We start from the raw sequence: 230,686 nt of genomic DNA, 5'->3' as shown, positions 1-230,686 counted from the left end.
TTGGTATAAGGGCCTTGCACAATCAGGCAACGGCTCGCATTATTCCCTCCGGTGGCACGCACGGCATCAATGAAGGTCTGTTCATATTTCAGAATGGCATCTATGGCCGATGTCCCAACGTTCCCCTGGTCTTGCTGTCCGGGTTCGTTACATCCGGCAAAGAGCAGATGCTCGTCATAAGCATTCAGTTTATTGGCAATCTGTGTCCAGATAGCTTTCTGCTTGGCATCTACTTCGCTGCTGTAACCATGAGTGATACTCTCTTCGAGCCAACCGCCATCCCAATGGATATTGACAATGGCATACATATCATTGGCTACACAGTAACCCACCACTTCGCTCACCCGGTCGAGCCATGCAGCATCTATCTCATAGGTCGATGGATTCACAATGTAATAATCCCACGCACAAGGGATGCGTACCGCATTAAATCCCAATGCCTTCAGCCCTTTGATATATGCCTCGCTCACTTTAGGATTTCCCCATAACGTTTCGCCCGCTATCTTGTTCTTGTTATCACAAGCTTCCAGCGTGTTGCCGATATTGATGCCTGCATACATCTTGGCGGCAAGTGTCCTGGCATCGCTTCCCATATTGCCGACCTCGCCCGCAGCCTGCTTTACGGTCACAGTCTCCGTCAGGCTCCCCAAAGTAAAAGTGATATGGCCTTCGCGCGCTCCCAGAGGATTGGAAGAGACGGTAAACTTGAAAATCTTGTCTTCCATGGCACGGGTATTGACCGCCTTTATCCAAGAAACATCAGAAACGGCCTGTACGTCACCATTGGTTTCCACCACCACAGAGATATCTCCTCCCACAGCTGGCAGGTCGAAAGAGGTAGAGTTGGATATGATTAGTCCGTCCGCAGCCGTCTGTTTCACTGTGAAGCTCCCTACTTCGCTGCCTCCGGCTTTCACCGTTACCCTGGCTTCACGGTCGCTCGTGTCCGTATTGACTTCTGCCATAACGGTATACTTCAAAATGCTACTCGAAGCAGAACTTTCGGCAGTAACCTTGCACCACTCCGGTGCACTGCTGGTAACTTCCAATGCAACGTTCGACTTGATGTTCAGCGTACTTGTTCCTCCGGTCTTGGAGAAAGTCATTCCATCTGTCAGAATGTTCGCGGGAATCGTTATTTCCGGAGTCACAGTATCATCATTGCCGGAACATGCGGCAACGAAAGAAGAGAAAAGCAGTGCCGACAGCACCAGGCAAATTTGGAATTTTTCAATGATATTCTTCATCATGTCTTTACGTATTAAAAATAATGGTTAAATCAGTGAAAGCAAAAGTAACGGAAAAGGCGGAAAACACACCGATGTCATGTTATCTGCAACGGTATCATTTGTTTCCGAATAGGGTTCAAAAGTAATCATTGAATGACATCGGACACATCCGGCTTGTTTGAACCGAAGGAATACTTTATTTTTGCGTATAAATACTTCCTTCAACTACTGATTCGTATATCTGATAAACTATTTAAAATACAATGTACTTATGAGAAAAAAGATGATGTTATTTTTAGGACTGGCGCTCAGCCTGTCCTGCTTTTCACAAAACCGGCAAGGTTATCAAAATCCCGTTATTCCCGGTTTCCATCCCGACCCGAGTGTCTGCCGCGCAGGAGATGACTTTTATCTGGTCAACAGTAGTTTCCAATATTTTCCGGGCGTACCGTTGTTCCACAGCAAAGACCTCATCAACTGGGAACAAATCGGACACTGCCTGACGCGCCCCTCACAACTGCCGCTTCACGACGCCGGCCCGTGGGGAGGAATCTATGCACCCACCATCCGCTACAACGACGGTACATTCTACATGATTACCACCAACGTGTCCGACAAAGGCAACTTCCTTGTACACACTACCGACCCGCGTGGCGAATGGTCGGAACCCGTATGGCTCAAGCAAGGCGGCATAGACCCGTCCCTCTATTTTGAAGACGGCAAGTGTTACCTTGTCAGCAATCCGGGCGTAGGTATCTATCTGTGCGAAATCAACCCCAAAACCGGCGAACAACTCAACGAGTCCAAACGCATCTGGAACGGTACGGGCGGACGGCACCCTGAAGGGCCGCACATTTACAAGAAAGACGGCTGGTATTACCTGCTGATTTCCGAAGGCGGCACGGAATACGGGCACAAAGTGACAATAGCCCGTAGCCGCGATATAGACGGCCCGTACGAAGAGAACCCCGCCAATCCCATCCTGACCCACATCAACAAGAATGCACAGAACAGCCCGATACAAGGAACCGGCCATGCCGACCTGATACAAGCTCCTGACGGTTCGTGGTGGATGGTGTGTCTCGCTTTCCGTCCGCAAAGCGGCAGCCATCACCTGCTGGGACGCGAAACGTACCTTGCTCCCGTGCGCTGGGACAAGAATGCCTGGCCGGTAGTAAACGGAGATGGTACAATAGCCCTGCAAATGGATGTACCAACCCTACCGCAACATCCTCTTGCCCCCAAGCCTGCACGCACCGATTTCAAAAACGGCAAATTAGGTCCCGAATGGGTTCATATCAGAAACTATCATCCGGAAAACTATACCTTTGCTTCCGGTAACCTCCGTCTGAAAGCAACCCCCGTAAACCTGAACAACGGGAAAGGCAGTCCTACTTTTGCCGGCCGCCGGCAAGAACATATCGACTTCACAGCCACCACTTCCATGCAACTGAAAAAAGCCGCCAGTGGCGACGAAGCCGGCCTGACGGTCTACATGTTCGAATCGTCCCATTACGATTTATTAGTCAAGCAATTGGCAGACGGGAAACAAGCTGTAGTATTGCGCTACCAATTGAATGAATTGACCCATACGGAAAAGGAAGTTATTCTGCCCCAGGGGAAAGTACAACTCCGTGTAAAAGGCAGCAACGAAATCTATTCGTTCGAGTATGCCACAAACGGAAAGGACTTCAAAGAACTGGGCCGAATGAATACGCGCTATATCAGTACAGAAACTGCCGGTGGCTTTACGGGAATCATGCTGGGATTGTATGCCGTCTCCGGTTCTCAAACCTCAAAAGCATATGCAGACTTTGAATACTTTGATTACGAAGGAAAATAGCAGCCAATCTTAGAGAAAGCCCCTGCTTTTCTCCGCTTCCGCCCTTTTGTCTGTCCGGTTCAGTACAAAGATTCATGAACGGCCCACTTAGGTGAACAAGTTTGTTCACCTAAGTGGGCTGATTTGTTCACTACTATGAACAAGGCGGACCACTTTAGTGGAGATACCATAAAATCACTATGTTTATCGCAATAAGTACCCATCCCGTCCGAACAAAGTACAAGGCAAAGAGCTATCAAAGCGCCGCCTTACGGACCACCTCCTTTATTTTATTCTCTCTATGGTTCTTCAATCTATATCAGAACGATGCACACCGGTGAGGGCAAAACAAAAAATCCGGGATGGCCTGCATCCCGGATTTCCTATCTAACCAGTATATTTCCGTCTATCCCTCTTACCATTCAGGAACAGAGAAAAGAGTGTGGAACGTGAACTTCACTTCCATAGAACTGCTGAAACCAAGTTCCTTGATAACATCACCATCAGGAGTACCGAAAGCGCACCCTTTATCCTTTGTTGCCCCATAGCAATTCCAAAGTTCCAGACGATACTTCGGGGATTCATTGGCATCGAGCACTTTGGATGCATCAAATGTCACTTCCTTGCCATCCAGATAGAGGTTGTCAAGTGTGGCATGTAAACCGGGGAAATACTTGTAGATGTCAGCCACTTCAACGAAGGTCATGATGGAACCTGCCGCATAGTCGGCAGATTCGTACTTAATGTCGAACTGAGAAGCCACAAGGCTGTACTGGAAGTTCTCGTATTTCACCTCGAACGTAGCTCCTGCGTTATATCCCCATGCACTTCCCCAATCCGGATTGACAGTAACCAGATTAGGCGTATAAATACCTGCACCGGTACCGTCGGTAATGACGGTGCAGACAATCTCAAGCTTCTCCTTGAAATGGATGGCAGGCTCGGTACCTTGATTTTCTACATCGCTGAACGGACTGAGAGGAACAGCATTGCCTACAGAACCGGCTCCATAAGCATTGAACAACTGAACACGGTACTTGCCGTTTCCTTCAATGTCGCCATAGTAGAAGCGATTGGCATCAAACCGGATGGAAGTACCATCCAGCTTGATTTCGTCAATGCGTACAAACGAATTGGGATAGCGCTTCGCCATACCGGCAAAGTCAAGCGTAAACACCATAGCATCGGTACAAGTTCCCTCGAAAACAAACGTGTGCTGTCCAGCCAAGTCTTCGGGTGAAATGGCTACAAGCAGTGCATCCCAACTTCCTGCCCATGATGAATCGGCGATATTGAGCAATACAGGAACCTGCGCATCGGCATCGGCCTTGGCCTGGCTGTAATAGTTCAACGAATAGCCATAGTCGCCATCGGGCAGGGCAATCTGCAGGCCGTCGGCAGTCAACGACAGAATGTTCAGCTTACCACTCTTCGTGCCAATCCAAGTATTGGCACAAAGCACATCTATGTCGATGTCAATCACTTTATTCGCCTCGTCAATCGTAAACTTACCGGTTTCATCGGTCACGGTACCGTCTTCGGCAATACGATGAATATTCACCGTACCGTCCTCCTTGAGCTCCATATAACCATAGTCCTTTCCGTAAGTATAACCTATCCAGCCATTATCCGTACCCATCTCCCAATGAATCTGCTGTTCAATGTTGGGTTGTCCGTTGGAAACTGTGCTCCAGTTGTCCGTAACACCCCACTGCGTGAAAGGTCCTTCAAACACGTGCTGCTTACCGTCCTGGCCATTGTCAAGATACCACTTCTGATAGAGCAGAGCCTTGTTGAACGGTACGTTCTTGGCTGTGGAAACAGCGCGTACAGCCATACCTTGATAAACTGCGGCAGTGATACGGTGATTGACAGAAGCTGCAAACTGGTAACCTACCGCAAATTCTGTATTGGAAGAGTTGACAGTACCGGTGAGGTAATATCCTTCAGTACCCAGCGCCGTCACATCGTTTGCCACACGCGTACCGGCTGCAGGCAGGAAGATGGAATTACCATTAGGACCGGTGAACTTGAAACCTGTCACTCCATTCTGCTCAGTCCACTCTTTCTGGCACAACGTGAAGAGTTCCTCGAAATCATCGGCAGTAGGCAGTGTGGCACGCCCTTGAAATGCACGGAAAGCCAAGTCGGAAGCCGTTTTATAAGTATCGGCCGAAGCATAGTCGGCAGGGTCGATGCTATTGTTGCATCCGGTCAGGTCACCGAATCCGAAAAGGCCACCCAGTCCAGTCTCGCTCTTGGCACCCACATTGAAGCGAGCCCACTTCACGGAGAGTCCCAGGTCGACAAGGTCATTGTCGAGATCGAAGTCATAGGCAGGAGTAGTGAAACTCTTCACCTCACCATACACAATGCCGCTACCCAGATTGAGGTAAGCCGCATAATAGTATTGCGTTTCGGGCACCAACCCTGCATGGACGAATGAATAGCTGTCCTTAAGTTCCTCACTCTTCACAATAAGACCTGCACGAACCGCTTCCACATCGGATGAAGTAGAGATAACGACACCACAAGTAGCATCGGCCGTAGCATCGGTCAGCGTTCCACCCAATACAGCCGAAGCGAAGTCGACAGATGCGGCATCGGCAGTAGCCACCTTGGCATTGGTGGTGAGCAGGCTCTTCACCTCGCCCCTGTAATACACCTTGCCCTGCAAGCATACATAAGCCTGATAATAGAGCGTGGAGTTATTGCTCAACCCATTCAACTGAGCACTGAAGGCGCTGCCGTCATAAGCAGCCTGCACGTCCTCGGGCAGGTTGTCTTGCGCAGAGCCATAGAAGAAGCCGGTCTTATAGCTTCCGGCATCCATGCCATCCAACCCGGAGAGCGTGGCATGGAGCGTAGCGGTAGTGGCGGTCACATCGGACGACCCCGTCACCACCGACGATTCGTTCAGAATCGGGGTGGTGTGGATAGTATAGTCGTCATCTTCACTGCACGAAGCCAGCGAAAGACCCAATGCAAGTGAAAGTATTCCTAAATATATCTTTGTCTTCATATATACTAAATTCATTTAAGTGGTTATTCAATGGTCATCGAAATTATCTCAACCTTCACATCCGGCTGTCCGTCTTCGGTGGCAGCCACAGTAGCAAGTCCCTTATTCTGGATACCGATACAGATACAACTGCTTCCTTCGTAAGTCACAGTGGCACCGGTGGTATTGGTCACGGACACAGTCTGTACAGCTCCTTCGGCAGTGTCAAAGGCCACGGCGTGAGCCAGGTTGTAGCAGTCGTCTTCCCAAGCATTTCCGATGTTATTGTCCATAATCACGGTCTTAGGAGTCGCGCCCTCGTTCCAAGTGATTCCACTCAGCACTTTGTACTGTATCTTCAGCGTCTGGTTCTTTTTCAACTTCACCTTCGTGATGTCGATCGGCCATCCCGCGTCACCACCGCCCCAAGGATTGTAGAACTGCAAGCGCAAACGATCGGGATTTCCGTCACCGAAAAGAATTTGTACCTTGCTGTTGTCTACCTTGATTTCAGTAGGCCCGGTAGGTCCGGTAGCGATAGGTTTGTAGTTGAGGTTGGCACAAAGATAAGAATCCACGGCTCCCTTGTCATTGGTCGTTGCAGGCACACCCATCTGGAAAGAGCTGGTGACATCGCAAGCCATTACGGTAAACTCGCTTCCCTTCACTTCCACCGTGCGCTTATCACCGGTAGCGGTGAGGACGGTTATCTCAACCGGATTGCCGTCGGCATCCATAAATTTCAATTTGCCGTCTTCAATGGCAAGCTTACCGGCATTGGTACCGTCATCCCATTTGTAGCCATCGGCCGTGCTGCTCAATACCAGCTCATAGTCGGCAATGGAAGCATCGGCCACAGGTGCCCATGAAGAACCGTACTGTCCCTTCACTACGCTTTCCCAAGCAGCAGAGCCACCATTCCACCATGTCCAGTCATAAGGTTCTTCATCATTGATGAGGAAGCGTGCCTCATTGCCCACATAGGTGACACCGTTGATTTCAGTAGTGAACAGTTTGGTTGCCAAATCTTCAATGACAGGCTGTTGTACTTCGGCAGGCTGAAGCAAACCCGGATCTTCAGTCGGTATGATACTGGGGTCATTATAAGCCTCTTCGGAAATGAAGTTCCACACCAGCCACCACGGACCTTCGCTATTGGTACGCATCGTAGCTACCTGCAGCAGATAAGGAGTACATTCTATAATCTTGATGTCGTTGGTATAGTTGGAACAGACATCATCAAAACCCTCGTTATGCAATGAATAGGTACCGCCATAGAAAGATATGACAGGGCGTTTCGGGTCAGACACATTCAAGTTGAAAGTTCCGGTGGCATCCGTCGTGCCCGAAGCAGCCACCCGATGAAGTTCCACCGTACAGCCTTTCACAGCATCCAGGCCGAAAGTGATGTACGACAGGAAATAGGGGTCGTCTGCCGGAATGAGCCACGATTGGATACCCGGATCCCAGTTGGGAGCCCAATTGGCGCTACCAATCATAAGGTCGGTAATATTGCTTCCATCATTTTTCACATCAGTGTGGCTCATGTACATCACCGGTCCCGAACAACGGCCAATACCAAAGTTCTTGTCAATGGGAACCCACTTACGGCTCTTGCCCACTCCACCTGCAAGGTTAGCCCAGATAGGGTCTTCGAGCATGGCAAAGTTATTGGTCTCTACCTTGAAGGTATATGGTTCGCCATATACCGGACCTGCCGGTGTGGAAGCGCCGAAAGTCACGCTATATTCTCCGGCAAAAGGAAGTGCCAAGTCAAGAGTGGTCTTTTGAGAAGGACCGCTTGGAGTGACCCACAAGGGAGTGGCTCCCTTGATGAGCGAAGTCAGATGAATCGTATTAGGATCATTGGCATCAGGGGTCACCGTATAGGCGATACCTTCCACCAGATCATCGGAGACATAGGTTTTTGCCCCCATCTCGTACTCTTCGGGCGAGCAAGCGGAAAATATCAAAGCCGCTCCTGCCAATATGGAAAAGAATGATTTAAGTCTCATATCTTATTGTTTTTATTTTTTATTTACTCTATTAATGGTACTCACCATCCGGGATTCTGCACAAGTACACTCTGTGAAAGGTTAATTTGATTATAAGGAATCTGGCTCAAGCCTTTGGTGGCTTTCACACGGTCGGCCCGTATGGTTACCGCATCATCAGTGCCTCCACTCTTCACCTTGACACCATTCAAGGCGAGCTTCTCGGCTGCCACGTCTATACCTTGACGCAGGAGATCCCAATAATTAATGCTTTCAAAAGCAAATTCAAGACGACGTTCTTCCATAATAGCTTGTTGAGACACACTCTTAGCTTGATAGTTGGCCGATACTGTTCCGTTGTCATCAACCTGATAAGCACGCTTACGCACTTGGTCGAAATAAGTTTGCGCATTGGGGCTGCCCAGTTCTGCGGCCATCAACAATACGTCGGCATAACGGATAATAACGTAGTCTTGGCGGTTCTGTGTCTGGAAGTCACCGCTACCATCCTGCTTACCGGCATGGCTTCCATCGGCATAGCAAAGGGGAGCATACTTCTTCACAGCATAGCCGGTATATTCACGCCAGTCATTAAAACTGGTGGTAAAGTCGGCCGAACCGGTGATTCCTTCCCCTACCAAATCAATGATAGAAGCCGAACGGCGGAGGTCACCAGAGGGAAACGCTTCCACAAAATCAGGATTTACCGTCAATGCGCCCCATCCCTTGCAATAGGGAGCAGCATTAAGCTGGCGCATACCCAACATCACCTGCCAACGGTTGGAGTCATTATTCCCGTTATAATCCTGAGTAGCGGTAAATTTCAACGCAAGAATGGTTTCCTTGTTTCCATCACCGGCATATGTACCCTTCAAAGTTTCATAGTCTCCTTTTTCGGCCACTTTTGCAGAAGAAGCCGGCCATAAATTCTTGAATTGCGGTACCAAACCATATTCTCCTGAAGCGATTACGTCTTCTACAGCAGCCAAAGCTTCGGCACGAGTCACCTCTACAGGTTCTTCACCGTAATATCCGGTATAGAAAAGATAGGCACGTGCCAGCAAAGCCTCGGCGGCATATTTTGTAATATGTCCGTCGTTCTTGGTATAGTCGGCCTTGGGATAAGCGTCACCGGGAATATTCTCGATAGCATATTTTAAGTCAGTAAATATGGCACTGAACACCTCTTTGGCAGGTGAAGGAGCGCGATTTTCGTTTACCGGTTCCAGAAAGAGTGGGATATTCCCCCATAAACGAACCATATCCAGATAAAGCAATGCACGCAACGTACGACATTCGCCCATATAGATACCACGTTTGCTATCCGATTCATTCCATACAATCTGCTCTTCATGAGCTATCAGCTCGTTGCAACGATAGACGCCCGCATAATAATTTTTCCAGTCACCTTCGTATAGGTTGAGGTCAGCCGGCGATTGGGAGATGTCAAAACGGTCAATGGCCTGATAGCCACGTCCATCGGCATTTCCGGTAGCGCCAAAACACTCGGCACTCATCACCTCGGAAGCCATATAAAACCCTACCATCATGGCTGATGAAGTCTGGCGCCAACCATCATAACAACCTATCAGAGCACGATAAGCATCTTTTTCAGTCTTATAGAATGTACCGGTTGAAGATTCAGTCTTCGACGTAACATCGAGAAAACTGTCGGTACACGAAGCCAGTCCCAAACTCAGGAGCAGGACACTTGCCATAAATATATTTTTGTTTTTCTTCATATCAGTCTATATTTTAAAATTTCAAGTTAACACCAAACAATACGGTACGGGGACGGGGGTAATAACCTAAATCAACGCCCGACACCCAACCTTGTCCGTTATCTCCTTCGGGACCATAACCTATTTCCGGATCCATGCCGTCATATTTGGTAAATGTGAACGCATTCTGTACCTGAGCATAGATACGGCACTGGCTGATGGCCTTACATCTCAGTAGCTTGGCAAAGTCGTAGCCCAAAGTAATGTTACTGATTCGCAGGTAATCACCATCCTGCACGTAGAGGTCTGAGAACTGCCAGTTGAGATTCTGGTCTGTGACACGAGGTATGCGATTGCTGGTTCCCTCTCCTGTCCAACGTCCTAAAATTGCAGTAGTATAATTGGCTTGCTTGGAGGTATGGTTACGATAGCTCTGGACAATCTGCTGTCCGAAAGCACCGTTGGCCACTACAGAGAAATCAAGTCCTTTCCAGTTGAAACCGAGATTGAAGCCCATAGTGAAATCAGGAATACCGTTACCAAGATCGGTCTTGTCAAGCTCGTTCACCCGTCCGTCATGGTTGATGTCCACAAACTTCACGTCACCTGGTTGTACGTCAGCTTGCAGCACACCGTTACCAGCCTTAATCCAATCCTCTATTTCTTGATTGTTTTGGAATATGCCTGCTGTCTTGAAACCATAGAAATAACCGATAGGCTTACCATTCTCGGCACGATAGAATTCAGGAGTATTGTCATACAACTGGTTGGTAGAGCCATGAATGATACCATCGTCGTTAGGAATCTCTCCGACCTTATTCTTATTGTAGGCACCGTTGATACCGATATTGTAACTAAAGTCTTTGCCTATTTGGTCATTCCAAGTAAGATTGAGTTCCACACCGGTGTTTTTCACTCCACCGCCATTAATATAAGGAGCACCTGCTCCGGCAGTAGCAAGAATAGGAGCCACCACGAGCCAGTCTTTAGTATCTTTAATGTAGAAATCGAAATTAACACCCAGGCGACTGTTGAGGAATCGGGCATCAAGACCGATATTGGTCTGCTGTGAAGTCTCCCACTTGATGTCAGCATTAGCCAGACGACTAGGGTAAGCTCCCCAGTTGGTTCCGAGCTGTGCCGCAGCATCCGAGTCGCCGTAACCGCTGCCGAAAAGATAGTGTGTATTGGTACTCTTGATAGGAGCCAGATATTGGAATGCGTCAATGTTGGCATTACCCACTTGTCCCCAGCTGGCACGTATTTTCAGGAAGTCGAGCCAGTTTTGCGTACTTTCCATGAATTTTTCGTTAGTAATGGTCCATCCTGCCGATACCGAAGGGAAGTAACCAAAACGGTTGCCTTTGGCAAAGTTGCTCGAACCGTCTGCACGCAAAGTAGCATTGACCATATAAGTTTCTTTCCAGTTCCAACCCAATCGGCCGAAATAGGACACCTTGCGGCTCTCGGTATGCGGATTGCCACTGGCACCCAAGCCGTTGGTCGAATCGGAGGCCGTTCCGTTGCCCACAAAAGCATGCTCCCAATCATCAAAACCTTCTTTCAACATACCATTTTTAGCTTCGATATAAGTGCCCTCGTAACGATAGGCTTCCATACCCAGCAAGGCGTTGAACGAATGTTCTCCCATAGTCCAGTCATAAGAAGCCGTATTGGTCCATGTCATACCCAAAGAGTGATTGGCATTTTGAGATACGGTAGTACGTTCTTCATTATATATATATTGGCTGAACTTGTAGAGAGGCTTGAAACTACGGTATTCGCTGGAACCATAAACCACACCGAATACAGACTTTATCTTCAAATTCTTGACAGGCTGCAATTCAGCATAAACATTACCGGAAAAAGTAGCCGTTTTGTTCTCATTGTTGCTGTCGGTCATCATTAAACCATAAGGGTTTCCATCACCTTTATTCCAGTCACTGGTACTGGTGTCATTGTAAGGCGAATCATAAAGATTATTATCGCTATAGACAGGAGCGATAGGCGATGTTCCGAATGCACCGCGTAAGGTATTATTATATTGGTTGCCTACACTGATACCGTTATTCATCTTATATACAAAACTCACCTGCTCGCCCACTTTCAAAATATCCTTGAAAAGTTTGTGCTCGCTGTTCACACGGAAATTGTAACGCGAATAGTTAGACACATCCGAACCGCCGACAATACCTTCCTGACTCATATATCCTAACGAAAGGGCATAAGTGGAAGTTGCGCTTCCACCAGTGACACCCAGCGTATAGCTCTCCGTTGTGGCATTATCTTTGAACATAGTATCTACCCAATCCGTATCATACACATTGCCATTGGCATCGTAAATAGACTGGTATTGGCTCCAATCGTAAGCCGAAAGTCCGCTATTCAAAGCCTGCTCATCCATAATGGCCATATACTCTTTTGCATTCAGCATATTAGCCTTACGAGCTACATTCTGTATTCCATAATAAGCATCGAAACTAATCTGCGCTTTACCTTCGCGCCCTTGCTTGGTAGTAATAAGCACTACACCATTAGCACCGGCCGAACCGTAGATAGCCGCACTAGCCGCATCTTTCAGTACATCTATACTTTCAATATCGGCAGGATTCAAAGTAGAAATATCACCACCCACACCATCAATCAGATAAAGAGGAGCACTATTTCCCACGGTACCAAGACCACGGATACTCACTTTCATGTCAGCACCCGGTTGACCGGAAGTCGAAGCAATACTTACACCCGGTGTCTGTCCCTGCATAGCCTGCAAGGGATTGGTTGTATTCATCTTGGCTATTTCGTCACCCTTCACCTGAACAGTGGCACCCGTCACCAATTTCTTCTTCTGGACACCATAGCCCACTACAACCACTTCATCCAACATTTCCGTGTCCTCCTTCAGCACCACATTGATGACGGAAGAAGTACCTACCTTGATTTCCTGTGATTGATAACCGATGTAAGAAAACACCAGTGTCTGTCCTTGTTGGGCACTTACCGAATACCGGCCATCAATGTCGGTAATTCCACCCGTAGCGGTTTCTCTCACCTGCACGCTGACACCTATCAACGGCTCACTATCCGTAGCCGATGTCACAACACCCGAAATGGTCTTGTTTTGAGAAGGATTAGCCTGCAGGCTACTGATTGCAGGTACAAGAAACAAAAGTACCAATGCAACACGGCATAAACGCAGATTTATGCACTTTTCCAAGAATGTTTTTCTCATTGTACATTATTTAATGGTTAATATCAAAGATTCATTGTGTTCTTCAATTAATACCAAAGAACTCGGATGCAAATGTATGGAGGAACAAGAAAAGAATGTCGAGAAATTGTTACGAAGAGTATATGATTTCGTTAATCAAGGCTTCTAAAATGTTACTAAAAAAGGTATAATTTGTTTTCCGTCCCTTCTCTAAGCCTTTTGAAGAGGGGCTATTCTTCCCATTCCCCTCAATACCGGAATTGGTTTCACCTCACTTTTCCATCCCCAATATACTTTCTCCGGAGTACAAAGAACCATTTCTTTCTAAAAACGTTCTCAAGGAAGAACAACCTAAAGCTTAACAGATAATGAAAAAATTAGTAGTATTTGCAGTACTTGCCGCAATCGTGGCAAGCTGCGCCGATGACAATCCGCCCCAGATAGAAAAAAGCAGTGAGTTGGTATCACCACGACTTTTGATGGACGTGTCCACAGAAAGCGGACAAAGCCCGCTGACCGGCATACTGACCATCATGCCCTGCAAGGCGGGCACCTCTATTTATTATGGAAACTACATAAACCGGAAGCTGACACCTTTTTACGGTTACTACCAAGTTAAAGACGGAGCTTTCTATAACGATGGCGTCAATCGAGAGTTATCCTTACCCGCAGGTCTCTATAACATGATTTATTGGGGAACCCCTAAATACGAGGAGCCGATTTATGCACATCCTCTCATGAGGGACCCGGTCTACATCTTAGGCGAAGACATGTCCCGGCAACACTTCTCCCTATTCAAAATGGAAGCGGACACAACCTATTATCCGGTATTCGACCTGGTACACGCCGTCCAGCCTGCCAACATTGGAAGTGAGGACCTGAAAGCATCCCTCAAACGGGTAGTGACCGGACTGAAAGTAATCATCAAGGACAAGAACAACGGCATCCTCAGTTCGAGCATCGACAGCATGGTGGTGCGCATCACCAATATTGCTGGAGAACTGAATTTCTACACCGCCGCTCCTCAAGGAAGCCCACGCACAGTAGCCTTCCCTCTGGTCCGTTCCGTCGACGGTACACAAATGAGCAACGCCACCGTCATGCTCTTCCCTTCTTTCGGGAAACCGGAATTCCAGATGAGCATCATACTGAAAAATGGAAACGTGAAAAGTTTCAAGCAAACATTGAACGGACCTTTGGAAGCAAACTCCAAACTGACCCTGACCCTCACTCTGGGAGACATCTTTTCCGAAGAATCATCCGGAGAATTCACCCTTGACAACTGGAACGAGGAAAGCCAGACAATCGATGTCCCTTCATTGGATTGAGCTTGCAGCATCAAGGAAAGATAGAACGGTGCGCGTCCATCTTATAAAAAGGCAACGTGAACCAGAAAGTGGAGCCCTTGCTCAACTGTGACTCCACCCCTATCTCTCCTTTCAGTTCCTTCACAATGTTTTGCGAAATGGCCAGTCCCAGTCCGGTACCTTGCTTAAAGGAATCCAGCTTCACAAAGCGGTTAAAAATCCCCTGCGCATTCTCAGATGATATCCCCGTCCCGGTATCGGTGACATAAAAACGGATATAGCTATTTTCGGGCATTCCGTAACCAATGGTAATGCTACCGGCAGCAGTAAACTTCAGCGCATTACTGATGAAGTTATTGAATACCTGAGTAATTCTGCGCTGATCGGTATACAGCAGCAAACCGGGCAATGGCGTAACCGTGACCAGACGCACGTCTTTATTGGTCAGCCTGATACTTGTAGCCTGCTCTATCTCGGACACCATTTTATTGATATCCACGTTAGCATAGACATACTCCAATGTACCGGCTTCTATCTTCGACAAATCCAGAATGTCATTGATGAGCTGCAACAGCAGTTCATTATTCCGCTCTATAATATCGAGATACTCCACCCGTTCTTCCTCAGACACTTCCGTGGCCAAAATACTCGAAAAACCAACTATTGCATTGAGCGGAGTACGTATCTCATGACTCATATTGGCCAGGAAAGCCGATTTTATCCGGTTGGACTCCTCAGCCTCCTCTTTGGCCAGACGTAGCTTGCGCTCCATGATTTTCAAATCAGTAATGTCCCAAGCAGTATAAACAATCCACTTGCGACCATCAGAAAGCTTTATAAAATTATTGTTCTGGAAGGTAAACCGCTCCTCGTTCTTCTTGGTAAAAAAACGTCGTATACCTTCTTGTGGAATCCCCGTCTTGACCAACTCTTCATCCTCCTTCCTAATTAAAGCCGCAGCCTCTGGCATTGTTTCAAAATCCGTCTTGCCTATAGCCTCTCTGGCCGAACATTCAAAGAGTTCCTCTGCCTTTTTATTCCAAAAAGTATAGCGCATCCCATCATTCACATCCTTCACTTTTGCCGCAATGGGAAGATTATCAAGAATGCCTTCCAACAGTTGCAGATACCTCTCCCGGTCCCTTTCCCTCAATTTCTTCATCCGCCTCTGCATGAAGAAAAAGAAGAGGCACAGCACCAATGTACCTAAAAGAATGGAAATATAGACCATCTCTCTTTGAACAAACCCGTCGGGAATATCAAGCCTTTCCTGCAAGGTGAAAGCAGTATCGAAAAGTTCGGGGCTTTCAGCCATTTTGTCAGCCAATGCCGGATGAACAAAGATTATACAAAAAGAGAAGAATATCGTCAGTAACCGAATACTTCCGAGAGGTAAAAAAAGAGGAACATGTTTTGTCATAATTGGCAAACATTTAATAATTAAATAGTTAGATAAGATTCCAGCTACTGCAAATTTAGAAAAAAATAAATGCGAAAACAGTATCTACGAAATAAATTTGCATTTTACACCCATTATTTTGTATTTAATGCCGAGAAGAGAATATTTTGAGAATAACCCAATACAAAAGGATGATACAGCACAATCAGCTAATGCCTATATGAGCTTATCAGGAAGGAATCGTCGCTTTTCAAAACATGAGATTAAAACCTTTTTTACGTCCAGTATTGTATTTCTCAATCTCTGACGCAAATGATTTTTTCAGCTGCGCTGCCATAAAGTCCAAGAAAGGCTGACTGTTCTCATCTTCTTGCGACTGCCGCAAAGAAAGAATATAGTCGCCCCTATCTTCTTTAAAGATTTTCGTCGGAAAAAGATGATGGCAGAACTGGATATAGTTCATCAACAAACGAGCCGTTCTCCCATTGCCATCTACCCACGGATGAACGGTTACCAAATTGAGATGAGCATTGAAACTCAATTCATATCGTTCCCGAAATGTTTCCATATTCTTTTGCTTTTCTCTCAATATAGAACAAAGTTCTTCTACTTTAGCGGGAACTTTAGGATAGCTCATATAAGAACACCCGCCCACCCCAGCAGTAACGCCGCACAAACGAAATTCACCTTTAGAAGAATCAAAAGAACCGCCCATTACATTATATACACTCCCAGTAGTACGCATTAGAACAGCATTCAATTTTTGTAAGAAAACAGGCGTAATTTCCGCATTTTGTGCACTTTCTTCTTTGGCGAGTTCGTATGCCTTCTTCAAATCCTCATTCATCAGATGATAGACCAACGGCTTTCCTTTGGCTGTTACCCCCTCATCAAAAAGCAACTGGGTATCCAATTCGGTAAGTGTAGAGCCCTCAATAGCAGTAGAATGGGTAATAAGCGAATAGAGGTAGTACTTTTCATAGTCTACCGACTGACTGATACCAAGCCTCACAAATTCTTGATTCAGTACTTCTATCTCTTGCCAGATATCTGTTCCCATGAGCAAAGGGCATAAAAGATAAGTATAAAAAGAAAGCGGGAAAAGCATTAAAACTTTCCCCGCTTCTTTATTTCGTACCCCTAAGCGTTCTTTTCTCGAACCAATTCTTACATGATTTGGATTTGATTTGGGAACTGCGAGAGTTCATACCGTTATAAAAGTCAAGCCTCAATATTGGAGGTAGAATATTTAATGAAAATAGGCAAGTACAGTAAATAATATATTAGATTCAAAATGAGTTTGTATTTACTTCTTATCTAGTTAATACATAGAAGATAACACCGTAACTCGGCTCTCAGAATACCCCTTTTTAGTAGGTATGATTGATTAAAACAAACGGTTCTGTGAATAAAATTTTCTGGTCCAGATATTTTTTTCTGTGAAATCAACCTACTATTCTTTACATTCTTACTTCATTTGACTATTTATCTAGTATAAAATCAATTAATATGGATAATATAGGAAAGAGAATGTATCGCAATCTTGGAGACGATACCAAAGCAAAAATCAGCCAATCATTAAGAGGTAGAAGTAAGTCAGCTTCGCATATCCAAGCAATATCACAAGGCATGACTAATTACTGGAAGACTATACCAGTCAAACCAGATGATAACCCAAGTGACAAGACAGAAAAAGAGGGGCAATAACCCCTCTCTTTTCATAGTCCTTTGATATACTCCATTATCAAAGGGGGAAATTGTAGCCTACAGAGTACATTTCCCACAAGAATAAAAGAATAACTTTAATTTTTTAATGACATCGCAATATGAAACGAAACGATTAATCACTTTTGATAGAATTAAAATCAAATCCAACTATAAATATCTTCTCAATACTAAAGTGAAGTTTAATGAAATATTTCATTCACGTAGTGGGGAGAAAATAGGTATATTTTATAGTTCTAAAGATGATATAAATATACCTTATAACCTTTATATAGCTGTCAGCTATATAAAACAAACCTTAACTTTTGAATTTTCCAGTAAGATTTTGAAAGAAAAATACCCAGACTTAATTTCAAAAGATACTATCAAAGAATGTCTAACCAATATAAATCAACTAAATATTTGTGATATTGACGTAGATAGTATCTTGTCAAATGGGGCTATTACATCAGTAGATGTAACTTATGATGCAAACCTTATTCTAAGTGATAATCTTCTGGATGTTCTTAATTCGCAAGTAAATAACTATAGACGCTTCAAGTGGGCACATTACGATAAAGAGGGCATCACTTTTACTAAAGATGTGAAATCCAAAGATTGTACGGAGACAATCACCTTATATAATAAGGAAAAAGAGATATGCACCAGCCACAATAAAGACTTCTTAAATAGTTTATCACAACCGCAATCGATAATAGACTATTTCAAAGGAAAAACCCGATTTGAAATTACATTAGACACACCTAAAAAGATAATGAAGTATCTGAATTTGACTGATACCAAAATATTCAGTGTCCTAAACTCCGATACAAAACCTATTCTTACTCAATTTGACAAGGTTTTCGGTAATTCTACAGCCAATATGCCAAACATAACTTTTGACGATTACGAAAATTGGGCAATGAAAATCATTCTTGAAAGGTACAACGGTGACTTAAAACTACTGGAGCAAGATGTTAGAAACAAATTCAACTCACGTAGTGGGGCAAGTAAACGAATGAAAAAGTTTGAAACGGTTTATCATGCAATGACATCAGCCTCAACCAGCGAAAACCTTATTGAAAAGGTACGTAATCTATTGTTTTGATGAGGCTTGTGTATCAAAACAAAAAGTGTATCAATATAATCTGTCAAAAGACCTATTGATACACTTTTTCTTGTATCACTTTAATCTAAAAGATTAATATTTCTTTGATATAGGAAAGCCATAATCATAATCTTTAGCTTTCATTGCTCGATAGTCTGTATAAATATAATCGTCTCGCCAATATAACGATGAACCATTATTTATATCAATATAGATATAGGTTCCACCATCAAATTCCCTCTTACTCCAACTTCCTTTCCCTTTTCTACCAGACAATTCTTTGGCAAGTTCACTATCACCTGCCCAACGTTCGGTAATACTAACTGTCTTATCACTAAATAGCATTAATGTATATTCCGTACCAATTACATCATGATAGACATAGAAAATGCCAGTAGAAGGAGTATCCGATTTACTATCGAATATGAATATATTGAGAAAAAGGATAGTAATAGGTACTATAATAAGCATTCCTATCTTAAATAATAGCTGTTGTTTTTTAGACATTTTTTGAAAATCATCCGTAGCAAAATCATTGGTATGCTCTGCCCAATATTTCATAATATTTTCTGCAAGCCTGTCTTTTTGTGAAGAATTAAACTGTTCATCAGTCTCTTCTAAAATGACTTCATTGTCAGCAAGAAATAACTCCTGTAACTTATCTTGAACACTATCCAAACTTACATTACCACTATTAGGCATAAAATCATTATAAGAAATTCGAATCATTTTATTACATATTTTCAATTAATAATACTTGCTTTTGTAGTCCAAGATACTGTAGTATAGACAAATAAAAAGCGTGGACTAAACTTTGTCTACGCTTTCAGAGGTATCGCCAAACACCATGCAACCATAAACAAGTAAAAGCCCACGCCATAAGCGTGAGCATCAACTTTTACTCTTGGTTGCTTCATAAAATTGGCGATTTTCTGAAAAGCAAGAATACAAGCTAACGCTTTTTTATTTTATATGTCTTTTATCTGTTTTATGCCATAGGCTTATCTTTTATGATTACCATTGCAAAGATATACAATTCCTATCAAACGATGATACTTAGCTAACAGATTTTTGTACTGTTACCAAAATCCCTTTTCGGATGATACATTTACTGTTTTGATACGGTTTATCACTTGTTACTCGGTAATTTCGTAATGTCCCCAATGCTACACCAAGTTGCTCTGGTGTAAATTTGGTATAAACGGCTGTTAAAGAGCCAAAGTAGAAATGAAGTCCAGATATTTCTACATGAACAACCGTCCTTTCTTGCTTATTTTTCATTTTATCTATTTTTTATCTGACAAAGGAATGATAAATATTTAATATTTACCATATTTCTAGCCTTATTTAACACGATAAATGATTTATATTAAATATACATCACTATCTTTGCATCATAAACAAGTAAAGCCATGAAAAAAGTAGTAATCTTTGCAAGAGTATCAAGTACCAACGGAACACAAGACTATGAACGTCAAATAAATGATTTGCAGACATTAGCCTCAGCAAACAACTGGACGGTTGAGGCTGTATTTGCAGAAAAGGTATCTGGAGCGAAAAAGAATACTGAACGCATAGAATTAATGAATATGATAAACTATATCAATTCACACAACATACATAAGGTACTGGTAACCGAATTGTCCAGACTTGGACGTGATACTTTACAAGTTTTGCAAGCTATAGAAATACTCAATCAAAATAGAGTTTCAGTGCTCATTCAAAATTATAATATTGAAACACTTACTCCAGAGGGAGAAATCAATCCAATGAGCCAATTTCTCGTCACTATACTTGCCGAAGTAGCACGTATGGAGCGCAAGACCATTCGAGAACGTGTAGCGAGCGGCTATCAGAATTTCCTCAATAATGGTGGTAAGGTAGGGCGAAAAATGGGATATACGAAAAGTGATGAGGCTATGAGGGAAGAGTATGGAGAAGAAATTAGACTATTGAAAAGAGGGTATTCACTACGAAATACCTCAAAACTGACAGGAACAAGTATCAATACCTTGCGGAAATTAGCCAAATTAACATAATTTACACATCAAAAGTGGTAATTGTATCTATAGGTCGTATATTTGCAATGTTGGTACATCAATTCACTTAAAAAAAAATATCTTTTACTTCAAATAATGATATATGGGGCAAGAAGCACATTCATGCCTAGGCACTTCCTTGTCTTGTGGATTGATTGAATGTGTAAGAATAAGTTGCATCATACATTGCAACACAATAATACCAGTATCTAATGATACCATTGGAACAATGCGCAACGATACTCAATAAAGGTAAAGAAAAATACGATAATGAACAAGTAAAAATAGTGAGACAATATCTATACCTATTAGCAGAATTGCAGATAGAGAATGAAAAAATAGCATTAACTAAAAAACAAGAATTATGAATGCAAATGTGATAATATATTGTCGAGTAAGTTCGGATGAACAAACATTAGGAGCCAGCTTAGACGTACAAGAAGAACGCTTACGGAAGTTTTGTAACCAAATGGGATATAACATCATTGACAATATCCCATACAGAGAGGACGAGAGTGCTAAAACATTTGAGAAACGTCCTGTCATACAAGGAATAATGAATTATATACGTAAAAACAAAGGTAGAGTAAACAAGTTACTATTCTTACGGTGGGATAGATATTCACGAGACATTATCAGTGCCAGTGAGAACTTAAAAGAATTACTCAAATTGGGAGTTGAACCAAATGCAATCGAAGCACCTTTAGACTTCAATTCTGACACTTGGCCCCTATTATTGGGAGTACACATAGGCTCGGCACAATGCGACAACATCAAGAGGTCAAAAGCTACAATGGACGGCATTCATGGAACATTAGCAAAAGGAAAATGCGCTAATAAAGCACCAAGAGGATATAAGAATGTACGTATTAGTAAACATGAAACCCATGTAGAAATAGATACCAATACAGCACCATTTATACAAGCCATGTTTAAAGAAGTGGCTAAAGGCATTGAAACACCTTGTTATATCCGTAGGAAGTTTGCAAGAAAAGGATATAATATACCCGAAAGTTCATTTCTTGAAATGCTACGCAACAAATTTTATATCGGTAAAATTCGTGTGCCAGCATACAAAGGAGAACCCGAATATTATGTAAACGGTGAACATGAAGCAATTATAGATGAAGAAACATTCTATAAAGTTCAAGAAATATTAGACGGCAAAAGAAAGAAAATACCTAAACTATCCAAAGCCATTAATCCTGACTTATTTTTGCGGAAGTTTTTAATCTGTCCCGTATGTGGTTGCGCCTTAACTGGTGCTACAAGTTCGGGCAATGGCGGCAAATACACCTACTACTTTTGTTGTCACAATCAAAAACATATAAGAATGAGAGCAGAGAACGTAAACGAAGAGTTCGCTCGATACACAGCCCAATTAAAGCCCAATAAAACGGTATTGGACTTGTATAACGAAATTCTAAAGGATTTGCAAAACGAACGCAAAGGAGAAAGCAAAAAAGAAGCAGCAGCACTGCAAAATGAACTTTCTACCGTCCAAAAACGCATCAACAGCATTGAAGATAAATATCTGGACGGGGATTTAACCAAAGAACAATATAACAGAATGTTGGAGAGATATACCAAAGAAGCCTCAACCATACAACAACAAGTTGAAATGCGTGAGAACCCTAACCGTAGTAATATCGAACCAAAACTAAACTACTCTATCAATCTGATAAACAATATAGATAGCTATATAAGAAATGCGTCTGTAGGGGTGAAAATTAAGCTGATAAGTTCGATGTTTCCCGAAAAAATCGAATTTGACGGAAAAACATATCGAACCAATTCTTATAACAAAGTGCTTGATTTAATCTATCAGCAAACCAACGAGTTACGAGGAGTAGAAAAGAAAAACGGAGAGAGTTTTTCAACTTTCTCCGCTTCAGTACCCAGACCCGGTACAAGCCATAGAAATCATAGGAAAATAAAAGAATTTATCTTCCTTATTATCAACTATTTGAATATTTCCTATTTTCTCTATTTTTGCCATATTTTGCCCATTTTCCGTTATTCAGTACACTTTTAGTACACTTTGAAATATCATTTTCTTTTGTACCTTTGCAATATTGGAAAACAAAAGAAAATCAACTATTTAGCGTAATCACCCGGTTATGGTACCTAAATCGGGATAAAACCTCTAAACAATGGCAAAGTTAGAAAATAAAACGAAAGAAAACCCCAAGTTAGAGCAAAATAAGCTCTCGGATGGTAGAATCAGCCTTTACTTAGAGTATTATTTAGGTAGAGAGGAAAAGCCCGTATTAGATGAAAACGGCAATCAAGTGTACTATGATAGTGGAAAGATGCAAGGTAAGCCCAAGTTTGCAGTAAAGCATAACAGGCGAAAAGAAAACCTTAGTCTGTATCTGATAGATAAGCCCCGTACCCCTGCGGAACGCCAGCAGAACAAAGAAACATTGGAGCTTGCCACAAAGATACGTGCGGAGCGTGAGCAGGAATTTAAAGAAAGTATGTTGGGCTATCGGTTGAAAAAAGATAGAACGGTCAATTTCTTAGACTATTTCCAAGCCTATATCAACAGTTATACCAAGAAAGATATTCGCATGGTACAAATTGCGCTTAGCCGTTTTAAGGACTTCTTAAAAGAGCAATACCCCATGAATGAGTTTAGTATCAAACCGGAACTTATCACCAAAGAAATGATGGAGCAGTTTGTAGCCTATTTGCAATCCCGAAGTGTGGGTGAAGGTGCTAAAAGCATTTACCAGCGTTTCAAGAAAGTTATTCGATATGCGATTGACCACGATGTAATGTTGAAAGACCCATGTAAAAGTGTTACCTGTAAAGTGGATAGCCAAATGCTTCGAAAAGATGTTCTTTCTCCCGAAGAAATACAAAAGTTGGCGGCTTGCCATTATGACAACGAGAACCCGAATGTCAGACGGGCTTTTATCTTCTGTTTATACAGTGGTTTGCGTTTCTGTGATGTAAAAGACCTTACCTATAAGAATGTGGATTACGCTAATCGGTTATTGAAATTTGAACAAAGCAAGACAAAGGGACATTCTGCCAGTAGTGGTGTGGTTATTCCCCTGAATGATGGTCTATTGTCTATCATTGGTGAAGCCCCGGCAGATAAAAACTGTTTGATATTCGATTTACCTACTTACGAAAGTTGCTGTAAATCAGTAAAGCGTTGGGTAAAGAGAGCCGGGATAGACAAACATATAAGCTGGCATTGTGCCCGGCATTCGTTTGCCGTGAACATTCTGAACAATGGGGCAAATATCAAAACCGTAGCCAGCCTTTTAGGGCATAGCGGATTGAAGCATACGGAGAAGTACACCCGTGCGGTGGATAAATTGAAAGAGGAAGCAATAAACAGCTTGCCCGAACTAAAGTTTTAACCATAAAAGACTTATCTTTGTAACTATGAACTTTGAAGCATTAGTAAAACATATCAGCACGATACAGAACACGTTGCAGGCACAAGCCGCACATGCTGTAAACCTTGCCCTTACTTCCCGTAACTGGCTTATGGGTTGCTATATTGTAGAATTTGAGCAGAACGGAGAAGACCGTGCCGCCTACGGTGAACAACTGTTGAAGAAGCTGGAACAACGACTGAAAACAAAAGGTCTGAATGAACGTAGATTCAGGGAATTTAGACGGTTGTACCTTGTTTATCCACAACTAAAAGAACCTGTTACACAATACATTGCATCACAAATTCAAATTCGGCAGTCATTGACCGCCGAATTCACTGAACCAATTCGGCGGTTGGTGACCGCCGAATCTGAAAATGGAGTTTGGAAACTATCAACAGAATACCCACAAACCGAAACATGGATGATTCCGGCTGATAGATTATTCAATAGATTATCTTCCACCCATTTAAACACTATATCGGGAATTGAGAACCCGGTAAAACGTGCTTTCTATGAAATGGAAACCATTCGTGGCTGCTGGTCTGTAAAGGAGTTGGAGCGACAAATCGCATCTTTATATTACGAACGTAGCGGACTATCCAAAAACAAAGAAGCCCTCTCCGCTTTAGTCCAGCAACAAGCAACCTTATTACAACCTAAAGATGTTATCAACACCCCTGTTACTTTGGAGTTCTTAGAGTTGAATGAACGTGCATTGGTGACAGAAACTGATTTGGAACAAGCCATTCTTGACAACCTGCAACACTTCCTGTTAGAAATGGGACATGGCTTCTGTTTTGAAGCCCGGCAAAAACGTATCTTGATAGACGAGGATTATTTCTTTGCCGACCTTGTGTTCTATCACCGCATTTTGAAATGCCATGTTATTGTAGAATTGAAGATAGATAAGTTCCGCCATGAGTACGCTTCGCAACTAAATATGTATCTGAACTATTTTAAAGCGGAAGTGATGCAGCCGGATGATAACCCACCTATCGGCATTTTGCTCTGCACCGAAAAGGGAGATACCTTGGTTAAGTATGCCACTGCCGGGTTAGACCCAAATATTTTTGTGCAAAAGTATAGGATAGAACTTCCAACAGAAGAAGAAATAAAAGTATTCATTTCTTCCTCAAACTATGAGAGTTACAAACTTTAAAATTGGCGAAAAGAAAAAAGATTGTTTCTTCTTTCGCCAGCACATATATTTTGCAGGCTACAAAAGTTAGTTTGGTACGTTTTGGATATATATACAAAAGCACAAACTAAACTCACAATAAAGTAGATTAAAAAAAAGAGAAGATGTTTTGATAAAGTCAGGAATCTATTTTCCCTTTTTAAGAGAACAACTCACGAGGTTATTCTATATTTTAATTGCAATTAGTTTATAGTATGGAAGATTTTAACTCACAATATGCCAACCATTCGAAATTAGAACAGCTAAAGCAGTTCATTTTGGAACATGGTACTTATATCGAACTCAAAAAGGGTGAACAATTCACTATTCAAGGCAAAGTGAATCATCGGGGAGCTTATATCGAACACGGCTTATTGAGATATACTCGTGTGGATGAAAAAGGGAATATACATATAGTAGGATATACTTTCTCCGGAGAGTTTACAGGAAGTTTATGCACACTTATAGAGCCTAATCAACCGTCATTAGTAACAATTGAAGCCGTTTGCGATACAAAGATTTGTTATATACCCTATTTAAAAGTAGAGGAATTCTTTGCCACAAATGTAGAAACCATGCAAGTAAAATGTACTCTTATTGAACAATCATACTTATTAATGTATCATAGATTAATAGATATGTACTGCAAGACTACGGCAGAACTGTATCTTGACTTATTGAATAGATGCCCCGATATTCAAGAGTACATTACGTTAAAGGAGATTGCCTCTTTCTTGCAAGTCACACCGGAAACAATCAGTCGCATACGCCGTGGACTGAATAAATAGCTTACGACAATGAAAGATTTTAATTCATACCTCGACAATTTAGACTATTCCCTCGTAAAAGATTTATTTCATGAAAAAGGGAAGCAACGTATATACCACAAAAAAGATTTCTTTATTCGTCAGAATGAAATATCACGTTTTGCCGAATGGGTAGAAAACGGTACATTCCAATATACATATATTGATGGAGAGGGTGAAGAACACATTGTTGGATACGCTTTCACCAACGAGTTTGTATGTGACTATTCTTCTTTAATGAGAAGTGGCTTATCGTTAGTAAATATTCAAGCCATAACAGAGTGTTCTGTATATGAAATATCCCGTCATGACATTATTGAATATTGGGAAACGGATATGAAAACTCAACGATTCGGAAGGCATGTGGCAGAGAGTCTATTTGAAATGGTATATGAACGATTACTTGATTCATATTGTACGCCTGAAATACGATACAGGAACTTGATGGAACGTTGTCCTAACTTGAAAGAAGTAGTTCCTTTGAAAAGCATCGCTTCATTCTTAGGGGTTACACCGGAAACCATTAGCCGCATACGCCGCAAGTTAGAGATATAACTCACCTTTTAACAATTGTTATATTGGGGTCTTGATAATTGTCAAGACCTTTTTCCTCCACCTTTCATTACTTTGCACACATTGATTAAAAACTATTAGTATGATACGGAAATTAATGAAAGAAGAATATAAAAATGCTATAAACTTATCCTATCAAGTATGTATAGAGTGTGGCATTAACGATTTTACGGAAGAAGGGATTGAAACCTTTAAAAGTTTCGTGTATGACACATCGTTGATGAATACGCTTGACATATATGGGGCTTTTGACAATCATTTATTGATAGGAATAATCGGTGTACATCGGGAAAGGCAACATATATCCCTCTTCTTTGTCTTGCCACACTATCATCGGCAAGGAATAGGAAAATCGTTATTTGACTATATGATGAGCAATTGTAATTTTACTTATATAACAGTTAATTCTTCAACCTATGCAGAAACTTTTTATACATCTTTAGGCTTCAAAAAAGTGGGTAAAAAAGAGATTAATAAAGGTATTGTTAGTATCCCTATGAAGAGAAATATATAATTATTGTCAATCACTTAAAATAGAGATAAGATGAAAAAGAAAATTACTTTATGTATGGTGCTTTCCACATTCATTATTTGCGCCATGTTATGTCTGACAAATTGTAGTAACGATGATGCCCCTACTTCTGTCTTCACCCCCGAAGCCCTGAAGCAAACTACTTGGCAAGCGCAAATGACCGTGTACAATATCGAAGATGAGATAGACTACACAAAACAATCCATTCTTCAGTTTACTAACGAATCAGAAGGCATTTATACAAGGACGAACGAAGAAGACGGATATATGTGGAACACAGATTTTACTTATCAAGTAAATGGAAAAATCATCACGTTCGACAACATAGCAGGTCCGTGGACAGTGATGGAATACACAGGAACACATCTCGTAATGGAAGCCTATAATCCCAATAAGATGGTGTGGACGTTGGAGAAGATGTATTAACCTAAAAATAGCGGATATGAAGATTTCAACAATTCTCTTTTTCTGCCTACTAATGACAGCTTGTATGCAGACAAAATCCTTTCACCGGACAAACGGCTGGTACTACGTAACATCACAGACTACAGACAGCCTTTCACAAACACCTTTCCTTACTGTTATGGATTTCGATTCTTTACGTTTGGAAACTGATGCTTTTGGACACTCGGTCATTACCGGTGTCTTCCTCCAAGATAAATTGCCTATATGGAGAGAAGCCACAACAAAGAGTGTAGGAAAGTACATCGCTTTCGTTTTCAATGACACGGTGATAACTGCTCCTCAGGTTAATAGCCCCATAGAAAGCGGATGTTTCCAAATTTCCAATCCGCATGGATATGATTTGGAACGTATCTTTAGGGAACTACAAAAAGAAATTGATATATCAAGGTTTGGAAATTAAATGTTAACTGGAAAATGGGAACATTAGGTTGCATAAATGATATGCTACAACGGGACAAAGAGAACCGTGAGCTTCGCAAGTTGAATAGAGACAGGATGAAAGAACATCACAAATATCTTGTAGGCAAAGGTAAAAATGCTGATTTATCCAATGTTTCCATTGAAAAGATAGAAGAAATCCGTAAAAAAACCATAGAAAAGGAGCAATCAGACCAAATATATATGTTTAGGATATATATATTTCTTACAATATGCCTTTTAGTGCTATTTTTATTGGGATTACTTTGCTATAAACTATTTTTCTAAATTCCCCCAAAACAACAACTTGCGGATTACAATATTATGAATTGAAATAAGCCTTTTCCTAAGTCTCGCTAAGGCTTATTTTTTATATGAATACATACATGAATCTAATTTTAGAACAGCGATTTTTCCGCTTATTGTCGGAATATTCACAACGTAAAGTTTCTGCATCGGAGTTTACAGAAGCTATTGAGGAATTGGCTACGCATGTAGCCGATTTTGGTATCAACGAACAGGATTACAGTATTTTACTTCGCTATTTTTCCTTTGGTTTACACCGTCTTAAATCGTATCGTGTACGGTTTGAGCAAGAAAAAAATGCCCTATTTGCATTTAATTGATGAAGCGATAGGACTTTTGAACACTGAAATACGCCTTATTGAATGGCGCATCAAATACCCGGAACAACTACAGCAACGCATCAATAAACAGCCCCTTTCCCCTCTCTACCTCGCCGACAAAACAACCCTTATCAATATCATGGAAGTGGTAAGCGGCTTATTCCTCTCCAAAGACATCGTTTATCAGAACGGTAAACCTGCCTATTTAGTGGACTTATCCAAAGGTTTTGAATGGTTGTTTAACATTAAGATAAGCGACTGCCACCAAAAACATGAGGACGTGATAAAACGGAAGCCGGGCAAACTCACCGAATTTCTTAATGGACTGGCAAACCTAATCAAAAATGAACATGATAAGAAAGGATATAGATAATCAGCAACTTATGATTTATTTATAGGGGACTCCATTAGTTCTCCTGTAATTTCTTTGTATCCGTTTTTAGAACTTTGCTTCATCAATCGATTGACAAACAAAATGTATAATCTGAAAAATGAAGCAATTATGTATATAGACAATGACGAATTTGGTGGATGGATGCAGAAGCTGTATGCCAAACTGGAAGAACTCTGCAAAGATGTACGGGTACTACGCAATGCAGACAGGGTACTGCCCGAAGATGATAACCTATTGGATAATCAAGACTTGTGCCTGCTGTTCAAAGTAAGCATCAAAACCCTGCAACGCTACCGGGCTATCGGTGCGTTGCCATACTTCACTATCAGCGGAAAAGTGTATTACAAGGCTTCCGATGTCCGGGAGTTCATCAAGGAAAGGTTCAGCGTCACCACGCTACGCCAGTTCGAGAAAGAACACTGTACGAAGAAAAAGAAGTGAATCTGAAAAGCCGGAACGGTGAATGTGCTTCATCCATCCCGGCTTTCCCCGTTTATGGCTTACCCAGCTTATCAGCTTCTTTCTTTAGCTGTTCGGCTTGCTCGTTCAACAGCCTTGCACGTTCCAGTGCTTCCGCCTGCTTTTGGATGCGGTATTCAAAATCCATCACTGAATCGGTCAGACTTCGGATAAAGCCGTTATCCCGTTGCCATTTGAACTTGTTTTCCAGTATATCAAAAGTTTCCCCGTCTGCCTGTCCTTGCATCAGCAAATAGCGGTATTTCATATCGTTGTCCTGTAACTGCTGCATACGTTCAGCCAAACGGATATTCAAGAATATGGAAACGGAACAGATAACCAGCACTGCCGAAAAAAGGAACAATCCCGGACGAATCCAAGAAGCGACCTTGTTGCAAATCCGTTGATAGAGCGGTAAGGGTATAGCTTCCTCTTTATCCGTCTTGCAAGAGCCCAAAGCATCAAGCATTACCTTGAAACAACGGTAGGTTTCCAATACTATTTTCTTGGTGTCCTCGATATGTTTCTGCTGACCTTGCATCCTATTCCTTATCTCGTCAAGCTGGCTTCGGATAGCCTGCAAATCCTTTTCGGGAACAGCCGGGTTACTGTGCAATTCCGACAATGCCTGTTCGATTGCGTTCAGTCTTTCAAGAGTTTCCTCCCGACTGGCTGGCGTTACCTGTGCTTCCTGCTTCTCTTTCAATTCAGTAACCATTGAGAGAAGCCCCTCTAAAATCAAATTTTTCTCCATGTGTTTACAAATTAAGTTGTTTTTTCTTTTTCTTCTTCTTTCTTAAATTCAAGTTTGGTTCTTCATCCGCAGGGGGTGATGAAGCGGTGAACAGACCGAGTGAGCCAGTTATCAACGGACTGTCAGTCTTTCCCTGTGTCGGCAATGGCTCCCGAACGGGTGTAAAAGCTGTCTGCCGTTGATTTCCGACCGTATTCAGTCCTGCATCCCCGAAACATTTATCCAGTTTGGAGAAACTAAAATTGCGGTCTATCTCCGAACCCTTGAACGTGTATTCGCCTTTGGAAAAGGAAACGCCCTGTATCTCGCCCGTCTGCCCCTTGTACTTGAACCGGACAGTAATACCCTTTTCCGCTAACCGCTCCTGTAACTGCCGCCAGTTCTTGAACTTCCCGATTTCGTTCTTTACAGCCGTGTAAATCTCGTATTTCGACTTGTCCGGCTCTTTCAAGCGGTGCTGCTTTACCTGTTCTTTTCCACCAGCAAAATAAAGCCCGTGTTTGGTTTTCAGCTTCTTGCATACCTGCTCGTTACGGTACATATCGTTCCTGTCCGAAATGGTCTTGCCGTTGTTGTCTATGCGGTTGAACACGATATGCACATGTGGGTGTTCCCGGTCTTGATGGCGCACGATGATATACTGCGTATCGGTGATTTTCATTTCACGCATATACTCCTGCGCAAGCTGTACCATCTTCTCGTCTGTCAATTTGGGTGCATCCACTGCCGAATAACTTAACGCAATATGTCCGACAGGCTTCTTCAAATCGGGATTCATCCCGGTCTGCATACAGAAGCTGCGGATTATATCGCCCCGGCTTTCAGTCAGAACCCCGTCCGCATGAAGCAAAACCGCCTGCTCCTTACCAAGCACATAGTTCACACAGCCCTTAAACCCGCTTCCCTTTTTTATTTTTCCAATCATCCGACAACTGATTTATAATTTCGACAATCCTGTTTTTGAGTTTCACCAGTTCCACCGCCACCAGTGCGAAACCTCCGGCATTCGCTCGGTGCGCCAGTTGGTTGATGTTGTTGGCTTCCCCTGCCAGCTTGCGGATGGTGTCCGCATCCTGCCTATTCAGCCGGGGTATGACCTCTGCCGAAACAACCGCCTGCCGGACATACTCACTGACACGCAACCCGGCTTCCCCGGCTCGCTTCCTGATGGCATAATACTGCAACTCGGTCAGCTTCGTGCTGACTACCCGTTGCTGCTTCTCTATCCGTTTCTTTGCCGGACGTCCCCCCGGCTTATCCTTTATATTCGTCATAGGTTTTTACATTTAAATGGTATCTTAAAAATTGCGACCAACGGGAGAAATTTTCTTTGCTGTCAAGCAAAGCAAGGTAGTTTCGGTTTACCGAAACATAACCTTGCTCTCCAAATTAAACCGCCTGTCGCTGGTAATCCTGCCGGACTAAATGCCCCTGCCCCTTTTCTGTCTTGGGGCGGCACGTTGTCCGGTTTCCTGCTTTATCTCCTGCGCTTGGCTGGTGCTGTTCTTCTGTTCCTGCTTCCTGCCGCACAGGTAATCGTTCAAGTCCGAATACCCCCTGTAATTGCCCGAGAAGTCACGCACACGGTAGGAGTATTCCAATTCGATAGCCCGTGTCGCTTCATATCCTGCCTTGTCATTGTCAAGCATACAGTGGATGCGTTCATACGGGTACAGCACGTCAATAGCTTTCGGCACATTGACAGTAGAGTTGAGTATGACATAATCCTGCCTGTCAAGGTCGGGCATGGTCGGGCAGTTCTTCATCCGGAGCGTGAGGAAAGAAAGATAGTCCATAAAACCCTCGAATACCAAACACTTCTCTCTCGGCTCTCCCTGCTGCCGTATATGGGTGATGTCTTTCGGGGCGATGCAGCCTTTGAAAAAGGAATTGCGAACCTCGTAACCTCCTGCTATGTTCGGGAAACCGATAGCAAAGAACGGTCTGCCGTTATTGGTAAAATGGAGTTCCTTACATTCTCTTTTTGCCAGTTCGATATTGATACCCCGTCCCTCCAAGTAACGGAGCAATGCCGGATGGGTCAAGTCACGGACTTCCAAATGTTGGAAACTCGGTTCTGTCCTACGCTGGGGAAAAGAAAAACTGACCGGGCGGACGTGCGGTGTCTGTTCCGCTATCCGGTTTAACAGGTATGGCAGGCTGTCGGAGCAATAGAGTTCCTTTGCCAGTGCGATGATGTTGCCGCCCTTGCCTGCGCCAAAGTCATACCAAAGGTTGCGGTCAGTGTTCACCTTGAAAGACGGTTCGTGTTCCTCCCTTAACGGTGATTTGTACCATAAGCCGTTACCCTGCTGCTTGACAGGAGAGTAACCTAAACTATGCAGATAGTCTGCGATGGGTATTTGTTTCACATCTTCGATGTTCATAACATTTTCTTTTTTGGGGATTAAAAAATAGTTGAAAAGTGCGCCAGTCCTGTTTAGTCCGTTATATATATACCCGTACCATACTAAACCTGCCTGTTCCGATACAGGGAAATAGTAAGTCCGTTCCTCTTATATATACACCCGGACTAAACCAAACTGACTTTTAATAATGGAAATCGGGATTATAGCGGTAGCCCTTGCCCTCTTTCACAATCATGCGCTTGTTCACAAGGAACTTGTTCAAATCCACATGGATATTGCGTCCACGCTTGTAGCCGATACTTGCATAACCCTGTTTCAAGGTCTTTAGGACATTCTCGTAACCATATATGACCTGTTTGCCAAAACCGTTTTCCAAAGCTGTCCTGTGCTGTTGCTCCGTCAGTTCTGCCAGTGGAAAGCCCCTGTCTTGGCTGGGTTGCTTGAATACATAACCGTCCACGGCTTCGGGCAATGCGCTGTCGTTGATACGGAATGCGAACGGGTCAAACTCCCGGTCACGTATGTGCATCGCCTTTACCTCGCTTATGTTGCCGTCCTGCGTACTTTTGGTAATTTGCAGGACGGTTTCAGCCTTATTGTTCAGTTCCGTACCGATATGCCCCCTTGTGTTGTCATCCCCCTTGTTCAAATGCAGTACGGTATGGATATGCAGGTTATATCCGCTTGACCAGCGCATCAAGAGGTTGATTAGGTCAGTCGATTCGCTGGGGCTGTTGATGTCATACATCAAGTCACGGATTCCGTCAATGATGAGCAACCCCACATCGGGCATATTTTCAAGCATATAACCGATAATCTGTTTCCGCTTATCGGGTGTCTGCTCCCTTAGCACGATGAAAACAAAATCGTCCCTGTCCTTGTCGGTAGGCAGTCCGGCAAGCCGCAAAATACGCTCCATGACCTTGTGGCAATGGTATTTGCTCTGCTCGGTATCTACATAGAGGATTTTCCGTTTGTTCGGTGGCAGGTATGCCGAATACTTCAATACCTCGTCATTCTTCAACGCTGCCGCAACGATAGCGGAAATGTTGAATGTCTTTTTGCTCTTGGCTTTACCCGTGGATGCACTGAAATTACCCAACGTGCCAATGGTAGAGCCGTTCACCCAGAGTATTTCGGGCGGCACTTCGTAAGTGTCCGTCACCTTTAGATGAATGGTTTTCCAAAGGGCTGCGAAATCCTCTTTCTGCATGGTGATGTCCTGCCCGGCTTCTGTCGCTTTTCTATTTTCCATAGCCGTTATTTCTTTAGAGGACGGTTAAGGATATACTTCTGCGCTTCCTGCTCTATCTGCGCCTGCGTCTTGACCGGGTTCTGACGCAACCATGCTTCCAACTCCGCTTTCTCAAAATAAAGCATTTTGCCCTGCGGCTTGTAATGGGGTATCAAGTTACCCGAAGTCAGCTTGTACAGGTAACTTTTAGAAAGGTTCAAGAACTTGCTCGCTTCATCGAAGCTAAGCACGTTCTTTGAAAGGAACAACATCTTTTCGAGTTCGGAAACTCTTAACTCTAAATTTTTTTCCATATTGTTTAGGAATTTAGGTGAAACAATATGAAGGTGCGCACCCTCGTTTTTTTGTTAACGGGGGCAAAGTTAAGAGCTTGAAAATGAAGTCTAATTGACCTTTGTTTGAGCGTTCAATCTATGCTCAACCTTTTTGCAGTTGTTTGATGTATTTGTCTATGATTTCATATCCTTTCGGATAGATGTTTTTCGCTTGGTCTGTCGCACTCGACAGGTCAGTACGTGTAAGCGGTTCACCTTTTATCTTCTTCAATATCAGTTTATTGTTTGCTATGACAGACTGCCATTCATAAACGATGTAATTATAACAGCTAAGTTGCATCATAAGATAGGCTAACAGACGGGTATTATTAACTTTCAATACCCCATTCAGTTTGCAGTTGAAAAAATCGGTAAGTATTTTGGCACTGACGGTAGTAGTAAACATATTCGCTTCATTCACACAGTCGGTCAGAAGTTTGATTTCATTAGCTTTCAACGTGGACTTGAAAGGATTGCTTTTGCCCACAATCTTGGTTGGATTAGTATCTGCACTTTCCTCTTTCTCTTTTGGCAAGGCTTGCTCTTGGATGGCAACCGCATCTGTATGGTAATTGCTTTCCTGTTCTTGCAGATAGCGCAAATATTTGGAAAGCACGACAAGATTAACGATAATGGACAAATAAGGAAGCCGCCCATCATAACAGGACGGTTCATGCAAATATGCATCCATATCAAAATCAGAGCAGCGGAAACCGATATACTTTTTTCTTTCATCAGAATTCAAGTCCTCAAAATAACCACTTTCCCACAAAAAATCGGGAATATCCATGTCCAATACAATGTTACGCACGACACGGTATTTTTGTTGGATGGCTACAATATTTTCAGTCACACGGAAAATTTCTTGTCGCAAATAATCCTTTAGCTGGGCTTGCGTCAAATATTCACGTTTTAAAAATAGTGCATCTACTTTAGTTTTATAGTCATGAGCTATACAACTATCTAATATCTTCTGTATTTCTCTGAAATTGGTTTCTATATGATTTTCCATAATCGTGTGCCTTTAAACGTTCTTACTACAAATATAAGGTAAGAATCTCACTTTTCCCGAAAACATCGGCAATAATAAGGAAGAAAAGATAGGATAAGCGTTAAGAAATTATAAAGATATGGGGAAGAAAACTATTAAAGTACACCTTTTCTTTGTATTCGTCATTCAGTACACATTTAGTACGCCCTATAAAAGCAGAAAACCCTGATAATCAGGTGATTATCAGGGTTTATTCGTACCCAGACCCGGGGTCGAACCGGGATGGAAGTGAATCCACTGGTGTTTGAGACCAGCGCGTCTACCGATTCCGCCATCTGGGCATGTTTGACTTCTCAAATGCGGTGCAAAGATACAGCTTTTTTCTAAACCTGCAATACTTTTCCTAAAAAAAGGCGAAAAAAACGATAAAACCTGCTTGAATCATTCCTTGTTTGTAAAATATGCAGTACATTAGCAGAAACTTTTAAAATCAATAGCATGGTAACCAATAAGGATAATTTCTGTGTAATTATGGGCGGAGGAATCGGCAGCCGTTTCTGGCCATTCAGCCGCAAGACACTTCCAAAACAGTTTCTGGATTTCTTCGGTACAGGACGTTCCTTGCTGCAGCAAACCTTCGACCGCTTCAAGCAGGTAATCCCCATGGAAAATATACTTATCGTAACAAATGACTTGTATGCCGACCTTGTAAAAGAACAGCTTCCCGAACTTAAACCCGAACAGATTCTACTGGAGCCGACACGCAGGAATACAGCCCCCTGCATTGCGTGGGCTTCCTATCATATCCGCGCCTTGAATCCGAACGCCAATATAGTGGTAGCTCCTTCGGACCACTTAATCCTGAAGGAAGGCGAATTTCTGGCAGCTATCGAAAAAGGGCTGGACTTCGTTTCCCAATCGGACAATCTGCTGACACTCGGCATCAAGCCCAACCGTCCGGAAACCGGATATGGCTATATACAAATAGCCGAAGCCGCCGGTGATAATTTCTACAAGGTAAAAACCTTCACTGAAAAGCCCGAACTGGAACTGGCAAAAGTATTCGTGGAAAGTGGAGAATTCTATTGGAACTCTGGTCTGTTCATGTGGAACGTAAATACCATCATCAAGGCAAACGAAGCCCTGCTGCCCGAGCTGACTTCCAAACTGGCCCCCGGCAAAGATGTGTATGGAACAGTCCAAGAGAAACAATTCATTGATGAGAACTTCCCTGCTTGCCCCAATGTCTCCATAGACTTCGGCATCATGGAAAAGGCAGACAATGTATATGTGTCATTAGGCGATTTCGGCTGGTCTGATTTAGGAACCTGGGGGTCTTTGTATGATTTGTCTCCCAAAGATGAAGCAGGCAATGTAGCCTTAAAATGTAAATCCCTCATCTATAATAGCAAAGACAATATCGTGGTGCTGCCCGACAACAAACTTGCAGTTATCGACGGTTTGGAAGGTTATCTCATAGCCGAGTCGGACAATGTATTACTGATTTGCAAGAAAGATGAAGAACATACCATCCGCAAATATGTGAATGATGCCCAGATAAAACTGGGAGAGGAATACATTTAAATTAAAAATTAAAGGATAGGTGCCGAAGGCAAAAAAATAGCGGGAGCTGGATGAAGTCCAACTCCCGCTTCCGTTTATTTAGGGGAGGAAAATAAACCGATTAAAGCACTGCACGGATAGCTTCTGCCACAGCCTTGAATTCTTCGTCCGTCAGTTTCAGTTTGGGATTGGAGAAAAGCATATCTTTTTCGTTCTGCATAGGAATCAAATGTATGTGCGCATGAGGCACTTCCAGCCCCAATACCGCTTCTCCTACCTTTCTACACGGAAAGGCCTTGCCGATGGCAAGCGCCACTCTCTTGGCGAAAACATGCATCGCCGCCAAATCCTCATCGTTCAAATCGAAGATATAATCCACTTCCTGCTTGGGAATGACCAATGTATGACCTTTTACCAACGGATTGATGTCAAGGAACGCAAAGAATCTGTCATCCTCCGCCACCTTGTAGCAAGGTATTTCACCTGCGATAATTCTACTGAATATTGTTGCCATAGCTATAAATTATAAAATAAGGCAAGCCCGTATGCGGACCTGCCTTCCTTTAAAAGGATATGTTCACTACTTCCAGGTTAATCATGCCCTGCGGAACTTTAATTTCTGCGATGTCACCTACTTTCTTGCCAAGCAGACCTTGTGCAATCGGAGTATTGACGGAAATCTTTCCTTCCTTCAGATTGGCTTCACTTTCGGAAACGATAGTATAAACCATCTTCATGCCATTCTTCACGTTCTTAAGCTCTACCTTATTGAGAATCTGTACAGAATCGGTTTTCAACTTCGACTCATCAATAATCTTAGCGTCGGCAATGGTCAGCTTCAAGTTGTTAATTTTCATCTCAAGCATACCTTGAGCTTCCTTGGCAGCGTCATACTCTGCATTTTCCGACAAATCACCTTTGTCACGCGCTTCGGCAATGGCAGCCGATATTTTGGGACGTTCCACCGTCTCCAGGTGTTTCAATTCGGCCATCAATTTCTTGTAGCCGTCTTCTGACATATAAGCCATACTTTTTCCTCCTTAAATGTTATGTTAGTTTTTAATGGTACTATAAACAAAAAAGAATTCCAACATGGTCAGCATGCTGGAACCCTCTTTCCGATTTTCCTTTGCAAAGATAGCCTTTTATACAATGCGTGTCAAGCATAAAAGGCTGCTTTGTAACATATTTAAACGAAAACTTCTTATTTATAACATGTTACAGCAATGCTTTCACTGCCGCCTCCAGGTCTTTAATGCTCTCTCCACGGGCACTCAACTCATTGTTCTTGTTGACCAGGAACACAGAAGGCACATTCTTCACATTATAAGAAGCCGCTATAGACGAATAAATTCCATTGCCGTCGCGCACACAAATCCAAGGTAGATTGTCGGCAGTTGTTTTCCAATAGTGCTCGTCTGCATCCAGAGAAACCTGATAGATTTCCAATCCCTGGGCGGCATACTTGTCGTACAAGTCGCGCAACATATAATTATGTGTAGCAGAAACGGCACTCTGATAAACAGTGAAGTCCACAATAACAGCCTTGCCCTTCAGTTCGCTCAACTTACGTGTATTGCCCTTCATGTCACGCAGGTTAATGTCGATGATGCCGGTTTCGGAAATTGCCTCTTCGGGGATTTCCACCACCTTCTGCTGCGGAGTACGGGTATTCTTCATTCCCTTTATCACAATATTGTAGAGGTTCTTGGAGCGGTCGGCATCCGGATAATAATTGTTTAGGCTGGTTGCCACGGCTGCAAAACACTTAATGTCTTCCTTATTGTTCAGAGGGTCGAAAATCAAATAATTATTCAACTTCTGGAACAAGGCGAAATAGGCAGCAGCCGTATTGGGAGCGGTAAAAATATAGCTGATTTTCACTTCATCCTTATAGTTCTTCAATAAAGAGGCAAGGCTGTCCTCAAAAACATCGGCACCTATCTTATGTGCCTGCACCGACTGCAGCAATGCATTCACATTATCCTGAAGCTTCATCAGCTTCAGCGTCAAGTCCTTTATCTTCGAGCTATTCGGAGAACCTTCCACTGTATAGGCAGTGGCGAAATCGGTATAAGGTGCCTTTACCAAAACCGTTTCCGTCGAATCTACCGAGAAATTAATAACCTTGTCGTCTACCCGCAGACGGTAAAATTCCGGAGACACCGGACGTACCTGCTTGAAGTGGAAAGAGCCATCCCCTTCCAGTTTTACAGAATCCAAAGGAACAATACCTTCCAATGCCGAGGCTTCCAAATAAAGCATCTTGCCGTCGGCACCAGACACTTCACCCTCTACTTTGAATTTCGGTTCGGAATTACATGCACCCAATGCTATTGCAGCAAGTGCCATAAAAAAGATTTTCTTCATATCGTATCTTCAGTTTTGTTTTGCAAACGTGCCTGCAAATATACTTCTTTTCAAGTTCAGTCAAAGCATTTTCCCTCGTTCTTCCATATAGAAAACTGCAAAAAACAACTAAATACAAACTTTTTATCTCATTCCCACCATTTTACATGAATAAATTATGTATCTTTGCACGAATTTTGAAAGAAAATTAGATATAAAACATTTTTTATGATTAACCCAATTGTTAAGACGATCGAGCTTCCTGATGGCAGAACCATCACGCTCGAAACGGGAAAGCTGGCAAAACAGGCAGACGGTTCTGTAATGCTTCGTATGGGCAACACCATGCTTTTAGCTACTGTTTGTGCCGCCAAGGACGCAGTTCCCGGAACAGATTTCATGCCATTACAGGTAGAGTACAAAGAAAAATTCTCCGCATTCGGACGTTTCCCCGGCGGTTTCACAAAGCGCGAAGGACGCGCTTCTGACTACGAAATCCTCACTTGCCGCCTCGTTGACCGTGCTCTCCGCCCCTTATTCCCTGATAATTTCCATGCAGAGGTATACGTAAACATCATTCTTTTCTCAGCAGACGGCGTAGATATGCCCGACGCTCTGGCCGGACTCGCAGCTTCTGCCGCACTTGCAGTTTCAGATATCCCCTTCAACGGACCTATTTCCGAAGTACGCGTAGCACGCATCAACGGACAATTCGTCATCAACCCTACCTTCGAACAACTAGAACAAGCCGATATGGACTTGATGGTGGGCGCCACTTATGAAAACATCATGATGGTGGAAGGCGAAATGGACGAGGTTTCCGAGCAGGACTTGCTGGAAGCGATGAAGGCCGCACACGAAGCCATTAAGATTCAGTGCAAGGCACAGATGGAACTGGCAGAAGAAGTAGGCTCTACCGTGAAACGCGAATATTGCCACGAAGTGAACGACGAAGAACTCCGTAAGGCCGTTCACGACGCTTGCTACGACAAGGCTTATGCCATTGCCGCTTCCGGAAACAAGAACAAGCACGAACGCATGGATGCTTTCGATGCCATCCGCGAAGAATTCAAGGCACAGTTCTCCGAAGAAGAACTGGAAGAAAAGGCAGCCCTCATCGACCGTTACTATCACGATGTGGAAAAAGAGGCGATGCGCCGTTCCATTCTGGACGAAGGCAAGCGCCTTGACGGACGTAAGACGACCGAAATCCGTCCTATCTGGTGTGAGACCAGCTACCTGCCCGGCCCTCACGGTTCCGCTATCTTTACACGTGGCGAAACACAGTCTTTGTCTACTGTGACTTTAGGCACCAAGTTGGACGAGAAGATTATCGACGACGTATTGGAACACGGAAAAGAACGTTTCCTTCTGCACTACAACTTCCCTCCGTTCTCTACGGGCGAAGCCAAGGCACAGCGCGGTGTAGGCCGTCGTGAAATCGGCCACGGCCATCTGGCATGGCGTGCATTGAAGGGTCAGATTCCTGCAAACTATCCGTATGTAGTACGCGTGGTATCCGATATCCTCGAATCAAACGGTTCTTCTTCCATGGCTACCGTATGTGCCGGAACTCTGGCATTGATGGATGCAGGTGTGAAAATCAAGAAACCGGTATCAGGTATCGCCATGGGATTGATTAAGAATGCAGGCGAAGACAAATATGCCGTATTGTCCGATATCCTCGGTGATGAGGACCACTTGGGCGACATGGACTTCAAGGTGACCGGAACAAAAGACGGTATCACCGCCACTCAGATGGACATCAAAGTGGACGGTCTGTCATACGAAATCCTCGAAAAGGCATTGCTGCAGGCTAAAGAAGGCCGCGAATATATCTTGGGCAAAATCACCGAGTGCATTGCCGAGCCTCGCGAAGACCTGAAACCTCACGCTCCGCGTATCGAGACAATGACCATTCCCAAGGAATTCATCGGTGCTGTCATCGGCCCTGGTGGAAAGATTATCCAAGGTATGCAGGAAGAAACCGGTGCTACCATTACTATTGAAGAAGTGGACAACATCGGTAGAATCGAAATCGCCGGTACCAACAAGAAGAGCATCGATGATGCTATGCGTATCATCAAAGGGATTGTAGCTGTCCCCGAAGTAGGCGAAGTCTACAAAGGCAAGGTACGCTCCATTATGCCTTACGGTGCATTCGTTGAATTCCTGCCGGGTAAGGACGGCTTGCTCCATATCTCCGAAATCGACTGGAAACGTCTGGAAACAGTAGAAGAAGCCGGTATCAAGGAAGGTGATGAAATTGACGTAAAACTTCTCGACATCGACCCGAAGACCGGAAAATTTAAGCTGTCACGCAAAGTATTGCTTCCGAGACCGGAAAGACAAGAAAGACCGGAAAAGAAATAAGAAATTTCTTATTCTTTAAGTATATAAAGCCTGGTGGAACCCCATCAGGCTTTCTTTTTGTCAATACTGCCAGAAATGGCTCTGAAAAAACAAGGCATAATGCTTGCATATTCCAAAAAGATTATGTTTTTTTGCTATGTAAAGCCTTATATTCCATAAAGAACCTCAATTAATGTCCGGTTTAAGGAGCCTACATACTATGAATCTTTTCTCACGCTTTTTCCAGGAAAACCAAGAAAAGTTTTTGGCTTTTGCTTATTCTTATCTCAGGGATAAAGCAGAAGCGGAAGACGTTGTGATGGAATCCATGATTGCCTTATGGGAAAACCGAGACCGCTGGGAAGAAAACAGTAACCTGCATGCCCTGCTGCTGACCATCATAAAGAACAAAGCCCTGCACGTACTCGAGCACAAGCAGGTGCGTCTGCGAGCGGAAGAAACCATCAGCAGCCACAACCTGCGCGAACTGGACTTACGCATCTCCACCTTGAAAGCCTGCGAACCGGACCAGATATTCAACACGGAAATACAGCATATCGTAAATAAGACCTTACAGGAAATGCCCGAGCAAAGCCGGAAGATATTCATGTTGAGCCGATACCAGAACCTGGCAAACAAGCAGATTGCCGATAGTCTGGACATATCACTTAAAACCGTAGAGGCACACATCACCAAAGTGCTGCGGATTCTCCGGCTGAGACTGAAAGATTATCTTGTTACCATACTCATAATATTAATATCCTAAAAAATGCTTCTACGGAATAGGGTTACCGCCCACTTTCCGGTTATATATACAAAAGGTAAAAAGAGCACGTTTTAGAAAAGAAATAAATTATTGACAATGAACCAAGAGCTATTATATAAATATTTCAAAGGTATTACTTCCGTTGAAGAAGAAAAGATGATACTCGACTGGATAGACGCCTCGGATGAAAACCGGGACATCTTCCTGAAAGAGCGCATGATATACGACATTTCCTTGTTCTCGGACAAGCAGGGAAACAATGAAAAGAAAACGGTGCACATCATGCCGATGCTCCGCTGGGCGGCCCGTATAGCCGCCGTCACCATTGTCGCCATTGCCGGTTATTTCATCACCTCCGACTTTTTATATAACAAGGAGGTGCAGTTGCAAACAGTCACTGTGCCTGCCGGACAACGGGCCCAAATTATCCTCGCCGATGGAACACGCGTATGGCTGAACTCCAAGTCCACCATGAAATATGCCGCCAACTTCGGACGCAACGAACGAAATGTGGAATTGGACGGAGAGGCCTACTTTGAAGTAGCCAAAAACAAGAATATCCCATTCTATGTACATACAGAAACGAACAAGGTAAAAGTTGTAGGAACGAGTTTCAACGTCTGTGCCTACAGTGGGAGCCATGAGTTCGGAACCACATTGGTGGAAGGTATCGTCGATATCTATCCGGCCAACAGCAGCCAGATAATCACCAGGTTGCAGAAAGACGAGGTATTTCTCAATGAAAACGGAAAATGTAGAAAGGCCGTCCTTCCTTCCTATGAATATCTACGCTGGAAAGAGGGACTATACTGTTTTGACGACGCTCCATTCAGCGGTATCCTCGGTAGACTGGAGAAATACTATAATGTAAAGATAACCGTTGCCAGTCCTCAACTGCTGAACTACGGCAGCTTTACCGGCAAGTTCAGAGAGCAGGACGGCATCGAACATATACTGCGGACCATCTCGAAAGACCATCCTTTCAAGTTCCGCATCAACGAAGAAAAGGATTCAATTGTTATATATGAGTAAGAAAAAAAGATCGGAAAGTACCCCCATACTTTCCGATCCGAAACAGTCAAAAATCGACCTTAATCAATTTATTAACTTAACACAGTGACAAAGATATGAGAAAAATTTTGTTGATGAGGCTTTTTTATCTAAAAAAATTAGATTTTAAGCAATTATTGCAAACCTATGAAAATCACATTATTCCTTCTCCTGCTTGTTATATTTCAGGTGTACAGCGGGAACTGCTACTCTCAGAATGCCAGGGTCAGCATTCAAAATGCCCGGCTGAGGGTAGGGCAAGTTCTCGAGCAAATTGAATCGCAAACAGAATACTTATTTGTATATAACAAACAGAACGTCGATGTACGCCGTACCGTCGACATCAATGCAAGCAACCAAACTGTTTCCGAAGTACTTGACCAAATGTTCAAAGGGACAGACATCAAGTATGTGATGGAAGGCAAAAACATCGTTTTAACCAAAAACAGCAGGAGTGCTGAGGATAAGACAGACACTCTGCAGGAAATGGCTATTGTAAGAGGAAAGGTGACGGACTCCAAAGGCGAACCGATTATCGGTGCCAACATTCTTGAAAAAGGGACCGCCAATGGTGTTATCACCAATACCGAAGGAGAATTTAGTATGAATATCCCTCCTTATGCCACTATTGTCGTATCCTACATCAGTTATGAGCCGCAAACCATTGCCCTGAACGGTAGAAATAATCTCCACATCCGGATGGAAGAAAAGAACCTCGCCCTGGAGCAAGTAGTGGTAACCGCCATGGGTATCCAGAAGAAAATGTCCTCATTGACCTATTCTACCCAACAGATAAGCAGCAATGAGCTGACCCGTGCCAAAGAGCCGAACATGATTAATACACTAGCAGGAAAGACGGCCGGAGTACAAATCAATAAAACCGCCAATTTAGGAGGTTCTGCCAAAGTCGTCATTCGCGGTGCACGCTCTGCATTTGCCAGCGGCAACAACCAGCCCTTGTACGTAATTGACGGTGTTCCTATGCTGAACAGCTCAACAGAATCCACCTCCACCGTAATCGGCGGTAACTACGATGGATTGAACCGTGATGCCGGTGACGGGATTTCCAACTTGAATCCGGACGACATAGAAAGCATCAACATCCTGAAAGGTTCTTCTGCCGCCGCGCTTTATGGTTCGCAGGCAGCTAATGGCGTCATTCTGATCACCACTAAAAAGGGAAAGGCCGGACTGCAGCGCGTTACATTCTCCTCCAACCTGACCGTAAGTCACGCCATCAGTACCCCCGAATTCCAAAATACATACGGCCGGAACGAAGATGGCGGTACGGCAAGCTGGGGTACAAAAGGCAATGTAACGGACTATGACAACATAGGCGAGTTCTTCAGCAATGGCATCACCACTTTCAATTCGCTGGCTATCACTACCGGAAATGAAAAGGTACAAACTTATTTCTCATACGCCAACACCACGGCTAAAGGAATTGTGGACAATAACAAACTACAGAAGAATAACCTGAACCTACACGAAACGGCCAGCCTCTTCAACAACAAGCTGAAACTGGACGGCATTGCAACACTAATGACCCAAACCGTCAAGAACTCCCCTGCTACCGGCGGCTATTATCTGAATCCGCTGGTCAGCTTGTACAGTTTCCCACGTGGCGTAGACATGAGCACTTACAGAGAAAACTTTGAAACGTGGAATGCCGACCGCAATATGATGACACAAAACTGGATTGAAAAGAATGGAGATGGTACCGTCAGTGAATGGGGACAGAATCCCTACTGGCTGAAAAACCGCGTGCTCAGTGGCTACAAGCGTTATCGCGCTGTGGCATCGGCCAGAGCCAATCTGCACATTACGGACTACTTCAACCTGCAGGTACGGGGTAATGTGGATTATATCAGTGATAAATTCGACAATAAGATGTATGCCACTACAGCTCCCAACATCGCCGGCAAATACGAGGACAAGGAAAACGGACGTTACATCTGGTCGGACAGCCAGGAAATCCAAGTCTACGGTGACGCAATGGTCTTGTTCAACAAGGAATTTGATGACTTTTCCCTCAATACGGCACTGGGAGCCAGCATCAACATGAGTAAAGTCAATTCACTGACGATAGACTCAAGGCTTGCTTCCCTCTACAAACCGAATGTATTTACCGTCCCCAATGTAGTGATGGACTCCAAAGCAGCCGTAAATCAGAGCATCGACAGCAAACGCACGCTCCAATCAGTATTTGCCACCATGCAGTGGGGCTGGAAAGGACTACTATACTTGGACATTACCGCACGTAACGACTGGTCATCCACATTAGCCCACACAGACAGCAAGAATACCGGATTCTTCTATCCCTCCATAGGAGCTACCTGGATTCTTAACAAAACCTGCTCCCTGCCCAAATGGATAAGTTTTGCAAAAGTGCGCGCTTCATGGGCGGAAGTCGGTAATGACCTCCCGATAGGAATCACCAATCCGGTAGACATCATCATGGTAGGCGGCAGTATCAATGTAAATACCGTAGAACAGCGCGGTGACCTAAAACCGGAAATCAGCAGCTCCATCGAATTCGGTACAGAATGGCGCTTCTTCCATCACCGCTTCGGGATAGACTTCACTTGGTATCAGACCAATACCAAGAACCAGTTGTTGAGAATGGACAATCCTACGGGCTCCACCTATAAATACCGGTATGTCAATGCCGGAAAAATACGTAACCAGGGTTTTGAGCTGACGGTAGACGCCACTCCGCTACTATACAGAAACTTTTCGTGGAAGAGTCTCATCAACATGTCCGCCAACAAGAACAAAGTAGTGACCCTGCATCCTGACTATCCGGAATTTTCCTACTACGAAGAAGGTTTCAACGCAGGCTATCAGATGCGTGTCAAAGAAGGAGGCAGCCTGGGGGATATTTATGGAAATGCTTTCCGCCGTAACGAGGATGGCAGCATCATGGTTGATGAAACCAGCAAAAGGCCTTTAGGAAATACCGGAAACAAGGATTTGCTTGGGAATGCCAATCCTGACTTCACCATGGGATGTAGCAACACACTTACCTACAAGAACCTGGAGCTCTATTTCCTGATAGATTTCCGCTTTGGCGGCGAAGTCATGTCACTGACACAGTCTGAGTTGGATGCCAACGGCGTGACCAAAGTCACCGAAGATGCCCGCACCCGGGGATATGTAGAATACCAGGGACAGAAGTTCAACGACCCGAGAGCATTTTACAGCGCAGTAGGCGGCAGAAATGCCATCTCCGAATATTATATGTACGACGCAACCTGCATCAGACTCCGTGAAGTATCACTGAGCTATTCTTTCCCGAAAACGATACTGGAAAACAGTAGATTCATAAAGGGAATCGACGTATCATTGGCAGCGCGCAACTTGTGTTTCTTAAAGAAGGAAGCACCGTTCGACCCCGATACAGTAATGTCCGTAGGCAACAACAATCAAGGAGTAGACGTGTTTGGCATGCCTACTACCCGGAATATCGGCTTTAACCTAAGATTAACCTTTTAAAATGAATACCTTATGAAAAACAAGTGCATCATATTCCTTTTCTGCCATAGCATATTGCTGCTTGCAGCTTGCACCGGCGGTTTTGAGAACGACAACGAAATCAAGGGAGGTTTCTCGGACGACAAAAAGGAAATAGATTTCCAGAACCTGACTGCTCCATTCGAACCCATACAGTCGGGCATCTACTTCAATATAGGTTCTGTAGGCTTAAATTGGGTATGGCAGATGACACAATCCCTGAACCATGACATGTTCTCCGGCTACTTCATGGACCCTATTCCTAAATTCATGAAATCCAACGCCTGCTACAACCTGAACTCAGGCTGGACCAATGCCGCATGGCAATGTACTTACGGATATGTCTACACGGAGGTGCAGAAGGCAGAAAAGAACTTTTATGGCAATGACAACTTGAAAGGCTACCTCGGCATTACCGAAATTTTGAAAGTGGAACTGATGCACCGCATTGCCGATACATACGGTCCGCTGGTCTACCATCAACTGGGTGAGACACCCCGGGTTTACGGACAGCAAGAAGCCTATACACGCTTCTTTGCAGACCTGGACGAAGGGCAGCAATTGATAAGGGAATACCTGGACGAGGGCGGTGACAACAACAAATTCAAAGAGTATGATATGCTGACCAACGGCAAGACCTTGAAGGAGTGGTTAAAGTTTGCCAACTCACTACGTTTGCGCCTTGCCATGCGCATCTCCAATGTAGATGCAACACTTGCCAAAGACCAAGCAACCAAAGCACTGAATGACAATCAAGGTGTACTGGAAGGTGCAAGGGAAACCATCGCTGTAATGGGCAAGAACTATATCAATCCTTTGTGTGCCGTTGCCGGTTGGGGTGAAGTCTACATGAATGCCTCGATGGAATCCATTGTCAACGGTTATGAGGACCCGCGTGGCAAGAAATGGTATAACACCGCCCTTCTCGAAGGTTATCAAAAACAGTTGTTAGGCATTCCCATCGGGTTACCCATGAAAGACGGTGACGCCAACATTTACAGTTTTTGCTCTTCCCTCAACACAAGTACCATCGGCGAAAAGACCGGAGCTGTATTGATGAGTGCGGCAGAAGTCTGGCTGCTCAGGGCCGAAGCAGCCCTCCGTGGCTATACCAAAGAGAATCCCCGCACATGCTATGAATACGGGGTAAGTACTTCATTTACACAGTGGGACTGTGCCGGTGCTTCCGAATATCTGGAAAGCGACAAAACCCCTGCCGATTATAAAGATGTAGTCTCGGGCGGCAAGGTAGGCAAGGACATGAAAGCCTTGATTACCATATCCCCCAAATGGGAAGAAGATGCAGACATAGAGACGAAACTCGAAAAGATTATTACCCAGAAGTGGCTGGCATGCTGGCCCGAAAGTTATGAGGCATGGGCTGAGCAACGCCGTACCGGATACCCCAAACTTTTCAAGGTCCAAAACAACACCGGAAAAGTGATTGATACGGATATCATGATCCGCCGCCTTCCGTTCTCGACGGACGCTGCCACTGCCGACCCGGCACAATACGCCACCCTCACGGAAAAACTGGGTGGCGCAGATAACGGCGCCACCCGCCTTTGGTGGGATACGGGGAAAAACTCTTTCTAGAACAGACTCCACGTAACCGTAAGCCCTGCCATCACAATGGCTACCATGCTCATCAGCTTGATTAGGATATTCAAGCTCGGACCGGATGTGTCCTTGAACGGGTCTCCTACGGTGTCACCCACGACTGTAGCCTTGTGGACTTCACTGCCTTTGCCGCCAAAGTTGCCTTCTTCCACATACTTTTTGGCATTATCCCATGCACCACCGGCATTTGCCATGAAGATGGCAAGCACGAAACCACTGCTCAATCCGCCAATCAGCAGGCCGAGCACACCGGGAACACCGAAAATAAGTCCCGTCGCAATCGGAGCAATGATAGCTATCAGTGACGGAATCACCATCTCGCGTTGCGCCCCTTTCGTCGAGATTGCCACACAACGCTCATAATCAGGTTCCGTCTCTCCCGTAAGGATTCCCTTGATTTCGCGGAACTGGCGGCGCACTTCGTCTACCATATGGGCCGCTGCACGCCCTACCGCATTCATCGTCAATCCACAGAAAAGAAATGCCATCATCGAGCCCAGAAACATACCGGAAAGAACTTTCGGATTCATCAGCGTCACATCGTAGTGATGCATAAAGTCGAAGAAAGTGGCATCTTGAAGAGCCACGGCATCACCATGAGGAAGCGACAGTTCGGTAGTCCCGAGGCGGGTCAGCCCGATACGGATTTCCTCGACATAAGAGGCCAGCAAAGCCAATCCCGTCAAAGCGGCGGAACCGATGGCAAAGCCTTTGCCCGTAGCGGCTGTAGTATTGCCCAAGGAGTCAAGCGCATCGGTACGCTTACGCACCTCTTCACCCAGACCGGACATTTCCGCATTGCCACCCGCGTTGTCAGCTATCGGTCCGTAAGCATCTGTAGCAAGCGTGATGCCCAATGTAGAAAGCATACCTACTGCGGCAATGCCAATACCATAGAGCCCCAGACCCACATTAGAGAAGTCGAAGCCCGAAGCAAAGAGATAAGAAGCAATGATACCTATCACCACGGCAATCACCGGAATAGCCGTAGAAAGCATTCCCAAGCCTATACCGGAAATTATGACTGTCGCCGGACCGGTCTTTCCGCTTTCACTCAGCTTTTGGGTAGGACGGTAGGATTGGGAAGTATAGTACTCCGTAGACCGCCCGATGATGATACCTACTATCAAACCCACTATCACGGAGCAGGAAATCCACAGCCAGTTGTCCAACTTCAGCAACCACAGGATAAAGAAAGTGGCGACAACTATCAAAATAGAACTGAGATTAGTACCGAAAGCCAGTGAGTTCAGCAAGTCCTTCATCTTCGCATTCTCTTTGGTACGCACGGAGAAGATACCGATAATGGAAAGCAATATTCCGACGGCTGCAATCAGCATCGGAGCGATTACGGCCTTGAACTGCATCAGCGTATCACCCGAGTGGATAAAAGCCGCAGCACCGAGGGCAGCCGTAGCAAGGATAGAACCACAATAACTTTCGTACAAATCAGCCCCCATACCTGCCACGTCGCCTACATTGTCGCCTACATTATCCGCAATCGTGGCAGGATTACGCGGGTCGTCTTCGGGGATACCGGCTTCCACCTTTCCCACAAGGTCGGCACCTACATCGGCAGCTTTTGTATAGATACCGCCACCTACGCGTGCAAACAATGCCTGCGTGGAAGCGCCCATACCGAAAGTCAGCATGGTAGTGGTAATGATGCAGAGTTTATGGGTGGGAGTCATTACATCTTCCGGAATTACAGCATTCAGCAACAGATACCAGAAAGATATATCAAGCAAGCCAAGGCCAACCACTACCAGTCCCATCACCGCACCGCTACGGAAAGCCACGCGTAGTCCGGCATTCAGCGATGTGCGTGCCGCATTGGCAGTGCGAGCCGATGCGTAGGTGGCCGTCTTCATACCCAAAAAGCCGGAAAGTCCGGAAAAGAATCCTCCGGTAAGGAAAGCAATCGGCACCCAGGAGTTCTGCACTCCGAAACCGTATGCCATAATGGAGAAAAGGATAACCAGCCCCAGAAATACCCAGCCCACAATCTTGTATTGTTGGCGAAGGTAAGACATAGCACCTTTGCGCACAGCAGCGGCAATCTTAATCATCTGAGGCGTACCCTCACTCTCTTTCATCATCTGACGATGGAAATACCAGGCAAAACAAAGTGCCATAATAGAAGCGGCTGGAACCAGCCAGAATAGGATTTGGTCCATAGCATTTATTCGTATTAAAAGGTTGAACGAAAGCCTAAAAATATTGATTTGAAACGAAATAAGCAAATGAAAAAGAAAAGAAATCCAAGCAAGCATGTATTTATACTGGCGAATAAAACAACAAGCAGTACCCTTTTTTACCTATTTTTTGTATTTAATGAGAAGAATAGAGCACATATAGATATATATTACAACTTTTATAGTACCTTTGCAACAAGTAAACAAGCTAAAAACAAAGGCATTATGAAACCAATCTATTCTAACCTGACATGCAAGATGCTGGCTTTGACATTATGCAGCATTATGCTGGCATTCCTATCCATAGGATGCGAACATGACGTCTACAATCCCGATAATGGAAAAGACGATGAGAAGACTCCCAACTCTTTTGATTTTTCTACGACATCTTCCATCCAAGTAAACGTAAAGTATGATGTCCCCGAAGGCTATAAAGTACTTTTTGAAATCTATCTTGAAGACCCGTTCACGATTGACAAAGATGGCCAGATTATAAAACGCACAGACCTGGAACCGGTCATCAGACGCATGACAGACGGTAACGGTGCATATAGCGGCAAGGAAATCATCAATTCGGACCATGGGGACGAAGCATATATCTATACTTCTTATATAGGGGTCCCCACCCTCTTCAAAACAGTTATTGCAGGAGATGCCATTACTGCCGACATCAAATGGGATTCCACCGATGATAATCCGCAAACACGGGCGGAGGGATGGCAGGCACCCAAAGGATACCATGTATTAGGAACATGGAGCTCCAAAGGATATCCTCATTATTTAGACACAGACAACAAAATCACAATTCCCGGTGATGTATTGACAATCATCAATACGACCTTGAAGGAAGGAGGCACATGCCCTAAGCAATACCGACAAGCCATAGATTTTGAAATCAATGATCCGGAAGGGCGCAATGCGGAAGTATCCATCCGGATAATTGGAGGAACCAGCGGTGCAGCGAACGCCTTTGGCTATTATTGCTATAGGGCAGACGCATCTTTAAGTGAAATTAAAAAAGCCCCCAAATGCATTGTTTTTCCAAACACTCTGATGGATAATTATTATAATAAAAAGGCTTCCGGACTACAAGGCGGTGAAAGTGTAAAGCTTCATTACATAGACCCCGACGGAGTGGACCAAGGCACCGTATTTCCCAATGGAGTAAAAATCGGATGGTTCCTATTGAATGACAGCTTCTATGGCGGAAACAATAAGCCTTTCTACTCTACTACAAAGCTGAATGGGGACGGCCGTACACATACAGCTGCATTCCGCATCGATGATTTTGTCGTATTGTCCTTTGAAGATTGGACAGACCAAGACTATAATGATATACAATTCAACGTATGGTCCAACCCCATCGAAGCCATCATCAATCCGGATATTCCTGATATCAAACCTGACGGTGGCAACGAGGATAAGAAATACAGTCTGGAATACAAAGGAATCATCGCTTTCGAAGATAATTGGCCCAGAAAGGGTGACTATGACTTGAATGATGTTATTGTAAAATACCAGTCCGTATTGAACTTCAATGATGCCAATCAGGTCCTTTCTACAGAAGACACCTATGAGTTGCTTTGGTCCGGTGCCACTTTCAAAAATGGTTTCGCTTACCAACTGAATACAGAACGCAGCAATATGTCAACTGAAATATTGGAAGCCCCCACAAGTTTCAACGGACAAGGACTGGATACAGACCTTTCCAAAGCTACCGTCAATGTATTTCTAAGTGCGCTCGATGTAACAGAGAGAAATACAAAAACCGCTACATATAAGATAAAGAACACCTTCAAGACTCCACTATCACACGAAACGCTTGGAATTCCCCCTTATAATCCATTCATCATGGTACATGACGAATTGAAAGAATCACGCATCGAAGTGCATTTGGTCAACTATCCTCCTACTGAAAAGGCAGACATGGCTCTATTCCATACCGAAGAGGATTTGTCCTCTGTACCGACAAGCTATTATGTAGCCAATGGCAACTATCCTTTTGCCATTCATCTAAGTGGAGCCACAAACTTCAATACTCCTGAAACCCAGCCGATAGACAAGAGCTTTGAACATTTTATGGATTGGGTCAATTCCAATGGAACAGATTATAAGGATTGGTACAAATAATCGATAAAAGATACTCCTTATAAAGAAAATGGCAACCATTCACAGGGTTGCCATTTCTTATATCTTCCTATGTTGTAATATAGTAGAGCGAACTTATTCCACCGTTACAGCCGTACCGCATGCCGTAACCATCAACATGCTGCCACTGCCTCCTACCGTTTCATAGTCCAAGTCTACACCAATCACGGCATTGGCACCCATAGCACGGGCATGTTCTTGCATCTCGCGCAAGGCTATATCTTTAGCTTCGCGCAGCACTTCTTCATAAGAGCCACTTCGCCCACCCACCACGTCGCGGATGCTGGCAAAGAAATCGCGGAATACATTGGCACCGATAATCGTTTCACCGGAAACGATGCCATAATAGCGGGTGATACGTCCACCCTCAATAGTCGGGGTTGTTGTTACTAACATAATTCATTTTTTTAGTTGTTGACATATTAGACGCAAGGAATGAAAGAAAGGTTGCAAAGCTTTGCTTTGGTCAGAACATCCGGCTGACACGAACTATACCTGCCACCAGCACATCTATCTCCTCCCGGGTATTGTAAAGCCCGAAAGATGCACGCACTGTTCCTTCGATGCCAAGACGCTGCATCAATGGTTGGGCACAGTGATGTCCCGTGCGTACGGCAATGCCAAGACGGTCGAGCAATGTACCCATATCAAAATGATGGATATCACCTACCAGAAACGATATGACACTACCCTTGTCTTCTGCCTCGCCGAAGATACGCATACCGGGAATCTCTTTCAGCCGTTGCATGGCATACTGGGTCAATTCGTGTTCATAGGCGGCAATCTTGTCCATCCCAACCAGCGAAACGTAGTCCAAAGCTTTGGCAAGTCCGGTAGTACCGATATAATCCGGCGTACCGGCTTCAAACTTGAAGGGCAATTCATTGAAGGTAGTCTTTTCAAAAGATACATGCTGAATCATCTCTCCACCGCCCTGATAGGGAGGTATCCTATCCAGCCACTCCTCTTTACCATAAAGCACCCCTACCCCCGTAGGACCATACACCTTGTGAGCCGAGAAAACGAAGAAATCGGCATCCAGATCCTGCACATCTACCGGCATGTGGGGAATGGACTGGGCACCGTCCACAAGCACCGGAACACCCTGCTCATGGGCAAAAGCAATCATCTCCTTGACGGGATTGACCGTACCCAGCACATTGGAAACATGCGCCACACTGACAATCCTGGTACGTTCGGAGAACAACTGCCTATATTCGTCCAATAAGAGTTCGCCCTTGTCATTCATCGGAATCACCTTGATGGTAATTCCACGCTTGGCGGCAAGCAGCTGCCAGGGAACAATGTTGCTATGGTGTTCCATCACAGAAAGAATCACCTCATCCCCCTCCTGCATAAATTCCTCACCGAAGCTGGAGACAAGCAGGTTGATACTCTCCGTCGTACCACGGGTGAAGACAATCTCATTCGTGCTGCGGGCATTGATGAAACGTCTCACCGTCTCACGCGAGGCCTCGTGCAGCTCTGTAGCCTGCTGCGACAGGAAGTGCACTCCGCGATGCACATTGGCATTCACCGAATAATATTCGTCCGTAATGGCATTTACTACCTGGCGAGGTTTCTGCGTAGTCGCGCCGTTGTCCAGATAGACCAACGGCTTGCCATATACCTCACGGGAAAGGATAGGGAAATCAGCTCGAAGCCTCTCCCCCAGCCCCTCTCCCATAGGGAGGGGAGCCAAGATACTACTCTTATTTATATCGTTGTTCATAATGAATCGAAATTATAAGCTATCACTTGCAGATGGCGCACCCCTGGCATTTGTTCAGTTCCCCCCGGAAACGCTTCTCTACCAGCAGATGCAGACGGTCTTTCAAAGCATCCAAACGGATGGTGTCGATAACTTCGTTGACAAAAGCGAACATCAGCAGCAGGCGCGCCTCGCGCACCGGAATACCACGCTGCCGCATATAGAAGAGAGCGCTTTCATCGAGCTGCCCCACCGTAGCGCCGTGACTGCACTTCACGTCATCTGCATAAATCTCCAGCTGAGGCTGGGTGTACATATGTGCATCTCGGGTGGCACAAAGATTGCGGTTGGTCTGTTGCGAACTGGTGTGCTGTGCGTCAGGGCGCACTAAAACCAGACCGGCAAAGGCACCTACAGCCTGCTCGTCAAGGACATACTTATAAAGCTCATTGCTGGTACAGTTGGGCACGGCATGGTCGATTGTCGTATGATTGTCCACATGCTGATTCTTGTCTGCAATGGCCATACCGCACAGATTCAGCTCCGCATGTTCACCGGCAAGCGTCACACAGGTTGTATTCCGTGTAGTTCCGTTGTGCAAGGTCATACCATTCAGCAATACATTACTATTGGCTTCCTGCCTTACATACATATTGCTGATACGTACCGTACTGGTGTGTGTCTCTTCGAGTTCATAAAAATCGAAAATGGCATTCTCACCGGCAAAGATTTCTATCACCTGCGTTGCCAGGAAGTTCACGCCGTCCATCGCATGGTCACACACCAACAAGCGGGCTTGTGCACCCTCCTCCAGAATAATCAGCACACGGCGGTTCACCATAAAATTGACGTCACCACGCAGGATATTCACCAGCTGAATAGGTTTCTCTACCACCACGTTCTTAGGAACATAAAACAGAACGCCGTCTTGTGCAAAAGCGGTGTTGAACGCCGTCACCCCATCCTCTGCCGTATCAGCCAACTTGCCATAATATTTCTTCACCAAATCGGGATGTTTCTCGGCCACCTCCTTCAGGCTGCCGAAGATAACCCCTTCAGGCAGATGGGACTTAGGCAAAGCCCTGCCATAAAAAGCATCGTTCACCACAAAATAAAGAGCAGTGCTCATATTGGGAACATCGCACTTGAACACTTCATAAGGATTCACCGGAATTTCCAACCGGTTCAAGTTCAAGCCATAATCCGGCTCAAAGAACTTGCTGATATCCGTATATTTGTATTTCTCCTCCTTACGGGTGGGAAAGCCCAAGCGCTCAAAGTCAGCAAAAGCAGCGGCACGCGGCGCATTCAGCACCTCGGCACTATGCCGGCATATCATCGCCTCCGTTTGGGAGAAAAGGTCTATGTATTGTTGCTCTACACTCATGTTTTCAGATTATGAGTTTATAATTCACCTGCTTCTTTCCTTATCCAATCGAAGCCACGTGTTTCAATCTCCTTCGCCAATTCCGGTCCACCGGTCTTTACGATACGTCCACCCAGCAGTACATGTACCGTATCGGGTTTGATATAGTCCAACAACCGCTGGTAGTGGGTAATGACCATAGCACTGGTTTCCGCAGTCTTGAGTTTGTTGAAACCGTCGGCCACAATACGCAAAGCATCCACATCCAATCCGGAATCCGTCTCGTCCAAAATAGCAAAAGTCGGTTCCAACATCGCCATCTGGAATATCTCGTTACGCTTCTTTTCACCGCCGCTGAAACCTTCGTTCACGCTACGGTTGGCCAGCTTGTTGTCCAACTCCACAATGGCACGCTTCTCGCGCATCAGCTTCAGGAACTCACTGGCCGACAAAGCAGGCAGATGGCGGTACTTGCGTTGCTCATTCACAGCCGCACGCATGAAGTTCACCATCGACACGCCCGGAATCTCTACCGGAGCCTGGAAAGAAAGAAAGATTCCTTCATGTGCACGGTCCTCAGGACTCATGGCAAGCAAGTCCTTGCCATTAAAGGTAATTGAGCCGCGCGTCACTTCGTAAGCAGGATGGCCAACCAACACATTACTCAACGTACTTTTACCGGCACCGTTCTGTCCCATCAGTGCATGTACTTCTCCATCACGTATGGTCAAGTTGATGCCTTTCAATATTTCTTTGCCATTGATGCTGGCATGCAGGTCTTTTATCTCTAACATCTTTATATTTACTATTTGACTATTTACAATTTACTATTTATAAATCACCCCACGCTTCCTTCCAGCGAAATGGCAAGCAATTTCTGCGCTTCTACGGCAAACTCCATCGGAAGTTTATTCAAAACCTCTTTGGCATAACCGTTCACAATCAGCCCCACGGCATCTTCCGTAGAAATACCGCGCTGATTGCAGTAGAATATCTGGTCCTCACTGATTTTGCTGGTAGTGGCCTCATGCTCCACGATGGCCGTTTCATTGTGAATATCCATGTAGGGGAAAGTATGCGCGCCGCATTTGTCACCAAGTAGCAAGGAGTCGCACTGGCTGTAATTACGAGCATTGTCCGCTTTCTGTGCCACGCGCACCAAGCCGCGGTAAGAGTTTTCGCTCTTTCCGGCAGAAATGCCTTTGCTCACAATGGTGCTCCGGGTATTCTTGCCCAGATGAATCATCTTTGTTCCCGTGTCTGCCTGCTGATGGTTATTGGTTACTGCCACACTATAGAACTCCGCTGTCGAATTGTCGCCGGAAAGGATGCAAGACGGATACTTCCAGGTAATGGCCGAACCTGTTTCCACTTGTGTCCAAGACAGTTTACTGTCCACCCCTTTACAATGGCCACGCTTCGTCACAAAGTTATAGACACCACCCCGGCCCTCGGCATCACCGGGATACCAGTTCTGCACGGTGCTGTATTTCACTTCTGCACGGTCGTGCACTACAATTTCCACAATGGCCGCGTGCAACTGGTTCTCGTCACGCATCGGAGCCGTACACCCTTCCAGATAAGAAACGTACGAATCATCATCCGCCACAATCAAGGTTCTTTCGAACTGCCCCGTATTGCGGGCATTGATGCGGAAATAGGTGGACAACTCCATCGGACAGCGTACCCCCTTCGGGATATAGACAAAAGAACCGTCGGAGAACACCGCCGAGTTCAGTGCCGCAAAGAAGTTGTCACGATAAGGCACCACCGAACCGAGATATTTCTGTACCAAGTCGGGATGCTCGTGTACAGCCTCGCTGAACGAGCAGAAGATGATTCCTTTCTCCATCAGTGTCTCCTTGAAGGTAGTCTTTACAGACACCGAGTCCATAACGGCATCCACAGCCATACCGCTTAACGCCATCTGTTCTTCCAGCGGAATGCCCAGCTTATTGAAAGTTTTTATCAACTCAGGGTCTACCTCATCCATGCTTTTCGGTCCTTCCTTCTTCTTCGTAGGGTCGGCATAGTAGGATATGGCCTGATAATCTATTTCGGGAATGCGGAGATGTGCCCATGTAGGCATCTCCAATGTCAGCCAGTGGCGATATGCCTTCAGGCGGAACTCCAGCAACCATTCCGGTTCTCCCTTCTTCTCAGAGATAAGCCGCACTACATCTTCATTCAGCCCGCGCTCAATGATGTCTGTATGCACGTCGGTCGTGAAACCGTACTTATACTTCTCCTGAGTGAGTTCCTTTACATATTTATTGGGTTCTTCTTGTTGCATCACTTCTATAATTACAAATTATGAATTACAAAATCACGGTTCACGGTATCAGTCAAAGTCTCCGTTTACAATCTGCTCCGTAACCGCCTTTGCTGCGGGAAAGAATATCCCGGCAAACTCTTCCATAGGATAATATAACACTGATTCTTTCTTTTTTGTTTTGCTAATCAGCGTATTGTCTCCGTCTATAAATTCGATGACACCAATCAGCAGGCTCGTCAGCAGGAGGTACTTCAAAGCCCCTAGACCAGCCCCCAACCAATGATTGAGCCAGCCCAGCGAGACGGCCTCCATTGCCCGGGTCAGCAGAGAAGCCACCAGGGAGAAGAGCAAAGGAACAGCCAGCCAGATGAAGACAAATGCCAGTACTTGCGCCACTGTCATAGAGTCTGTCAACATGGGGCACAGCTTCACTGCCAACGAGGCATACAAAGCCTTTGCCGCCAGCAGACCGACAATCAGCCCCAGCAGAGAGGCCAATTGCTTCACAAAACCTTTCATGAAGCCGATGATTGCGCCCAAGCCGAAAGCAGCCAATATGATGATATCTATAATTGCCATAAAATTAATGTACCAATGTGACAATATGCTAATGTGCCAATATGCTAATGGGTCAATGAGCAAATAACTAATATGCAAAATGTGCCAATTGCCCTGCGGCATTTTCTGTACGCGCAGCCAATTGGCACATTAGCATATTTGCACATTATTCAATTATAATGTTTGCTTCACTTCTATTTCTTCGTAAGATTCGATAATATCGCCCACCTTGATGTCGTTGCAGTTTGTCAGGCTGATACCGCACTCGAAATTGGTACCTACCTCCTTCACGTCGTCCTTGAAGCGCTTCAGGGCATTGATGGCACCCGTAAAGATTACGATACCGTCGCGTATCAAACGGGCCTTGTCGCTGCGTTTCACCTTTCCGGTCTTGACCATGGCACCTGCCACCAGTCCCACCTTCGTGATGTTGAACACTTCGCGCACCTCGATGGTTGCCGTTATCTGCTCCTTCAATGTCGGTGCCAGCATACCTTCCATGGCAGCCTTCACCTCTTCGATGGCATCGTAGATGACGGAGTACTTGCGGATATCCACACCCTCCTGCTCTGCCATCTTGGCGGCAGCACCCGAAGGACGTACCTGGAAACCGACGATAATCGCATCCGAAGCGGCAGCCAGCGAGACATCCGATTCGGAAATCTGACCGACACCCTTGTGGATTACGTTTACCTGCACCTGCTCCGTAGACAGCTTGATTAAAGAGTCGCTCAACGCTTCCACAGAACCGTCCACGTCACCCTTCACAATCACGTTCAGCTCATGGAAGTCACCCAGCGCCAGACGGCGGCCCACTTCGTCGAGCGTCAGCATCTTCTGCGTACGCAAACCTTGTTCACGCTGCAACTGTTCGCGTTTGTTGGCAATCTCGCGTGCTTCCTGCTCCGTTTCGATTACGTGGAACGTGTCGCCAGCAGCAGGTGCACCGTTCAAGCCCAATATCAGGGCAGGTGTAGAAGGACCAGCCTCCTGCATGCGTTGGTTACGCTCATTGAACATAGCCTTCACCTTACCGTAGCTGGTACCCGCCAGCACGATGTCGCCCATTTTCAAGGTACCGTTGGAAACGAGTACCGTAGCCACATAGCCACGACCCTTATCCAATGAGGACTCGATAATGGAACCGGTAGCACGGCGGTTCGGGTTTGCTTTCAGCTCCAGCATTTCTGCTTCGAGCAGCACTTTCTCCATCAACTCGGGTACACCGATACCCTTTTTGGCAGAGATATCTTGCGACTGATACTTACCGCCCCACTCTTCCACCAAGAAGTTCATGGCAGCCAGCTCTTCCTTAATCTTGTCGGGATTGGCAGTCGGTTTATCAATCTTATTGATTGCAAATACAATAGGAACACCCGCAGCCATGGCATGGTTGATGGCTTCCTTTGTCTGCGGCATCACGTTGTCGTCAGCAGCCACAATGATGATGGCAATATCCGTAGCTTTGGCACCACGGGCACGCATGGCGGTAAACGCCTCGTGGCCCGGAGTATCGAGGAATGTAATCTTACGTCCGTCGTCCAGCGACACGTGGTAGGCACCGATGTGCTGTGTGATACCACCCGCTTCACCGGCAATCACATTCGCCTTACGGATATAGTCGAGCAATGAAGTCTTACCGTGGTCTACGTGACCCATCACCGTTACAATCGGAGCGCGAGGTTCCAAATCTTCCTCATCATCCTCTTCCTCTACGATGGCCTGCGCCACTTCTGCGCTTACATATTCTGTCTTGAAGCCGAATTCCTCAGCCACCAAGTTGATGGTCTCGGCATCCAGACGCTGGTTGATGGATACCATCATACCAATGCTCATACAAGTGGCGATGACCTGAGTAACAGAAACATCCATCATGCTTGCCAACTCGTTGGCCGTCACGAATTCCGTAATCTTCAGTACCTTGCTTTCTGCCATTTCCATGTCTTCCAATTCCTGCATACGGCTGGAAGCCATGTCACGTTTTTCCTTACGATACTTGGCACCTTTGTTCTTTCCTTTGGAAGTGAGGCGTGCCAAAGTTTCCTTTACCTGCTTTGCTACATCTTCCTCGCTAACCTCCTGCTTGATGACCGGCTTCTTGAAGCGGTCCTTATTGCGGTTGCGGTTATTATTGGCATTGTTTCCACCAGGCTGGTTTCCACCTTGCGGGCGGGCACCCTGACCTTGCTGGGCACCTGCGTGTCCACGGTCGTTGCCACCACGCTGGAAGTTGGAAGCATTGTTGATGTCCACTTTCTCCTTATTGATACGGACACGTTTCTTCTTGCCGTTGGCATCACCGGCAGCGGTATCCTTCAACTTGCTGTCATCACGGCGGATTTCCTTGATGATAGCTTCCTTCATCTGCTTCTTCTGATCCTGACGAATCTTTTCCTTCTCTTCACGCTCCTTGCGTTTCTCCTCTTTCGATTTCTTCTTTGGGCGTGTGGATTGGTTCAGGGCCGCCAAGTCTATCTGTCCGATAACATTAATCTTCGAAACAAACTCAGGCTGATGTATCTTGAAGATTTCTTCTCCTTCTTCTTTCCCCTCTTTTTCAACCGGTGCTTCTTCAGCTGCCGGTGCGGGAGCAGGCGCTTCTATCATTTCTTCCTTTTTAGATTCTTGTTGAGCCTCTACAACCGGAGCAGGCTCTTCCTTGACAACGGGTTGTGGCTGCGGTTCCGAAACGGGCTGCGGCTCGGGTTCAGATGCCGGCTGTACCTCCGGTTGCGGCTGTGGTTCCGGTTGGGGAGCAGGAGCAGGTTCCGGTTTCGGCGTTTCTACAACTGCCGGTTCCTCCACCTTCTTCTCCTCTACCGCTTTTTCCGCTTCTTTCTCTTTTTCCTGAGCAGGAGCAGGTCTACGGTTCAGTTTGTCCAAATCAATCTTGCCTACCGGCTTGAACTTCGGACGTGCGTCTTCCGGAACAACCGTCTTAATCTCTTCGGGCTTCGCTTTCTCCTGCGTTTCCCTATAGCCGTCAATAGACACGGACGCCTTGTTGCGGTCCTTGCTCTGACGTTCCTGGCTGAAACGCTCCGACTTTATCTTAAGGTCCTTATCTGTACTAAACTCCTTTTTGAGCAGTTCGAACTGTTCATCCGTAATTTTTGTGTTCGGATTTGCCTCAACGGTAAATCCCTTCTTTTGCAGGAACTCGACAGCCGTCGTAATCCCTACATTTAAATCTCTTGTTACTTTGTTTAACCTTATCGTCATCAATTTTTTCTATTTACGATTTAACCATTTACGATTTACGATTGATAATACTCGGAGCGGAACGACTTACATTTACAATCAAACTCTAATCGTAAATCGTAAATCGTAAAATCGTAAATCATTCATTCTCCTCTTCAAACTCCTGTTTCAAAATGCGCAATACCTCGTCCACCGTCTCTTCTTCGAGGTCCGTCTTCTCAATCAACATCTCACGGGGAGCGTTCAACACAGCCTTAGCCGTATCGATACCGATAGCCTTGATGGCATCGATAACCCAACCGTCTATTTCATCACGGAATTCGTCCAAGTAGATGTCTTCATCCTCTATGGCCTCATCCAACTCACGGAACACGTCGATGGTGTACTCAGTCAACATACTGGCAAGCTTGATATTCAAACCGCCTTTACCGATAGCCAGCGACACCTCTTCGGGTTTCAAGAACACTTCAGCCTTGCGTTCTTCCTCGTTCAAGCGGATGGAAGAAATCTTGGCAGGGCTCAAGGCACGCTGTATAAACAACTGGATATTGGACGTATAGTTGATAACGTCGATATTCTCGTTGCGAAGCTCGCGGACAATACCATGAATACGGCTACCCTTCACACCCACGCAAGCACCTACCGGATCGATACGGTCATCGTAGCTCTCAACGGCAATCTTGGCACGCTCGCCGGGGATGCGGGCAATCTTCTTGATGGTAATCAGTCCGTCATTGATTTCGGGTACTTCCATTTCGAACAGACGTTGCAGGAAGACGGGCGACGTACGGCTCAGGATAATCTTCGGATTATTATTCTTGTTGTCCACACGTGCCACTACGGCGCGGGCGGTCTCGCCCTTGCGGTAGAAGTCACTCGGTATCTGTTCGGTCTTGGGCAGCAACAGTTCGTTGCCTTCATCATCGAGCAGCAGCATCTCTTTCTTCCAAATCTGGTAGACTTCCGCATTGATGATGGTACCCACTTTATCAATGTATTTGTTGTAAATACTATCTTTCTCCAGTTCCAATATCTTGGAGGCCAGTGTCTGGCGCAAGTTCAAGATGGCACGGCGACCGAAGTTCGCGAAGATAACTTCATCCGTCACTTCCTCGCCCACTTCATAAGAAGCATCAATCTTTTGTGCTTCGGACAATGCAATCTGCAGGTTCGGGTTTTCCAAATCCTCGTCTGCCACTACCTCACGGTTACGCCATATTTCGAAGTCACCCTTGTCCGGGTTTACAATTACGTCGTAATTCTCATCGGTACCGAACATTTTCGCAATCACACTACGGAACGACTCCTCGAGTACGCTTACCATCGTGGTTCTGTCGATATTCTTCAGTTCCTTAAATTCCGAAAATGTATCTATCAAGCTGACAGTTTCTACTTTTTTGGCCATAGTCTTATTTAAAACTGATTAAGTATTTAGTGTATTTTATCTCTTCATACGTAAAGGTCAAGTCCTCGTCCACCAGCTTGGGACGCTTGGCACCTTCCTCTTTCACTTTCTTCTGAATGGTCACGACGAAATGCTGTTCGTCGGCTTCCTTCAACACGCCGCTGAGCTTGCGGCCGTCCTTTGCCAGCACTTCCACTTCCTTGCCGATGTGGTTAATGTACTGCTGCAGTACCTTGAAGGGCTGTCCGATGCCGGCCGAACCGACTTCCAACTCATAATCCTCATCCTCACGGTTCAACTTGGACTCGATGTAGCGGCTCAGCTCTACGCAGTCCTCAATCCAAACACCTTCTTTGTGGTCTATTTCCACCAAAATCTTGTCATCCGGGCTGATTGTCACCTCCACGAGGAAGTAGTCCTTTCCTGCCAGCCACTCGTCAACAATCTGACAAACAGTTTTCTTTTCTATCATAGATTAACCATTAGGAACAAAAAAGAGGAGCTTAATCGCCCCTCCACCTTTCATCCGTTTTCGGTTGCAAAGATATAAATAATCTGTTCGACTACAAAATATTAGAGAAAAAAAGATTGATTTAACGGTTCAAACGGGAATTATATTACAGACACGCCCTTTCAACACTTCAAGATAAGGGGTAAAACATATAATCTTATGAGACAGAAGCTTATACTTTATGAAATGAATTATCACGTTCCATACTACATGAGATGCACATGTCAAGCACAACGAGATGCGCATCTCAAACAACATGAGATGTACATCTCATGCATACAATCTCTATTGTTTCAAGAAAAGAAGTAAGGAGGTACAAGCGGAAAGAAGATACTGTTGAAAGACAACGCGGAAAAATAAAAGGCCGATAGCTTGTTTCATGCTATCGGCCCTTTTACTATGGTTCTAAAGGTCTAAAAGACCTTGTCGTATCACTTATTCGGAGTCTCCCACTTCTTGGTATCCGTACAAACCACGTTCACTGTCTGGTCACCCGTCTGGATGCGGAAGTCACCTTTCTCCAGAATCCACTTGCCGTCATAGCCTACAAAAGCAAGGTCGGAGCCTTTCAGTTTCAGTGTCACGGTCTTTGTCTCGCCCGGTTTCAGTTCCACCTTTTCGAAAGCGCGAAGACGGCGGGTATCGGGAGTAAGGGAGGCAACGAGGTCGCTGCTGAAGAGCAGCACGCTTTCCTTACCAATGCGGTTGCCGGTATTCTTCACATCAACGGTGAAAGTAAGCACATCATCAGCGGTAAAGTCCGACTTATCCACCTTGAGGTTGCTGTATGCAAAAGTGGTATAGCTCAATCCATAACCGAACGCCCACTGTACGGACACTTGCGCATCGTAGTTATAAGCACCTTCCATCTGCTTGCCGATGTGTTCGCACGGTTTGTAGTCGTACGTAATCAGCGAGTTGATTTCCTTCGGATAAGTGAAAGGCATCTTTCCGCTGAAGTTGGCGTCGCCGGCAATGAGGTTTGCCAACGCATCGCCGCCGTAGTTACCCGGAAGCATAGTATTGACAACCGCTTTAGCCAGTGGCTCGATGTCGGCAATCAGACGGGGACGGCCTTCGTTCAACACCAGAATGATGGGCTTCCCGGTCTTGGCAAGAGCCTTCACCAAATCGAGCTGGTTCTGGGAGAGGAAGAGGTTCGTCAGGTTACCCGGAGTCTCGCAGTAAGAGTTCTCACCGATGCAGGCAACGATGTAGTCGGCACCGGCAGCGGCAGCTACAGCTTTCTCTATCTCCGGAGTGTTTTCTTCCCACCAGTTGCCACCTTGCTTATAAGTGACACCGGCTTCGTAAATGATATTGTCCGCACCGAATTTATTGGTGAAGGCTTCAAGAATCGTATTGTATTGGCTTGCATGCTCGTCGGCCTTGTCGCCCTGCCATGAATAGGACCAGCCACCGTTGAGGCAACGCATGGAATTGGCATTCGGACCGGTAACCAGCAGTTTCTTGCCTTTTGCCAACGGCAATATACCGTCTGTATTCTTCAGGAGTACCAAAGACTCTTCGGCAGCCTGCAATGCAGCAGCGGCATGTTCCGCACTACCGAACAACGGGAAGTCTTTCAAGTCATAATAGGGCTTTTCAAATAGGTTGAGACGGTACTTCAAACGCAGCACACGACGTACAGCATCGTCTATACGGCTCATGGGAACTTCACCTTCTTCCACCAGCTCCTTCAAGAGTGTACAGAACTTCCAGTCGTACGGGTCCATAGACATGTCGATACCGGCATTGATGGCGAGCTTGATGGCTTCCTTCTTGTCCTTGGCAATGTGGTCGCGGCTATAAAGGTTGTTGATGTCCGCCCAGTCGGTCACGATCATACCGTCCCAGTTGAGGTCTTCTTTCAGCCACTTGGTCAGCAGCTCATAGTTGGCATGGAAAGGCAGGCCGTTGTTCATGGCGGAGTTCACCATCACGGAGAGGGCACCTGCTTTCACCATTTCCAGATAAGGAGCGAAATGCTTCTCACGCATATCCTGCTCGGTGATGGAAGACGGCGTACGGTCCTTACCGGAAACGGGAACACCATAACCCATATAGTGCTTCATACAAGCGGCAACGTTGTTCTCGCCAATCAGGTTGGGGTTCTCGCCCTGGAAACCGATAACTGCTTCACGTCCCATTTCGGCATTGACGTAGGCGTCTTCACCATAGTTTTCCCACATACGAGGCCAGCGCGGGTCACGTCCGAGGTCGGTCACCGGGGCATACGTCCAGGGAATGCTTCCCGCCTTTGTTTCATAAGCGGAGATGCGTGCACCTTCACGTGTCAGTTCACGGTTGAAGGTAGCTCCCATATTGACGCCTTGCGGGAAGAAAGTACCACCCAGCGTATAGGTAGTTCCGTGTATCTGGTCTACACCGTACACACAAGGAATACCCATCACCTCCATGGATTTCTCCTGAATGCGTTTGATGATTTCCTGCCACTTCTCCACGCTCTGTGCCACACCGTTGGGCACGTTCAAGATGGAGCCTACTTTGTATTTTCCGATGACAGAGTCGAGCATCGCCTCGTCCAACTGGAAGCCCTTGGCATTCTCAATGCCTTGGATACGCATATAGAGCTTCATCATCACATCCTGCGAAGGCATCTCCTTGCCCAGCTTGAATTCCTTTTCAAGCTTGTATCTCTTGATGATTTTTTGCAGGTCCTTCACCGTGATGTTCTTCGGGTCGAGGCCGGCAAAGGGATTGGCGCGTTTCTGCAGGAGGTCGATAGTGAGTTCGCACATCTGACCGACTTTCTCGTCAAGCGTCATCTTCTTCAGCAAAGTCTCAATCTGCTGTTCTATTTTCTCGTCTCTTGGAATGGCAGGCGCAACAGTGGTCTGCGCCGTAGCAGTAAGTACTAACCCTGATAGGGCTAAAGATAAGATTAACTTTTTACTCATGGTTGTGATATTGGTTTATAATAGTTGCACTATCTGTTTATACGAGGTACAAAGATAAGAACATCCTGCCATACCAAAGGGTACAACAGGATGTTTTTTAGGGTATGATTTGTTATTTTTTCAGACAATCCTACTCTCATCTCTTCAAGAGACTCATCGGTTCCTGAAGTTTCAGGATGTCGTTCGTCTTCTGCGTTGCGGCAGCTACTTCAGCCTCCAGCATAGCCTTGATGTCGCGTGAGGAAGCTCCGACGAGGAACTTGTAGTTTCCGGGAGTTACCACCCATGCCGATGCAGCCTCATCGTAGGAAGCCAGGTCGGCAGCATTCACTTTCAGCGTCACCACAGTAGTTTCGCCCGGTTTCAGTTCCTTGGTCTTGGCGAAAGCTTTCAGTTCCTTTTCGGGTTTGTTGGCGTCTGCAGCATCGGGAGCGGATACATAAAGCTGAACCACTTCCTTGCCTGCTACCTTACCGGTGTTCTTCACTTCTACAGACACGGTATAGACACCGTTGTCTGCCTTGACAGCAGCCTTGTCGTAAGCAAAAGTGGTATAGGAAAGACCGTAACCGAAAGGATAGGAAACCTGCTTGCCGAAGGTGTCGAAGTAACGGTAACCCACGTAAATGTCCTCTTCGTAATTGGTATAGTCCACGTTCTTCACGTCGTTCTTCTTCCCGCCTTTGTTCATAAGGTCGGTGCTTACACGCATGTCTATCGGGAAGTTGTCGGAAGAAGCAGCATCTTCAAACTTCACCGGGAAAGTCATTGTCAGCTTGCCCGAAGGAGAAGCCTTGCCACTCAGTACGTCAGCCACACTGTTTCCTCCCTCCTGGCCTGCCTGCCATGCACAAAGAATGGCATCGGGAGCAGATTTCCAAGAAGCAGTTTCAATCACACCACCGATATTGAGCACCACCACTACCTTCTTTCCGGCAGCGTGGAAAACATCGGACACAGCTTTCAACATGTTCTGTTCCTCTTTGGTGAGGTTGAAGTCGGCTACCATACGGTCAAGGAACTCACCGGAGGTACGTCCCAGCGTCACCAGTGCCACATCGGCCTTGGCAGCCTGCTCGCGGATGACTTGTGCGGAAACAGCCATCTCAGCCGGACGGGTATCGGGCATGAACCACTCTTTCTTATCTTTGGACAGACGTTCTTTCTCGGCTTTCAGGTAAGCTTCATAGCTATTCTTCAGCGCTTCATCCACCACATAGCCGGCATTCTTCAAGCCGTCCAATAGCGAAACGGTATAAGCGCGGTTCACATTACCCGAACCTGTACCGCCTGCAATGAAATCGTAGGAAGTGCAACCGAAGAGTGCCACGTTCTTCACGTCGGCAGCCAGCGGCAGAGCACCGTTATCGTTCTTCAGCAATACCATGCCTTCCGTTGCCGACTGGCGGGTTACGGCAGCATGCGCCTTCAAATCAGGCTTGTTGGAGTATTTATATCCCTTGAAGTGGGGAGTCTGGAGAATCATCTCCAGAATACGCTTCACATTCTGATTGAGGATGGCTTCATCTAACGCTCCGTCCTGCACACCCTTCACGATGGCTTCGTACTGCTTGGGCAGACCGGGCTGCAACATGTCATTGCCTGCCACCATCTGTGCCACGGCATCCTTGCCGCCAAACCAGTCGGTCATCACCATGCCCTTGAAGCCCCATTCGTCGCGCAACATGGTTGTCTGCAACTCCTTGTTTTCCGAAGTGTAGACACCGTTCAGGTAGTTGTATGAGGACATCACGGTCCAAGGAGCGGATTCCTTCACGGCAATCTCGAATCCTTTCAAGTAGATTTCGCGCAAGGCGCGTGGAGATACATGCGCATCCGTAGCCATACGGTTGGTTTCCTGGTTGTTCACAGCAAAGTGCTTGATACTGGTACCCACACCGTTGCTCTGCACACCACGTACGTAGGCGGCGGCAATCTTACCCGACACCAACGGGTCTTCAGAATAATACTCGAAGTTACGTCCGCAAAGCGGATTACGGTGAATGTTCAGCGCCGGAGCCAACAGCACGTCCGCACCGTATTCCAGCACTTCGTTACCGATGGACTGACCTACACTTTCCACCAGTTCCTGGTCCCAGGTAGAGGCGAGCAAAGTTCCGATAGGGAAATGAGTACAATAGTACGTAGCCGAATCCCCCTCACGCTTGGGGTCGATACGCAGTCCGGCGGGACCATCAGCCAGCACCACAGCGGGAATGCCGAGGCGTTCAATCGGGTATGTGGTTCCTGCCGCACCCGGCACTAGCTTTCTCGTTGCACCGATTACGGCACTGTCACCCGAGAAACCTGCCATACCGGTACCCACTACCAGATGCGCCTTTTCTTCCAAGGTCATGGCGCCAATCACCTCATCCAGAGAGGACTTTCCAAGCTGCGGCACACCCGGTCCGCAAGCTGACAAAACAGCCATTGCTGCTGCCATGGATATGATATTCTTCTTCATAATCTTATTTAAATATCTTCGGTGCGAATTCTGTCAGGTAAATACGCCAGTTCTTCCAGATATGACCTTCTCCGGTTTCATAATATTCATATTTGTAACCCTTCTCGTCCAACATCTTGCGGTAGTCGTTATTGGCCTGGAACAAGAAGTCTTTATTACCGATAGCGATGTAATAGAGTGACGGTTTCTTGGCAAACTGGGTTTTCAGTTTGGCTTCAAGGTTGTCATAAATCGGAGACTTCACATCTTTGTTGGGCATGATGGCAGCCGAGAACAGCCCTACATAGTCGAACATGTCCGGATATTGCTTGGAGATGTGCATGGAGTGGAAACCTCCCATAGAGAGACCAGCAATGGCACGCCCCTTCTTGTTGGCCTGTGTACGGTAAGTCTTATCAATGAATTTCACCACGTCGGGGAAAGCCGTTTCGAAAGAGCCTTCCATCGTCTTGGGCAGATTCATGCTGGGAGCGGCAAAACCCAGTGACGATTCACCCGGAGCAGCCTCCAACGCAGCGTTACCGTTGGTCATTACTACAATCATCGGCTTGGCCTTGCCTTGGGCGATGAGGTTATCCAGAATCTGTGCCGTACGTCCCAGTTCGCTCCATGCGTTCTCGTCGCCACCCATGCCGTGTAGCAGGTAGAAGACGGGGTAGCGCTTGCCGCTTGTCTCATATCCGGCAGGCGTATAGACAGTCAGGCGGCGGTCCATACCCAGCGTGGGGCTGTTGTACCATACCTTAGATACCGTTCCGTGGGGAACCTTATTCACCTTGTAGAGGTCGATGCGCTCGTCACCGCCGATGATGAACACGTTCGTCACGCTTGCCACGTCGCGAATCATATAGACGTTGGCAGGGTCGTTAATCTTCAGTCCGTCTACCAGGAAAGTGTAGCTGTAGAGTTCTGGTTTCAGCGGTTCGGGAGTAGTGAATTCCCACACACCGTCCTTGTTCTCTTTCAAATCTGCCACACCCGGACCATCAAACTCACCAAAAGGAGTCTTGATTTTCTGCGTAGGCAGGAAGTCGCCGGTTACTTGCACCTTTACGGCTTTCGGCGCCTTCAAGCGGAAAGTTACTGTATTGTTGTCGTGTATCTCAGGTGATACCACGGGGGCACCGCCCCAGAGAGCTTGTTGCGCGAAAGTCATCGCACACATCAGCAACAGAGCTGATAAAATAGAAATTCTTTTCATAATGAGTTTGTTATTTTGTTATTAAACAGATAGTCTATAATCCTGCACTTCGGATTGGCGAAGTGCAGGGTGAATCAATCGGCACGAAGTCACTTGAACAACTTCGGCGCGAACTCCGTCAGATAGATGCGCCAGTTCCTCCAGATATGTCCCTCGCCCGTTTCCAGATACTCGTACTTGCAACCGTTGTCATCGAGCAGTTTGCGGAAGTCCGTCACGCTCTTGAAGACAAAGTCACGGTTGCCGCAAGCGATGAAATAGAGTGCCGGTTTCTTGGCAAACTGCGTCTTCAGTTTACCCTCGAAGTCGGTATAGACCGGACAAGTGGACTTATCGTTTCTGGAAGCAGTACCCGAGAACAAGCCCACATAGTCGAACATATCCGGATAGTACTTCGAGATGCTGCAAGAGTGGAAGCCACCCATCGAGAGGCCTGCAATGGCACGGTGCTTCTTGTCCGGCAATGTGCGGAAGTTCTTCTCCACGAATTTCACGATTTCCGGGAAAGAAAGTTCGAAGCCTCCTTCCGGAGCGGAAGCACGTTCCTTCGGACTCATGGAAGGGACAGTGAAACCTTTGGGCGATTCACCGGGAGCGGCATCCTGCCAGGCATTGCCGTTGGTCATCACTACAATCATCGGTTCTGCCTTGCCCTGCGCTATCAGGTTATCCAGGATTTGTGAAGTACGGCCCAAGGCAATCCATGCCTCTTCGTCACCTCCGGCGCCATGCAGCAGGTAGAAGACGGGATAACGCTTCTTGCCGTTCTCGTAGCCGGCGGGTGTATAAACCGTCAGGCGGCGGTCCATACCCAGCGTGGGACTATTGTACCACATACGTCTCACTGTTCCGTGAGGCACTTTGTTCACCTTGTAGAGGTCGGCACGGTCACCGCCGATGATGAACACATTCGTCACAGTTGCCACATCACGAATCATATAGACGTTGCCGGGATCCATTATTTTCAGCCCGTCCACAAAGAAAGCATAGCCATAAAGTTCGGGTTTCAGCGGTTCGGCAGTGGTATATTCCCACACGCCGTCCTTGCCCTCCTTCATATCGACGATGCCCGGAGCGTCATACTCGCCCCTCGGTGTCTGGATGGTGTGCGGCGGCAGGAAGTCACCCGTCAACTGCACCTTCACGGCTTTCGGCGCCTTCAGGCGGAAAGTGACCGTATTGTCATCGTGAATCTCCGGCGAAACTACCGGAGCACCGCCCCACAAGGCTTGTTGCGCAAAGCTCATTGCACACATCAGCAACAAAGTAAATAAAAGTGTAAATTTCTTCATAATCATTTTAATTGTTTAAGGAGTTGGAGAAAGTTGAAGGGAATCAAATCTCATTTCTCAAAGCACCGGCTCACAAAAGGCAAACACATATACAATGCCGAATGCCAGTATTCACTGGTGTGCCCTCCGTCGCGCACGCGGAACTGGCAAGGAATGCCGGCATTGCGCATCGCCTGGAAGAACTCGATGTTACGGTCGAGCAGGAAATCATCGTCACCGCAATCCACAAACCACTGCACGGTGCGCAGAGCAGCTTTACGGGCCTCATCAGCCTCCAGCACATACTTGATGCAACTATGCTCCTGCACCGAACGGGTCAGCACAGCCATCTTGTTTGTGGGGTCGGGGTCTTTTCCCGCCGCCTCACCACTGACGGGGATGTTCATCAAGGCACTCATGGCGTATGCCGCACAATAGAGGTCGGGATAGCGCTGCGCGTAGCTCGTGGTTCCGCCTCCACCCATCGAAAGGCCCGCAACGGCACGATGCTGACGGTCGCCCACCACACGGTAGGTCTTCTCGATATAGGGCATGAACTCCTTGTAGAAGAAATCCTCGTAAGCCCATCCCGGCATGTTGAAGTAGCCGTTCCAGCACGTGGCCGGATTGCCTCCGGCGTTGGGGCTGACGATAATCATCTCGCACGCCTCGCCCGATGCCGTCAACTGGTCCATCACGTCCTTCACACGCTGGTCCGTAAACCAGCTGGTATTCACCCCCGACATGCCGTGCAGCAGGTAGAGAATGGGATACTTCCTGTCTGCCTCCTTGTCATAGCTCTGAGGCAGATAGATGGTATAGGCGCGGTGCGTCTTCAGCACCGTGCTGTAGATGCTGTCGGTCACGACCTTGCTTTGTGGTCCCCATGCAGGATTCTGTGCATTTGCCATCCACAACGAGCAGACGGCAAAAAGAGAAAGTATCAATCTTTTCATGGCATAGATTTTAAAAATGTACTACAAAATAAGTGCTTTCCATTCTAACACGGATTGATATATATCAGTTTTTTCAGGTGATGTATATGCACACCTCATCTCTTCACCATGGGATGCACAGCCACCGGCACTTGTGCCCGCATGGCATCGTGCACTTTCTGCTTGCGTGCCTTTGCCACCTTCTGCACCGTGGTGCAACGCACGTCGGCCGAAGAGGCGGCAGCCATCCATTGATATTCACCCTTGGCCAACTCCCAAGAGCTGCTTTTCTCGTTGAAGGAGGCCATGTCCATCACGTTCCACTCCAATGTCAGGGTCTGGCTCTCGCCGGGTTTCAGCAGGCGGGTCTTGCCGAAGGCTTTCAGTTCCTTGGCGGGCTTGTCCATGCCGCCCTCGGGAGCCTTGACATAGAGCTGCACGGCTTCACGGCCTGCCACCTTGCCGGTGTTCTTCACGCTCACTTTCATGCGGCAGCGGTCACCGTCGATGGCAGCCTCTTCCACCGCATATTCAAAGGTGGTATAGCTCAGTCCGTGGCCGAAGGGGTAAGACACCTCTTTACCAAAGGTATCGAAGTAACGGTAACCCACGTAGATGCCCTCCTCGTAGAGGGTGAAATCGACGTTGCGTTCCGGCTCTTTCGGCTTCTCCTCTTTCTTGTCGGACTTGAAGTTCATGCCGGTACCCATGGCGAACGACGGCATCTTGAACTCATAGTCGAAAGGGAAATTGGCATCCGACGGCGCGTCGCCATACTTCACGGCAAACGTCATGGGCAGCTTGCCGCTGGGGTTCACCTTACCCGTCAACACGTCGGCAATGCAGTTGCCCACTTCCTGCCCGGGCTGGAAAGCGCATACCAAGGCATCTGCCAGTTCTTTCCATGAAGCGGTCTCCACGGGGCTGCAGATGTTGAGAACCACCACCAGCTTCTTGCCTGCGGCACGATAGGCGGCAGACACTTGCTTTATCAGAGCCAGTTCGTTCTCCTTCAAGAGGAAATCTTCCACACGGCGGTCGCAGCCTTCACCACTGACACGTCCCAGCGTAAGCACGGCGATGTCGTTGGCTTTCACTTGCGCGGCCAGTTCCTCGGCAGTGGGCAGGAACTCTTCGGCACGGGGCAGCGGAGTGAACGCGAAAGGAGGACGACCGTGGGGGAAGAGGCGTTTCTGCTCGTCGGCCATGTGCTTCTTGTAGCGGTTCAGCAAATCCTTATCTACCGTATAGCCCGCATTGCGCAAGCCTTCTACCATAGACACCGTGTAGTAGCCGAAACCCGTACTGCCGAATCCCATACCGGCAGGAACCATGTCGTAGGAAGTAGTGCCGTAAAGGGCTACCTTCCTGATGCCGGCAGCCATAGGCAGCGCATTCTTGTTATCCAGCAGCACGATGCCCTCGGCACCTACCCGGCGGTCCACTTGCGCGTGGGCTTTGAGGTCGGTCTCGTTGGGATAATTGTAACCGGCAAAGGTGTGGCTCTTCACCACAAACTCCAGCACACGCTTCACGCTGAGGTTGAGGAGCGCCTCATCCAGCGTGCCGTTCTTCACGGCTTCCAGAATGGCGTTGTACTGGCGTTCCTGCCCCGGCTGCAACATGTCATTACCTGCCGCGATGGAAGTCACGGCATCTTTTCCGGCATTCCAGTCGGACATCACCAGTCCCTTGAATCCCCATTCATTGCGGAGGATATCTTCGGTCAGTTCGCGGTCTTCGCAGGTGTATTTGCCGTTCACCTTGTTGTAGGCGGTCATCACGCTCCAGGGCTGAGCCTCCTTGACGGCTATCTCGAAGCATTTCAGATAAAGCTCGCGCAAGGGGCGCTGCGTCAGTCGGGAGTCGTTGTTGTTGCGGTTGGTTTCCTGGTTGTTCACGGCGAAGTGCTTCAGGCAGGTGCCGGTACCTTCGCTCTGGATGCCGTTGATGTAGGCAGCGGCTATCTTGCCCACCAGCACGGGGTCTTCGGCATAATACTCGTGGTTTCGTCCGCAGAGGGCGTTACGCATCAGGTTGACACCGGGGGCGAGGAGCACGTCCATACCGTAGTCTTTCACTTCGGTACCCAGAGCCCGGCCTACATGGTAAGCAGCATCAGGATCGAACGTAGCTGCCACCGTGGTGCTCGAGGGGAATTCGGTGGCGTGATAGGTGCGGCTGTCGAACTCTCGTTTGGAAGCCATCGCCAGGCGGTGCGGTCCGTCGGCAAGGAAAGCCGATGGGATGCCCAGGCGGGGAATGTCGTAGGTACGTCCGGCAGTACCGGGGAACTTGGAGTCACTGCCCATCGACATGCCGCAACCGATGACGAGGTGCACTTTCTCTTCAAGGGTCAGGGCGCTGACCACTTCGTCGATGTTGTCGGCACGCAGCACGGGCGAACCGGTGGTGGGCACCGGCTGTGCATTCACAGCCAGCGCCACGCAAAAGGTGAAAAGGGGAGTTAAGAATCTTTTCATGTCTCAATGCTGTTATTCTTCAAATGTATCGCTTACTTTCTTCAAGAGTTTGGGCAGACAGCCTTTCCAGAAAGCCCAGTCGTGGATGCCGTCACGGGTGATGTACTCGTTGGCGATGCCGCTGCCGTCCAGTGCCTGCTTGAAGCTGTTGGCAGAGCCGAACAAGAAGTCGCCTTTGCCTATTTCAATGGTGATGCCCGGCAGATCTTTCGTGCCCAACATCTCATATAAGTTGGGAGCACCCTCTATGGCGGTGGCAGGACTGCACGCATAGACATAGCAGAACATTTCGGGATGCAGAAAGCTGTAATACAGCGAGCCGAAACCACCCATAGACAGACCTGCAATGGCACGTGTGCCACGTCCGGCTTTCACCTTGAAATTGCTTTCGACGTAGGGAATGAATTCATCAAAGAAGTAGGTCATATACTTCATGTTGTTTCCCTGATAGTTGTCGCAATAGAAAATATTCTGACCGTCGGGGCTTCCGTTGGGACAGACAATAATCATCTCCTTGCCACCCGCAGCCTCGGCTGCACTGGCGTAGGGATTCAGCATACCCTGAGCCATCCAGTCGTTGTGGTTGCCGTCGGCACCATGCAGCAGGTAGAGCACGGGATATTCCTTCTGTCCGTCATAGCTTTTGGGCAGATAGACGGAGAATGGCATCTTGCGCCCCATTACGGCGCTTTCCATCTGCTGGTCGCGCATTTCGTAACCGGTGCCTTGCAGCACGGTGACAAAGCGGTAGTCTGCATCGGCAGCCGTACCGGGGATTTGCGAACCGGTGGCGTCCATGCCCAGCGTAGTGTTCAAACCCTTGCCGGAGAATGTAAAGAGGGTTTCGCCCTCCATGCCCGTAGCAACGGCAATGTTCAGCGTACCTCCAAAAATATACTGCTTGGCATCGTTGGCGATGAAGTAGCTGCCCCAAGACCAGCCGCCCCACTCTGCAGGAAGTGCATTACCCTGAGCCATGGAACCGGCTTCCGACTTGCCGGTCACACTGTAGCTGCCTGCCAAAGCTTCCAGCGGCATGTTTTCCTTGTTGATAAGGTCGAACTGTGCCACCCCGTTGCCGTCAGGGTCACTGACTGCAAACGAATACTGAGATACACCGGGAACGATGCCGACAGGCTGGTTGTTGGCATCCAGCAGATAAACGGGCGATGTGGTAAGAACCGTGGTGTAGCCGCTGGCTTCGGGGTCGTCTTCACCAATCTCAAAAGTGATGGGGCCTTTGTAATCGCAAGAATATTGCGTGCCGGTCTTGCTCATGAAGAGACCGTCAATATAATAAGTATCGCCCAACAAGGTGACTTCCAAGTCACCAGAGGCAATAGTGTCCTGCCTTACAATGCTGTACAGCAATCCGGCGGTAAGCGGTTCCTTCGGCTTGATTTTATCTTCTTCCGACTTAATATCACTTTCTTCTAACTTTTCAAGAAGCTTTGCTTTAAAAACTCCATTTTGCAACACCCAGTCCTTAGAACCTAAGCGCAAGTCCCATTCGTTACCGGCTTCGTCAGCAAACTTAAGGTTGAGCTGTTTCACGCCCTTGCGCAACTTGTCTGTAGATTGTGCTACAATATTCTTATAGACACGTCTTTCCATGTCATACTTTCCGGACAATCCGTCCAGCCCATCTTCGCTACATGCTCCTAAGAAACAAAGCATCAGCAAGGCAGTTAATTGAAATATCTTTTTCATACGAATGTTCTTTATAATATTATATGTATAAGAAATTACCAACCCTCGTTTTGCACCATATTAGGATTCAGTTGTATTTCCTTCAAAGGAATGGGCAGCAGGTTGTGCTTGGACTTGAAACCATAAGAAGAATTGGTATATGGGTATGTCACTCCATCTACTTTGAATGCAGGAACTTTTTTACCTTGATTTCCCAATACAGATTCTGCATCGCCCCAACGAACAAGGTCTTGGAAGCGTACACACTCCATACAAAGTTCCAGACGCTTTTCTTTCTTCACATCGTCAAGGGTAACACTGGAGAGCGGTGCCAACTGGGCACGTTCGCGTATCTGGTTGATATATGCAACAGCTTTATCTTTGCTTCCACCCATTACATGCGCCTCAGCAGCCAACAGTAGCACTTCAGCATAACGCATCACACGCAGGTTGATGTATTGCAGTGCCTGAAAATAAGAAGCGTCATAGATACAGTCTTCTTTCAATGCACGGTTCTTCCAGTTGAAATAACCTTCATGATTTGACAGCATGGCACCTGCATTCAGCGATACGCCAAATTGCTCTACCTGCTCGTAAGTGCGGATAGTTGCGTTCACACGATAGCCATTCTTCCCTTCCATGGCAACGAAAGCATCGTATAGTGACTTACGGGGATTCATAAAGCCATACGTACCAGAAGCAATCGTGGTTTGTGCCTCACCGGTAAGCATCAATTTGTCGGTACGCCATCCCTGCATAATGAATGTCATTGTCATCTGGGTCCATGCCTGCTCTGAGTCATTGCGTTTCTGTACTTCGAGCATCGATTCGCAACTGCCGTTGGCGGCTATATGGAGCAGCTTGTCATATTCACCTTTCCACAACTCATATTTATGGGAATCAATCACCTGATCCAAAATAGAGGCGGCTTCTGCATATTTCTTCTGGAAAAGGTATGCCTTACCCAGCATGGCCTGCGCAACTTCCTTGGTAACACGGATGCCTGTTTCGCTATCGGTCGCACTCTTCTTTGAGGGGAGCACATTGGCATCAAGAGCATCGTTCAAATCCTGTTCGACGAAGCTCCACAACTCTTCGGGCGTGCTGTTTGCCATACGGTATTCTCCCGGAGTAAGCAAATGGTCTACTTTGGGAGCGGTACCAAATAAAGTAACCAGTTCAAAGTTAGCCCATGCACGGAAGAACTTTGCTTCGGCCACCGCCTGTTTCTTTACTTGTGTATCGGGTTCCATCAGGTCAATTATCAGGTTGGCATTGTAGATAATGCCGTACATGCCCGAATATATTCCAGACACCATACTATGGTCAATATCGAAAGTATATTCGTTGAGCCGTTCCATCTCTGAGTTATCACCTCGTCCGCCACCGCCTGTCCATACATCGTCGGCCAACAGATTTTTCACAAAGAACCAGTTGTAATAATTGCCTCCCCAAGCATTGTAGAGAGAAGAGAGTGCCTGCATGGCATCTGCATCCGTTTTGTAGAAGTCTTCCTGACTTCCCATATTGCCGTGCTTCGGAATGTTCAAACGGTCTTCGCATCCGGTTGTTCCTAACAGAGTGGATAAGCCGAACAATGCGACATAAAAATATTTTGCTTTCATATTCTGTATCAATTTTAGGTTTGATTAAAATTCTATATTAAATCCAAGTACCACTTTCTTTGAGCAAGGATAAGCGCCTTTGTCCACACCCATACCTGCCGTGGCATTGGCTGCGGCTTCGGGGTCGAAGCCCGGATAGCTGGTAAAGGTGAAGAAGTCGTCGAGCGAAGCGTAAAGACGCAGGTTGTTGACGCATACTTTTTTCAACAGTTGTTTCGGAATGGAGTAACCCAATTGAATCTGCTTGATCTTAAAATAAGAGCCATCGTATACCAAGGCATCGGATACGGCATATTTGTCCATATTCTTAGCGTTTGCACCAGGAACAGTTCCTCCGGTATTATTGGGCGTCCAACGGTTGTCATAGAATACTTCCTTCATCTTATTGTAAGTGGGAATATCGGAACGGTTGATGCAATTAAATATGTCATTTCCATGTGAACCGGTAGCAAATACCGTCAAGTCGAAGCCTTTCCAAGCGGCAGTCAATGTCAGACCGTAGGTGAAATCGGGAATAGCATCACCGATATAGTCCAAGTCGCCATCGTTCAAATTACCGCTGTTATCCAAATCGTGGAAAATAGGGTCACCGGTTTCCGGATCTACACCTTTGAATTTATAACCGCGGAAGTAGTAAACCGGATAGCCTTCTTCAAAGAAGGTGATGGTATTGGTATGGAAGTTCACACCACTCAAACGGGTCAGTGAGGGGTCAAGGTAGGTTACCTCATTTTTCAGTGTGGCAAGGTTACCGCGTACGCTGTACTGGAAGTCACCGATGTGATCGCGCCAGCCCAGTTCGATTTCCCAACCCTTGTTGCTTACGTTACCGGCGTTCATTGGTGAAGTCTTACCTCCCACAATGAGGGACGGGGTAGTACCATTTACCAACAGGTCTTTGGTCTTTTTGTCGAAGTAGTCCAAACTGAAAGTCAGTCGGTCGTTCAAGAAGCGTGCGTCAATACCCACGTTTATCTGTTCAGAAGTTTCCCATTTCAAGTCTTCGTTACCCATAGAGGTAGGAGCTGCACCGGTAATGTAGCTGTTGCCCGGCACAAAGGGATAGATGCCGCCCAATGCCATGTCGGTGCTGTAGGTATAGCCACCCAATGCGGCAAGGCTACCGTTCTGTCCCCAGCTGGCACGCAGTTTCAAACTGCTGATGTGCTTTTTCAAGGGTTCAAAGAACTTCTCTTCGGAAACAGACCAACCGGCAGAAACGGCAGGGAAATAACCCCAACGATTGGAAGCAGGAAGCATAGCGAGGTCAGCTGCATCGGCACGCAACGAAGCCTGCAACATATAGCGTCCGGCAAAGTCATAACCCACACGACCGAAGTAAGACATCTTGGCCGAACGAGTCTTTTCACCGCCTACGCCCTTGGTGGCAGAAGCCGAACCGTAGTTAAGGAAGTAGAACAGCGGGTCGTTCTTCTTCACGGCATCCTCACCGTTGGCAGAAAGACTGCCGTTCACATAATCGTAGGTAGATTCCTGATAGGACATACCCACCATACCGGTCACGGTGTGCATGCCAAAGCGTCTCATGTAGTTGGCGAAGTTCTCCCACTGGTAGTAGATGGAAGTGGAAGAGGTGGCATTGTGACTCACAAAATCACGGCTTTGTGTGGCGTTACCATAGAAAGGAAGGTCTGTGTTGCTCTGGCGTGTACCAGAAAGACGGTAACCGAAACGGGAAGTAATGGTGATGTCCTTGATGGGCTTGAAGTCGGCATAGATAGAACCGTTGACATTGAAACCGCTGTTCTTGTTAGCGTTGTTGTCGCGCATAATTATCGGGTGATAGGATTCACCGCCCAAGAACTTGGAAACAGAATAGTAGTTGCCGTTGCCATCATCAAGCAGGTGCTTGCCTTCGTTCATAGCTTTCAGCATATGGGAGGGTAGTTCCTCGTAGGTATAAGAGAAGGGAGTCAACGGGTCGGCTTGCAGGATGGAAGCCAGCATACTGCCGTATTCGTTGTTGGTAGAAACGGTGCGACTGTTGTATTTCTCAATCTGGTTGGTGGTACCCACCTTCAGCCACGGCTTAATTTCGTATTCGCCGTTGATGGTGGCGGTCAGACGTTTGTAAACGTCAGCGTCGCCTTTCACGATACCGTTGTTGTCAAGGTAAGTCAGCGAGAGGTAGTAGTTCCCTTTTTCGTTGCCGTTGGAGAAGGCGATGTTGTGCTTCTGCATCTGGCTGTTCTCGAATATCTCATCAGACCAAGAGGTATTGGTAACACCGTCCCAATTTCTCAACAGGTAGTCCTGTGTATAAGTTTCCGATTCCACCATGTAGTCGATATACTGCTCGGAATTCATCATTTTCGGGATGCGTGCCAATGATTGTGTGGTCCATTGAAAATCATACGTAATCTTACCTTGTCCGCTCTTACCTTTCTTGGTAGTGATAAGCACTACACCATTACCGGCCTCAGCACCATAGATCGCAGCCGAAGCGGCATCTTTCAAGACCTCCATGGAAGCGATGTCGTTCGGGTCGATGCCGCTGATGTCGCTCAGGCGGATACCGTCCACTACGTAAAGAGGATTGGAAGACACATTGGAGGAGTAACCACGCACACGCACCGTAGGACTGCTGCCCGGAGCTGCCGAGGTCTGGATTACCTGCACACCGGCAGTCTTACCCTGCAAGGCGGCAGGGGCGTTGCTGATGGTACGGTTCTGCATGTCCTCTGCTTTCACCTGCGAAATGGCACCCGTTACAGAACTTTTCTTCTGCACACCGTAACCTACCACCACCACTTCGTCCAGCGTTTCGCTGTCTTCTTTCAATACAATGTTCATCACACCGGCAACGGCTTGTTTCTCTTGGGTTACGTAGCCGATGTAAGAGAAAATGATGGTCGCTCCCTGATTCACATTCAATGTATAATTACCGTCAATATCGGTAATACAACCGTTGGTAGTACCTTTCTCTACGATACTTACACCAATCATCGGTTCATTCAGGTTGTCAGTCACCTTGCCGGTCACTTTCACGGTCTGGGCTTGTGCCAGAGAGAAAGGAAGGCAGATTAAGAGAAAGAGTGACATAGCGGCAAGTCTCTTTCGGGCTGCTTGATTCATGATTCGTTTCATTTTAGTTAGTTTAAAATTAGATTTATAGTTACATTTATGGTTACAAGTCAATTATTAGAATTAACTGGGTATCGCTTTCATTTTAAAGCCTCAGAATCCCCGTGTAGGGAACGCCCGTACCACCTCCAGCAACTCCTTGTCGTGGTGGTGCTTCACCTCGCAACGGTTGTTGAAGAACATCGTGGCTCCTCCCTCTTCGGTATAGGCATCCCACTGGGGCAGGCCCTCTGCATTGGGATTGCCCGTGCGGGCGAAGTTCAGCCAGGCGCCGCTCATCTTCTCGGCCAGGGCCTGCGCTTCGGCGCCGCCGCCCGTCATGGAGACGTGGACCACGGCATTGTTGAAGGCGAAAGGTATCTCCATGCAGTGCGTGCTGCGGAACATGCCATCGAGCACCGGAGATTCCCAGGCGAACATGTACATATAGACCGGAGCACCCTGCTGTGCAGCTTTCAGTCTGGCTTGCTCCACCGCACCGGGACGGAATACGAAATCCACATCCACCAAATCCTTGGGCTGGTAGCCGGGGTAAGCCTTCTCGAAGGCGGCGAGGAAGTCGTCCGTGCGGTCACCGTAGCGTTGTTTCAAGAATTCCACGGCCTTTTCTTTGGTGATGGTGCGGAAAGCAGGCACGTAGGTGCTCATGGTGAACTCGTGCAAGGTGGTTCCTATCATCACGGGCACGTCCTTGCTCTGTGCAGGCGCCTGCGGGTCGAAAGGTTGTGCGGGCAGCACGTCGCCGTCCACGGTGGGCGCCCATCCGAAGATGAAGGTGGATACGCCGTCCTCTTTCTCGGCCTCGGCCTTCACCTTGGCAACGGCTTTCTCACCGGCGGCCAGCAGACGTTCGTAAGGCATCTTCTGCAGCTCGTCTATCTGCGAGGCTTTCAATCCCAACTCGTCCATCACGGCAGCGCCGATGCGACGTGAATACTTGGCATCCATCGTGCGAAGCATGGAGCCGCTCTGAACGATGGCCTTGTGGTAGAGCCCTTTTGCAGATGGAGTGGCAAGCAATGTGGAAACCTTTCCGCCGCCGCCCGACTGTCCGAAAATCGTTACGTTCTGTGCGTCGCCGCCAAACGCGGCTATATTCTTGTTTACCCATTGAAGTGCTGCCACGAGGTCGAGCAGGCCGGCATTGCCGGATTTGGCGTATTTGTCGCCGTAGGCGGAAAGGTCGAGGAAGCCGAGGACGTTGAGACGGTGGTTGAGCGTGACTACCACCGCATCACCTTTCTTGGCAAGGTTGAAACCGTCGTAGGAGGGAAGTTCCTGTCCGCTGCCTGCCGCATAGCCGCCGCCGTGGAGCCACACCATGACGGGACGCTTCTTGCCGTCGTTCAGGCCCGGAGTCCAGATGTTGACCCGCAGGCAGTCTTCGCCGGGATAGCCGTCGTCCCAGTGGAAGGCGAAAGCGTGCTCATCGGCACCCCAGCCCATACGCACCGCCTGGGGGCAGGTGGGACCGAACATGCGGCTGCTACGCACGCCTTCCCATTTGTCGGCAGGCTGAGGCGGCATGAAGCGCTCTGCCTTGGCGTAGGGAATACCTTTATATATATAAATACCGTCTTGCAGGAATCCTCCCACTTTGCCCGACTCGGTCTGGGCGATGGCTGTTTCGGAAGAGGCGACGATTTCGCCCGTGGTTTGTTGCGCGCCGGCGGTCTTCACGCCCGCTGTCTGTCCGCAAGAGGAGAGAATCAGCAGGGAGGCCAACGCAAGCATGGATAAAGGTTGTCTTTTCATGGTTGTATATCGTTTTTTAAAATTGATGATTTGTCTTTGACTTGCTTTCAGCGAACGAGTTGACAAGTTGTTCACTTGTTCACTTTTTCCGGTTGCAATATTACGCCGATTGCGCCGGAGGGACTGGCCGACATGTAAAAACGATTTGCCCGGAGGTTTAAAAGCGCTTGCCCATAGGTTCAAATGTTTGCCTTTTTGTTCAAAACATGCTGCAAAGCAACTTATATTCAATTTTTTATCCTTATTTTCGCACATCATTCAAAACCTTTTAATATGACCTTGTCTAACCGGAAAATCCTCCGTACCCTGCTCTGCCTGCTGGCCGGAACTCTGTATGCCGTCTGCCTGTCGGCATGCGACGCCAAAGAGCCCTTATCCGAAAACCGGGATGCCGAAATCGAAAGCCCCGTCATAGCCAACGACCTCTCCAACCAGAAAGTCACCGCCATAGCCGAAGACACGCAAGGCCATATATGGATAGGCACGTTCCGCGGGCTGAACAAGAACAATGTGCACGACTACCACCAGTACTTCTGCACCGACGACTCGCTGGGACTGCCCGACAACCAGATTACCCACCTGCTGCGCGACTCGAAGAACCGCTTCTGGGTGGGCACCGTGAACGGCGTGTGCCTATACACCGACAAGGACAACTTCCGCATCATCCCCATCGAGGCCGACAACAAGAACGTGAGGCAGATTCTGGAAGACCGCAACGGGCGCATCTTCCTCAACACCGGCTTCCAGCTCTACGCCTACCACCCCCGGGAGGAAAAGATTACCTGCGTGCTGCCCGAAATCAGCCCCGGAAATGCCTTCTACGCACAGTGCCACATCGCCCCCGACAACAACCTCTGGGTAATGACCTCCACCGGGCTCCGCTGCTACGACCTATCTACCCTACAGCTGAAAGAGTCTGTCGCCCTCAACGGCTATCCCTACTACTCGTACCTGCACAACAACGAGCTGTGGATAACCGGCAACCACACCCTCAGCATCTTCGACACCCGCACGCGCAGCTTCAAGCCGCTGCCGCAGCCCATCGCCCAGAACACCACACTGTGCAACGCCGACATCGACTACATACACCCCTACGGCAACAACGGCCTGCTGCTGAACACCGCCAGACACGGCATGTTCTACTACAACCCGGGCACCGGCAGCGTGACCCGCCAGGACGAGAACGGATTCCCCTTCGAGATGCCCCGGTTCCGAATCAGCCGGATGTTCACCGACTCGCAGCAGAACCTGTGGATAGGCTCCGTGGACCAGGGGTACACCGTGTGCTACCACTACAAGGAGCGGTTCAACAACGACAACTACCTGCGCTCCGAGCTGAACAACAAGTCCGTGGTGTCGCTAAGCGCCGGCAAGGACCACAAGCTGTGGATTTCCACCCTGATGGACGGCATCTACGTATATGACACGAAGAGCAGCGAAATCAGGCACATCGACCCCGAAACGTTCTGCGAGCAAGAGAAACAGAAAGCCATCTACGCGAACCAGCTGATGGTGGACAGCGACAACAACCTATGGATGACCATCACCAACAATGAAGTGCTGAAGGCACGCTACACGCCCGACGGGCAGCTGAAGATAGAGGAACGGCACCGGATTTTCCTGCCCATGTCCATCGCCCAGTCGCCCGACGGAACCATCTGGATAGGCACCGCCACGGTCAACGTCTATGCCCTGCGCCCCGGCAAGAAGGAATTCGAGGCGATGAAGCTCTTCGAGGGGTTCACCTTCGTGCCCGGCCTGGCGATGATGGATAACCGCCGGCTGATGGTGACGGGCTTCTACCAACCCATCAAGCATATCGACATCGAAAACCTGGAGACGGGCACGGCGGACATCGCGGAAGAAGACCTGAAAGCCTGCATACGCCGCTCCGTATTCGTCCCCACGGCCTTGTACAAAGACACGTACGGCATTCTCTGGATAGGTACCGTAGGCAACGGGCTGATGTGCTACCATCCCGAAACGGGACGGATGACACCCATGCCCGGCACCTCCTGCCTCGACATATCGGGCATCGAGGAAGACCTGCAAGGCAACCTCTGGATAAGCACCCAATACGGACTGAGCAAATATGACCGGACAGCCGGACGCTTCACCAACTATTATGCCGCCGACGGCATAGGCGGAAACCAGTTCTACGACCGCGCCTCGTGCCGTCTGCCCGACGGGACGCTGGCATTCGGCGGCACGCACGGGCTCACGCTCTTCAACCCCATCGACGTGCCCATCAAGCGCAACATCCCGCTGCTGTTCAGCGACCTGAAGATACACAACAAGCTGATACGTCCGCAATTGCACGGAGGAACCATCGGCAAGCACCTCTCCTACTGCCCCGACATACACCTGGAGCACGACCAGAACAGTTTCAGCATCTCCTTCTCTGCCCTGAACTACAGCGAGTACGGACGAGTGCACTACCAATACCACCTGGAGGGTTTCGACAACTACTGGGTAGACGCCCGCAACAACCACGAGGCCTACTACGCCAACCTGCCTGCCGGAGAGTATGTGTTCCACGTGAAAATCACCAACAACGACCGGAGCATCGTGGAGGCCGAGAACTCCATCCGCATCCGCGTATATCCGGCCCCCTGGCGCACGTGGTGGGCCTACTGCATCTACTTCTTGTTGGCAACCGCCCTCGCCCTTCTCTTCCTGCGTGCCCTGCTCCGCGTCCGCGCCGAAAAGGAGGCCGCCCGCCGCGCCCGCCTGGAGAAAGAGCAGGAGCAACGGGTGAACCGGATGAACATGAGTTTCTTCGCCAACGTCTCGCACGAGTTCCGCACGCCGCTCACCATGATTTCCGGCCCCGTGAACCAGCTCTGCGCCAATCCGCGGATAGAGGGTGCGGACAAGAACCTGCTGCACATCGTGCAGCGCAGCGTGAACCGCATGCTGAGGCTCGTCAACCAGATGATGGACTTCAACAAGCTGGAGAACGACACCCTGCGCCTGCAAGTGAAGCGCGCCGACCTCATCGCCTGCCTGCAACGCCAGGTGGGCATCTTCCGGGTGAACGCCGACGACAAGGGCATCGACCTGAACACCTACGGACTGGAAGACACCTTCCTGATGTGGCTGGACGAGGACAAGGTGGAAAAGATATTCAACAACCTAATGTCCAATGCCCTGAAGTTCACGCCCCAAGGCGGTAAAATCAGTGTCGGCTTCGACGTAATAGACCGTGAGAAAGCCGCGCGGCTCTTCGGCCTGTCCGCCGACGGGCGCATCACGCAGTACGTCAAAGTGTCCGTGGCCAACACGGGACAGAGCATCCCCGAAGACAAGATAGAGAAGATATTCGAACGCTATTACCAGATAGGCAACCAAGCCGAAGGTACCTACAACTGGGGAACGGGCATCGGCCTGTACTACGCCCGCAGCCTGGCCGTACTGCACCACGGGCAACTGAAAGCCAGCCAGTCCGAAGAGGGAAGCGGCGCCGTGTTCACCTTCGTCCTGCCCGTGAACGACGCCGCGTATGCCGAAGACGAACGGGTAACGGAACAGAGCAACCAGTCGGAAGCCTTCCCGCTGGCCGCCGCCTCGCAGCCTGCCGAGAACAAGACCGGCACCGACGAGAAGCAACCCACCCTGCTGGTGGTGGACGACGACACCGAAGTGGCACACTACCTGCGCACCCTCCTCTCCGCCCACTACAAGGTAATCTGCCGCTTCAATGCCGACGATGCGCTGAAGGCGCTGCATGAGGAGTCACCCGACCTGGTTCTGAGTGACGTGGTGATGCCCGGCAAGGACGGTTACCAGTTCTGCCGGGAGATAAAGGAAGACTTGCAGCTCTGCCACCTGCCCGTGATTCTGGTTACGGCCAAAGCCACCGTGGAAAACCAGGTGGAAGGACTGGACACGGGAGCCGACGCCTACGTGACCAAGCCTTTCGACCCTGCCTACCTGCTGGCGCTCATCAAGTCGCTGCTCAAGAACCGCGAGAAAGCGCGCAACATGCTGGGAAAAGCCACGCAGACGGACAAGATGGAAGAGAACATCCTCTCCCCGCAAGACAATGTCTTCATGACCGAACTCTACCACCTGATGGAGAGCGAGCTCTCCAACCCCGAACTGGACATTGCCCGCATGACCGAACTGCTGAGAATATCACGCACCAAGTTCTACTATAAAGTAAAAGGACTGACCGGCGAAAGCCCCAGCACCTTCTTCAAGACCTACAAGCTGAACCGTGCCGCCGAACTGATAACGGAAGGGAAACATACCGTCTCGGAAATTGCGGACATGACGGGATTCAGCACGCTGTCCCACTTCTCGAAGAGCTTCAAGAAGCAGTTCGGAGTAAGTCCGAGCGAATACGGCAAATAGAAGGACGGGCTACTTGGCTTGTTGTATGAGGGTTATGCCTTTCAGGAGTGAAGGTATAACCCTCATGCTTTTAACAGCCGGCCCTTGTATGCACGAGATGCACATCTCATACAACACGAGATGCACATCTCGAGATACATGAGATGCACATCTCGTGCATACAAGGACTACGCCTTAAAGTGAGAGAGGAATAGCCATGTGTGTTACCGGGCTTCCGGAATATTAGTCGAATCATATACAATCATCGCCCGGCCTTCGGCCAACTTCCTCGCAGTGGGAGGCATCTTGATGAAATAGTTGGAATAAGGTTCCGAACCTTCCTGGTCTCCATTCATCAGCCTGTGGGAAATACGTATCATCGTCTGAATATAGGCCAGCGGCAAAGAAGATTTCAGATAAGGATAATGTCCGCACCAGATATCCTTGATGTGCCCTTCCTTCATGAGCTTTTCCATACGGCAACACGACTCATGGAAAGTGGCGATGGGAGACATCGGCACACACTGCAGCCATACTTCACCCGAGCCGAACGCATCACCCGAATAACAGTCTCCGTTTGCCTTGTCCAGGAGTACCACCGAGCCGGGCGTATGCCCGGGCATCCATGCCACTTCCAGCTTGCGTCCACCCAAGTCGAACACTTGTCCTTCTTCCATATAGAGGAATTCTCCTTGATAATCCGCCGCATGCTGGGGCACCAGCACCGTATCGGCCCGATGCATCCATACTTTATCGAAATACTTGATGCAGCCGGCATGGTCGGGGTGCATGTGGGTGACGATTACTTCCAGCGGTTTCCCGGTTATCTGTCCCACAATCTTATCCAAATCCGCACAACGCGTGCCGGTATCAATCAGCACGGCCTTGTCTTCGCCCTCTATCAGATACATGGTAGTATAGTCCCAAGTGGAAAATACCCAAGTCTTCTCTTTCAACAAGGAAACCTCTACCTCTTCATTCTTGAATACCGTTTGCGCCCCTATAGCCATACAAACAAACAGCAGGGCAAATATCACTAAGTTTCTTTTCATGTTTTTCTTCTTTATATAGTTAAACCGAATTGTGAATTTCTCAAGATAAATCAATAACCGGGATTCTGTTTCAGGTTGCTGTTCACCTCCAATTCATTTTCAGGAAACGGCAGCCACTCGTCGCGATTGGGAGTCCAACCCGCCAACGACTTTTCATTATCGACATAGGTGGTTTTGGTCGTATAACGGGCGTTGTAGATGCCTGCCGCCGTAGTGAGGTCATTATTCGGGTCAGGTACAATCTGGAAAGTCGGTAACTTTTTCCCTTTATCCGCCAATACCGCCGGAGCATCCCCCCAACGCTTCAGGTCCTGGAAGCGCATGCCTTCCATAGCAAGTTCCAAGCGGCGCTCCAGCTTTATATCGGAAAGCGTCACATGACTCTTTCTGGGAAGACGGGCCCTGTCGCGCACTCTGCCCAGATATTCGTCGGCACCGGCTTGGTCTCCCGCCTGGAGGCAAGCCTCGGCAGCCATCAGCAACACATCCGCATATCTGATGACCGGAGTATTGCTCTGGTTTCCACACCAATACCCTACAAATTCGTCATCGGTGCTTGCCAGCCATTTCAGACGGAAATAGCCTTCGCTGGCATATTTGTTGGTAGTCGTGTTCACCGCAATGTTCATGGCAATCACCTGCTCCCAGGTCCTGATCCAGGCATTCAAGCGATACCCGTCGGCACCCTCCTCAGCCACAAAGGCATCGTACAAAGACTTCGACGGATTGAAGTAGCTGTAACCGCTGGTAGTGTTGAACTTATAGTGCATGGACGCTTCCGGACCGGCTATAAAGCCATAGCCGAATCCCCAATTGGCCAAGATGCCGAACCAGCCCTCCTGAGAATACATGTTGGAAGGGTCGTAATGGCGCACACACTCCAGCACATACTCCTTGCAGCCGGCAGAGGCCGGATGATAGAATGTGCTGACATCGGCTATCAAATCATATTTGCCGGAAGAAATGACCTTCTCCAACTCACTTTTGGCATCGGCATATTTCTCCTGATACAGATAAATCTTTCCCAACAAGCAGCGGGCAGCCTCCAACGTGGCGCGGGTTCCCCCGTCCCTGTCTTCCAAACTCGTTTTCGAAGTGAGTTTCCCGGAAGTTATAGCTTCCGTAAGGTCTGTCTCCATGAATTTCCACAACTGTTCGGCAGTGGAGTTGGGCACCTTATACTCTTCCGAATTCTTCAATACCCTATCTACCAAAGGAGGAGTCCCCCACAAAGTGGTCAGTTCGAAATAGCAGATGGCTCTGAAGAATTTGGCCTCGGCAATGTTTCTTGCCTTCACTTCACTTTCAGCGGCATCGAACCGCTCAATCACCAGATTGGCCAGATAAATCGTGGCATACAACCTCTTATAATAGTTTTCCACCCAACCGTTCGTGGCCACTATCGCACTTTCGTATATCTCCTGCGCATACACCTGGTCGGAGCGGGCACCACCCGAATTGAAATCGTCTGCCAAGAAATTTTTCAGGAAGAAACCGTTGGCATACTGCGAGGCTTTCTCACCACGCCCGGAATAAGCATTCCGCCAGGACGCATAGACAGCAGCGATGGCAGACTCACACTGTTCATCCGTCTGATAATAATTCTCTTCATTCTCTACACCTTTCTGGGGAATATCCAGCAAATCGACATCGCATGCGGAAAATGTAAGTGCACACGCCAACAGTCCGGACAAGATATATTTTCTTTTCATATTTCTTCTATTTATTATTTAAAATGTAACTGATAAACCGAACACCACCTTCTTCGTTGTGGGATAATTTCCGTAATCCACGCCCATACCGCTGGTAGCCGTGGAGGAAACCTCCGGGTCGAGTCCCGGATACTTGGTGAACAAGAAGAAATTATCCAACGAGGCATATACTCTCAGCTTGTCGACCAGGAACTTCTTCGTAACCGTCCGGGGCAACGTATATCCCAGCTGTATCTGCTTGATGCGGAAATAAGAGCCGTCAAAAATATAAGCATCGGACAAGCCATACTTGTCTGCATTCGTATTCTGCGGCCGTGCAAACTTACGGCTGGTAGTCCCGTCCGCCGTCCAGCGCTGGTCGTACATCTCCTTCAGCGTATAGGATATGGAGTTATAACTGTAGGACATGAATACGTCATTGCCCACGGAGCCGTTGCCGAAAATCAGAAAATCAAAAGGCAGTTATATACCACCCGACCCTAAGCCGGGTGGGTATAACTTATGTTTATAATTAGACCGCTAAGATAGCGATTATTTCTAAAATATCATAGAGAAATATCACTTATCTTCCAAGTTTAATAAGAGCACCGGATAGCAAGCATCCAATGAATCCTATGATGATTATCAATGCCATAATACTAATTTTGGATATTGATTTTATTTGACATATTATTTCTTGCGAGCTTTGACATCTATACTACCTTCTCCCATTTGCATGGAAAGCTCCGCTGTGTTGGAAGTTAAAGATTTAACTGTATAACGAACATACTCCTCACCGCTTACATAAGTTACGATTGTCTTACCTTCTGCGGTATATGTACCACTACCATTTCCAAGATAGCCAGAACCATAATAAGTACCGTCAGATTTGAATGAGATAGACATGGCAAACTTGTCATAAGGATATTTGGTTACATCGTACCAAGTTCCACCAGCCATGATTTCTGTAACTTCCCATGTTCCATACAGTGTGTCCATAGGATAATCAAACTTAGATTCATCATCATCTGAGCAAGACGAGAAACTAACTACTGCTGCAAATACCAGCATCCACATTAAAAAAATCTTCTTCATACCATTTTTTGTTTTTAATTGGTTAATACTAAAGTTTTAAAAAAGCTCTCTCTCACTTAGCAATAACCACACATCAAGGTACAAAAAAGACGTAGTGCTACTGCCATACGTCGTCAAGGCTCACCACAAGCCCACTTACTCAATGGCAGCGCACTACGCCAATATGACGAAGTACACTTAACCCAATGAGTAAGTTCATTAATAGCCTTAGTGTTATCCGAGGTGGTGATTCTGACGACGATTAGGCTACTTTATTATTGAACAGTTGGATTTCTCCCCAATTATTCATGGTGCAAAGATATGGAAAATCTTGATATTTGGAAAGTTCCAAAAAGATAATCACTCAATATTTGCTTAAAATACTGATTTACAGATGATTTTATACTAATAGTTAAAAAGTGTAATTTTGGAAAGTTCCAAAAAAAATCGCAGCAATACTTTTCTTATAGCTTTAATAATAATATGGTTACAATTTTTTTTTGTCTAAAAAAGTATCATTTTTTTGGAATAGTTAAAATACAGACTTATCTTTGCAAAAGAATGAAGAGGAATTGGTTCCAACAATTCCTCTTCTTAAAAACCCTGTACGCGCACAAGGTCCGGAATCTTAATTGTATAAAAATCATGGATACAATTAAATTTTTCACAACCTACATCCATGGTAGATACATGGTTGTAGAAATCTACTATACTGATGGTAGTACAAAGACTTACAATCTCTATTAAATAGAGATATTGTAAATGGGAGAATTAATACTCTCCCATTTTTTATACCGCAAAAGTATTATATAAATTCCACTATTCCAAATAGCAAACGTTAAAAGTTACTTATATGCACGAATTTCCTTAGCTTTATTGACAAGCAACTCGTTTATAAGCCTATCAAGTTCCTCTTTGGAAACTTGTAGAGAAGGATTTGGGTTAAACCCTTTCTTGCGCTTTGTCCTCATTCTTATCTTTAAATCGTTTTTTATACGTGCCATAGTCATGCAATATTGCGCAAATATAAGTCTATTCTTTGAAAGTTCGTATAGAACCGAGTGTTAAATCTGAAAACATATTCGTCAATATATCGCTGGAGGTGCTTTTTACTAACCGAGTAATAAGTTCCAAATATCATTCTTTTAAAGTGCGACCAAGCATTTTCAATGCCATTTGTACTTACTTGTATGACTTCTCCCTTATTTGTCGCATAGGTAGAGCCATAGTAATGTTTCTCATGGTCTACTGACCTTTGAATGTAATCATTGGTTATTCCTCCATAGTCCCAGCCGTCAGTATATATGACGCTTCCGGATTTAACATAGCCTTTTATCAGAGGGAGCAGTGTCCTTACTTTGGTATCGGGCACTACCTTTGCTACTAAATGACCGTTTCTTTCCAGCATTCCGAATACCGGAACTTTATCCTTGAAAGAACGACCTTGACATTTCTCAACTTTCTTATCCTTATGCCGATTCTTATTCTTGCCCCCAACAAAGGTTTCGTCAATTTCTACCTCATTGTCAAGAGTATGCTCATTTTCAAAACTTGTATAGAATCTAAGTTTATGGAGCATATACCACGCAGTTTTCTGTGTAACTCCCAAATCTCTCGCCAACTGGCAAGAAGAAACGCCCCGCTTGTGAGACAGAAACATGAATATCGCATAAAGCCAATATCTGAACGGCAATTTTGTGTTGGCAAACGGTGTTCCCGTTTTCACGTCGAAGTATCTACCAGTGTTCTTGCACTTGTACTTTCCATTGCTACATTTGTAGACTTTGGAAGAAGGGTCGAACGGAGATACAACTTTGCCGTTCCACCTCATTTCTTCAAAGTATCTAATGCAACTCTCCTCATCTGGGAAAGATTCTGTGAATAGTATGAAACCGTTCCTCTTTTCCATAGTGATTGCTTTTAAGACTTCTACAATATAGTAAAAATTCCCGATATATGCAAATAAATAGCTATATATTTTCAAGCTATCTAAATAATGGCTATATTTGTATCATAATACGAATTTCAAAGAACGACATTTAGTTTTGGAATTATAACCAAAAGTTATGAAAAAGAATCAAGTGTTACTTTGTATATAAGTGCCAATCAAAATTCTTGTAGTTGGCGGTCAACGTGATTCCATATGTGAAGTCCGGCATCGGTTTACCAATCATCGCCTTGTCACTGGCATCAATGGTACCGTCACCCGTATTATCCCTGAATACGGGATTGCCCTTGTCATCCAGATGATCGACCTGATAGCCTCTGAAATACCACACCGGATAGCCTACCTCGAATGCGGAGAACGAACCGTTCGAAGCCATTGTAGTGGCGCCTTCTATGCGTCCGCCGCTGACATGCGGATCCAGATAAGTGACCTCGTTCTTCAAAGTGGCCAGATTGGCGGTCACAGAATAGTTGAAATCACCGGCTTTGTCTTTCCATCCGGCCTCAAACTCAAAACCCTTATTCGTCACATTACCGGCATTCATCGGAGCCGATGAGTTTCCCGCCTCATAAGGAATGACAATGTTGGAAACAATCAAGTCTTTTGTCTTCTTCTGATACCAGTCCATACCAAACGAGAAGCGGTCGTTGAAAGCGCGCAAATCCATACCCAAATCCAGCTGTTCGGAGGTTTCCCACTTCAAGTCAGGATTATAGAGCTGCGAAGGTTTGGCAGAAGTGACATATTTCATCGCCGTATTGCTGAAAGAGTACCCGGCAGCCGAAGTCACCAGGGAATTGGAATACTTGTAACCGCTCAGATTGCTTGTGCTGCCATTCTGCCCCCAGCTTGCACGCAACTTCAGGAATGTGAGAGGGGTATTGTTCTTTTCCGTGAAAAAGCGCTCGTTGGAAATGACCCAACCGGCTGATACCGACGGGAAATAGCCCCAGCGATTGGTACCCGGAAGCACGGAAGTATCGGCTGCATCGGCACGCATGGCCGCTTGCAGCATATAGCGGTTCTGGTAATCGTAAGCCAAACGGCCGAAATAGGACAGCTTACGATTAATCAGATTATAACCGGCGGTACTCTTCACGGCATCTCCGGCAGGATACGAAACGTCGGCATACAAAGGATCGTGCTTGGCAGTCTTGTCTACACCGGCAGAAACATAAGTGAAGTTATTCTCGCTGTAGGACATACCCAGCATGGCAGACACATGATGCTTGTCCCACAAATCCGTACTATAATTCACAAAGTTCTCCCACTGATAATAGGTAGTAGAGGAGTTGGAGCGGCTGGCCCCGTTCTTATCCTTATTATTGGCGGAAGCCGAACCGTAATAGAGATTGTTATACTGATAAGTGTTTGCGTTCAGTTCCCTGTAACCCAGCCGGGTAGTAAACACAAATCCTTTGAAAGGAGTCAGGTTGGCATAGAGCGTTCCCATCAGACTGTTGCCGAAGTTTTTCTTGTCGCTCATGCGGATGGCTACCATAGGATGTATCTGTTCCATAGAACCCAGACAGCTGTAATAATCGCCCTTGTCATTGCGCAGCAAAGTAAAGCCGTTGGCAATCAATGCCTCCATTTGTTTAGGAAGCGCATCGGCTGCATACGTGTCCGCATAATAAGGAGCCATGGTCATCACGGTAGCAATCATACTGGAATATGAATTGCCCGCACTACCGTCATTGATGGATTTCTGCGTATATTTTGCATAATTGGCAGTAACACCTACCTTCAACCAAGGTTTAATGTTATAGTCGGCATTCAGCATGACGGAAAGCCGCTTGTAGGTATCCTTGTTTTCACGAAGAATACCATTGTCATACAGATTGTTTAATGACAGGAAGAAAGAGCCCTTGTCATTCGCTCCCTGAAAGTTGACCGTATGATGGGAGGATGGCGAAGCATTAAAAGCCACATCATACCAATCGGTAGTCGATACACCGTCCCATGTGCCGCTGGTAATAAGCTCCTGGATATTATCATCTGTAAAAGTAGGGTCTTGCTCCTTCTTTTGCAATAAAGCTTCTTGTGAATTAATCAGCTTGGGACGTTGCGCCAGGCTACTGATGGAATATTGAAAGTCGTAGGAAATGCTGCTGGTTCCTTTGCTTCCGCTCTTTGTGGTAATAAGCACTACGCCATTACCGGCCTGCGCACCATAAATGGCAGCGGATGCGGCATCTTTCAGGACTTCCATGCTTTTTATATTATTAGGATCCACAGCACTCAAGTCGGATACTATCAATCCGTCTACCACATAGAGGGGATCGGAAGTACCATTCGATGAAAAACCACGGACACGAATGGTAGGCGAAGCACCCGGTTGCGAAGTTGTGGATATCAGTTGTACACCGGCTGTCTTGCCCTGCAGGGCTTCTTCCACCCGGGTAATAGAGCGGTTCTGGATGTCTTCTGCCTTCACGGAAGAAATGGCGCCTGTCAGGTCGCTCTTCTTCTGTACACCATAGCCCACCACTACCACTTCATCCAGCGTCCGGGTGTCTTCTTTCATCGTTATATTCATTCTCTCTGATACGGCTTTCAGTTCTTGTGTCACATATCCGATGTACGAATAGACAATGACGGCACCTTGCTTTACCTTTAAGGAATAATTTCCCTCCATATTCGTAATCACTCCATTAGAGGTGCCCTTTTCAAGTACACTCACACCAATCATCGGTTCTCCCAAATCATCTGTAATCCGTCCCGATATCATCATCGGACTTTGCGCCAGCATAAAAGGTATTCCCACCCAAAGGAACAGCCAGAATGCCATCAGCTTTCTTTTAAAGTTGTTTTCCATAATGCTTAAATAATTAGATTTGTTAATAAAAAAGCTACATTCACTTATTGTAGGATTTCCGATACAATTTTATCAAAAGAGGAGATAAGAGGATATTGAGAAAATACAAAAACATTTCCTATATGTTCAGATATTGTTTCTTGTACGTTCAAAAGATTATCAATATGTTCAAAACATGCCATACAGCATATTCCAAGCGAAAAAATCACTGTTACAGCAAATATCACCTACTTATTTTCTTTCTACTTTTGTCTGCTCCATTGTAAAAAAACACTCTCCGCGGAACATACCTTAATACACTTCATATATGAAAAAAATCATTCTTTCCCTCATAGCTTTATCTGCAATAGCGGTGTCTTCGTGCCAACCGACAACCGCCAAAGCAGAAGCGGAAAAACAGGATGTTTATAGAATTTCGGCAACCATTTCCAACCAAAACATTACGGATTTCCAAGAAGACGCGCAAGGCTATATCTGGATAGGAACCACACGAGGACTGAACAGATTCAACGCACACGAATACCGGCAATATTACAGTTCCAACGACTCACTGCAACTGCCCGGAGATAGAATCCAGGATATTTTCATGGACTCACGCAAACGCTTATGGATAGCGACAACCAACGGAACATGCCGATATACCGACCAAGACAACTTCTGCCAGATACCCATAAACGTGCCCTATAATAATAGGAACGGACATCAGTTCATAGAAAGCAAGGATGGAAAAATCTTCCTAAACATGGTGGTACATCTCTGCGTCTATAACCCTGAAACAGACACTTTCAACCGTATTTTCATCAACTTTGACCCGGACAAGACCTATAAACAGACCTGCTACATAGATAACAACAACTGTCTGTGGGCCGTCAACCCCGTATCCATCCGATGCTACGACTCCCGAAACATGCAACTGACAGACTCCATACCCATGCCGCAGAAGATTACCTACTCTTACATGCACAACCATACCTCCCTATGGCTGGCAAGCAAGAACCGACTCTTCATATTCGATACCGAAAGCAAAAGATTCAAAACGACTCCCGAAGCAATAAGTAATCATCCCATCTTATCGAAAGCCGCCATCACCTATATACACCCGTACGACAAGAACAGGCTACTGATTTGCACGCAAAAGCATACGTTCCTTTACAACCACATAGAAAACACCGTCATACATGAAAAGGAAAACGGATTTCCATTTGAAGTCCCGCAACATGGCATCAAATGCATGTACACCGACTCGCACAAGAATCTGTGGATAGGCTCGCCGGACCAAGGCTATACCGTACGCTATCATTATAAGGAGCGTTTCAACAGCAACAATTATCTGCGTTCGTTCTTCCATCAAAAATCCATCATAGCCCTCGATGCCGACTCCTGCAACTTGTATATATCCACCCTGAAAGACGGAATGTATATCTACAACCTGAATACCAAGCATATAGAAGCTGTGAATATCAGTAGAATCCTACCTGCACAAAACACAGAAAATATAATTGTCAGACACATCTATCACGACAAAGACCGGCACATCTGGCTTGCCACCAATACCAATCAAGTCATAAAATGCGTGCTCGAGTCTAATCAATTAAAAGCAACGAGTATTTTTTCCGTCCCTTCCGTACTGTGCATAACGCAAGACCGTAACGGAACAATATGGGCAGGCAGCTTCAGCCAGGCAATATATGCCCTGAAAAAAGGTGAAAAGGTATTCACACCCGTATCACTTTATCCCCAGTCATTTTTCACCTTTACTCCTACCCTACGTCCCCTCTCCAATGGAGAAGTATGGATTGCCTCCTTTGCCAACAAGATTCGTTCAATAAATCCGGATACATGGAAAATCCGGATACCGGACATCTCGAGGGCAGACAGCCTGGCCTGCATACGCCGTTCTAAATTTATCCCTTCCGTATTATACGAAGACAGCCAAGGAGATATCTGGATTGGAACCTCCCATAACGGTCTTTTACGATATACTTCGCAGAATCATAAATTATCTCCCATATCCGGCATTGGCTGCACAGAGATTTGCAGCATCGAAGAAGATATGCAAGGGAACCTATGGATATCCACATTATACGGATTAAGTAAATATGAGCGCCGGACCAATCAAATCAGCAACTACTATGCAAGCGACGGTATCGGCGGCAATCAATTCTACGACCGTGCATCCTGCCGACTTTCAAACGGAACCTTAGTATTCGGCGGCACTCACGGAATGACATTCTTCAATCCGGTGGAAACTCCTTTCAAATACGATGTTCCCCTGACGTTCGAGAATCTGAAGATTCATAACAAGCTTGTATATCCCGGAAAGAATGCAATCATCGACAAGGACCTCTCCTACCAACCGGACGTATATCTGAAACATAGCCAGACCAGCTTCAGCATATCATTTGCCGCATTGGATTATAGTGAATACGAACGAATACACTATCACTACCAATTGGAAGGCATTGACCGCTACTGGATAAATGCACACACCAACCGGGAAGCTTATTATGCCAACCTTCCCACAGGAACCTATATGTTCAAAGTAAAAATCACCAATGAAGACCAAAGCATAATCGGAGAAGAAAAACAGTTGCGCATCATCGTCAAACCTGCTCCTTGGAATACCTGGTGGGCAAGATGTGCATATGCTCTGGTAATCATCGGAATAGCCGGTACACTTATACACAGTTGGCGGCGCGTAAGAATTGAAAAAGAAACCGCCTGCCGCGCCGAACAAGAAAAAGCACAAGAGCAGAAAATGAATAAGACATACATGAGCTATTTTACCAACATATCCCATGAGTTCCGGACACCACTGACCACGATGTTGGGTTCCATCAGACAACTGTGTGCCGCCCCCGGCCAATACAGTGCCAACCGGGAACTACTGAATGTTCTGCAAGACGGTATTCTGCGGATGCTCCAGCTAGTCAACCAATTGCTCGATTTCAACAAATTAGACAACGACAATCTGGGACTGGAGGTCCAACAGACCAACCTTGCCTCCACCATCAAACGAATCATCAGTTTCTTCAACATCAATGCCCAAAGCAAGAATATAACCCTTAGCATTCAGGGATTACACCATGACATCCTCTATTGGGCCGATGAAGACAAAGTAGAGAAAATACTGAGCAATCTGCTTTCCAATGCCATGAAGTTTACTCCTACAGGAGGTGAAATAGAAATCTCGTTCGCCATCGTCACACGCCAAGAAGCCGAGGAGTTCTTCTGCCTGACAGAACAAGACAAAAGCGTCCGGTATATCCGGATTTCCGTAACCAACACCGGAGAAAACATTCCGGAAGAACAGCTGGAAAAAATCTTTGAACGGTTCTATCAGATAAAAGGCAACAAAGGGACTTACAATTGGGGAACCGGCATCGGGCTTTATTATGCTCGCAGCCTTGCCCGGTTGCACCACGGATACCTGAAAGCAGCAAACCGGAAAGAAGGGAACGGAGCCATGTTTATCCTGATTCTGCCCGCAGACGATTTCTCGTACACAAAAGAGGAACGGTTCTATGGCAAAAAAAACTCATAGACAATACTTCCATAGAACCTGCGAAAACAGAACCGGATGCTACCCATGAAGGCAAAACAAGTCCAAAAACAATACTGATAATAGACGATGACCCGGCCATCATGCACTATCTGCAGATTCTGCTGACCCCGCATTATCACATCATCAGCCGACTCAATTCCACCAATATCTTCCAAACCATTACAGATGAAGCCCCAGATTTAATACTGAGCGATGTACTGATGCCGGACAAAGACGGTTACCAGCTTTGCAAAGAGATTAAAACGAACCTGCAATTCTGTCACATACCCGTTGTTCTGGTAACCGCCAAATCCACCGTGGAAAACCAGATAGAAGGATTGCATACCGGAGCAGACGCATACGTGCCCAAACCTTTTGAACCAGCTTACTTGCTGGCCCTGATTGAATCACTATTGACGAACCGTGATAAAATGCGCAGTTTCCTAGTGAGCAATACCCGGACAAGCCGGATGAAAGAACTTACCCTTGCCCCCAAAGACGAGGCCTTCATGGCAGAACTGTATAAACTAATGGAAAATGAACTGGACAACCCAGAACTGGACATCACACGGATGGCCGAATTACTCAAAATCTCCCGTACCAAATTTTACTACAAGGTGAAAGGGTTAACCGGCAAGAATCCAAGCGTTTTCTTCAGAACTTATAAACTGAACCGCGCAGCCGAACTAATCAAGGAAGGGACCTATACCATCTCCGAAATAGCGGACATGACCGGTTTCAATACCCTTCCCCACTTCTCTACCTGCTTTAAAAAACAATTCGGCATAAACCCGAGTGAGTATCAATAAACCTTGTACATCCCTTATCAGCACCCACGGCTCCCTCTAATTCCCTTAAAAGAAAGAGCCGTGGCCTGCATAGAGATTACTTCCGATAAAAGTTGCCGATTATCGCTTGTTATAAACCAGTTTCTTCGTCTGCGGGTCGCGGGAGAATTGTTTCATGAAATCCCACATCAACCGTGCGTCAGGCTTGAAGTTCCAATGACCGTAGTCATTCACAGCCACGACTTTAATCAGCGGAATGTTTCCCTTGTAAAGCACTCCCGCTTCCATCGTGACGCGCTTGTTGGTGGAAATCACTTCCCTATCCTTTAGTGCTATGCCGAAGGTGGCATCTTTGGAAAAGTCAGGCCGGCTGCTCACCTCCATGCCGTTCATGGTCTGATAGGCAGTCCAGGCACAGAAGAAGGCATTGGTGCGCCAATTGTTTTCGTTTACAAAAGGCACGACTTCGTCGTCCGTACCCGTCACAGAGAAATAAGCGGTCTCCACACTGCCCCGTTTCTGCACCGCCTCGTTCATCAGGGCTTCGCCACTGTAACCGAACATATACCGGTCGGGGGTCAGCCCAGCCGATTGGGCACCCACAGCGGCAAATACGTGCGACTTGCGTATACCAAGTCCCGTAGCCGTGGCGGCTCCTGCCGAAAGCCCTTCGGCATATACCCGCGAAGGGTCTATCTGCGGATAGGTCTTCAACAGATGATACACCACCTGCTCGATGCCGTCCAACCCCATAGGAGCATAACCGTTGCCCTGCCACTCCAATTCGGCAACAATGAAGTTCTCCTCAACCGCCAACTCAATGAAGCCGGATGTCTCAGCCTGCGTACGCGGATCATTGTTGTTGCCATGCAGCAAAAGCAACAACGGCACAGAAGCCTTTTCTGCCTTCAAAGTAGCTTCCGGATGGAATTCATACCATAGGAAATCGCCTGTACCGATAAGGTCTTTCTTCATCACACGACGAGTGATTCCCCAATCTTCGGGCATGATATACGGCTCCAGCTCATACGTACCATATTGGTCGAATTGAGCTCCCGTGTACCAAGTATGTTCGTAATTGTTGAAACGGTAGTTCTTGCAAAGCAAAGTCTTCCAAGCTTCCGCAAAAGCTTCTTTCAGGGAAATGTACTTGTTTGCACTCACCACAACCTGCTGTAGAGGCTCCTGCCGGTTGGCATAACAAGCCAACCCGTCTTCTTTCCGCACCGGTTCCGCCTGATTCTGTAAGATATAGGCTGCCGCTACCTGCCGACTGTGTGTTCCGGCAATAAAAGCAGGAACGGGGGCGGCACCCTCAGCCGTCTTGGCCGGTCGGCCATTCAGCGATACGATACCGGCAACAGCACCCGCATGTCCGGCAATGGTTCTATTAACGAACGTCGCCCCCTTACCTATACCGATTATCTTCAGATTAGTAAAAACACGCATCTTGTTCAGGAAATTCTTATAAGCTTCCAAATCCTTCACCGCATCATACTCCTTTCCCAAGGGGTTCATCACACAGACCGTCCCCGAATAGGTGTGCGCATAGGACGCAATACCCAATTCATCCGTCAACGCCGCCGCTTCGGAAGCATCGCACGGCTTGTCCGGATAAATCACGAAAAAAGGGGAGAAGCCGGGAAAACGTCCCTCTACACTTTTGCACGTATCACGCGTAATGTAAACTTCCTGCTCCAACCCAGGAAAACGAACAAACGGAGGAAGCCCTTCAGGGGTTCCACCAGCCCCTTTCATCTGCAATGCAACTACAGAAAACAAGAGCCCAAAAATGAAATTCAGTTTCATAGTATCTTTAACAATTTGTTTTACGACCGCAATATTAGCGAATTACCCTCAAAGCATTCTTTCCTATTTGTTCAAATGTTTATCCTCCGGTTCAATTTTATTCATTACATTTGCAGTGTTTCTTAAAACCAACCGTATATGGCACATCGTCTTAATACCAACAAACAGTTTATGGTAGGCAACGGCATCCTTGCCTTTGCCGTGATTTTCGTAGTCGTCATCTTTGTCTACATGAGCATGAGGCTGCAACAACAGAAAGCGGAAAACCGCAACTTCATCGAAACCTATACCATCACACTGACGAAAGGCTTTGCCGGAGACTCCACCTCCATCTTCATCAACGACAGCCTGCTGGTGAACCGCACCATGACGGAAGAACCTTTCATCCTCGAGGTGAAACGCTTTGCCGAACAAAGCGCACTGATGATTGTGAACAATGCAACCGAGAAGCTTTCCCTGTTTGAGCTTAGCGAAAAAGGAGGAGAATACCGGTTCGAGAAGGAAGGAGAAGAGGTAAAACAACTGGCGCAGGAATAAAAAAGCTCAGCAAGGAGTGTTGTCAGACGTTATCAACTTTCATTTTATTTTTTCTTACATCAATATAAAGCAAATCATCATGGTCTGTTATACTATACAGTTCCATAAAATCCTCTGTTACCAAGTAATATTCGTCAAGCCCCTCACAGTCGCCGATAAATATATGTATATCAGACATTCTTGCTTTATAAACGATAAAATCCCTGTTCCAATAATCAATAAAAAAATAGAAAACGATATTTTTGTCAATTATATCCAATAGATGAAAATAAGGATCTTCCATGTTACAATCTATACTATATGGCACATATTTAAATTTCAGCCATAATGCACGAGGATTTCCAATTACAAATGTGTCATATAACCGTTGTATTAAAATCTCTTTATCGACATCTCCTATTTCCTGAAATGGAAGATGGTTATCTTTGATTGTTCGTTCTATTTCTTTATAATCAAACATGACATTTTGCTTCTGTTAATAATCTCGCATTATCCATACCGGTATTAACTTTCTGAGATACCTTTCAAACGTGATAGAAGAGGCAGACCGCTATATCTCCGTTTTGTATTTCCGGAGTTCTGTTCTCAATGCCTGAGCCCTTCCATCAGTCATCCGGTCGAGCAAAGCCCAGAAACGTTTCCCGTGATTCATCTCGCGGGTATGCGCCAGTTCGTGTAGTAGCACATAGTCTATCAGATGCTTGGGAAGAAGCACCAGATAATAGGAAAGATTGATATTGCCCTGTGTCGAACAACTCCCCCAACGTCCGCTGCTGGAATTAATCTTCACACTCTTGTAAGAAAGGTCATGCTGCATGGAAAGCATATACAAGCGAGGTGGAAGAATAATCTTTGCATTCCGCCGCAAAGCCTCTTCAATCACCTTGCGTAGCCAAGCCTGCAGATTCTCATCCGAGAAATCCGCATCCGGCGGACAGATTATCTGCATTTCTCCCAACTCGGAACGGGACAAGAAGCGTTCCCGCTGTCCGCTGACCAATGTCAGTTTAAAGAACTCCGTATCAATGCGGTAATCCAAATCAATCAGCTTTCCGACCTGCTTCTGTCTGGCAGCCTTCAGACGCGGTCGAAGCTCCTCTATGGCATTCTCTATCTCGGCAAGGGAAGTCCGGGGAGGTACAGTCACGTAAATTCCATCTTCCTTTGTACGGAAAGTAAGACGTCGTGCCCGGGCATTGACCCGGACAAACAAAGGACCAAGCTCTTTATCTTCTATAATGCGGTTTACTGTCATAAATCAAAGCCTCTCCCATAGGAAAGGGGCGGGAAGAGGCTTTGCAAATGAACAAAGAATCGTCCAAAAACGCAAGCAAATACCTGACAAAAGCGGACGGAGTGTCCGATAATGAACACTACACAAAAGCGACTATCCTTTAATAATCAACATTTTACACTTATGGTACAATAATTGATTAAAGTATGATGACCGAGCGTCCTTTGAAAAAAGCATTTCTACATGCAACTTTTTCAAGGCAAATCACGTCTAACTAATAAATACTGAATCACAAAAAACAAAAAAATATGAAAGCTCTAACAACATTTATCGCAATCGCCTTATTGGCATTCAGTACAACCGCTTGTTCACAACAACACACATACCGTTCCGGAGGCTTCGGCAGCAAGACGGTCAAGGCAAGCAAGAACTATGTAACCAAAGACATAAAAGTGAACAACTTCACCAAGCTGAGTGTAGCCGGCAGCCCCGACGTGACCTACACGCAGAAGTCCGGCAAACCGACAGTGGAAGTATACACCTCGGACAACATTGTAGACTTACTGGATATCCGTGTCAAGGACAATACTCTCTACATCGGCTTCAAGAAGAATGTCAGCGTATCCTACAATAAACTGGAAGTACGTGTGTCCGCAGAAAAGTTGAACGGCATTGCCGTGGCAGGTTCGGGAGACGTGGAACTGAAAAACGGACTGAAGACGGACAACCTCAAAATTTCCGTAGCCGGTTCGGGTGACATCAGTGGAAACAACATCTCCTGCATAGACCTCGATATTTCCATCGCAGGCTCGGGAGACATCAACAGCAGCGACATCACTTGCAATGACCTCCAAGTATCCGTTGCAGGTTCAGGTGACATGAAGCTGAACAACGTAACGGCCAACTTCACCAAAGCATCCGTTGCCGGTTCGGGCACCGCTATCCTGAGTGGCAGCACCCAAGAAGCTGAATACAGTGTGGCAGGTTCGGGTGATTTGTTTGCTTCCGATTTCGTTGCCAAGAAAGCATCCGCCAGTGTTGCCGGTTCAGGCGACATCAAGTGCCATGCCACAGATTTCCTGAAAGTACGCACCAGCGGAAGTGGCAGTGTAGGCTACAAGGGCAATCCGGAACTGGATTATCCGAAGAAAGGACTGTATAAGCTCTAACATTGGAAAATATAGACTTTAAGATTAATAATTATAAGCCTAAACTAAATTCTCTCTCAAATAATTACCTATAAAGATGACGAAGGACTCCCGCGAGGAAGTCCTTCGTTTTTTGTACGCCCCACATCTCCGAAGCACGGGAACAACTATCATTTATCTACATTCAGAATACCCGACTCATTGTCGCTGTTATTGATGCGTCTGTCGGATGATTTGTAACGCTTGCCGAACTCGAAGTTATAACTCAGCTTGATAACCGCCATCTGTCCTATCTCTTTCGCATGGCTCCACGAGGTATAGGGTGCCACTTTGCTTACCCGTTCCTTACCCGTCTTGTAGTTGTTGGTGAACGGGAACATCATCCCTACCCCCAGCTGCAGGCGCTTGTGGGTATAAGTGGCCAGAATGGCAGTCTGATTCTCGCCCTTATAAATCGTTTCGCCCATCAGTTCGTTCGCCCTTTTACTGAATTGTCCCAACAGAGAGAACTGCTTATAATTGAACACGGCAACCAGATTGTAATAGAAGTCATTATACGTATGGGTATAGGTATTGCCGTTAGACCAGTAACGTGTAAATCCACCATCTATACTCAGCGTCAGGAAATTCTTCAGACTACCAATGTTCAGTCCGCGGAATGTGAAAGAAGGGCCAAAGCGCAGAAACTGTGCAGAACGCTGGTTCTCGCTCATCGAAACCAACTTGTCTCCCTCGGCAAACACACTCTCCATGATGATATTCTTGTGATAGCCATGTGTCACATTCAGCATGAAGACGAACTTCTGCTTCATATAGGAGTAGTTCAACGTATTGTTAAAGACACTGTAAGTCTCCAATGCCGGATTGCCGCGTACTATCTGGATGGTATCTATCGCCTGCTCCACATTGGTCAACGCACTGAGCGAAGGAATCTTGGGTTCGACATTGAACCGATAGTTGATGTTGCCGTTCTTGTGCGGCGAGAAGTTCAGACGGACAGTGGGGGTAAAGGTGTAATAGGTATGTTCCTCCCCTCCTTCCTTGAAATAAGAGCGGGTCAATCCGGCACTCACACCATAACTCACTTTCTTGATATTTCCCTGCACCTCGGCAAACGCCGCTGTCTTTGCCTGGTTCATTTCCGAAACGACGGGTGAGGAGCCTGCATACTCGTTCCTGGCATACATCCGGTAGTGCCGCAATCCGGAACTGAATACGAGGGACTTGAAACGCTTGTCGTAGATGGCTTCACCGATGATGGAACGCTTGTTTCCCGTCACATCGGTTTCAAGCATCGCCAGGTCTTCGGCTTGAGGAGTATATTCGTGGTAGAGCCTGTTATTGTCGGTGTGCATCAGCGTACCGGTCACGCTCATCGTAAGCATCTGATTCTTCGGTAATGTACGCTGGTAATAAAGGTCGAGCGAAGGAGTGTAGCCGGACTGCTTGTTCTTCAGTCCGGAGAAGATATAGTTATCGGCATCCGCAGCATCATACAGCTTGTTCGACTGGTTCAGAGAGGGAGCATCATAGATACTGTTGCGGAACACGACGTTGAATACGTACTTATCCTGCTCCGTCAGATTGTAAGAGAGGTCGATATTGTGGGTAAAGTGCTTGTTTTGGTCGTGAAGCCCCTCCTGCACACGATGTATCGTCTTATTTTCCAACACATATGTCTCATCTATATCCGTATACGTTTTCTTGAAGTTACGGGCAGACAAGTTATAGAACAATCCCCATTGTGACTTTTTATGATTGAACTTGGCCACCACATTGTCCTCGCTAAACAATATGTGGGGAGCATTAGTGGCTTGTATATTGACCAGTCCGCCCGTTTCGCGGCGGCGGACAATGATGTCTACCACAGCCCCCAGGCTGCTGTCGCCATAGCGCTCTCCCGGATTTTCAATGAATTCTATTCTTACAATCTCCTTGGGCAGGAGGGCTGCCACTTCGGTGGAGGTAGCCACAATACCGTTGATACGTGTCTGTACACTACCGCCATTGGCTTCCAGGCCTTTGCCAAGAGCATCCACCTTCAAGTGCGGAATGGCAAGGTTCAGCATCAGGTCGTAGGGATTGTAGGAATTCTTCATGGCAGTGGCGGTAGGTACTACAACCATGCGGTCTACTTTCTGCGTGATATTGCTGCCCGATATCACCACCTCGTCCAGCGCTACCGACTGTTCTTTCAAGATGATATTCCCCATCTCTACAGTGCCTTGGGGGTTCTTGATGACAATCTGCTCGTCGATATAACCGATGTAGGAGAATTTCAGCAGGAAATCTGAACCGGTGGCGGTTTTCAGAATGAATTTACCTTTTCCATTCGTAGTGCTTCCCGTAACGAATGAAGAGTCGGGTAAGGAAATCAGGGCTACATTGACAAATTCCACCGGCCGGTTCTGCTCGTCTATTACCGTACCGTTCACTTTCACTGTTTGCGCCGCTGCGGCAAAGCTACCCAATAGGTATATGATAGCTATAACAAGAATCTTTTTCATAAATGTCGGCGTTTAGAGTTTGTCTTTTAAAGCTGACTCGATGATTGCCTTTATCTCTTCTGACGAAAGAGATTCTTTATTGGTCCACTCCTTGTCTCTCTCCTCCGAGATATCCAATACGGAATCGCAATGTTCCGACATCAACAGAAAGAGCATTTTCTCTGAAATTTCGCCCGACGCGTTTATTACCTCATAGTGCACTTCGGCATACTTGCAAAATTTGCCGTCTACGTTACGACCGCACTTACGCTCCAGGTATCCGTAACGGAATTTCTCACCTTCACCTAACTGCGACTTAACATATTCCTTAGTTGCCGACTTTATTTTATACTGGTCGCTTCCGGGGAAGTAACATGAAGTAAGAGATACAAGTGCAAAACACGCTACGATTGTCATTGTTCTGAATGTACTTTTCATAAGACTTTTTGTTTTTTGATTTGATGCAAAGTTAAGGCGAAAAGTCGCTTAACTCCTACTAAATCGCACTATTAAAAGTCTTAACACTCAATACTTAAAGTTCTGATTATCAACAACAATATATTATAAAAGTCTTAATCCGACTTCTTCCGGTCTAAATGACTCTTATGCACTCCACAATATCCTGCTTTTCGCCTGCATTTATCTTCTTTCGGATGGAAGTTTTACGCACGTAGATGGTCGCACTTGTCTGTTGGGTCACCACTCCGATTTCTTTGGTGGAGAAACCTGCACAGAGCAAGCAGCATATCTGCACTTCCTTATCGGATAAGAGTTGTCCGAATCTTTCCACCATGCGGGAGTAGAATCCGTCGTATAGTCTATCGATTACCGGATAAAGGTCCGCCCAGGCAAGCAGTCCTTCCACCGGAATCTCCTTATTGCTGATGCCCGAGATAAGTTTCAGCAATGCCTGGTTCTGTGAGGTAGGTGTATTGGCAACAAGCCGTATGATACCCAGCTGCTGCAGAAGCAACTTCTTGAAGAAAGCGTCGCTATTCTCCTCTTGGTTATCCGATGCCTTCTGGGCATCTTCCAGTAGACGGGTCAGTGTATCAATACGTTCTTCGGCTTCGGCAAGGCGTTTCCTTCTGTTGCGGATATAGAAACTCAAGGACAGCAGCACCCCGACAAGCAGAACGGCAACCAGTACAGAATACATCCGCGTCTTTTGCCGCTTGATTATCAGCTCGTAGTTCAACCGCTGAAGATTGTTCTTGGTCTCCAGCTGTTGCTCTATTACACTGTTCTGGTCCCTCATCTCAACTCTGACGGAGTCGGCAAACCTGCCGAAGGTGATAATATCCAAAGGTGTACCGGAAGTATAGTCCAGAACGGTTTTCAGCTGTACCAATGCACTGCGTACGGAGAAGCCTTCGGCTTTATCTCCTCCGTGATTCTGTTCATTGGCCCATGCCTGGTTCCAGTAGTAACGGGCAGAATCAAGCTGATGAAGGTTGAGAAAGTTTTCGGCAAAGGTAATTTGCAGCATCACATGGTTACCCACTGCCGGCATCAGACGTTTGACACGGCGCAGGAGGTCATTGGATTTGACGTATTCGCGGTTATTGGCAAGCGCTGTGGCATAGTTCCTCATATAGTGACAAGCCGAAGCCGTATCGGCTGCCGCCAATGCCATATCGATGCTCCGTTCAAAATAATCAGAAGAAGAAGGATGGTTAATCAACGCCATATTAAGTCCTAAGTTATAGAATACGGAACTACGTTCTCGGACAGACAGTTTATCAGCGTATTGCAATATCTTTTCCATCAGCTCTATCACCTGGGAGTGATCATTTCTCTGATAAGCCACCTCTGCCTTTCCCCGATAAAAAAGAAGAAGCCAGAAGGTGTCTTTCCGGGCTATGGCATAGTCCAAGCCATTCTCAATCGCTTCATCCATGCGCTCCTCCTGCTTCATCCATTTATAATAAGAGGCTTCAAGCAGGTAACTATCCAACATACGGGAAGAGTCTTTCTGCTCACGATAGTAGTGTATCGCGCCGGGAAGCAGCGAATCTTCCACCAATGACATACCCATACGGTAGCGGGCCTGCGCACAGTTCCAAACGAACTTCATCCATTCCGCTTCTGAAAATCCAACATCCTTCTCTATGGAATTAAGCAACTTTAGCGCACTGTCCGGACGGTTCTGTAACAAAGAATCGGTCCGCGCCAAAAGTATTTTGTGGCCATTATGGTCATTACAGCCAACGAAGCACATAATGCCTAAAAGCATTATACAGATATATAGTATGTTTCTCATGGTCTCCATTATATATTTGGAGCGAGTAAAGTTGAGAAAAAAAACAGTAGATTCCAAACTATATATACTGTAAATAATAACTCGCAGGCAAAACAATAAAGGGACGCTGCATCACGCAGCGTCCCTTCTATTTTAGTTAGTTTTTATAAGATTTTGAGAGAATTGAAACTTCACAGCCTCAAGTTGTTTTAATAAAGCACACTAACTATTATGTTTAAAGCAAATGAAAATGTTATTTTAAAAGCAAATGAAAATATCTATTCCTTGATTTCCAGTTCCTTGTCCACCCGGCGCAGGCTGTCCATTACCTGCTTCTCATGAGACACGACCACATCTCCCGAGAGAGCTACCGACGGTGCGGAAATCTGTTTACCGATAGTATCGGCTGCGGCCACCTCCTCTACATCCGAGAAAAATGAATGTTGCATCACATTCCCCATCGAAAGGACCACTGCTACTACTGCGGCGGCTTTGAACAGCGGCATGAAGCGTGCAGTCAATGTCAGGCGCTTTGCCTTGACCACCGGAACTTCCACTTCGGCAAGCACCCGGGCATCAAAATCCTCACCCAGATGCACTTCCTGCTGAAGCTGCTGATATACGAACAAATCCTTGTAGCGAAGCAAGTGCTTGGGCACATCGCTTCCGCTAAAGAAAGCACGCAATTCAGCCTCCTCTTCCAAAGAAGTTTCGCACTGCCAGTAGCGTTCCAAGAGTTGTTCTATATATTTAGAGTCCATAACCTTCTATATCAATAAACGTTTGTTTCACTTTTTGCCGCGCCCTGAAGAGGTTCACTTTTACCTGCTCCTCGGTCAAGTTCAGGACTGCTGCTATTTCTTTATAGCTCTTACCTTCCACATCCCTAAGCAGCATAATCAACCGTTGTTTTTCGGGAAGCTTGTTCATCAGCCGGTGTATCAACGTCATTCGTTCCTTGTTCACCAGCTTTTCGTAAGGGCTCGATGCATCGGAGGCCTGCTCCATTTCAAGGGTCAACTCCACGGTGCGGGAGTCTTTTCGCTCGCTACGGTCTATTGCCAAATTCCTTGCCACTGTCAAGCAATAGGCCTCGATAGAACCAAACTGCGACCACTCGTCACGCTTGTTCCAAACCCTTATCAGCGTTTCCTGCACAACATCCTCTGCCTCTGCCCTATCGAACGTAATTCTTAGGGCTAACCGAAAGAGCTTATCCTTCAGCGGGAGAATGTCATTGCGAAAGCTGAGTTCTTGCATCTCTAATAAATTGACGGTTAAGTATTCAGAAAGTTACAGCCTATTGCCGTTTTTTTTGAATTATTTTCTAATACGGGTTCCACCGTTCCCGTTGATGGCTGATGCTAAAGTGATTACGACTTCGGATACACCGGCATCCAACGCCTCGAAAGAGTTCTCCAATTTTGGAATCATGCCACCTTGAATCACACCATCTGCCACATATTGCTTGAATTCCTCCGGCGTTATCTGTGGAATCACGCTATCATCGTCGTTCTCGTCACGCAGCACCCCCTTCTTCTCAAAGCAGAATACCAAAGTAACGTCGAACAAGCCCGCCAAAGCCTTGGCAGTCTCTCCGGCAATAGTGTCGGCATTCGTATTCAGCATGTGCCCGTCTCCATCGTGTGTCAACGGAGCCATCACGGGAACCACACCCTTATGAATGAGGTCTGCCAAGAAAGCATCATTCACCTGCTTCACATCGCCCACAAACCCATAATCCACCTCCTTCACGGGACGCTTTACCGAACGGATTACATCCATATCGGCTCCCGTCAAGCCCAGTGCATTGACACCATGCGCCTGCAAGCCGGCAACGATATTCTTATTCACCAGTCCGCCATACACCATGGTCACCACCTTCAGCGTTTCGGCATCAGTGATGCGGCGGCCATTCACCATTTTACTTTCAATACCCAGTTGGGCAGCGAGCTTCGTGGCCGAGCGTCCGCCTCCGTGTACCAAGACCTTGTAGCCTTCGATGGCTGCAAAGTCATCCAATAACTTATAGAGGGTGGCTTCCTCTTCTACAATCTTGCCACCCACCTTTATTACAGTCAGTTTCTCCATTTTATTCCAAATAAGTATATCCGTACAGTCCGGAACGGTAATTAGACAAGAATTCCTTCCCTTCTTCCACAGAGATACGCCCTTCCTTGACGGACTGCGTCACCCAAGTTTCCAGCGTACGTACCAGTTTTTTAGGATTATATTGCACGTAGTCCAACACCTCAGCCACCGTCTCGCCGTCAATCAGTTGGTCGATGGTGTAGCCTTTGGAATTGACAGACACATGCACGGCATTCGTATCACCAAACAGATTGTGCATATCTCCCAGAATCTCTTGATAAGCTCCGACCAGAAAAACCGCCAGATAGTAGTGTTCCTTGTCGCGCAACGAGTGCAACGGCAGGGTGGTCGTATCGGCACGCGAGCTGACGAAATTGGCAATCTTGCCGTCCGAGTCGCAAGTCATATCCTGCAAGGTAGCCTCGCGGTCGGGTCTTTCATCCAGCCGTTGTATGGGCATGATGGGGAACATCTGGTCGATGGCCCAGGAATCGGGCAATGACTGGAACAGCGAGAAGTTACAGAAATACTTGTCGGCAAGCAGCTTGCTCAACTTGCGGAATTCCTCGGGGCAGTGCTTCATGCCGCTGGCAATGGAGTTGATTTCGCGGCAGATACTCCAGTAGAGTTTCTCTATTTGTGCACGCGTATTCAGGTCGACGATGCCATGGCTGAAAAGGTCGAGTGCCTCTTCGCGTATCTGCTGCGCATCGTGCCAAGGTTCCAGCATACTGCGCTGGCTCAGATTATCCCAGATGTCATACAGTTCCTTCACCAGTTCGTGAGCATCCTCTCCCGGTTCCCAGTCGTCGTCCATTTCGGGCAGGGAAGCCGTTTCCAGCACTTCGAAGATAAGCACGGAGTGATGGGCAGTCAGGCTGCGTCCCGTTTCGGTAATGATATTGGGATGAGGGAACCCGTGTTTGTCGGCAACATCGACGAAAGTCGACACCACATCGTTGACATATTCCTGGATGGAATAGTTGACGGAGCTTTCGCTACTTGAAGAGCGTGTACCGTCATAATCAACTCCCATACCGCCACCGGTATCCACGAATTCGATGTTGAAGCCCATCTTGTTCAGCTGCACAAAGAATTGCGAAGCTTCACGCAAAGCATTCTTGATGCGGCGTATCTTGGTTATCTGACTGCCGATATGGAAATGTATCAGCTTCAGACAGTCCTTCATATCTTTTTTCTCCAAGAAGTCCAGCGCTTCGAGCAGTTCACTGGATGTCAGTCCGAACTTGCTGGCATCTCCTCCGCTTTCTTCCCATTTGCCACTTCCACTGGAAGCCAATTTAATGCGAATGCCGATATTAGGTTTCACCTTCAATTGCTTCGCCATCTTGGCAATAAGATTCAACTCATTAAGTTTCTCTACAACAAGAAAAATGCGTTTGCCCATTTTCTGTGCCAACAGTGCCAGTTCAATGAAGCTCTCGTCCTTATATCCGTTACAAACCACGAGGGAACCCGGGTCTGTATTGACCCCTATCACAGCATGCAACTCCGGCTTTGAACCCGCTTCCAGCCCCAGATTGAACTTCTTCCCATGGTTAATCATCTCTTCTACCACGGGACGCATCTGATTCACTTTAATGGGATAGATAATAAAGTTCTCTCCTTTATACCCGTACTCGTCGGCTGCCTGTCTGAAGCAGCAGGACACCTTCTCGATGCGGTTGTCCAGAATATCGGGAAAACGCACCAAGACCGGAGCCGCTACATCGCGCAACTGCAACTCGTCCACCAACTCTTTTAAATCGACGGCAACTCCATCCTTACGCGGTGTCACCACAACATGACCTTTGTCATTGATACCAAAGTACGAAGTGCCCCAACCAGTTACGTTGTACAGCTCTTCTGAATCTTCAATACGCCATTTTCTCATCAGTACATTTACTATTAGACTATTTACAATTTACTATTTTCCCACTATAGTGTGTCTTATTAAAGGGGGCGACAAAAATACACATAAATCTAATATATCCAGCTCCTCGGACTGAAAAATACACATTTACAAGGGATTAAAGTCCTAAAAGTTGGCGTAACCGTTGCACGGATTCGCTAATCTGGCTACGGCTTTCCAGATAACCGGCATCAAAACGATAACGGGCCTGCGAGTAGAAAGGCGCACGCTTGGCCAGCGCCTCCACAATGAAGGTGCGCAAATCCTCGTCCGTCTTGCCTTGCAGGATGGGGCGCTGCTGCTTCGCCACCCGGAGCCGGCGGAACAGAATATCGGGGTGTACATCCAGGAACACCGTCTGCCCGCAACCGTTCATGTACTCCATATTGTCAAAAAAACAAGGAGTACCACCGCCGGTAGAGACCACGACATCCTCAAATTCCCCTACTTCATGCAGCATGTTCCGCTCCAATTCACGAAAAGAGGCTTCTCCCCGCTCGGTGAACAATTCACGGATTGATTTGTGAAAACGTTCTTCGATGTACCAGTCCAAATCAATGAACGGCACATTCATTTCGCGGGCAAAAGCCTTTCCTAAAGTAGTTTTACCGGCTCCCATGTAGCCGGTCAAGAAAATACGTATCATATCTGCTACGAGTTACAGGTTTCCTGCAAAGGTAGCAATTCCAAGCTGAAAACGCCTCTGTATCAGAGAAAAATTTTGATACGCTTGCTTAAATCTTCGAATTCCTTTTCTCCCGGTTCACCGGTGGGTGTACCGAAGGGCATCTGTGCAATCATCATCCAGTCGTCGGGCAGGTTCCAGGTGCGACGTACCTCGTCGTCAATCAAGGGGTTATAGTGTTGCAGGGAGGCGCCCAACCCCATATCTTCCAGCATAGTCCAGATGGCAAACTGGTGCATAGCGGAGGTATGCTGTGACCAAGTGAGGAAATTATCCTTATAGGAAGGGAATGCTTCCTGCAGCTTCTTGACTACAGAAGTGTCTTCAAAATAGAGCACAGTACCGTGTCCGCTAGCAAAACAGCCGTCAATCTTGGCTTCCGTCTTGGCAAAAGCCTCGGCAGAGATGCGTGCTTTCAGGGTTTCCTTCACAATGTTCCACAATTTCTTATGTTCGTCGCCCAGCAGCAATACAATTCTTGTAGACTGTGAATTGAAAGCTGACGGCACATTCTTTACGGCTTCACGAATAATGTGTACTATTTCTTCATCCAGCACCGACGAATCGCTGCCGATAGAGTAATAACTACGGCGATGCGCCATGGCTTCTGCAAATGTTCTCTTCATTTTTTGTCCTTTCTTTTTTTATTGAGTTTTCTCTTATTTATTTTATATCCGCCATACAAAGAAACAAATAAAAGAGTTAAGTTGTTCGGATTTTCTTTTTTACCTTTGTCCGCAGTTATGAAGAAAGAAAAATATTACGTCGTATGGGCGGGAGTCAGCCCGGGTATCTACACTTCCTGGACAGACTGCCAACTACAGACCAAAGGCTACGAAGGAGCAAAATACAAGTCGTTCGAATCACGCGAGGAAGCGGAAAAAGCCTTTGCCTCTTCGCCGTACACGTACATCAAGCGGTCGGCTCCCTCTCCTGCCAAGACTATTCCCGGCGCCGACGCTCCCCTTCCCACCGCCGTCGCGGAAAACAGCCTTGCCGTAGACGCCGCCTGCAGCGGAAATCCCGGTGCCATGGAGTACCGGGGAGTACACGTCGCCAGCCGTCAGGAAATCTTTCACTTCGGGCCGATGTATGGAACCAACAATATCGGCGAATTCCTCGCCATTGTCCACGGACTTGCCTTGTTGAAACAGAAAGGTTTCGACATGCCCATCTACAGTGACAGCGTGAACGCCATCAACTGGATAAAACAGAAAAAATGCAAGACCAAACTGCCGCGCGACGCCAAGACCGAAGAGCTTTTCCACCTAATAGAACGTGCGGAGAAGTGGTTGCGCGAAAACACCTACACCACCCGCATCCTAAAATGGGAGACAAAGCAATGGGGGGAAATTCCGGCCGACTTCGGAAGGAAGTAAAAAAACGCGGGCACCCCGGATTCTTCATCCGGTTGTGCCCGCGTCAAGAAAATGATGCGGCCGAGCTTATGAATGAATAGCCGCCATCATGTTTTATTTGCTATACGATGCCTTCACGAAAGGAGCATCAAGCAAGTAGTCAAGACTCTGCTTCACACTCTCTTCTACGGGGCAGCTGTATTTCTCAATCTCAGCTACGATGTGGCGCACGCCAGCAGTATCCGTATTCTTGAAGATAGCATCATAACCTACCATACCACTCTGCCCAATCTCGCGGTGATCCTTGATATGGAGCATGGTGAAACGTCCGGGATACTTGTTGAAGTAATCCACCGGGCTGTTCTGGCCGCGCACTACCCAGTAAACGTCCATCTGGAAGAATACATATTCGGGATTGGTGTGTTGCAGCATGTAGTCCAGCATCAGCTCCTTGTCTTCCACTTTCTGGAATTCATGGGCATGATTGTGGTAACCGTATTTCAAACCGGCAGCCTGGCAGCGCTTGCCCACTTCATTGTAATAGTCGCAGTAGGTCTGCAAGTCTTTCAATGTCTTGGGAACGGAGAGATACGGAGTCACGATATACTCCATACCGGCCTCCTTATGGGCAGCAATGCACTGATCCCACCATTTCAAGGCTTCCGTAAAGTCGCCCGAAGCCAGTTCCTCGTCCGACAACCCGTGGGTAGTGTGCGAAGAAAGCACGGTCATACCGCTCTTTTCCACCATCTGTTTGAACTCCTGGGGAGTCTTGCCGTAGAACTTACCGTCATTGTAGTTGGCGGCCTCCACACTGGTATAGCCCATATCAGCCAAATCCTTCAGAATCTGGTCGAGGTTACTGCCGTCCTTCACCAAGTCTCTTACAGAGTAGAGCTGGATGGCTACTTCCTTTTTCGTCGTTTCCGGCGCCGTTTCCGTGCTGTGGCTGCTGCAGCTTGTGGCCATCATGGATAAGCACAGTGCTGACAAAATCATCATATGTTTGATTCTCATAGTACTATCTTTTTAGAAGGAATTAGTCGAGAACCTTTACACGGATGTTGCGGTACCAAACATCGTCGCCATGATCCTGCACACCGATAAAGCCTTCGTGGTTTTCGCCGCCACAGTTGTTCAACAGTTCGAAAGCCAAGGGCCACTTCTCTTCGCTGAACTTGCTTGCCTGCAACATTTCAGTCCATTGCTTAGTCCACAAGTGATATTCCAGTACGTTTTCATCGTTCTGTCCGTGAACTACAGTACCTTTGTATACCATAATCTTTGCCTTGTTCCATTCGCCGAAAGGTTTGGCGTTCTGCGGAACAGCCGGTATCATGTCGTACAAGGAAGCAGCCTGACGGTTGTTGTCCTTACCCAGTTTGGCATCCGGATGATTGGCGTTATCCAGCACCTGGAACTCGGGAGCAGAGATATAGATGGGTTCCAACACTTCGTTGCCGTCCTTGTCCTTTGAAGTAACTTCCTGAGCCAGATAGAAGATACCGGAGTTACCACCTTTGGAAATCTTCCATTCCAGTTCCAGCTCAAAGTTCTTGAACTTATGGGCGAAAATCAAGTCACCGCCCTCACCGGTCTGTCCTTCGCCGGTACCGGTTCCACAGAATTTGAGGCAACCATCCTCAATAATCCATCTGGAAGGCACTTTGTCCTTACCGTATCCACGCCATCCGTCCAAGCTCTTTCCATCAAAGATAGTGATATAACCGTCCGCATCAATCGGCAGGTTCAAGCTGTCCGTTTCAGGCGCTTTCAGAGACTTGGAATAAGACACCGCAGTAGTAGTAGGAGCCGCTGCTTCCTCCGTAGCGTTCGATTTTTTTGCACCGCCGCCACAAGAAGCGAGTATACCGCCAATAAGGCAGCAAGCCAAAGGATAATATATTTTCTTCATAATCTGAAAAATTAAATAATTAGTATTCGTTTATGAGCACCGGAAACCAGGTTCCGGTGCTCTTTTTAATGTTTATCTGGGCATATCGGGCAACTTCCAGCCTTCACGGTAGTTATGCTTGATGAGCTCTTCTGCAAAAGCCTTGGCATTTACCGGATCTGTCCATGTCTTGTCGAAGCTCGGATGGCCGTTGTGTATCTTGAAGCCGTCCTTGATGACTGTACGCAATGTCTCGTCGTCGCCGATATTGGTGAAGCGCATGTTGGCTCCGTCCCATTCCAGTGTCTTGTTCAGGCCCTGCAGACGGATGGCCAATACACCCATTGCCACCATTTCATTCATCGGTCCTGCTTCGGAGAAATCAGACTTAGGCATTACGCGACTGGAAGGACTTTCCTTACAAGCACGTACCCAGTCCATCTCATGACCGCCATTCATAGCCTTCGGCACACGGCGGCAAACCTTCGGTGCATTGGGCACGCGGCCAGAAAGTAACCACGGGTTCTGTCCGTAGCAACCGCAAATCAGCGTATCCTTCGTTCCGTGGAAGATAGTCAGACCGCCACCGCTCTGCATCAGTTGCTTTCCTTCGGGGAAGCCTTTCGGACGGTCGGGCATCATGCCACCATCATACCAGTGAACTTCCACTTCGGGCATAGCCACCTTCGGCATATTCTCACGTGCGGGGAAAGTCAGCTTCACATGCTGTGCTTGCGGAGCGCAGGCATTGAGCAACAATGTAGATGAACCTTCTACCTTGGTAGGATACAGCAACTTCAAAGCTCTGAACGGCTGGTGCAGGATGTGGCAAGCCATATCGCCCAAAGCACCCGTACCATAATCCCACCATCCGCGCCAGTTCCAGGGATGATAGATTTCGTTATATGGATTCATCTTGGCAGGACCGGTAAACAAATCCCAGTTCAAGGTTTTGGGAATGCGGTCTTCCTTTTCAGGAACATTCAATCCTTGCGGCCAGATGGGACGGTCGGTAGCACATTCCACCTTCGTCACGTCACCGATTTCGCCGTTCCATATCCACTCGCATACCAGGTCGGTACCCTCGTCCGAGGAACCCTGATTACCCATCTGGGTAACTACTCCCGTAGAAGCAGCCAGGCGGGTAAGCAGACGGGACTCGTATACAGAGTGCGTCAACGGCTTCTGGCAATATACGTGTTTGCCCATCGTCATGGCATCAGCAGTGATGATGGCATGTGTATGGTCGGCAGTAGCGATGATAACGGCATCGATGTCCTTGCCCATCTCATCGTACATCTTACGATAGTCCCAATACTTCTTCGCATTGGGAAGCTCATCGAACACACCTTTCGCGTAGCGCCAGTCTACGTCACAAAGCGCCACGATATTTTCCGTAGCCTTCACATGATTGATGTTGGTGTGTCCCATACCGCCGATACCTACGGCAGCAATGTTCAAACGGTCACTGGGAGGCACGTGTCCGTGGCTCTTACCCAAAATGCTGCTTGGAGCAATGGTAAGACCCGCCAAAGCTAAACCTCCGGTCTTAAGAAATTCTCTTCTTGTAAATTTCGACATGGTTCTTTAGATTTTAAAATCGGTTAATATAATGAGTTTTAAAACAATCCTTAATTACAGTAGGCATCAGACTACCGTCTTCTTCGGACGGAGCAGTCCGTAACCTTCTTTCATATGCCTCCGGCGCTCCCTGATTTCCTCCAGCGTCTGCAAGTCGCCTATGCCGGGCAGGTCGTGGCGGCGCGCATCCTCCAGGAAGGTCCATCCGTATTGGGAAGCAATGGCCGAGTCTCGCATCTGCGGCAATCTCGGATCGCGTTTCCCGCTCTCGATGGAGTCGGCCATAATATTGCATAGCTTATCCAGGTTCTTCCCGCCAAACGGCTTCTCCAGGCGAAGCGTACGGTTCACGCCATGAAGCTCCACTACGGCAGTCCGGAAATCATGCGTCATGCGCACGATACCTTTTGTACCGATAATGTCCGTATATGCATTATGAGTCTGGTTTCTGGAGAGTTGTCCGTAGACGAAGCCTTGTGTGACATCGAAGGCGATGCCGTTCTCGAACGTACCGTGGCACTGTACCCACCAAGGGTCCTTGTAGTCCCACATCCGCATGCCTTGGGCATGCCAGGTCTTGTATTCACTGTCGGCATACCAGCGGGCAATGTCTATGTAGTGCATGCCGCAGTCGTGGTAGGCGGGACCCTCATATTCGTGTCCCTCGCCCGGCGCCAATCCCGGAGTCATGTGGCAGATGCGCAAGATAGCCAGTTCGCCAATCTCGCCTTCATCGATAAACTGCTTCATAGCCTGGTGATACCAGGAGTTCCGCAGATAAAGGTTGACAGCGGCAATGCGATCATACTTTTCAATCAGGTCCACAATTTCCCATTCCTTATCAATGGTATCGGCAATGGGTTTCTCCGTCAGGATATGCTTATTGCTCCGGACAGCTTTCTCTATTTGTTCTTTTCTGGAATTTGCCAATGCAAAAAGACCAACAGCTTCTACACTCTGGTCATCAAAGATTTCTTGTTCATCGGATATGATTCTGGATGAAGGGGAAAGGTTTCTTGCCAATTCTCGGGAGGCCGGATCGGTATCGCAGATATATGCGATGTCCCATCGACCGCTTTTCTGCATTTCCTCCCAATACATTTGCCCCATTCTGCCGAACCCTATCAAACCAACTTTTATTTTCATGGTAGGCGAATATTAAATATTTACAGTTATAGTATTATCGGGGTCGATTGAATTACATGATTAAGAGTACTTGGACTGATAGTCATAGTAGCTGTCGTCGTAGACGTTGGATATAATTTTTTCATGATATTTGCAATGTTTATGTATGTGTTCTTTGCAAAAATAGGATAATTAGTGATAGAATGGAAGCAAGCAGATATTAAAAAAGCGTAAAAGGTAAAAGAACACTCTTTATTCATCATCGCCTAACAGCCGTGAAACACTCTGCCGGCAGCCGTCAACACCCACCTGCATCATAGATTCTGCGTAAGAAATATAGAAGAGAAAGAAGAATTAATAGGCTGTTTGCAGGAAATTAACTTCCTATTTAGTCATAACAGCCTAGCACAAGCGGGTGGAAGCAAAGTACGCAGAATTTTATTTCTATGAGAGAGACTGCATATCATTCAGTCTCTTATAATAGCCGTTCTTCTCGAGAAGTTCCTCGTGCTTACCACGTTCCACGATTTCACCTTCATAGAGTACACAAATCTCATCCGCATTCTTGATGGTGGAAAGGCGGTGGGCGATGGCAATCGTGGTACGGGTCTTCATTAGCCGTTCCAGAGCCTCCTGCACCAGTCGTTCGCTTTCGGTATCGAGTGCTGAAGTGGCCTCATCGAGTATCAAGATAGGCGGATTCTTCAAGATGGCACGGGCAATACTGATACGCTGGCGCTGTCCGCCGGAAAGCTTGCCGCCACGGTCGCCAATGTTGGTCTGATAACCGAGTTCGGTCTCCATGATGAAGTCGTGGGCATTGGCAATCTTTGCCGCTTCGACCACCTGCTCCATAGTTGCATTTTCCACACCGAAGGCAATGTTGTTGAAGAAGGTGTCATTGAACAGAATGGCCTCTTGGTTCACGTTTCCTATCAACGCACGCAGGTCGTGGATGCGAAAATTCTTAATATTCACACCGTCAATTGTAATCTCACCTAACTGCACATCGTGATAGCGCGGCAGCAAATCCACCAATGTCGACTTGCCGGAACCGGACTGGCCGACAAGTGCAATGGTCTGTCCTTTGGGCACCATCAGATTGACGTGCTTCAACACTTCGCGCTTGCCGTCGTAACTGAAGGAGAGGTCCTTAAATTCAATCCGGTCATTCATCCCGTGCAGCGGCAACGGGTTTACCGGTTCCTTAATGGGATTCTCGGCTTTCAGTATTTTGTCCACACGTTCCATGGATGCCAGACCCTTTGGAATGTTGTATCCTGCCTTTGCAAAGTCTTTCAACGGATTGATGATACTGTACAGAATCACCATATAGAAGATGAACGTTGATGCTTCCATGGAAGTGCCGTCGCCCAGAATAAGCAGACCACCGAACCACAGTACCAATACAATGAGCAGCGTACCGAGGAATTCACTCATCGGATGTGCCAACGACTGACGGATGGCTACCTTGTTGGTGGCATCACGCAGCTCGTCGCTGCATTGCTTAAAACGGTCCACCATCTTGTCTTCTGCTATAAAAGCCTTGATTATACGCAGTCCGCCAAGCGTCTCTTCCAATTGCGACATGGTATCACTCCATTTTCCTTGGGCTTCCAACGACTTACGCTTCAGTTTCTTGCCGACTTTTCCCATCAGCCAGCCCATACCCGGCAATACCAGGACAGTAAACAGAGTCAGCTGCCAGCTGGTTACAATCAGAGTGGAAAAATAAAGCAGAATCAAGATCGGATTCTTGAGCAGCATATCCAGTGAACTGGTAATGGAGTTCTCAATTTCGCCTACGTCACCGCTCATACGTGCAATGATGTCCCCTTTCCTTTCTTCAGAGAAAAAGCCGAGCGGCAAGTGCATCACTTTGGAATAGACCATCACGCGGATATCGCGTACCACTCCCGTACGAAGGGGAATCATAATGGCAGAAGAGCCGAAATAGCAGGAGGTCTTCAGCATGGTCATGAAAGCAAGGAAGAGCCCCATGAACAGCAATGTCATCTGTGGCCCGTGTGTCTCAATCATCTGAGTGACGTAATAATAGAAATTGTTCACCGCCACTTCCTTCAAGCTACCGCTTCCCCACTCCATGAAGTGATACACTTGGGTGTTCTCCCCTGTCTTGAAAAGGATATTGAGAATAGGAATGAGCAGTGTGAATGAAAAGACATTGAATATAGCGGACAGCACATTGAGCACGATTGCCCAACCGATATATCTCTTGTAAGGCGACACAAAGCGCCGCATCAGTTGTAGGAATTCCTTCATTGCTTGTAGTTAAGTGAATTATGAGGTCGCAAAGATACAAGAAAACGAGGGAATGGAAAAGGGTTTCAGGTTATTTCTGCCTAAATGCCCACATTCTCTACTTTCTTTTGTGTCCTTGCATACTTCTCCAGCACCATGTACACTCATACATTGTCATCTTAATAATAGCCGGCTCATTTATTTTCCATCTTTACTCCTAACTTCCACACAATTTTCTTCAAACTTCAATATGCCCAAGCAATTATATGAGTAAATAATGAAAAAGATGTACCTTTGCACCCGACTTAACTGAGAACTTTGTTCACCACATGAGAAAAGCTATTATCACAACCCTATCTGTCCTAATCGTACTTCTGTCCATTGCTTGCAATACCCGAGTGAACTATAATAAGTACCTGATTGCAATTGACTCGCTCATCGTTCAGCAACCGGACACTGCCCTATCTATGCTCGAAGCATTCCCGACAAACAGCCTGCAGACCCAAGCTGACAGTGCTTATTATGGCCTATTAATGACAGAAGCAAGAGATAAGAACTACATTATCCAAACCAATGATTCCCTGATACAATCGGCCCTGACCTACTACAACGGCACAAACGACATAGAAAAGCGGGCAAGGGCCCATTACTATTCCGGCTGCGTCTACCGGGATTCACGAAAGAAAAAAGAAGCCATGACCCAGTACCTTATAGCTCAACCTTTGGCTGAAGAAGCAGGAGAGAAACGTCTGTTAAGTCTTATCTACCTGAATATAGGTTATCTATACTATTCACAAAACCTAAATACACAAGCCGATTCCAGCTATCAATTGGCACAACAAATAGGTATTCAGCTAAAGGACTCTGTTCTTCAAGCAGAAGTTCTGTCACGACGAGGACTCATCCGAATGGAAAAAGGAGAGGAATTCTATCCCGAAGCCGAAAAAATGATGTTGAAGGCACTCGCTATCGTCCAAAAACAGTCCAACATACAATTAAAAGAAAATGTGTTCTCCTCACTATGCCAACTATACAACTGGATGGAAAACGGAGAGAAAGCTATAGAATTCGCCAAACAGAATCTTGGCGTACAGAAAGACCGCACAACATGCTACAAAGCTTTCGAACTACTTGGAAGCGCATATTACCTAATATTGCAATATGATTCTGCCCGCTACTACCTACAAAAATCCCTTTTCACAACAGACTATGCCACCAAAGCCGGGGCTTACATGTATCTAGCAGACATAGCCAAAGAGCAAGGAGACTTAGCTACTTCCTTAGAGATGGAACGTAACTACTCTGCCTATTTGGACAGCATGCAGAAGTCCAGACAGCCCGATGCCATTGTCTGCGCAGAACAAGGGATGCCAAGCAACAAGCAAAACATAATCAGCAAACACACCCATTACTCTATCATAAGTATATCAATAATCACATTAACCCTCATTGTAGCTGTAATCATCCTATCCTATAAGAAAAGAAAGCAAAAGCCCAATAACCGAACCGAGAAAGAAATGCTGTATAAGGCAGGACTTGTTCTGTTCGAACAATCTGAGGTATACAACAAGATGACTCTAATCATCCGCTCTCATAAAGAAAAGGCAGAATCAGAAATAATGCATCAAGGTGACTGGCTACAACTAATTGCAGAAACCAACAAATGTTGGAATAATATTGCCCGGGAACTACAATCAAAATATCACCTGACAGAAGACGAAATCTACTTATGTTGTCTGTACCTGACAAACCTCCCGATAAGCCACTTTTGCCATATATTGAGCTGCGAACGGGATACTATTTACAAAAAGGCAGACCGCATATTAGAAAACAAAATGGGATTTGCACACAAAGAGATATCTCTTAAGGAAGCTTTAAAAAGGAATCTCTAATCATCTTGCCAATCATAACAATCATTAGCAAGTACAACAATTATACAATATTATACGCCATTATACACCGAAATTATACAATATTATACACTTATCCTGCCGTATTAAGCCGACCTTTGTGCCATCAATAATCAAAAAAAATGTATAATGATGAAGAAACTATTGTCTATCTTAATTGTGGCATTCTTTTTAAGCAATATTGTGACATACGCACAAAAAGAGAACAATCCTTTTACAGAAATCGCCCTAATCCAAGCAAAAAGAAAAAATCCGACTAGTAAAGGAGATACCCCTATATCTCGTAGTATCATCCAAACTGCCAATGCCTACTTATATAATAATACAGTATGCATCGACTTCAACGAGACATTGCCCACTGCCACCATCACCCTCATCAACGAATCGACCGGTGAAAACGTCTATTCAGAAACATACGATGCTCCAACAAATATCAGCATCAACCTAGATGAAGAATCATGCGGCAACTACTCCATTCAAATAGAGTCCGATGAAGCATTCCTATATGGCAGCTTCACGCTATAGAAACATCCAACTGACAAGGAAGTGACATATATCACCAATTTATAAAACGAACCGATTGAAAGGACTAAATACGCGTTAAACCAGTCCTTTCAAAAGGCAAACTAAATTAATTTCCAAAATTATGAAGAAAAAACATTTTCTTTTTATTCCCATCATTACAACGGGAATATTCGCCATTAGCTGCACCAACACTTTTGACGAGCAGTTTGTTCAAGAAGACCAACAAATGCCAACAACGAAGTCAATGGGAGATGGTCAATATCAAGTATTAGGCTACGGTTATGATATAACCGGAGAATATCTTGCCAGACAATCCATAAAAAACGAAGTATTAGATATTGCAGGTTTCTATGCGAAAAATCCCCAATTATACAAAGTGGAATATGTAGGTGAAATCAAAGACAACTTTTATGCTGGAGAAGACTACATGAACTATGTAAAAGACATTATCAATAAAACGAATTTTAGTGGTTCGGTTGCTGCAAAAATCAATCCTAAAAAAGATGGGGCAACCAGCACAGACACCTCCAATAAGGAAGTACCCTATAGCCTTTCAGCAAATGTCTCTTTTGACAAAGAATCAAGCAATAAGACTTCCATTACGACCAAAGAGACCTACATTCGGGTCGACCAAATCAAGCAATTAGAACGCTACCAACTTTATGCAGACCCCACAGTCTTGGCCGACTACCTCACTCCATACTTTAAGAGCAGACTTTCTGCAGCCTCTCCTGATGCCATTATTGAAGAATTCGGAACACATATTCTTATCGACTTCAATGTAGGTGGACGCCTTTCTATATTCTACAAGTCAACTATCACCGACAATCTAAAAGTAGAGTCTAAAACCAAAATTGCCAAAGGAGGCATCACTGGTGCCATTAAAACGGTTAACCTCTCCTTCTCCGGAAGCTCTACTACAACCGAAGTAGAACAATACCAAAGGAGAAATAGTAACTGGTCATGCAACGTCAACATGTATGGCGGCCAGCACGATGGTCACACAGTCACAATAACATCCGACGGAGTAACCAACCACACATTCAATCTTAGCGGATGGCAGCAGTCTGTTGACAAAACGCATTGTGTATTGACAGAAATCAATTTCAATAAGACATACCCCATATACGAATTCATCAAAGACCCTATAAAAAAACAGCAAATTAAAGACGCTGCAGAAAAATACATCAAAAGCAAAATTCGTCCGATTATAGAGGTAAAACCAATGTTTCAAATAAAAAGTCCACACACAAAAGACAACTGGTGGGTTTTTTCACAAGATGACGTAAACTATATAAATCAAGTAAGCGGTGATTATTTAACTGACTTTTTAGGATTTGTATTAGTAGAACCTGCACCCAATACAAAACCAATGCATCGTCTGAAAAGCATACATACCAAAGACACGTGGTATGTTTTTAGCTACGCTGATGTTGAATATGCTAAAAAGAAATGGAATGAACAGTATTATGGAATAGATGGATATGTATATGCTGACGAGCAACCCAATACTGTACCATTGCATCATCTCAAGAGCACACACACAAAAGACACTTGGTACACCAACAGCTATGCGACCGTAGAGTATGCCAAAGCTAAATGGGGTGAACAATATTTCGGAATTGACGGATATATAATCAAACCCTGACCATTCTCCAAGACATAACAGAAACTCTATATTAACGTGAGTTCGATATGAATCAAAAGAGGTTTTGAACGAAGCTGATGGCTGTGATGGCTGATAGTACAGCTATATCGAACTCACGTTATATTATACTCTATTCATACTGTTTTCAGACCAAGCATCAAACAAGGCCCAAGGAAAGAGCAAACCACACCGGAGGAAATCATACGTTCATGCTCCTAACCGAGCTTTATGAATTGAGACCAAAAAGGGAGCATCTCAGGATGCGTCCAATTATGGCAGCCGAAAGGGAGCTGGCATCCATTTGCCCTATATGACCATGCCGGAATTTGCTCAATTGCAAATTTCATAGCCAATTTGTAAGAAGGACGTTTCAAATGAGATTCTTTATCATAAGTATTCAAAAGCAAAAAGACATCTTCAGGGAAAAAAGGATTACTGTCTGCCATGCACTTATCAATTATAGTTTTGTAATGCTCTGTAACTGCTATCATCTTACTTATTTTCCTTAAAGAAAAGCCACCATTACCAACATGAAACCAACAGTACTTCATTCTGCGCAGATTCTTAGGATAGAAAATACTCCAGAAGCAACGCTGGACAAACCAGACGGAACGGGAAGGAAACCTCCAATATTTTCTTTGGTGCGGCATCCACGGTGCACCAATATAATCATACCCCAGTGAAGCCCAAAAGAACAATTCGTCTTTAAATACATAAGCGTCCAACTGATAAACAAGCATATAAGTATAGCTTGAAAATGTTTTATAAAAAGTCACATCAAGCATTAAACGATTATAAGCTTCAATTCCCCGGAAACATCTGTCCGGGAAAGATACTACCTTAGGAAGTAAAAATTGAGATTGTATATTTGAGAGATCCAGATTCTCTGGTTTAATAATCACTATGGAGTAATCAGACAAAATATCCAAGCACTGTTTCAGCGACACCGCTTCCATCTCTGATAGAGCAGGTAAATAAATAGGCACTACTACTACAATATCTTTTTTATCCATACACTATAACTTTGAAGGGCACAAAAATACACAATATAAAAGATATAAAAATCATTTCAATCACAGAACTTCAAAACTTTCCTTTACCTTTGCATCGTATTACAATATATAGACAAGCATGGAGCAGCCCTTTATAGTATATGATTCACAAATTTTCGACCAGCAGAAATTCGGCGGTATTTCCCGCTATTTCTGTGAAATCATGTCCAATTTACAGTTTAATTACGATATTGCAGTACGCTATACAGAAAATCATTATCTATTGAATAGTAAAATCAAGAGGCACGGTATCTACATCCCCCATTTGTTCTTTAAGTATCATCAACAGAAACTGTATCAAAGCAACGCCAAACTAATCTTAAAGCTGATGCAGAAACACGCTCCATTTGTCTATCATCCGACATATTACAATCCCCTTTTTCTTAAGCAAATAGGCAATAATCCTTTTGTGATAACCGTACACGACATGACCTATGAAAAATATCCAGACTTGTTTCAAGACTCCATATCCATTATTCAACAGAAGAAAGAAATTATCACAAAAGCCAATCACATTATAGCCATTAGCGAACATACCAAGAAAGATATCATAGAAACATTAGGCATATCCCCTCAAAAAATAGACGTTATCTACCACGGTTGTAGTCTACAATCCACTATAAGCAAGCCTAATCTACATCTTCCCCAAAGATACATTTTGTTTGTTGGTGACCGGACATCCTACAAAAATTTCCAACGATTAGCAGAAGCTTTCAGTATAATTCATCAAACAGATGCACATCTACATCTAATATGTGCAGGCAAACCGTTTTCAAAGGCTGAATCAGAATTAATATCACGTATAGGCATCGCTTCGCATACACTGCAAATTTCGGTCAACGACCAGCATCTGAAAGAATTATACAACCGTGCTCTGCTATTTGTATATCCATCTTATTATGAAGGTTTCGGCATCCCTATTTTAGAAGCCTACACTTGCAACTGCCCCGTAGCCTTGAGCCAAGCCTCTTGCTTTCCTGAAATTGCCGGAAATGCAGCGGCATATTTCGACCCATTCTCTGTTTCTTCGATGGTAGAAGCTATCAAAAGTGTGATATACGACGAAGCTGAACGCACCAGACTTATACTTGCCGGCAAAGAAAGGATTAAACTTTACTCTTGGGAAAAGGCAACCCGCCAAACCGAACTTGTCTACCGGAAAGTAGCAAAAGCAGTCTTCTGACCATTCATTTCCGCATAGAGAAAGCGTTGTTCAATTTCAGCAAGAAGGTTAGGACAGGCTTTACCCTCTTCTGGAAACGGTGTGTCTTGCTCATCTCACGGAAAAGTTCAAACAAAGGCTGCTTTTTCAGGCAAGCAGCCAACTGCAAAGAGTCGAGTATCATGGGAGGAAATATTCCCTGCAGGATATATTTCTTTTCCTCCTCACAAAGACTTAAAGAGACAGAACTGATGCCTTGCATATTAAAGATACTTATCACCCTCTCGACATGTCTATAAGAACAGCTTTCAAGCACTATCTTCTTCACAAAGAATTCCCAATCAGAAACAATCTTAAGCGTCTCCGTATAAAGGCACCCCTCAAATAATGCTCTCTTTATAAAAGCAGCAGGATGTCCCAAAGAGCGTTCCAAAAAATATTCAAAGCTCAAGACATCCGGGTATACAAACAAATCCTCCTTTCCATCACCGTGTACAAAAAGCAAATCCCCGTAAACAATGTCTTCGCCCGACAAAAAAGGATGAATGTCCTCCAATACAGCAAAGTCATGAAGAAAATCACCCGAATTCAAAAAAAGTAAATACTCTCCAGATGCCTCCCGGATGCCTTTATTCATGGCATTATATATGCCCGAATCTTTTTCAGAGCACCAATAAGCAATTTTATCCTGATTGTTCACAATCAAGTCCTTGCTGCCATCAGTGCTGCCACCATCTATGACAATATATTCAAAGTCAGAAAAGCGCTGTCTGAAAACACTGTCCATTGTCTTGGCCAGTCCTTCAGCATTGTTATAGTTGATAGTTATGACAGATAGTTTCATTTGTGAAAAAGTCCTTTTATATATTGACGGAAAAATCTTCTATACCATTTATTTCTATGCGCCTCGCGCTTCTTGCGCAGATAAAGCAGTTCGCGAATGATGTGCAATGCACTACCTCCAAAAAAGGAAGCATAAAGGGTTCTGTGTTTTGAATAGATATAAAACTCCGTTTCATTAAATACATCGGCCTGCTTTGCCGCAGTTATCATAGATTGCTCCTTGACACGGTAATAAAAGAGTGGAGAGGGTATCTGATACACAAGACTATTTTCATCTAACAACCTGATAAAGAACTCCCAGTCCTCGTGTCCTTTCCGCATATTCTCATCATAGCCGCCAATGGCCATGCAATCACTGCGCCTAAAAAAAGCAGAACAAAAAATATGATTTCTCTGAAGCAACTCCTCATACCCTTCATAACGCAAATTCCAAACCTTATTTTTTACTCCAAAAAAAACTCCTCGACAAAATACCAGTTTCAGGAATGGATTGTCCTCGAATGCCTCCATCGCCTTTTCCATATACTCCGGATGTATAATGTCATCTGCATCCAACGGCAATATAAATTCTCCCTGAGCCAATTCTATACCTTTATTTCTCGCAGAAGACAATCCTCCGTTTTCCTTGAATACATATTTAATTCTTGAGTCTTTCCGCGTATACTCCAATGCCACTTTTTCTGTCTCATCAGGCGAACCGTCATTCACAACTATCGCTTCCCAGCACTGATAAGTCTGAGCCAATAAAGAGTTCAAGGCTTCGGGCAAATAAATGGCTTGATTATAACAAGGTACAATAACAGACACCATACCCTTTTCATTTAATGCGTCCATACAATATGTTTATATTTTATCTGAATTATTTAGCAGATGACAATAATCAATTTACAAATTTAAGAATACTTCCCTACTAAATATTTATATACTCCCGAAATACAATGCAACAAATGTTCTAAAGAAAAAGGATAAGACAAAAAAGCCATCAAAACTTCTTTCTTCTCAGGGAAATCAACTTTAAAAGATTTTTGCAAGAAACGATTAAAGCTCTTTTCTCTATATCTTTCCATCTCCCTTTTAGTAAGACAAAGGTCATCTATCTTTATCGGCAAAATAACATTCCATTTCCGATTATACATCCTGACCGTATCTTGGCACCAGTTGCGATTATAATTACCTTCCGAGAGATGTTCCACTTGAACTTCCGGTGAGCAACAAACATAATTTCTATATCGTTTGCTTGCAGCTATCTGTAAAGAGAAATCAACATCATAGCAATGAAATCCAGTCAGCATCTTCTCATCGAAAGGATATGCCTTCCATACCTCTTTTCGGACAAACATTCCGAAACCGTCCACTGCTACAACTTCCGCAAACCACTCTCCTTGTACCACATTGAACCCAGTGAATGCCGTCACATTTCCTTTTTTTTGTAAATAAGAAGTACAAGCAAAACGACGGTGCTGCATCCATCCCGAATAGCAGTCGAACATTATTTTAGTTCCTGCAAAACCTATTACTCCACAGCTCGGTTCCGCCAACTTCTCAGCAACAACCGTCCCCCAATCCTGCGAATGGAATTTCACATCTTCATGGACGAAAAACAAATAAGGATAGCGAGCCTGCCGAGCACCTTCATTATAAGCGCGAGCTATAGACCAGCACTTCTCCCGATTATCTATAGCGATAATCTCATGTTCCACTCCAATAGTAGCATGTATATTTTGGCTGATGTCTTGCAATCGTTCCGGTGAAATAGAGCAAATGATAACTGACAGCATTCCTATATCCTCTTTTATATAATGTACCTTTATTTGAATTTATCTTTTCTATGAGTAGGAAGAAAAGGAATCACAAATGCCAATATCCTATTTATACGTTCCAGATAGTAATGTACTGGCAGAACCCCAATTTTCCCTCTTGCCTCAACATACAGACGGGCACGGATGTCCGGTGAAACCGGTAGTTTCGCTATAAGTCTATAACACTCTCCCCTCACCAAACATTTCCTATACCAGCCAACGTCTGTACAAGAAAACATATACGACATCACATCTATGGTATTGAACATTCCTTCCCCTGTATATTTAGACCTGCTGGTCACTTTATTGGTATGTTGCCGGAAGTAATTCAATTTCCGGCGTACCTCTACAACTTTTCCCTCCTGTGCCACTTCTACCCAGAACTGCCAATCACCCGCACAGCGAAGTTGCTGAAAGGACTTATCTAGTTTATCGTAAACCTCCCTCTTGAAAAGCACCATACTGGCATTATACACATAATTCCTATACAACAGATTATGTTTTACATATTCTTTGCCATCGAATGTTTTCACTTCTCCGGTTTCTTTCCAACGGTCACGGCTCTTACGTTTCATCCTTTGTCCCTGTCCATCTATCAGAATGGAACCAGTAAGGCACATTATTGCACTTGGATTCAACTCCAATGCGGCAACTGTTGCCTCCAAAAAATGAATATCGGCAGTGTCATCACTTTCTGCAATCCAAACATACTTTCCTTTAGCAAGGCGAATGCCCCTATCCCATTGAAGAAAAGTATTGCCTGTATTCTTTTCATTCAACACTAATGCCGAAACTTTTGGATGTTCTTTATAGGCATTCAAAATATCACAACTATTGTCCGCAGAACAATCATCCAGCAGAATCAATTCAAAGTTCTGATAGGTTTGATTGAGGATGCTTTCAATCCTCTCTTTCAAATAAACAACATGATTATAATTGGGAAGTATTACACTTACCATAGGAGAATTATCCATAAAATTTATGCAGATTTCATACTTATAAAACAAAAAAATAGGCCGACAGATTATCTATCGCCTACCACAACCGCAAAGTGGCCATCAACGGATAGCCCACCCGCCATCGCAATTTAAACTTACGCACCAGATTCCAGGGCTTGGTTCTGGTCTTACCTTGAAAATACCAGATGTAGTTGTTTACGGCATCCAGTACCCGTGAAGAGGACTCACCGTCCAGATGGGCTTCATGCTTGTGCACATAAGCACGCATCCGCTCCATCAGTTCTGCCGGACGGGAAATGGCCTTTTCTATCGCTCCTTCCACAGCATCCGTCTCAGTGACATTCAGCAAATGAGCTCCTGGCATGGTGTTGCAATAAGTCACCACCGGTTTGTCCAACATCATCGCCTCAACAATCACAGACGAAGCATCAGACAACAACACATCCGCACTATTCAGCAGCTTGGCATCAACAAGTCCACTCTCGTGGAAAGTAATATTGGGGCAGGAAGCGGCCAGTTCCTTGTATTTCTTGAGGACTTCCATATCCGAAAATTTCGGATGGAACGAAATAATCCAATCCCAGTTCTTCTCGCGCACCAGTCTCTTGATGGTATCAAACAGATGAGGAGCAGAAGTTATATTTCTTGTAAACGTAGAAGAGTACAAAACTACCGGACGTGCATTATGAGGAGTATGTACACGTTCCTTCACGAAAGTATCCGCCTTGCACCAGCCAGTTTCGTATACCTTGAAGAAGCCGTATTTCCTCTCAAGTTCCTTGAAAGGAAGAGTGCTCGTTTCTCCTTGCGTGCAATAGACATCGAACCATCCGCGGACAGAAAAATGGTCGTCCTTTTCATCGCCACGCTTATTGATGGGGTAGCCATGAAAAAGGGAAACTTTCACTCCCGGGAAGAAATCATAAATATAGTTGCCCGGCGCAAACACGGCAATAGGCTGATAATCCATCACTTCCTGAACAGATTGAAGCCACCTCTCATCTTGATCCAACAGAACCGGGCAGTCTGGCTCGATAAACCATGCAACATCGTCTCCTCTACGCTTGATTTCGTCCTGAAGCGGGCGAAGTATAGGATAGGAATAGGCTACCGAAACGAAAAATAAATAATGCTTCTTCATACACTCAAAATATCACGGCAACGACACAATCGTCACCTCAAATTACCAATAGAACAATAAAATCCAGCCCTTAGTTTGTAACAGTTTTGCTTTCTTTGCTTTAAACGTCTGCAAAGTAAATACAAGAATTCTGCATATACTGCATCAATCCAGAAAAAAAAATGACTTTTATCAACTTTTTTCCAAAAGTTGCTGTTTATGAAGCTTTTTCTTCTCTAAAATATCTATCTTTGCACCCCAATATTTTAAAAATACTATTTTATGAGAAGAAATCTTTTTCATTGCTCCAACAGCCAACAAGGGGCAACAGATAAAGTGACTCTTTTGTTCGGAATCACCGTTTTTTTCAAATTCCTGCTATTCGATTTCATCTGGAGCATACCCACCACATTCGCTTCATTCTCTACCATCGAATTTTATGCAACCAAAATAATAGCCACCCTCGTACTTCTCGTCCCCTATAAGTTCTTCCGGCTCTGGAAAACAGAGATAGTCATCATGCTTTTGCTGGATATACTGCTGATTGTCAACTTGATGTATTTCCGCACCTACTATACTGCCATCCCACTTAACAGCTATGGACTTTCTGGAAACCTCGCCGATTTCACCGGAAGCGTTTACGACTCCTTCCGCTGGTACGACATCTTCTTCCCTCTATCTACCATTGCCAGTATCCCCCTTTATTGGCATTACAAAAGAAATACCGCCGGAAGAACATCATACAAGTATTACGGAGGAGCTTTGGGAATCGGTATCCTGCTGTTTGCCATCACCACCCTGGCCAAAGGAGGATTCAAGGAAGCATACAACACCGTCCGCCAGAAAGCCTATCTGTGTGCAAGCACCACTTCCATGTATACTGTCTTCGGAAGCCTATACTATGACCTCATCAACCAGAAGCAGGAGGCCACCCCACAGATACAGCAAGAGATAAAGGAGTGGCTGAGCCAGAAACCCGGACATCACCCTTTGGCCGGACGTATCGGAATCCGCAACAACTGCATCGTCATCCTGGCAGAATCTTTGGAAAGCTGGGTACTCGAAAGGGAAGTGGAAGGGCAAGAGATTACCCCATATCTCAACAAACTGCTGCAAGACTCCACCACCCTATACGCCCCCCACGTACTGACGCAAGTGAAAGGAGGGCGCTCCATTGATGCACAGCTGTTGCTTTGCGCCGGTATGCTGCCTATCAACAGCGGCACATACAGCAGCCAATATCCAGACCACACCTACGGAACCCTGCAAAAAGCCATGCATCAGCAGAAGAACTCGCGCAACTACCTCCTGACCATCGATAAAGTATCGACCTGGAACCAAGGCGTCATAGCCTACAGTTTCGGGACCGACACCATCATTGCTTATCATGACTTTGAACTGACAGAAGCCTTTGGCACGCACAAACGTACCGGAGACGGCTCCTTCCTGGCGCAATGCCGCCAAAAAATAGAGAAGGGGGAAATCTGGAAGAAGGGGGAGAATGTTTACATGCAGCTGGTGACCTACTCCGGCCATGCTCCCTTCAAATTGCCTGAAGAATTGAAAGAGATTCATTTCTCTCCGGCCATTCCACAGAAAATGAATGACTACATGACCACTGCACGCTATACGGACAAGGCGATAGGAAAATTCGTGGAGTACTTGAAAACACTCCCACAATACGACGAGACCCTTATCGTCATCACCGGTGACCACGAAGGACTGGCTACCTACCGTGAAGAATTGTGTAACGCCCCCGGTGGCAAGGGTATCGTATCCGACAAGACATTCACCCCTTTCATCATAGTAAACTCTCCGGTAGGCATGCGTTATGATAAAGTGATGGGACAAATCGATATGTACCCCACCTTACTGAACCTGCTCCAACTGGATGATTACTACTGGAGCGGATTGGGCCAAAGCATCCTCGACCCATGCAAGAAAGGATTCGCCATCAGCCCCCAAATGGAGGTGGTAGGTGAAGAGCCCACCCCGGCAGAAGCCGAGTTCGCTAAAAAAGCATACGATATTTCCGACCAGATGATACATTTTGATTATCTTTGCTCAAAAGCGAAGATAGGCGGCACCTCAAAATAAAAAATGAACAAGTTCATTTTGTTCTGCTTTCGGTTTGCACTATCTTTGCACCGTTCAAAAGAAGTAAAATGTAAATAAAAGCAATGAAGGTACATATTCATCCGCACTATGCCGCCTACGAGAGTTATATCCGAGCCATCCCATCGGAAGAATATGAACGGGAAGAGGTTTATTGTAACCGAAGGAACACAGTCGAAAGAGTGCGGTTCGGAGACAAGGACTTCGTAATCAAGAAATACAAAAGACCTGCCCTCATAAACTGCCTCATTTACACTTGGTTCCGCAAAAGCAAAGCGCAGCGCGCCTTTGAATATGCAGAACTTTTTCTGCAACGGGGAATAGAGACCGCCCCTCCGGTAGCTTATATAGAAATCAAAAAGAATGGTTTCTTCCACACCGGATACTTTATTTCCGAATACCTCCCCTACCCGCTTGTTACGGATATGTTCGGTACGGAAATGGAGGAAGAAGAGAAAAAACGGCTAAGACATGACCTCGTAGACTTCACTCTCCAATTACATCTGAACAAGGTCTTGCCACTGGACTATAATCCCAAGAATATATTTTACCGGAAGACAAACGGCAAATATCACTTCGCCCTCATTGACATCAACCGCCTGAAGCTCGGTAAAGTACCCGGTATCAGAATGTCCATGAATGCCTTCAGCCAACTGGGTATTCCCGCCGATGACTTCATGAAAATAATACCTCTATATGCCGAGCAAAGAGGATTCGATATTGAAGAATGCATATTCTTCACTCTCTTCAGCAGACTGAAATGGAGAAAGCAAAGACAATTTAAAAATTTCGTCAAAAGCAAGCTTCATTTCTGAAATGTCGTATCTTTGTACCAACGAGATTAGAAAATTATGCAAGATTATATCACCCAGTCCATCCAAGAAGGTATCAGGCTCAAAGAAAATATCCTGAACAACCGGCAAATGCTTGCCGACATCGAAACTGTCGGCAATCTGATAGTACAAGCCCTTCGACAAGGGCACAAAGTCTTGCTTTGCGGTAACGGCGGCAGTGCAGCCGATGCCCAGCATATCGCCGCCGAACTCGTCGGACGTTTCGTGACCGAACGGGAAGGCCTGCCCGCCATCGCCATGACAACCGACACTTCCATCCTGACCGCAGTCAGCAATGATTATGGCTTCGACCGCGTCTTCGAACGGCAGACAGCAGCCTTGGGAACGAAAGGTGATATTCTGATAGGCCTTTCTACCAGCGGCAACTCTCCCAACGTAGAGCATGCCTTGCAGAAGGCACAATCTATGGGCATCACCACCATAGGGCTCCTGGGAAGGGATGGAGGAAGGTGCAAGGAACTTTGCAATTACCCGTTGATTATACAGCACGCCGAATCTGCCAGGATTCAAGAAGTGCACATTACCATCGGACATATCTTGTGCGGCATCGTTGACAATAAACTGTTCTCCCATGAATAAAGCGATTTTCCTTGATCGGGACGGTACCATCAATGTTGATTTCGGCTACGTTTACAAGACCCAAGAGCTTGAATTATTGCCCGGTGTAGCCGAAGCACTCCGCATTTTTCAGGAATTGGGTTATCTGCTGATTGTCATCACGAACCAATCCGGTATTGGACGTGGCTACTTTACACTGGAGGACGCCGAACAGTTCAACCGGGCACTCGCCCAAGAGCTGGAAAAACATGGAGTTATACTGAACGATTTCTATACTTGCCCTCACGCTCCGGAAGAACATTGCGAATGCCGTAAGCCTTCTCCTTTCATGGTGACGGAAGCGATGAAGAAGTATGACATCGACCCGTCCCAATCCTATATGTTCGGAGACAAGAAGTCGGATACGGAATGCGGCGAACGAAGCGGTGTCAAGTCTTTCCGGGTCACAGAGGAACATCCGCTTATATACTGGGCAAACCAATTAAAAAACAACCTATTATGAACGCAGAATTAAACAGTATAAAGGGAAAGAAGGTGCTTGTCATCGGAGACGTGATGCTGGATACTTACCACATAGGGGACGTGAAAAGGATTTCTCCCGAAGCCCCCGTACCAGTGGTCCGTGTCACCCGTACCTACAATGTATTGGGAGGAGCGGCCAATGTTGCAAGAAATCTGTTGGGACTGGGTTGCTCGCCGTATGTCGTCAGCCTGCTTGGCAACGACCACAACGGAAACACAATGCAGGAGATGTTCGCTGATTTGGGTATCAGAAACGAACTGTTTCATACAGAACACCCAACCATCACCAAAACCCGCGTAATAGGCAACAGCCAGCAAGTAGTACGGCTGGACTTTGAAACAGAAAATGAATGCCTGAACGAAGAGACTGAGCAGAAACTGCTGGATGCCGTGAAGCGTGCACTCCCCGAAGTGGACATTGTCGTGATTTCGGATTATGGCAAGGGAGTATGCAATGATACAGTATGCCAGCAGGTTATATCCGCCTCTGCCGGGCAAGGGAAGAAGGTCATTATAGACCCCAAAGGGACAAATTGGGAGAAATACCGTTCCGCAACCATCATCACCCCCAACCTGAAAGAGCTTTCGGCTGTTTCGGGAGTGGATGTGAGAAATGAGGATAAAGAAATCCATAGCGCAGCAGACCGGATACTGAAGGAGTATAACCTTACTTCTCTATTAGTGACACGTTCCGAAAAAGGCATGTCATACATAGCTCCCGATGCCTCGCAGGACATTCCTACCGAAGCGAGGGAAGTATATGACGTTTCAGGTGCAGGCGATACTGTCGTGGCAACTTTAGCAGCTGCGCTGGCAGCCGGTATCCCTATTGCAGATGCCATTTATCTTGCCAATAAAGCGGCCGGCATTGTAGTCGGGAAAATAGGCACCAGCCCCATTCTGTTCAAAGAGTTGCAGGACGAGCTACAAATCGGGAAACCGGCCAGCAAACTTATTCCTATTCCCCAACTTGCAGATACTATAAAACAACTGCGTGCGCAGGAGCGCAAAATCATATTCACAAACGGCTGCTTCGACATTCTGCACAAAGGACACGTGTGCTATCTGGAAAAGGCCAAAAGACTGGGGGACGTACTTATCGTAGGATTGAATTCGGACAGCTCAGTAAAACGTTTGAAAGGGGAATCGCGCCCCATCAATGATGAAAGCGCCCGCTCCACAGTCCTGGCAGCCTTGGAAGCAGTGGACTACGTAGTGATTTTTACGGAAGACACCCCGCTGAACCTCATCAGGACAGTAGCGCCGGACGTGTTGGTAAAAGGTGGCGACTATGCCATAGAAAACATTGTAGGCAGGGAGTACGCCCAAGAAACAGTAACTATCCCCTTCGTAGACGGTTATTCCACTACAAAGACGATAGGCGCCATCAACCAAGAGAAGCAATAATCTTTTCAGCGACTTGTTGGGGGGTAATATCCACCATACACTTCTGATAAACAGCTAGCCTGCATTTACCCCGTCCGTCTTTGGTGCACGGACGGCAAGGCAGGGCTGTTTCGAGTATTTCCACCGTAGGTCCCGTAGGGAAACCGAAGGCCGTAGGTCCCATCAAGGCAAAAGCAGGAACACGGAACAAATCAGCGGCATGCATAAAACCCGTATCAGCGCTGATTACCAGATTGGAACGCAACACTATGTAAGAAGATTCCATCAATGAGGTTTGTCCCGCAAGGTTAACTACCCGTTCCGGTGCAGCACTTCTGATTTCCTCACAGAAAGTATCCTTCGGACCAGCCAGAATAACAAATTTATACTCAGGAAGAAGGGCAACCAATTCTTTCCAATAGGAAACGGGCCAGCGTTTCATTTCCCAGTTGGCAGACGGCACCAGCGTAATCATATCTTTGGTTACAAAGTTCTCATACTTGCTACGTATTTCATCCGGGAAATGCCAGTCGTGATAGTTGTCCGGAAAATGCGTAATTCCCCATTTCTTCAATGGTTTCTGAAAAGACACCATCCCCCTGAAAGGCTTGTCGAAATGATTGATTCCCAGTTTAAACAACAAAAAGCGTTTGCCTCTCTCTTTGCTCCGCAAAGCAACGTAAGGTTTCACAAAAGGCAATGGAGATACTATCAGCTTCAATATGTTGGAACGGATATTACTATGAGCGTCATAAATGTAGTCGAAATGCTCTTTTCTCAAATCAGCCGCCATTTTCAACAACCCGGCAAGTCCGGTCTCCTTGTCAAACGCCCAGATTTTATCAATCCTGCCATCCATCGACAAGGTCCCCACCATATCTTTCCGGGTAATCCAATGAATTTCCACATCTGCAAACCGTTCACGTATTCCACCGATAATTCCCATACACTGGATAATATCCCCTATCGAACTGAAACGGATAATTAAGAATTTGGTCATAACAAATTTATTAGAATTGCTGATTCGGCACAAAAGTAATAACTTAATTCAAGTTTCGCAAATAGCGATATAGGCTAATCATACAATATAGAACATCAGCCTACACAAAACACAAACATAAAAATTCAATCCAAGTCCAAACTATTGTCTACAAGAAATCTAGAGGTATTATATATCACTCATAAAACAGTATATTTCACACCAATATTGTTTTTGCATATTATAAAATATAAATGTTTTCAAGTAATTATAATCAAAAACTCCATTTATATAAATATCTTTGTACTTATTTTCTCAATTAGCAAAAGATGACAGCTATAAAATCTCAAAACAGATTATTTTCAATCGTTATACCTACATGGAATAACCTTGCTTTCCTAAAACTATGCATACAAAGTATCCAAAGAAACTCTTACTACAATCACCAAATCATTGTACACGTAAACGATGGAAGTGACGGAACCTTAGAGTGGATAAAAAAAGCAGGTATTGATTACACACATTCTGAGCAGAATATCGGAGTATGTTTTGCTATGAATATGATGCGCACTAAAGTCAAAACTGATTATATTCTATTTTTGAATGATGATATGTATGTACTCCCTTTTTGGGACAAGGTTCTCTATGACGAAATAGAAAAACTGTCTGACAATTATTTCTTTCTTTCAGCTACATCAATACAACCACATACACAAAGCGCATCAACCATCTTAGCCAATTATGGAGACAGTATCGAAACTTTTCAAGAAGATAAATTACTGAAAGAATACATGAACTACAAAATAAACGACTGGATGGGAGCTACCATTCCTCCCAATATCGTACACCGGGACATTTGGGATTTAGTAGGCGGTTATAGTATAGAATACTCACCCGGAATGTACAGCGACCCAGATTTCACCGCAAAATTATATATGTGTGGAGTCAGATTCATGAAAGGGCTACAAGCCAGTCGCATCTATCATTTTGAAACAAAATCAACTACCCGCATACGCAAGAATTGTGGTCAAATGCAATTTCTATTAAAATGGGGCATGACTTCATCCACATTCCGCAAAGTTTTCACTTACAAAGGAAAAGATTTCAAATCCCAAAAGATAGGAACTTTCAAAACAGGAAATAGATTCAAAATAAGCCTAATACGCGGCCGCCTAAAAGCCATATTTTATTTATTAACCAAAGATTTCGGTCCCTTATGGAAATTTTGGAAAAAAACATTTGTCTAACATTTCCCTAAAAGAGCAAAATTATAAAATAGAATTGGAACTTTCTTGTGAAGAATAGGGCTTATCCAAATCCAAATAGTGGAAATTATGCTGTCTCTGCCCGCTTTGTTTCGGTATAACCATGTAGTCTCCATATTTTCGGGTCAGATAGGCGTCATAATCTTGTACTCCCCACACTGTTTCGCCCTCAAACGAAACGGGAGTCGGAGCTCCCAGCTCTGCCTTGGGCATAATACCGCGCATACCGTCGTCATAATCACAGACTAAAGAAGACTTGTCAAAGTCATAGGTGGTCATCACATTTCTGATACTCCTCTGTACGCCGGCAGTAGTAAAAAGTCTCCGGCACAGCAGCGGCAACCATGAGCCGGGACCTTTTCCATGTTTATAAGGGTCGCGGTAGATAAAATAGAGCACCCGCTTGTAAAATTCATACCGGGCAAAATGAATCCTCTGTTTCAGGTTGCTTTGCGGTACACCGTCCAATGGAAATACGTCCAAGTAGATACCTCCCAAGTATTTCAAATGCATACGCTCGATAAGAGTCGTATCCGCATCTTGTATCTTGGCAAAAGGTAATGGATAATTCGGATCATTTTCTGCGCAGACAGCCTCATAAGGCTTGGGAAGCCATTCCTTGGAATGAGACATCAACAAATCATAATCAGCCCTCGGCATACCGATATCCAAATCATCGTCCCAAGGGATAAATCCCTTATGACGGACTGCACCAAGCATAGTACCGGCCATTATATAATAGCGCAAACCATGTTCTTTACAAACTTTATCCACAGCAAGCAATATCTTCAAAATACGAAGCTGCAAAGGACGTATATCATAATCTGCCATAAAAATCAGCCCATTAATTAATAAAGTTGTGAAGGAATCAACCGCTGTGCTTGTTCAAAGTCATTCACCGTATCAAGCTCCACAGAAAAATATTCGGTAGTGTCAAGCGCATAGAAAGAGTGTCCTTGCGGTATGAGACGCTCAAAAGCACGTTCATAGAAGATATTATCCAAACCTTCTTTGGTAATCATAACCTCCAATTCCCGGAAAAGCGCTTCTGTATAAGCGGCAGACATCTTCTCGATGCCAATAGACTCGCCAATAGCTCGGGATATGGAGCACGTCTTACTGATTTCCAACACCTTGCCATCATTGTCCGCTATTACCTTGATTTCCTCTTCCCCCAATGTATGATGGTTCAGAGCCAACGCATCCGCTTGACCATATCCAAGCAACTTGGCTACAATCTGCGGGTCAAAAAGGATATCGCTGTCCAGCAACAGAATGTCCTCTTTATCTACATAAGGCCGTGTAAGCCATAAAGAGTAGATATTATTGGTAGAAGCATATTTCTCATTATAGATAAACGTAACCTCCAATGCCGGATAATGAGCTTCCAGAAAGTTCACAATCTGCTGCTGTCTATAACCGGTGACAATGACAAACTCCCGAAAGCCATTCTGCAGCAATGCATCAAAGGCTCTTTGCAGCAAACAACGCTCTCCAACTTTCAACAGACATTTTGGAGTGGTATCAGTCAACGGACGCAAACGCGAAGCTATCCCTGCAGCCAATATAACCGCTTTCATTGTAATGCAATTTTTTTAATGGTGTCAATGACAATACGGTTCTGTTCAGGACGCCCCAAGGTAATACGCAAATGGGTATTGATGTCTGGTTCATTCATGAACTTCACCTTATAATCCTCGTCGGCAAAAGCTTTCTGTAAGCGTTCTTTCAAGACAATCGGATATTTTATAAGGACAAAGTTCGCCACCGACTCATATACCTTGAAACCAGGCAACGTCCCTATCTCCGCTTCAAAGCAGGCGCGACTCTCATTCATCAGCCGTGCTATATTCCGGTAATGCGCATCCGATTTCAGTGCGGCAATAGCAATATCCTCAGAGATACGGTTATAACCCAGATATTTGTTGCTGTATTTGCCAAAGCTGGCCAACTCCTTACTCATAAACCCAAACCCCATGCGCAATCCGGGCAATCCGTAGAACTTGGAAAGCGTGCGTGAAATAATCAGGTTGGGATATTTATCAACCAGCATTTTAATATAGTCCGTATCAGTAGATACGAAAGAGGCATAGGCTTCGTCCACCAAAACGATGGTTGTTACGGGCAACTCAGCCAACAAAGCGTCCAATTCTGCGGGGGTCAGACCGTTACCGGTGGGATTATTGGGCGAAGCGATTAATAAGACCTTGGGATTCTCACGCTGTACCATCTCTTTCATGGCAGCGAAATCATATTTAAAGGTATTGCCATCCTCATACAATGGATACTGCAACGTATGCCCGTCCACTTCATCAGCAATGGATTTATAGTACCACCACGAGAATTTAGGAATGAGCATCGTCTTGTTCCCATCCTCTTGGGTCAGGAAATAGTGGACTGCTTGTTTCAATATATCTTCTCCACCATAACCCAACAGTACCTGCGGTTCATCAATTCCGTAAGATTCAGATAGATAAACAGACAGAATACTCTTCTTGCCTTCGTCGTAGATACGGGTATAGAAACAGAGTTTGTTTATATCAAAATTCTTTAGAGCCTCCACCACCTCTTGCGAAGGTGCGTAGTTAAACTCATTGCGGTCCAAATAATTCATATCTTAGGTTTCTTTTGTTAATACTTTCCGATAACACTCCATCGTCTCACGCGCCATCTGCTCCTCCGTGAAACGCTGTGCCCACTTCAGCCCCTCCTCAATCATGGTGGCACGCAAAGAAGGCTCTTGTGTACGGGCAATCGCTGCCGCCAATCCCTCCACATCATAGGGACGCACATACAATGAATGCTCCCCCCCCGCTTCTTCAAGACAAGAGCCGGTTGCTGCTACCACCGGAATGCCGGAATGCAAAGCCTCAAGAATAGGGATGCCAAAACCTTCGTAAACGGATGGGTATACAAAAGTCTCGGCCGACTGATAAATGGCAGGTAAATCGTCCGAAGGGATACCATGCAGAAAATGTACTCTGTCTTGCAATCCGGCTTTTGTCATAAACTCTTTCAGCTGATGGATATAGGCTGTGGGTCTCCCTACCAGAACAAAATGCAGTTCATCGGGCAGATACTCCAAAGCCTTCACAATGGCCAGCGCATTTTTACGCTCCTCAATGGTGCCCACCGACAAGATATAGCGTTCGGGCAACCGATAACTCCGCATCACCTCCTTGCGCTTATCCTTACCGACACGACAGGCATACAGAGAACTACACCCTTGGTAAATAACGGAAATTTTATCCGCAGGAATTCCATAATAATGTATGATGTCACGCTTGGTACACTCACTCACAGCAATGATGTGGTCTGCATGCTTGCATGCATAGCGGCATTTGTAGTTATAAATCAAGCGGTCGACCAACGAAAAACAATGTGAAAGTCTCAGGAAAATAAGGTCGTGAACAGTCACCACACTCTTTACTTCCCGTACCCGATGGATGGTCAGGGGAAGTTCGTTACTCAATCCGTGGAACAGCCGTATGTTGTCCCGTTTCAAAGTCCTGCGTATACCTCCCACGCGCCACAACGAAGTCATTCCTCTCCAGAGCCAATAAGATGGATAATGTACCGATACCGTTCCCCGGCTTTCGGCCACCATCGACGAGAGTTGCTGATTTTCACGGTGTACCGGAGCATACAACCAATACTCGTTTTCCGGAGCAAAGGCTGACAATGACTGCACCACATACCGGCTGTAATTGCCCAATCCCGTAAAATTCTGCACAGCCCGTTTTCCGTCGTATCCTATTCTCATCTCTAAAAAGTTTCAGCTGCAAATGTACAAGATAATCCTCATATAGCAGTCTATTTCGCTTTCCTTTTTTGACAAAAACACAAATTCACCTATAAAACATAAGATAGAGATGAGCAATCACTTGCTGTCTGTTACAAAAACCAAGTACGGAATCGGGCACATCCCCATTGTTCAATCCGTACTGGCCCATTGTTTTATCCTTCAAACACCTTATCTCCTTCCCGAAAACTACTTTATTCATCATCGGCCCACTGTTATGAACCAATTCAACCACACTAGTGAGCTGTTTAGTTCACTCAAGTGAACATCACGGCTCACTAACGTGGGCTGCTGAAGAATCCAAAAGTAAAACGAAAGAATGAAAAGGATGCAACAGAAGAAAGAAGGATGCGGAACGGAAGAAAACACGGGTGAGAGCAAAATTTACCCTCACCCTTTTCGATTGCTCTCACCCACCCCTGCAATGCCGTTGAATAGGGAAGTTGAAGAAAAGAGTGAGAGCGGTGAGGGCAGAAATGCAAACTTAAAAACGGAAAGAGTCAAATTATTTTCCGGGCATTACTTAGCCACTTTGACGGATTAGTCGTATCTTCGCACGATGGAAAATCGTCGAAAAGAACAGCAGCATTATGAGAGTCATTGTTGACAACAAAATACCTTTCATTAAAGAAGCCATCGAAAAAATAGCCGACAGCGTGGTTTACGCCCCCGGCAGAGACTTCACTCCGGAGCTGGTGAGAGATGCCGATGCACTGATTATACGTACCCGTACCCGTTGCAACAAGGAATTGCTGGCTGGCAGCAAAGTGCGCTTCATTGCCACCGCCACCATAGGCTTCGACCATATAGATGCGGCGTACTGCCGTGAAGCAGGCATCACCTGGACCAATGCCCCCGGATGCAACTCGGCATCCGTAGCCCAATACGTGCAATCGGCGCTGCTATTATTGCAACAGCTCAAAGGAGTGCAACTGTCCGGATTGACATTAGGCATCATCGGCGTAGGCAATGTGGGCAGCAAGATAGCCCAAGTAGGCAGGGAACTGGGCATGCGCGTCCTGCAGAACGACCTGCCCCGCCAGGACAAGGAAGGAAAGGCGGACTTCAGCTCCCTGCAAACACTCGCAGCAGCATGTGACATCCTCACCTTCCACGTACCTTTATATAAGGAAGGGCCATACAAGACATTCCATCTGGCAGACGGCGGCTTCTTCCGGTCATTGAAGCGCCGCCCCGTCATCATCAACACCTCCCGCGGAGAGGTGATTGAAACCGATGCGCTGCTGAACGCCTTGGAGGACGGACTGGTTTCCGATGCCATCATCGACGTATGGGAGAACGAACCCGACATCAATCTCACCTTATTGAATAAGGTGTTTCTCGGCACTCCCCACATAGCAGGCTATTCGGCCGACGGAAAAGCCAATGCCACCCGCATGTCCCTGGATGCCCTTTGCCGCTTCTTCCACATCGAAGCAGACTACCGCATCGACCCTCCCCAACCGGAGAATCCCGTTATCACCGCCGACAGTCCGGCGGAAGCCTGCCTGCAAATGTATGACCCGAGAAGGGACAGCGAAGCGCTGAAGACACATCCCGAGCTTTTCGAGAAACTGCGCGGAGACTATCCGTTAAGAAGAGAAAAAGAAGCCTACGCCTATACTCCGAAGCAGGCATATACGGAATAGCATATAGCATCTTGTGAAAGCAAAAGACAAAAGAATTATTTTTCGACATAAGAACAAAAGAACATATTCGCAGAGTGATATAGCTTCTATTTTTCTTTTTGTTCTTTTGTTCTTATGTCGAAAAAAAGAATATTCTCTTTATAGTCCATGCCTATACCGCTATAAGCAAAGTCCTATATGCCTTCCACCAACCCCTCAATCACCTTCGGATAGTATTCGTACTCCAGCCGGTGGATGCGCTGCGCCAGCTCCTCCGGCGTATCTTCCGGCAGCACGAGGCACTTCTGCTGGCAGATGATGCCGCCCTCGTCGTAATGCTCGTTCGTGTAATGGATGGTGATGCCGCTCTCCTTTTCGCCGGCGGCAATCACCGCCTCGTGCACACGGTCGCCGTACATCCCCTTTCCGCCGAACTTGGGCAGCAACGAAGGATGTATATTTATCATTTTATCGGGATAAGCATGCAGAATATTGTCCGGCACACGTGCCAGGAATCCTGCCAATACCACAAAATCAATGTCATACTCTCGAAGCATGGACAAGACAGGCTCTCCACTCTCCCAATCGCTCTTGGCAAACCATGCACAAGGCACTCCCAGCCCCTTTGCACGCTCTAAAACGAACGCATTCTGCCGGTTAGTCAAAACCAGAGCCACACGTGCCGAACCTTTTTCCCGGAAATAACGGATGATATTCTCGGCATTCGTACCACTTCCCGACGCTAAAACTGCGATATTTTTTCCCATAATCCCTCCAATCACTGCACAAAACCGTGAAAAATGTGCAAAAAGGTGCATTTAATTCATCAAATATTTGCGAGGAATGATAAATATTCATTCCTTTGCACCGCAAATTTAAAGAAATAAAACTAATTATTAATTAAAAACTTAAAGTTATGTCTGAAATTGCATCAAGAGTGAAAGCGATTATCGTCGATAAATTAGGCGTAGAAGAATCAGAAGTTACTAACGAAGCTAGCTTCACTAACGACCTGGGAGCTGATTCTCTTGACACTGTAGAACTTATCATGGAATTCGAAAAGGAATTCGGTATCTCTATTCCCGATGACCAGGCTGAAAAGATTGGTACTGTAGGTGATGCTGTATCTTACATCGAAGAACACGCTAAGTAATCTTATCCATTCGTTTATAACATGGAATTAAAAAGAGTTGTAGTAACAGGTCTCGGCGCCATTACTCCCATTGGCAACAGTGTTCCCGAATTCTGGGAAAATCTTGTGAATGGGGTTAGTGGAGCAGGACCTATTACTCATTTCGATGCATCGCTTTTCAAGACTCAGTTTGCATGCGAAGTAAAAGGCTTCGATGCTACCAAATATATAGACCGCAAAGAGGCCCGCAAGATGGACTTGTACACACAATATGCCATTGCAGTAGCCAAAGAAGCGGTAGGTGACTCTGGGCTTGACGTCGAAAATGAGGATTTAAACAGAATCGGTGTCATCTTCGGCGCCGGTATCGGTGGCATCCGTACATTCGAAGAAGAGGCGGGCAACTATGCCCTGACCGGTAAGGAAAACGGCCCCAAATTCAATCCGTTCTTCATCCCCAAGATGATTTCGGACATTGCTGCCGGACAAATTTCCATCATGTATGGTTTCCATGGTCCCAACTACGCAACTTGTTCTGCATGTGCCACTTCCACAAATGCTATTGCCGATGCGTTTAACCTCATCCGTTTGGGTAAGGCAAATGTTATCGTGTCCGGTGGTTCGGAAGCTGCCATCGCCGCTTGCGGTGTAGGTGGTTTCAATGCCATGCATGCATTGTCAACCCGCAATGATTCTCCCGAAACTGCATCCCGTCCGTTCAGCGCAAGCCGTGACGGATTCATCATGGGTGAAGGTGGCGGTTGTCTCGTTCTCGAGGAACTGGAACACGCCAAGGCACGCGGTGCCAAAATCTATGCGGAAGTTGCCGGCGTAGGAATGTCTGCCGACGCTCATCACTTGACAGCCTCTCACCCCGAAGGTTTGGGAGCCAAGTTAGTGATGCTGAATGCGTTGGAAGATGCAGAAATGAAACCCGAAGAAGTAGATTATATCAATGTTCACGGTACATCTACTCCTGTAGGTGATATTTCGGAAGCAAAAGCAATCAAAGAGGTATTCGGACAGCATGCGTATGAGTTGAACATCAGTTCGACAAAATCCATGACCGGCCACTTGCTGGGCGCTGCCGGTGCGGTAGAATCCATTGCAAGCATCCTCGCCATCAAGAATGGCATTGTTCCTCCGACCATCAACCACGAAGAGGGTGATAACGACGAAAACATCGACTATGACCTGAACTTCACGTTCAACAAAGCACAAAAGCGCGAAGTGAACGTAGCTTTGTCCAATACTTTTGGATTCGGTGGTCATAATGCGTGTGTCATTTTCAAGAAATACGCAGAATAATAAGGTCGTGTTACGTAACCAAATAGATAAAATAAGGCTCTTGTTCCGCAAGGATAGAGAGTCTTATTTTTGTTTTTACAGAATTCTCGGCTTCTTCCCTCGCAACATCAAGGTTTATCAGCAGGCTTTGCTGCATAAATCCATCTCCATGCGCTCCGAAAAAGGACGTCCCATCAACAACGAACGGCTGGAATTCTTGGGCGATGCTATCCTCGACGCCATTGTAGGAGATATTGTCTACCGCCATTTCGAAGGACGCCGCGAAGGTTTCCTTACCAATACCCGTTCCAAAATTGTACAGCGGGAAACACTCAACAAACTGGCCGTGGAAATCGGACTGGACAAACTGGTGAAATACTCCACCCGCTCCTCATCCCACAACAGCTACATGTACGGCAATGCATTCGAAGCCTTCATCGGCGCCATTTATCTGGACCAGGGCTACGACCGCTGCAAGCAGTTCATGGAAGAGAAGATTTTCAAAAACTATATCGACCTCGACAAGATGTCTCGCAAAGAGGTCAACTTCAAGTCAAAACTCATCGAATGGAGCCAGAAGAACAAAATGGAGGTGTCATTCGAGCTTATCGAGCAGTTTCTCGACGAAGAATACAATCCGATGTTCCACACCGAAGTCCGCATCGAAGGGATATCGGCAGGTACCGGCACCGGTTATTCCAAGAAGGAGTCGCAACAAAATGCGGCACAGATGGCATTGAAAAAAATTAAGGATGCCGCTTTCAAGGAGGAAGTCCAGGCAGCCAAGGAGCGAAACCATGCAACAGAAACCTCCACAGAAGAAAATCCCATGGCAGAAGCTGTTGAAGAATCCCCACAAGAAAAATTAGCCGAAACAGATTCCCATCCGACGTCCCTGGACAACTAAGTCATTGTCTTCCGTCACCAGCTTCAACTTGCCCGCAATCTCCTCCAGCGGTGCAGAAGCTATTTCATTCCCCTTCAAGGTAATCATCCGCCCGAACTGCCCGTTGGCAATCAGTTCCGTGGCATGTCCGCCCATACGTGTGGAAAGGTTACGGTCAAAAGGTGTGGGTGAGCCGCCCCGCTGAATATAACCCAACACAGTCTCACGGGTCTCGATACCCGTCTCATACTCTATCTCCTGAGCGATATACTCGGCGGCACGCTTCCGCCCGTCCGTCTGTATACCTTCGGCTACCACCACGATGGAGTAAGGCTTTCCTTTCTTCAGCCGATTCAGAATCGTTTCTCCGATACGGTGGATATTATAGGGAATCTCCGGAATCAGAATCACGTCACCACCGCCTGCCATACCGGAGTATAAGGCTATCCAACCTGCCTTGTGCCCCATCACCTCAATCACCATCACCCGTTTGTGCGAGCTGGCCGTGCTGTGCAACCGGTCGATAGCATCCGTAGCAATGCTGACGGCAGAATCGAATCCGAAGGAGAAATCAGTTCCCCAAATATCGTTGTCTATGGTTTTAGGTACAGACACAATGTTCAGCCCCATAGCAGAGAGTTTGGCGGCTGTCTTCTGCGTACCGTTCCCGCCGATACAGACTACACAATCAAGCCCCATCTCTTCGATATTCCGCGCTATCAGTGCCGGTTTGTCCACGCCGGACATCACGCCGTTCTTCTTAAAGGGCTTCTCGCGCGAAGTACCGAGCATCGTACCTCCCAAGTTCAGCAAACCGGATAAGGATTTTTCGGTAAACGACTCCACATCCTTGGTCAGCAGCCCCTGAAAACCGCTGTGAATGCCAATTACTTCCATTCCATAATGGTTGATAGCTGTTTTACATACACCGCGAATGGTAGCGTTGATGCCGGGACAGTCGCCTCCTGAAGTCAAAATACCTATTCTCATGATATTTTTGTTTGAATTATTGTTCTATAGGTCCGTAAAGATAGAAAAAAAAGAGAAAAAAGATAGAGATGCCGATAAATAAGATTATTTTTGCGGTTTAAAATAAGATTTCACAAAGAACGATGAATATTACAAAGTTTCTGAATAAGGTATATTTTGCTCCCCGTCTGAAAGAAATCGAACAATACACCAGCCATGCCGGTGAATTGCAACAGCTTGTACTGCAGCGCCTCGTCCGGACAGCGGCAAACACGGAATGGGGAAAGAAGCATGACTATGCCTCTATCCGTACTTATGAAGATTTCAAGAAGCGCCTTCCCATACAAACTTACGAAGAAGTAAAACCTTATGTAACCCGCCTGCGTGCCGGTGAGCAAAATCTGCTTTGGCCTTCGGAAATACGTTGGTTTGCCAAATCATCGGGTACCACCAACGACAAGAGTAAGTTCCTGCCCGTCAGCCGGGAGTCCTTGCACGACACGCATTACAAGGGAGGCCGGGATGCCGTTGCCATCTATCTGGGACAGAATCCCGAAAGTCGTTTCTTTTCCGGTAAAGGGCTTATCCTTGGAGGCAGCCACGCTCCCAACCTGAACACCAACCACAGTCTTGTAGGCGACCTCTCCGCCATCCTCATAGAAAATATCAACCCACTGGTAAACTTTGTCCGCGTACCCAGCAAGCAGACGGCCCTGATGGAGCACTTCGAGCCCAAAATGGAGGCCATCGCCCGCGAAACCATCCATGCAAATGTCAGCAACCTTTCCGGCGTACCGTCCTGGATGCTTGTACTCATCAAACATATATTGGAAAAGACGGGAAAGCAGAGCCTTGAGGAGATATGGCCCAACCTGGAGGTGTTCTTCCACGGCGGCGTTGCCTTCACTCCCTACCGAGAGCAATACAAAGACGTGATCCGCAGCAGCAAGATGCATTATGTAGAGACTTATAACGCCTCCGAAGGCTACTTCGGCACGCAGAACGACCCTGCCGACCCTGCCATGTTGCTGATGATTGACTACGGTATCTTCTACGAGTTCATCCCGCTTGAAGATGTAGGCAAGGAGAATCCGCGTACCTTCTGCCTCGAGGAGGTGGAGCTGAACAAAAACTACGCCATGGTAATCTCCACTTCTGCCGGTTTGTGGCGATATATGATTGGAGATACGGTGAAGTTCACATCGAAGAACCCCTATAAGTTCGTCATCACCGGACGTACCAAGCACTTTATCAACGCGTTCGGCGAAGAACTGATTGTGGATAACGCGGAAAGAGGACTTGCCAGGGCATGTGCCGAGACCGGTGCACAAGTAGTAGATTACTCTGCTGCTCCCGTGTTTATGGACAAGCATGCCAAATGCCGCCACCAGTGGCTGATAGAGTTTGCCCAAATGCCGGACAGCCTGGAGAAGTTCGCCAAAGTATTGGACGACACCCTGAAAGAGGTGAACTCCGACTACGAGGCTAAAAGGCAGAATAATCTGGCGCTGCAACCGCTGGAAATCATCGTTGCCCGCCCCAACCTCTTCCACGACTGGCTGGATAGCAAGGGGAAACTCGGCGGACAGCATAAGGTGCCCCGGCTCAGCAACACGAGGGAGTATATAGAGGAAATGCTGGAACTGAACCGGTAAATTACTATATCATAAAAATCAAGCGCGGATTACGCAAATTACGCGGATAAATTAATAAATCCATGTAATCTGCGTAATCCGCGTTTTACAAATCAGTCAGTACGTTTTGACTTTACTTTTTCATTTCAACAGTCAGCCTCAAGGATTAGAAATTATATGCCAGCCCAATTCCCAGCACTTCCTTAAACTGCACCTTGGCACCCTTCTTCACTCCATTGTCATCAAACGTTTTCACATCATTGTCATACTTTAGAGTTGTATTGATGGTAGCCGACAATACTTTATTGATTTTCATGCTGATAAGTACATCCCAATTCACATCTATGTTTCCAAAATCTTTGCTGTAAGGAGTAAAGAAATCAGCCGTAGTAATCAGATTCACATTCTCCATCACGGGCAATTCAGCACGGGCTTTCACAAAAGCGCCACCCTCTATCTTGAAGTGGTCACCCGGGTCTACACCAAAAGCACCCAAATCGGAAAGATAGTCATCAGTCACGAAAGTCATCTTGGTGGAAACGGGTGAAAGCAGTAGAGAATAGTTACTCTTAGGCCTCCATTCCATACCCAGGGCGATATTCGAATAGGCAGGAGCAAAGAAATTGGAAATCTGGTGCTCTTTGTCGGGATAGTCATATCCTTTGGCAAACTGGGTATTCAAATCACCCATCAGTGTATAGAACCAGACGTTGTCTGTAGAATATCCCAACTGAGTGGAAAGCCCTATTTTATCACTACTTTTCCTCATCCCCTGAGATTTGGTTTTCGACAAGCCATAGTCCAGCACCATGTTGGTGACCCAGAGCCAGTTTCCTTTCTTGTGTGTCAGTGATGCATTCAAGTAGGCATTTCCAGCAATGGAATTCTCACCTCCTGCCGACCAGTTGGCCATGGCAGTCTGTGACATATTAAGACCAGTCACTCCTTTCAATACCCAAGCTCCCTCCTGATAACCCTTATCATCCGTCTGAGCATAAGTTATGGTTGCTAAAGCAGCAAACAACATTACAATATATATCCTTTTCATATTACAGTTCGTTTTAAAAGTTTCTCATAAAAAGACGTCTCATAAAATTAACAACATTTACTATCTTTTGTTCGAGAAGCTATAAAACGAATGTAAGGTTCAGAGAATAATTCCACCGCCCAACAAGTATCCGTCCTTATCATAGAAAGCCGCTGCCTGCCCGGGTGCAATGGATTCCAGCGGCTCTATCAGACGGACACGTAACAGACCTTCCACCGTAAGAGTCACCCTGCACCGGTTTGCCTGCTTACGGTAGCGTATCTTCACAATAACCTCGTTTGCACCCAGCACACGACTATTCTCCACCAGGTTCCAGTCTCCCAGCCACATTTCCTGCCTGTAGAGGGAAGAGAGCGGAGCTAAAACGACTTCATTGCTTTCCACTCTTGTCTCTTTCACAAAAACAGCCTTGTTCAGATGGATACCCAAGCCCCTACGTTGCCCTACGGTATAAAACGGATAGCCCTCATGCCATCCCAAGAAATCCCCCTTTTCATCGACGAATCTACCTTTACCGGGTAATAGTGTTTCAGGAACCTCACGCTTCAAAAAGGAACGGTAATCCAAAGGGCAAAAGCACACACCTATACTGTCTTTCTTCGCAGCCACCTGCCCGAAACCACGCTCCGCCGCATACGAGCGCGCCTCATTTTTCGTAATATCTCCCATCGGAAGCAACATACGCTGCAGGATGTCCTGCTTCAATCCCCACAGAAAGAAAGTCTGGTCTTTGTCCTTATCTGCAGCAGGAGCTATATAATACTTTCCTCCGGACAAGACTTTACGCACATAATGTCCGGTAGAAATCCAATAAATCCCCTTTTCATCGGCTATTTTAGCCAACAGTGCCCACTTCAGCTCATTATTGCAGACCGTGCAAGGAACGGGAGTGCGTCCCCTTAGATACTCTTCCACAAAATAGCGGATAATACGCGAACGGAAAAGCTCGCGTGCATCATAGGTAATGTGTTTCATCCCCAGCTTCAGGGCCAGAGCCCGTGCATCTTCCAAATACCCGGTCTCATCTCCTGCCTCATAGAAACGGAAAGTCACGCCAGTCACCTCATAACCGGCTTCCTGCAACCTCATGGCGGCCACGGAACTATCCGTGCCGCCACTCATGCCAAGCAATACACGTTTATCTGACTTCATGGATACAAAAGTAATAAACGAAGGTGAAATCCGTTGCATTTACTCTTATAAAACAGAATATCATTATAGATTTTCACAGATTTATTATACCTTTGTACTCCTAAAAGAACTAATAATCAACTGTTATGGAACATCAACTGACCATTTACAACACTTTAAATAGAAAAAAAGAGCTGTTCGTACCGCTGCATGCACCGCATGTAGGCATGTATGTCTGCGGACCGACCGTGTACGGTGACCCGCACTTGGGACATGCACGCCCTGCCATCACTTTCGACCTGCTGTTCCGCTACCTGACGCACATCGGCTACAAGGTGCGCTATGTCCGCAACATTACCGACGTGGGCCATCTGGAGCACGATGCCGACGAAGGTGAAGACAAGATTGCGAAAAAAGCCCGTCTGGAACAACTGGAGCCAATGGAAGTGGCACAGTACTACATCAACCGCTATCATAAGGCGATGGATGCATTGAATGTGCTGTCTCCCAGTATCGAGCCACATGCCAGCGGCCACATCATCGAACAGATAGAACTTGTAAAGGAGATATTGAAGAACGGATATGCCTATGAAAGTGAAGGTTCCGTTTATTTCGATGTAGAAAAATACAACAAGGACCATCACTACGGCAAGCTCTCCGGACGCAACCTGGATGATGTTCTCAACACCACCCGCGAACTGGACGGACAGAGCGAGAAGCACAATCCCGCAGACTTTGCCCTCTGGAAATGTGCGCAACCGGAACACATCATGCGTTGGCCTTCCCCGTGGAGCGACGGCTTCCCCGGCTGGCACGCCGAATGTACAGCCATGGGAAAGAAATACTTGGGCGAGCACTTCGACATTCATGGTGGCGGTATGGACCTTATCTTCCCGCATCACGAATGCGAGATTGCACAATCCGTAGCTTCCCAAGGAGAAGATATGGTACATTATTGGATGCACAACAACATGCTGACCGTGAACGGACAGAAAATGGGTAAGTCTTACGGTAACTTCATCACATTGGAAGAGCTCTTCAAAGGCACACACCCCATGCTGGAGCAAGCCTACAGCCCAATGACCATCCGCTTCTTCACCCTGCAAGCCCACTACCGCAGTACGGTAGACTTCAGCAACGAAGCTCTGCAAGCCGCCGAAAAGGGATTGGCAAGACTGATGGATGCTGTACATGGACTGGACAAGATTACCCCTGCTGCAACCTCCACCATAGACGTGAAATCCCTGCGTGCCAAGTGTTACGAAGCCATGAATGATGACTTGAACTCACCGATTGTCATCGCCCACCTCTTCGACGGCGCCAAGATGGTAAACAATATCCTAGCTGGAAACGATTCCATCACAGCCGAAGACCTGAAAGAATTGAAGGAAACCTTCCACCTCTTCTGCTTCGACATCTTAGGATTACAAGAAGACAACGCCTCCAACGAAGAGCGTGAAGCTGCCTTCGGCAAGGTAGTGGACATGCTATTGGAAGAGCGTTCAAAGGCAAAAGCCAACAAAGATTGGGCTACATCCGACAAAATCCGCAATGAACTCACCGCGCTCGGTTTCGAGATTAAGGACGGTAAGGACGGAAGCGAATGGAAGCTGAATAAATAACGAAGGTATCATAACTCACCGCAGAATCATACAGATTGGGGGTAAGTTTTAGGCAGAAGAACAAAAGAACATATTTTTCTCTTGTTCTTCTGTTCTTTTGTCTGAAAAATAAAATCCATGTAATATTTTGATATATCCTCGTTAGAATACGAATCCGAACCCAGCATACCACCCTACTTTCTTCGTCTGGTTGGACCAATTCAACTGTATCTCCACTGGTCCCAGAAAACTCTTGTACATATAGCCGATGCCTACCCCTGCCATATCAGCCGATTCGGAAGAGTCAAGAATCTGATGAAACTTCCCGGAGTTTCGCCCATAACTGCCCATCACTGATATATACTGGTTTTTCAAGATACGCTGTCTGAGGTTCAGCCCTGCAACCAGCAGTGCGGCTTGTGACAGTTCCGCACGGTTGATGCCCGTAAACGGTATCTGCTGTGGCATATAGCGCCCCGGTATGGTTCCCCCCACCATATTAATGATGGCAAAAGGATAATTACCGCTTCCGGACAATACGCGTCCATAAAACGAAGGAGTGACAGTGAACTTACTCGAGGGAGAGAAACATCCCTGCCAACGGGCATCGAAAACAGAAATAGGATTGTTGTCCTTATACTGGAAGAGGTTATCCGTATAGAGATGGTAGGATACCGCCCACGACATACCTTTTGTAGGGGCGCTCCTCTCATTCAAGTTGTTGAACACAAGTCCGGCAAAGTAACTGAATAAGGACGAATTCTCAAACAGTGCCGAAGCTAACGGGTCGAGCGACAGCAAATCATGATAGTGGTAGTAATCAAAGTCAATGCCCAGACTGACCTGGATATTGTTCCAGTCCTTCGCCGCCCCCATACGGACCAGTTGATGTGTAAAAGTCAAATCCAGCGCCCGTTTGCCTTCATTGTAAATATTCATATCTTTATAGTCGAACTGATAGGCAAGTCCCGCCTGCCATCCACCGTCCCACTGGTAACTATATCCGAGTCGTGCCAGTGTACGCTTGCCCAGACGGGCAGTAAGGCTGACCAGCGACTCGCGCTGCCGGCCGAAATAGAAGTCCGTATTTGCCTGCAACGCCGCCAGTTCTTCTGTATCAAAGCGAAAACCGACATTCAGCTTGTTCTCCCGTACAGCAGGGGCGGCTATTTGGGAATCAACGGGAATCTCCCTATCAACAGCCACGCCGGGTAAGCGGAAAGGTCCCGGGCGGCGAGGCTGATAATCTTCTGCAAGTCCCAGCTTCCGTTTCAGGGCAAGCAGTCCGTCCCAACTGTCCATGGCAGCACGCTCTCCCCGCACCATCAAAGTGTCGATGGCCTCTTTGGTAAAACTTGCAGCCGAATAGCCGGAGACATCCACCTTTATCAGTACGTCGGTATTACGCAGATTCTCACGATATTTCTTCTCTCCTTGCAGATTGATGATTTGTCCGAAGATGTCTTTCACCGATTTCAGCTCGGAAGCCTTAAGCAGCGGACTCTGCACATCCACCCCGATAATGTAGTCGGCCCCCATGGCAAGCGCCACATCTACCGGATAGTTATTCACCATTCCACCGTCTACCAGTACCATCCCATCCAGGTCTACCGGGGCAAACACACCGGGAATGGACATGCTGGAACGCATGGCAGTGGCCAGTATTCCCTCACGGAACACGACTTCACTACCATTCACCAAATTCTCCGACACGCAGGCAAACGGAATAGGAAGACGGCTAAAATCCACGGAATCCTGGTAACCTTCTGTCAACGTGGAGAACAAGCGTGCCAGGTTCTTCCCTTTTATGATACCCGCATCCGAAACAGCGGCAGATTTCAAAGAAAACGGAATAGAGAGTACATAGCGCTCCGACTTCAACCGGTCGTCCAGCAACACATCCTTAGGATTGGGTGCATCCGAGAGTAGGAATTTCCAGTTCTGGGCATTCACCATACTGTCCAATTGTTGCGGAGTATATCCGATAGAATACAAACCTCCCACAATGGCCCCCATACTGGTACCCACCACATAATCTATAGGGATACCCGCTTCTTCAATTACTTTCAGAGCACCGATATGCGCCGTCCCTTTGGCGCCACCCCCACTGAGTACGACAGCCACTTTCGGACGCCCGGACGCCCAAAGGACCATCGGCAAAAACAACAAACAAGCCCATAGTCTGTACTTCATCTCCATCATTTACTTAAATACGTATTGGTAAATCCATTCCATTCTGAATCAAACAACCCGCTCCGACAAATAGTTCACTATCAGTCGAAGCGGGTCACAAAAAACGTTCAAGCAATTTATGGAGGATTATCTATAACCTATATCGAATCAATAAGGTATCATATCCTTCAAGATGCCTTCCTTATACCAAGGGTCATTAATCTCTTTCAATACTTTGCCCATCTCTGCGCAAAGGTCTTTTACAATTTCTTGGTTTTCTTCCAAAGAAAGGTTATTCATCTGATACGGGTCCTTTTCATCGTCAAACAACAAACTTTTGACCAGCTTATGGTTTTCGCGGTCAATGTAGAGCGCCAGCGTATAGCGCGCCGATTTAAAGCCGCGCGACGAAGGGAAATAGGAACGGACCATGCCTTCCGCATCCTTCTCGCCATCCAGATTCTGGATGTAAAGAGCACCGGTAGGACGGACAATATCTGCCTTTTCATCGAAGAAAAGCGGTGCATAGTTGCGCCCTTGCACCTCGGCCGGAATGGAGTCGGCAAGACCGGCAAGCCCCAACAAGGTAGGCATGATGTCCGGCGAGGAAAGCATCAAGTCGTCCACGCGAGGCTTAATCTTATCGGGGAAACGAACCAGGAAAGGAACGTTCATGGACTCGGAGTATGGGGAATTCTTCGGGTCTTCCGTATGCTGGCTGCACATGGTCTCTCCATGGTCGGAGGCAAACACGACAATGGTATTCTTGTCCAGTCCGAGTTCCTTCAAGGCATCGAGTATCTGACCGAAAGCACGGTCGACACCCGTCACAGAAGCAAAGTAGTAGCGTGCACTCTCTGCCTTGGGCATCTTGGAGTCGGCATTCGGACGGACGAGCAGGCTGTCCAGAGGCTGGTTTTTATAGAGATTGAAATCTTCCTCCATACAGTCGTCCAAAGAACGGTACGGACTATGGGGAGGATTCATGCCTACCATAATGAAGAAAGGTTTCTTCGGATCGCGTACATTCCCCTCGTTCTTCAGATAAGACACCACCTTGCCCGATTCGTGTAACGGTGACCACTCGCGCGGGTCGTGGCGACGGCCTTCCGTATCCCAGTAATGCGGATTTTTGTGTTCGTCGAAGGTACCATAAGAATACCAGTAATTGAACCCATGACGACGTTCTTTCGGCGTATAGGCATCCCATGCAGGTACGCGGTCTTCCACATACTGCCCGGGACGTTCAGGGTCGTTGGGGGTAGGAAAGTCGGCATGCAGTTTGCCAAAGTAGGCGCAGTCATATCCGGCATTGCAGAAAACATCGCTCACGCACACAGCATCCTCACGCAGGGAGCTGATGGGACGGCTCGAATTGCAATTCAATGGAATACCACTCTTATTAGGATACATTCCCGTCAACAGAGAACCACGGTGGGGACTGCTCAACGGGCAGTTGCTCATGGCGGATGTCAATACCACCGACTCTCGGGCAAAATCATTCAAGCGTGGGGTATGCACCGGGTCATTCCGAAAGTTCACTTTCTCGCGAAAACCTTCCTGGCCCCAGAACTCCATCGCCTGGTTACGGTATTGGTCGGGAAAAACGTAAATGACATTCGGCTGGACGGATTGTTCCGCCTGCGGGGCTTTACAGCCCTGCAAGGCGAACAAACCTAAACCACCTAACAAAATATTTAATTGAGTTTTCATTTTTCCAAGTCTCTTTTACGCATCAATCCTTCCAGGAAGTAATAGTCGGCATAATTCAGCGGTACATCAATCTCCGCACCGTGAGGAATACTGCCCACAGAGTGCATCAGGATGAAGTTGCCGTTGGTACCCACCTTGGCACGGTAGGAAGGAGAAGCGAGGCTTTCCATAATCCGGTCGGCGGTTTCCTTGTATCCCTTATCCGGCAGATAAGTACTCAGCTCGTAAAGGGCGGACGCCGTGCAGGCAGCTGCCGAAGCATCGCGAGGTTCATTCGGGATATTGGGAGCATCGAAATCCCAGTAGGGAACCAAGTCTTCCGGAAGATTCTTGTTGTTGAAGATAAAGTTGTAGACCTTTTCAGCCTGTTCCAGGTATTTGGCATCGTGTGTATAGCGATAGCACATGGTATAGCCGTACAAGGCCCACGCTTGTCCACGTGCCCAAGCAGACTCGTCGGCATAGCCTTGTGCAGTCTGTCTCTTACGGACTTCACCGGTTTCGGGGTCATAATCCACCACATGATAGCAGCTGTTGTCCTCACGGAAATGGTTAGCCATAGTCGTATCGGCATGCTTCCGGGCTATGTTGTAGAAAGTGGAGTCGCCGGACAGCCTGGAAGCTTCGAACAGCAGTTCGAGGTTCATCATATTATCAATGATAACGGGACATTTCCAGCCACGTTCAGCCTGCCACCCCTTGTCTGCATCCCATGACTGAAGTACGCCTGCTGCAGGGCGGAAACGGGTAGACAATGATTTGGCTGTCTGTATGATGACCGGCTTGTACTCCTCCTTACCCGCAAAACGGTATCCGTTCAAGTAGCTGCTGCCAATCATAAAGCCCACATCATGGTGCCAGGTAAGGTATTGTACCGAATCCAAATCCTCGGTATACTTCTCTGCCAGCGGCAGCCACTTCTGGTCACCGGTCAACTCGTACATATGCCAGATATTACCGGGGAAGAAGCCGGAACACCAATCGTCGATAGGTACATAGACAATGTTCCCATCCTTATCAATGGTACGGGGATTAAGGATTTTACCGGATTTTTCGATAATGTCTGTCTGAATTGTCTCCTGAGCCACAGCATTATCAATGTTTTCTTGGATAAAGTTGCTTTCAGCCTGCTTTTGCCCTGCGCAACCTGCCAATACAAGGAGGGAGATTCCCAATGTAGTGAGGACTGTTTTCATAATAAGGGATTTATTTATTAAGAGTTTATGATTTTTCCTGCTGCAAAAGTAGAGCAAGTGTACAGATTTGACCCGCCTAAATAATTCAATTAATGGCTAAAATCGTTACTTTTGCGTCCGGAAGCACATATTTTCCACCCATTAATCATTAATCACTAAACATTAATCATTACTCCCCATGACCGCACAAGAGTTTTTTAAGAACGACCGCTTCGCCACGAATGCAGGTGTAGAACTGATAGAAATAAAGGAAGGATACAGCAAGGCACGCCTGGTTATCACGGCAGAGCATCTCAATGCAGGAGGCCGTACGCAAGGAGGGGCCATCTTCACCCTTGCCGACCTGGCACTGGCAGCAGCAGCCAACTCCCACGGAACATTGGCCTTCTCTCTTTCGTCCAATATCACCTTCCTGCGCAGCAGCGGACCGGGCGATGTACTGTATGCCGAAGCACGCGAACGCTACATCGGCCGCACCACCGGATATTACCAGATCGACGTCACCAACCAGGAGGGAAAACTGATTGCCACTTTCGAATCCAGTGTATTTAGAAAAGGGGATAACATCACTTTTTCCTTACCACAGACGTCATCGGATAGCGGTTGTCCCGGACACTCTTGAAGAATGCCTTGGCCGAACCGAAATTCAAATACATGTCCAAGCGAATGGGAAGGTGGTTCTTATCATCGGATACGAAGAAGGTGATGACCTCCTTCTCCTTACCTTTCTTGTACTCTACGAAAGAGAATACCAAGCAGCGGTAAACGGTGTCGTTATTCGCCTTGACCTCCTCCTTGCCGCGGTAAATCAACGTCTGCTCTTCCACCCTGCGTCCCGTGGCCATGGGAAAGAGTATCTTCTGCCCTACCTTGTAGTCTTTAGGGTCATAAGAGCGCGCCTGCGCCAAAATGCTCAACATATCGAAGATACAGCGACTATCACTGTATTCCATCTCCTGAGCCTCACGCACGGGATTGTGCCAGGTGCGTCTCTGCTTTACATTCGCCAGTCCGTCCGAGTAGGAGAACCAAGCCTCGTCCACCGTATGGCGGCTTCCCTCCTCCGCCGCTTTACGGAAGTAGAGCGGCTCCAACCTATCGCTGACATAACAAGTCAACGTATCACGCATCTTGAAGAAAAAATCGGTCTTTTTACTGCCTACACAAAGCAAGTTAAAGCGAAATGCAGGCTCGGAATGGTAAGTCGTGGCATTGGTAGTGAGGCTTGCCAGACCCACCTTCTTCCAAATGAACTTCCAATTGAAATATAAATCGTACATGACATGCTCGCCCGACTGGAAAGCTTCATTCTTTGCAGTACATTGGGCCTGAACAGACTGGGAGGTTCCCAAACAGACCGCTCCCACCATTAATAGAATGAACAATTGCTTCCGCCTAATAGCTATGGCCTCTACCACTGTTGCGGCTGCTATTGCCACTGCGGTTATTTTTGTTCCTGTTTTGCTTTTTCTTGTCTTCATCTGGTTTTTGTTTTTTTAGTTCGTCCGGCTTCTGCCTATCCAGGGACTTGGCCTTAATATCCCATTCCTGGGTCAAATCAAAGTTCGCTTTAAGCTCCAGAACCATCGGATAATAGTAAACCATTTCAGGCTGGCGCTTCTCGGCATAGTTTCCCGTATCCCAGACGCCATTCCCATTCGTATCATTTATCAGCCGCGCTCCATATTTGCCCGGATTGAGGAAATAGAAATCGGCTTTCCCATCCACCACCGGCACCGTGCGCAGCACTTTGTCCTGACCGTCCAGTAGTTCCACAAAAGCCAGAGAGTCCGCTCCATGCACATTAAAGAATATCTGCCCGTACTCTTCCAGCTTCTTGGCCTTGAAGTCCTTCTTTATCTTGTCGGAGAACAACCCGTACAACCCGCGTATGGCAGCAGAATCCACTTCAAATGTATAGCTTTCGCCGGGTGCCCATTCGGCAAACAGATTATAACGCTTCAAGTCCAAAGAGTCGCGCATAAAGTCGAACGGGATATCCTGCCACAACGAGTCCACTTTCAGTTTCAGATGGAAAGCGGTGGTATCTATACTTGCCACCGGCTCCGTAAACGACAGAGTAAGATAATCATATACATCGATTGCAGAAGGGGCATACACATCTACAGCCAGGAATTCCGTCGGCTCGGGCTCTTCCACCTCACCTTCCTTCAACTTCTTCTTTTTCTTCTCACGCTCTTTCTGTTCCTTTTCCTTCGCTTCCTGCTTCTGCTTCTGCTGCTTGTCGTATGTCAACTTCGCCAGCACATTCAAAGTATCGGTACGGGGTACCAATCGTTTCAGGCTATCCGTATACAAATAGGTGATACTCATTTTCAGGGAATCCTGCTTATAGAGCAGAGAATCCTTTATCCAATAATGAATCGTATCGTTCCGGCCGGTAGGCTGTTCTATAACAAACGCATCTTCCTCATTAAAGTTCAATCCTTTCAATAAAGGCAACGTGTCTGCCGGAGCAGTGAAATAGAGCGAAAACTTCTCCGGAGTCAACCGTTCGGCCTTCAAAAAACGTTGCGAGAAGGAAAGCTCCTTGAAAGCACGCAGCAGAACATCATCCGGAAGGTAGTGGGTATATTGACGTTCTACAATCGTATCTACTGTCAGCGAGTCTATCCAGGTCGTATCCTGGCGCATGCGCTCTTCCATGGAAGGAATGATGATAGAGTCATTAAAAGCTATCACTTCCGTCGGCTGGGAATAGGCAAAATTCTGGTCGGCATCCTGCAAGGCATAAATGCGATACTTGCCGGGAGCCACTCCACGGATAGAGAAGCGTCCGCGACTGTCCGTACGCCCCACCCGCTCAAAAGGAAGTTTGGTAAAAGCGGAGTCGGCCAGATTGGCATGCAGACCGACCAGCATTCCTTTCACCGGTTCAAGATTGGCCGCATTCAGTACTGTACCGGCCACAGCCATAGAGTCGAGACGGTCGCCCGTAGAGAAAGAATAGAAGAAATTCTCCAAGGGATTCCCCTCATTATTATCCTGGATGGCATCACCAAAATCGAATGTATAAGTAGTATTGGGTTTCAATGTATCCTGCAGAGTGATGACCACCTTCTTCCCATTAGACTTAATTTCGGGCTGCTGCACCTGCGGAGGGGATATTACAATCTTCTCATTCGGCTTGTCAAGCTTGATAAATTCATCGAACTCAATGGAAAGTTTATTTTTATTGTGATGGAGTGCGCCGGGCGTGGGAGTACCGGAAATAAAACGCGGAGGAGTCTCATCATAAGGTCCTCCTTCAATACGGCCCACACTGGCACAAGAATACAGTGCGGCAGCTATGGCAACACCCCCCAACAACCTGCGGAAAAGCGGCTTCATTTTAGTATGGCGTTTACGTTCTAACATGCTGCAAAAATAAAGGTTATCTGCCAATTAGCGGTATGCTTTACAGTATTTTAATCAAAAAATGTCCTTTCGTTCTCATCTATGTATGAAACATAGTTAAAAAAGGAAGTGTTTCACACCTTATATACTAAGAAAAGAATATTTTTGCAGACGAAAACTGAATAGGAGTATTCAGTTTTCTTTTTCCTGCCTTATTTCTAAATCATGAATTACACACGAAAACGCCTTTCAAGAATCGAAAAAAAGAAGAATATAAAATTATACAGAGAACAAAAAAGAGTATGAAGAGTAGATTAGTATTATTGGCATGTTGCCTGGCACTGCTCAGCAGTTGCGGACAAGGCGACAAAGGAACGGGTAAAGCTCCCGAATTTGCAGTGATTGAGGCAAAGACCACCACTGCCAACTTGACAAACAGCTACCCTGCTACTATCAAGGGTAAACAAGATGTAGAAATCCGCCCGATGGTGAGTGGGTTCATCACAAAATTGCACGTGGATGAAGGCGCAACAGTGCGCAAAGGACAAGTGTTGTTCAGCATCGACCCCGTACAGTATCAGGCAGCCGTAAATTCGGCCAAAGCTGCTGTTGAAACAGCCAAAGCTGCCGTAAACACACAAGAACTGACTGTAAACAACAAACGTGAACTGAACAAGAAAAACATCATCAGTGACTACGATTTGCAAATGGCCGAAAACCAGCTGGCACAGACAAAGGCACAACTAGCACAAGCCAATGCCCAATTGGTCAATGCCAAGAACAACTTGTCATACACCAGTGTAACCAGCCCCAGTGACGGTGTAGTAGGTAGCATTCCCTACCGCGTAGGTAGCTTGGTTAGTCCTTCCGTAGCCAGCCCGCTGACTACCGTTGCCGACATCTCCGAAATGTACGCCTACTTCTCCATGACCGAACGCCAACTCTTGTCACAGATTCGTGAAGGCGGTAGCACCAAGGAAATTCTGGAAAAGATGCCGAATGTACAGTTGCAGCTCATCGACGGAACCATGTATGCCGACAGTGGCCGCGTGGAGACAATCAGCGGAGTCATTGACCAGACTACCGGTTCGGTAACCATGCGTGCCCTCTTCCCCAACAAGCACAACGTGCTGCGTAGCGGAAGCACCGGCAATGTGGTATTCCCCAACCCGCTGCATGATGTCATCATGATTCCACAAACCGCCACTACCGAAATCCAGGACAAGCAGTTCGTATTCGTACTGCAACCGGACAATACGCTGAAAAATACCGAAGTCAAAGTGTTCAGCTTAGACGACGGCAAGTATTATTACGTGACGGAAGGTTTGAAAGCAGGCGAAAAAATCGTTATCGAAGGGGTACAGAACCTGAAGGACGGACAGTCCATCACGCCTATCACGCCTGCTGAAAAGGAAGCTGAATACCAGAAGGCCCTGAAAGACCAGAAAGAAGGCAATATTCAGACTGCGTTTCAATGAAAGAATGAAAAATAAAAAAATTCTTCAATTTTTAATTCCTTAATTGTTCATGAAATGAAATTAGATAGATTTATTAACCGTCCGGTACTATCAACGGTAATTTCCATCCTGATAGTAATCTTAGGAGTTATTGGTCTGGCTACCTTGCCTATCACCCAATACCCGGACATTGCACCTCCCACCGTATCGGTAAGTGCGACTTACCAAGGTGCCAATGCCCAAACGGTGCTTAACTCCGTTATCGCTCCGCTGGAGGACCAGATTAACGGTGTGGAAAATATGATGTATATGAGTTCGAGCGCCACCAACAGCGGTTCGGGCGACATCTCCATCTACTTCAAGCAAGGTACCGACCCCGATATGGCAGCGGTGAACGTACAGAACCGCGTTTCCATGGCGCAAGGCTTGCTGCCTGCCGAAGTTACCAAAATCGGTGTAACCACCCGTAAACGCCAGACTTCCATGTTGATGGTATTCTCCATCTATGATGAAAAAGACCAGTACAACATCGAGTTCCTGGAAAACTACGCCAACATCAACCTTATCCCTGAGGTGAAACGTGTCAACGGTGTGGGCGATGCCATGGTATTGGGACAAGACTACTCCATGCGTATCTGGCTGAAACCTGATGTAATGGCCCAATACAAACTTATCCCCAACGATGTGGTTGCCGCCTTGAGCGAACAGAACATCGAAGCGGCTCCCGGCCAGTTGGGTGAGCGCGGTAACCAAACCTACCAGTATACCCTGCGCTACAAAGGACGTCTGCAACAGACTACGGAGTTCGAGAACATTGTCATCAAGGCCTTGGAGAACGGTGAAATACTCCGTCTGAAGGATGTAGCAAATGTGGAACTGGGCCGTCTGTCATACGGATTCAACAATATGGTAAACGGACATAAAGCCGTGAGTTGTATCATTTTCCAGATGGCAGGCAGTAATGCCACGCAGACCATCTCGGATATCGAGGCCCTACTGGACGACTATTCCAGCAAACTGCCCGCCGGCTTGAAGATAAACATTGCACAGAGTGCCAACGACTTCCTCTTCGCTTCCATACATGAGGTAATCAAGACATTGATCGAGGCCTTTATCCTGGTGTTCATCGTAGTGTATATCTTCCTGCAGGATATGCGCTCCACGTTGATTCCCGCCATCGCCATTCCCGTGGCGTTGATTGCCACCTTCTTTGTATTGAAACTGATTGGCTTCAGTATCAACTTGCTGACCCTTTCGGCCATGGTGCTTGCCATTGCGATTGTGGTCGATGATGCCATCGTCGTCGTCGAGGGCGTCCATGCCAAGCTGGACCAGGGCTACAAATCGGCCCGTACAGCTTCCATCGACGCCATGAGTGAACTGGGTGGTGCCATCGTCTCCATTACGTTGGTGATGATGTCCGTATTCGTTCCCGTGAGCTTCATGGGAGGTACGGCAGGTACTTTCTACCGTCAGTTCGGTTTGACCATGGCGATTGCCATCGGTTTCTCGGCTCTGAACGCCCTGACCCTGAGTCCTGCGCTGTGTGCCATCTTCCTGAAACCTCACAACGGCGGACACGAAAGTCTGAAAGAGCGTGTAGGCGTTGCCGCCAAGGAAGCCCGCAAGATTATGATTGCACGTTATGCCGACTCTATAGGCCGGTTGATGCGTCCCGGCATTACACTGCTCTTCGTGACGGTAGCTATCCTGGGCATGATTTTCGGTCTGTTCAGCTTCAGCGAACACCCCATTCTGTGTAGCTTGATGATTATCATCAGTGTGCTGGCGTTAGCAGGTATGACTACCGACAAGTTCAAACAATCCTTCAATGACTCATACAACGGTATCCTGGGCAAGTATAAGAAACAAGTGCTGTTCTTCATCCAGAAACGCTGGATATCGGCAGGACTGGTTATCGGCTCTATTGTACTGTTGGGCGTATTCATGCAGATAACCCCGACCGGTATGGTGCCCAACGAAGACACCGGTACCATCATGGGCGCTGTGACACTGCCTCCGGGCACTTCACAAGAACGCGCACAAGAGATTTTGAACCGTGTGGACAGCTTGGTTGCTGCAGACCCTGCCGTACAGTCACGTACCGTTATCTCAGGTTATAGCTTCTTGGGCGGTCAAGGCCCCTCCTACGGTTCACTCATCATCAAGCTGAAGAACTGGGAAGAACGTTCCACGATGCAGAACTCCACGATTGTGTACGCCACTTTGTACATGCGCGCCCAAAAGATTATCAAGGAAGCGCAGGTATTGTTCTTCGCGCCGCCTATGATTCCGGGTTACTCGGCTTCAAGCGACATCGAGTTGAACATGCAGGACAAGACGGGTGGTGATTTGAACCACTTCTTCGACGTGGTGAACAACTATAACGCAGCCCTGGAAGCACGCCCTGAAATCAACTCTGCCAAGACATCCTTCAACCCTCACTTCCCGCAATACCAGCTGGACATTGACGCTGCCGCTTGTAAGAAAGCAGGCATCAGCCCCAATGACATCTTGACTACCTTGCAGGGATATTACGGTGGTTTGTATGCTTCCAACTTCAACAGCTTCGGTAAGATGTACCGCGTAATGGTACAAGCCGAACCTGATGCTACCAAGAATATGGAAACACTGCAAAGCATCAAGGTGCGCAACGGCAACGAGATGGCACCTATCACGCAGTTCATCTCCATCAAGAAAGTATATGGTCCTGACGTCATCAGCCGTTTTAACCTCTACACCTCCATGAAGGTGATGGTGGCTCCCGCATCAGGCTACACTTCCGGTCAGGCTCTGCAAGCCATTGCCGAAGTGGCGCAGGAAAACCTGCCTGCCGGTTTCGGTTATGAGTTGGGAGGTATGGCGCGTGAAGAGGCCGAAACGAGTGGCAGCACTACGGGACTCATCTTCATATTGTGCTTCGTATTCGTTTATCTGTTGCTGAGTGCCCAGTACGAAAGCTACATCCTGCCTTTATCCGTATTGCTGTCCGTGCCGTTCGGTCTGCTGGGTAGCTTCCTCTTTGTAGGCGGTATAGGCGCATTGGGCAGCATCCCGGCACTGAAAATGATTCTGGGTACGATGTCCAATGACATCTATATGCAGATTGCCCTCATCATGTTGATGGGTCTGTTGGCCAAGAATGCCATCTTGATTGTAGAGTTTGCCCTCGAACGCCGCAGAATGGGTATGAGTATCACCTGGGCAGCCGTATTGGGTGCCGCAGCCCGTCTGCGTCCTATCTTGATGACGTCGTTGGCAATGATTGTCGGTCTGCTCCCGCTGATGTTTGCTTCCGGTGCGGGTGCCAACGGTAACCGTACGCTGGGTACGTCTGCCATCGGCGGTATGTTAATCGGTATGATTCTGCAAATCTTCATAGTGCCCGCACTGTTCGTGGCATTCCAGTACCTGCAGGAGAAATTCAAGCCGATGGAATGGGAAGATGTGGACAACTCGGATGCAGAACCTGAGATTGAACAATATACAAAATAGTGATTAACGATTAGCGATTATGAAGAAAATAATATGCCTGATGTGCGCAACTGCTTTATTGAGCAGTTGCCACATCTACAAATCATACGACAGACCCGAAGACATAACAACTGCCGGACTGTATCGCGACACGGCGTCCGTGAACGATACATTAGCCGCAGATACGGCCAACTTCGGTAATCTGCCTTGGAGAGAAGTGTTCACAGACCCACAGCTGCAGACACTTATCGAGCAAGCACTCACCAACAACGGTGACCTGCGCAGTGCCGCCTTGAACGTGAAACAAGCACAAGCCGCACTGATGTCTGCCCGTCTTGCCTATGCTCCGACGCTTGCCTTGTCTCCGCAAGGAACCGTCAGCAGCTGGGACAAGGGAAAGGCTACACAAATCTACTCCCTGCCCGTCACCGCAAGCTGGCAAGTCGACCTCTTCGGTCAACTGCTGAACCCGAAGCGACAAGCAAAGGTTAGCTTGAAGCAGACGCAATTCTACGAACAAGCCGTCCAGACGCAAGTCATCGCCGGCGTAGCCAACATGTACTACACCCTGCTGATGCTGGACCGCCAACTGCAAATCACCGAAGGCACCGTCGAGATTCTGAAAAAGAACCTGGAGACCGTGCAAGCCATGAAAGATGCAGGCATCTACGGAACCACTTCTGCTGCCGTAGAGCAGAGCCGCACTGCCTACGCTCAAGTCATGGCATCACTGCCCGACATACGCCAGAGCATACGCGAAACCGAAAACGCCCTCTGCCTAATGTTGCACCAACCGGCACAGAGCATCGCACGCGGTGTGCTGGAAGAGCAACAGCTGCCTACGGAATTTTCAGTAGGTATCCCCTTGCAGTTGCTATCCAACCGTCCGGACGTGAAAGCTGCCGAGATGTCACTGGCTGCCAGCTACTATAATACCAACAGCGCCCGTGCCGCTTTCTACCCGCAGATTACATTGAGCGGTTCGGGAGGCTGGACCAATAACTCCGGTGCAGGTATCGTCAACCCGGGTAAACTGCTGGCTTCCGCCATCGGTTCGCTGACGCAACCCTTGTTCTATCGCGGTGCCAACATTGCCCGTCTGAAACAAGCCAAGGCACAAGAGGAGCAGGCTAAGATTCAGTTCCAAACCGCCCTGCTGAATGCCGGAAATGAAGTGAGCAACGCCCTGCATCTGTATCAAATGGAGAAGGACAAAGCCGTTTCACGCACTATTCAAGTAAATTCTGCCCGCCAAGCTGCCTCAGATACAAAAGAATTGTTTAACTTAGGCACGTCGACTTATCTGGAAGTCTTGTCTGCCGAGCAGTCTTATCTCAGCGCACAGCTTGCAGAAGTATCCGACACCTTCAGCAGCATGCAGGCGGTTATCAGCCTGTATCAAGCACTTGGAGGAGGAAGAGAATAAAATGAGCGATAAGTGATTAGTGGTTAGCGATTAATGAAATAGTAAATCCTAATCACTAACCATTTATCACTAATCATTAATCATTAATCGCTAATTACTATGATAAGTCCGTTAGCTTATGTAGATTCTGCCGCAAAAATCGGCAAGAATGTAACCATCCAGCCCTTTGCATTTATCGAAGGGAACGTGGAAATCGGTGATGACTGTATTATTATGTCGGGGGCAAAAATTCTGCACGGTACCCGCATGGGAAAAGGGAACAAGGTGCATCACAATGCCGTTCTGGGTGCCGAACCGCAAGACTTCCATTATACGGGAGAGAACAGCATGCTGATTATCGGTGATAATAACGACATCCGCGAGAACGTGGTTGTCAGCCGTGCTACCCATGTAGGAAGCGCTACCCGCATCGGCAATGAAAACTACCTGATGGATGGTGTACACCTCTGCCACGACGTGCAGATAGGCAACCATTGTGTACTGGGCATCAAGACTACCGTAGCCGGAGAATGTCAGATAGACGACTGCACCATTCTGAGCAGCAACGTCATTCTGCACCAATACTGCCACATTGGAAGTTGGGTACTGATCCAAGCAGGCTGCCGCATATCAAAGGATGTACCGCCTTATATCATCATGAACGGTAATCCGGCGGAATACCACGGTATCAACGCTGCTGTGCTTCAACACAAACACCAGGTGACCGAACGTGTATTGCGCCATATCGTAAATGCCTACCGTCTGGTATACCAGGGAAACTTCAGCGTGCAGGATGCCTTGCAGAAGATTGAAGACCAAGTACCGATGAGTGACGAGATACACAATATCATCAACTTCATCAAGAATTCCAAAGGAATCGTGAAGTAAAAACCCTTCTTCGGGCACGAATCACGCAGACTATTACGGATGGATAAATTCTTTTCTGTAAGTTTGCGTAGTTCGTGCCTTTTTCTAAAGACCTTTACAGATATTTCTCCCACAAATATCTCAACGGACTAAGCAATCTTTCAGTCACACTTCGTTCGTCTGTCATGACCTCTGCCATACCGGTCAGTTCTCCTTTGAATTCCAGCTGTTTACCATAGGAAGTGCATAAGTCTTGCGGCAGGCTTATGGTGACGGTATAGGCGCTTTCATCGTCTGCCAACAACGAGACGGACATTACCTTCCCCGTCAGGAAACCGAACTCCATGTATGGATAACCGGTCACGCTGATGTTTACCCGCTGTCCGGGCATTACTTTACCCGAACCTCCGGCGGGAAGTTTTATCTTTCCGATGATGCTTCCCGGGGCTTTGGCTACGATGGAGAACACCTTGTCTCCGCTACTGACGTTCTGGTTCTTTTGCCAGATGTGGTTGTAGGAGAGTATGCCGTTTGCCGGGCTGACGAAGAGATAAGCCAGTTCCCAATCATTGATGCTGACTTGCAATTCGTTGTAGGCAGTTTTCAGGGCCACATTCAAGTTGTTGGACTCCCGGCTTTGCTCCATTTGTGTTTCGATGATGCTTTGCTGCAACTGCGCTTCCTGTATTCTGGCGGAAGACAGTGAGGTCATTAGCTGTTCCCGGCTCTGCTGCTTGTTCAAGAATGTTTGTTTGGCTTCCTCGTATTCCGATTGTGCAGTCAGCCCTTCATCAAAAAGTTGCTTCTCGCGGTTGTGTACGGTAGAAGCTATCCGCACTTGTTCCTTGTCCAGTTCTGCTTGTCTGTTCAGGTGGGCGATGTAGTTGCGGTATTCCTGCAACTCCCGGCGGGTGGCCTCCACCTTCTGTTCGTACAGATTCAGTGAGAGGAAGTTGCGGTAGTCCGTCAGGCTTTTCAGGAAAGAGGCGTAGGCGTTCTGTATGCTTCCCAGGGACAGCTTCTCCGGGAACTGCGCGGTGCAGACGCTGCTGTCTGCCGGATTGAAGGATGCCAGCTGCTCCTTCAGGCGCAGCACGTCTTCCGTCACGGCAGGATTCTCCAGTACGGCGATGATGTTTCCCGTCCACACGGAATCCCGGTCCTTGTGGTACACCTCCTTTATTTTCCCGCTTCCCCGTGCCACCATCCATATCGGCGGATGCTCCGTAGTGATGGTAATGGAAGCACTTATCACGTCGGGATATTTAAAGAAACACCCGCCTATGAAGAAGAGTGCCAGCACCACGAAGAACACCGTGATGCCCCATCGTACCAGTGCATGCGGCGGACGGGTCAGTATCTCCTGCACCTCCTCACTCCGCAATTCTATGTCCTTCCTCCCGTTTTCCATTTTCAACTTTCCATTCTCAAAGCTCCAGCTGATTCTTCACCAGCTTATAATACCTTCCTTCCCTCGCTATCAGTTCCTCGTGCGTCCCCGTTTCCGCTATCCGTCCCTGCTCTATCACCACTATCCGGTCTGCATTCCGCACGGTACTCAGCCGGTGGGCCACCACTACCGATGTCCTTCCTTCGAAGAAGCGCTGCAGGTTCTCCATGATGATGCGCTCGTTGTTGGCATCCAGTGCGTTGGTGGCTTCGTCGAAGAAGATGAATTCCGGGTTCTTGTACACGGCGCGGGCGATGAGTATGCGCTGTTTCTGTCCCTGGCTCAATCCGTGCCCTTCCTGGCCTATCCGGGTGTTGTATCCCAATGGCAGTCCCTCGATGAATCCGTGTATGTTTGCCACTTCCGCCGCATGCCGCAGGCGTTCCTTGTCGATGTGCTCCACCCCGGGGGCGATGTTGCCGGCAATGCTGTCCGAGAAGATGAACCCGTCCTGCATCACCACGCCGCACCGTTTGCGCCACTCGCGGATGCTGAAGTTCTCCAGCGAGGTGTCGCCCAGCAGTATCTGTCCGCTTGCAGGCGGATAGAATCCTAATAGCAGCTTCACCAGCGTGGTCTTTCCGCTTCCGCTCATTCCTACGATGGCTGTCTGTCTGCCCGATGCGATTTCCAGACTGATGTTGTCTAAGGTGGGCGTTTCGCCGAGCGGGTCGTATTTGAAACTCAGGTTTTCTATCCGCAGGTCTTTCCCTGTGGGTATCTCCCTTATCAGGTCTTTTGTGGGGTCTTCTTCATCGGGGCTGTCCCGCACCTCGCCCAGGCGGTTTGTGCTGAGGCGCGCGTCCTGCATGTCGCGGGCAAAGGTGATGAGTTCGTTTATCGGACTGTTCAGTTGTCCGATGATGTACTGCACGGAGAGCATCATGCCCAGTGTCATTTCCCCTTGTACCACCAGCGAGGCCACCAGTCCCGTGATTACTATGTTCTTGGTCTGGTTTATCAGTACCGCTCCCGAGTCCTGGTACTGCCTCAGCGCAAGGCTCCGGATGTTCACTTTGAACAGCCGTGCCTGTATGCGTTCCCATTCCCACCGCTTCTGCTGCTCGCAGGCACTCAGCTTTATCTCCTGCATGCCGTTCACCAGCTGCACCACCGTGCTCTGGTTGGCGCTCTGCTGGGCAAACCGCTTGTGGTCCAGTTCCGCCCGTTTCTTCATGAAGAGCCAGACGTAGGAGATGTAGAGTGCGCTCCCTCCCATGAAGATAAGGAAAATCATGCCGCTGTACACCAGCAGCACGATGCCGAATATCAGGATGTTGAAGGTGGAGAACGCCACGCTGAGGCTGCTTCCGGTCAGGAAGTTCTGTATGCGCGTGTGGTCGTTGATGCGTTGCAGGATGTCGCCCGTCATCTTGGTGTCGAAGTAGCCCATAGGGAGCTTCATCATCTTGATGAGGAAGTCCGAAATCAGGGCGATGTTGATGCGTGTGCCCAGATGCAGCAATATCCATCCGCGTATGAACTCCACGGCGCTGCTGCTGAAGGACAGCATCAGTTGGGCAATGAGCACCAGGTAGATAAATCCGAGATTTTGGTTGTTGATGCCGAAGTCCACGATGCTCTGCGTGAGGAAGGGGAGCATCAGCTGTATCATGCTGCCCAGCAGCAACCCCAGCAGCAGTTGTCCCACCAGTTGCTTGTAGGGGCGCAAGTAAGAATAGAGGAAGCCGAAGCCTTTATAGTTTGTCTTTTCCCCCTCATCTTCTTGTGCATAGAATTCCGGTGTAGGTTCCAGCAACAGTGCCACTCCCGTATCTTCTCCGTCCGTTTTGGCGCTGAGCCAGCAACGGCAGAATTCTTCCCGGGTGTATTTCAGCTTGCCTGCTCCGGGGTCGGCCACCCATACATGCTTGTCGTTCATCCGGTAGACCACGACGAAATGTTGCTGGTTCCAGTGGACGATACAAGGTAAAGGGGCTTCTTGCAGCATTTCGTGGCTCACTTGCACACAGATGCTCCGAAATCCAATCTTCTCAGCCGCTTCGCTGATACCCAGCATAGAGACACCTTCGCGAGTGATGAATGACTTTTCCCTCAGACCTTCCAAAGAATAGCGCTTGCCATAGAAGGCGGACACCATGCGCAGGCAGGTGGGGCCGCAGTCCATCACGTCGTGCTGGGAGTAGTGAGGAAAGGATTTCATTTGATTAACTATATAAAAAGTCAATATCTTTGATGTTATAATAGCTTGGAAATTTCCTCCCATTAATAAATAGAATGGGGGTAGTGTAAAACTTATGTGTTATACACCATTTTTCTTGTGCATTGATGAAAGGCTCGCATTTAGGGATTTCATCCAAGAACTTAATGTTATGTAGGATTTTATTTTTACTGATAGGATAGTTATCAACATATTTTTTTAGTATCATGGCAAATAATTGGGGATTCTTTTGATAGCCAGAGAGAATATGGGAAGCTATTACTATCGATTCTGGATGTTTCTTTTGGTCTAACAAAAATATTAAATCCAATTTGGTATTGGCTTTTCTTTGAAGGATGGGCATTAGTTTTTGTAGCTCTTTTATGCATGAAACACAAATAGGACTGAAAATAAGAGTAAGGCATATTTCGGCATCTGGATTTCCTATTGATATTTTATTCACTTTGTCAACATCTGTAAGACAAAGTTCTTGTTGAAAAAGATATTGGGAAATGTTTTCGTCATATATTAATTCGTTGTATTTTCTTTTCAAGGTGGTGTGTTCTTTTTGAGTGGCAATTATCGGCTTGATGACTATATAGATAGATGTAACAGTAACGAAGATCGTCGTTATTTCTATTATTGATTTCAAATGTAGCAATTCGTATATATAATTCATCTTTAAAGTACATATACTTAGCATAAACAGAAAAACGAATACCACTTGTACAGAAAGGCAAAGGGTACACCATTTTCTTGCTATGAATTTCTGATAAAAAAGAGAATAGCATACATATCCGATACTGCAAACAGACAGGAAGTTTATAAGTGCCTGTGCTGTACCAAATGGTAGGAATAGTAATACAATTAAAAGAGATAAAAAATACACAAAACCTATATCGCTCCAAGAAACAAGTCCGAGGAAATATGCGTCTTTGAAATCCAAGATAGAAGAACAATCTATATTATTCTTATTTCCGGTGGCTGAACATAATTTTTTAATGTGTACATTGTACTTGTCTATTTGGTCTACAAACAAAAGTATGGATGCAGTCAGTCCTCCTAAAACGCCTGTAAGATATAGATAAAAAAGAATGCCTCCTTCGTGCTTTAAAATAAGTAAATATGCGAATAATATGGCTACACACAATATAAGCATAGGATATTTTATTTGCTTAATGATTGTGCTGAATTTCATTTTTAGTGGAATACTGATTTTACCTGGTCGGTTATCCATAATAAGGATGTTACCGTCCCACATATCTTCAAAATCCTTTCTCGATATACTTTCTATCTTTCCTTTCTCATCAATAGTCTGAATAGATTCGGCAGTAACTTTTGTTATAAACAGGAACAAATCCACATTTGTAATAACATGAGCAATGAAAGGAGAGGGTATATTTGTCAGTTCTTCATAACTGGTATGTATGGCAAAACTATCTTTGCCCATCCTATGTAATATATACTGGAAAGATAGGAAACTGGGAAAATCCGGATGTTCCTTCAATATTACATATAATGCAGCAGAATATTTGCAGCCATAATATTTTGTGATAATCTTCAAAATGGTTCTTGCATTGTCTTTTATTATTTTTTGATGTGCATTCATTCTGTTGCTTTACTGTTTTAAATATTTGTCTATCGTTGTTGCCGCTTGTTGGTCACTTGGTCTTGGAGCATTCACTTCAACAATATTGCCCTGTTTGTCGAAAATGATGTATCGGGGAATTAATTCCAGCTTTAGCTTTTCCAGTATTTTACTGTTCTTTGGGTTTGTGATGAGGAAATTGTCGGGTACTTCCGACAAGCCTTCCTGCTCTACTGCCTTTTTCCAGCTGCTTTCCTGGTCCTTGAAGGCGAGATAGACGAATACCACATCTTTTCCCTTGTACAGCTCTCTTAGCTTTGCCGATGGAGGCATTTCTTCCCGGCAGGGTACACACCAGCTTGCCCAAAAGTCCACATAAATGACCTTTCCCCTGTTTTTTTTCAACAATATGTTCAAGTTGGTAGGCTTTCCGTGGATGTCCTTCAGCAATAACTGGTTGGCATCGGCAGACAAGTTATATTGGTCTCTTATCTTGTTGGGCAGCAGTGTGTCTTGGGTGATATGGATATATTTGTCAAGATAGCTGTTTACGTCTTGTGCCGAAAAGTTTTCGCCGATTTCTTTGATGCAGCGTTCAAGCAGGATTTGTTTTGATTTTGGCTGAAATGTTTTCGGAGATAGCTCATCGAAGGTTTGACGCCAGTCGTTGCTTCCTCCCTGCGATTTGCGTATTGTCGGGATGTGCTGATTCAAAAACCAGAGGTAGTAGTCCAGAAATTCACGGTAGGAGGGATAACGGATATATTTGTCGGCTATTCCGGGCTCCATTTGGCGGTAGAAGGCGGTGTCTTCATTCAGCATTCTCCGGGATTCATAGTCTTTCAGCTTGAGCAGGTATTGATAACGGTCGTGTATCTCGCTTGAGATAAGTTGCTGTTCTTTAAAGGAATTGATAGTATCTGTGTAGTTCTTTTTGTAACTGTCGAACATGGATTGTAATGAATCCAAAGGACAATAATCTATTATTAATGAAGTCCAATTGTTGGCTCGTATCATGTTAATGCTTTGGGCAATCCGTACCCAATCGCTTCCCAAGCATGTTTTTGCTTCTAAGCCGGAGTGTGTCCTCCCTTTACGCAATTCATAGTTCATATTATAGATTCTGTTGCGTTCCGGGTGATGCTTGCTGCTTAAAATGGGGTAGTTCAGGCTATCCATTGAAATAGTAATGGTATCCCCTTGCATTAAAGGGTAGTAGTTGAACTCAAAATCCCCATAGTTGAGCCCCAGCTCCTTGAAATGTTCAGTGGAATAGAGGGTTATGGTATCGAAATCTTTGTCCGGCATGTATTCCATAAGAGTTCCTATACTGTCGGTATAGAGGACTTTAGGCATCGGCACGTGTCTCACTCCTCCCGGTGTCCTGTGGGGCTTAGGATGGTAATGATTGAAACATACTACAATATTCTTTTCGTCCTTTTGGGTGGCGACATGATACTGTTGACAAGATGAAAGACTTATTATTAAAAGGAAGACAATGCATATAATCATAGGACTATAGATTTGGTTTGCAATAAAAAAATGAAATAATAGGTATGCAGGATAAGTGAAATAACTTGCTGCTTAAAAAAACTTTCACTTGTAGAGTTATGGCTGTGACAAGTGAATAGGAGAACAGTTAATCAAACAAATTCTCCTATTCAAAAGCAAACCATTGTTATCCGCAGTAGCTACTTGATCCGCAACTGTCGCAGCACCAATGCCCTTCTTCTGTGGCCATATGCATGGCCTGAGCCTTACTTACACCACATTTCACAGTACCGGTTGGCGATTTGTAACCGCAAGTTCCGGAACCTCCTTTAATGGCTCTCATTTGGTTCTTGCTGAGAGCTTTCGTTTTTAACACATTAAAGTTCATAATGTCTGGGATTAATTTTATTCTACTCTATTAGGGCTTTTCGATTCCGCCTATATTTGGTGCACAAAATATCACAATTTAAAATGGTCTCTATAAAAGTGTATTCAATCTCTAATATGAATTATTTCTATAATAGATACTGCTTATAGTGAAAAACTTCCTGTCAAAAGTGTATCCTCTGTTTCAATCTCAATGAGATAGTTGCCGGTGCTTTCGCCGTTCAGGTCTATATTGAGGGCAGCAGGACTGCTGTGTGTTTCCGAATAGACGGTTTCACCGGTAGATTCATTGGTGATAGTGACATTGACAACTGCAATGTCTCCATTGAAGCTGACATTCACTACATTATTATATAGGTAAGCATCGGCTATCGGTCGTTGGATGCTGCGTTTGATGGGAAGTCCTTCCTCGCTTGTACTTCCGGTTCTATCTTTGGGTTTTATCGGATAGCTTGTCAGTACAATCGTTTCCGCATTGGTTTGGCATTCCCGGGCAGTCGAAGTGGAAAGGCCGTTGCAGAAGAATAAGATAAAGATTAATGCTTTCAGTGCTTTCATAAATAAGTGTTTTTATCGTTTCTTGTGCTACAAAGTTAGGGATTCGGATGATTCACCACTGCCCAAAAAGTGCCCAATTTTCATCTTGGAGTGCCCCAAAAGTGCCTTAATTACTACTTTTCAACTGTTCTGCCAGAGAAAACAGCACATTTTTCAATGAAAGTCCTTGAGGTGCTCCCATTTTCAATAGGATATTCTTCGTTCTTGCCTGGATGGTACTGCGGGATTGTATATGAAGGAAATGCCCCATATGTATGACGGGAACTTGCGCCAAATAGAGGCAGCATATCCGAATTTCTTCTGCAGACAGATTGTATCTTTCATCAAGATAGGTGATGATTCCATACCATCCGGCATTTGTAAGGGCTGTGAACTGACTCCACTCTTCTTCATTCAGGTTTTCTTTTGTCTCTACTTTTTGAAGGTCTTTGGTTATTCGGGACACTTTGATGTAGAGTGCAGAAGTCTTGTATTCTTCTTGTCTATGAGTTGGCTTCTTCACAACCAGCTGGCTGACTTTTTCTTGCAAGGTTGCATTTTCCCGTTCTTTTTCAGCAAGTTCTTGTTTCCTCCTTAAGTTCGCCTTGGCAATTTCGGCCTGCAGTGTTTCTTCCCATTCTTTCTTTTCGGCTTTATGCTGTAGGTGTTTCTTCCTGAAATAGAATATGCAGACGAAACTTATAGCGAGAAAAATGGTACTTACTGTACATAGGATATATGTGCTCCGTTTTGATATTGTATTACTATTATTCCTTTCGTGGGCAATTACGGTATTGAGAATGTCATGCCCTTGCTGATTAATTTGTGCACTGTCCTGATACATTGTCCGCTTTCTTTCCAGAAGAATGGATGTTTCCATATCCCCTTTTTTTTGTGCTATCTCCGACAAACGCATACAAGCATCTGCTTTGGTGTCGTAGTATCTTTCTGCTTTAAGTATTTTTTGCAGGAAGATGCCAGCAGAATCATATTGGCCGTTTATGAAATAGGCATTTCCCAGTAGCAGGAATGTCCTATAGCAATGCTGGGTATCTTTCAGACCGGAATAGTTGAGGCGTGCATATAGCAATGCTTGTCCCGGCTTGGGCATAAGGCTGTATAGCATACTTAGGGAGTGGTAGATAGGCACTAATATCGTACTGTCAGAGAATGCTTTGCCGATAGACAAGGCTTGCTGCATCTGTTGCTCCGCTTTCGGATAATACGTTTTTCCTTGTTCAAGGCTTATCATTCCACGTTGTGATAGGGTATAACATAAAGAGGCTGTGTCTTTTTGTGATTTAGCCAATAGTTCTGCCCGTTGGTAGATGGAATCTGCTTCGGTACTGAGGCCTTGTGTATAGTACAGATAGCCGAGGTTGCTGTATAAGGAGGCCTTTAACTCTGCGTTTTCTGAGCGGCCGTTGATATGCGACAAGGCTATAGTGTATTTGTCTATGGCTTGGGAATAGCCGTTCCGGTCTCTATAAAGACTTCCCCAACAGTAATATGCCCGTGCTTGCAGTGGGGCATTTTCATGCGTGTCATAGTAGCGCACGGCCACTTGTATCAGCGAATCATCCGTCTGCACTATGTAATTCTTGTCCCGTGCTTGTGTCAGCAGCAGTGCATGGTAGGCGCGGTCTGCTTTTGTTTTCAGGCTGTCGGTTGATATGCTTTCCAGCATGTTCAGTGCACTGTCCGGATGCAAATTCATCAGCGAGTCTGCTTGTACCAATGTTGTATTGTAGCCTGTCGTTTCGGTGCAGGCTGTCAGTAGTGCGGTCAGTATGGCTATGAGGGCTATGGTTTGTTTTTTCATGTGGCTTACTGCTTAATGCACTGCAAAAATAATGTTTTTTGTTTAGAGTCCGTTTAAGTTTCGTTGCGAGAAAACACGCACCTTTTAGTTTCCCCTTCTGTCTTTTTAATATCGTTAATCGCCGTTTTTAATTCGTTAGACAAGGGGTTCCCTTTCGTTAGACTACTGTCATTCTTTCGTTAGACACTTGTCTAACGAAAGAATGACAGTAGTCTAACGAATTAAAAACAGCGTTCCGCAGCATAACAGTGTGCAACTGAACGAATAAATTGCCTGAATAAACATCTATTACCCAAGTTCCGCATGTTCCGTTTCTTAGGAGTCAAAGGGAGTGTCCTGTCCGTACCCGGGCCGTATCTCCTCCGTGTCTGCTCCGTACTTTCTCCGTATAAGGGTACCTTTATGTGGAGCAGGTACGGAGCAGACACGGAGGAGATACGGAGCAGGCCCTATTTTATACCCTTTTCAAGCGCAATCAGAGTAGAGAGGCTGATTCCGTCAACGGCATAAAGGTTTCACCGGAAAGCCCGATGGATAGGGAGATACGCAAGAAGGAAGAAAGTTACTCGAAATGCAGTGCGCCGAAGAACTCCGGACAATGGAAGTTCGGCTTCTCCAGTTCAATCGGATTCCAGGAAAGGAAGTGGGGGGTCTGAAGCTTGTCACCACACTTATAGAAGTTGGCACGAATGGTCTGGCCATCCAATGAAGTGATGCGGTGCAGGAAGAAAGCGGAATAGGGAACGACCAGAGCCACTTCCCAACTGCACTCTCCTACTCTTTCTTCAAACGCCTCACGTCCCAAAGAAGCCCAGCGTTGCACCTTGTCGAGCACTTCCTGCGGGGCATGCTGGCGGTTTCCACGTCCGGCACCCGCACCGATAAGCAGCGTTCCGGCACAATTACACTCCATATTGTAGTACACTCCGTCACCGGCAGGCACAGAGAAGAACTCTACACAAGCATCTTCCCAGACCGGACCGTTATCGTGTCCTGCCACGGCGCGTACACTCGCTTCCCTTACCTTGAAATGCAGCAGAATGGCATCTTCCGTATGCGCTATGCGGAACGCCACATCGGGAGTATAAGGAAAAGCAGCCCAATTCACTGTGTTCACGGGCTGAAACGCCACCTTCTCTTCATCCAGAAGAGCCGGAACCGACTCTACCGGTATATTGGCCACACTTACTTTTTTTACATTCAATTCTTTCATTTTACTATTTTGAGGATTAATTGCAGACAGCGGCAGCATGCAAAGAGCTGCCGCTGTCATCATCAGATACTTTTTCAGATACATGAGTCAATGAACTTTCTCATCTCCGGTGTATGCTCCTCCACGCTCTGCAACAGTTTGAACTGAGCCTTGGTACGCACAAGATTGTGCTCCGGATACTGGATTTTATAATAAGTATCACCGTTGATATAATCTGCCAGGAAGCGTACGCACTGCATGTATGGGAACAAGGCAGCCGCATAAGGCAGATTCTCAATCTCTATCGGCAACAAGAAGGATTTGCCCGATTCCAGATAACCCTTGGTAAATGCCTGGAATATTTCCATATTGAAGTTCACATTATCCAGATTCTTGTCGTCTTCCAACCCCGTGTTGGCACCTGAGCGAAGGAAATCGCCATAATCGGAGAAGATGAAGCTGGGCATCACCGTATCCAGGTCGATGACACAAAGCACCGTACCGTCTTCGTCGAACATCATGTTGTTTACTTTCGTATCACAGTGGCATACCCGTTTGGGCAGTTTGCCTTCACGGTACAGACGTTCTGCCTTACACATTTCATCAGCGCGTTTTTCTATCTCATCCAGAAAATACCGCACCTCCTGCACACGTCCCGCAGCATCGGCAGCCACAGCGTCACGGAGTTGCTTCAGGCGGAACTCCATGTTGTGGAAATCGGGAATTGTCTCGCCCAATGTATCTGGAATGTCGGCAAGCATAGCCTGGAAATTACCGAAGGCAGTTCCCGCATAATAGGAATATTCGGGGTTCACCGTCTCGTAAGTCTTGGCACGGGGAATAAAAGTCATGATACGCCAGTAGTTCTCACCGTCATACCAATAGGTTTTCCCTTCGGCCGTGGGGATGAAATGAAGCACTTTACGCTTGACATCGGCCTCTCCTTTCTCTTCCAGCTTCTTACGGATATGCCCGGTCACAGCCTCGATATTAGACTGTAACATCTCTACATTCTGGAAAATGGCATGATTGATACGTTGCAGAACATAGTCCGGCGCATCGGCCTCAACGGTGGTCACTTTGTACGTATCGTTAATCAGGCCTGAGCCTAAAGGCTTGATTTCACGAACCGTACCCTGCATTTGAAAATGAGATACAATAGATAAAAGGTCTTTCATGATAATAAATGAATTAATTTGTTTACAAAGATACGCCGATTGCCATCTATCAAAAGACAAGTATCGTTCGGCGCGCTTCCAAAATTATACATTTATCCAAACATAGCCGCAAAAACTGCCTAATAAATAAGAAGTCTTGTACAAAATATACCTATATTTGTAACTGAAACCTTAAAAACTACCCGAAAAGTGCGAACGTTTATCATCCGGCTGCTTCTTGTTTCAGTAAGCATGATTGCTGCAACCCTGCAGGCGCAGAACATCACCTTCAACCATCTGACAACCGACGACGGTCTGTCACAATTCTCCGTGAACAGCCTTTACATCGATGAAAACGGTGTATTATGGATTGGAACCCGAGAAGGCTTGAACCGTTATGACGGAGAAGACATACAAACTTACAAGCTGCAGAAGAACGACCCTTACAGCCTTTTCTGCAACACCGTGCTGCGCATGGCCGGCAACCGTAACGGAAAAATCTACCTGCTCTGTACGGAAGGAGTAGCCGAGTTCAATCTCGCCACCCAAAGATTCACCACCCTGCTGCAAGGAAATGTACACAGCATATATTACAAAGAGGCCCTTTTCATCGGAAAACAGAATGAAATCTACCGCTATAACGAGCAGACCGGGAACTTTGACCTCTATTACCAGCTTCCCGGAAAAAGTCTGGAAATCTGCTGTATGCATCTGGACAATGGACAAATGTGGATTGGAACGACCACCAACGGAGCATACCGCCTGCAACTGGACAAGAACGAGCTGACCCACCCCATCCTAAAAGGCAACATCACCAGCATATACCAAGACAGCGAAGGCGAGTTATGGATTGGCAGCTGGGAAGAAGGGCTGCACCATGTAAAGACCGACGGAACCATCGAAATCTTTGAATACGACGCAAAGAACCCTTACAGCATCTCTTCCAACTTCGTGCGAGCCTGCTGTGAAGACAATCTGGGAAACATCTGGATTGGGACATTCAACGGATTGAACCGGTATGACAAAAGTACGGGACTCTTCCAGAACCACACTGCCAGTGATGCCCAGAGCGACGGACTGACACACTCTTCCATCTGGTGCATCGTAAAGGACAACCAAGGAACGCTGTGGCTGGGGACCTACTTTGGCGGCGTCAACTACTTCAACCCCGAGTACGAGATATACAGCCGCTATATGTATTCGCCCATCGAAAAGAAGGGGCTGAGCAATCCGGTTGTAGGCCGCACCATCGAAGACAAGGACGGCAATCTGTGGATTGGCACCGAAGGGGGCGGACTGAACTATTACAACCGCCGTACCCGTGAGTTCAAATGGTTCCGCCCGGAAATCGGTCCCAACAGTATTTCCCATAACAACATCAAGGCTCTCTATTATGATGCCTCCAAAGACATCATCTGGATAGGAACCCATCTGGGCGGACTGAACAGACTGGACATACGCTCGGGGCGATTCACACACTACCGCATGGAAGCAGGTAATCCGGAGACCTTGCCTTCCGACATCATCCGCGATATCGCGCCTTACCAAGACCACCTGGTGATAGCCACCCAAAACGGAATCTGCCTCTTCGACCCTGCCAACGGGAAATGCCAACAACTGTTCCAGGACAGCAAAGAAGGCAAAAAAATCAAGATGGTGGCAGATGTCACTTTCGACAGCAACGGTACGCTCTGGATTGCAGCCACGGGCGAAGGTGTGTTCAGCTACCGTTTCGATACCGGCAAACTGACCAACTACCGCCATGATACTGCCGACCCACACAGCATCAGCAACAACAATGTAAACAACATTACCCAAGACAGCAAAGGCAATCTGTGGTTCGCCACTTCGGGCAGCGGACTGGACTTATACCGCCCTGCCAGCAACGACTTCGAGAACTTTGACCAAGCGAAGAACGGCCTTTCCAGCGACTGTATCTATGAGACGGAGGAATCCCCCACCAGCGGCAAACTGCTGCTCATCACCAACGAGGGCTTCTCCATCTTCGACTACCGGCAAAAGGCATTCCTGAACTACAGTGCCGAAAACGGTTTCCCAATGACTGCCGTCAATGAGAATGCCCTTTGCGTGACCCGTGACGGAGAAATATTCCTGGGAGGCACGCAGGGAATGATTTCTTTCCATGAAATGGAGTTGAACTTCACGCCGAAACCCTACAAAATCATCCTCTCCCGCCTCATTGTGAACGGAACGGAAATACAAGTGGGAGATGAGACCGGTATCCTGCAGCAAGCCTTGTACTGCACCCCCGAGATTACGCTCAACGCTGACCAGTCCATGTTCAGCATAGAGTTTGCCACTTCAAACTATGTAGCCGCCAACAAAGACGACATCATCTATAAGCTGGAAGGCTTCTCCAACGACTGGAACAGTGCCCGTGGACTGCACAACATCACCTATACCAACCTGAATGCCGGAACCTATAACTTGATTATAAAGCCCAACGGAAAAGACGAGAGCCTTTGTCCGCAAGTCCACCTGACCATACACGTGTTGCCTCCCTACTACAAGACTCCCCTTGCCTATCTTATCTACCTGATAGTGACGGGAATCCTGCTCTGGTATCTGGTGCGTACCTACAAGTCCAGAATCAAGTTGCGTGAATCACTGAAGTACGAACAGAAGCACATCCGTGACGTAGAGGCCCTGAACCAGTCAAAGCTACGTTTCTTCACCAACATTTCCCATGAATTCCGCACCCCGCTGACACTCATCGTGGCCCAAGTGGAAACGCTGATGCAACTCCAGAACTTCACGCCTGCCATATATAACAAGGTACTGGGCATCTACAAGAACAGCATACAGCTACGGGAACTCATCACCGAGCTGCTCGACTTCCGCAAGCAGGAACAAGGGCACATGAAGATAAAGGTAAGTCCACACAACATCGTGAACTTCCTATACGAAAACTATCTGCTTTTCCTGGAATATGCCAGCGCCAAACAAATCAGCCTCTACTTCGAGAAGGAAACAGACAGCCTCGAAGTATGGTATGACCAAAAACAGATGCAGAAAGTGATAAACAACCTGCTGTCCAACGCCGTCAAGCATACCAAGGCGGAAGACAGCATCACCCTCAGCATCAAGACCGAAGGCAGCAATGCCGTCATCCGCGTGACCGATACCGGCAGCGGCATAGATGCCCGGGAAGTGGACAAGATATTCGACCGCTTCTACCAGATAGACCAAATGGACTCTACGGATGCAAGCAAGACGGGTACGGGTATCGGCCTGGCATTGACGAAGGGTATCGTGGAGCTCCATCACGGCACCATCCGTGTGGAAAGCGAACTGGGCAAAGGTAGCAGCTTCATCGTAAACCTGCAATTGGGGAACGCACAGTTTGACGAAGAGCAAATAAATAAGAATGCAGACAGTGTGCAACAAATAGAAATTCCCAAACCGGAAAACGATGCCCTGCTCAAGGCGGAGCTGGAAGAGAGTGCTCCCATCAAACGACTCCCGGATGCAAAAATCCTGATAGTGGAAGACAACGACTCCATCCGCGACATGCTGGCAGGTATCTTCAAGCCCTTCTACGAAGTGCTGACTGCGGCCGACGGAGCGGAAGGACTTGCACTGGTGCGCAGCGAAATGCCCAATATCGTAGTCAGCGACGTGGTGATGCCCAACATGTCGGGAACGGAACTGTGCAAACAGATAAAGAGCGACTTCAACACCTGCCATATTCCCGTGGTACTGCTCACGGCACGTACTGCCATCGAACAGAATATCGAGGGACTACGCATCGGTGCGGACGACTATATCACCAAGCCGTTCAACACCAATCTATTGATTTCGCGCTGCAACAACCTCGTGAACTCGCGCATCCTCCTGCAGGAGAAGTTCAGCAAGCAGCCGCAAGCCTTTGTACAGATGCTTGCCACCAACCCCATAGACAAGGAGATTCTGGACCGTGCCATGGCAGTCATCGAGCAACATCTGGACGATACGGAGTTCAACGTCAACGTCTTTGCCCGTGAAATGGCAATGGCACGCACCAATCTGTTCACCAAGCTGAAGGCTATCACCGGACAAACTCCGAACGACTTTATCCTGACCATCCGCCTGAAGAAAGGCGCTCTAATGCTGCGCAACAATCCGGAGCTGAATATCACTGAAATTGCGGACCGGATCGGTTTCAGTTCTTCACGCTATTTCTCCAAATGCTTCAAGGACATTTACCATGTCAGCCCACTGGCCTACCGCAAAGGAGAGAATGGAGGAGAGGAAAGTACGGAAGACAGTGAAGAGACATCTTAATATTGTACATCAAGCCATCGCATGATACGGTTTGTACTTTTTCTCCCTTCCCTTGTACTTCCTTATACACCCGATTCCATAAAACCTCTTACCTTTGACCTCAGAATTACAATCTAAAGTCAAAGAACTATGAAGCATTTTTCCCCCTTGTGGTCTCTGATTCCCGGTGCAGCCCTGATAGCGGGATGCGGAAGCCAACCTAAAGACAAGACTTCGGAGCACTCGCCGCAGAAGCCCAATGTAGTATATCTGATTGCTGATGACCTGGGTATCGGCGACCTGAGCTGTTACGGTGCCACCAAAGTAAGCACTCCCAACATCGACCGCCTTGCCGGACAAGGCATGCAGTTTACCAACGCTTATGCCACTTCTTCCACCAGCACCCCTTCCCGTTTCGGCCTGCTGACGGGCATGTATCCCTGGCGACAGAAGAATACCGGCATCGCTCCGGGCAATTCCGAACTCATCATCGATACCGCCTGCGTCACTATGGCCGATATGTTCAAGGAAGAAGGCTACGCCACTGCAGCAGTGGGCAAGTGGCACCTCGGCCTGGGCCCTAAAGGCGGTACAGACTTCAACCACTCCATCAAACCGAACACCCAAGACATCGGCTTTGACTATGAATACATCATCCCCGCTACCGTCGACCGCGTTCCCTGCGTCTTTGTAGAGAACGGACATGTAGTGGGTCTCGACCCCAACGACCCTATCACTGTGAGCTACGACCACAAGGTCGGTGACTGGCCCACCGGTCTCGAAAACCCCGAACTCGTCAAGATGAAACCCAGCCAAGGGCACAATAACACCATCATCAACGGCATCCCCCGCATCGGCTGGATGACCGGCGGCAAATCCGCCCTTTGGACAGACGAAGACATTGCCGACGTGATTACAGACAAGGCCAAAAACTTCATCACAGCCCATAAAGACGAACCTTTCTTCCTTTATATGGGTACGCAAGATGTACATGTTCCCCGCGTGCCACATCCGCGTTTCGCCGGCAAGAGTGGTTTGGGCGTACGTGGCGACGTCATCCTCCAGCTGGACTGGACCGTGGGTGAAATCATGCACACTTTGGACAGCCTCGGCATTGCCGACAACACCATTTTTGTATTCTGCAGTGACAACGGTCCCGTCATAGACGACGGCTATCAGGACCAGGCACGCGAACTGCTGAACGGCCATACTCCCATGAAGCACTACCGCGGTGGGAAGTACAGCGCTTTCGATGCCGGTACCCGCATTCCCTTCATTGTACGCTGGCCCAATGGCATCAAGCCCGGCAAACAACAAGCCCTCTTCTCCATGATTGATGTATACGCTTCACTCGCCGCCCTGCTGGATCATCCGCTGGAAGCAGGCATCGCTCCCGACAGCCGCGACCAACTCAACAACTTCCTGGGAACCGATACTGCCGGATGTGACTATATTGTACAACAGAATCTGGACAATACACTCTCCATTATCCAGGGAGACTGGAAATACATAGAGCCCAGCGACAAGCCGGCACTGGAGTATTGGACGAAAACAGAAATGGGAAACGCCCCGCAGCCCCAACTGTACAATCTTTCCATTGATCCGTCCGAAAAAGACAATGTGGCAGAAGCCCATCCGGACAAGGTAAAAACGCTCTCTGCCCTACTGGAAGAGGTGAAGGAAGCAAAGAACCAAAGTGAAAGGGAATAAAAGTACAAGAGTGGTATAGTTCGCAAGTTTTGTACGAATTCGTACTTTTTGCGAACTATTAACTAATGCATTTGTATATTCCATCCCCTACATTTGCGATGTAATTCAACTCTAAAGTGAGTAAAAACGAAGAAACAACCTTTATTATTAACTAATTAAATTAATATTTATGAGACAAAAAGTAACCTTTATGCTACTTGCAATGCTCTTCTGCTGTGTACTCGGTATACACGCACAGACCGGAGGCCAAGTAAGCGGTAAAGTTGTCGACGCCATGGGAGAACTGCCCGGTGTCAGCGTTGTTGTGAAAGGAACCACCAACGGAACTACCACAGACCTGGAAGGAAAGTTCACATTGGGCAACGTAAAACCTTCCGACATCCTTCAATTCTCTTTTATTGGATATAAGACCCAAGACATCAAAGTAGGTGACCAACGGACATTCAATATCACATTGGAAGAAGATGCCCAGGCATTGGATGAAGTGGTTGTTGTGGGATACCAGGAAGTACGCAAGAAAGACTTGACCGGTTCTGTATCCAAAGTCAACATGAGCGACTTGCTCAAGACTCCTTCTGCATCTTTCGACCAGACATTGGGCGGTCGTATCGCCGGTGTAAACGTAAGCTCAGGTGAAGGCATGCCCGGTGGCACGATGACCATCACTATCCGTGGTAACAACTCGCTAACACAAGACAATACCCCACTTTATATCATCGACGGCTTCCCGGTGGAAGATGCACGCGTGGCGGCTGCTATCAACCCGAGCGACATCGAATCGACTGATGTTTTGAAAGATGCATCGGCCACAGCCATCTACGGTGCGCGTGGTGCCAACGGTGTCATTATCATTACCACCAAGCAGGGAAAAGTTGGCAAACCACAGCTCAGCTATGACGGCAGCTTCGGTATCTCCACCGTTACCAAAAAGCTGGATATGATGGATGCTTACGACTACGTGAAACTGCAACTCGAAGTAGACCCCACCCGTGCCATCGAAAAATACCTCCCTTTATACGAAGGTCACCAATGGACCCTGGACGACTACCGAGGTATTGCCCAAAACAACTATCAAGACGAAATTTTCCGCACAGCATGGCAGCAAAACCATAATGTTCGTCTGTCCGGCGGTTCGGAAGGTATACGCTACAATGCATCCCTTTCTTATTACGACCAAGATGGTATCCTGCTCAACTCCAATTACGAGCGCCTGCAAAGCCGTCTGAATACTTTGGTAAAACGCGGTAAGCTGACCATAAACTTCAACTCCAACTTCTCTCGTTCCATCCAGAGTGGTTCATCTCCTTCCTCAAGTTCTTACTCTGGTATGAACAATCTTTTCTATAGCGTATGGGGATACCGCCCGGTTAACTATCCCGGCAAGTCTCTCGATTCTTTATTGAACGACCTCGTGGATGACGATGTGGATGCATCAAATGACTATCGTTTCAATCCCATAGCCGACCTGAAGAACGCCTACCGTAAATACTACGTCAACAACCTCCAGTTAAATGGTTATGTAGAATACGAGTTCATCAAGGGATTAAAGCTAAAAGTATCCGGAGGATGGACCTACGACAACCGTCACACCGACACCTTCAATAATTCCAAGACCCGCTACGGTGGCCCTACTTCTACCGACAAAGTGAATGCAGAAGTAGTACGCCAACAACGTCTGACATGGTTGAACGAAAACATCCTGACTTATCAGACCAACTTCAAAAGCAAACACTTCTTGAACGCACTGCTCGGTGTAACATTGCAAAACTCTGACTATGAATATTATTCATTACGCATGAAGCAGATTCCCAACGAATCACTGGGCATGGCCGGTATGAGCCAAGGCACTTTCGACAAAAGTACCTCTACCTTGTCTTCTTGGTCCATGCTGTCTTATCTGGGACGTGTGAACTATAACTACAAGTCTAAATATTATGCCACAGCCTCGTTCCGTGCAGACGGTTCCTCCAAGTTCAGTAAAAAGAATCGTTATGGCTACTTCCCTTCAGGCTCACTGGCGTGGAGCTTCTCCGAAGAAGACTTCATGAAGGATTATAAGAAATGGTTTTCAAGTGGTAAAATCCGTCTGAGCTGGGGTCTTACAGGTAACAACCGTATCGGCGAATATGACTACCTTGCCTTACTGGATATGATTAAAAGCCATGCCACCACCAGCATGACCAACACCGTATATCCTTTCGACGGTAACAACGGAAATGTCGGTGTAGCTCCTATCTCTCTGCCTAATGAAGATTTGAAATGGGAAACTACCGAACAGTGGAACTTAGGTCTTGACCTGGGATTCTTCGATGAACGCATCAGCTTCACCGCCGACCTATACCGTAAGACTACCCGCGACCTGTTGCTGGATGCCACCCTGCCCTACTCTTCAGGTTATCTGACAGCCATGAAAAACATCGGTAAAGTACGCAATGACGGTATTGAATTGACGTTGAACACCGTGAACATAGACAGCAAAAACTTCAAGTGGAGCAGTAATTTCAATATTTCCTTCAATAAAAATAAAGTATTGGAACTTGCCGAAAATCAGACCAGCTTGTTGAGTACCGCCAGATTTGACCAGAACTTCAACAGTCAGCCCAATTATGTTGCCAAAATAGGACAACCGATGGGTATGATTTACGGATATATCTACGAAGGTACCTATAAATATGATGATTTTGACAAGAGCGGCAGCAGCTACACGCTGAAGGGTAACATTCCCCACTACGTAAGCGAAAGCAATACACAGCCCGGTATGCCCAAGTACAAAGACTTGAACGGTGACGGCATCATAGATACCAACGACCGTACCATGATAGGACGCGGTCTGCCCATCCATACCGGTGGTTTCACCAATAATTTCGAATACAAAGGCTTCGACCTAAGCGTATTCTTCCAATGGAGCTACGGTAACGATGTACTGAACGCCAACCGCCTGTTCTTCGACAGTGGTTTCCAGAAGAAACGTGAGTTGAATCAATATGCCAGCTATACCGACCGTTGGACACCGGAAAACCCGAACAGTAATATTCCGGCAGCTACCAACTCAAGTTCCAATCTCGTGATTTCTTCACGCGTAGTAGAAGACGCTTCATTCCTGCGACTGAAAACTGTGACGCTGGGCTATACTGTACCCAAGACTTTCTTGAAGAAATATAAGATTGACAACGCACGCCTTTACGTAGCTGCACAAAACCTTTGGACTATTACCGGTTATTCCGGCTACGACCCCGAAGTATCTATCCGTAGCGGAGGCTTGACTCCGGGCCTTGACTTCTCGTCTTACCCGCGTGCGCTCTCCGTAAGTTTCGGTATCAACTTAGGTTTCTAATCCCACTAAAACACTGGAATATATATGAAAACAATAAAAACAATTATATTATCTTTCGCTTGTCTGGCAATGGCATCTTGCGATTTCCTGGACAAAGAACCGACCAAGCTAACTCCCGACAATTACTTTAATAATGCGGAAGAAGCTCTCTCATTCCTGACCTCTGTATACGCTCCACTGACCTCACAGAACTTCTACGGAAACGAGTATATGTTCATGACGGGTGCCGACGATTTGTCCCACTACGGTGGCGGTCGTAATCCGCAAACCAGCGGTGCCATTGCATGTAATAATGCCAATTCAAGCTCACCACAGTTCAGCAACCTTTGGCAAACACTTTATACCGGTATCGACCGTGCCAATACATTCTTGGAGAACATAGATAAAACGGATGACATATCCGACAAGTTGCGTCTGCAATATGCATCGGAAGCACGTTTCATGCGCGCTTACTACTATTTTACGCTCGTACAAGGCTGGGGAGACGTTCCTTTCAAAACCACTTCGACAAGTAGCGTGACCGGGCTCGATATTCCCCGTACAGACAAGCAGACTATCTATGATTTCATCACCACTGAAATTTCCGAGTGTGCCGAAGGGCTTGCCACAGCTGCAGAACTGGGTTATAAGCCAGGACACGTTTCACGTTCCGCAGCATGGGGCATCTTGGCACGCGTTTATTTATTCCGTGCCGGCGAGCACTTCCGCGACAACACCAGTGGAGACGCTACAGCCATTCAAAATTATTTCAAACAAGCCAGCACATACGCACAAAAGGTAATGGGCGAAGGACATAGCCTGACAGCCAACTACTGGGACGTATTCATCGACCTCTGTTCTAACCGGTACAATACTACAGCCAATGAAAGTATATGGGAAGCCGAATTTGCCGGTGACTATACTTCCGAAGTAAGAGCGGAGGGACGTATCGGAAACCTGATAGGCATCAAATGTCCGGACCAGTCTACCGACCAATCCCTGCTGGATGCCAAAGACCCCGGATTTGGTTATGCCTACTTCTGGTCGACTCCTAAGCTGTATGAGCTCTACAAGGAGAACGGCGACATCAACCGCATGAACTGGAGCATTGCACCATTCGAATATGTAGAGGCCGTAAGCAAGAAAGGCATTACGGGACGCCAATTTGAGTTCGGCAAAATGGAAGAGGTGAAAAACCAGTACTGGGATGTATCCTATAGCTACGGTCAAGGTGACGCTGCCAAAAAGACGGGCGACTACGAAAAGAGTGAAGCCGACTCCGAAAAGAATTACTCACGCGCTTGCGGAAAATACCGCAGAGAATATGAGCTTTACGGGTCGAAGAAGAACAAGAACTACACCTCTATCAACTTCCCGTTGCTACGCTACTCGGATGTACTGCTGATGGTGGCCGAAGCTGAGAACGAAGTCAGTGCTTCTCCCACTACATTGGCTTATAAATGCTTGAACGACGTGCGCAACCGTGCCGGTATCGCTCCCTACGAAGAAGGCAGTCTCAGCAAGGAGGCCTTCCGCCAGGCAGTAAAAGACGAGCGCGCTATGGAACTTTGCTTTGAGTATACCCGTCGTTACGACCTCATCCGCTGGGGTGAATATGTAAAAAACATGAATGAGCTGGCTCCCCGCGCCTTGCAAGGTGCCAATGCCAATTGGTCTACAGGACCCAATTATAGTGTCTACACCTTCTTCCAGATAACAGACGCTTATAATTACTTCCCAATACCGGATAGTGAAATGTCTGTGAACAAAGCTATCACCCAAAATAATCCGGGTTGGTAATCGAGTGAGTGAAACAAGGATAATCATTCCAAATAAATTGAATCATATTATGAAACTAAATAAACTATTGATAGCTGTCAGTATCGCAACCTTCGCCCTTGCTTCCTGCGAGAGTGAATTTACTAAAGATGCCGAACTGAATGTAAACGTGGCAACCGGAGACGGTGTAAGTTTCGACGGCCAGACCATTACCGTAAAAAGTGGAACTCCGGTGGAGTTCCACTTCAACGGCGATCCGGACTTCCTCACATTTTACAGCGGTGAGGCCGGAAAAGAATATAAATATAGAGAACGTACCACAGTGGACGAAGGTGAAATAGAAACTTCAACTTTAAAATTCAAACTGACTCCACAATATGGAAAACCGGAAAACACACTGACCATGTATGTGTCCGGCGACTTCCCCGGCATAGAGAAGGGTAATTTCGAGGCAGACTCCGTACTGGTGGAACAGCACGCTTGGGAAACCCTGATTCCGGCAGCCGACTTCCCCACTACTCCAAAGGCACAAGATTTTGAAGTGGACATGAAGCCCTATTTAGGCAAACGCATCGCTGTGGCCATCTGCTACCGGGGCCAAGACAAATCGGCCACACAGTCCAGATTCACCTTCGGCAATATGCAGATTGTGAACAAGATGACCAACGGACAGGAAACGGCTTTCACCGCCAACTCGTTCGGCTTTACCCCCATCAACATGTTGCACCGCCACAACCTGAGCGACCAGAAGGGTATGACCTCTAACCGTGCTTATGGTACAGTTACCAATAACACCTCCGGTATCTGGAATTTCAAAGATATGAATGCTTTCTTCATTCACAGTTCCAGTGCCAACACCGAGTTAAAATACAGTTGGCTGGTGTCCAATCTGTTTGTGGTCAATGCATGTTCCCCCGATGTAGGCACCGGATTGAAGAATGTTACCCAAAGTCTTGACTCTTACCAATACACTTACAACGCTCCCGGCACCTATACCGCTACCTTCGTAGGTACCAATGGCAATTACAAGCAAGAGTCTTCCGTGGTGCGCGAATACACAGTAGTCGTAACCGAGTAGTGAAGAAAAACGTACTATCAACACAAGACTTCTAACCTTAAATTCTTTTTATAGACCTTAATCAATTAACTTTGTCAGGGAGGAACCGCGAGGCTCTTCCCTGATTTATAAACACCCTAACATAACAAGTACCAACATGAAAACCCATAATATAAAAACTATTGCAGTAGTTGCCTTGTGCATCATATTAGCAAATATTCATGCTCATGCTTCCGACTTTGAGACCATCTACAATCGTATGTATGAGAAGTACCTTGACCGGAACCCATCGAAAGAGACCGTCAACGGACTGATTAAATCTCTTTCTCCCGAAGGGGCATTCGTCACCCTCAATTACCATGCCACCGACGGTTCACCCCGTAAGCATGTGCAGAACCTCATCACCCTGGCTTGTGCCTACCAACATCCACAAAACGCACTCTATCATAACAAAGCACTGAAAGAATCTTATCTCAAAGCACTCTGCTTCTGGATAGACACCAACCACCAAGCAAAGAACTGGTGGTATCGCTACATTCCCTACCCCAAAGAGCTCTCTGTCAGTGTAGTGCTGATGAGCCGCGAAATCAATGAGAACCCGGAACTTTTTGACAAGGCCATCAAATACTTACGCTGGAGTTACGAGCATGCAGCTCCCTCGCACATGACGGGAGCCAACGGAGCCGACATCATCATGGGTTCGTTTGCAGCCAGCATCCTGACCAAAAACGAGGCGCAAATGGAAGACTTCAAAGAACGGATGACGCAACTGCTCACCATACAGTCTTCCGAAGGTATCCAGCCCGACTATCTCTTCGGACAGCATTGCGGCCACGGGCGACAACTCTACTTCACCAGTTACGGCAAAGAGTTCGTAAACTCAACCTTAGCTTATCTGGAACTCTGCAAGGATACTCGTTTCCAAAGTCCCGGACTGGAATTACTGCAACGGCTCTTCACCGACGGCGTACAATGGATATTCTACAGCAAACAGCACGACCCCAACAATGCAGGGCGGTTCATCAGCAGCAACCAATACTCTTCTGCCATAAAAACATTGGCTGAGAGAATCTACAAACTAAGCAGTTCCGATGCCCGCAACAGCATGAAGCAGGCACTGCAACACATCAGTGGAGACAACAGCCTGACGGGAAACCGCATGTTCTGGCGCTTCGACTACATGGTGCATCGCCGCAACAATTACATGACCAGCTCTCGCATGACCTCTACCCGCACCGTAGGCAACGAAGCCGGCAATGGTGACGGTGAATTCAACTATTATGCCTCCAATGGAGTAAACTATCTTTTCGTCACCGGACGAGAATACAACGGAAATTTCTTCAAGATATTCAATAACCGCCAGTATCCCGGTATCACCGCCGAGCAAGACAATGCCCCCCTGCCCATCCCCGATTGGGGTGAAGGCGGCAATAATGGAAACAGCTTTGCCGGAGGTGTCAGCGACAGCCTTTACGGAGCCTGCGGTATGATGCTGGACCGCCACGGATTGCAAGGCCACAAAGCCTGGTTCTACTTCGACGACGAATATGTATGTCTTGGGGCAGGTATCCGCAACAACGAAGGAAAAGCCGAAGTATTTACTACCCTCAACCAATGTAACCGCGACGGAAAGGTGCAGTACATGGTGAACGGGAAAACACATACTCTGAAGAATGGTTCCGTGCAGACTGCCGCAGACTGGGTACTTCATGGACAGACCGCCTACGTCAATCTATTGCCCCAAGCCGAATACCGGATAGCTTGCGACACAGCATTGTTCAGTCTGAATACCAATCACGGTATCCGCCCGCAGCGAGGAGAATATGCTTACGTGGTACGTCCGGGAATCTCGACCGTATCGACCGTCGCAAAATATGCCGCAGACCTGCCGATAAAGATACTTGCCAATACGGAAAAGATACAAGCCGCACGCCACGAGAAGCTGGGAATAACGGAAATCATCTTCTACCAGCCAGGAGAACTGAGACTTGAAAATGGTGACATCCTTGCAACAGATACCCCTTGCGCCCTCTTGTGGAAGGAAAAAGAAGAGAAAATTCATGCTGCAAACCCACGTTGCGAATCGAAAAACCCCGAAAAGATAACGATAACCCTAACCCAAAGCGGGCAAACCAAACAAATATCGCTCGAGATGCCGCAAAAAGAAGAAGCCGGAAAGAGCTGCACGCCTCCCCTTTACAGGAATTAGAGGAGTTATCCTTTGAATTGAAAAAGCTATGGTTACTTTAGACCGGAAATAAAAATGTGTATCTTTGCAACCATGAACGAGAATATACTACCCATCCATTTCGCTCCGTTGCAAGGCTATACCGATGCCGTCTACCGGCGGGCACATGCACGCATCTTCGGCGGCATAGAGACCTATTACTCTCCTTTCGTACGCATGGAGCACGGAGAAATCCGGCGGAAAGATGCCCGTGACATTGAACCGGACAATAACCCTGGTCTGCACCTCATCCCCCAGCTCATTGCTCCGGATGCGGACAAGATGGAGCACATAATGTCCCTTTTCATCGAAAAAGGATACCGGGAAGCGGACATCAATTTGGGTTGTCCTTTTCCGATGCTGGCCCGGCGCCACAATGGCTCCGGCATGCTGCCCTATCCCGAAGAAGTGAAGGCGCTGCTCTCCGAAGCCATCGACCGGCATCCCGACATCCGTTTCTCCGTGAAACTGCGTCTGGGCTGGGAGCAGGCGGAGGAGTGTCTTGCCCTGCTACCGCTGTTCAACGAACTCCCCCTCGCACACATCATCCTGCACCCGCGTCTGGGCAAGCAGCAATACAAAGGAGAGGTGGACCTGGAGGGATTCGAGGCTTTCTACAAAGAATGCACCCACCCTCTGTTGTACAACGGAGACCTGCATACCGTGGAAGATATTCGCTCCGTCACCACACGATTCCCCCGATTGGCAGGCATCGTCATCGGTCGCGGACTGCTCGCCAATCCTGCCCTACCGCTGGAATACAAGCAAGGAACCCCGATTTCTTCCGATGAAATGGCGAAAAAAGTGGGGCAACTGCACACCGAAGTGTTCGGCAGCTACCGGGAGCAACTGCAAGGAGGAGACACGCAACTGCTGACGAAAATGAAAAGCTTCTGGGAATATCTGCTGCCGGACGGAGACCGTAAGGCGCGAAAGACCATACACAAGACCACGAAGTTAGCCAATTATGAAGCGGCGGTGAGCAACCTGCTCGGAACATATTAGACATTTATTTCCAAATTCATTCATAATAGAAGAAAGGAAACAGCACACTGATACTTAACAGCCAAAAGATGGGGATGTTTTGGGTGAAAACATCCCCATCTTTTATAGGAAAACACCCGGATGTTATAGGGTAAAACATCCGGGTGTTTTAGGTATTGGAAGTTAATGTCCGGCAGACACTGTCCTTATCTCTTCAGCTCCACGTCGAAACTTGCAGCATCCCGGCAAGTAAAACGCAACACTGTCTGCTTCTTGTCTGCCGACAACACCTTGCAATAGGGCGTCTCGGCAACCTTCCACTGTCCCTTCAAAGTAACGGTTACGGGAATCTCCTGACTCTCATTGTCAGTCCACGGGCGTGAATAGATACTGCGCTCAATACGTTTTCCGTCTTTATCGAAAGCCTCATCACTCAGACCACGATACAAGGCCAGGTCGGGTTGGGAAACAGTCAGCAGAAGCTTGTCCTTATATTCGCGTATCATGACAAGGCACGATGTATCGGCTTTCTGCAACAATCCGCCGTCGGGCAGAGCCTGCGGAGTCTCAAACAAGACGTAAGAAGTAAGACCGTCTGCCGGAGAGCGCACAATGTGGGCATTACGGTCTTGCCGGAGAATCTTGTAAGTGGGTTTCTTGGCGAATGCCTTCAAAGCGACGGCATCCGTATGGGGCAGCACTGCATATTCGTAGGAAGCACCTTTCGGGGCTTTGCCATGCTGCAATGTCAAGGACACCCAGTCGCCGGAAGTAGGCTTAGTGCTACGTTCGCCCACGGTCACTTGCGGGAAGTTCTTCTCATACCGGGCATCAGGGCGGGAAGCTTTGGAAATGTAATAACCTACGCCATTGGGGTCTATATAAGTCTGTCCATCACTCTGATAGGACTCCCAGTACCGGCGGGTTTCGGGAGTAATGGCGGCAAGCTGGAACACGGTGGTTTCCGTGGGATATTCGGTATTTAGGTTTTCGATGTCCGTACCGAGGCATACAATGGTGCCGTCGAAGAAATGGAACGACTTGCGGGCACGGTGAGAACCGTTATACTTATCATGTTCATGCAGCACCATACCGAAGTTGCCGTTCAGATGTGCCTGGGACAAACCGCCTGCAAAAGCCTCGTCGGAATAGAGCATCTCCTCCATACCGGAGAAGGTATCGACATTCAATACCCGGGCACGCAGCCGGTCGAAAGGCAGATGAATGCTCGTGACACCCGGAATACGATTCCAGTCGAAACCGGCTTCCTGCCAGCCACTGGTGGCAAAAGTAACCATTTCATCGGATTTTCCGGTAAGAATCTGCATGCTGCCATGTGCCAGATAACGGCCATAGAAGTTGGCGGGGAGATAGTGCTCGGCAGCCCAGAGATAACGGGAATGTCCGCGTACTACGGCAGCCCAGTTGTCACGACGCTGTACGGACACGCAGCCGTAACCCAAAGCCAGATTGCCTTGCGGGTCGGGTTCCGGACAGAAGCCTTGGGCTTCGAGCAACTTCTTCATCTCCAATTCGTGGCGGGTGGAAGCCTTCGGCAGATAGTCGGGCGCATTCTTGTCCGGAACTTCCGTATGGGCAACCAGGCGCAGATAGGCAGCGGCCATTTCGGGATCATATTTCTGCTTGCCATCCGGCGTACCGGCAATGGCCATCGTGGCATATTGGATAGGTATCAGGCTTCCTTTTCCGTTGGGATGGCGGCCGGACATGGAGAGAGACCATTGCTTCAGATTGCAATAGAAACGCATGGTGAGAAGCACTTTCTTCACCGTCTCGTGTGCCTGCTCGGACAGACGGAACTCGGTACCACTCAGCAAGTAAATCATATTAGTGGCACCGTCCAGACCGCCCACTGCATAGGCAGGATAATTGTTGCAATGATGGAAGCAGGCACCGTCCGGCTTGAAAGAACCGGCCAATCCCGGCGCAGGAAGACAGCCTTTGTCCAGCCAACGGGAGAAGGAACGCAGGTATTGCAGTTTCTCCGGTGTATCCTCCATAATCAGAATGCTGGCTATGCGGCCTTGCAACTTGGTGTTGAACGTATCTATATCAATACCGTTGACGGCAGGTTCGGGATATACCTCGTTGGTGATGGCATACCAGTTGAGCGTACGTACCGCCTCTTCCAGCTTACCTGCCTCACGCAACACGTCCTTCATCAAGAAATAAGCCACAAACAGACCGCGCATACTATATCCGTAATGGTGGATATTCCCCCAGCAACTGCCGTAGGCAATACCCTGGTCGGTGGCGTTATCGTACATGGCGATGAATTTCTGCTTCAACTCGTGTTTCAGCGCCGCATCCTCCGCATTGTTGTAGGCGATGGCGACGCGTTTCATCAGGTTGAAATAGTCGCTTATCTCTATCCCCAGTCTGGAGAACATATCTTTGTCCCAATCGGGTACCATACGTTCGTATGCCTCGGAGTGACGTACGAAATAGATAGGACGTCCTGCTACCTTGCCGTTCTTGTAGGTAATCCGATAAAAATCATACTTCTCACGGATGGACTGCATCTCCTTGTCCGAAAGCGCGGAAGGTGTGTAGAGCATGCCGCGGAAACGCTTCTCCATAATCCGTATATCCTGCTTCTGCGCCTCGGTCACGTCTGTCAGAGGGATGTCCGGTTTCCACAAGGAGTGTTCGTAGATAACCAGCCAGTGGTTGGTGGTTCCCTTATTTACAAACGGTACCTGCAAGTCGGCAGTCTGCTGGCGGGCATCTACCTTGCTGGCAGTAATCAGATGGTCGAAAAAGAGTTCCCCTTTCACGTCGGGGGCTACAATGCGGATTTCGTCCATCCCTTCTTCCGGGGTGCCTTGCATATCGCGTTCATAACATACCCATGCTCCGCGCCAACCGGTGAAGTTGATGCCAAAAGGAAAAGAGGTGCATACCTTGCCATCCTTCAGGAACTCGAACCGAATCTGCTTGTCCTGGGCCTGCTCATTGTACACCCATACGATGAAAGCCGAAAGATAGGTGTCTTTCCCCGTCGGGTCTTTCTTCTCAAACTTCAAGTCTTTTTTGATAGACAGTGCGGCACCCGGCTCGAAAGTCCAGCTCAAACTGTGGTCGCCATCCCTATAATGTTCGTCGCTAATGCCCAACTGCGAACCAGCTGCCGTAGTGACAAACGCCGGAACCTGCTTCTCCTCAAAAGAAAGCAAGCGCTCATTCTTCACGATTTGTGCATGTACACTGCCCGGCAGCAACATGCAAACGAGCGCTGCCGCTCCTATTTTCCATTTACTGAATTGCATCATGTCTGTTTATTTAAGGTTATCGATATTTGCTACTTGGAAATCTGCAAAACGTACGTGGTTCTGCCACAACCGTAAGGCGAAATAGCCGTCTCCTTTGCCATCGGCAACCGGTAAGCTGAAAAGCTCTTCACCATCCATGGCATAAGTGGTGGCTCCATTCTCCACACGGATTTTAACTTCATACCAATGGTTGGGCTTCAAAAGGTGGGCGGCATCGGTATACTCTTTCAAGATGGGTTTAATCTTTGCATCGTCCACTCCATAATACTCTCCATGGTATTCACGGAAACGCGTAGTTCCATTATCATTACCGCCGTAGCCCACATAGTAAAGGTCCAGCGTATTGTAATTCTTGAACTCGCCGTTGCGCCATGCACTGCGGGCAAAGAAGTCATCCGGATGCCGGGGGTCATCGGCCCCCCAAAAACAATTCAAGTCGCTGAGACGGTCGTAGCTACCATTCTCAACCACCACTTGTACCCGGTAGGTAATCTCATAGTTTCCCGTCAACCGTTCCTTATACCAAAGGGACAGCCCGTCCGGAGATACAATATCCATCGTATCGCCGATACATGTAATTTCCACTTTTCCGGAAGAATCCTCCACGACCCAGGCGGTAAGCCGGCAGGAAGCGCCCATCTCCATACCGGGGAGGACACATAAGAGAAGTTGCATCAAAAGAAGTTGTAACCGCATATTTCAATGTATTAGTACGGTACAAAGAAACCCCTCTTTTTGGAAAAAGAGGGGCATAAATCGTACAGAAGAAGGATAAAATAATGATTGAGGCGGATTTCTGCCCCCACTTCATCAAGGATGAAGTTCTTCGAAAGCCTTGTTTTCCTCTTGTACCGCCTGAATAGTTTCTTCCAGTTCATTGATAGGGAGATCGAAGTTGTACCAGTCGTTATAGCAGTCGGTGACATACCACTTGCCATCCGTCAGTTCAAAGACCACACGAAGGGAAGGTTCTGATTCATCATAGCCTGCTTCGAACTCTTTATGGGCAGGCTCATTGACAGTGAAGTGAGAAATATAGGTACCTCCCTCCTCTTCGGTAGTACGTCCTTCCTTCAGCGTTTCTTCGTCTAGCAATGCCCACTTCTCGCGGGTGAAGGGAAAAGTCTGTTCCGTCTCACCGTCATCCTTCAAGAGGGCGATGGGAGACTTCAAAGGAAACTTGATTCGGGAATACTGGAATGAAGCACTGGACGTGAATTTCTGGAGAAATGTCTTGAAATCCTCCTCTTCGGCAGCCAGACCATTGAGAGTCGTCAGCATGAGTGCCGCAAACAGACAAAAAACAAAGCGGATAGCCTTCATATACTCGGATTATTTTTCAATGCGCAAAGATAATATAAAAGTAATAAAATGCTAAGGCTATGGGGCGATAATTATTATCATCTATGTTTCAGATACTCGTAACCAAACCGGCAACGCAAGCAGTCTTTCTTGTCACAATATTCCTTTTGAAGTTGAAGCAGAGCCTGCGAATCGGCAGCGGTAGATACCGGCAAACCGGCACCATCCCAAAGTCGGGTTACGTGATTGTTTTCGGCCTTCAAGGATTCAAGGAAACGGGTGGCACGGTCACACAAAACGTCATCGGCCTTGTGCAGGCCATAAGCATAAAGAAACGGGATGACCGTATTGATGGCAATCAGATTCAAGGCACCGTCCCCTACCCGCTTTTCCCTCCGGGGTGAAACCTTTCTGAAATTGAAGTGCTCCTCCCAATACGCGGAAGTCTTGGCAGCCAGTATCTTCTTCACCGCCTCCAGCGTTTCAGCCTCCATAACACGCGAGAAGAGCGACTGCTCCTTGTGATACAGACAGGCAAGCTGGGCGAGGCGTACATGTGGAAAGTTATCGGGACGAAGACGCAGAAACCGCCACTGCTCAACAGACATGGGAGCTGGCAGCTCGAACTTGTGTTGCAGGTAGCGGAACTCTTTCTGAAGTATCAAATAATAATCATCTGCCTCTGCCGAGACCTCCTCCAGCAGGCCTGCCTGCCCCAGGAAGAAAGCCTCCACTTGAAACAGACTGTCCCGATGCTTGTCTACGGCGCGGAATGGAAGGCGGTTTGCCCATGCCTCGAAAGCATCCCCATTCAGCCCGAAGCCGAAGTTACGAGCAAGAGTAATAAAGAAAACATCCTCCCAATGATGATTGCAGCGTTCGAGCCGCTGGGATATAACGCATGCTTTCTGCTCAAAACGCTCTACCTGCAAAGCGGACAGCCAGGAGTGGACGGTCAGCTTTGGGAGGGAGGCAAGGATGGAATAGCAGGGAGGATAAATCTCTGTCTGCCGAAGCTCTTCATAGCGCAAGCGGACAGTGTCGGGGCAAGTGAGCACCATCTGGGGAACCAGCTCACCGTTCGTGCGGTACACATCACAATTCGATTCGCCCACCACGTGCAGGATGACGGTATCATACGCCTTGTCACGGTCGTGCCTATGGAGCAGCCAGTCTGATGCCTGCGTATGCACTTCGACGTTGCCCACCCAGAGCGTACCGTCTATTTTCAGTTTGGCATTAAAAAAATCGGGGCCTGCATTCATGTTCGGCAAACCGGGATCTATCACTTCTACCGGCCGGCCGGAGGTTGTCTGGAGCAATGACAAAGGAAATATTTTGTGCTTCCAAACATAATGCAGTAGTTGTTCCATGTTAACAAGACGTTAATGTTGAGCACAAATGTAAGAAAAAGATTATCTTTGCGACCTATAGTTTGTTGATAAACTAAATAAAAACAGATAGAAACAATGAAAATCGCATTAATCGGCTACGGAAAAATGGGCAAGGAAATCGAGAAAATAGCCCTTGGCCGCGGACACGAAATTGTAAGCATCATCGATGTCGACAATCAGGAAGACTTTGAATCGGCAGCCTTCAAGAGCGCCGACGTTGCCATAGAGTTCACCAATCCCATAGTTGCATACAATAACTATATGAAGGCATTCCAGGCCGGAGTCAAATTGGTATCCGGCAGTACGGGATGGATGGCGGAACATGGAGACGAAGTGAAGAGACTTTGTACCGAAGGCGGCAAGACACTGTTCTGGTCGTCCAACTTCAGTCTGGGAGTAAGCATATTCTCTGCCGTCAACAAGTACCTCGCAAAGATAATGAACCAATTCCCTGCCTATGATGTGACAATGAGCGAAACGCACCACATCCACAAGATGGACGCTCCGAGCGGAACGGCCATCACGCTTGCCGAAGGTATTCTGGAGAATCTCGACCGTAAGGACAAATGGATAGAAGGAACTTTCCAGGCTCCCGACGGAACCGTTTCGGGCTCTACGGAATGTGCAGCCAATGAGCTACCCATAAGTTCTATCCGCGAAGGAGAAGTACCGGGCATCCACAGCATCCGCTACGACTCCGAAGCCGACAGCATCACTATCACCCACGATGCCAAGAATCGCAGGGGATTTGCCTTGGGAGCTGTCCTTGCTGCCGAATATACCGCCAAGCACGAAGGTGCTTTGGGAATGAGTGACTTGTTTCCATTTTTAAAAGACTAAAACATCATGAGAAAAGCAACACGCACCCAATGGATTAAATTCAGTATAGTCACCCTGCTCTACCTTGCCTTTCTGGTTTGGGTAAAAAGCTGGCTGGGACTGATTGTACTACCCTTCATTTTTGACATCTACATCAGTAAGAAGATACCCTGGGGGTTCTGGAAGAAATCGGAGAATCCTGCCGTACGCAGCATCATGAGTTGGGTGGATGCCATCGTATTTGCGCTGGTAGCCGTCTACTTCGTAAATATCTATGTGTTCCAGAATTACCAGATACCGTCTTCCTCACTGGAGAAATCCTTGTTGGTAGGCGATTTCCTTTATGTCAGCAAGATGAGCTATGGCCCGCGCGTACCGAATACGCCGCTTTCCATGCCGCTGGCACAACATACACTACCGGTATTCAACACCAAGTCGTACATCGAATGGCCTCAATGGGAATACAAACGTGTGCCGGGCTTCGGCAAAGTGAAACTGAACGATATTGTGGTGTTCAACTTCCCGGCAGGCGACACGGTAGCCACCAACTTCCAGCAGACAGACTTCTATACCCTTGCTTACGAAGAAGGAAAACGCGTGTATCCCAACAAGGTGAATATGGACAGCCTGACACGCAAGCAGCAACGTACTGTCTACGACCTGTACTACAATGCCGGACGTAATCTTATCCGTTCCAATCCTAGAATGTACGGTGACATTGTCATACGCCCCGTTGACCGTCGTGAAAACTATGTAAAACGTTGCGTAGGCCTGCCCGGCGATACGTTGCAAATCAAGAAAGGACAGGTATACATCGACGGTAAAGCCATCGAGAACCCTACAGAAATGCAGTTCAACTACTTTGTACAGACTACAGGTCCTTATATCACCGATGATATGTTCCGTGAACTGGGCATCAGCAAAGAAGACCAGACACTGATGACCGACGGTCTGGGCTGGGAAGAGAATCTGATTGAAATGGGATTGGACCGCCGGGATGCCCAAGGCAGGCTGGCACCGGTCTATCATCTTCCGCTCACCAAAAAGATGTACGAGACCCTTTCGGGCAACAAGAAACTCATCAGTAATATTATCATTGAACCGGGAGAATTCTCGGGACAGATGTATCCGCTGAACCTTTACACTAAATGGGACCGCAACAACTACGGCCCGATATGGATTCCTGCCAAAGGCGCCACCATCAAGCTGACCGAGGACAACCTGCCCATCTACGAACGCTGCATCGTCGCCTATGAGGGCAACAAACTGGAAGTCAAGGAAGACGGCATCTACATCAACGGTGAAAAGACCGACTCCTATACCTTCAATATGGACTACTACTGGATGATGGGCGACAACCGCGACAAGTCCGCCGACTCCCGTTACTGGGGCTTTGTGCCGGAAGACCATGTCGTAGGAAAACCGATTGTAGTATGGCTGTCACTGGACAAAGACCGAGGCTGGTTTGACGGTAAGATACGCTGGAACCGGATATTCAAGTGGATGGACGGCATTAAATGAAAAAAGGGTGTAAGATAGCAATCACAATAGTTGGAGTGGCACTCGTCGTGGTGCTGCTTCGGGGTTGTGTGGCAACTTCCTATCTTATCCCCTCTTCCGGCATGGAGAACTCACTGTATCAGGGTGAACGTATTCTTGTAAACAAGTGGAGCTACGGTCTACGGCTTCCTTTTATGAAGTTATGGGGATATCATCGCTGGGCGGACAGTCCGGTGCAAAAAGAGGATATTCTTGTATTCAACAATCCTGCCAATCTTTCAGAACCCGTGATTGACCGACGGGAAGTCTTTATCAGCCGTTGCATCGGTACTCCCGGAGATACCTTGCTGATAGATTCGCTTTTTTCAGTGATTCCTTCCGAAAAGAATGCACCCGACCAGAAGTTCCTTTATTCTTACCCCAGGCAACGGGAACGACAGTTGGATTCATTGCTTTCCATCCTTTCCATCGCTCCCAACAAACTATTGGGGCAGGACTCAATAAAGAATATACGCAGTTTCAGCCGTTATGAACACTACTTGCTGGAACAAGCCATGAACGGGAATTGCTGGATAGAACCGATTGTCAAGGAAGACTCCATGGAGATGCTAAAACCTCTGATAATCCCCAGCAAAGGCAAAGCCATACGCGTATATCCGTGGAACAAGACTTTGTTGCGAAATACCCTGGTACTTCACGAAAAGAAACAGGCCGAAATCAAGAACGACACCCTTTATGTGGAAGGCAATCCCGTGCAGCACTGCCATTTTACCAAAGACTACTACTGGGTAGGTGCCAACAATGCCATCAATCTTTCGGACTCTCGCCTTTTCGGTTTCGTCCCCGAAGACCACATCATAGGCAAGGCATCTATCATCTGGTTCTCCAAAGAAAAGGGAACAGGACCTTTCAGCGGTTACCGATGGGGCAGGATATGGAAAAGAGTGGAATGACAAACAAATGAAAGAATAAAAATAAACGTACAAACAACGAACAGTAATTTCAATCGTAAATCGTCTAATCATAAATACACCGATGAAAACCGTATTTCTTTCTTCTGCCTACCTGGCCCCCGTAGAGTATTACACCAAATTGCTGGCATACGACAAAGTGTTTATCGAACAGCACGATCACTATATGAAGCAGACCTACCGCAACCGTTGCACCATTGCCGCACCGGACGGTGAATTGGCGCTTTCCATCCCCACCGTCAAGCCGGACACGCTGAAATGCCCCATGCGGGATATACGTATTTCCGACCACGGTAACTGGCGGCACCTGCATTGGAATGCCATAGAGTCGGCCTATAACCATACTCCTTTCTTTGAGTATTATAAAGACGATTTCCGTCCTTTCTACGAAAAGAAGTATGAATTCCTGGCCGACTTCAATGAAGAACTTTGCCGTCTCATCTGTTCCTTGATAGATATACAGCCCGATATGGAACGTACCTCTGAATACCGGACCGAATTCACTCTGGATGAAACAGACTTCCGCGAAAGCATCCATCCGAAAAAGGACTTCACGCTGGAAGACACAGCGTTCTCACCACAGCCCTATTATCAGGTATTTCAGGAGAGACTTGGTTTTCTGCCCAACCTAAGCATCATAGACCTGCTGTTCAATATGGGGCCGGAAAGTCTGTTGGTGTTACAAAAGTCTATTACTTGCTGAATTTCTGCAGAAATTCCGGCAAGGGGATAGTTGGAGATGACAGTACTGGGTAGAAGTACTGTTATTCACGATTTTAAATGTTTCAAATAATGACTTGGGGCCAACCCGTATTCTTCTTTAAAACAAGCTCTAAAATAAACAACACTGTTCATTCCTACCATAAAGGCTACTTCCGAAATGGAATATTTCCCTTCCAGCAATAATCGTTCTGCATTTTTTAGTTTTATTTTGCGTACAAATTCATTTGTGGAGAGTCCTGTCAAAGCTTTCATTTTACGATATAAATTAGAAGAACTCATACACATCTTGTCAGATAAATAAGTTATGTCTATTTTTTGAGAGCTCAAATTTTCCTCTATTAAGCTAGTCATCTGTTGCAAAAATTCGTTATCCAATTTATTAAGTGAATCATTCAGTTCTTTACTTTTTTTCAAATACATAATATCTGATTCCAGATGGATAGCCATTCTTTTTTGTGCTTCCATAAGATTGTTAATGCGGCAAAGTAATAAAGATGCGCTGAACGGCTTAGTTAGATAAGAATCCGCGCCTACTGAATAACCATCTTCTTTATTCTGGATAGAGTCCTTAGCTGTCAATAAGATTATCGGTATATGGCTTGTTTTTATATTATTCTTTAGTAATTTGCATAATTCTATTCCATCCATTATCGGCATCATAATGTCACTTACAATAATATCCGGAGTCATTTTATAGGCCAGTTCAACCCCTTTTTTACCATTTTGAGCTATTAGGACATTAAAGAAGTCACTGAAAGAATCCTTTATATAGTCACAAAGATCCACATTGTCCTCTACCACTAACAATGTAAGCAATTCTTTTTGAGGCGAAAGATTCGGCACCCCATCATTCTCTTTTATTTCAAAGGTTTCTTCTGCTTCTGTATGTAATGCTTGCATATAGCAGTTATGTGTCAAAAGAGTAAAGCAAAATCGACTTCCTTTTCCGACTTCACTCTCAACTGTGATTTCTCCTTCATGCAATTGAACCAGCCGTTTTACCAGCGAAAGTCCTATTCCTGTTCCAGCCATTTGACATTTAGTTCTGACTTGATAATATTGGTCAAATATTTTAGAAATTTCCTTAGGGTCAATTCCATATCCGGTATCATTTACTTCAATACAAGTATATGAAACCCCCTCTTTAAGATAAGTATATAATTTAAGCTCAATTTTTCCCGTTTCCGTATATTTAATGGCATTAGATACAAGATTGTCTAATATAATTACAACTATTTCTTTATCAAAAAACATATACAGTTCTTCGCAATCAATAGATATAGAAAATTCAATGCCAGGTTTTCTGCTCAATTCTTCATATTTGAGGCCAACTTCCCGAATCAACGTTACAAGATTGCCCTTACTTACACACAATTTTTTATTCTGTGTTTCAACTTTTCTAAATTCCAATATTTGATTGATCAAATTCAATAAACGGAGTGCGCTTTGATGAATAACAGTAGTCCGTTTCTTTTGTTTAGGTGACAATTCGGTATCTTTCTGCATATCTTCTAATGGTCCCAATATCAAAGTTAACGGAGTACGCAATTCATGTGCAATATTTGTGTAAAAATTCAAACGCTCCTCATTCAGCTCTTTTTCATGTATATGCTTTTCTTGCATTATTTTATATGAACTTTGAATATATACCCTTTTTCTATACATTTGCAAGAAAAAGCATAAACTGGCAATAGTAAACATGACATACAATGAAATAGCCCACCAAGTCAACCACAAAGGAGGTTCAACCTTAATATATAAAGAAGATATTTTATTGCTCCAATCCATATATTTAACTCTGGACTTTACTTGGAACACATATTCCCCTGGAGGGATTTTCCTGAATATAGCATTGTTTTCCTCAGTTGTATACCATATATTATCCATACCCACTAGCCTATAAGCATACTCCACTTGTTTAGATAAGGAATAGTCTGATACACAGAATGAAAGCTCAAAAGTATTTTGATTACAGTCAAGTTTTATCTGTTGCTTTTCCGATTTCAGATAGTTTATTATGTCAGGAGTATCCAACAGCGTTTTTCCCGAAAAGACTTTCATTTTTGTAATATTACATTCACTAGCATCCTGTCGAGACAATACTGTCATGGGGTCAAACTTCCATACCCCATCTATAGATCCCATATAAATAATCCCCTTTGAATCTTTCGTCACAGCTGACATGAAACTGCCCATTAGTTTGCCATTATAGGAATTGTAGTTCCTGAATTCATTCTGTTTTAGAAGTTTACAACCAATACCAGCATTCGTACCAAACCAGATATTTCCCATATCGTCTTCTATAATAGAACGGATGTAAAGGTTCTTTAAACCGTCTTCTCTCTGGTATACAATATATTCTGCCGATTCTATATTAGGGAAAAGGACTAACCCCTCACCTGTGGCAATCCACATTTGCTCATTGGAATCTTTAAATATATAATTTATAGAATTTGAGCAAAAGCCACTCCTACTATTAAAACGAGCAACCTCTTTCATATCTGGTGTATAGACAGCAAGGCCCTCTCCAAAAGTTCCTATCCACATTTTCCCTTCAGAGTCTTGATTTATAGTCCTTATTAAATCATTAGGCAGGCCATTTTTTGTATGATTGTAATGAGCTATAACCTTTTTACTACATGGATCAATTACAAAAATTCCTTTTCTACTCCCAACCCATATTCGATGTCGGCTATCTTCAAAAAAACATCTCACATCCAGTTTCGTATTTCCGTTAAGTTCTATACTTCGAAATGTTCTGGTTTTAGAGTCATAATAGTTCAATCCTCCAAGAAATGTTCCAATCCATATATTATTATAGGAATCTTTGTATAATGCTATAACAGAATTATGGGCCAGATTTCCGTTTTTTTTGTCATAAGTATGAGTACGGAGCCCTTTCTGAAAAACACTAATTCCGCTACCGTCTGTCCCTATCCATAATTCGTTATCCACACCTGTGCATAAACTCAGCGCAATGCGATTATTTATACTGTATAAATCTGTACTAATGGGAGAATAGTTATAAGAACTAAATAAAGGAGGCGTATGACTGATAAAGTTTACCCCTCCCCCGTAAGTTCCAATCCAGATATTTCCGAACTCATCCTGAAAAATACTACGCACGGTAGAGTTGGCCAGACTATAATTTATGTTGTCACTAGTAATTATATGTTCAATATTCATTTCCTTTTCAAGGGGTCTTAGAAAATCTCGTTTCAAATCTATGATAAAAATTCCATTTAATTCTGTTCCTATCCATAATTTATCGTCATCTGTTTGATAGATGTCAAATACATAAGAATTACGAAGTTCTTGAGGCAGATGAGAAGGTACGATAAATTCTTCTTTCTTGTCATCAAAGATTGATAGTCCTTTTTCTGTCCCTATCCATATATTGCCATGTGTATCCTTATAGATGCATCGTACATCATTTCCAGGAATACTATTACTTTTCCAGGGTGAATTCATATAGTTTTTCACCGTATTGTTGGCTAATGATAATATGCTCATACCAAACCCTGCGTGACCTATGTATAAGTGTCCTTCTCCATCATCCATAATTGTCCAGGTCTTGTTTGAACACAAAGACGGTAGAGTCTGATTATTATAATGGGTAAAACACTTGTTTTTCGTGTCAAACAAATCTACCCCATAATGAAATGTACTAATCCATAGATTGTTTCCATTTGCCGGTTTGATATCTGTGATGTCATTGGTGATAATACTATTAGGATTGTCATCCTCATGTGAAAACAATTCCATTGATTGAGTCTCATAATTATATGCATTTAATCCTGCTCGCTGGGTTGCTATCCAGATTATAGGTTTGTTTTTGTCTGCATATATTCGATTTAATTCGTTACCACTTATACTTTGAGTATACTTATAATGACCTATAAAATGTATCCCGTCGAATTTATTCAGCCCCTCTTCTGTTGCAAACCACAAAAAGCCATCCCTGTCTTGTGTTATACTGACAATATAGCTGTTTGTCAGACCTTGTTCAAGTCCTAATTGTGAAATGTTATACGACTGTGCAGATATATGTGATACAAACAAGGTGATTAAAGAAAATATTAAAAACTTCATAAACAAACCTTTCTATATAAATTTAGTACACCTATAAAAAAGTGGACATTTAAAAATTAAATAAAATTAGGTCACTAAAGACACTTCATTCCTTACAGTTTTTGAAATTAGCAATTAAATAGGTCAGACAAAAAGAGACCTTATCAATTATGATATACCTTTGTATGTGGAACCATCCGATACAGTACATTAGTGTCGCAAAACAATATGTTATAAATTACTTTGGCGCACTTCTTAACCTTCAGATGCCGTTGTCATATGAAAGAATGCAGGGAACTGTGTTCATATTATATAGAGTGTATACTTTGATACCATCTTTGCATTTACGTAACCTAGCTTGCTCAAAAAGTTTGGAAAAATTCGATTATTATAAAACCAAGGTGACAAATATTGCCACTAAGTTTGGACATATTCAGTTTTATATTTGTATATGTTTCATATATTTAAAAATATGATAGTCACAATTTAGTTTAACTTTTGTCTAATTGCTGTCAGTTGTCTGTTTATCAAGTCCTAAGTGACAAGCCCTATCTTGATGCCTCCCCGATACTATGATAAGGTTGCGTAAACTTTTCCTATTCGATAATTGACCAAAAGTTGGTGACAACGAGTAAAGTGATTTACATATTTGCCATCACTATTCTATATACAAGTTAGTCGAAATGAACCTATCCATAGATGCGGTCTAAAGGTATAAATTCAAGTTCGTTGATTTGGTTACTTCTAACAGCTGGCTAATTTTCAAATACTTCAAAGAGCTATTGAGATTTTTAGTGATAACTAATGGATGCAAATATAGAATTAAATTCATTATTGATGAATCATAAATCATGCATTGCAAGATTAACGCTCCATAAATGCATGATTTCCTATGCTTCCATATCCCTATTTTACATAGTTTTGCCCACAAATCATTAAATCTTTTATATTATGAATAGAAAATTATTTTTTTATGGTGCATTCATTTTTATGTTATGCATTCCCAGTAATTCTGTGGCTGCAGAGGTAAACACTTTTTCTATAACACAACAAAAGAAACAGATTACAGGTACTGTTGTAGACAGTGAAGGGATTCCAATTATTGGAGCAAACATTTCTGAAAAGGGAACAACAAATGGAACAATTACCGATATTGACGGTAGATTTGCTTTATCGGTATCATCAGGCTGTGAAATCACCATTTCATTTTTAGGCTATAACACACAAACGATGAAAGTGAGGACAACGACAAATCTGCATATAATTTTGACGGAAGATACGCAGATATTGAATGAAGTAGTTGTGGTGGGTTATGGGTCGCAAAAGAAAGCTAATTTAAGCGGTTCTGTATCCGCTGTAAACTTTGACGAGATTGTCCAAGTACCGGTATCAAATACGAGTACAATGCTACAAGGGCGCATGCCGGGAGTAACCATCATATCGGGGGGGGGACAACCGGGGAAAAATGATCCGACAATTAATATTCGTGGAATCGGTACGTTGGGCAACACAAACCCGATGGTCATTATTGATGGTATGGAGAGCTCGTTGAGCAATGTGGCACCGAATGACATTGAAAGTGTTACTGTTCTGAAAGATGCGGCTTCAGCTTCCATTTATGGTGTAAGGGCGGCCAATGGAGTCATATTGGTAACCACTAAAAGAGGGAAGAAGGAAAAGCTCTCAGTCTCGTATGCCGGCAATTTTGCATTGCAGCAGGCTACCGTTCTACCCGATTATTGCAACTCATGGGATTGGGCTAAATTGTATAACGAGACCCAAGGGTATGAGAAGTACACCACCGATATGATTCAGCAAATGAAAGACGGTTCCAACCCGGATGAATTCGCGAATACGGACTGGAACAAGGAAGTGTTCCGTACGGCATTCATGCATACTCATCATTTGTCCATCAGGGGCGGTACCGAGAAAGCCTCTTATATGAACTCTCTCGAATATTTGGATCAGGACGGTATAATGATAGGTACCAGTAACAAAAGACTGAACTTCAGGTCCAACATAGACTATACCGTCAATAAGCATTTCAGTTTCGGCTTCAATCTGTCAGGAGGTAGAGACCGGATTGATGAACCGTATCAGGGAACAGGAGGTGGAAATGGAATTATGAGAAAGCTATATTGGTTCACACGTCCTACTGTACCTGTCAAATATTCCAATGGCCTATGGGGAGCAGTGGACGGAAATGCGGGTGCCGGTATGGTAGCCATACATAATCCGGTAAAGGCTGCATATATAGGTGATCATTATGAAGAGAATTACCGTTTTGACGGAAAGGCTTTTGCAGAAATTACCATTTGGAAAAACCTGAAGTTCAAGACAAACCTTGGGGCAAAATATAGAAGCTATTTTAGCTCTTCTTTCACGCCTACCGATTATTATTATGATTCGGACGGGAATGTCGTACAGGAGGAACTGATTAATTCTGCCTCCAAGTATACTAAACTGGCCTATTCTTATTTGAACGAGAATCTCCTTACGTATAACTTTAAAATCAAAAAGCACAGTTTTTCATTGTTGGCTGGTCATTCTGTCCAGTTCGAGCGTTATGACGAACATAAAGGCAGTATTGAGAGTTTCCCTAATAATGAAATCTATCAGTTGTCGGCAGGGAGCAAGAATCCCGGAGTGTCAGGAAAAGCTGTGGAAACTGCGTTGCAGTCATTTTTCGGGCGAATAAACTATGATTGGGATGGGAAATACCTGTTGGAGGGAAACGTACGCAGAGACCAGTCCTCGCGTTTGCCCAAAAACAATAGGGTGGGAATATTCCCTTCCGCTTCAGCAGCATGGAGAGTTTCTGAAGAATCTTTCATCAAAGATAATTTTCCTACAATTTCCAATCTGAAATTAAGAGGTAGTTGGGGAACGTTGGGAAATCAAGAAATTGATGATTATGCATATGTGCAATTAATCAATACTGGGCAGAACTATGTTTTTGGCAATGGCATTGCGGGAGGTGTGGCTGTCACTAACCTTAGCAACTCCAATATCAAGTGGGAAACCACAGCTATGACCGATTTCGGATTGGACTTGTCATTGTTTGATGGAAAACTGGAATTTACAGCGGACTATTTCTATAAAAAGACATCGGATATATTGCTTTCACTTCCAATCAATGCAACATTGGGAAATCTGAATGCTCCCAAGCAGAATGCGGGCAAAGTAGTCAATAAAGGGTGGGAACTGACCGCTACATATCATGATAATATAGGAGATTTTAACTATACTGTTTCGGGAAATCTGTCGAAAATCAAAAATGAAATTCTAGATGTCAAGGGCTTGGAGTGGTATAGTGGAAATGCGATTTATCGTGCCGGAATACCAATTGGTAGTTACTATGGATATATTGCTGAAGGCTTGTACCGTAGTGAAAAAGAAATAGAGGAGGGGCCCAAACGTTTCAATGGGGTTGATGTGGCACCGGGTGACATAAAGTATAAGGACATCAGTGGCCCGAATGGCGTACCAGATGGACAAGTAGATTCTCAATATGATAGGGTGGTCATCGGTTCTCCGTTCCCCGATTTGACTTATGGTTTTAATATATTTGCCTCATATAAAAATTTTGACTTCTCTTTATTTTTTCAGGGAGTTGCTGGCGTAGACCGTTTTTATAAAGACGCTCCAAACCAAGGAAATATTCTGACAGATTGGCTGGATAGGTACGACCCAATAGAAAACCCTAACGGTAATATGCCTAGAATGAAAGGAACACAGAATAATGAAACTTCCACTTTTTGGATGAAGGATGCTTCCTATCTTCGTCTGAAGAATCTGGAATTGGGCTACAACATCCCTGACTGTTTGTGTCAAAAGTTTGCAATACAACGTATGAGAGTATATTTTACAGGATTGAATTTACTGACTTTTACTCAAGTAAGGAACTGGGATGCTGAGAAATTTGCAGGTGATACGGAAAATTTTAATTACCCTCAATTGAAATCTTATTCTATCGGATTAAATATAACCTTTTAACAATACACGTCATGAAAACGAACATACTTTTTATTTCTGTCATATTTTTATTTGCCACAAGCTGCTCTGACAGTTTCTTGGACAGAACTTCACTTAACAATATATCCGAAGATACATTCTGGAAAACAGAAGAGGATGCCTTGTTGGGTCTTGCAGGATGTTATGATACTTTTCAATCTATGTATTATGAAGGCCCATGGGGAATAGGTATTATGCAATATGAAGCAATTACAGATAATGCCTATTTCGGTTGGGGACATTCATTGGATGATATTTGTAGAGGTATTCATACTCCACAGACAGGAGTCATATACGATTTCTTTAAAATGCATTACAAAGGAATAGCTAGATGCAATAAATTTATAACAAATGTAGAATCCATGGTTTTTGATGAAGCCAAGAAAAGAAGGATGCTTGCAGAAGTAAAAGTGTTAAGGGCCAACCATTATATGCATTTAAGCATGACTTTTGGGGACGTCCCCCTGATAACAGAACCACAAACGGTTATCAATGCCAATGTTCCTAAAACATCCAGGGAAAGTATTGTTTCTTTTATAATAAACGATTTAAAAGAAGCCGCAACAGCATTGCCTACACAAGACAGAATTGCCGGTGGTGAGTACGGGCGTTTATCAAAAGGTGCAGCTTTAGGTCTATTGGCGCGTGTATATTTGTATAATGATATGTTTACAGAGGCTGCTAAAGCTGCTAAAGATGTCATTGATATGAACTACTATGAGCTATATCCGGATTATGGCAGGTTGTTCACACCGGAAGCCGAACAATCTAAGGAGATTATTATGTCGGCTTGTTTTGAAAGAGGGATAAAGCCTCGCGAAGGAACTCGTATCGGTCGATGGAAAGGTATCGTTCCTCCACCATTTATTGTTCCCTTACCGGATTTGCTGGATGATTATTATTGTATTGATGGACTTCCTATAGACAAATCCCCCTTATTCAAGGGAGATATAACACAGCAGCCTATATATAAGGATAATGTGCATAATGATTTTCTTAAGGATACACAACGATATGTAAATAGAGACCCACGTATGGGATTTTCCATTATAACTCACCGAACTCCCTGGATTAAGGGTGAAATTATAGAAAATGGACAAGTACTGTATGATGCCAAGAATTACACTCTGACGCGTTGTCATTTCCGTAAATGGGTGGAAGAAACAGATTTGGAGATGGAAGATATGCCCCAAGACGTATACACCCTTCGTTATGCAGACATTCTGTTGATGAGGGCTGAAGCTTTGGTCAGGACTGGTAATTATGATTATGATGAAGTATTGGGACTCATAAACCAGATAAGACAACGTCCCACTGTCATGATGCCTATAGTTCAGGACGTTGAAGGAAAAACAAAAAGATTGAATAGTGACGAACTATTTGAAATTATAAAACATGAAAGAAGAATTGAACTTGTATACGAAGGCCATCGCTATTATGATCTGATACGTTGGGGAGAGTTGGAAAGAGCATGGGGAGAGATTTTTGTTCCGGTCAACCTGAGGCACTATTTGGGACAGAAAAGCTTGGTATGGCCATTGCCGGAAAAGGAAATTGAAATAAATGACTTGTTGGAACAAAATGAACTTTGGAAGTAATTTCCTTTTTAAGTAATTCTTCTTGTGATCAAACCGAATACAAATACACCGTCATCGCTATTTGGTTGTTTTATACTCGATTTCATAATAGGCAGGAAAGCGATGGCGGGGTGTTTGGGACTTAAAAAGCAGAGAGCATGAAGAATTTTTTGGGATGCATCTTTTTTTTCGCAATCTCTATATTGCATACATACGGACGCATAGCAAGGCAGACTATAGGCGAACTGAAGGAGTTTGAATTGTCAGACATCAGACTGACGGAAAGTCCTTTTAGAAGTGCCTTGCTGCTGGATAAGCAATGGCTGTTTTCTCTGAATCCTGACAGACTGTTGTCAGGATTCAGGCAGGAGGCGGGATTGGCACAAAAAGCCTCTAAATATGGGGGATGGGAAAGTCGGGGAGTGACAGGACAGACTTTGGGACACTATCTTTCCGCTTTGGCGATGATGTACGCTTCAACAGATGACGAAGGAGCGCTTGAACGTATCAGATATAGTGTGAATGAACTGGATGTTTGCCAGCAGGCATTCGACTTCCATGGTTTGTTCGCTGCTTTCCCGAATGCTAGAAAGTTGTTCCAGGAAATATATCGTGGGGATATCCGGACTGAAGGCTTTGACTTGAACGGTAGTTGGGTACCGTTCTATACCATGCATAAGCTGTGTGCCGGACTGATAGACGTATATCATTATACGTCGGACCGACAAACCTATAAGGTGCTTTCTCAACTGGCAGAAGGACTATACGCCCTTTTCGCGCAGTTGAGTGATGCACAGATACAGAAAATCCTAATTTGTGAGCATGGAGGAATCAATGAGTCGATGGCGGAACTCTACAGTTTGACCGGTGACAGGAGATTCTTGGAACTTTCTTTGCGTCTGAACCATAAAGCTTTTGTAGAGCCGCTGGCTACCTCAAGAGATGAACTGAAAGGCAAGCATGCCAACACACAGATACCTAAAGTGGTAGGCGTTATCCGCCAATATGAGTTGACCGGCAATAAAGAATTATATGATATAGCCGACTTCTTCTGGCATACGGTCGTCCACAACCATTCGTATGTAATTGGTGGAAATAGTGAGGCTGAGCATTTTGGTGTACCGGGACGGATTTGTGACCGAATCACTGATAAGACATGTGAAAACTGTAACACATACAACATGTTGAAGCTGACCAGACACCTTTTCTGCCTGAATCCCGACATTTCCAAGGCCGATTATTATGAGCGCGCCTTGTATAATCAAATACTGGCATCACAGAATCCTGAGGATGGTATGGTCTGCTATATGTCTCCTCTTTCCGCAGGTTCACAACGCAACTATTCCACCCCGTTCGACTCGTTCTGGTGCTGTGTAGGCACTGGTTTGGAGAATCATGTACGGTATGGCGAATTTATCTATCATACGGACGAACAGGATAATCTTTATGTGAATCTCTTTATCCCGTCTGTATTGGATTGGAAAGCGAGGGGGATACGTTTCGAACAAAAGACAGCCTATCCGACATCGGACACTGTCCGTTACATGGTCAGTTCTTCCTCAGGAAAACAGAAATTTACCCTTAATCTGCGTTATCCGGGATGGGCGGAAGACAATGTCTCCCTTTTTGTCAACGGGCAGCGGCAAACTGTCTGTGCGGTCCCCGGAGAATACATCCCTATCACCAGAAAATGGAAAGACGGAGACAGAATTAGTATTGTCATTCCTAAGAAAGTGACTTCGGAAGCCGCATTGGGCGATGACAGTTTAAGGGCCTATCTGTACGGTCCAATTGTTTTGTCTGCTGATTTTGAAGGAAAAAATTATTCCCATTTCCCTATGGTGGTTACAGATGACATAGAAAATGCCTCTCTCTCTTTGAAACCTGCAGGCAAACCTTTGGAGTTTATCCTGGAAGCGGCCCGCCCTTGTACCATAAAGATGAAGCCTTATTATCAAATGGGTGGAAAACCGCTGATGGTCTACTTTGAACATTACACCATTGAAGAGTGGACAGCCAGGAAGGATGAGATTATGATGAAACAAGATAGGGAAAAATGGATAAAGGAACAGACGGTGTCAAGCTTTCAGCCAGGAGAGATGCAGCCGGAACGTGACCATGACTTCAAAGGAGAAAAGACTAGAACCGGAGAACTCAATGGCCGGAAATTTCGGAAAGCGGTCAACGGAGGATGGTTTTCGTTCGAGATGGAAGTTCGTCCGGACATTTCTCAGGATCTGCTAGTTAGCTGCTGGGGAAATTTGGGAGACATCTATAAATTCAACGTTGAGATAGACGGCATCTCCATTGCAACGGTCATTATCCACTGGTGGGGAAATACTTTTGTGGACAAGTTGTATCATATCCCTTTTGAGTTGACTGAAAACAAGAAGAAAATAACAGTATCCTTTAAGGCTCTTGACAACAGAAGTGTAGCTGGACCGATATTCAATTGCAAAATAATAAAAAGATAAGATATGAAAAAATATTTACTATTATTCACTATAGTATTATTACACATACCGTTCATTGCGGGTAAAGGCTATGCTACCCGATGGCCAGTAGACAAAATCAACGCATGGTATGCCCAACGGGAATGGTTGAGGGGGTGCAACTTCCAACCAAGCACTGCTGTTAACCAGTTGGAAATGTGGCAAAAGGAATCATTCGACCCCATGACCATCAACCGGGAACTAAGTTGGGCGGCGGCTCTCGGTTTCAACTGCATGAGGGTCTATCTGCATCATCTGGCCTGGGAAACAGATAAAGAGGGATTCAAGAAAAGAGTTAGAGAATATCTCTCCATTTCAGGGAAATATGGGATCTCCACCGCCTTTGTGTTTTTTGATGATTGTTGGAATCCCACTTACAAGGCAGGAGAACAGCCTGCTCCCGTACCGGGAGTGCACAATTCCGGCTGGGTACGCGATCCTGGCGATTTATTGTACGAAAGGGCAGAGCTGATACAAACACTGGAGGAATATGTAAAGGACATTCTTTTTGCCTTTTCTGGGGATGAACGAATTGTTTTTTGGGATCTGTATAATGAAGCCGGGAACAGCAACTACAAGAATAGGAGCCTGCCACTACTGAGAAAAGTATTCGAATGGGCACGTTCGGTTAATCCTTCACAACCGCTGACTGCCGGAATATGGGGAGGAAGCACTTCGAAAATAAAGAATTTCCTTCTGGAGAACTCCGATTTGATAACCTATCACAATTATTCGGATTCGTTGTCCCACCAAAAGGAGATAGATAGACTGAAACAATATGGACGACCTATGGTATGTACGGAATATATGAACCGCAGGGACTGCAGTACATTCCAGACCATCATGCCCATGCTGAAAAAAAATGCGGTCGGTGCTATCAACTGGGGATTTGTCGCGGGGAAAACCAATACTATCTATGCATGGGACCAGCCGATAAGAGACGGAAGCGAACCGTCTGTATGGTTTCACGACATATTGCGAAAAGATGGTACGCCCTTTTCTATACAAGAAACGGCAACAATAAAGGCTCTTACGGCAAAACCTTTTATGCCTCCTCCAGGGACTGTCATACACAATTCCATCGCTGCGACACACCGTTATGTAGGCTCGCCAAGTATTGCAGTGCTGGAAGACGGAACGTATGTGGCATCTCATGATTATTTTGGCAACGGACGCGTTTCAGATACTTTTGTATATCGTTCTATAGACAAGGGGACGACGTGGAACGTTTGTGCTCATATTGACAAGCTCAATTGGGCAACCTTGTTTACACGTGGTAGGGAGCTTTATCTGATAGGGGTAAGTCCGAAAGGCAGCCAAGGATATGGCAACTTTGTCATATTAAGGTCAATGAATGGAGGCCGTTCGTGGACCACTCCAAAGGATCGGAATAGCGGTTTACTTCTTGAAGGATTCTATCATTGCGCTCCTGTCCCTGTCATATTCCACAAAGGCAAGATATGGAGAGCATTAGAGAACCAGGGGAAAATAAACGGTTGGGGTGACTTCAAGGCATTGACCGTACATGTTGACGAGGATGCCGACTTGCTCAATGCCGATAACTGGATGGTAAGCAATGAACTGCCTTTCGACAAGTCATGGCTGCCGGAAGCTTCGGCATGGCTTGAGGGAAACATGGTGGTCGCCAAAGACAATACTTTGAAAAACATTCTCCGTGTACATTATTCGAAAGATGATTTGGCGGCAGTTGTTGATATCTCGCAAAAGGGGCTCTTAAGTTTTAATCCGCAGCAGGGATTCATCAATCTTCCTGGAGGCTGCAAGAAGTTCACTATCCGTTACGATTCTGTCAGTCAAAAATACTGGACGCTGAGCAATTATGTGTTACCCGAAGATAGAGGTGGGAATAATGAACGGACACGGAATACCATTGCCTTGTGCTGGTCGGACAATCTGCAACAATGGCATGTCAAGGACATCTTATTACATCATGACGACATTTTCCATCATGGATTCCAGTACTTGGACTGGCTAATTGAAGGAGATGACATCATAGCAGTCTCACGAACGGCTTCTGATGATCGTACCGGTCAAGCGGACAACCAGCATAATGCCAATTATCTGACATTTCATCGTTTCTTGGGTTTCAGAACCAATAAATAATCCAATAATATGCGACTTAAAACATTGTTTCTTGTATTGTTATGCAGCGTGTGTACTTTTCCCGTAAGAGCACAAGTTACGTTGCCGAGCTTCTTTTCGGATAATATGGTTCTTCAGCGGGACTGCCCTATTCATTTATGGGGATGGGCAGGAGCTGATGAGAAGATTGAAATCCACTTTAAAGGGCAAATCCGAAAGACCATAGCGACAAATGACGGGAACTGGAGTACTTATTTAGACGCTTCGGCCTATGGAGGTCCTTATACACTCGTTGTTAAAGGAGAACAGTCTGAAGTTGAATTCAATAATGTTCTGATTGGTGACGTATGGTTATGTAGTGGGCAGTCCAATATGGAATTCCACCTCAATGATGCCAACAATGCTATGGCGGAAATATCCGGTGCTGACTATCCGGGCATCAGACTGTTCACTGTCGGAAGGGCTACAGGCAATCATCCGAAAATGGATGTAGGGGGAACATGGCATTCTTGTTCGCCTTCCACAGCAGGCGATTTCTCTGCCGTAGGATATTTTTTCGGTAAAGAGATCCACTCGAATACTCATATCCCCATTGGACTTATATGCTCCTCGTGGGGAGGTACTGTAGCTGAAACCTGGACCAGTCCGGACGGTATCCGTGATATACCTGAGTTTACTCAAAAACTTTCAGAATCGGAAAAAATAGACATGGACAGTTTTGAACAGACCAATCTAACTCGGAAAGCGGCTTTTGAGAAAGCTCTTAATGCAGATCCAGGAATCGCGGAAAAATGGTATGCTACAGGTTCTAGCCCTACCTTTGATGGAAGCATGTGTCTTCCCCAAGCATGGTCGGGGACAGCATTAACTGATATGAATGGTACGGTATGGTTCTTCATTGAAATAACCTTGTCGGATAATCCGGTGGGAAAACAAGCTGTATTGTCATTGGGAAGAATTGACGATGCGGATATCACTTGGATTAACGGGGTCGAAGTGGGGCGAACAACTGGTTATCAGAAGGAACGCTTGTATGCCTTTGACACAGGTATTCTGAAAAAAGGCAAAAATGTTATCACCATTAGTGTCAGTGACTATTCCGGTGAGGGAGGCTTTAGCGGACAAAGAGACCAGCTCTATTTAGAAATAGGTGGTACAAAGCTCCCATTGGCCAAGGAGTGGAAATATAAGGTTGCCGTGGACAGCCGGAAATATGGTTATGTGGAATTCGGTCCAAATGCCTATCCATCACTATTGTACAACGGAATGATTGCTCCACTGACTGGGCTTCCTATTAGGGGGGTAATTTGGTATCAAGGAGAAAGTAACGATTACAACCCTACTTTGTATCGGACTCTATTTCCCAATCTCATTAATGATTGGCGTGCCCGTTGGAATAATGAGTTCTCTTTCTATTGGGTACAGCTGGCCAATTACAGAAGTATCGACAAAATGCCGCAAGATAGTAAATGGGCTGAAATACGAGAGGCACAAACCCAGGCATTGTCTTTGCCCAAAACCGGTCAGGCTGTCACCATCGACATCGGTGAGGCCGATGATATTCATCCCAAGAACAAAAAAGATGTGGGCAAACGGCTGGCACTTCATGCCCTAAAGCTCGATTATGGGAAGAAGAACATTGTAGCTGACGGCCCGACTTTCCGCTCCATGAAAACGAAGAAGAATAAGATTATCATCTCATTCGATAATGCTGGGTCGGGGTTGGTGTCTAAGGATGGTAATGAATTTATCAATGGTTTTGCAATCGCAGGAAAAGATAACAAGTTTGTTTGGGCTAAGGCGAAGATTTGTGGAAATGTCGTCATTGTATGGAACGACACTCTATTACATCCTGTAGCGGTAAGATATGGCTGGAGTGACAATCCTGGACAACTGAATCTGTACAATAAGGAAGGTTTGCCGGCCACCCCTTTTAGGATGGAGTCTCCATAAGGAGTTATTTCTTTTGTTAAATTCAATATATATGACTATGAAAAATAGATAGGTATTAGTTATTCTTTTTCAAATCTAGGGACAGTTCTTCTTTTTGCTAGAGAAAAGCCGGGGATATTCTTCTGATTCCTGACCTTCTTTCCGCAGGCTGGACTATACACATGAAGACGGTGCGGACACTGATATAAGCGATACTTCCTATATTGTGATAACCGACCGACTGGAATTGTTTACTTGACCAACTGGAGTCGTTCACTCGAAAAGGTATATTTCCCCGTTAGTCTTACGCTATCCGAGGAGACGAATACGGGACTTCCGTCAGCTTGTACAATAAGAATAACGAATTAAGTACGAACTATAATGAACTAACTTATAAGAATAAAATTATGAATAGATTACTAGAATCTCCGTTGTCGGGTATAATCCCTCCACTGGTTACTCCGTTGTTGAATAACGATATGCTGGATATTAAGGGATTGGAATGTCTGATTGAACATCTTATAGATGGGGGAGTACATGCTCTCTTTATTTTGGGAACAACTGGTGAAGCTCAATGCCTGAGTTATAGATTGCGGCAAGAAATGATTCGGGAAACCTGCCGTATTACGGCTGGGCGGTTACCGGTATTGGTCTGTATCTCGGATACATCTATTGTGGAGAGTATCAGACTGTCTCAAATTGCTGCTGATTATGGTGCGGAGGCTGTTGTTTCAGCCCCTCCATATTATTTTGCTTCTGCTCAACCGGAACTGGTCGAGTTCTATGAACAACTGGTTGAAGCATTACCATTGCCTCTTTTCCTATACAATATGCCTACACATACCAAAGTCAACTTCGCCCCACAGACAATACGGCGTATTGCAGAGAATCCGAAGGTGATAGGGTTTAAAGACAGTTCAGCCAATCTTGTCTATTTTCAGTCGGTAATGTATGTGATGAGCGACCGTCACGACTTCTCAATGCTGGTGGGACCTGAGGAGGTGACTGGTGAAAGTGTCTTGATGGGAGGAAACGGAGGTATAAACGGAGGTGCGAACATGTTCCCAGAATTGTACGTGAAACTTTATAATGCCGCAAAAGAGCATAATTTTGAAGAGCTGTATCGTATACAGAAAATCATAATGCAAATCAGCGCCACCATATATACGATAGGCAAATATGGTTCCAGCTATTTGAAAGGATTGAAATGTGCGTTGTCTTTACTGGGAATATGCAACGACTTTGTGGCAGCTCCGTTTAATCATTTTGAGAAAGTGGAGCGTGAGCAAGTGAGGAAGGCATTGGATAGTTTGAATATGAACCTTGATTTAAAGCCATAAGACCCCGATAACATGACAATCTTAGATACAATAGTTTTTTTGGTATTTACAGGAGGAATTGTTCTATTTGGATGTTCTTTCTTTTCCAAGAAACGTACTTCTGATGAATTTACTTCTGCCGGACGAAGCCTTCCCGGATGGGTTGTCGGAATGTCTATTTTCGCGACTTATGTAAGTAGTATAAGCTATCTGGCATATCCGGGGAAGTCTTATATGGAAGATTGGAATGCATTTGTCTTTAGCCTCTCTATCCCAATCGCTTCTTATTTTGCAGCTCGCTACTTTGTCCCTTTTTATCGTAGCATAGGAAGTGTATCCGCATATAGTTTTTTGGAAATGCGGTTTGGTATATGGGCACGGTCTTATGCTTCCTTTTGTTACTTGCTTACTCAGATTGCTCGTATGGGGTCTATTCTTTATTTATTGGCTTTGCCGATGAACGCTCTGCTTGGATGGGATATAAAAATGATTATTATAATTACGGGTATAGTAATTATCCTATATTCAATGCTTGGTGGATTGAAGGCAGTTATATGGACAGAAGCTATTCAAGGCTTCATTTTGATATGTGGGGCACTGATTTGTATGCTTATCTTGTTGTTCGATATGCCGGAGGGTCCCAAACAGACGTTTGATATTGCGATGGCAGACAATAAATTCAGTTTGGGAAGTTTTGGCTCCAGTTTGTCTGATTCTACATTTTGGGTATGTTTAGTTTATGGAATATTTATCAATTTGCAGAACTATGGCATCGACCAGAACTACGTGCAGCGTTATCTGACAGCCAAGAATGGAAAGGAAGCCAAATTCTCTGCTCTCTTCGGAGGATATCTATTCATACCGGTTTCAATGGTGTTTTTTATGATAGGTACTGCTTTGTATGCATATTATAAGATGCAACCGGAATTGTTGCCGGACCACATTACGGGAGATTCTGTATTTCCGTATTTCATCGTACATGGGCTACCAACTGGGGTAACAGGCTTGTTGATAGCATCTATATTTGCCGCAGGAATGAGTACTGTCGCCACTAGCGTAACCAGTTCTGCCACAATTATACTTACAGACTATTATAAAAGATTTTCTTGTAAGCAGCCTACAGAAAAGCAATCGATGCGTATACTGTATGGCTCAAATGTCATCATCGGAATCATTGGGATTATCGTGGCGTTAGCCTTACTTAATGTGGAAAGTGTATTGGATGTTTGGTGGAGTTTGTCTTCCATATTCAGCGGTGGAATATTGGGGCTCTTCTTATTGGGATATGTCACTCGGAAAGCCCGTAATGTGGATGCTATATTAGGGGTTATATGCGGAGCCATTGTAGTTATTTGGATGAGCCTCTCACCCGTATTCTTTGCAGATAGCTTCTGGGGCAAGTTTAAAAGCCCGTTTCATACCAATCTTACAATTGTGTTAGGTACAATAGTCATATTTTTAGTAGGTTTTATTAGCGTAAATACTGTAAATAGGAGAAAAAGATGAAATTATATAATTTATTAATGGTTATGTATTTACTTTTAGCTGTCACATCTTGTGGAAAGAACAAGAAACTAAGTCATTCTAAAATAGTGAAATCAGAAACAAACTGGCGACAGGAGTTGTATTCTTCCAACGTCATTCCAAGCCAATCAATTGATACACTCTCCTTTGCGGAACACTACAAGCGGTATCCTGAGCGTTGGAAACTGGCTTTCGATTATCTGAGTAGTGTAAAAAAGGATTCATTGATTGTCGGAAAAAAGTTTTTGAGCGAAGACGTGTTTGTCTCTGTGGATGAATACCGGACAAAGAAAAAAGAAGATGTCTTGTTCGAATCCCATCGTCGGTATATTGATTTGCAGTATGTGATGGAAGGGGAAGAGTATATCGGCTTTAGCCGTTATCCGGTGAAGGAGGTTGTCCCATATAATGTAGAAAGGGATATCACGTTTTATAATGCAAATATAGAACAACTGTTGAAAGCTGATGCAGGACATTTTTTTATTTTTTTCCCGACAGATTTGCATCAACCATGCATAGCTGCGGAACAATGCAAAAGAGTGAAGAAGATTGTAATAAAAATTAAAATTGACTGATTACTGTTCTATACGCTTTTTTTTATACAGTAACATTGCTGTCCCATTAAAATCTAAAAGAGTTCTTTGAACTATTTGAAATTTAGTTAGTTACATCGATTTTCCGAGCGAACGGACTTGAATTTGTAGCTTTGCATCAGATTAATCCGATGGCATATGTTCCAAGACAAATACGTTTTCGCTCAATTGACTTCATTTCTGAATCGAAGTAAGTTTAATCGCATAGTCACCAAGTATGGTAGTGATAAATATGTGAAGCACTTCACCTGCTGGAATCAACTACTTGCTTTGATGTTTGGTCAACTTTCTAATCGTGAAAGTCTGCGAGATTTGATAGTTGCTCTTGAAGCTCATCATTCCAAATGTTATCATTTAGGAATGGGCAAGAATGTATCAAAGTCATCACTGGCCAGAGCAAACCAGGATAGAGACTATCACATCTTTGAAGAACATGCCTACTACCTGGTTAGCTAAGCACGACAAAAGTGTGCTGATCATATTTTCAAACTTGGCGGTAATGTTTATGCTTTCGATTCGACAACTATTGACCTGTGTTTTTCAGTCTTTTGGTGGGCAAAATTCCGTAAAAAGAAAGGTGGTATCCTTTCATATCACGGAAGCATCCGTGCACGATTCTAAAGTTATGATTGAAATTCCTTATGAACCAAGCTCTTATTACATCTTTGACCGCGGTTATAATAACTTCAAAATGCTGTATGAAATTCATCAAATTGAAGCTTACTTTGTTGTCAGAACAAAAAAGAATCTCCAATACAAATCCATCCAATGGAAACGTAGGCTGCCTAGGAATGTGCTTTCAGACGCAAGTGTACTTCTGACAGGATTCTATCCTAAACAATATTACCCAGAACCACTTAGACTGGTTAAATATTGGGATGAAGAACAAGAACGAGAATTTACATTCATAACCAATGCGATGCATATATCCGCGCTTCAGGTTGCTGGACTTTATAAAAATCGTTGGCAGGCAGAGCTGCTTTTCAAATGGCTCAAGCAGCACTTTAAAATCAAAAGATTTTGGGGAACTACAGAGAATGCTGTTCGAATACAGATATATGCTGCTATATGCGCTTACTGTTTGGTGGCAATCATTCAACACGATATGCAACTGGACAGAAGTACATATGAAGTGTTACAAATACTGAGCATCTCATTGACTGATAAGACTCATCTGAGAGACCTCTTTGATAAAACTAAATTTCAAAAGGACAAAGAACGATTCGGACCAAATGGGTCAAGTTTGTTTAATTTTTAATTCGTCCCAATTTTAATGGGACACTAATGATACAGTAACTTAAATGAATATTTTTTAAACTAATCCAAATAAAATCAGTTGAACCATGAGAAATTCAAGATTAATCGGTGGAAAGCCGAAAATTGGTATCAGACCTATTATTGACGGTCGCCGTGGAGGTATCCGTGAGTCATTGGAGGATATGACTATGGGCATGGCCCATAAAGTGGCCGAGCTTTATTCTTCTGTCTTACGTCATAGTGACGGCACTTCCGTAGAGTGCGTCATTGCAGATACAACTATCGGTGGAGTGGCTGAAGCCGCCATGGCGGCTGAAAAATTCCGTAATAGTGGAGTGGGTGTCGTACTTTCTGTAACTCCTTGCTGGTGTTATGGATTCGAGACTATTGATATGGACGGAGAGATGCCGAAAGCCATCTGGGGCTTTAACGGTACGGAACGTCCGGGTGCGGTTTACCTGGCTTCGGCATTGGCAAGCCATACACAGAAGGGATTGCCTACTTTTGGCATTTACGGACG

Annotated in this window: 167 protein-coding genes, 1 tRNA gene and 3 pseudogenes (1 of these 171 cut by a window edge); 74 read left to right on the top strand and 97 right to left on the bottom strand. The window is 46.2% G+C overall.

From position 1 onward, the window contains the following. A protein-coding gene (locus tag DWZ67_RS10490; RefSeq protein ID WP_120138791.1) for a cellulase family glycosylhydrolase crosses the window boundary here: on the bottom strand, positions 1-1,250 show its 5' portion. 532 nt of this gene lie to the left of the window's left edge; 1,250 of the gene's 1,782 nt are visible here — the first part of the coding sequence; the start codon lies at positions 1,248-1,250; its stop codon lies beyond the left edge, outside the window. 250 nt (positions 1,251-1,500) lie between these two features. Between DWZ67_RS10490 and DWZ67_RS10485 the strand changes: the two genes are divergently transcribed. Then, the gene (locus DWZ67_RS10485; RefSeq protein WP_098032271.1) at positions 1,501-3,072 is read left to right on the top strand and encodes a glycoside hydrolase family 43 protein; all 1,572 of its coding nucleotides are present in this window, start codon (positions 1,501-1,503) and stop codon (positions 3,070-3,072) included. A gap of 394 nt (positions 3,073-3,466) precedes the next feature. Here DWZ67_RS10485 and DWZ67_RS10480 read toward each other — a convergent pair whose 3' ends face one another. From DWZ67_RS10480 to DWZ67_RS10465, 4 genes are read right to left on the bottom strand one after another with little or no spacing between them, the layout of a single operon-like run. Beyond that, positions 3,467-6,088 (bottom strand): hypothetical protein, encoded by a 2,622-nt coding sequence (locus DWZ67_RS10480; RefSeq protein ID WP_120138789.1) that lies wholly within the window; start codon positions 6,086-6,088, stop codon positions 3,467-3,469. 8 nt (positions 6,089-6,096) lie between these two features. After that, positions 6,097-8,067 (bottom strand): hypothetical protein, encoded by a 1,971-nt coding sequence (locus DWZ67_RS10475; protein WP_120138787.1) that lies wholly within the window; start codon positions 8,065-8,067, stop codon positions 6,097-6,099. 41 nt (positions 8,068-8,108) lie between these two features. Next, positions 8,109-9,788, bottom strand: a complete 1,680-nt coding sequence (locus DWZ67_RS10470; protein ID WP_016272026.1) for a RagB/SusD family nutrient uptake outer membrane protein — start codon at positions 9,786-9,788, stop codon at positions 8,109-8,111. Positions 9,789-9,801: 13 nt separating this feature from the next. Beyond that, on the bottom strand, positions 9,802-12,996 hold the full coding sequence (locus tag DWZ67_RS10465) for a SusC/RagA family TonB-linked outer membrane protein (RefSeq protein ID WP_022401823.1): 3,195 nt from the start codon (positions 12,994-12,996) through the stop codon (positions 9,802-9,804). 347 nt (positions 12,997-13,343) lie between these two features. Between DWZ67_RS10465 and DWZ67_RS10460 the strand changes: the two genes are divergently transcribed. After that, entirely contained in the window at positions 13,344-14,303 is a 960-nt protein-coding gene (locus DWZ67_RS10460; RefSeq protein WP_005833650.1) for a FimB/Mfa2 family fimbrial subunit, read from the top strand. Positions 14,304-14,313: 10 nt separating this feature from the next. On the opposite strand, the gene DWZ67_RS10455 is transcribed toward DWZ67_RS10460, so the two are convergent. Both DWZ67_RS10455 and DWZ67_RS10450 read right to left on the bottom strand, forming a co-directional pair. Beyond that, positions 14,314-15,702, bottom strand: coding sequence for a PAS domain-containing protein (locus DWZ67_RS10455; RefSeq protein ID WP_005824402.1), 1,389 nt, complete (start codon positions 15,700-15,702; stop codon positions 14,314-14,316). Between the two features lie 229 nt (positions 15,703-15,931). Next, a complete protein-coding gene (locus DWZ67_RS10450; protein ID WP_120138804.1) occupies positions 15,932-16,741 on the bottom strand; it encodes a Fic family protein in 810 nt (269 codons plus the stop codon). Between the two features lie 449 nt (positions 16,742-17,190). On the opposite strand from DWZ67_RS10450, the gene DWZ67_RS10445 reads away from it, so the two are divergent. Further along, complete coding sequence (locus DWZ67_RS10445; RefSeq protein ID WP_032571534.1) at positions 17,191-17,388, top strand: hypothetical protein; 198 nt, start codon at positions 17,191-17,193, stop codon at positions 17,386-17,388. Positions 17,389-17,494: 106 nt separating this feature from the next. Then, positions 17,495-18,493, top strand: coding sequence for a hypothetical protein (locus DWZ67_RS10440; protein ID WP_120138785.1), 999 nt, complete (start codon positions 17,495-17,497; stop codon positions 18,491-18,493). Positions 18,494-18,586: 93 nt separating this feature from the next. Here DWZ67_RS10440 and DWZ67_RS10435 read toward each other — a convergent pair whose 3' ends face one another. Next, positions 18,587-19,222, bottom strand: coding sequence for a hypothetical protein (locus DWZ67_RS10435; RefSeq protein WP_120138783.1), 636 nt, complete (start codon positions 19,220-19,222; stop codon positions 18,587-18,589). Between the two features lie 327 nt (positions 19,223-19,549). Continuing rightward, a complete protein-coding gene (locus DWZ67_RS10430) occupies positions 19,550-19,774 on the bottom strand; it encodes a hypothetical protein (protein WP_120138781.1) in 225 nt (74 codons plus the stop codon). Between the two features lie 131 nt (positions 19,775-19,905). Between DWZ67_RS10430 and DWZ67_RS10425 the strand changes: the two genes are divergently transcribed. From DWZ67_RS10425 to DWZ67_RS10365, 14 genes and pseudogenes are all read left to right on the top strand, one after another. Next, the gene (locus DWZ67_RS10425) at positions 19,906-20,532 is read left to right on the top strand and encodes a recombinase family protein (protein ID WP_120138779.1); all 627 of its coding nucleotides are present in this window, start codon (positions 19,906-19,908) and stop codon (positions 20,530-20,532) included. 212 nt (positions 20,533-20,744) lie between these two features. Next, positions 20,745-20,900 (top strand): hypothetical protein, encoded by a 156-nt coding sequence (locus tag DWZ67_RS20095; RefSeq protein ID WP_165852469.1) that lies wholly within the window; start codon positions 20,745-20,747, stop codon positions 20,898-20,900. Then, positions 20,897-22,441 (top strand): annotated as a pseudogene (locus DWZ67_RS20615) (recombinase family protein); the annotation flags it as partial. The gene DWZ67_RS20095 and the pseudogene DWZ67_RS20615, both read left to right, overlap by 4 nt. Positions 22,442-22,685: 244 nt before the next feature. Continuing rightward, on the top strand, positions 22,686-23,909 hold the full coding sequence (locus DWZ67_RS10415; RefSeq protein WP_005944350.1) for a site-specific integrase: 1,224 nt from the start codon (positions 22,686-22,688) through the stop codon (positions 23,907-23,909). Positions 23,910-23,934: 25 nt separating this feature from the next. Next, positions 23,935-25,089 (top strand): YhcG family protein, encoded by a 1,155-nt coding sequence (locus DWZ67_RS10410; protein WP_005944347.1) that lies wholly within the window; start codon positions 23,935-23,937, stop codon positions 25,087-25,089. Positions 25,090-25,322: 233 nt separating this feature from the next. Beyond that, positions 25,323-25,895: a Crp/Fnr family transcriptional regulator gene (locus tag DWZ67_RS10405; protein WP_005944344.1), complete on the top strand. Its 573-nt coding sequence runs from the start codon at positions 25,323-25,325 to the stop codon at positions 25,893-25,895. Positions 25,896-25,904: 9 nt separating this feature from the next. Next, positions 25,905-26,468 carry a Crp/Fnr family transcriptional regulator gene (locus tag DWZ67_RS10400; RefSeq protein WP_005944341.1) on the top strand — a complete coding sequence of 188 codons (564 nt, stop codon included), beginning with the start codon at positions 25,905-25,907 and terminating at the stop codon, positions 26,466-26,468. 100 nt (positions 26,469-26,568) lie between these two features. Then, positions 26,569-27,000, top strand: a complete 432-nt coding sequence (locus tag DWZ67_RS10395; RefSeq protein ID WP_005944338.1) for a GNAT family N-acetyltransferase — start codon at positions 26,569-26,571, stop codon at positions 26,998-27,000. A 30-nt stretch (positions 27,001-27,030) separates the two neighbouring features. Beyond that, entirely contained in the window at positions 27,031-27,444 is a 414-nt protein-coding gene (locus tag DWZ67_RS10390) for a hypothetical protein (RefSeq protein WP_005944336.1), read from the top strand. Positions 27,445-27,460: 16 nt separating this feature from the next. Further along, entirely contained in the window at positions 27,461-27,883 is a 423-nt protein-coding gene (locus tag DWZ67_RS10385; RefSeq protein ID WP_005944333.1) for a SecDF P1 head subdomain-containing protein, read from the top strand. A gap of 14 nt (positions 27,884-27,897) precedes the next feature. Continuing rightward, positions 27,898-28,188: a hypothetical protein gene (locus tag DWZ67_RS10380; RefSeq protein WP_004323652.1), complete on the top strand. Its 291-nt coding sequence runs from the start codon at positions 27,898-27,900 to the stop codon at positions 28,186-28,188. A 98-nt stretch (positions 28,189-28,286) separates the two neighbouring features. Continuing rightward, on the top strand, positions 28,287-28,526 hold the full coding sequence (locus DWZ67_RS10375; protein ID WP_080720260.1) for a hypothetical protein: 240 nt from the start codon (positions 28,287-28,289) through the stop codon (positions 28,524-28,526). Continuing rightward, entirely contained in the window at positions 28,480-28,899 is a 420-nt protein-coding gene (locus DWZ67_RS10370; RefSeq protein WP_004323654.1) for a hypothetical protein, read from the top strand. The genes DWZ67_RS10375 and DWZ67_RS10370 overlap by 47 nt, the downstream gene beginning before the upstream one ends. A 129-nt stretch (positions 28,900-29,028) precedes the next feature. Beyond that, positions 29,029-29,361 carry a helix-turn-helix domain-containing protein gene (locus DWZ67_RS10365; protein ID WP_004323655.1) on the top strand — a complete coding sequence of 111 codons (333 nt, stop codon included), beginning with the start codon at positions 29,029-29,031 and terminating at the stop codon, positions 29,359-29,361. A gap of 52 nt (positions 29,362-29,413) precedes the next feature. Here the strand turns inward: DWZ67_RS10365 and DWZ67_RS10360 are convergent, their stop codons facing one another. From DWZ67_RS10360 to DWZ67_RS10325, 8 genes are all read right to left on the bottom strand, one after another. Then, complete coding sequence (locus DWZ67_RS10360; RefSeq protein WP_005944331.1) at positions 29,414-30,133, bottom strand: hypothetical protein; 720 nt, start codon at positions 30,131-30,133, stop codon at positions 29,414-29,416. Positions 30,134-30,137: 4 nt separating this feature from the next. After that, positions 30,138-31,058: a relaxase/mobilization nuclease domain-containing protein gene (locus DWZ67_RS10355; protein ID WP_008642636.1), complete on the bottom strand. Its 921-nt coding sequence runs from the start codon at positions 31,056-31,058 to the stop codon at positions 30,138-30,140. Next, complete coding sequence (locus DWZ67_RS10350) at positions 31,024-31,407, bottom strand: MobC family plasmid mobilization relaxosome protein (protein WP_004310825.1); 384 nt, start codon at positions 31,405-31,407, stop codon at positions 31,024-31,026. The genes DWZ67_RS10355 and DWZ67_RS10350 overlap by 35 nt, the downstream gene beginning before the upstream one ends. 147 nt (positions 31,408-31,554) lie before the next feature. Next, positions 31,555-32,520, bottom strand: a complete 966-nt coding sequence (locus tag DWZ67_RS10345; protein ID WP_005944329.1) for a toprim domain-containing protein — start codon at positions 32,518-32,520, stop codon at positions 31,555-31,557. A 163-nt stretch (positions 32,521-32,683) separates the two neighbouring features. Beyond that, a complete protein-coding gene (locus DWZ67_RS10340) occupies positions 32,684-33,757 on the bottom strand; it encodes an AAA family ATPase (RefSeq protein ID WP_004323659.1) in 1,074 nt (357 codons plus the stop codon). Positions 33,758-33,762: 5 nt separating this feature from the next. After that, a complete protein-coding gene (locus tag DWZ67_RS10335; protein ID WP_005944327.1) occupies positions 33,763-34,050 on the bottom strand; it encodes a helix-turn-helix domain-containing protein in 288 nt (95 codons plus the stop codon). 124 nt (positions 34,051-34,174) lie between these two features. Further along, positions 34,175-35,083: a hypothetical protein gene (locus DWZ67_RS10330; RefSeq protein WP_007479974.1), complete on the bottom strand. Its 909-nt coding sequence runs from the start codon at positions 35,081-35,083 to the stop codon at positions 34,175-34,177. Between the two features lie 236 nt (positions 35,084-35,319). Continuing rightward, positions 35,320-35,403, bottom strand: a tRNA-Leu gene (locus DWZ67_RS10325). Between the two features lie 157 nt (positions 35,404-35,560). On the opposite strand from DWZ67_RS10325, the gene DWZ67_RS10320 reads away from it, so the two are divergent. Next, positions 35,561-36,646, top strand: a complete 1,086-nt coding sequence (locus DWZ67_RS10320) for a mannose-1-phosphate guanylyltransferase (protein ID WP_005824399.1) — start codon at positions 35,561-35,563, stop codon at positions 36,644-36,646. 100 nt (positions 36,647-36,746) lie between these two features. Here the strand turns inward: DWZ67_RS10320 and DWZ67_RS10315 are convergent, their stop codons facing one another. The 3 genes from DWZ67_RS10315 to DWZ67_RS10305 all read right to left on the bottom strand — a co-directional run bounded on the left by DWZ67_RS10315 (position 36,747) and on the right by DWZ67_RS10305 (position 38,995). Beyond that, positions 36,747-37,139: an HIT family protein gene (locus DWZ67_RS10315; RefSeq protein WP_005824396.1), complete on the bottom strand. Its 393-nt coding sequence runs from the start codon at positions 37,137-37,139 to the stop codon at positions 36,747-36,749. 49 nt (positions 37,140-37,188) lie between these two features. Continuing rightward, on the bottom strand, positions 37,189-37,653 hold the full coding sequence (gene greA, locus DWZ67_RS10310; protein ID WP_005824394.1) for a transcription elongation factor GreA: 465 nt from the start codon (positions 37,651-37,653) through the stop codon (positions 37,189-37,191). A 190-nt stretch (positions 37,654-37,843) separates the two neighbouring features. Next, the gene (locus DWZ67_RS10305) at positions 37,844-38,995 is read right to left on the bottom strand and encodes a thioredoxin-like domain-containing protein (protein ID WP_120138777.1); all 1,152 of its coding nucleotides are present in this window, start codon (positions 38,993-38,995) and stop codon (positions 37,844-37,846) included. Positions 38,996-39,202: 207 nt separating this feature from the next. Here DWZ67_RS10305 and pnp point away from each other — a divergent pair, with 207 nt between their 5' ends. The 5 genes from pnp (at position 39,203) to DWZ67_RS10280 (ending at position 48,251) form a co-directional block, all read left to right on the top strand. After that, positions 39,203-41,347 (top strand): polyribonucleotide nucleotidyltransferase, encoded by a 2,145-nt coding sequence (gene pnp / locus DWZ67_RS10300; RefSeq protein ID WP_005824386.1) that lies wholly within the window; start codon positions 39,203-39,205, stop codon positions 41,345-41,347. A 172-nt stretch (positions 41,348-41,519) separates the two neighbouring features. After that, entirely contained in the window at positions 41,520-42,092 is a 573-nt protein-coding gene (locus DWZ67_RS10295; RefSeq protein ID WP_005833682.1) for an RNA polymerase sigma-70 factor, read from the top strand. Positions 42,093-42,188: 96 nt separating this feature from the next. Then, positions 42,189-43,124, top strand: a complete 936-nt coding sequence (locus tag DWZ67_RS10290; RefSeq protein ID WP_005824380.1) for a FecR family protein — start codon at positions 42,189-42,191, stop codon at positions 43,122-43,124. 165 nt (positions 43,125-43,289) lie between these two features. Continuing rightward, a complete protein-coding gene (locus tag DWZ67_RS10285; protein ID WP_120138775.1) occupies positions 43,290-46,637 on the top strand; it encodes a SusC/RagA family TonB-linked outer membrane protein in 3,348 nt (1,115 codons plus the stop codon). Positions 46,638-46,649: 12 nt separating this feature from the next. Beyond that, the gene (locus DWZ67_RS10280; protein ID WP_005824376.1) at positions 46,650-48,251 is read left to right on the top strand and encodes a SusD/RagB family nutrient-binding outer membrane lipoprotein; all 1,602 of its coding nucleotides are present in this window, start codon (positions 46,650-46,652) and stop codon (positions 48,249-48,251) included. Here DWZ67_RS10280 and DWZ67_RS10275 read toward each other — a convergent pair. Continuing rightward, positions 48,248-50,452 (bottom strand): sodium-translocating pyrophosphatase, encoded by a 2,205-nt coding sequence (locus DWZ67_RS10275; protein ID WP_120138773.1) that lies wholly within the window; start codon positions 50,450-50,452, stop codon positions 48,248-48,250. The two genes, DWZ67_RS10280 and DWZ67_RS10275, sit on opposite strands and share 4 nt — an antisense overlap. Before the next feature lie 66 nt (positions 50,453-50,518). Between DWZ67_RS10275 and DWZ67_RS10270 the strand changes: the two genes are divergently transcribed. Then, positions 50,519-52,600 carry an LruC domain-containing protein gene (locus DWZ67_RS10270; RefSeq protein ID WP_120138771.1) on the top strand — a complete coding sequence of 694 codons (2,082 nt, stop codon included), beginning with the start codon at positions 50,519-50,521 and terminating at the stop codon, positions 52,598-52,600. A 93-nt stretch (positions 52,601-52,693) separates the two neighbouring features. On the opposite strand, the gene DWZ67_RS10265 is transcribed toward DWZ67_RS10270, so the two are convergent. The 19 genes from DWZ67_RS10265 to DWZ67_RS10175 form a co-directional block, all read right to left on the bottom strand. Next, positions 52,694-53,014: a heavy metal-binding domain-containing protein gene (locus DWZ67_RS10265; protein ID WP_005824368.1), complete on the bottom strand. Its 321-nt coding sequence runs from the start codon at positions 53,012-53,014 to the stop codon at positions 52,694-52,696. A 70-nt stretch (positions 53,015-53,084) separates the two neighbouring features. Then, positions 53,085-54,305, bottom strand: a complete 1,221-nt coding sequence (locus DWZ67_RS10260) for a cysteine desulfurase (protein ID WP_050756854.1) — start codon at positions 54,303-54,305, stop codon at positions 53,085-53,087. Between the two features lie 67 nt (positions 54,306-54,372). Then, positions 54,373-55,716 (bottom strand): Fe-S cluster assembly protein SufD, encoded by a 1,344-nt coding sequence (sufD, locus tag DWZ67_RS10255; protein WP_005824364.1) that lies wholly within the window; start codon positions 55,714-55,716, stop codon positions 54,373-54,375. Positions 55,717-55,733: 17 nt separating this feature from the next. Continuing rightward, positions 55,734-56,489, bottom strand: a complete 756-nt coding sequence (gene sufC / locus DWZ67_RS10250) for a Fe-S cluster assembly ATPase SufC (RefSeq protein WP_005824362.1) — start codon at positions 56,487-56,489, stop codon at positions 55,734-55,736. A gap of 44 nt (positions 56,490-56,533) precedes the next feature. Then, positions 56,534-57,988, bottom strand: coding sequence for a Fe-S cluster assembly protein SufB (sufB, locus tag DWZ67_RS10245; protein ID WP_008661988.1), 1,455 nt, complete (start codon positions 57,986-57,988; stop codon positions 56,534-56,536). Between the two features lie 48 nt (positions 57,989-58,036). Next, positions 58,037-58,549 (bottom strand): CvpA family protein, encoded by a 513-nt coding sequence (locus DWZ67_RS10240; RefSeq protein ID WP_008661989.1) that lies wholly within the window; start codon positions 58,547-58,549, stop codon positions 58,037-58,039. A 153-nt stretch (positions 58,550-58,702) separates the two neighbouring features. Continuing rightward, on the bottom strand, positions 58,703-61,750 hold the full coding sequence (infB, locus tag DWZ67_RS10235) for a translation initiation factor IF-2 (protein WP_005833691.1): 3,048 nt from the start codon (positions 61,748-61,750) through the stop codon (positions 58,703-58,705). A 118-nt stretch (positions 61,751-61,868) separates the two neighbouring features. Then, on the bottom strand, positions 61,869-63,134 hold the full coding sequence (gene nusA / locus DWZ67_RS10230) for a transcription termination factor NusA (protein ID WP_005833693.1): 1,266 nt from the start codon (positions 63,132-63,134) through the stop codon (positions 61,869-61,871). A gap of 4 nt (positions 63,135-63,138) precedes the next feature. After that, a complete protein-coding gene (gene rimP, locus DWZ67_RS10225; protein ID WP_005824352.1) occupies positions 63,139-63,606 on the bottom strand; it encodes a ribosome assembly cofactor RimP in 468 nt (155 codons plus the stop codon). A 470-nt stretch (positions 63,607-64,076) separates the two neighbouring features. Next, a complete protein-coding gene (locus tag DWZ67_RS10220) occupies positions 64,077-66,566 on the bottom strand; it encodes a glycoside hydrolase family 3 N-terminal domain-containing protein (RefSeq protein WP_120138769.1) in 2,490 nt (829 codons plus the stop codon). Between the two features lie 136 nt (positions 66,567-66,702). Next, a complete protein-coding gene (locus DWZ67_RS10215; protein WP_117749501.1) occupies positions 66,703-69,030 on the bottom strand; it encodes a glycoside hydrolase family 3 C-terminal domain-containing protein in 2,328 nt (775 codons plus the stop codon). 4 nt (positions 69,031-69,034) lie between these two features. After that, positions 69,035-70,231 carry an esterase gene (locus tag DWZ67_RS10210; RefSeq protein ID WP_087332879.1) on the bottom strand — a complete coding sequence of 399 codons (1,197 nt, stop codon included), beginning with the start codon at positions 70,229-70,231 and terminating at the stop codon, positions 69,035-69,037. A gap of 89 nt (positions 70,232-70,320) precedes the next feature. Further along, entirely contained in the window at positions 70,321-71,523 is a 1,203-nt protein-coding gene (locus DWZ67_RS10205; protein WP_044468434.1) for an esterase, read from the bottom strand. Positions 71,524-71,573: 50 nt separating this feature from the next. Then, on the bottom strand, positions 71,574-72,458 hold the full coding sequence (locus DWZ67_RS10200; RefSeq protein WP_044468431.1) for an alpha/beta hydrolase: 885 nt from the start codon (positions 72,456-72,458) through the stop codon (positions 71,574-71,576). A gap of 95 nt (positions 72,459-72,553) precedes the next feature. After that, the gene (locus tag DWZ67_RS10195) at positions 72,554-74,920 is read right to left on the bottom strand and encodes a glycoside hydrolase family 3 C-terminal domain-containing protein (RefSeq protein WP_117866455.1); all 2,367 of its coding nucleotides are present in this window, start codon (positions 74,918-74,920) and stop codon (positions 72,554-72,556) included. A 12-nt stretch (positions 74,921-74,932) separates the two neighbouring features. Next, entirely contained in the window at positions 74,933-76,630 is a 1,698-nt protein-coding gene (locus DWZ67_RS10190; protein WP_133302939.1) for an alpha/beta hydrolase, read from the bottom strand. Between the two features lie 35 nt (positions 76,631-76,665). Beyond that, a complete protein-coding gene (locus DWZ67_RS10185) occupies positions 76,666-78,234 on the bottom strand; it encodes a RagB/SusD family nutrient uptake outer membrane protein (protein WP_057087443.1) in 1,569 nt (522 codons plus the stop codon). A 24-nt stretch (positions 78,235-78,258) separates the two neighbouring features. Then, positions 78,259-81,342, bottom strand: a complete 3,084-nt coding sequence (locus DWZ67_RS10180) for a SusC/RagA family TonB-linked outer membrane protein (protein WP_057087441.1) — start codon at positions 81,340-81,342, stop codon at positions 78,259-78,261. Between the two features lie 90 nt (positions 81,343-81,432). After that, positions 81,433-83,094 (bottom strand): carboxylesterase/lipase family protein, encoded by a 1,662-nt coding sequence (locus DWZ67_RS10175; protein ID WP_207888809.1) that lies wholly within the window; start codon positions 83,092-83,094, stop codon positions 81,433-81,435. 273 nt (positions 83,095-83,367) lie between these two features. Here DWZ67_RS10175 and DWZ67_RS10170 point away from each other — a divergent pair, with 273 nt between their 5' ends. Beyond that, positions 83,368-87,450 (top strand): two-component regulator propeller domain-containing protein, encoded by a 4,083-nt coding sequence (locus DWZ67_RS10170; RefSeq protein WP_120138763.1) that lies wholly within the window; start codon positions 83,368-83,370, stop codon positions 87,448-87,450. Between the two features lie 203 nt (positions 87,451-87,653). Here the strand turns inward: DWZ67_RS10170 and DWZ67_RS10165 are convergent, their stop codons facing one another. From DWZ67_RS10165 to DWZ67_RS10135, 6 genes are all read right to left on the bottom strand, one after another. Further along, positions 87,654-88,481 (bottom strand): MBL fold metallo-hydrolase, encoded by an 828-nt coding sequence (locus DWZ67_RS10165; RefSeq protein WP_005833720.1) that lies wholly within the window; start codon positions 88,479-88,481, stop codon positions 87,654-87,656. A gap of 50 nt (positions 88,482-88,531) precedes the next feature. After that, the gene (locus tag DWZ67_RS10160; RefSeq protein ID WP_005833721.1) at positions 88,532-90,193 is read right to left on the bottom strand and encodes a RagB/SusD family nutrient uptake outer membrane protein; all 1,662 of its coding nucleotides are present in this window, start codon (positions 90,191-90,193) and stop codon (positions 88,532-88,534) included. Positions 90,194-90,211: 18 nt separating this feature from the next. Next, a complete protein-coding gene (locus tag DWZ67_RS10155; protein ID WP_243635148.1) occupies positions 90,212-90,601 on the bottom strand; it encodes a hypothetical protein in 390 nt (129 codons plus the stop codon). Positions 90,602-90,862: 261 nt separating this feature from the next. After that, complete coding sequence (locus DWZ67_RS10150; RefSeq protein WP_016272538.1) at positions 90,863-91,267, bottom strand: lipocalin family protein; 405 nt, start codon at positions 91,265-91,267, stop codon at positions 90,863-90,865. A gap of 985 nt (positions 91,268-92,252) precedes the next feature. After that, positions 92,253-93,155 (bottom strand): IS1595 family transposase, encoded by a 903-nt coding sequence (locus DWZ67_RS10140; protein WP_120138759.1) that lies wholly within the window; start codon positions 93,153-93,155, stop codon positions 92,253-92,255. Between the two features lie 175 nt (positions 93,156-93,330). Beyond that, positions 93,331-96,012: a SusC/RagA family TonB-linked outer membrane protein gene (locus DWZ67_RS10135; protein ID WP_243635147.1), complete on the bottom strand. Its 2,682-nt coding sequence runs from the start codon at positions 96,010-96,012 to the stop codon at positions 93,331-93,333. A 307-nt stretch (positions 96,013-96,319) separates the two neighbouring features. Between DWZ67_RS10135 and DWZ67_RS10130 the strand changes: the two genes are divergently transcribed. Both DWZ67_RS10130 and DWZ67_RS20395 read left to right on the top strand, forming a co-directional pair. Beyond that, entirely contained in the window at positions 96,320-99,556 is a 3,237-nt protein-coding gene (locus DWZ67_RS10130) for a sensor histidine kinase (RefSeq protein ID WP_243635146.1), read from the top strand. Between the two features lie 101 nt (positions 99,557-99,657). Further along, on the top strand, positions 99,658-100,365 hold the full coding sequence (locus DWZ67_RS20395) for a DNA-binding response regulator (RefSeq protein WP_243635145.1): 708 nt from the start codon (positions 99,658-99,660) through the stop codon (positions 100,363-100,365). A 99-nt stretch (positions 100,366-100,464) separates the two neighbouring features. Here the strand turns inward: DWZ67_RS20395 and DWZ67_RS10125 are convergent, their stop codons facing one another. Next, a complete protein-coding gene (locus DWZ67_RS10125; protein ID WP_120138757.1) occupies positions 100,465-102,153 on the bottom strand; it encodes a PHB depolymerase family esterase in 1,689 nt (562 codons plus the stop codon). Between the two features lie 138 nt (positions 102,154-102,291). Between DWZ67_RS10125 and DWZ67_RS10120 the strand changes: the two genes are divergently transcribed. Then, positions 102,292-102,690 (top strand): hypothetical protein, encoded by a 399-nt coding sequence (locus DWZ67_RS10120; protein WP_005833728.1) that lies wholly within the window; start codon positions 102,292-102,294, stop codon positions 102,688-102,690. Between the two features lie 22 nt (positions 102,691-102,712). On the opposite strand, the gene DWZ67_RS10115 is transcribed toward DWZ67_RS10120, so the two are convergent. Then, positions 102,713-103,150, bottom strand: a complete 438-nt coding sequence (locus DWZ67_RS10115; RefSeq protein ID WP_005833730.1) for a DUF6756 family protein — start codon at positions 103,148-103,150, stop codon at positions 102,713-102,715. Positions 103,151-103,240: 90 nt separating this feature from the next. Continuing rightward, positions 103,241-103,945 carry a SprT family zinc-dependent metalloprotease gene (locus DWZ67_RS10110; RefSeq protein WP_120138755.1) on the bottom strand — a complete coding sequence of 235 codons (705 nt, stop codon included), beginning with the start codon at positions 103,943-103,945 and terminating at the stop codon, positions 103,241-103,243. Positions 103,946-104,232: 287 nt separating this feature from the next. On the opposite strand from DWZ67_RS10110, the gene DWZ67_RS10105 reads away from it, so the two are divergent. Next, a complete protein-coding gene (locus tag DWZ67_RS10105; protein WP_005833734.1) occupies positions 104,233-105,093 on the top strand; it encodes a head GIN domain-containing protein in 861 nt (286 codons plus the stop codon). Between the two features lie 149 nt (positions 105,094-105,242). Here the strand turns inward: DWZ67_RS10105 and DWZ67_RS10100 are convergent, their stop codons facing one another. The 9 genes from DWZ67_RS10100 to DWZ67_RS10060 form a co-directional block, all read right to left on the bottom strand. Beyond that, positions 105,243-107,579, bottom strand: a complete 2,337-nt coding sequence (locus tag DWZ67_RS10100) for a TonB-dependent receptor (RefSeq protein ID WP_120138753.1) — start codon at positions 107,577-107,579, stop codon at positions 105,243-105,245. A 12-nt stretch (positions 107,580-107,591) separates the two neighbouring features. After that, entirely contained in the window at positions 107,592-107,996 is a 405-nt protein-coding gene (locus DWZ67_RS10095) for a hypothetical protein (RefSeq protein ID WP_057281895.1), read from the bottom strand. A gap of 154 nt (positions 107,997-108,150) precedes the next feature. After that, positions 108,151-109,830: a LuxR C-terminal-related transcriptional regulator gene (locus DWZ67_RS10090; RefSeq protein WP_034532609.1), complete on the bottom strand. Its 1,680-nt coding sequence runs from the start codon at positions 109,828-109,830 to the stop codon at positions 108,151-108,153. Positions 109,831-110,078: 248 nt separating this feature from the next. After that, positions 110,079-110,561 carry a hypothetical protein gene (locus DWZ67_RS10085; RefSeq protein WP_016272056.1) on the bottom strand — a complete coding sequence of 161 codons (483 nt, stop codon included), beginning with the start codon at positions 110,559-110,561 and terminating at the stop codon, positions 110,079-110,081. Further along, positions 110,551-111,060 (bottom strand): RNA polymerase sigma factor, encoded by a 510-nt coding sequence (locus tag DWZ67_RS10080; protein WP_008662032.1) that lies wholly within the window; start codon positions 111,058-111,060, stop codon positions 110,551-110,553. The genes DWZ67_RS10085 and DWZ67_RS10080 overlap by 11 nt, the downstream gene beginning before the upstream one ends. 60 nt (positions 111,061-111,120) lie before the next feature. Continuing rightward, positions 111,121-111,891 carry an acetylglutamate kinase gene (argB, locus tag DWZ67_RS10075; RefSeq protein WP_044468418.1) on the bottom strand — a complete coding sequence of 257 codons (771 nt, stop codon included), beginning with the start codon at positions 111,889-111,891 and terminating at the stop codon, positions 111,121-111,123. Between the two features lies 1 nt (position 111,892). Next, positions 111,893-113,785 (bottom strand): biosynthetic arginine decarboxylase, encoded by a 1,893-nt coding sequence (speA, locus tag DWZ67_RS10070; RefSeq protein WP_005825878.1) that lies wholly within the window; start codon positions 113,783-113,785, stop codon positions 111,893-111,895. A 136-nt stretch (positions 113,786-113,921) separates the two neighbouring features. Beyond that, positions 113,922-114,449: a shikimate kinase gene (locus DWZ67_RS10065; RefSeq protein ID WP_016272059.1), complete on the bottom strand. Its 528-nt coding sequence runs from the start codon at positions 114,447-114,449 to the stop codon at positions 113,922-113,924. Positions 114,450-114,511: 62 nt separating this feature from the next. Beyond that, positions 114,512-115,114: a nitroreductase family protein gene (locus DWZ67_RS10060; RefSeq protein ID WP_120138751.1), complete on the bottom strand. Its 603-nt coding sequence runs from the start codon at positions 115,112-115,114 to the stop codon at positions 114,512-114,514. A gap of 117 nt (positions 115,115-115,231) precedes the next feature. Between DWZ67_RS10060 and DWZ67_RS10055 the strand changes: the two genes are divergently transcribed. Continuing rightward, entirely contained in the window at positions 115,232-115,867 is a 636-nt protein-coding gene (locus tag DWZ67_RS10055; protein WP_044468422.1) for a viroplasmin family protein, read from the top strand. A gap of 93 nt (positions 115,868-115,960) precedes the next feature. Here the strand turns inward: DWZ67_RS10055 and DWZ67_RS10050 are convergent, their stop codons facing one another. From DWZ67_RS10050 to DWZ67_RS10030, 5 genes are all read right to left on the bottom strand, one after another. Beyond that, complete coding sequence (locus DWZ67_RS10050; RefSeq protein WP_005825894.1) at positions 115,961-116,863, bottom strand: sugar phosphate isomerase/epimerase family protein; 903 nt, start codon at positions 116,861-116,863, stop codon at positions 115,961-115,963. Positions 116,864-116,885: 22 nt separating this feature from the next. Further along, on the bottom strand, positions 116,886-117,761 hold the full coding sequence (locus DWZ67_RS10045) for a DUF1080 domain-containing protein (RefSeq protein WP_120129677.1): 876 nt from the start codon (positions 117,759-117,761) through the stop codon (positions 116,886-116,888). Between the two features lie 72 nt (positions 117,762-117,833). Beyond that, complete coding sequence (locus DWZ67_RS10040; protein WP_005825899.1) at positions 117,834-119,321, bottom strand: Gfo/Idh/MocA family protein; 1,488 nt, start codon at positions 119,319-119,321, stop codon at positions 117,834-117,836. Between the two features lie 66 nt (positions 119,322-119,387). Next, entirely contained in the window at positions 119,388-120,467 is a 1,080-nt protein-coding gene (locus DWZ67_RS10035; protein ID WP_044468789.1) for a Gfo/Idh/MocA family protein, read from the bottom strand. Positions 120,468-120,890: 423 nt separating this feature from the next. Continuing rightward, on the bottom strand, positions 120,891-122,729 hold the full coding sequence (locus DWZ67_RS10030) for an ABC transporter ATP-binding protein (protein ID WP_005825904.1): 1,839 nt from the start codon (positions 122,727-122,729) through the stop codon (positions 120,891-120,893). 308 nt (positions 122,730-123,037) lie between these two features. Between DWZ67_RS10030 and DWZ67_RS10025 the strand changes: the two genes are divergently transcribed. From DWZ67_RS10025 to DWZ67_RS10015, 3 genes are all read left to right on the top strand, one after another. Further along, positions 123,038-124,600: a tetratricopeptide repeat protein gene (locus DWZ67_RS10025; protein WP_120138749.1), complete on the top strand. Its 1,563-nt coding sequence runs from the start codon at positions 123,038-123,040 to the stop codon at positions 124,598-124,600. 147 nt (positions 124,601-124,747) lie between these two features. Further along, positions 124,748-125,143 carry a DUF3244 domain-containing protein gene (locus DWZ67_RS10020; protein ID WP_165852468.1) on the top strand — a complete coding sequence of 132 codons (396 nt, stop codon included), beginning with the start codon at positions 124,748-124,750 and terminating at the stop codon, positions 125,141-125,143. A gap of 121 nt (positions 125,144-125,264) precedes the next feature. After that, the gene (locus tag DWZ67_RS10015; RefSeq protein ID WP_120138747.1) at positions 125,265-126,791 is read left to right on the top strand and encodes an MAC/perforin domain-containing protein; all 1,527 of its coding nucleotides are present in this window, start codon (positions 125,265-125,267) and stop codon (positions 126,789-126,791) included. A 215-nt stretch (positions 126,792-127,006) separates the two neighbouring features. On the opposite strand, the gene DWZ67_RS10010 is transcribed toward DWZ67_RS10015, so the two are convergent. Next, entirely contained in the window at positions 127,007-127,804 is a 798-nt protein-coding gene (locus DWZ67_RS10010; RefSeq protein ID WP_120138745.1) for a DUF5672 family protein, read from the bottom strand. 118 nt (positions 127,805-127,922) lie between these two features. Here DWZ67_RS10010 and DWZ67_RS10005 point away from each other — a divergent pair, with 118 nt between their 5' ends. Continuing rightward, on the top strand, positions 127,923-129,026 hold the full coding sequence (locus DWZ67_RS10005; protein ID WP_120138743.1) for a glycosyltransferase family 4 protein: 1,104 nt from the start codon (positions 127,923-127,925) through the stop codon (positions 129,024-129,026). A gap of 4 nt (positions 129,027-129,030) precedes the next feature. Here DWZ67_RS10005 and DWZ67_RS10000 read toward each other — a convergent pair whose 3' ends face one another. From DWZ67_RS10000 to DWZ67_RS09980, 5 genes are all read right to left on the bottom strand, one after another. Next, positions 129,031-129,849 carry a glycosyltransferase family 2 protein gene (locus tag DWZ67_RS10000; protein WP_005833773.1) on the bottom strand — a complete coding sequence of 273 codons (819 nt, stop codon included), beginning with the start codon at positions 129,847-129,849 and terminating at the stop codon, positions 129,031-129,033. Beyond that, the gene (locus tag DWZ67_RS09995; protein WP_005833775.1) at positions 129,846-130,682 is read right to left on the bottom strand and encodes a glycosyltransferase family 2 protein; all 837 of its coding nucleotides are present in this window, start codon (positions 130,680-130,682) and stop codon (positions 129,846-129,848) included. Before DWZ67_RS09995 ends, DWZ67_RS10000 begins: the two co-directional genes overlap by 4 nt. Before the next feature lie 59 nt (positions 130,683-130,741). Next, positions 130,742-131,626 carry a glycosyltransferase gene (locus DWZ67_RS09990; protein ID WP_120138741.1) on the bottom strand — a complete coding sequence of 295 codons (885 nt, stop codon included), beginning with the start codon at positions 131,624-131,626 and terminating at the stop codon, positions 130,742-130,744. 29 nt (positions 131,627-131,655) lie between these two features. Next, positions 131,656-132,621 carry a glycosyltransferase family 2 protein gene (locus tag DWZ67_RS09985; RefSeq protein ID WP_120138739.1) on the bottom strand — a complete coding sequence of 322 codons (966 nt, stop codon included), beginning with the start codon at positions 132,619-132,621 and terminating at the stop codon, positions 131,656-131,658. 61 nt (positions 132,622-132,682) lie between these two features. Next, the gene (locus tag DWZ67_RS09980; protein ID WP_120138737.1) at positions 132,683-133,747 is read right to left on the bottom strand and encodes a CDP-glycerol glycerophosphotransferase family protein; all 1,065 of its coding nucleotides are present in this window, start codon (positions 133,745-133,747) and stop codon (positions 132,683-132,685) included. 261 nt (positions 133,748-134,008) lie between these two features. Here DWZ67_RS09980 and DWZ67_RS09975 point away from each other — a divergent pair, with 261 nt between their 5' ends. The 5 genes from DWZ67_RS09975 (at position 134,009) to hldE (ending at position 139,182) form a co-directional block, all read left to right on the top strand. Next, entirely contained in the window at positions 134,009-135,823 is a 1,815-nt protein-coding gene (locus DWZ67_RS09975) for an LTA synthase family protein (protein ID WP_009037397.1), read from the top strand. A gap of 83 nt (positions 135,824-135,906) precedes the next feature. Further along, the gene (locus tag DWZ67_RS09970) at positions 135,907-136,656 is read left to right on the top strand and encodes a lipopolysaccharide kinase InaA family protein (protein WP_005825949.1); all 750 of its coding nucleotides are present in this window, start codon (positions 135,907-135,909) and stop codon (positions 136,654-136,656) included. 36 nt (positions 136,657-136,692) lie between these two features. Next, the gene (gene gmhA / locus DWZ67_RS09965; protein WP_008662056.1) at positions 136,693-137,274 is read left to right on the top strand and encodes a D-sedoheptulose 7-phosphate isomerase; all 582 of its coding nucleotides are present in this window, start codon (positions 136,693-136,695) and stop codon (positions 137,272-137,274) included. Then, complete coding sequence (locus DWZ67_RS09960) at positions 137,267-137,755, top strand: D-glycero-alpha-D-manno-heptose-1,7-bisphosphate 7-phosphatase (protein WP_008662057.1); 489 nt, start codon at positions 137,267-137,269, stop codon at positions 137,753-137,755. The genes gmhA and DWZ67_RS09960 overlap by 8 nt, the downstream gene beginning before the upstream one ends. Then, the gene (hldE, locus tag DWZ67_RS09955; protein WP_008662058.1) at positions 137,752-139,182 is read left to right on the top strand and encodes a bifunctional D-glycero-beta-D-manno-heptose-7-phosphate kinase/D-glycero-beta-D-manno-heptose 1-phosphate adenylyltransferase HldE; all 1,431 of its coding nucleotides are present in this window, start codon (positions 137,752-137,754) and stop codon (positions 139,180-139,182) included. The genes DWZ67_RS09960 and hldE overlap by 4 nt, the downstream gene beginning before the upstream one ends. On the opposite strand, the gene DWZ67_RS09950 is transcribed toward hldE, so the two are convergent. Beyond that, a complete protein-coding gene (locus DWZ67_RS09950) occupies positions 139,163-140,161 on the bottom strand; it encodes a glycosyltransferase family 9 protein (protein WP_008662059.1) in 999 nt (332 codons plus the stop codon). The genes hldE and DWZ67_RS09950 overlap by 20 nt on opposite strands. A 308-nt stretch (positions 140,162-140,469) precedes the next feature. Between DWZ67_RS09950 and DWZ67_RS09945 the strand changes: the two genes are divergently transcribed. Next, positions 140,470-141,387: a glycosyltransferase family 2 protein gene (locus DWZ67_RS09945; protein ID WP_005825959.1), complete on the top strand. Its 918-nt coding sequence runs from the start codon at positions 140,470-140,472 to the stop codon at positions 141,385-141,387. Positions 141,388-141,408: 21 nt separating this feature from the next. Here the strand turns inward: DWZ67_RS09945 and DWZ67_RS09940 are convergent, their stop codons facing one another. From DWZ67_RS09940 to DWZ67_RS09925, 4 genes are read right to left on the bottom strand one after another with little or no spacing between them, the layout of a single operon-like run. Continuing rightward, positions 141,409-142,236, bottom strand: a complete 828-nt coding sequence (locus DWZ67_RS09940; RefSeq protein WP_005833794.1) for a phosphorylcholine transferase LicD — start codon at positions 142,234-142,236, stop codon at positions 141,409-141,411. Between the two features lie 17 nt (positions 142,237-142,253). Next, positions 142,254-142,985, bottom strand: coding sequence for an NTP transferase domain-containing protein (locus tag DWZ67_RS09935; RefSeq protein ID WP_005825963.1), 732 nt, complete (start codon positions 142,983-142,985; stop codon positions 142,254-142,256). Further along, the gene (locus DWZ67_RS09930) at positions 142,982-144,019 is read right to left on the bottom strand and encodes a pyridoxal phosphate-dependent aminotransferase (protein ID WP_005825966.1); all 1,038 of its coding nucleotides are present in this window, start codon (positions 144,017-144,019) and stop codon (positions 142,982-142,984) included. The genes DWZ67_RS09935 and DWZ67_RS09930 overlap by 4 nt, the downstream gene beginning before the upstream one ends. A gap of 3 nt (positions 144,020-144,022) precedes the next feature. Continuing rightward, positions 144,023-145,168 carry a glycosyltransferase family 4 protein gene (locus DWZ67_RS09925; protein ID WP_005825968.1) on the bottom strand — a complete coding sequence of 382 codons (1,146 nt, stop codon included), beginning with the start codon at positions 145,166-145,168 and terminating at the stop codon, positions 144,023-144,025. Positions 145,169-145,797: 629 nt separating this feature from the next. Here DWZ67_RS09925 and pdxB point away from each other — a divergent pair. Next, positions 145,798-146,856, top strand: coding sequence for a 4-phosphoerythronate dehydrogenase PdxB (gene pdxB, locus DWZ67_RS09910; RefSeq protein WP_120138735.1), 1,059 nt, complete (start codon positions 145,798-145,800; stop codon positions 146,854-146,856). A gap of 173 nt (positions 146,857-147,029) precedes the next feature. On the opposite strand, the gene purN is transcribed toward pdxB, so the two are convergent. After that, positions 147,030-147,602, bottom strand: coding sequence for a phosphoribosylglycinamide formyltransferase (gene purN / locus DWZ67_RS09905; protein ID WP_117962996.1), 573 nt, complete (start codon positions 147,600-147,602; stop codon positions 147,030-147,032). Positions 147,603-147,751: 149 nt separating this feature from the next. Here purN and DWZ67_RS09900 point away from each other — a divergent pair, with 149 nt between their 5' ends. From DWZ67_RS09900 to rnc, 3 genes are read left to right on the top strand one after another with little or no spacing between them, the layout of a single operon-like run. Continuing rightward, positions 147,752-147,988 (top strand): acyl carrier protein, encoded by a 237-nt coding sequence (locus DWZ67_RS09900; protein ID WP_004291965.1) that lies wholly within the window; start codon positions 147,752-147,754, stop codon positions 147,986-147,988. Positions 147,989-148,009: 21 nt separating this feature from the next. After that, positions 148,010-149,275 carry a beta-ketoacyl-ACP synthase II gene (gene fabF, locus DWZ67_RS09895; RefSeq protein WP_005825984.1) on the top strand — a complete coding sequence of 422 codons (1,266 nt, stop codon included), beginning with the start codon at positions 148,010-148,012 and terminating at the stop codon, positions 149,273-149,275. Between the two features lie 7 nt (positions 149,276-149,282). Next, the gene (gene rnc, locus DWZ67_RS09890) at positions 149,283-150,161 is read left to right on the top strand and encodes a ribonuclease III (RefSeq protein WP_016272086.1); all 879 of its coding nucleotides are present in this window, start codon (positions 149,283-149,285) and stop codon (positions 150,159-150,161) included. Here the strand turns inward: rnc and DWZ67_RS09885 are convergent. Then, positions 150,120-151,130: an ATP-dependent 6-phosphofructokinase gene (locus tag DWZ67_RS09885; RefSeq protein WP_005833813.1), complete on the bottom strand. Its 1,011-nt coding sequence runs from the start codon at positions 151,128-151,130 to the stop codon at positions 150,120-150,122. The two genes, rnc and DWZ67_RS09885, sit on opposite strands and share 42 nt — an antisense overlap. 122 nt (positions 151,131-151,252) lie before the next feature. Here DWZ67_RS09885 and DWZ67_RS09880 point away from each other — a divergent pair, with 122 nt between their 5' ends. Then, positions 151,253-152,764, top strand: coding sequence for a GH3 auxin-responsive promoter family protein (locus DWZ67_RS09880; RefSeq protein WP_005833815.1), 1,512 nt, complete (start codon positions 151,253-151,255; stop codon positions 152,762-152,764). Between the two features lie 145 nt (positions 152,765-152,909). On the opposite strand, the gene DWZ67_RS09875 is transcribed toward DWZ67_RS09880, so the two are convergent. Further along, a complete protein-coding gene (locus DWZ67_RS09875; protein ID WP_005825995.1) occupies positions 152,910-153,791 on the bottom strand; it encodes a DUF3078 domain-containing protein in 882 nt (293 codons plus the stop codon). 99 nt (positions 153,792-153,890) lie between these two features. Then, positions 153,891-154,943 carry a tRNA 2-thiouridine(34) synthase MnmA gene (gene mnmA, locus DWZ67_RS09870; protein WP_034532616.1) on the bottom strand — a complete coding sequence of 351 codons (1,053 nt, stop codon included), beginning with the start codon at positions 154,941-154,943 and terminating at the stop codon, positions 153,891-153,893. A 125-nt stretch (positions 154,944-155,068) separates the two neighbouring features. Here mnmA and cysS point away from each other — a divergent pair, with 125 nt between their 5' ends. Next, positions 155,069-156,544 carry a cysteine--tRNA ligase gene (gene cysS, locus DWZ67_RS09865; protein WP_008662079.1) on the top strand — a complete coding sequence of 492 codons (1,476 nt, stop codon included), beginning with the start codon at positions 155,069-155,071 and terminating at the stop codon, positions 156,542-156,544. A gap of 141 nt (positions 156,545-156,685) precedes the next feature. Here the strand turns inward: cysS and DWZ67_RS09860 are convergent, their stop codons facing one another. From DWZ67_RS09860 to DWZ67_RS09850, 3 genes are all read right to left on the bottom strand, one after another. Further along, positions 156,686-158,716, bottom strand: a complete 2,031-nt coding sequence (locus tag DWZ67_RS09860; RefSeq protein ID WP_207888808.1) for a patatin-like phospholipase family protein — start codon at positions 158,714-158,716, stop codon at positions 156,686-156,688. A 147-nt stretch (positions 158,717-158,863) separates the two neighbouring features. Beyond that, entirely contained in the window at positions 158,864-160,408 is a 1,545-nt protein-coding gene (locus tag DWZ67_RS09855) for a sulfatase (RefSeq protein WP_120138731.1), read from the bottom strand. Beyond that, positions 160,405-161,604 carry a glycoside hydrolase family 88 protein gene (locus DWZ67_RS09850; protein WP_005833826.1) on the bottom strand — a complete coding sequence of 400 codons (1,200 nt, stop codon included), beginning with the start codon at positions 161,602-161,604 and terminating at the stop codon, positions 160,405-160,407. The genes DWZ67_RS09855 and DWZ67_RS09850 overlap by 4 nt, the downstream gene beginning before the upstream one ends. A 178-nt stretch (positions 161,605-161,782) precedes the next feature. Between DWZ67_RS09850 and DWZ67_RS09845 the strand changes: the two genes are divergently transcribed. Continuing rightward, positions 161,783-162,226 (top strand): PaaI family thioesterase, encoded by a 444-nt coding sequence (locus DWZ67_RS09845; RefSeq protein ID WP_005826009.1) that lies wholly within the window; start codon positions 161,783-161,785, stop codon positions 162,224-162,226. On the opposite strand, the gene DWZ67_RS09840 is transcribed toward DWZ67_RS09845, so the two are convergent. Continuing rightward, complete coding sequence (locus DWZ67_RS09840; RefSeq protein ID WP_165852467.1) at positions 162,171-163,085, bottom strand: DUF3108 domain-containing protein; 915 nt, start codon at positions 163,083-163,085, stop codon at positions 162,171-162,173. The two genes, DWZ67_RS09845 and DWZ67_RS09840, sit on opposite strands and share 56 nt — an antisense overlap. Beyond that, the gene (locus DWZ67_RS09835) at positions 163,000-164,955 is read right to left on the bottom strand and encodes an Ig-like domain-containing domain (protein WP_005833829.1); all 1,956 of its coding nucleotides are present in this window, start codon (positions 164,953-164,955) and stop codon (positions 163,000-163,002) included. The genes DWZ67_RS09840 and DWZ67_RS09835 overlap by 86 nt, the downstream gene beginning before the upstream one ends. Before the next feature lie 308 nt (positions 164,956-165,263). Here DWZ67_RS09835 and DWZ67_RS09830 point away from each other — a divergent pair, with 308 nt between their 5' ends. From DWZ67_RS09830 to lpxA, 4 genes are all read left to right on the top strand, one after another. Continuing rightward, positions 165,264-166,439: an efflux RND transporter periplasmic adaptor subunit gene (locus DWZ67_RS09830; protein ID WP_117749522.1), complete on the top strand. Its 1,176-nt coding sequence runs from the start codon at positions 165,264-165,266 to the stop codon at positions 166,437-166,439. Positions 166,440-166,493: 54 nt separating this feature from the next. Beyond that, positions 166,494-169,913: an efflux RND transporter permease subunit gene (locus DWZ67_RS09825; protein ID WP_005833831.1), complete on the top strand. Its 3,420-nt coding sequence runs from the start codon at positions 166,494-166,496 to the stop codon at positions 169,911-169,913. A gap of 19 nt (positions 169,914-169,932) precedes the next feature. Further along, positions 169,933-171,318, top strand: a complete 1,386-nt coding sequence (locus tag DWZ67_RS09820; protein WP_022401867.1) for a TolC family protein — start codon at positions 169,933-169,935, stop codon at positions 171,316-171,318. Positions 171,319-171,417: 99 nt separating this feature from the next. Further along, on the top strand, positions 171,418-172,185 hold the full coding sequence (lpxA, locus tag DWZ67_RS09815; RefSeq protein WP_117878301.1) for an acyl-ACP--UDP-N-acetylglucosamine O-acyltransferase: 768 nt from the start codon (positions 171,418-171,420) through the stop codon (positions 172,183-172,185). 94 nt (positions 172,186-172,279) lie between these two features. Here lpxA and DWZ67_RS09810 read toward each other — a convergent pair whose 3' ends face one another. From DWZ67_RS09810 to DWZ67_RS09770, 9 genes are all read right to left on the bottom strand, one after another. Continuing rightward, positions 172,280-173,575, bottom strand: a complete 1,296-nt coding sequence (locus DWZ67_RS09810; RefSeq protein ID WP_016272092.1) for an HlyD family secretion protein — start codon at positions 173,573-173,575, stop codon at positions 172,280-172,282. Between the two features lie 16 nt (positions 173,576-173,591). Beyond that, the gene (locus tag DWZ67_RS09805; protein WP_120138727.1) at positions 173,592-175,778 is read right to left on the bottom strand and encodes a peptidase domain-containing ABC transporter; all 2,187 of its coding nucleotides are present in this window, start codon (positions 175,776-175,778) and stop codon (positions 173,592-173,594) included. Between the two features lie 4 nt (positions 175,779-175,782). Further along, positions 175,783-177,384 carry a vitamin K epoxide reductase family protein gene (locus DWZ67_RS09800; protein WP_120138725.1) on the bottom strand — a complete coding sequence of 534 codons (1,602 nt, stop codon included), beginning with the start codon at positions 177,382-177,384 and terminating at the stop codon, positions 175,783-175,785. A 9-nt stretch (positions 177,385-177,393) separates the two neighbouring features. Next, entirely contained in the window at positions 177,394-178,875 is a 1,482-nt protein-coding gene (locus DWZ67_RS09795; protein WP_044467415.1) for a TlpA family protein disulfide reductase, read from the bottom strand. Between the two features lie 166 nt (positions 178,876-179,041). Then, positions 179,042-179,242 carry a TIGR04149 family rSAM-modified RiPP gene (locus DWZ67_RS09790; protein WP_080782247.1) on the bottom strand — a complete coding sequence of 67 codons (201 nt, stop codon included), beginning with the start codon at positions 179,240-179,242 and terminating at the stop codon, positions 179,042-179,044. Positions 179,243-179,385: 143 nt separating this feature from the next. After that, the gene (locus tag DWZ67_RS09785; RefSeq protein ID WP_008662641.1) at positions 179,386-179,799 is read right to left on the bottom strand and encodes a DUF3244 domain-containing protein; all 414 of its coding nucleotides are present in this window, start codon (positions 179,797-179,799) and stop codon (positions 179,386-179,388) included. 106 nt (positions 179,800-179,905) lie between these two features. Then, positions 179,906-181,600, bottom strand: coding sequence for a tetratricopeptide repeat protein (locus tag DWZ67_RS09780; RefSeq protein ID WP_120138723.1), 1,695 nt, complete (start codon positions 181,598-181,600; stop codon positions 179,906-179,908). Positions 181,601-182,162: 562 nt separating this feature from the next. Then, entirely contained in the window at positions 182,163-182,897 is a 735-nt protein-coding gene (locus DWZ67_RS09775; RefSeq protein ID WP_044468621.1) for a carbohydrate-binding family 9-like protein, read from the bottom strand. After that, entirely contained in the window at positions 182,888-183,970 is a 1,083-nt protein-coding gene (locus tag DWZ67_RS09770; RefSeq protein ID WP_120138721.1) for a phosphotransferase enzyme family protein, read from the bottom strand. Before DWZ67_RS09770 ends, DWZ67_RS09775 begins: the two co-directional genes overlap by 10 nt. A gap of 189 nt (positions 183,971-184,159) precedes the next feature. Between DWZ67_RS09770 and DWZ67_RS09765 the strand changes: the two genes are divergently transcribed. The 7 genes from DWZ67_RS09765 to DWZ67_RS09735 all read left to right on the top strand — a co-directional run bounded on the left by DWZ67_RS09765 (position 184,160) and on the right by DWZ67_RS09735 (position 199,303). Beyond that, the gene (locus tag DWZ67_RS09765; protein WP_120138719.1) at positions 184,160-188,233 is read left to right on the top strand and encodes a hybrid sensor histidine kinase/response regulator transcription factor; all 4,074 of its coding nucleotides are present in this window, start codon (positions 184,160-184,162) and stop codon (positions 188,231-188,233) included. 129 nt (positions 188,234-188,362) lie between these two features. Next, positions 188,363-189,922 (top strand): sulfatase family protein, encoded by a 1,560-nt coding sequence (locus DWZ67_RS09760; protein WP_120138717.1) that lies wholly within the window; start codon positions 188,363-188,365, stop codon positions 189,920-189,922. Between the two features lie 190 nt (positions 189,923-190,112). Continuing rightward, complete coding sequence (locus DWZ67_RS09755; protein WP_229084503.1) at positions 190,113-193,256, top strand: SusC/RagA family TonB-linked outer membrane protein; 3,144 nt, start codon at positions 190,113-190,115, stop codon at positions 193,254-193,256. A 24-nt stretch (positions 193,257-193,280) separates the two neighbouring features. Next, entirely contained in the window at positions 193,281-195,035 is a 1,755-nt protein-coding gene (locus tag DWZ67_RS09750; RefSeq protein ID WP_120138713.1) for a RagB/SusD family nutrient uptake outer membrane protein, read from the top strand. Between the two features lie 49 nt (positions 195,036-195,084). Then, complete coding sequence (locus tag DWZ67_RS09745; RefSeq protein WP_120138711.1) at positions 195,085-196,092, top strand: DUF5017 domain-containing protein; 1,008 nt, start codon at positions 195,085-195,087, stop codon at positions 196,090-196,092. A 136-nt stretch (positions 196,093-196,228) separates the two neighbouring features. Next, entirely contained in the window at positions 196,229-198,280 is a 2,052-nt protein-coding gene (locus tag DWZ67_RS09740; protein ID WP_120138709.1) for a polysaccharide lyase family 8 super-sandwich domain-containing protein, read from the top strand. Positions 198,281-198,334: 54 nt separating this feature from the next. Then, on the top strand, positions 198,335-199,303 hold the full coding sequence (locus tag DWZ67_RS09735; RefSeq protein WP_120138707.1) for a tRNA-dihydrouridine synthase family protein: 969 nt from the start codon (positions 198,335-198,337) through the stop codon (positions 199,301-199,303). Positions 199,304-199,488: 185 nt separating this feature from the next. On the opposite strand, the gene DWZ67_RS09730 is transcribed toward DWZ67_RS09735, so the two are convergent. From DWZ67_RS09730 to DWZ67_RS09715, 4 genes are all read right to left on the bottom strand, one after another. After that, entirely contained in the window at positions 199,489-202,575 is a 3,087-nt protein-coding gene (locus DWZ67_RS09730) for a chondroitinase family polysaccharide lyase (RefSeq protein ID WP_120138705.1), read from the bottom strand. A 6-nt stretch (positions 202,576-202,581) separates the two neighbouring features. After that, complete coding sequence (locus tag DWZ67_RS09725; RefSeq protein ID WP_005826049.1) at positions 202,582-203,271, bottom strand: DUF6250 domain-containing protein; 690 nt, start codon at positions 203,269-203,271, stop codon at positions 202,582-202,584. A gap of 114 nt (positions 203,272-203,385) precedes the next feature. Beyond that, positions 203,386-203,898 (bottom strand): hypothetical protein, encoded by a 513-nt coding sequence (locus tag DWZ67_RS09720; protein WP_005826053.1) that lies wholly within the window; start codon positions 203,896-203,898, stop codon positions 203,386-203,388. Between the two features lie 77 nt (positions 203,899-203,975). After that, positions 203,976-205,250: a DUF2851 family protein gene (locus tag DWZ67_RS09715; RefSeq protein ID WP_005826054.1), complete on the bottom strand. Its 1,275-nt coding sequence runs from the start codon at positions 205,248-205,250 to the stop codon at positions 203,976-203,978. A 96-nt stretch (positions 205,251-205,346) separates the two neighbouring features. Between DWZ67_RS09715 and dapB the strand changes: the two genes are divergently transcribed. The 4 genes from dapB to DWZ67_RS09695 all read left to right on the top strand — a co-directional run bounded on the left by dapB (position 205,347) and on the right by DWZ67_RS09695 (position 209,264). Further along, positions 205,347-206,111 carry a 4-hydroxy-tetrahydrodipicolinate reductase gene (dapB, locus tag DWZ67_RS09710; RefSeq protein WP_087332850.1) on the top strand — a complete coding sequence of 255 codons (765 nt, stop codon included), beginning with the start codon at positions 205,347-205,349 and terminating at the stop codon, positions 206,109-206,111. 6 nt (positions 206,112-206,117) lie between these two features. Then, entirely contained in the window at positions 206,118-207,611 is a 1,494-nt protein-coding gene (lepB, locus tag DWZ67_RS09705) for a signal peptidase I (protein WP_120138703.1), read from the top strand. Continuing rightward, positions 207,608-208,543 (top strand): signal peptidase I, encoded by a 936-nt coding sequence (gene lepB, locus DWZ67_RS09700; protein WP_117963691.1) that lies wholly within the window; start codon positions 207,608-207,610, stop codon positions 208,541-208,543. The genes lepB (DWZ67_RS09705) and lepB (DWZ67_RS09700) overlap by 4 nt, the downstream gene beginning before the upstream one ends. Positions 208,544-208,625: 82 nt before the next feature. Next, positions 208,626-209,264, top strand: coding sequence for a WbqC family protein (locus tag DWZ67_RS09695; protein ID WP_117680831.1), 639 nt, complete (start codon positions 208,626-208,628; stop codon positions 209,262-209,264). 65 nt (positions 209,265-209,329) lie between these two features. Here the strand turns inward: DWZ67_RS09695 and DWZ67_RS09690 are convergent, their stop codons facing one another. Next, positions 209,330-213,376: a hybrid sensor histidine kinase/response regulator transcription factor gene (locus DWZ67_RS09690; RefSeq protein WP_120138701.1), complete on the bottom strand. Its 4,047-nt coding sequence runs from the start codon at positions 213,374-213,376 to the stop codon at positions 209,330-209,332. A 930-nt stretch (positions 213,377-214,306) separates the two neighbouring features. Between DWZ67_RS09690 and DWZ67_RS09675 the strand changes: the two genes are divergently transcribed. From DWZ67_RS09675 to fucI, 11 genes and pseudogenes are all read left to right on the top strand, one after another. Next, positions 214,307-217,351 (top strand): SusC/RagA family TonB-linked outer membrane protein, encoded by a 3,045-nt coding sequence (locus DWZ67_RS09675; protein ID WP_259318731.1) that lies wholly within the window; start codon positions 214,307-214,309, stop codon positions 217,349-217,351. Between the two features lie 11 nt (positions 217,352-217,362). Continuing rightward, positions 217,363-218,967, top strand: a complete 1,605-nt coding sequence (locus DWZ67_RS09670; protein ID WP_117680827.1) for a RagB/SusD family nutrient uptake outer membrane protein — start codon at positions 217,363-217,365, stop codon at positions 218,965-218,967. 137 nt (positions 218,968-219,104) lie between these two features. Then, positions 219,105-221,420 carry a glycoside hydrolase family 127 protein gene (locus DWZ67_RS09665; protein WP_117866419.1) on the top strand — a complete coding sequence of 772 codons (2,316 nt, stop codon included), beginning with the start codon at positions 219,105-219,107 and terminating at the stop codon, positions 221,418-221,420. Positions 221,421-221,423: 3 nt separating this feature from the next. Then, a complete protein-coding gene (locus tag DWZ67_RS20390; RefSeq protein ID WP_229077962.1) occupies positions 221,424-223,562 on the top strand; it encodes a hypothetical protein in 2,139 nt (712 codons plus the stop codon). Positions 223,563-223,571: 9 nt separating this feature from the next. Then, a complete protein-coding gene (locus DWZ67_RS09655; RefSeq protein ID WP_117680825.1) occupies positions 223,572-225,494 on the top strand; it encodes a sialate O-acetylesterase in 1,923 nt (640 codons plus the stop codon). 386 nt (positions 225,495-225,880) lie between these two features. Further along, positions 225,881-226,813, top strand: coding sequence for a dihydrodipicolinate synthase family protein (locus DWZ67_RS09650; RefSeq protein ID WP_117680824.1), 933 nt, complete (start codon positions 225,881-225,883; stop codon positions 226,811-226,813). Between the two features lie 12 nt (positions 226,814-226,825). After that, positions 226,826-228,298: a sodium:solute symporter gene (locus tag DWZ67_RS09645; protein ID WP_117680823.1), complete on the top strand. Its 1,473-nt coding sequence runs from the start codon at positions 226,826-226,828 to the stop codon at positions 228,296-228,298. After that, positions 228,295-228,891, top strand: coding sequence for a YhcH/YjgK/YiaL family protein (locus tag DWZ67_RS09640; RefSeq protein ID WP_117680822.1), 597 nt, complete (start codon positions 228,295-228,297; stop codon positions 228,889-228,891). The genes DWZ67_RS09645 and DWZ67_RS09640 overlap by 4 nt, the downstream gene beginning before the upstream one ends. Positions 228,892-229,047: 156 nt before the next feature. Beyond that, the gene (locus DWZ67_RS20385) at positions 229,048-229,365 is read left to right on the top strand and encodes a DUF4372 domain-containing protein (protein ID WP_120138697.1); all 318 of its coding nucleotides are present in this window, start codon (positions 229,048-229,050) and stop codon (positions 229,363-229,365) included. Beyond that, positions 229,280-230,167, top strand: a pseudogene (locus DWZ67_RS09630) (IS4 family transposase). The gene DWZ67_RS20385 and the pseudogene DWZ67_RS09630 overlap by 86 nt, the downstream one beginning before the upstream one ends. A gap of 85 nt (positions 230,168-230,252) precedes the next feature. After that, positions 230,253-230,686: pseudogene (fucI, locus tag DWZ67_RS09625) on the top strand (L-fucose isomerase); the annotation flags it as partial.

The sequence above is a fragment of the Bacteroides sp. AF34-31BH genome (assembly GCF_003602795.1).
Taxonomy (GTDB): domain Bacteria; phylum Bacteroidota; class Bacteroidia; order Bacteroidales; family Bacteroidaceae; genus Bacteroides; species Bacteroides uniformis.
This window is presented reverse-complemented; position numbering and strand designations above follow the sequence as displayed.

Bases quoted from the DNA above. Each gene is read 5' to 3' on its own strand.
- DWZ67_RS10485 (WP_098032271.1), top strand. From the start codon at position 1,501: ATGAGAAAAAAGATGATGTTATTTTTAGGACTGGCGCTCAGCCTGTCC.
- DWZ67_RS10480 (WP_120138789.1), bottom strand. From the start codon at position 6,088: ATGAATTTAGTATATATGAAGACAAAGATATATTTAGGAATACTTTCA.
- DWZ67_RS10475 (WP_120138787.1), bottom strand. From the start codon at position 8,067: ATGAGACTTAAATCATTCTTTTCCATATTGGCAGGAGCGGCTTTGATA.
- DWZ67_RS10470 (WP_016272026.1), bottom strand. From the start codon at position 9,788: ATGAAGAAAAACAAAAATATATTTATGGCAAGTGTCCTGCTCCTGAGT.
- DWZ67_RS10465 (WP_022401823.1), bottom strand. From the start codon at position 12,996: ATGAGAAAAACATTCTTGGAAAAGTGCATAAATCTGCGTTTATGCCGT.
- DWZ67_RS10460 (WP_005833650.1), top strand. From the start codon at position 13,344: ATGAAAAAATTAGTAGTATTTGCAGTACTTGCCGCAATCGTGGCAAGC.
- DWZ67_RS10455 (WP_005824402.1), bottom strand. From the start codon at position 15,702: ATGACAAAACATGTTCCTCTTTTTTTACCTCTCGGAAGTATTCGGTTA.
- DWZ67_RS10450 (WP_120138804.1), bottom strand. From the start codon at position 16,741: ATGGGAACAGATATCTGGCAAGAGATAGAAGTACTGAATCAAGAATTT.
- DWZ67_RS10445 (WP_032571534.1), top strand. From the start codon at position 17,191: ATGGATAATATAGGAAAGAGAATGTATCGCAATCTTGGAGACGATACC.
- DWZ67_RS10440 (WP_120138785.1), top strand. From the start codon at position 17,495: ATGACATCGCAATATGAAACGAAACGATTAATCACTTTTGATAGAATT.
- DWZ67_RS10435 (WP_120138783.1), bottom strand. From the start codon at position 19,222: ATGATTCGAATTTCTTATAATGATTTTATGCCTAATAGTGGTAATGTA.
- DWZ67_RS10430 (WP_120138781.1), bottom strand. From the start codon at position 19,774: ATGAAAAATAAGCAAGAAAGGACGGTTGTTCATGTAGAAATATCTGGA.
- DWZ67_RS10425 (WP_120138779.1), top strand. From the start codon at position 19,906: ATGAAAAAAGTAGTAATCTTTGCAAGAGTATCAAGTACCAACGGAACA.
- DWZ67_RS20095 (WP_165852469.1), top strand. From the start codon at position 20,745: ATGATACCATTGGAACAATGCGCAACGATACTCAATAAAGGTAAAGAA.
- DWZ67_RS10415 (WP_005944350.1), top strand. From the start codon at position 22,686: ATGGCAAAGTTAGAAAATAAAACGAAAGAAAACCCCAAGTTAGAGCAA.
- DWZ67_RS10410 (WP_005944347.1), top strand. From the start codon at position 23,935: ATGAACTTTGAAGCATTAGTAAAACATATCAGCACGATACAGAACACG.
- DWZ67_RS10405 (WP_005944344.1), top strand. From the start codon at position 25,323: ATGGAAGATTTTAACTCACAATATGCCAACCATTCGAAATTAGAACAG.
- DWZ67_RS10400 (WP_005944341.1), top strand. From the start codon at position 25,905: ATGAAAGATTTTAATTCATACCTCGACAATTTAGACTATTCCCTCGTA.
- DWZ67_RS10395 (WP_005944338.1), top strand. From the start codon at position 26,569: ATGATACGGAAATTAATGAAAGAAGAATATAAAAATGCTATAAACTTA.
- DWZ67_RS10390 (WP_005944336.1), top strand. From the start codon at position 27,031: ATGAAAAAGAAAATTACTTTATGTATGGTGCTTTCCACATTCATTATT.
- DWZ67_RS10385 (WP_005944333.1), top strand. From the start codon at position 27,461: ATGAAGATTTCAACAATTCTCTTTTTCTGCCTACTAATGACAGCTTGT.
- DWZ67_RS10380 (WP_004323652.1), top strand. From the start codon at position 27,898: ATGGGAACATTAGGTTGCATAAATGATATGCTACAACGGGACAAAGAG.
- DWZ67_RS10375 (WP_080720260.1), top strand. From the start codon at position 28,287: ATGAATCTAATTTTAGAACAGCGATTTTTCCGCTTATTGTCGGAATAT.
- DWZ67_RS10365 (WP_004323655.1), top strand. From the start codon at position 29,029: ATGTATATAGACAATGACGAATTTGGTGGATGGATGCAGAAGCTGTAT.
- DWZ67_RS10360 (WP_005944331.1), bottom strand. From the start codon at position 30,133: ATGGAGAAAAATTTGATTTTAGAGGGGCTTCTCTCAATGGTTACTGAA.
- DWZ67_RS10355 (WP_008642636.1), bottom strand. From the start codon at position 31,058: ATGATTGGAAAAATAAAAAAGGGAAGCGGGTTTAAGGGCTGTGTGAAC.
- DWZ67_RS10350 (WP_004310825.1), bottom strand. From the start codon at position 31,407: ATGACGAATATAAAGGATAAGCCGGGGGGACGTCCGGCAAAGAAACGG.
- DWZ67_RS10345 (WP_005944329.1), bottom strand. From the start codon at position 32,520: ATGAACATCGAAGATGTGAAACAAATACCCATCGCAGACTATCTGCAT.
- DWZ67_RS10340 (WP_004323659.1), bottom strand. From the start codon at position 33,757: ATGGAAAATAGAAAAGCGACAGAAGCCGGGCAGGACATCACCATGCAG.
- DWZ67_RS10335 (WP_005944327.1), bottom strand. From the start codon at position 34,050: ATGGAAAAAAATTTAGAGTTAAGAGTTTCCGAACTCGAAAAGATGTTG.
- DWZ67_RS10330 (WP_007479974.1), bottom strand. From the start codon at position 35,083: ATGGAAAATCATATAGAAACCAATTTCAGAGAAATACAGAAGATATTA.
- DWZ67_RS10320 (WP_005824399.1), top strand. From the start codon at position 35,561: ATGGTAACCAATAAGGATAATTTCTGTGTAATTATGGGCGGAGGAATC.
- DWZ67_RS10315 (WP_005824396.1), bottom strand. From the start codon at position 37,139: ATGGCAACAATATTCAGTAGAATTATCGCAGGTGAAATACCTTGCTAC.
- greA (WP_005824394.1), bottom strand. From the start codon at position 37,653: ATGGCTTATATGTCAGAAGACGGCTACAAGAAATTGATGGCCGAATTG.
- DWZ67_RS10305 (WP_120138777.1), bottom strand. From the start codon at position 38,995: ATGAAGAAAATCTTTTTTATGGCACTTGCTGCAATAGCATTGGGTGCA.
- pnp (WP_005824386.1), top strand. From the start codon at position 39,203: ATGATTAACCCAATTGTTAAGACGATCGAGCTTCCTGATGGCAGAACC.
- DWZ67_RS10295 (WP_005833682.1), top strand. From the start codon at position 41,520: ATGTCCGGTTTAAGGAGCCTACATACTATGAATCTTTTCTCACGCTTT.
- DWZ67_RS10290 (WP_005824380.1), top strand. From the start codon at position 42,189: ATGAACCAAGAGCTATTATATAAATATTTCAAAGGTATTACTTCCGTT.
- DWZ67_RS10285 (WP_120138775.1), top strand. From the start codon at position 43,290: ATGAAAATCACATTATTCCTTCTCCTGCTTGTTATATTTCAGGTGTAC.
- DWZ67_RS10280 (WP_005824376.1), top strand. From the start codon at position 46,650: ATGAAAAACAAGTGCATCATATTCCTTTTCTGCCATAGCATATTGCTG.
- DWZ67_RS10275 (WP_120138773.1), bottom strand. From the start codon at position 50,452: ATGGACCAAATCCTATTCTGGCTGGTTCCAGCCGCTTCTATTATGGCA.
- DWZ67_RS10270 (WP_120138771.1), top strand. From the start codon at position 50,519: ATGAAAAAGAAAAGAAATCCAAGCAAGCATGTATTTATACTGGCGAAT.
- DWZ67_RS10265 (WP_005824368.1), bottom strand. From the start codon at position 53,014: ATGTTAGTAACAACAACCCCGACTATTGAGGGTGGACGTATCACCCGC.
- DWZ67_RS10260 (WP_050756854.1), bottom strand. From the start codon at position 54,305: ATGGGAGAGGGGCTGGGGGAGAGGCTTCGAGCTGATTTCCCTATCCTT.
- sufD (WP_005824364.1), bottom strand. From the start codon at position 55,716: ATGAGTGTAGAGCAACAATACATAGACCTTTTCTCCCAAACGGAGGCG.
- sufC (WP_005824362.1), bottom strand. From the start codon at position 56,489: ATGTTAGAGATAAAAGACCTGCATGCCAGCATCAATGGCAAAGAAATA.
- sufB (WP_008661988.1), bottom strand. From the start codon at position 57,988: ATGCAACAAGAAGAACCCAATAAATATGTAAAGGAACTCACTCAGGAG.
- DWZ67_RS10240 (WP_008661989.1), bottom strand. From the start codon at position 58,549: ATGGCAATTATAGATATCATCATATTGGCTGCTTTCGGCTTGGGCGCA.
- infB (WP_005833691.1), bottom strand. From the start codon at position 61,750: ATGACGATAAGGTTAAACAAAGTAACAAGAGATTTAAATGTAGGGATT.
- nusA (WP_005833693.1), bottom strand. From the start codon at position 63,134: ATGGCCAAAAAAGTAGAAACTGTCAGCTTGATAGATACATTTTCGGAA.
- rimP (WP_005824352.1), bottom strand. From the start codon at position 63,606: ATGATAGAAAAGAAAACTGTTTGTCAGATTGTTGACGAGTGGCTGGCA.
- DWZ67_RS10220 (WP_120138769.1), bottom strand. From the start codon at position 66,566: ATGAGTAAAAAGTTAATCTTATCTTTAGCCCTATCAGGGTTAGTACTT.
- DWZ67_RS10215 (WP_117749501.1), bottom strand. From the start codon at position 69,030: ATGAAGAAGAATATCATATCCATGGCAGCAGCAATGGCTGTTTTGTCA.
- DWZ67_RS10210 (WP_087332879.1), bottom strand. From the start codon at position 70,231: ATGAAAAGAATTTCTATTTTATCAGCTCTGTTGCTGATGTGTGCGATG.
- DWZ67_RS10205 (WP_044468434.1), bottom strand. From the start codon at position 71,523: ATGAAGAAATTTACACTTTTATTTACTTTGTTGCTGATGTGTGCAATG.
- DWZ67_RS10200 (WP_044468431.1), bottom strand. From the start codon at position 72,458: ATGAAAAGATTGATACTTTCTCTTTTTGCCGTCTGCTCGTTGTGGATG.
- DWZ67_RS10195 (WP_117866455.1), bottom strand. From the start codon at position 74,920: ATGAAAAGATTCTTAACTCCCCTTTTCACCTTTTGCGTGGCGCTGGCT.
- DWZ67_RS10190 (WP_133302939.1), bottom strand. From the start codon at position 76,630: ATGAAAAAGATATTTCAATTAACTGCCTTGCTGATGCTTTGTTTCTTA.
- DWZ67_RS10185 (WP_057087443.1), bottom strand. From the start codon at position 78,234: ATGAAAGCAAAATATTTTTATGTCGCATTGTTCGGCTTATCCACTCTG.
- DWZ67_RS10180 (WP_057087441.1), bottom strand. From the start codon at position 81,342: ATGAAACGAATCATGAATCAAGCAGCCCGAAAGAGACTTGCCGCTATG.
- DWZ67_RS10175 (WP_207888809.1), bottom strand. From the start codon at position 83,094: ATGAAAAGACAACCTTTATCCATGCTTGCGTTGGCCTCCCTGCTGATT.
- DWZ67_RS10170 (WP_120138763.1), top strand. From the start codon at position 83,368: ATGACCTTGTCTAACCGGAAAATCCTCCGTACCCTGCTCTGCCTGCTG.
- DWZ67_RS10165 (WP_005833720.1), bottom strand. From the start codon at position 88,481: ATGAAAAGAAACTTAGTGATATTTGCCCTGCTGTTTGTTTGTATGGCT.
- DWZ67_RS10160 (WP_005833721.1), bottom strand. From the start codon at position 90,193: ATGAAAAGAAAATATATCTTGTCCGGACTGTTGGCGTGTGCACTTACA.
- DWZ67_RS10155 (WP_243635148.1), bottom strand. From the start codon at position 90,601: ATGTCCTACAGTTATAACTCCATATCCTATACGCTGAAGGAGATGTAC.
- DWZ67_RS10150 (WP_016272538.1), bottom strand. From the start codon at position 91,267: ATGAAGAAGATTTTTTTAATGTGGATGCTGGTATTTGCAGCAGTAGTT.
- DWZ67_RS10140 (WP_120138759.1), bottom strand. From the start codon at position 93,155: ATGGAAAAGAGGAACGGTTTCATACTATTCACAGAATCTTTCCCAGAT.
- DWZ67_RS10135 (WP_243635147.1), bottom strand. From the start codon at position 96,012: ATGGAAAACAACTTTAAAAGAAAGCTGATGGCATTCTGGCTGTTCCTT.
- DWZ67_RS10130 (WP_243635146.1), top strand. From the start codon at position 96,320: ATGAAAAAAATCATTCTTTCCCTCATAGCTTTATCTGCAATAGCGGTG.
- DWZ67_RS20395 (WP_243635145.1), top strand. From the start codon at position 99,658: ATGCACTATCTGCAGATTCTGCTGACCCCGCATTATCACATCATCAGC.
- DWZ67_RS10125 (WP_120138757.1), bottom strand. From the start codon at position 102,153: ATGAAACTGAATTTCATTTTTGGGCTCTTGTTTTCTGTAGTTGCATTG.
- DWZ67_RS10120 (WP_005833728.1), top strand. From the start codon at position 102,292: ATGGCACATCGTCTTAATACCAACAAACAGTTTATGGTAGGCAACGGC.
- DWZ67_RS10115 (WP_005833730.1), bottom strand. From the start codon at position 103,150: ATGTTTGATTATAAAGAAATAGAACGAACAATCAAAGATAACCATCTT.
- DWZ67_RS10110 (WP_120138755.1), bottom strand. From the start codon at position 103,945: ATGACAGTAAACCGCATTATAGAAGATAAAGAGCTTGGTCCTTTGTTT.
- DWZ67_RS10105 (WP_005833734.1), top strand. From the start codon at position 104,233: ATGAAAGCTCTAACAACATTTATCGCAATCGCCTTATTGGCATTCAGT.
- DWZ67_RS10100 (WP_120138753.1), bottom strand. From the start codon at position 107,579: ATGAAAAAGATTCTTGTTATAGCTATCATATACCTATTGGGTAGCTTT.
- DWZ67_RS10095 (WP_057281895.1), bottom strand. From the start codon at position 107,996: ATGAAAAGTACATTCAGAACAATGACAATCGTAGCGTGTTTTGCACTT.
- DWZ67_RS10090 (WP_034532609.1), bottom strand. From the start codon at position 109,830: ATGGAGACCATGAGAAACATACTATATATCTGTATAATGCTTTTAGGC.
- DWZ67_RS10085 (WP_016272056.1), bottom strand. From the start codon at position 110,561: ATGGACTCTAAATATATAGAACAACTCTTGGAACGCTACTGGCAGTGC.
- DWZ67_RS10080 (WP_008662032.1), bottom strand. From the start codon at position 111,060: ATGCAAGAACTCAGCTTTCGCAATGACATTCTCCCGCTGAAGGATAAG.
- argB (WP_044468418.1), bottom strand. From the start codon at position 111,891: ATGGAGAAACTGACTGTAATAAAGGTGGGTGGCAAGATTGTAGAAGAG.
- speA (WP_005825878.1), bottom strand. From the start codon at position 113,785: ATGAGAAAATGGCGTATTGAAGATTCAGAAGAGCTGTACAACGTAACT.
- DWZ67_RS10065 (WP_016272059.1), bottom strand. From the start codon at position 114,449: ATGATACGTATTTTCTTGACCGGCTACATGGGAGCCGGTAAAACTACT.
- DWZ67_RS10060 (WP_120138751.1), bottom strand. From the start codon at position 115,114: ATGAAGAGAACATTTGCAGAAGCCATGGCGCATCGCCGTAGTTATTAC.
- DWZ67_RS10055 (WP_044468422.1), top strand. From the start codon at position 115,232: ATGAAGAAAGAAAAATATTACGTCGTATGGGCGGGAGTCAGCCCGGGT.
- DWZ67_RS10050 (WP_005825894.1), bottom strand. From the start codon at position 116,863: ATGAGAATCAAACATATGATGATTTTGTCAGCACTGTGCTTATCCATG.
- DWZ67_RS10045 (WP_120129677.1), bottom strand. From the start codon at position 117,761: ATGAAGAAAATATATTATCCTTTGGCTTGCTGCCTTATTGGCGGTATA.
- DWZ67_RS10040 (WP_005825899.1), bottom strand. From the start codon at position 119,321: ATGTCGAAATTTACAAGAAGAGAATTTCTTAAGACCGGAGGTTTAGCT.
- DWZ67_RS10035 (WP_044468789.1), bottom strand. From the start codon at position 120,467: ATGAAAATAAAAGTTGGTTTGATAGGGTTCGGCAGAATGGGGCAAATG.
- DWZ67_RS10030 (WP_005825904.1), bottom strand. From the start codon at position 122,729: ATGAAGGAATTCCTACAACTGATGCGGCGCTTTGTGTCGCCTTACAAG.
- DWZ67_RS10025 (WP_120138749.1), top strand. From the start codon at position 123,038: ATGAGAAAAGCTATTATCACAACCCTATCTGTCCTAATCGTACTTCTG.
- DWZ67_RS10020 (WP_165852468.1), top strand. From the start codon at position 124,748: ATGATGAAGAAACTATTGTCTATCTTAATTGTGGCATTCTTTTTAAGC.
- DWZ67_RS10015 (WP_120138747.1), top strand. From the start codon at position 125,265: ATGAAGAAAAAACATTTTCTTTTTATTCCCATCATTACAACGGGAATA.
- DWZ67_RS10010 (WP_120138745.1), bottom strand. From the start codon at position 127,804: ATGGATAAAAAAGATATTGTAGTAGTAGTGCCTATTTATTTACCTGCT.
- DWZ67_RS10005 (WP_120138743.1), top strand. From the start codon at position 127,923: ATGGAGCAGCCCTTTATAGTATATGATTCACAAATTTTCGACCAGCAG.
- DWZ67_RS10000 (WP_005833773.1), bottom strand. From the start codon at position 129,849: ATGAAACTATCTGTCATAACTATCAACTATAACAATGCTGAAGGACTG.
- DWZ67_RS09995 (WP_005833775.1), bottom strand. From the start codon at position 130,682: ATGGACGCATTAAATGAAAAGGGTATGGTGTCTGTTATTGTACCTTGT.
- DWZ67_RS09990 (WP_120138741.1), bottom strand. From the start codon at position 131,626: ATGCTGTCAGTTATCATTTGCTCTATTTCACCGGAACGATTGCAAGAC.
- DWZ67_RS09985 (WP_120138739.1), bottom strand. From the start codon at position 132,621: ATGGATAATTCTCCTATGGTAAGTGTAATACTTCCCAATTATAATCAT.
- DWZ67_RS09980 (WP_120138737.1), bottom strand. From the start codon at position 133,747: ATGAAGAAGCATTATTTATTTTTCGTTTCGGTAGCCTATTCCTATCCT.
- DWZ67_RS09975 (WP_009037397.1), top strand. From the start codon at position 134,009: ATGAGAAGAAATCTTTTTCATTGCTCCAACAGCCAACAAGGGGCAACA.
- DWZ67_RS09970 (WP_005825949.1), top strand. From the start codon at position 135,907: ATGAAGGTACATATTCATCCGCACTATGCCGCCTACGAGAGTTATATC.
- gmhA (WP_008662056.1), top strand. From the start codon at position 136,693: ATGCAAGATTATATCACCCAGTCCATCCAAGAAGGTATCAGGCTCAAA.
- DWZ67_RS09960 (WP_008662057.1), top strand. From the start codon at position 137,267: ATGAATAAAGCGATTTTCCTTGATCGGGACGGTACCATCAATGTTGAT.
- hldE (WP_008662058.1), top strand. From the start codon at position 137,752: ATGAACGCAGAATTAAACAGTATAAAGGGAAAGAAGGTGCTTGTCATC.
- DWZ67_RS09950 (WP_008662059.1), bottom strand. From the start codon at position 140,161: ATGACCAAATTCTTAATTATCCGTTTCAGTTCGATAGGGGATATTATC.
- DWZ67_RS09945 (WP_005825959.1), top strand. From the start codon at position 140,470: ATGACAGCTATAAAATCTCAAAACAGATTATTTTCAATCGTTATACCT.
- DWZ67_RS09940 (WP_005833794.1), bottom strand. From the start codon at position 142,236: ATGGCAGATTATGATATACGTCCTTTGCAGCTTCGTATTTTGAAGATA.
- DWZ67_RS09935 (WP_005825963.1), bottom strand. From the start codon at position 142,985: ATGAAAGCGGTTATATTGGCTGCAGGGATAGCTTCGCGTTTGCGTCCG.
- DWZ67_RS09930 (WP_005825966.1), bottom strand. From the start codon at position 144,019: ATGAATTATTTGGACCGCAATGAGTTTAACTACGCACCTTCGCAAGAG.
- DWZ67_RS09925 (WP_005825968.1), bottom strand. From the start codon at position 145,168: ATGAGAATAGGATACGACGGAAAACGGGCTGTGCAGAATTTTACGGGA.
- pdxB (WP_120138735.1), top strand. From the start codon at position 145,798: ATGAGAGTCATTGTTGACAACAAAATACCTTTCATTAAAGAAGCCATC.
- purN (WP_117962996.1), bottom strand. From the start codon at position 147,602: ATGGGAAAAAATATCGCAGTTTTAGCGTCGGGAAGTGGTACGAATGCC.
- DWZ67_RS09900 (WP_004291965.1), top strand. From the start codon at position 147,752: ATGTCTGAAATTGCATCAAGAGTGAAAGCGATTATCGTCGATAAATTA.
- fabF (WP_005825984.1), top strand. From the start codon at position 148,010: ATGGAATTAAAAAGAGTTGTAGTAACAGGTCTCGGCGCCATTACTCCC.
- DWZ67_RS09885 (WP_005833813.1), bottom strand. From the start codon at position 151,130: ATGAGAATAGGTATTTTGACTTCAGGAGGCGACTGTCCCGGCATCAAC.
- DWZ67_RS09880 (WP_005833815.1), top strand. From the start codon at position 151,253: ATGAATATTACAAAGTTTCTGAATAAGGTATATTTTGCTCCCCGTCTG.
- DWZ67_RS09875 (WP_005825995.1), bottom strand. From the start codon at position 153,791: ATGAAAAGGATATATATTGTAATGTTGTTTGCTGCTTTAGCAACCATA.
- mnmA (WP_034532616.1), bottom strand. From the start codon at position 154,943: ATGAAGTCAGATAAACGTGTATTGCTTGGCATGAGTGGCGGCACGGAT.
- cysS (WP_008662079.1), top strand. From the start codon at position 155,069: ATGGAACATCAACTGACCATTTACAACACTTTAAATAGAAAAAAAGAG.
- DWZ67_RS09860 (WP_207888808.1), bottom strand. From the start codon at position 158,716: ATGAAGTACAGACTATGGGCTTGTTTGTTGTTTTTGCCGATGGTCCTT.
- DWZ67_RS09855 (WP_120138731.1), bottom strand. From the start codon at position 160,408: ATGAAAACTCAATTAAATATTTTGTTAGGTGGTTTAGGTTTGTTCGCC.
- DWZ67_RS09850 (WP_005833826.1), bottom strand. From the start codon at position 161,604: ATGAAAACAGTCCTCACTACATTGGGAATCTCCCTCCTTGTATTGGCA.
- DWZ67_RS09845 (WP_005826009.1), top strand. From the start codon at position 161,783: ATGACCGCACAAGAGTTTTTTAAGAACGACCGCTTCGCCACGAATGCA.
- DWZ67_RS09840 (WP_165852467.1), bottom strand. From the start codon at position 163,085: ATGAAGACAAGAAAAAGCAAAACAGGAACAAAAATAACCGCAGTGGCA.
- DWZ67_RS09835 (WP_005833829.1), bottom strand. From the start codon at position 164,955: ATGAAGCCGCTTTTCCGCAGGTTGTTGGGGGGTGTTGCCATAGCTGCC.
- DWZ67_RS09830 (WP_117749522.1), top strand. From the start codon at position 165,264: ATGAAGAGTAGATTAGTATTATTGGCATGTTGCCTGGCACTGCTCAGC.
- DWZ67_RS09825 (WP_005833831.1), top strand. From the start codon at position 166,494: ATGAAATTAGATAGATTTATTAACCGTCCGGTACTATCAACGGTAATT.
- DWZ67_RS09820 (WP_022401867.1), top strand. From the start codon at position 169,933: ATGAAGAAAATAATATGCCTGATGTGCGCAACTGCTTTATTGAGCAGT.
- lpxA (WP_117878301.1), top strand. From the start codon at position 171,418: ATGATAAGTCCGTTAGCTTATGTAGATTCTGCCGCAAAAATCGGCAAG.
- DWZ67_RS09810 (WP_016272092.1), bottom strand. From the start codon at position 173,575: ATGGAAAACGGGAGGAAGGACATAGAATTGCGGAGTGAGGAGGTGCAG.
- DWZ67_RS09805 (WP_120138727.1), bottom strand. From the start codon at position 175,778: ATGAAATCCTTTCCTCACTACTCCCAGCACGACGTGATGGACTGCGGC.
- DWZ67_RS09800 (WP_120138725.1), bottom strand. From the start codon at position 177,384: ATGAATGCACATCAAAAAATAATAAAAGACAATGCAAGAACCATTTTG.
- DWZ67_RS09795 (WP_044467415.1), bottom strand. From the start codon at position 178,875: ATGATTATATGCATTGTCTTCCTTTTAATAATAAGTCTTTCATCTTGT.
- DWZ67_RS09790 (WP_080782247.1), bottom strand. From the start codon at position 179,242: ATGAACTTTAATGTGTTAAAAACGAAAGCTCTCAGCAAGAACCAAATG.
- DWZ67_RS09785 (WP_008662641.1), bottom strand. From the start codon at position 179,799: ATGAAAGCACTGAAAGCATTAATCTTTATCTTATTCTTCTGCAACGGC.
- DWZ67_RS09780 (WP_120138723.1), bottom strand. From the start codon at position 181,600: ATGAAAAAACAAACCATAGCCCTCATAGCCATACTGACCGCACTACTG.
- DWZ67_RS09775 (WP_044468621.1), bottom strand. From the start codon at position 182,897: ATGTATCTGAAAAAGTATCTGATGATGACAGCGGCAGCTCTTTGCATG.
- DWZ67_RS09770 (WP_120138721.1), bottom strand. From the start codon at position 183,970: ATGAAAGACCTTTTATCTATTGTATCTCATTTTCAAATGCAGGGTACG.
- DWZ67_RS09760 (WP_120138717.1), top strand. From the start codon at position 188,363: ATGAAGCATTTTTCCCCCTTGTGGTCTCTGATTCCCGGTGCAGCCCTG.
- DWZ67_RS09755 (WP_229084503.1), top strand. From the start codon at position 190,113: ATGCTACTTGCAATGCTCTTCTGCTGTGTACTCGGTATACACGCACAG.
- DWZ67_RS09750 (WP_120138713.1), top strand. From the start codon at position 193,281: ATGAAAACAATAAAAACAATTATATTATCTTTCGCTTGTCTGGCAATG.
- DWZ67_RS09745 (WP_120138711.1), top strand. From the start codon at position 195,085: ATGAAACTAAATAAACTATTGATAGCTGTCAGTATCGCAACCTTCGCC.
- DWZ67_RS09740 (WP_120138709.1), top strand. From the start codon at position 196,229: ATGAAAACCCATAATATAAAAACTATTGCAGTAGTTGCCTTGTGCATC.
- DWZ67_RS09735 (WP_120138707.1), top strand. From the start codon at position 198,335: ATGTGTATCTTTGCAACCATGAACGAGAATATACTACCCATCCATTTC.
- DWZ67_RS09730 (WP_120138705.1), bottom strand. From the start codon at position 202,575: ATGATGCAATTCAGTAAATGGAAAATAGGAGCGGCAGCGCTCGTTTGC.
- DWZ67_RS09725 (WP_005826049.1), bottom strand. From the start codon at position 203,271: ATGCGGTTACAACTTCTTTTGATGCAACTTCTCTTATGTGTCCTCCCC.
- DWZ67_RS09720 (WP_005826053.1), bottom strand. From the start codon at position 203,898: ATGAAGGCTATCCGCTTTGTTTTTTGTCTGTTTGCGGCACTCATGCTG.
- DWZ67_RS09715 (WP_005826054.1), bottom strand. From the start codon at position 205,250: ATGGAACAACTACTGCATTATGTTTGGAAGCACAAAATATTTCCTTTG.
- dapB (WP_087332850.1), top strand. From the start codon at position 205,347: ATGAAAATCGCATTAATCGGCTACGGAAAAATGGGCAAGGAAATCGAG.
- lepB (WP_120138703.1), top strand. From the start codon at position 206,118: ATGAGAAAAGCAACACGCACCCAATGGATTAAATTCAGTATAGTCACC.
- lepB (WP_117963691.1), top strand. From the start codon at position 207,608: ATGAAAAAAGGGTGTAAGATAGCAATCACAATAGTTGGAGTGGCACTC.
- DWZ67_RS09695 (WP_117680831.1), top strand. From the start codon at position 208,626: ATGAAAACCGTATTTCTTTCTTCTGCCTACCTGGCCCCCGTAGAGTAT.
- DWZ67_RS09690 (WP_120138701.1), bottom strand. From the start codon at position 213,376: ATGAAGTTTTTAATATTTTCTTTAATCACCTTGTTTGTATCACATATA.
- DWZ67_RS09675 (WP_259318731.1), top strand. From the start codon at position 214,307: ATGAATAGAAAATTATTTTTTTATGGTGCATTCATTTTTATGTTATGC.
- DWZ67_RS09670 (WP_117680827.1), top strand. From the start codon at position 217,363: ATGAAAACGAACATACTTTTTATTTCTGTCATATTTTTATTTGCCACA.
- DWZ67_RS09665 (WP_117866419.1), top strand. From the start codon at position 219,105: ATGAAGAATTTTTTGGGATGCATCTTTTTTTTCGCAATCTCTATATTG.
- DWZ67_RS20390 (WP_229077962.1), top strand. From the start codon at position 221,424: ATGAAAAAATATTTACTATTATTCACTATAGTATTATTACACATACCG.
- DWZ67_RS09655 (WP_117680825.1), top strand. From the start codon at position 223,572: ATGCGACTTAAAACATTGTTTCTTGTATTGTTATGCAGCGTGTGTACT.
- DWZ67_RS09650 (WP_117680824.1), top strand. From the start codon at position 225,881: ATGAATAGATTACTAGAATCTCCGTTGTCGGGTATAATCCCTCCACTG.
- DWZ67_RS09645 (WP_117680823.1), top strand. From the start codon at position 226,826: ATGACAATCTTAGATACAATAGTTTTTTTGGTATTTACAGGAGGAATT.
- DWZ67_RS09640 (WP_117680822.1), top strand. From the start codon at position 228,295: ATGAAATTATATAATTTATTAATGGTTATGTATTTACTTTTAGCTGTC.
- DWZ67_RS20385 (WP_120138697.1), top strand. From the start codon at position 229,048: ATGTTCCAAGACAAATACGTTTTCGCTCAATTGACTTCATTTCTGAAT.